The 165,475-nt window shown below is 60.5% G+C and carries 155 protein-coding genes, 9 tRNA genes, 2 rRNA genes, 1 other RNA gene, 11 pseudogenes and 2 riboswitches (2 of these 180 only partly in view); of the genes and pseudogenes, 66 read left to right on the top strand and 112 right to left on the bottom strand.

Annotation, left to right across the window (positions count from 1 at the left end):
- From glgA to ACPDZI_RS19010, 7 genes are all read left to right on the top strand, one after another.
- Window positions 1–126, top strand: partial view of a glycogen synthase GlgA gene (glgA, locus tag ACPDZI_RS18980; RefSeq protein ID WP_202011936.1) — the 3' portion only. 1,335 nt of this gene lie to the left of the window's left edge; the window shows 126 of its 1,461 coding nt (coding positions 1,336–1,461); the start codon falls outside the window, past its left edge; the stop codon is at window positions 124–126.
- 116 nt (window positions 127–242) lie between these two features.
- Window positions 243–328, top strand: a tRNA-Leu gene (locus tag ACPDZI_RS18985).
- Between the two features lie 55 nt (window positions 329–383).
- Window positions 384–469 (top strand) — tRNA-Leu (locus ACPDZI_RS18990).
- Window positions 470–513: 44 nt separating this feature from the next.
- Window positions 514–599 (top strand) — tRNA-Leu (locus tag ACPDZI_RS18995).
- 45 nt (window positions 600–644) lie between these two features.
- A tRNA-Leu gene (locus tag ACPDZI_RS19000) sits at window positions 645–730 on the top strand.
- A gap of 71 nt (window positions 731–801) precedes the next feature.
- Window positions 802–887, top strand: a tRNA-Leu gene (locus ACPDZI_RS19005).
- 109 nt (window positions 888–996) lie between these two features.
- A complete protein-coding gene (locus ACPDZI_RS19010) occupies window positions 997–1,269 on the top strand; it encodes a late competence development ComFB family protein (protein WP_016352123.1) in 273 nt (90 codons plus the stop codon).
- Here ACPDZI_RS19010 and ACPDZI_RS19015 read toward each other — a convergent pair.
- Window positions 1,264–1,473 carry a hypothetical protein gene (locus tag ACPDZI_RS19015; protein WP_011707516.1) on the bottom strand — a complete coding sequence of 70 codons (210 nt, stop codon included), beginning with the start codon at window positions 1,471–1,473 and terminating at the stop codon, window positions 1,264–1,266. The two genes, ACPDZI_RS19010 and ACPDZI_RS19015, sit on opposite strands and share 6 nt — an antisense overlap.
- A gap of 299 nt (window positions 1,474–1,772) precedes the next feature.
- Here ACPDZI_RS19015 and nhaC point away from each other — a divergent pair, with 299 nt between their 5' ends.
- The 7 genes and pseudogenes from nhaC (at window position 1,773) to ACPDZI_RS19050 (ending at window position 9,931) form a co-directional block, all read left to right on the top strand.
- Complete coding sequence (nhaC, locus tag ACPDZI_RS19020) at window positions 1,773–3,182, top strand: Na+/H+ antiporter NhaC (protein ID WP_187268943.1); 1,410 nt, start codon at window positions 1,773–1,775, stop codon at window positions 3,180–3,182.
- A gap of 106 nt (window positions 3,183–3,288) precedes the next feature.
- Complete coding sequence (locus ACPDZI_RS19025) at window positions 3,289–4,212, top strand: LysR family transcriptional regulator (protein ID WP_076361914.1); 924 nt, start codon at window positions 3,289–3,291, stop codon at window positions 4,210–4,212.
- Between the two features lie 199 nt (window positions 4,213–4,411).
- Window positions 4,412–5,557, top strand: coding sequence for an ABC transporter substrate-binding protein (locus ACPDZI_RS19030; protein ID WP_438833623.1), 1,146 nt, complete (start codon window positions 4,412–4,414; stop codon window positions 5,555–5,557).
- Between the two features lie 73 nt (window positions 5,558–5,630).
- The gene (locus ACPDZI_RS19035) at window positions 5,631–6,644 is read left to right on the top strand and encodes an ABC transporter ATP-binding protein (protein WP_011707520.1); all 1,014 of its coding nucleotides are present in this window, start codon (window positions 5,631–5,633) and stop codon (window positions 6,642–6,644) included.
- On the top strand, window positions 6,641–7,609 hold the full coding sequence (locus tag ACPDZI_RS19040; protein WP_323920612.1) for an ABC transporter permease: 969 nt from the start codon (window positions 6,641–6,643) through the stop codon (window positions 7,607–7,609). The genes ACPDZI_RS19035 and ACPDZI_RS19040 overlap by 4 nt, the downstream gene beginning before the upstream one ends.
- A 35-nt stretch (window positions 7,610–7,644) precedes the next feature.
- Window positions 7,645–8,471: pseudogene (locus ACPDZI_RS19045) on the top strand (ABC transporter permease).
- 29 nt (window positions 8,472–8,500) lie between these two features.
- Window positions 8,501–9,931: a gamma-aminobutyraldehyde dehydrogenase gene (locus ACPDZI_RS19050; RefSeq protein ID WP_438833624.1), complete on the top strand. Its 1,431-nt coding sequence runs from the start codon at window positions 8,501–8,503 to the stop codon at window positions 9,929–9,931.
- 156 nt (window positions 9,932–10,087) lie between these two features.
- Here the strand turns inward: ACPDZI_RS19050 and ACPDZI_RS19055 are convergent, their stop codons facing one another.
- From ACPDZI_RS19055 to treR, 5 genes are all read right to left on the bottom strand, one after another.
- Window positions 10,088–10,420: a hypothetical protein gene (locus tag ACPDZI_RS19055; RefSeq protein WP_016352131.1), complete on the bottom strand. Its 333-nt coding sequence runs from the start codon at window positions 10,418–10,420 to the stop codon at window positions 10,088–10,090.
- 342 nt (window positions 10,421–10,762) lie between these two features.
- Window positions 10,763–11,353, bottom strand: coding sequence for a sugar O-acetyltransferase (locus ACPDZI_RS19060; protein ID WP_268032093.1), 591 nt, complete (start codon window positions 11,351–11,353; stop codon window positions 10,763–10,765).
- Window positions 11,354–11,356: 3 nt separating this feature from the next.
- A complete protein-coding gene (gene treC, locus ACPDZI_RS19065) occupies window positions 11,357–13,018 on the bottom strand; it encodes an alpha,alpha-phosphotrehalase (RefSeq protein WP_438833625.1) in 1,662 nt (553 codons plus the stop codon).
- 68 nt (window positions 13,019–13,086) lie between these two features.
- Window positions 13,087–14,517: a PTS trehalose transporter subunit IIBC gene (gene treB, locus ACPDZI_RS19070; protein ID WP_175610321.1), complete on the bottom strand. Its 1,431-nt coding sequence runs from the start codon at window positions 14,515–14,517 to the stop codon at window positions 13,087–13,089.
- Window positions 14,518–14,708: 191 nt separating this feature from the next.
- Window positions 14,709–15,656 (bottom strand): trehalose operon repressor TreR, encoded by a 948-nt coding sequence (gene treR / locus ACPDZI_RS19075; protein ID WP_438833626.1) that lies wholly within the window; start codon window positions 15,654–15,656, stop codon window positions 14,709–14,711.
- Window positions 15,657–15,866: 210 nt separating this feature from the next.
- On the opposite strand from treR, the gene ACPDZI_RS19080 reads away from it, so the two are divergent.
- From ACPDZI_RS19080 to ansB, 3 genes are all read left to right on the top strand, one after another.
- Entirely contained in the window at window positions 15,867–16,817 is a 951-nt protein-coding gene (locus tag ACPDZI_RS19080; RefSeq protein WP_076361926.1) for an AEC family transporter, read from the top strand.
- A gap of 99 nt (window positions 16,818–16,916) precedes the next feature.
- Window positions 16,917–17,111 (top strand): heavy-metal-associated domain-containing protein, encoded by a 195-nt coding sequence (locus ACPDZI_RS19085; protein ID WP_011707532.1) that lies wholly within the window; start codon window positions 16,917–16,919, stop codon window positions 17,109–17,111.
- 132 nt (window positions 17,112–17,243) lie between these two features.
- Window positions 17,244–18,302, top strand: coding sequence for an L-asparaginase 2 (ansB, locus tag ACPDZI_RS19090; protein WP_011707533.1), 1,059 nt, complete (start codon window positions 17,244–17,246; stop codon window positions 18,300–18,302).
- 90 nt (window positions 18,303–18,392) lie between these two features.
- Here ansB and ACPDZI_RS19095 read toward each other — a convergent pair whose 3' ends face one another.
- Window positions 18,393–19,379, bottom strand: coding sequence for a sodium:calcium antiporter (locus tag ACPDZI_RS19095; protein WP_336988281.1), 987 nt, complete (start codon window positions 19,377–19,379; stop codon window positions 18,393–18,395).
- 88 nt (window positions 19,380–19,467) lie between these two features.
- Window positions 19,468–19,575, bottom strand: a riboswitch (yybP-ykoY riboswitch).
- A 195-nt stretch (window positions 19,576–19,770) separates the two neighbouring features.
- Here ACPDZI_RS19095 and ACPDZI_RS19100 point away from each other — a divergent pair.
- Entirely contained in the window at window positions 19,771–20,358 is a 588-nt protein-coding gene (locus ACPDZI_RS19100) for a superinfection exclusion B family protein (protein WP_010635988.1), read from the top strand.
- A 60-nt stretch (window positions 20,359–20,418) separates the two neighbouring features.
- On the opposite strand, the gene ACPDZI_RS19105 is transcribed toward ACPDZI_RS19100, so the two are convergent.
- From ACPDZI_RS19105 to ACPDZI_RS19120, 4 genes are all read right to left on the bottom strand, one after another.
- Complete coding sequence (locus ACPDZI_RS19105) at window positions 20,419–20,877, bottom strand: methylglyoxal synthase (RefSeq protein ID WP_010635987.1); 459 nt, start codon at window positions 20,875–20,877, stop codon at window positions 20,419–20,421.
- A gap of 88 nt (window positions 20,878–20,965) precedes the next feature.
- Window positions 20,966–23,071, bottom strand: coding sequence for a DUF885 domain-containing protein (locus ACPDZI_RS19110; RefSeq protein WP_438833627.1), 2,106 nt, complete (start codon window positions 23,069–23,071; stop codon window positions 20,966–20,968).
- A gap of 202 nt (window positions 23,072–23,273) precedes the next feature.
- A complete protein-coding gene (gene bfr / locus ACPDZI_RS19115; RefSeq protein WP_011707537.1) occupies window positions 23,274–23,753 on the bottom strand; it encodes a bacterioferritin in 480 nt (159 codons plus the stop codon).
- 142 nt (window positions 23,754–23,895) lie between these two features.
- Window positions 23,896–24,102 (bottom strand): bacterioferritin-associated ferredoxin, encoded by a 207-nt coding sequence (locus ACPDZI_RS19120; protein WP_016352142.1) that lies wholly within the window; start codon window positions 24,100–24,102, stop codon window positions 23,896–23,898.
- Window positions 24,103–24,239: 137 nt separating this feature from the next.
- On the opposite strand from ACPDZI_RS19120, the gene ACPDZI_RS19125 reads away from it, so the two are divergent.
- Together ACPDZI_RS19125 and ACPDZI_RS19130 are read left to right on the top strand one after the other, a co-directional pair.
- Window positions 24,240–24,551 carry an HlyU family transcriptional regulator gene (locus ACPDZI_RS19125; protein WP_168967658.1) on the top strand — a complete coding sequence of 104 codons (312 nt, stop codon included), beginning with the start codon at window positions 24,240–24,242 and terminating at the stop codon, window positions 24,549–24,551.
- The gene (locus ACPDZI_RS19130; protein ID WP_438833628.1) at window positions 24,548–26,614 is read left to right on the top strand and encodes a tRNA(Met) cytidine acetyltransferase TmcA; all 2,067 of its coding nucleotides are present in this window, start codon (window positions 24,548–24,550) and stop codon (window positions 26,612–26,614) included. The genes ACPDZI_RS19125 and ACPDZI_RS19130 overlap by 4 nt, the downstream gene beginning before the upstream one ends.
- Here ACPDZI_RS19130 and ACPDZI_RS19135 read toward each other — a convergent pair.
- Window positions 26,601–27,320 carry an SDR family NAD(P)-dependent oxidoreductase gene (locus ACPDZI_RS19135; protein ID WP_187268954.1) on the bottom strand — a complete coding sequence of 240 codons (720 nt, stop codon included), beginning with the start codon at window positions 27,318–27,320 and terminating at the stop codon, window positions 26,601–26,603. The two genes, ACPDZI_RS19130 and ACPDZI_RS19135, sit on opposite strands and share 14 nt — an antisense overlap.
- A gap of 206 nt (window positions 27,321–27,526) precedes the next feature.
- On the opposite strand from ACPDZI_RS19135, the gene ACPDZI_RS19140 reads away from it, so the two are divergent.
- Window positions 27,527–28,540 (top strand): chemotaxis protein, encoded by a 1,014-nt coding sequence (locus ACPDZI_RS19140; protein WP_076361939.1) that lies wholly within the window; start codon window positions 27,527–27,529, stop codon window positions 28,538–28,540.
- Between the two features lie 60 nt (window positions 28,541–28,600).
- Here the strand turns inward: ACPDZI_RS19140 and ACPDZI_RS19145 are convergent, their stop codons facing one another.
- Window positions 28,601–29,773 carry a CD0519/CD1768 family membrane protein gene (locus tag ACPDZI_RS19145; protein WP_438833629.1) on the bottom strand — a complete coding sequence of 391 codons (1,173 nt, stop codon included), beginning with the start codon at window positions 29,771–29,773 and terminating at the stop codon, window positions 28,601–28,603.
- A gap of 383 nt (window positions 29,774–30,156) precedes the next feature.
- Here ACPDZI_RS19145 and ACPDZI_RS19150 point away from each other — a divergent pair, with 383 nt between their 5' ends.
- Window positions 30,157–30,489: a hypothetical protein gene (locus ACPDZI_RS19150; protein WP_118880294.1), complete on the top strand. Its 333-nt coding sequence runs from the start codon at window positions 30,157–30,159 to the stop codon at window positions 30,487–30,489.
- A 27-nt stretch (window positions 30,490–30,516) separates the two neighbouring features.
- On the opposite strand, the pseudogene ACPDZI_RS19155 reads toward ACPDZI_RS19150, so the two are convergent.
- The 6 genes and pseudogenes from ACPDZI_RS19155 to plsY form a co-directional block, all read right to left on the bottom strand.
- Window positions 30,517–31,861, bottom strand: a pseudogene (locus tag ACPDZI_RS19155) (potassium channel family protein).
- A gap of 259 nt (window positions 31,862–32,120) precedes the next feature.
- Window positions 32,121–32,196, bottom strand: a tRNA-Asn gene (locus ACPDZI_RS19160).
- A 45-nt stretch (window positions 32,197–32,241) separates the two neighbouring features.
- Window positions 32,242–32,317: transfer RNA gene (locus tag ACPDZI_RS19165), tRNA-Phe, on the bottom strand.
- A 3-nt stretch (window positions 32,318–32,320) separates the two neighbouring features.
- Window positions 32,321–32,396, bottom strand: a tRNA-Thr gene (locus ACPDZI_RS19170).
- A gap of 52 nt (window positions 32,397–32,448) precedes the next feature.
- A tRNA-Phe gene (locus tag ACPDZI_RS19175) sits at window positions 32,449–32,524 on the bottom strand.
- Window positions 32,525–32,571: 47 nt separating this feature from the next.
- Window positions 32,572–33,234 (bottom strand): glycerol-3-phosphate 1-O-acyltransferase PlsY, encoded by a 663-nt coding sequence (gene plsY / locus ACPDZI_RS19180; RefSeq protein WP_016352149.1) that lies wholly within the window; start codon window positions 33,232–33,234, stop codon window positions 32,572–32,574.
- Window positions 33,235–33,410: 176 nt separating this feature from the next.
- Here plsY and folB point away from each other — a divergent pair, with 176 nt between their 5' ends.
- From folB to ACPDZI_RS19195, 3 genes are all read left to right on the top strand, one after another.
- Complete coding sequence (gene folB, locus ACPDZI_RS19185; RefSeq protein ID WP_011707547.1) at window positions 33,411–33,782, top strand: dihydroneopterin aldolase; 372 nt, start codon at window positions 33,411–33,413, stop codon at window positions 33,780–33,782.
- Window positions 33,782–34,291, top strand: coding sequence for a 2-amino-4-hydroxy-6-hydroxymethyldihydropteridine diphosphokinase (gene folK, locus ACPDZI_RS19190; RefSeq protein ID WP_438833630.1), 510 nt, complete (start codon window positions 33,782–33,784; stop codon window positions 34,289–34,291). The genes folB and folK overlap by 1 nt, the downstream gene beginning before the upstream one ends.
- 121 nt (window positions 34,292–34,412) lie before the next feature.
- Window positions 34,413–34,895, top strand: coding sequence for a YbaK/EbsC family protein (locus tag ACPDZI_RS19195; protein WP_017409457.1), 483 nt, complete (start codon window positions 34,413–34,415; stop codon window positions 34,893–34,895).
- 9 nt (window positions 34,896–34,904) lie between these two features.
- Here the strand turns inward: ACPDZI_RS19195 and mdtD are convergent, their stop codons facing one another.
- The 4 genes from mdtD to ACPDZI_RS19215 all read right to left on the bottom strand — a co-directional run bounded on the left by mdtD (window position 34,905) and on the right by ACPDZI_RS19215 (window position 39,689).
- The gene (gene mdtD / locus ACPDZI_RS19200; RefSeq protein ID WP_029302083.1) at window positions 34,905–36,293 is read right to left on the bottom strand and encodes a multidrug transporter subunit MdtD; all 1,389 of its coding nucleotides are present in this window, start codon (window positions 36,291–36,293) and stop codon (window positions 34,905–34,907) included.
- A 61-nt stretch (window positions 36,294–36,354) separates the two neighbouring features.
- Window positions 36,355–37,482 carry a CobW family GTP-binding protein gene (locus ACPDZI_RS19205; RefSeq protein ID WP_323878148.1) on the bottom strand — a complete coding sequence of 376 codons (1,128 nt, stop codon included), beginning with the start codon at window positions 37,480–37,482 and terminating at the stop codon, window positions 36,355–36,357.
- 71 nt (window positions 37,483–37,553) lie between these two features.
- The gene (locus ACPDZI_RS19210) at window positions 37,554–38,948 is read right to left on the bottom strand and encodes a D-arabinono-1,4-lactone oxidase (protein WP_438833631.1); all 1,395 of its coding nucleotides are present in this window, start codon (window positions 38,946–38,948) and stop codon (window positions 37,554–37,556) included.
- Window positions 38,949–39,071: 123 nt separating this feature from the next.
- Window positions 39,072–39,689, bottom strand: coding sequence for a LysE family translocator (locus ACPDZI_RS19215; RefSeq protein WP_438833632.1), 618 nt, complete (start codon window positions 39,687–39,689; stop codon window positions 39,072–39,074).
- 76 nt (window positions 39,690–39,765) lie between these two features.
- Here ACPDZI_RS19215 and ACPDZI_RS19220 point away from each other — a divergent pair, with 76 nt between their 5' ends.
- Window positions 39,766–40,674, top strand: coding sequence for a LysR family transcriptional regulator (locus ACPDZI_RS19220; protein ID WP_438833633.1), 909 nt, complete (start codon window positions 39,766–39,768; stop codon window positions 40,672–40,674).
- 154 nt (window positions 40,675–40,828) lie between these two features.
- Here ACPDZI_RS19220 and acnB read toward each other — a convergent pair whose 3' ends face one another.
- Window positions 40,829–43,426 carry a bifunctional aconitate hydratase 2/2-methylisocitrate dehydratase gene (gene acnB, locus ACPDZI_RS19225; RefSeq protein ID WP_438833634.1) on the bottom strand — a complete coding sequence of 866 codons (2,598 nt, stop codon included), beginning with the start codon at window positions 43,424–43,426 and terminating at the stop codon, window positions 40,829–40,831.
- Between the two features lie 228 nt (window positions 43,427–43,654).
- Window positions 43,655–45,913, bottom strand: a complete 2,259-nt coding sequence (locus ACPDZI_RS19230) for a patatin-like phospholipase family protein (RefSeq protein WP_207137474.1) — start codon at window positions 45,911–45,913, stop codon at window positions 43,655–43,657.
- A 237-nt stretch (window positions 45,914–46,150) separates the two neighbouring features.
- Here ACPDZI_RS19230 and ACPDZI_RS19235 point away from each other — a divergent pair, with 237 nt between their 5' ends.
- From ACPDZI_RS19235 to ACPDZI_RS19245, 3 genes are all read left to right on the top strand, one after another.
- On the top strand, window positions 46,151–48,058 hold the full coding sequence (locus tag ACPDZI_RS19235) for a methyl-accepting chemotaxis protein (RefSeq protein WP_175610323.1): 1,908 nt from the start codon (window positions 46,151–46,153) through the stop codon (window positions 48,056–48,058).
- A gap of 133 nt (window positions 48,059–48,191) precedes the next feature.
- A complete protein-coding gene (locus tag ACPDZI_RS19240) occupies window positions 48,192–49,838 on the top strand; it encodes a methyl-accepting chemotaxis protein (RefSeq protein WP_168967645.1) in 1,647 nt (548 codons plus the stop codon).
- Window positions 49,839–49,981: 143 nt separating this feature from the next.
- A complete protein-coding gene (locus tag ACPDZI_RS19245) occupies window positions 49,982–50,164 on the top strand; it encodes a hypothetical protein (RefSeq protein WP_438833635.1) in 183 nt (60 codons plus the stop codon).
- Between the two features lie 67 nt (window positions 50,165–50,231).
- Here ACPDZI_RS19245 and lpdA read toward each other — a convergent pair whose 3' ends face one another.
- From lpdA to ampD, 5 genes and pseudogenes are all read right to left on the bottom strand, one after another.
- Window positions 50,232–51,659: a dihydrolipoyl dehydrogenase gene (gene lpdA, locus ACPDZI_RS19250; protein WP_011707561.1), complete on the bottom strand. Its 1,428-nt coding sequence runs from the start codon at window positions 51,657–51,659 to the stop codon at window positions 50,232–50,234.
- A gap of 149 nt (window positions 51,660–51,808) precedes the next feature.
- On the bottom strand, window positions 51,809–53,710 hold the full coding sequence (gene aceF / locus ACPDZI_RS19255) for a pyruvate dehydrogenase complex dihydrolipoyllysine-residue acetyltransferase (RefSeq protein ID WP_194759158.1): 1,902 nt from the start codon (window positions 53,708–53,710) through the stop codon (window positions 51,809–51,811).
- A gap of 113 nt (window positions 53,711–53,823) precedes the next feature.
- Window positions 53,824–56,485, bottom strand: a pseudogene (gene aceE / locus ACPDZI_RS19260) (pyruvate dehydrogenase (acetyl-transferring), homodimeric type).
- 79 nt (window positions 56,486–56,564) lie between these two features.
- On the bottom strand, window positions 56,565–57,329 hold the full coding sequence (pdhR, locus tag ACPDZI_RS19265) for a pyruvate dehydrogenase complex transcriptional repressor PdhR (RefSeq protein WP_011707564.1): 765 nt from the start codon (window positions 57,327–57,329) through the stop codon (window positions 56,565–56,567).
- Between the two features lie 275 nt (window positions 57,330–57,604).
- On the bottom strand, window positions 57,605–58,177 hold the full coding sequence (ampD, locus tag ACPDZI_RS19270) for a 1,6-anhydro-N-acetylmuramyl-L-alanine amidase AmpD (RefSeq protein WP_241871659.1): 573 nt from the start codon (window positions 58,175–58,177) through the stop codon (window positions 57,605–57,607).
- Window positions 58,178–58,323: 146 nt separating this feature from the next.
- Here ampD and ACPDZI_RS19275 point away from each other — a divergent pair, with 146 nt between their 5' ends.
- From ACPDZI_RS19275 to yacG, 9 genes are all read left to right on the top strand, one after another.
- Window positions 58,324–58,794, top strand: coding sequence for a retropepsin-like aspartic protease family protein (locus ACPDZI_RS19275; RefSeq protein ID WP_024944772.1), 471 nt, complete (start codon window positions 58,324–58,326; stop codon window positions 58,792–58,794).
- A 5-nt stretch (window positions 58,795–58,799) separates the two neighbouring features.
- Window positions 58,800–59,657, top strand: a complete 858-nt coding sequence (gene nadC, locus ACPDZI_RS19280) for a carboxylating nicotinate-nucleotide diphosphorylase (RefSeq protein ID WP_438833636.1) — start codon at window positions 58,800–58,802, stop codon at window positions 59,655–59,657.
- 322 nt (window positions 59,658–59,979) lie between these two features.
- A complete protein-coding gene (locus ACPDZI_RS19285) occupies window positions 59,980–60,396 on the top strand; it encodes a pilin (RefSeq protein ID WP_429045189.1) in 417 nt (138 codons plus the stop codon).
- Window positions 60,397–60,402: 6 nt separating this feature from the next.
- Complete coding sequence (gene tapB / locus ACPDZI_RS19290; RefSeq protein ID WP_146061427.1) at window positions 60,403–62,109, top strand: PilB family type IVa pilus assembly ATPase TapB; 1,707 nt, start codon at window positions 60,403–60,405, stop codon at window positions 62,107–62,109.
- Window positions 62,110–62,224: 115 nt separating this feature from the next.
- Window positions 62,225–63,466 (top strand): type II secretion system F family protein, encoded by a 1,242-nt coding sequence (locus ACPDZI_RS19295; RefSeq protein ID WP_411637632.1) that lies wholly within the window; start codon window positions 62,225–62,227, stop codon window positions 63,464–63,466.
- 22 nt (window positions 63,467–63,488) lie between these two features.
- Window positions 63,489–64,361: a prepilin peptidase gene (locus ACPDZI_RS19300; protein ID WP_331414179.1), complete on the top strand. Its 873-nt coding sequence runs from the start codon at window positions 63,489–63,491 to the stop codon at window positions 64,359–64,361.
- 18 nt (window positions 64,362–64,379) lie between these two features.
- On the top strand, window positions 64,380–64,994 hold the full coding sequence (coaE, locus tag ACPDZI_RS19305) for a dephospho-CoA kinase (RefSeq protein WP_438833637.1): 615 nt from the start codon (window positions 64,380–64,382) through the stop codon (window positions 64,992–64,994).
- A gap of 37 nt (window positions 64,995–65,031) precedes the next feature.
- Window positions 65,032–65,754, top strand: coding sequence for a cell division protein ZapD (gene zapD / locus ACPDZI_RS19310; RefSeq protein ID WP_024945431.1), 723 nt, complete (start codon window positions 65,032–65,034; stop codon window positions 65,752–65,754).
- Window positions 65,755–65,763: 9 nt separating this feature from the next.
- On the top strand, window positions 65,764–65,958 hold the full coding sequence (gene yacG, locus ACPDZI_RS19315) for a DNA gyrase inhibitor YacG (RefSeq protein WP_438833638.1): 195 nt from the start codon (window positions 65,764–65,766) through the stop codon (window positions 65,956–65,958).
- A gap of 60 nt (window positions 65,959–66,018) precedes the next feature.
- Here yacG and mutT read toward each other — a convergent pair whose 3' ends face one another.
- From mutT to ACPDZI_RS19415, 20 genes are all read right to left on the bottom strand, one after another.
- Window positions 66,019–66,432 carry an 8-oxo-dGTP diphosphatase MutT gene (mutT, locus tag ACPDZI_RS19320; protein ID WP_438833639.1) on the bottom strand — a complete coding sequence of 138 codons (414 nt, stop codon included), beginning with the start codon at window positions 66,430–66,432 and terminating at the stop codon, window positions 66,019–66,021.
- A gap of 8 nt (window positions 66,433–66,440) precedes the next feature.
- A complete protein-coding gene (locus tag ACPDZI_RS19325) occupies window positions 66,441–67,625 on the bottom strand; it encodes a tetratricopeptide repeat protein (RefSeq protein ID WP_187268971.1) in 1,185 nt (394 codons plus the stop codon).
- Between the two features lie 74 nt (window positions 67,626–67,699).
- Complete coding sequence (gene secA, locus ACPDZI_RS19330; RefSeq protein ID WP_323884404.1) at window positions 67,700–70,420, bottom strand: preprotein translocase subunit SecA; 2,721 nt, start codon at window positions 70,418–70,420, stop codon at window positions 67,700–67,702.
- A 59-nt stretch (window positions 70,421–70,479) separates the two neighbouring features.
- A complete protein-coding gene (locus tag ACPDZI_RS19335) occupies window positions 70,480–71,385 on the bottom strand; it encodes a M23 family metallopeptidase (protein WP_016352175.1) in 906 nt (301 codons plus the stop codon).
- 140 nt (window positions 71,386–71,525) lie between these two features.
- Window positions 71,526–72,449, bottom strand: a complete 924-nt coding sequence (lpxC, locus tag ACPDZI_RS19340; RefSeq protein WP_011707578.1) for a UDP-3-O-acyl-N-acetylglucosamine deacetylase — start codon at window positions 72,447–72,449, stop codon at window positions 71,526–71,528.
- Window positions 72,450–72,550: 101 nt separating this feature from the next.
- The gene (gene ftsZ, locus ACPDZI_RS19345; protein ID WP_005305686.1) at window positions 72,551–73,702 is read right to left on the bottom strand and encodes a cell division protein FtsZ; all 1,152 of its coding nucleotides are present in this window, start codon (window positions 73,700–73,702) and stop codon (window positions 72,551–72,553) included.
- Between the two features lie 40 nt (window positions 73,703–73,742).
- Window positions 73,743–75,002, bottom strand: coding sequence for a cell division protein FtsA (ftsA, locus tag ACPDZI_RS19350; RefSeq protein ID WP_005305690.1), 1,260 nt, complete (start codon window positions 75,000–75,002; stop codon window positions 73,743–73,745).
- Window positions 74,983–75,735: a cell division protein FtsQ/DivIB gene (locus ACPDZI_RS19355; RefSeq protein WP_017409434.1), complete on the bottom strand. Its 753-nt coding sequence runs from the start codon at window positions 75,733–75,735 to the stop codon at window positions 74,983–74,985. The genes ftsA and ACPDZI_RS19355 overlap by 20 nt, the downstream gene beginning before the upstream one ends.
- Window positions 75,736–75,832: 97 nt before the next feature.
- Window positions 75,833–77,287 carry a UDP-N-acetylmuramate--L-alanine ligase gene (gene murC / locus ACPDZI_RS19360; protein ID WP_010635950.1) on the bottom strand — a complete coding sequence of 485 codons (1,455 nt, stop codon included), beginning with the start codon at window positions 77,285–77,287 and terminating at the stop codon, window positions 75,833–75,835.
- The gene (gene murG, locus ACPDZI_RS19365; protein ID WP_076361979.1) at window positions 77,284–78,369 is read right to left on the bottom strand and encodes an undecaprenyldiphospho-muramoylpentapeptide beta-N-acetylglucosaminyltransferase; all 1,086 of its coding nucleotides are present in this window, start codon (window positions 78,367–78,369) and stop codon (window positions 77,284–77,286) included. The genes murC and murG overlap by 4 nt, the downstream gene beginning before the upstream one ends.
- The gene (gene ftsW / locus ACPDZI_RS19370; protein WP_016352178.1) at window positions 78,369–79,550 is read right to left on the bottom strand and encodes a cell division protein FtsW; all 1,182 of its coding nucleotides are present in this window, start codon (window positions 79,548–79,550) and stop codon (window positions 78,369–78,371) included. The genes murG and ftsW overlap by 1 nt, the downstream gene beginning before the upstream one ends.
- Complete coding sequence (gene murD / locus ACPDZI_RS19375) at window positions 79,547–80,830, bottom strand: UDP-N-acetylmuramoyl-L-alanine--D-glutamate ligase (protein ID WP_017409430.1); 1,284 nt, start codon at window positions 80,828–80,830, stop codon at window positions 79,547–79,549. Before murD ends, ftsW begins: the two co-directional genes overlap by 4 nt.
- A 3-nt stretch (window positions 80,831–80,833) precedes the next feature.
- A complete protein-coding gene (gene mraY / locus ACPDZI_RS19380) occupies window positions 80,834–81,916 on the bottom strand; it encodes a phospho-N-acetylmuramoyl-pentapeptide-transferase (protein ID WP_011707583.1) in 1,083 nt (360 codons plus the stop codon).
- The gene (gene murF, locus ACPDZI_RS19385; protein ID WP_408766008.1) at window positions 81,910–83,265 is read right to left on the bottom strand and encodes a UDP-N-acetylmuramoyl-tripeptide--D-alanyl-D-alanine ligase; all 1,356 of its coding nucleotides are present in this window, start codon (window positions 83,263–83,265) and stop codon (window positions 81,910–81,912) included. Before murF ends, mraY begins: the two co-directional genes overlap by 7 nt.
- Window positions 83,262–84,746, bottom strand: a complete 1,485-nt coding sequence (murE, locus tag ACPDZI_RS19390; RefSeq protein WP_408766010.1) for a UDP-N-acetylmuramoyl-L-alanyl-D-glutamate--2,6-diaminopimelate ligase — start codon at window positions 84,744–84,746, stop codon at window positions 83,262–83,264. The genes murF and murE overlap by 4 nt, the downstream gene beginning before the upstream one ends.
- Window positions 84,727–86,481, bottom strand: coding sequence for a penicillin-binding transpeptidase domain-containing protein (locus ACPDZI_RS19395; protein WP_016352182.1), 1,755 nt, complete (start codon window positions 86,479–86,481; stop codon window positions 84,727–84,729). Before ACPDZI_RS19395 ends, murE begins: the two co-directional genes overlap by 20 nt.
- Complete coding sequence (gene ftsL / locus ACPDZI_RS19400) at window positions 86,478–86,792, bottom strand: cell division protein FtsL (RefSeq protein WP_005305726.1); 315 nt, start codon at window positions 86,790–86,792, stop codon at window positions 86,478–86,480. The genes ACPDZI_RS19395 and ftsL overlap by 4 nt, the downstream gene beginning before the upstream one ends.
- A 3-nt stretch (window positions 86,793–86,795) precedes the next feature.
- Window positions 86,796–87,734 (bottom strand): 16S rRNA (cytosine(1402)-N(4))-methyltransferase RsmH, encoded by a 939-nt coding sequence (gene rsmH / locus ACPDZI_RS19405; protein ID WP_076361986.1) that lies wholly within the window; start codon window positions 87,732–87,734, stop codon window positions 86,796–86,798.
- On the bottom strand, window positions 87,735–88,193 hold the full coding sequence (gene mraZ / locus ACPDZI_RS19410; RefSeq protein ID WP_005305730.1) for a division/cell wall cluster transcriptional repressor MraZ: 459 nt from the start codon (window positions 88,191–88,193) through the stop codon (window positions 87,735–87,737).
- Window positions 88,194–88,433: 240 nt separating this feature from the next.
- Window positions 88,434–88,730, bottom strand: a complete 297-nt coding sequence (locus tag ACPDZI_RS19415; RefSeq protein ID WP_017409426.1) for a hypothetical protein — start codon at window positions 88,728–88,730, stop codon at window positions 88,434–88,436.
- A 257-nt stretch (window positions 88,731–88,987) separates the two neighbouring features.
- On the opposite strand from ACPDZI_RS19415, the gene ACPDZI_RS19420 reads away from it, so the two are divergent.
- On the top strand, window positions 88,988–89,842 hold the full coding sequence (locus tag ACPDZI_RS19420) for a lytic transglycosylase domain-containing protein (protein ID WP_438833640.1): 855 nt from the start codon (window positions 88,988–88,990) through the stop codon (window positions 89,840–89,842).
- Between the two features lie 380 nt (window positions 89,843–90,222).
- On the opposite strand, the pseudogene lafU reads toward ACPDZI_RS19420, so the two are convergent.
- The 23 genes and pseudogenes from lafU to lfgB all read right to left on the bottom strand — a co-directional run bounded on the left by lafU (window position 90,223) and on the right by lfgB (window position 109,101).
- Window positions 90,223–91,169 (bottom strand): annotated as a pseudogene (lafU, locus tag ACPDZI_RS19425) (lateral flagellar motor protein LafU).
- Entirely contained in the window at window positions 91,169–92,026 is an 858-nt protein-coding gene (gene lafT, locus ACPDZI_RS19430) for a lateral flagellar motor stator protein LafT (protein WP_017409423.1), read from the bottom strand. The pseudogene lafU and the gene lafT overlap by 1 nt, the downstream one beginning before the upstream one ends.
- A 47-nt stretch (window positions 92,027–92,073) precedes the next feature.
- Complete coding sequence (lafS, locus tag ACPDZI_RS19435) at window positions 92,074–92,787, bottom strand: lateral flagellar system RNA polymerase sigma factor LafS (protein WP_438377608.1); 714 nt, start codon at window positions 92,785–92,787, stop codon at window positions 92,074–92,076.
- Window positions 92,788–92,794: 7 nt separating this feature from the next.
- Complete coding sequence (gene lafF / locus ACPDZI_RS19440; protein ID WP_039213955.1) at window positions 92,795–93,253, bottom strand: lateral flagellar basal body-associated protein LafF; 459 nt, start codon at window positions 93,251–93,253, stop codon at window positions 92,795–92,797.
- Window positions 93,254–93,291: 38 nt separating this feature from the next.
- Window positions 93,292–94,380 carry a lateral flagellar hook-length control protein LafE gene (gene lafE, locus ACPDZI_RS19445; protein WP_331414185.1) on the bottom strand — a complete coding sequence of 363 codons (1,089 nt, stop codon included), beginning with the start codon at window positions 94,378–94,380 and terminating at the stop codon, window positions 93,292–93,294.
- On the bottom strand, window positions 94,371–94,523 hold the full coding sequence (locus tag ACPDZI_RS19450) for a hypothetical protein (protein WP_227290564.1): 153 nt from the start codon (window positions 94,521–94,523) through the stop codon (window positions 94,371–94,373). The genes lafE and ACPDZI_RS19450 overlap by 10 nt, the downstream gene beginning before the upstream one ends.
- Before the next feature lie 309 nt (window positions 94,524–94,832).
- A complete protein-coding gene (gene lafC, locus ACPDZI_RS19455) occupies window positions 94,833–95,225 on the bottom strand; it encodes a lateral flagellar export chaperone LafC (RefSeq protein ID WP_026141638.1) in 393 nt (130 codons plus the stop codon).
- A 54-nt stretch (window positions 95,226–95,279) separates the two neighbouring features.
- Window positions 95,280–96,562: pseudogene (gene lafB, locus ACPDZI_RS19460) on the bottom strand (lateral flagellar capping protein LafB).
- 119 nt (window positions 96,563–96,681) lie between these two features.
- Window positions 96,682–97,520, bottom strand: a pseudogene (gene lafA / locus ACPDZI_RS19465) (lateral flagellin LafA).
- A gap of 188 nt (window positions 97,521–97,708) precedes the next feature.
- Window positions 97,709–97,984, bottom strand: a complete 276-nt coding sequence (locus ACPDZI_RS19470) for a hypothetical protein (protein WP_207137491.1) — start codon at window positions 97,982–97,984, stop codon at window positions 97,709–97,711.
- Window positions 97,981–99,267, bottom strand: a complete 1,287-nt coding sequence (locus tag ACPDZI_RS19475; protein WP_042864846.1) for a motility associated factor glycosyltransferase family protein — start codon at window positions 99,265–99,267, stop codon at window positions 97,981–97,983. Before ACPDZI_RS19475 ends, ACPDZI_RS19470 begins: the two co-directional genes overlap by 4 nt.
- Before the next feature lie 50 nt (window positions 99,268–99,317).
- A complete protein-coding gene (locus tag ACPDZI_RS19480; RefSeq protein ID WP_331414188.1) occupies window positions 99,318–100,319 on the bottom strand; it encodes a hypothetical protein in 1,002 nt (333 codons plus the stop codon).
- A gap of 21 nt (window positions 100,320–100,340) precedes the next feature.
- Window positions 100,341–101,240, bottom strand: coding sequence for a lateral flagellar hook-associated protein LfgL (lfgL, locus tag ACPDZI_RS19485; RefSeq protein ID WP_039213947.1), 900 nt, complete (start codon window positions 101,238–101,240; stop codon window positions 100,341–100,343).
- A 10-nt stretch (window positions 101,241–101,250) separates the two neighbouring features.
- Window positions 101,251–102,570 (bottom strand): lateral flagellar hook-associated protein LfgK, encoded by a 1,320-nt coding sequence (gene lfgK / locus ACPDZI_RS19490; RefSeq protein WP_438833641.1) that lies wholly within the window; start codon window positions 102,568–102,570, stop codon window positions 101,251–101,253.
- The gene (locus ACPDZI_RS19495) at window positions 102,570–102,968 is read right to left on the bottom strand and encodes a rod-binding protein (protein WP_331414189.1); all 399 of its coding nucleotides are present in this window, start codon (window positions 102,966–102,968) and stop codon (window positions 102,570–102,572) included. The genes lfgK and ACPDZI_RS19495 overlap by 1 nt, the downstream gene beginning before the upstream one ends.
- A gap of 8 nt (window positions 102,969–102,976) precedes the next feature.
- The gene (fgIL, locus tag ACPDZI_RS19500) at window positions 102,977–104,080 is read right to left on the bottom strand and encodes a lateral flagellar basal body P-ring FlgIL (protein WP_331414190.1); all 1,104 of its coding nucleotides are present in this window, start codon (window positions 104,078–104,080) and stop codon (window positions 102,977–102,979) included.
- A gap of 8 nt (window positions 104,081–104,088) precedes the next feature.
- Window positions 104,089–104,759, bottom strand: a pseudogene (gene flgH / locus ACPDZI_RS19505) (flagellar basal body L-ring protein FlgH).
- Entirely contained in the window at window positions 104,759–105,544 is a 786-nt protein-coding gene (lfgG, locus tag ACPDZI_RS19510; RefSeq protein ID WP_017409406.1) for a lateral flagellar basal-body rod protein LfgG, read from the bottom strand. The pseudogene flgH and the gene lfgG overlap by 1 nt, the downstream one beginning before the upstream one ends.
- An 83-nt stretch (window positions 105,545–105,627) precedes the next feature.
- Window positions 105,628–106,362 (bottom strand): lateral flagellar basal-body rod protein LfgF, encoded by a 735-nt coding sequence (gene lfgF, locus ACPDZI_RS19515; RefSeq protein ID WP_017409405.1) that lies wholly within the window; start codon window positions 106,360–106,362, stop codon window positions 105,628–105,630.
- Window positions 106,363–106,372: 10 nt separating this feature from the next.
- The gene (gene flgEL / locus ACPDZI_RS19520; RefSeq protein ID WP_029304693.1) at window positions 106,373–107,566 is read right to left on the bottom strand and encodes a lateral flagellar hook protein FlgEL; all 1,194 of its coding nucleotides are present in this window, start codon (window positions 107,564–107,566) and stop codon (window positions 106,373–106,375) included.
- Between the two features lie 18 nt (window positions 107,567–107,584).
- Window positions 107,585–108,280: a flagellar hook assembly protein FlgD gene (locus tag ACPDZI_RS19525; protein WP_029304692.1), complete on the bottom strand. Its 696-nt coding sequence runs from the start codon at window positions 108,278–108,280 to the stop codon at window positions 107,585–107,587.
- A gap of 3 nt (window positions 108,281–108,283) precedes the next feature.
- Window positions 108,284–108,709 (bottom strand): lateral flagellar basal body rod protein FlgCL, encoded by a 426-nt coding sequence (gene flgCL, locus ACPDZI_RS19530; protein WP_017409402.1) that lies wholly within the window; start codon window positions 108,707–108,709, stop codon window positions 108,284–108,286.
- Between the two features lie 2 nt (window positions 108,710–108,711).
- Window positions 108,712–109,101: a lateral flagellar basal body rod protein LfgB gene (gene lfgB, locus ACPDZI_RS19535; protein ID WP_005305804.1), complete on the bottom strand. Its 390-nt coding sequence runs from the start codon at window positions 109,099–109,101 to the stop codon at window positions 108,712–108,714.
- Window positions 109,102–109,152: 51 nt separating this feature from the next.
- Here lfgB and lfgA point away from each other — a divergent pair, with 51 nt between their 5' ends.
- The 3 genes from lfgA (at window position 109,153) to lfgN (ending at window position 110,745) form a co-directional block, all read left to right on the top strand.
- The gene (gene lfgA, locus ACPDZI_RS19540; protein WP_438833642.1) at window positions 109,153–109,953 is read left to right on the top strand and encodes a lateral flagellar basal body P-ring formation protein LfgA; all 801 of its coding nucleotides are present in this window, start codon (window positions 109,153–109,155) and stop codon (window positions 109,951–109,953) included.
- A 76-nt stretch (window positions 109,954–110,029) separates the two neighbouring features.
- The gene (flgM, locus tag ACPDZI_RS19545; protein WP_017782423.1) at window positions 110,030–110,305 is read left to right on the top strand and encodes a flagellar biosynthesis anti-sigma factor FlgM; all 276 of its coding nucleotides are present in this window, start codon (window positions 110,030–110,032) and stop codon (window positions 110,303–110,305) included.
- A 2-nt stretch (window positions 110,306–110,307) separates the two neighbouring features.
- On the top strand, window positions 110,308–110,745 hold the full coding sequence (lfgN, locus tag ACPDZI_RS19550) for a lateral flagellar protein LfgN (protein WP_331414194.1): 438 nt from the start codon (window positions 110,308–110,310) through the stop codon (window positions 110,743–110,745).
- A gap of 3 nt (window positions 110,746–110,748) precedes the next feature.
- On the opposite strand, the gene lfiJ is transcribed toward lfgN, so the two are convergent.
- The 16 genes and pseudogenes from lfiJ to rsmI all read right to left on the bottom strand — a co-directional run bounded on the left by lfiJ (window position 110,749) and on the right by rsmI (window position 125,882).
- Window positions 110,749–111,165, bottom strand: a complete 417-nt coding sequence (gene lfiJ / locus ACPDZI_RS19555; protein WP_331414195.1) for a lateral flagellar protein LfiJ — start codon at window positions 111,163–111,165, stop codon at window positions 110,749–110,751.
- Between the two features lie 9 nt (window positions 111,166–111,174).
- A complete protein-coding gene (gene lfiI / locus ACPDZI_RS19560) occupies window positions 111,175–112,506 on the bottom strand; it encodes a lateral flagellar FliI-like assembly ATPase LfiI (RefSeq protein ID WP_438833643.1) in 1,332 nt (443 codons plus the stop codon).
- Window positions 112,499–113,191, bottom strand: coding sequence for a lateral flagellar assembly protein FliH (gene lfiH / locus ACPDZI_RS19565; protein WP_043163919.1), 693 nt, complete (start codon window positions 113,189–113,191; stop codon window positions 112,499–112,501). Before lfiH ends, lfiI begins: the two co-directional genes overlap by 8 nt.
- Window positions 113,192–113,203: 12 nt before the next feature.
- Window positions 113,204–114,232, bottom strand: coding sequence for a lateral flagellar motor switch protein FliGL (fliGL, locus tag ACPDZI_RS19570; RefSeq protein WP_438833644.1), 1,029 nt, complete (start codon window positions 114,230–114,232; stop codon window positions 113,204–113,206).
- Entirely contained in the window at window positions 114,219–115,961 is a 1,743-nt protein-coding gene (fliFL, locus tag ACPDZI_RS19575) for a lateral flagellar M-ring protein FliFL (RefSeq protein ID WP_438834596.1), read from the bottom strand. The genes fliGL and fliFL overlap by 14 nt, the downstream gene beginning before the upstream one ends.
- A gap of 17 nt (window positions 115,962–115,978) precedes the next feature.
- A complete protein-coding gene (gene lfiE / locus ACPDZI_RS19580) occupies window positions 115,979–116,305 on the bottom strand; it encodes a lateral flagellar hook-basal body complex protein LfiE (protein ID WP_017409393.1) in 327 nt (108 codons plus the stop codon).
- 12 nt (window positions 116,306–116,317) lie between these two features.
- On the bottom strand, window positions 116,318–117,694 hold the full coding sequence (gene lafK, locus ACPDZI_RS19585; protein WP_438833645.1) for a lateral flagellar response regulator transcription factor LafK: 1,377 nt from the start codon (window positions 117,692–117,694) through the stop codon (window positions 116,318–116,320).
- A gap of 138 nt (window positions 117,695–117,832) precedes the next feature.
- Window positions 117,833–117,920: riboswitch (cyclic di-GMP riboswitch) on the bottom strand.
- 196 nt (window positions 117,921–118,116) lie between these two features.
- Window positions 118,117–120,191: pseudogene (gene lfhA / locus ACPDZI_RS19590) on the bottom strand (lateral flagellar biosynthesis protein LfhA).
- 3 nt (window positions 120,192–120,194) lie between these two features.
- Window positions 120,195–121,331, bottom strand: a complete 1,137-nt coding sequence (flhB, locus tag ACPDZI_RS19595; protein WP_039213938.1) for a flagellar biosynthesis protein FlhB — start codon at window positions 121,329–121,331, stop codon at window positions 120,195–120,197.
- A complete protein-coding gene (gene lfiR, locus ACPDZI_RS19600; RefSeq protein ID WP_017409389.1) occupies window positions 121,328–122,110 on the bottom strand; it encodes a lateral flagellar biosynthetic protein LfiR in 783 nt (260 codons plus the stop codon). Before lfiR ends, flhB begins: the two co-directional genes overlap by 4 nt.
- The gene (gene lfiQ, locus ACPDZI_RS19605; protein WP_005305849.1) at window positions 122,107–122,376 is read right to left on the bottom strand and encodes a lateral flagellar biosynthetic protein LfiQ; all 270 of its coding nucleotides are present in this window, start codon (window positions 122,374–122,376) and stop codon (window positions 122,107–122,109) included. Before lfiQ ends, lfiR begins: the two co-directional genes overlap by 4 nt.
- A 1-nt stretch (window position 122,377) precedes the next feature.
- Window positions 122,378–123,112, bottom strand: a complete 735-nt coding sequence (gene fliP, locus ACPDZI_RS19610; RefSeq protein ID WP_017409387.1) for a flagellar type III secretion system pore protein FliP — start codon at window positions 123,110–123,112, stop codon at window positions 122,378–122,380.
- Entirely contained in the window at window positions 123,112–123,489 is a 378-nt protein-coding gene (gene lfiN, locus ACPDZI_RS19615) for a lateral flagellar motor switch protein LfiN (RefSeq protein WP_438833646.1), read from the bottom strand. The genes fliP and lfiN overlap by 1 nt, the downstream gene beginning before the upstream one ends.
- A 7-nt stretch (window positions 123,490–123,496) precedes the next feature.
- Window positions 123,497–124,372: a lateral flagellar motor switch protein LfiM gene (gene lfiM, locus ACPDZI_RS19620; RefSeq protein WP_438833647.1), complete on the bottom strand. Its 876-nt coding sequence runs from the start codon at window positions 124,370–124,372 to the stop codon at window positions 123,497–123,499.
- 227 nt (window positions 124,373–124,599) lie between these two features.
- Window positions 124,600–124,986, bottom strand: an RNA gene (rnpB, locus tag ACPDZI_RS19625) — RNase P RNA component class A.
- 62 nt (window positions 124,987–125,048) lie between these two features.
- Window positions 125,049–125,882, bottom strand: coding sequence for a 16S rRNA (cytidine(1402)-2'-O)-methyltransferase (gene rsmI, locus ACPDZI_RS19630; protein ID WP_242797286.1), 834 nt, complete (start codon window positions 125,880–125,882; stop codon window positions 125,049–125,051).
- A gap of 199 nt (window positions 125,883–126,081) precedes the next feature.
- Between rsmI and ACPDZI_RS19635 the strand changes: the two genes are divergently transcribed.
- From ACPDZI_RS19635 to dolP, 4 genes are read left to right on the top strand one after another with little or no spacing between them, the layout of a single operon-like run.
- Window positions 126,082–127,869, top strand: a complete 1,788-nt coding sequence (locus ACPDZI_RS19635; protein ID WP_438833648.1) for a penicillin-binding protein activator — start codon at window positions 126,082–126,084, stop codon at window positions 127,867–127,869.
- Window positions 127,790–128,182 carry a YraN family protein gene (locus tag ACPDZI_RS19640; protein ID WP_080768849.1) on the top strand — a complete coding sequence of 131 codons (393 nt, stop codon included), beginning with the start codon at window positions 127,790–127,792 and terminating at the stop codon, window positions 128,180–128,182. Before ACPDZI_RS19635 ends, ACPDZI_RS19640 begins: the two co-directional genes overlap by 80 nt.
- A 9-nt stretch (window positions 128,183–128,191) precedes the next feature.
- Window positions 128,192–128,782, top strand: a complete 591-nt coding sequence (locus ACPDZI_RS19645; RefSeq protein WP_005305871.1) for a D-sedoheptulose-7-phosphate isomerase — start codon at window positions 128,192–128,194, stop codon at window positions 128,780–128,782.
- 4 nt (window positions 128,783–128,786) lie between these two features.
- Window positions 128,787–129,365, top strand: coding sequence for a division/outer membrane stress-associated lipid-binding lipoprotein (dolP, locus tag ACPDZI_RS19650; protein ID WP_024945441.1), 579 nt, complete (start codon window positions 128,787–128,789; stop codon window positions 129,363–129,365).
- A 52-nt stretch (window positions 129,366–129,417) separates the two neighbouring features.
- On the opposite strand, the gene ACPDZI_RS19655 is transcribed toward dolP, so the two are convergent.
- From ACPDZI_RS19655 to zapE, 8 genes are all read right to left on the bottom strand, one after another.
- Window positions 129,418–129,843, bottom strand: coding sequence for a ClpXP protease specificity-enhancing factor (locus tag ACPDZI_RS19655; RefSeq protein WP_017409380.1), 426 nt, complete (start codon window positions 129,841–129,843; stop codon window positions 129,418–129,420).
- Window positions 129,840–130,469, bottom strand: a complete 630-nt coding sequence (sspA, locus tag ACPDZI_RS19660) for a stringent starvation protein SspA (protein WP_011707594.1) — start codon at window positions 130,467–130,469, stop codon at window positions 129,840–129,842. The genes ACPDZI_RS19655 and sspA overlap by 4 nt, the downstream gene beginning before the upstream one ends.
- An 87-nt stretch (window positions 130,470–130,556) precedes the next feature.
- Window positions 130,557–131,291 (bottom strand): cytochrome c1, encoded by a 735-nt coding sequence (locus ACPDZI_RS19665; protein ID WP_438833649.1) that lies wholly within the window; start codon window positions 131,289–131,291, stop codon window positions 130,557–130,559.
- On the bottom strand, window positions 131,288–132,505 hold the full coding sequence (locus tag ACPDZI_RS19670) for a cytochrome b (protein WP_011707596.1): 1,218 nt from the start codon (window positions 132,503–132,505) through the stop codon (window positions 131,288–131,290). The genes ACPDZI_RS19665 and ACPDZI_RS19670 overlap by 4 nt, the downstream gene beginning before the upstream one ends.
- A 2-nt stretch (window positions 132,506–132,507) precedes the next feature.
- Window positions 132,508–133,098, bottom strand: a complete 591-nt coding sequence (gene petA, locus ACPDZI_RS19675; protein WP_011707597.1) for a ubiquinol-cytochrome c reductase iron-sulfur subunit — start codon at window positions 133,096–133,098, stop codon at window positions 132,508–132,510.
- Between the two features lie 295 nt (window positions 133,099–133,393).
- Window positions 133,394–133,786 (bottom strand): 30S ribosomal protein S9, encoded by a 393-nt coding sequence (gene rpsI, locus ACPDZI_RS19680; RefSeq protein ID WP_005336286.1) that lies wholly within the window; start codon window positions 133,784–133,786, stop codon window positions 133,394–133,396.
- Window positions 133,787–133,801: 15 nt separating this feature from the next.
- On the bottom strand, window positions 133,802–134,230 hold the full coding sequence (gene rplM / locus ACPDZI_RS19685; RefSeq protein ID WP_005336289.1) for a 50S ribosomal protein L13: 429 nt from the start codon (window positions 134,228–134,230) through the stop codon (window positions 133,802–133,804).
- 266 nt (window positions 134,231–134,496) lie between these two features.
- Window positions 134,497–135,591 (bottom strand): cell division protein ZapE, encoded by a 1,095-nt coding sequence (gene zapE / locus ACPDZI_RS19690; RefSeq protein ID WP_168967630.1) that lies wholly within the window; start codon window positions 135,589–135,591, stop codon window positions 134,497–134,499.
- Window positions 135,592–135,731: 140 nt separating this feature from the next.
- Here zapE and ACPDZI_RS19695 point away from each other — a divergent pair, with 140 nt between their 5' ends.
- The 12 genes and pseudogenes from ACPDZI_RS19695 to ACPDZI_RS19750 all read left to right on the top strand — a co-directional run bounded on the left by ACPDZI_RS19695 (window position 135,732) and on the right by ACPDZI_RS19750 (window position 146,609).
- Window positions 135,732–136,112, top strand: a complete 381-nt coding sequence (locus tag ACPDZI_RS19695) for a YhcB family protein (RefSeq protein WP_011707599.1) — start codon at window positions 135,732–135,734, stop codon at window positions 136,110–136,112.
- 81 nt (window positions 136,113–136,193) lie between these two features.
- Window positions 136,194–137,555 carry a Do family serine endopeptidase gene (locus tag ACPDZI_RS19700; RefSeq protein WP_011707600.1) on the top strand — a complete coding sequence of 454 codons (1,362 nt, stop codon included), beginning with the start codon at window positions 136,194–136,196 and terminating at the stop codon, window positions 137,553–137,555.
- Between the two features lie 89 nt (window positions 137,556–137,644).
- A pseudogene (gene degS, locus ACPDZI_RS19705) lies at window positions 137,645–138,765 on the top strand (outer membrane-stress sensor serine endopeptidase DegS).
- A gap of 308 nt (window positions 138,766–139,073) precedes the next feature.
- Complete coding sequence (locus ACPDZI_RS19710) at window positions 139,074–139,436, top strand: transcriptional regulator (protein ID WP_438833650.1); 363 nt, start codon at window positions 139,074–139,076, stop codon at window positions 139,434–139,436.
- The gene (locus ACPDZI_RS19715) at window positions 139,437–139,802 is read left to right on the top strand and encodes a glycine-rich SFCGS family protein (RefSeq protein ID WP_438833651.1); all 366 of its coding nucleotides are present in this window, start codon (window positions 139,437–139,439) and stop codon (window positions 139,800–139,802) included.
- Complete coding sequence (locus ACPDZI_RS19720) at window positions 139,802–140,098, top strand: DUF4312 family protein (protein WP_029302025.1); 297 nt, start codon at window positions 139,802–139,804, stop codon at window positions 140,096–140,098. The genes ACPDZI_RS19715 and ACPDZI_RS19720 overlap by 1 nt, the downstream gene beginning before the upstream one ends.
- Window positions 140,099–140,138: 40 nt before the next feature.
- Window positions 140,139–140,915 carry a DUF4311 domain-containing protein gene (locus ACPDZI_RS19725; RefSeq protein WP_113994831.1) on the top strand — a complete coding sequence of 259 codons (777 nt, stop codon included), beginning with the start codon at window positions 140,139–140,141 and terminating at the stop codon, window positions 140,913–140,915.
- Window positions 140,916–140,926: 11 nt separating this feature from the next.
- Window positions 140,927–141,577 (top strand): DUF4310 family protein, encoded by a 651-nt coding sequence (locus ACPDZI_RS19730; RefSeq protein WP_011707606.1) that lies wholly within the window; start codon window positions 140,927–140,929, stop codon window positions 141,575–141,577.
- Between the two features lie 43 nt (window positions 141,578–141,620).
- Window positions 141,621–142,760, top strand: a complete 1,140-nt coding sequence (locus ACPDZI_RS19735) for an amidohydrolase/deacetylase family metallohydrolase (protein ID WP_438833652.1) — start codon at window positions 141,621–141,623, stop codon at window positions 142,758–142,760.
- Window positions 142,744–143,859 carry a DgaE family pyridoxal phosphate-dependent ammonia lyase gene (locus ACPDZI_RS19740; RefSeq protein WP_438833653.1) on the top strand — a complete coding sequence of 372 codons (1,116 nt, stop codon included), beginning with the start codon at window positions 142,744–142,746 and terminating at the stop codon, window positions 143,857–143,859. Before ACPDZI_RS19735 ends, ACPDZI_RS19740 begins: the two co-directional genes overlap by 17 nt.
- Window positions 143,859–144,599 (top strand): 2-dehydro-3-deoxy-phosphogluconate aldolase, encoded by a 741-nt coding sequence (dagF, locus tag ACPDZI_RS19745; protein ID WP_438833654.1) that lies wholly within the window; start codon window positions 143,859–143,861, stop codon window positions 144,597–144,599. Before ACPDZI_RS19740 ends, dagF begins: the two co-directional genes overlap by 1 nt.
- 105 nt (window positions 144,600–144,704) lie before the next feature.
- Window positions 144,705–146,609, top strand: coding sequence for a BglG family transcription antiterminator (locus ACPDZI_RS19750; protein ID WP_438833655.1), 1,905 nt, complete (start codon window positions 144,705–144,707; stop codon window positions 146,607–146,609).
- A gap of 15 nt (window positions 146,610–146,624) precedes the next feature.
- On the opposite strand, the gene npr is transcribed toward ACPDZI_RS19750, so the two are convergent.
- From npr to ACPDZI_RS19800, 10 genes and pseudogenes are all read right to left on the bottom strand, one after another.
- Window positions 146,625–146,897, bottom strand: a complete 273-nt coding sequence (npr, locus tag ACPDZI_RS19755) for a PTS phosphocarrier protein NPr (protein WP_005305943.1) — start codon at window positions 146,895–146,897, stop codon at window positions 146,625–146,627.
- A gap of 20 nt (window positions 146,898–146,917) precedes the next feature.
- A complete protein-coding gene (gene rapZ, locus ACPDZI_RS19760; RefSeq protein WP_438833656.1) occupies window positions 146,918–147,784 on the bottom strand; it encodes an RNase adapter RapZ in 867 nt (288 codons plus the stop codon).
- 42 nt (window positions 147,785–147,826) lie between these two features.
- Window positions 147,827–148,274: pseudogene (ptsN, locus tag ACPDZI_RS19765) on the bottom strand (PTS IIA-like nitrogen regulatory protein PtsN).
- A 2-nt stretch (window positions 148,275–148,276) separates the two neighbouring features.
- Window positions 148,277–148,564 carry a ribosome hibernation promoting factor gene (gene hpf, locus ACPDZI_RS19770; RefSeq protein ID WP_005305957.1) on the bottom strand — a complete coding sequence of 96 codons (288 nt, stop codon included), beginning with the start codon at window positions 148,562–148,564 and terminating at the stop codon, window positions 148,277–148,279.
- Window positions 148,565–148,585: 21 nt separating this feature from the next.
- Window positions 148,586–150,025: an RNA polymerase factor sigma-54 gene (locus ACPDZI_RS19775; protein WP_438833657.1), complete on the bottom strand. Its 1,440-nt coding sequence runs from the start codon at window positions 150,023–150,025 to the stop codon at window positions 148,586–148,588.
- A 65-nt stretch (window positions 150,026–150,090) separates the two neighbouring features.
- Window positions 150,091–150,816, bottom strand: a complete 726-nt coding sequence (gene lptB, locus ACPDZI_RS19780; protein WP_438833658.1) for an LPS export ABC transporter ATP-binding protein — start codon at window positions 150,814–150,816, stop codon at window positions 150,091–150,093.
- Window positions 150,817–150,819: 3 nt separating this feature from the next.
- Window positions 150,820–151,347 (bottom strand): lipopolysaccharide transport periplasmic protein LptA, encoded by a 528-nt coding sequence (lptA, locus tag ACPDZI_RS19785; protein ID WP_016352198.1) that lies wholly within the window; start codon window positions 151,345–151,347, stop codon window positions 150,820–150,822.
- Window positions 151,334–151,894 (bottom strand): LPS export ABC transporter periplasmic protein LptC, encoded by a 561-nt coding sequence (gene lptC, locus ACPDZI_RS19790; protein WP_408807344.1) that lies wholly within the window; start codon window positions 151,892–151,894, stop codon window positions 151,334–151,336. Before lptC ends, lptA begins: the two co-directional genes overlap by 14 nt.
- Complete coding sequence (gene kdsC / locus ACPDZI_RS19795) at window positions 151,891–152,445, bottom strand: 3-deoxy-manno-octulosonate-8-phosphatase KdsC (protein ID WP_438833659.1); 555 nt, start codon at window positions 152,443–152,445, stop codon at window positions 151,891–151,893. The genes lptC and kdsC overlap by 4 nt, the downstream gene beginning before the upstream one ends.
- On the bottom strand, window positions 152,445–153,440 hold the full coding sequence (locus tag ACPDZI_RS19800) for a KpsF/GutQ family sugar-phosphate isomerase (RefSeq protein WP_043119482.1): 996 nt from the start codon (window positions 153,438–153,440) through the stop codon (window positions 152,445–152,447). Before ACPDZI_RS19800 ends, kdsC begins: the two co-directional genes overlap by 1 nt.
- A gap of 207 nt (window positions 153,441–153,647) precedes the next feature.
- On the opposite strand from ACPDZI_RS19800, the gene mlaF reads away from it, so the two are divergent.
- From mlaF to murA, 7 genes are read left to right on the top strand one after another with little or no spacing between them, the layout of a single operon-like run.
- Window positions 153,648–154,448 (top strand): phospholipid ABC transporter ATP-binding protein MlaF, encoded by an 801-nt coding sequence (mlaF, locus tag ACPDZI_RS19805; protein WP_011707618.1) that lies wholly within the window; start codon window positions 153,648–153,650, stop codon window positions 154,446–154,448.
- A complete protein-coding gene (mlaE, locus tag ACPDZI_RS19810) occupies window positions 154,448–155,227 on the top strand; it encodes a lipid asymmetry maintenance ABC transporter permease subunit MlaE (RefSeq protein ID WP_011707619.1) in 780 nt (259 codons plus the stop codon). The genes mlaF and mlaE overlap by 1 nt, the downstream gene beginning before the upstream one ends.
- Before the next feature lie 7 nt (window positions 155,228–155,234).
- A complete protein-coding gene (gene mlaD, locus ACPDZI_RS19815; protein WP_011707620.1) occupies window positions 155,235–155,726 on the top strand; it encodes an outer membrane lipid asymmetry maintenance protein MlaD in 492 nt (163 codons plus the stop codon).
- Window positions 155,727–155,735: 9 nt separating this feature from the next.
- Entirely contained in the window at window positions 155,736–156,368 is a 633-nt protein-coding gene (gene mlaC, locus ACPDZI_RS19820) for a phospholipid-binding protein MlaC (protein ID WP_011707621.1), read from the top strand.
- Complete coding sequence (locus ACPDZI_RS19825) at window positions 156,365–156,637, top strand: STAS domain-containing protein (protein ID WP_016352203.1); 273 nt, start codon at window positions 156,365–156,367, stop codon at window positions 156,635–156,637. Before mlaC ends, ACPDZI_RS19825 begins: the two co-directional genes overlap by 4 nt.
- A complete protein-coding gene (gene ibaG, locus ACPDZI_RS19830) occupies window positions 156,637–156,894 on the top strand; it encodes a BolA family iron metabolism protein IbaG (protein WP_005306001.1) in 258 nt (85 codons plus the stop codon). Before ACPDZI_RS19825 ends, ibaG begins: the two co-directional genes overlap by 1 nt.
- A 17-nt stretch (window positions 156,895–156,911) precedes the next feature.
- Window positions 156,912–158,168: a UDP-N-acetylglucosamine 1-carboxyvinyltransferase gene (murA, locus tag ACPDZI_RS19835; RefSeq protein WP_438833660.1), complete on the top strand. Its 1,257-nt coding sequence runs from the start codon at window positions 156,912–156,914 to the stop codon at window positions 158,166–158,168.
- Window positions 158,169–158,254: 86 nt separating this feature from the next.
- On the opposite strand, the gene pmbA is transcribed toward murA, so the two are convergent.
- Window positions 158,255–159,598 carry a metalloprotease PmbA gene (pmbA, locus tag ACPDZI_RS19840; protein WP_438833661.1) on the bottom strand — a complete coding sequence of 448 codons (1,344 nt, stop codon included), beginning with the start codon at window positions 159,596–159,598 and terminating at the stop codon, window positions 158,255–158,257.
- 113 nt (window positions 159,599–159,711) lie between these two features.
- Between pmbA and yjgA the strand changes: the two are divergent.
- Window positions 159,712–160,237: pseudogene (gene yjgA / locus ACPDZI_RS19845) on the top strand (ribosome biogenesis factor YjgA).
- 85 nt (window positions 160,238–160,322) lie between these two features.
- Here yjgA and ACPDZI_RS19850 read toward each other — a convergent pair.
- The 4 genes from ACPDZI_RS19850 to ACPDZI_RS19865 form a co-directional block, all read right to left on the bottom strand.
- Complete coding sequence (locus ACPDZI_RS19850) at window positions 160,323–163,406, bottom strand: transglycosylase domain-containing protein (protein ID WP_438833662.1); 3,084 nt, start codon at window positions 163,404–163,406, stop codon at window positions 160,323–160,325.
- Window positions 163,407–163,622: 216 nt separating this feature from the next.
- Window positions 163,623–163,940 carry a PTS system regulator TmaR gene (gene tmaR / locus ACPDZI_RS19855; protein WP_016352207.1) on the bottom strand — a complete coding sequence of 106 codons (318 nt, stop codon included), beginning with the start codon at window positions 163,938–163,940 and terminating at the stop codon, window positions 163,623–163,625.
- Between the two features lie 294 nt (window positions 163,941–164,234).
- Window positions 164,235–164,349: ribosomal RNA gene (rrf, locus tag ACPDZI_RS19860) — 5S ribosomal RNA — on the bottom strand.
- A gap of 78 nt (window positions 164,350–164,427) precedes the next feature.
- Window positions 164,428–165,475: ribosomal RNA gene (locus ACPDZI_RS19865) — 23S ribosomal RNA — on the bottom strand; it runs 1,841 nt beyond the window's last position.

A 165,475-nucleotide genomic window follows, 5' to 3' on the forward strand; every position in this document is an offset into this window, starting at 1 on the left:
TACTACCTGCAAGATCCAGAACAGTTTGCCCGGGTGCAGCGCAATGCCATGAACACCCGCTTCAACTGGCCGGATTCGGTCACTCAATACGAGCAGATGTATCAGGACGCACTGGCCCGCAACTGAGGCTGATTGCTGAAGTTTTGTCCCCTTGATGCTGCTTTGAACGTCAACAGCGAAAAAAGTCCCCTTTGGCTGTTGACGCTCCTTCAAAACTCTATAGAATCCCCCACCGCAGTGATGCGAAGGTGGCGGAATTGGTAGACGCGCTAGCTTCAGGTGTTAGTGTCCCACGGATGTGAGGGTTCGAGTCCCTCTCTTCGCACCATACTGCAACATGCTTTATCAGACAGCATGTCAATCCAGACTGATAACCCGAATGTGCGAAGGTGGCGGAATTGGTAGACGCGCTAGCTTCAGGTGTTAGTGCCCCCCGGGTGTGAGGGTTCGAGTCCCTCTCTTCGCACCATGCTTCTCCAGACAGCATGTAAATCAAAACTGGTAACACAATGTGCGAAGGTGGCGGAATTGGTAGACGCGCTAGCTTCAGGTGTTAGTGTCCCACGGATGTGAGGGTTCGAGTCCCTCTCTTCGCACCATGCTTTATCCAGACAGCATGTAAAACCAGACTGGAAACCCGATGTGCGAAGGTGGCGGAATTGGTAGACGCGCTAGCTTCAGGTGTTAGTGCCCCCCGGGTGTGAGGGTTCGAGTCCCTCTCTTCGCACCATGCTTCTGGCATGTAAAACGCAGAAAATGCGCTCCAACCGCATTTAAAAACCAGCTGGAGAAAATCAGTGTGCGAAGGTGGCGGAATTGGTAGACGCGCTAGCTTCAGGTGTTAGTGTCCCACGGATGTGAGGGTTCGAGTCCCTCTCTTCGCACCATTCATTATGCAAAAGGTCCATCACGAAAGTGACGGGCCTTTTGTTTTTAGCCCTTGTTATGACTATGCTTTTGACGACTCACCGCCCATCGTCATGCCAAGGAACGCATATGATACTGGATACCGACATTCACAACTTCTACGAGCATCTGGTGCTCAAGGAGATTGAGAGACAGGGGCTCAACCAGAAGCTGAGCGCCAACCAGATGGCCGATCTCTGCTGCCTGACCCTGAACCAGCTGCCCTCCCACTACATTCGTCACGACGTCGACATGATCTACTTCCTGACCGATGCCAAACGTACCGAGATGGAGAAAAACGTCATCGAGTCGCTCAAGCTGGCGCAAGAGAAGGTGCAAAGCGCCCCGGCCACCTCGTCATAACCAGGGCTGCTGCCAGATCAGGGCCGCGACGCCCGTCATACCGGCCACCGGCAGCAGGATCAGCGCAGGCCTCAGCCTGGGTTCCAGCATGACCCAGGCGGCCAGCAAGAAGCCTAGGCTCCACATACCGTATGCCTTGTCCTGACCCCAGATCAGGATCGCCAGCAGCCCGATCAGCAGCATGGCTCTCACTATCCATCTCATGACACACTCCCCTTCAACAACTGATAACAATTATCATTTGTATTTTAGGAGTATGCAATCGGACTTTTCTATCGGAGTCGAATGTCCCATCGGGGCAAACAGAGCACTCAAAAACGGGTTATGAGATCAACTAATTTGTAAGTTTTTCAATCAAAACTGCATTTTTGCTAAATCAGTTGGGATTTGCCCCCCCAGGTTTGTGGTAGATTGCGGCCTCTTTTTGGGTGGGCCCCTCGGGATACGTGTATCCACAGGACGAGAGGGACTGACCTTGGCGAGCAAGAGTTTAGGAAGTATCTATGCAAAACCAACAAAACCACATCCGATTGCCGGGCATGTCACAGGTGTTTGCCTGCCTGGCCATTTTCCTGGCCCTGGCCTTCTCCTTCACCAGCGTGCTCGACCTGCCAATCCAGTTGGCACTGTTCATCGCCTGGTTCGTCATCATGGGGCTTGGCATCAAACTCGGCCATGATTACAAATCCCTGGAGCAGGCGGCCGTCGACGGCGTCGCCAAGGGGATGGGGGCCATCCTGATCCTGGTCTCCGTCGGTGCTCTGGTGGGCACCTGGATTGCCGGCGGCATCGTCCCCAGCATCATCTACTTCGGCCTCAAGGTGATTCACCCGTCCATCTTCCTGCTGGCGACCCTGATTATCTGCTCGCTGACCTCGCTGGCCACCGGCACCTCCTGGGGCTCGGCCGCCACCGCCGGCATCGCCATGATGGGGATCGGCCACAGCCTCGGCGTGCCCGCGCCGCTGGTAGCGGGTGCCGTGCTCTCCGGCGTCTATTTCGGTGACAAGCTCTCCCCGCTTTCCGACTCCGTGGTGCTGGCCTCGACCATGTCCAACGTCGACGTGATGGAACACATCAAGGGGATGCTGCCCATCAGCCTGTTCTCCTATGTCATCACCGCCGCCCTGTTCACCGTGGTCGGCATGCAGTACTCCGGCAACGTCAGCCTGGAGCAGGTCAACCTGGTGATGGAAGCGCTCGACAAGCAGTTCAACATCACCCCGCTGGCCATAGTCCCGGTGGTGCTGGTGCTGGGCCTGTTGGCCAACCGCAAGCCCGCCTTCCCGGTGATCAGCTTCGGCGCCCTGCTGGGCCTGATCTGGGCCATCCTGTTCCAAGACATGGATCCGGTCAAGGCGATGCATTCCGCCTACAGCCCGTTTGCCATCACCTCCGGCGTCGACTTCATCGACAACATCCTGGGCCGCGGTGGCATGGAGTCCATGCTGGGCTCGGTGGCCGTCATCATCTTCGGCTTGGGCTTCGGTGGCCTGCTGGAGAAGGTCGGCATCCTGGAAGTGATCGCCAGCGCCTTCGAGAAGCGCATCAAGGGTGCCGGTAGCCTGACCACCCACACCATAGGTACCGCCTTCCTGGCCAACGTGTTCGGATCGGCCATGTATGTGTCGCTGATCCTGACCCCCAAGATCATGGCCAAGAACTACGATCGACTGGGACTGGCACGCAAGAACCTCTCCCGCAACGCCGAGTTTGGCGGCACCCTCACCTGCGGCATGGTGCCCTGGAGCGACAACGGCATCTTCATGGCCGGGGTACTGGGGGTGGCGACCCTCGACTACCTGCCCTACATGTGGCTCAGCTTCACCTGCATCATGGTGACCATCACCCTCGCCTACATGGGCAAGGCGGTGAACCGGATCCCGGTGATCGAAGCGGCCAGCTCCCGCTAACCGCCGGAAAAACCATGACAAAAGGCGCCAGCACGGCGCCTTTTGTCTGGCCGTGATTCGAGGTTAAGCTGGCAGTCACTTTGATCACATGCGGCAGGACGCCCAGATGAACTTCACCTTTCGCCAGATCCGCTATTTCGTGGCGGTGGCCGACAGCTTCTCGGTCAGCCGCGCCGCCGCCGAGCTGCACATCTCCCAGTCGGCGGTCACCAGCGCCATCCGCGAGCTGGAGACCGAGCTCGGCGCCGCCCTGTTCGAGCGCAATCCACGCGGCGTCAGCCTCACCACCCAGGGTCACCAGTTTTTGCTGCACGCCCGTCGCATCCTAAGCGCCATGACCGAAGCCGGCCAGTCCCTCAAGGCGGTGGCCCAGCAGGATCAGGGGCGGCTCACCATAGGCGTGACCACGCTGGTGGCCGGCTACTACCTGTCGGAGGCACTCGGCCGCTTTCGCCGCGCCTTCCCGGCGGTGCAGATCGAGGTGAAGGAGGATGAGCAGCCCTACCTCGAGCACCAGATCGTCAACGGCGAGGTGGACGTGGGGATCCTGATGACCAACCGCACCATCCGCCAGGAGGCGTTCGATACCGAACTGCTGACCCGCTCGCCGCTGCGGGTCTGGCTCGCCGCCAACCACCCGCTCTGCGCCGAGTCGACCCTCTCTCTCAAAGCGCTCGGCGAGGAGCCCATGATCTCGCTGACCGCCGACCAGCTGGACCAGATCATCGGCGGCGGCCTGCGCCGCTACGGCATAGCGCCACGCATCGTGCTGCGTACCGCCTCGGTAGAAGCGGTGCGCAGCCTGGTGGCGAGCCAGCTCGGGCTCGCCCTGCTGCCGGACTTTGCCTACCGCCCCTGGTCGCTGGAGCAGGAGCGGGTCGAGGCCCGCACCATCAAGGAGCCCATTCCCGCCATCGACATAGGGTTGGTGTGGCGGCGTGGCTCGCGGCTGGATTGGACCGCTCGCGAGTTCATCGACATAGTGCGGGATCAGAGCCGGCTGCGAGCACGTCAGCCACTCGCCCGCTGAGCCTGCTCCTGGCACTGTCGTGGCATCTGCCGCAGAAATTCAGATTCATCTGCACTCGATATCGATTTAGCAGATACCTCTGGCGTTAAAAATTGAAATTCTCATTGCTCACGGCTTCTCCTACGCTCATGGCTGGTTAACAGGATGTTAATTGTCAGCGTGGCATCACAACCGTGCCCGCTCCAGCAAGGAGAGCAAGATGAAACTGACCCCCCTCACCCTGGCCCTGATCCCCGCCCTGCTGGCAGGCCAGGTCCAGGCTGCCCCCACCACCCTCGGCAAGGGTGAAGGCCAGCTCAACATCGTGGCCTGGGCCGGCTACGTGGAGCGCGGCGAGACCGACAAGAACTACGACTGGGTCACCGGCTTCGAGCAAGAGACCGGCTGCAAGGTCAACGTCAAGACGGCCGCCACCTCGGACGAGATGGTGGCGCTGATGAACGAGGGGGGCTTCGATCTGGTGACCGCCTCCGGCGACGCCAGCCTGCGCCTCATCGCCGGCGGCAAGGTGCAGGCACTGAACCTGGCGCTCATTCCGAGCTACGGCAAGATAGACCCCCGCCTGCAGAATGCCCCCTGGCACACGGTAGACGGCAAGCACTACGGCGTGCCCTACCAGTGGGGCGGCAACATCCTGATGTACAACACCAAGGTGTTCCCCAAGGCGCCCGACTCCTGGAGCGTGGTGTTCGAGGAGCAGACCCTGCCGGACGGCAAGTCCAACAAGGGGCGAGTGCAGGCGTTCGACGGCCCCATCCACATCGCCGATGCCGCCCTCTATCTGATGAGCCACCAGCCGGCGCTCGGCATCAAGGATCCTTACGAGCTGAACGAGGATCAGTACAAGGCCGCCCTCGACCTCTTGCGCCAGCAGCGCCAGCTGGTGGGGCGCTACTGGCACGACGCCTTCGTCCAGATCGACGACTTCAAGAACGAGGGGGTGGTCGCCTCCGGCTCCTGGCCGTTCCAGGCCAACACCCTGATCGCCGACAAGCAGCCCATCGCCACTACCGTGCCCAAGGAGGGCGTCACCGGTTGGGCCGACACCAGCATGGTGCACAGCGAGGCGAAGAACCTCACCTGTGCCTATAAGTGGCTGGAGCACTCCCTCAACAACAAGCTGCAAGGGGATCTCGCCTCCTGGTTCGGTTCCGTGCCTGTGGTGCCCGCCGCCTGCGAGGGCAATGCCCTGCTCGGAAAAGAGGGGTGCAAGACCAACGGCATCGACAACTTCGATCGGGTGCGCTTCTGGCGTACTCCCGTCAGCCAGTGCAAGAGCCAGGGAAACTGCGTGCCTTACTACCGCTGGGTCTCGGACTATATCGCCATCCTGGGTGGTCGCTGAGGTTGACTGAGTAAATGCCGATATGGGGCCGGACAGGAGTCCGGCCCGCTTCCCACACAGACAAGGACGCCCCATGAATGCCGTACAATTTGACCGGGTCAGCCGCCACTATGGCGAGGTGAAGGCGGTCGATGACATCTCCTTCCAGATCCCGGCCGGCGAGTTTTTCACTCTGCTGGGGCCAAGCGGTTCCGGCAAGACCACCTGCCTGCGGATGATCGCGGGCTTCGAATACCCGAGCGAGGGGGAGATCCGGCTGTTCGGCGAACCCTGCTCCACCGTGCCCCCCTACGATCGCAACCTCAATACCGTGTTTCAGGACTACGCCCTGTTTCCCAACATGGATGTGCGCGACAATATCGGCTACGGCCTGATGCTCAAGGGCGTCGCCAAGGCAGAGCGTTACCGCAAGGTGGACGAGATGCTGGAGCTGGTACGCTTGCCCGGCGTCGGCAACCGCAAGCCGGGCCAGCTCTCCGGCGGCCAGCGCCAGCGCATCGCCATCGCCCGCGCGCTGATCAACCAGCCGCGCATCCTGCTGCTGGACGAACCGCTCGGGGCGCTCGACCTCAAGCTGCGCGAGCAGATGCAGCTCGAACTGAAAGCCTTGCAGCGCCAGCTCGGCATCACCTTCATCTTCGTCACCCACGATCAGCAGGAGGCGCTCTCCATGAGCGACCGGATCTGCATCTTCAATCAGGGCAAGATCGAGCAGATAGCCGCGCCGGATACCATCTACGACGCCCCCGCCACCCCCTTCGTCGCTCGCTTCGTCGGCACCGTCAACCTGTTCGAGGGGGAGCAGGCCCGCCGGCTGTGCGGCGATGCTCAGCAGATGATGGTGCGCCCGGAGCGGATCCGGCTCGCCGAGGCCGGCACACCGGGCTGGTCCGGGGAGGTGCGCGAGGTTGAGTATCTCGGCCCCTTCGTGCGCTACCGGGTTGATCTCGGCGAGCAGCTCGAGCTTATCGTCAACCACCCCAACGAGGGCCAGGCCCGCCTGCCCCGTGGCGCCCGGGTCAGCCTCAGCTGGCCGGAGCAGGCGATCCATCACCTGCACACCGCCCCTCAGGGAGCTCAACCATGAGCGCCCCCCACAGTGCGAGCCTTGCCATGAGCCAACCCACTGCCCCCCTCTCCTATCGGCCGCTGCGGCGCCTCTCCACCCTGCTCTACGGGCGGCCAGGCCTGCTGCTGGCCATCCTGCTGGGGCCGCCCCTGCTCTGGCTTGGCATCATCTATGTCGGCTCCCTGCTGATGCTGCTCTCCAACGCCTTCTTCGGGCTGGACGAATTCAGCGGCCAGATCCGCCACGAGCTGGGGCTGCAGAACTTCGTTGCCCTGCTGCGGGCTGAGAACTTGGACGTGATCCTGCGCACCGTCGGCATGTCGCTGCTGGTGACCCTGGCCTGCGCCCTGCTCGGTTTTCCGATCGCCTACTACATGGCGCGCTACACCAGCGGCAAGACCCGGGCCCTGTTCTACGTCGGCATCATGCTGCCGCTCTGGTCCAGCTATCTGGTGCGGGTCTACGCCTGGAAGCTGATCCTGGCCAAGGAGGGGGTCATCAGCTGGCTGGCAGACACCCTGGGACTGGACTGGCTGCTGGACGCCATCCTCTCGCTGCCGGTGATCGGGGGGCCGTCGCTGTCATTCTCGCGCATCGGCACCTTCATCGTGTTCGTCTACGTCTGGCTGCCCTTCATGATCCTGCCCATCCAGGCAGCGGTGGAGCGGATCCCGCGCTCTTTGCTGGAGGCGAGCGGCGATCTCGGCGCCACCCCGGCCCAGACCTTTCGCACCCTGATCCTGCCGTTGGCTCTGCCCGGCGTGGTGGCGGGCTCCATCTTCACCTTCTCCCTGACGCTGGGGGACTACATCATCCCCGGCATCATAGGCAACTCCACCATGTACATAGGTCAGGTGGTCTACATGCAGCAGGGCACGGCGGGCAACCTGCCCTTCGCCGCCGCCTTCTCGCTGGTGCCGATCCTCATCATCGCCATCTATCTGGCGATAGCAAAACGCCTGGGGGCCTTTGATGCGCTTTGAATCAATCGCTTTTAACCGGCAGCAAGGAGGCCGTCATGTCAGCTAGCTCAGTGATCAGTCAGGGAGAGCGCCCTTCGGGCCTGCTCAAGTACGCGGCCATCGGCGGCCTCTTGTTCCTGCACTTCCCGATCCTGTTCATCTTCCTCTACGCCTTCACCAGCGAGAGCAAGAGCTACCAGTTCCCACCCCCGGGCTCACCCTCAAGTGGTTCGAGGTGACCCTCAACCGCCCCGACGTGTGGCGCGCCATCCAGCTGTCGCTGGAGGTAGCGGGGCTGGCGACGCTGGCCGCCATGGTGCTTGGCACTCTGGCGGCGGGGGCCATCGCCCGCAGCCGCTTCTTCGGCCAGGAGGTGGTATCGCTGTTGCTGGTGCTGCCCATCGCCCTGCCCGGCATCGTCACCGGCATCGCGCTGCGCTCCGCCTACGGGGTGATGGAGATCCCTTTCAGCTTCTGGACCATCGTCATCGGTCACGCCACCTTTTGCGTGGTGGTGGTCTACAACAATGCCCTGGCGCGCTTTCGCCGCACCAACCAGAGCCTCATCGAGGCGTCCATGGATCTCGGTGCCGACGGCTTCCAGACCCTGCGCTACGTGATCCTGCCCAACCTCGCCACCGCGCTGTTGGCGGGAGGAATGCTGGCCTTTGCCCTCAGCTTTGACGAGGTGATCGTCACCACCTTCACCGCTGGCCAGCAGACCACGCTGCCGATCTGGATGTATCAGGAGCTGATCCGGCCACGGGACAGGCCGGTCACCAACGTGGTGGCGCTCATCATAGTGGCCTTCACCACCATTCCCATTCTGCTTGCCTACTACCTCACCCGCGACGGCCAGGACGTTGCCGGCAGTGGCAAATAACGACTCAACGCGTGCGCAAGGATGCAACCATGAAACTCTCTACCCAACTTTTGATCGACGGTCAGTTCGTCACCGGTGACGGCCAGGCCGAGCCCATCCTCAACCCGGCCACCGGCGAGCTTCTCACCTCGGTGCCAGAAGCCTCGTTCGAGCAGGTGAACCGGGCGGTGAACGGCGCCCAGCGCGCCTTCGCCCAGTGGAGCCGCACCACCCCGGCGAGCCGCAGTACCCTGCTGCTGCGCCTGGCCGATGCCATCGAGCGCCACGCCGAGGAGTTCGCGGCGCTGGAATCCCTCAACTGCGGCAAGCCCTATCTGGCGGTGCTCAATGACGAGCTGCCGGCGGTGGTGGACTGCTTCCGCTTCTTCGCCGGCGCGGCCCGCTGCCTGCAGGGGCCGCTGGCGGGGGAGTACATCGAGGGGCACACCAGCATGATCCGCCGCGATCCCATCGGGGTGGTGGGCAGTATCGCCCCCTGGAACTATCCGCTGATGATGGCGGCTTGGAAGATGGCCCCGGTGCTCGCCGCCGGCAATACAGTGGTGCTCAAGCCCTCCGAGCAGACCCCGCTCACCGCCCTGCGCCTAGCGGAGCTGGCCAGCGAGCTCTTCCCGCGCGGCGTCATCAACATCGTCTGCGGCCGGGGCGAGAGCGTGGGGGCGCCGCTGGTGGAGCACCCGCTGGTGCGCATGGTGTCGCTCACCGGTGACATCGCCACCGGTCAGAAGATCCTGCAGAGCGCCGCCCGCACCATGAAGCGCACCCACCTGGAGCTTGGCGGTAAGGCGCCGGTCATCATCTTCGACGATGCAGATCTGGAGGCCGTGGTGGCGGGCATTCGCACCTTCGGTTTCTATAACGCCGGCCAGGATTGCACCGCCGCCTGCCGCATCTACGCCCAGGGCAAGATCTACGACAAGTTTGTCGCCGCCATGACAGATGCGGTCGCCTCCATCAAGGTGGGCGGTCCGCGCGAGGAGGGGGTGGAGATGGGGCCGCTCATCTCGGACCGGCAGCGCAACCGGGTGGCCAGCTTCGTGGAGCGGGCCCAGAGCAGCGGTCACGTGGAGGTGACGGCGGGGGGCAAGATCCGCCCCGGCAACGGCTTCTTCTTCGAGCCGACCCTGATCGCCCACGCCCGTCAGGAGGATGAAATCGTGCGCCGGGAGGTGTTCGGCCCGGTGGTGTCGGTGACCCGCTTCAGCGACGCCGAGCAGGTGGTGCAGTGGGCCAACGACTCGGACTACGGCCTCGCCAGCTCGGTCTGGACCCGGGATCTCGGTCTTGCCAGCAAGGTGGCCAGCCACCTGCAGTACGGCTGCACCTGGATCAACACCCACTTCATGCTCACCTCCGAGATGCCCCACGGCGGCATGAAGATGTCCGGCTACGGCAAGGATCTCTCCCTCTACGCCCTCGAAGACTACACGGTGCCGCGCCACATCATGCTCAAGCTGTGAAACCCAGCCAGCCGAAGACGAAAAGCAGAAGGCCCCGCATGGCGGGGCCTTCTCTCTGAGCACTCTGCATCTGCACGCCACTGTGGCGATCATGGCCGGGGACGGTACCGGTCGTACCGGTGCGGTCTGCGGCCATCGCGCCAGGGCGTCGTCGGCTTAGCGCTGCTTGCCGCTGCCGATACCGAACGGAATGCGGTAGTCGCTGCTCTGGTCACCCAGGCTCACGGTCAGGTTGCCCTGAGTGCGGCTCGGGATCTGCACTTGCTGGGTGCCCATCAGGTTGGCATGGACGGAGGCAACCACGTCACCAGACTCGTCACGCACTTCCAGCATGGGGTTGGCCTTGCCTTCGACGGCGGCGGTCGCGTGCCAGTTCACAAACAGCACGCCCGGGGCGGCGTTGAAGTCAGCCGGAACGGAAGCCTGGGCGAAACCTGCGGTCATCAGGCCTGCAACGGCCAGCATCTTGATTACGTTTTTCATGTTCATTCACTCTCTTGGTTTTTATGTCATTGCCTGGGCCGACAGGCCCGAATCAATGCATCCTTGCAAGAGGTTATTCAAATAGTGTGTTGTTCTTTCACCGACATCTGGCACCCTGTTTGAGAGTGCCACAGCCTTGAACGACCAGTTATTTGGCCGCTTGGCGTTCCTGCCTAAGCGTTGAGTGAATATTAAACATCCAGGTCCGTCATTGTTAGCGAGATAAACTGGCCTAGATGTTCAAAAAATCTGAAGTGGCTGTACATCCCGGGTTCAGCCAATGACGGACGAGAAAAAGGGCAGGATAACCTGCCCTTGGTGTTGGAAAGTGCGCGCTGGCCGGTACCGCTAGCCACCAGCCAACTCTTCCTCCGTCATGGGTCGCAGTATCTTGCAGGGGTTGCCGGCCGCCACCACACCCGCTGGCACATCCTTGGTCACCACCGAACCGGCACCGATGACACTGTTGTCACCGATGGTGACGCCGGGGCAGATGACGACGCTGCCACCAATCCAGACGTTGTGACCGATCCGCACCGGCTTGCCGAACTCCACCCCCTTGATGCGCGGCGCCACCGCCACCGGGTGGGCTGCGGTGTAGACCTGCACCCCGGGCGCCAGCAGCACGTTGTTGCCAATATGCACCTCACAGACGTCGAGGATGGTGCAGCCCACGTTGGCGTAGAAGTTCTCGCCGACGAAGATATTGGCGCCATAGTCGCAGAAGAACGGCGGATTGATGGCGCACTCTTTGCCACGGCCGCCCAGCAGCTCATGGAGCAGGGCATCCCGCGCCGGTTTCTCCTGCCAGCTGGTGTTGAAGGTGTGATAGAGCCTGCGGCAGCGCTCGCGCGCCGCTTTGAGCTCGGGATCGCCCGCATCATAAGGTTCCCCCGCCACCATCTTCTGCCACTCGGCACCACGCACCACCTTCTCCATTACCTACTCCATCAGCCAGATCAGGGATTCATAAGGGCGCAGCATACCCGATTGCGGTTGGGCCGGGCTATCCGGGTAGTTGCCAAGCAGCAGCCGACCTTGCCCGCTTTGCAGCTCGGCAGGCAAGGCAAACTCAACCGGCTCGCCGTAGAAGTTGCTCACCACCAGCAGGGTCTGACCGTTGGCACGGCGGGCATAGGCCCAGATCTGCGGGTGCCCGGTCAGCAGCTCCTGATAATCCCCCTGAGTGAAGATGGGGTACGCCTTGCGAAGGGCGATGAGATCCCTATAGTGCCAGAACATCGAGTTCTGGTCGGCCAGCGCCGCCTCGGCGTTGATCTCGGAATAGTTGGCGGCAGGCTTGAGCCAGGGCGTCCCGCTGGTGAAACCGGCATTGGGGGCGGCACTCCACTGCATCGGGGTGCGCGAGTTATCGCGGGACTTGGCACCGAGAATGGCGAGGATCTCGGCCTCGCTCATCCCTTCGGCCTGCTTGATGGCGAAGATGTTGCGGCTCTCCACATCCTGATAGTCATCGATGCGCTGATAACCGGGGTTGGTCATGCCTATCTCCTCCCCCTGATAGATGTAGGGGGTGCCTTGCAGGCCGTGCAGCGTGCTGGCCAGCATCTTGGCGGCCACTACCCGATGCTCACCCTCATCGCCGAAACGGGAGACAATGCGCGGCTGATCGTGGTTGCACCAGAACAGCGCCGACCACCCCTTGCCGTGCATACCGCTCTGCCAGTGATTGAAGATGCGCTTGAGCTCGAGGAAATCGAACGGCGCCTTGGTCCACTTGTCGCCATTGGGGTAATCCACCTTGAGGTGGTGGAAGTTGAACACCATGGAGAGCTCGGAGCCGTCCAGTGCGCCGTAGCGCTGGCAGTGCTCCAGCGAAGTAGAAGACATCTCCCCCACCGTCATGGCACCGACCGGGGCAAAGACGTCGCGGCTCACATCCTGCAAGAATTCGTGGATGCGCGGCCCGTCGGTGTAGAAGCGGCGGCCATCGCCAATCTCGTCGTTCGGGAACGCCTGATCCTTGGAGATGAGGTTGATGACGTCGAGGCGGAATCCATCGACCCCCTTCTTGGCCCAAAAGTGGATGATGTTTTTCACCTCGGCGCGCACCGCCGGGTTCTCCCAGTTGAGATCCGCCTGCTCACGGGCAAACAGGTGCAGGTAGTACTGACCGGTGAGCTCATCGAACTCCCAGGCGCTGCCGCCAAACTTGGATTGCCAGTTGTTCGGCACGCCGCCGTCCACTGGATCGCGCCAGATGTAGTAGTCGCGGTAGGGACTGTTTTTATCCCCCAGCGCCGACTTGAACCAGGCGTGCTCGGTGGAGGTGTGGTTCACCACTATATCCATCACGATGCGGATGTCGCGCGCGTGGGCGGCAGCCAGCAGCGCCTCGAAGTCGGCCATAGTGCCGTAGGCGGGGTCGATGGCAAGGTAGTCGGCGATGTCGTAGCCGTTGTCCACCTGCGGGGAAACGTAAACCGGAGTCAGCCAGAGGGCATCGACACCGAGGATCTTGAAATAGTCGAGGCGGGCCATGATCCCCTTGAGATCGCCGGTGCCACGGGCAGCGGAATCCTGAAAGCTCTTGGGGTAAATCTGGTAAATCACGGCGCTCTGCCACCAGGGTGTTTGGCTCATGGGTCTTGCTCTTGTCTCGAATGAAAAAGGGAGAGGGCGACCCCTGCGGGTCGCCCTGATGCGTGGAATCAGGCGCTGGCCTGGGCCAGCTTGCCAGCCGCCTGCTGGCGCTTGTAAACCAGCAGAGTCAGCACCACAGGCACTACTATGGCCACCAGCATGGCGAGGGAATAAACGGCCCAGTATTGCGGCTGGATGGAGAGGATGCCAGGCAGGCCCCCTACCCCGATGCCGTTGGCCATCACCCCGGCGAAACCGCAGATGAGGGCCGCAAGGCTGGAACCCACCATGGCGCACAGCATGGGGAACTTGTACTTGAGGTTGATGCCGTACATGGCCGGCTCGGTCACCCCAAGGTAGGCGGAGATAGCGGCAGGCACCGAGATCTCCCGTTCGTTCTCCTTGCGGCTGATCAGAATGATGCCGACGACCGCAGAAGCCTGGGCGATATTGGAGAGGGCGATCAGCGGCCAAATCGGGGTGCCACCCATGCTCTGCATCAGCTGCAGATCCACCGCGTTGGTGGTGTGATGGATGCCGGTGATGACCAGCGGCGCGTAGAGGAAACCGAACAGGGCAGCACCGATAGGAGCGAAGGAGCCGGTCATGGCCGCCTTGGCAGCGAAGCCGACGCCCTCACCAATCCAGCGGCCGAACGGGCCGATAAAGGCGTGAGCCACGATCACCGCCAGCAGCAGCGAGACAAACGGCACAATAACCAGATAGAGATAGGCCGGAATGATCCGCTTGAGGTTGGTCTCTACCCAAGCCAGGAAGACACCCGCCAGCAGGGCCGGAATGACCTGCGCCTGATAACCCACCTTCTGGATCACGAACAGGCCGAAGTCCCACACCTCGGGAGTCTGCTGACCGATGCCGTAGGCGTTCATCAACTGTGGCGACACCAGCGTGATGCCGAGCACGATGCCCAGGATCTCGGAGCCGCCCATCTTCTTCACTGCAGACCAGCAGACGCCCACCGGCAGGAAGTGGAAAATCGCTTCGCCCAGCAGCCAGAGGAAGGCGTGCACCTGAGCCCAGAACTGGCTGATCTCGGTGAGGGTGTGAGTGCCATCGTCGAACATCTTGATGTCGCCGATGACGTTGCGAAAGCCCAGGATCAAACCGCCGGTGATGATGGCGGGCAGCAGCGGCACGAAGATCTCCGCCAGGTGGGAGATGCCCCGTTCCAGCGGATTCATATTCTGGCGCGCCGCCTGCTTGGCGGCCTCCTTGCTGCCGCCGCTGACGCCGATCTCTTCGGTCAGCGCCTTGTACCACTGCTCTACCTCGTTGCCGATGACCACCTGAAACTGACCACCCTGGGTGAAGCTGCCCTTCACCGCCGGGATGGTTTCGATGGCCTTGCTGTCGGCCTTGGCCGGATCGTTCAGGACGAAGCGCAGCCGGGTCAGGCAGTGGCTGACGGTGGCGATGTTCTCCTTGCCACCGATCTTGTCGATGAGCGTGGCCAGGTGTTGTGCGTTGATCTTGGACATGAGTCTTCCCTCTGTGACTCCATTGATATTGGTCTGCGTCGCCCTTTTGGGCCAGTCAGTGGGCCCGAGCGTTTTTGGTATCGTTCCCATTTAGCATGCCGACAATCTGGCCAGATCAAAATGGGAACGTTCCCATTTCGTGGCCGAGCTCACAAAAAGCACAGTTTTTGTGCAGGACTAGGTGATGGCAATCACAGAGGGTGGCTGGGGGCTATGGTCGCCAGCGGGGGCAGATCCTGCTCGATCTGGCCGAGCAGCTGACGAGCCGCCTGCTCGCCCGCCCCCTTGTAGCCGAGATCCAGGCTGAGGGCATTGGGGAAGAGAAAGCTGAGCATGGGGTTGTTGCCAAGGCCGGTCACCAGCACCTCGCTGCGTCCCTGCTCCTGCAGGTATTTCGCCGCGCCGATGGCGAGGGTGTCGCTGGCGCAGACCAGGGCGCCGGTGGTCGGGGTGAGCAGCTCCCCCGCCAGCCGATAGCCGCTCTGCAGGCTGAGATCGCCGAGGGAGCTGCGCGCCGCCAGCCCCTGCTCGGCACAGTAGCCGAGGTAGGCGTCGAGCCGGCGCTGGCCGGTGGTGAGGTCGCTGGTATCCACCCCCAGGTAGGCGATGTCGCGAATGCCGCGGGCGGCAAGCTGGTCCAGCATGGCGTGCACCGCACCGGCATCGTCGAAACAGACCGAGGAGAAGCCGGGATGTTCGCGCGCCACCAGCACCAGCTTATCCCTGAGCGGCGCCATGGCGGCATAGTCCAGATCGTTGAAGGCGAACAAGATGATGCCATCCACCCCGCGCCGCTCCAGCACCGCCAGATGCTCCTGTACCTTGGCGGGGGAGAACTTGCTCTCCATCAGCACGGCGTCGTAACCGCGCTGGTAGAGAGTCTCCAGCATGCCGCGCACCGCCTGGTTTTCCGAGCTGGAGTCGAGCCGCGAGACGATGATCCCCACCACCTGCTGGCTCTGGCTGCGCATGGCCCGCGCCGACTTGCTCGGCACGAAGCCGTGTTCGGCGATGATCTGCTCCACCCGGTCGCGCGTCGCCTGCTTCACCTTGGGATCCTGATTGAGCACCCGGGAGACGGTCGACTTGCCGACACCACTGAGTCGGGCGATATCGAGGATGGTCAGTTTTTTGTCCATGAAGTGGCTCACAGGGGCTCGGCGGTGGAATTGCCCACATTGTTGTGATTAACCCCTGTGAATACAAGCCCATGGCGTTAGAATGCCCCTTTGGCCCCGGCGAACGCCGTGCCATTCGCCATCGCACAGGACGCGCATCATGGGTCTATTCGCCAGTCTGCTTCAATCTCCCTCCGTCACGGGCCCCGTCTATCGCACAGGAGATCCATCATGACTCTGCTGGCCAGTCTGCACTTCTCCCTCTCCATTACGGGCCCCATCTGCGTGGTGCTGCTGCTTGGCATCTGGCTCAAGCAGCTGGGTCTGTTGCCCGACAGCTTTGTCGAGTCCGCCTCCCGCCTGGTGTTCCAGGTCACCCTGCCCGCCCTGCTGTTCCTCAGCATGGTGCGCACCGACTTTTCCACCATGCCGAGCCCCTGGCTCATCCTCTACGGCCTGCTCGGCACCCTCACCGGCTTTCTGGTGCTGGAGCTGCTGGCAGCCCGCTTCATCCCCGAGCGGCGCCAGCGAGGCATCTTCGTGCAGGGCAGCTTTCGCGGCAACATGGGGATCATGGGGCTGGCCTATGTACAGAACGCCTATGGTGCCGAGGGGATCGGCGCCGCCGCCCTGCTGGTGGGCTCGGTCACCGTGCTCTACAACGTGCTCGCGGTCATCACCCTGACCCGCAGCCTGGGGGGCAGCAAGGGGATCAAGCCAATCCTCAAGGGGATCGCCAAAAACCCGCTGATCATCGCCATTCTGTCCGCCCTGCCCTTCGGTCTGCTCGGCATCGAGCTGCCCCAGCTGGTGATCACCACCGGCAGCTACTTCGCCAACATGACCCTGCCGCTGGCCCTGCTCTGCACCGGCGCCAGCCTCAACCTCAAGGCACTGCGCGGGGGCGCCCTGCTGACCGGCTGGGCCACCGCCAACCGGCTGTTCTGCATCCCCGTGTTGCTGGTGATGGGGGCCTGGGCGCTGGGTTTCAGCCCGCAGGCGCTCGGCATCCTGTTTCTCATCAGCTCCACCCCCACCGCCGCCGCCAGCTATGTGATGACCCGCGCCATGGGGGGCGACAGCGTGCTGGCAGCCAACATCATCGCCACCACTACGCTGGGTTCTCTGGTCAGCACCAGCCTGGGCGCTGCCCTGATGAACTACCTGGGACTGATGGGCTAGCCAGCAGCAAACGTGCTGGCCCTCACCCCCTCATCGCCCCTTGACCTTGCCGCGGGCGGCAGCTTTACGCTGATTGCCTATCAACAGAGGAGATATCCCATGACCATCGAACTCACCGTCTCCGGCATGTCCTGCGGTGGCTGCGCCGCCAGCCTGCAAAAAGCCCTGCTGGCCCAGCCTGCCGTCAGCACAGCCAGCGTCGACTTTGCCAGCAGCAAGGCCGTCATCGAGAGCGAACTGAGCAAGGCCGAGCTGATCGCCCTGATCGAAGCCAAGGGCTTCTCGGCGAGTTAAATTATCTCCATATAGGTATAAAACAGGTTAAAATTCTGTACCCAGCTGTTTTTTGGTGAGAGTCATCACAAACCCCGGCAACAGAAAGCGCAAACTTGCTGCAATTTTTCTCACCTCAGAAGGATTTGCTGCATGACTCTCCCGATCCGCAAGACCCTGCTCGCCGCCGTCCTCGGCCTGACCCTCTCCCCGATGGCCATGGCTCTGCCCAACGTCCATATCCTGGCCACCGGCGGTACCATTGCCGGGGCGGGACAGTCCGCCACCCAGTCCAACTACGAGGCCGGCAAGGTGGCCATCGAGACGCTGATCGCCGCCGTGCCCGAGATGAAGAACGTTGCCGACGTGCAGGGTGAGCAGGTGGTCAAGATCGGCTCCCAGGACATGAACGACGAGGTGTGGCTGAAGCTGGCCAAGCGGGTCAACGAGCTGCTGGCCAAGGATGACGTGGACGGCATCGTCATCACCCACGGCACCGACACTATGGAAGAGACCGCCTACTTCCTCAACCTGACCGTCAAGAGCGACAAGCCGGTGGTGCTGGTCGGCGCCATGCGCCCCTCCACCGCCATGAGCGCCGACGGCCCGATGAACCTCTACAACGCCGTGGTGACCGCCTCTGACCCCGCCTCCAAGGGGCGTGGCGTCATGGTGGCGATGAATGACACCGTGCTCGATGCCCGCGACGTCACCAAGACCAACACCACCGGGGTGCAGACCTTCGCCTCCCCCAACTTCGGCCCGCTCGGCTATATCCACAACGGCAAGATCGACTATCAGCGCAGCCCGGCCCGCCTGCACACCAGCAAGACCCCGTTTGACGTGAGCAAGCTCGACAAGCTGCCGCAGGTCGGCATCGTCTACAGCTACGCCAACGCCACCGATCTGCCGGCCAAGGCGATGGTGGATGCCAAGTTCGACGGCATCGTCAGCGCCGGGGTGGGCAACGGCAACCTCTACCACACCCTGTTCGACACCCTGGCCAAGGCGAGCAAGGACGGTATCCGGGTAGTGCGCTCCGCCCGCGTGCCGACCGGCTCCACCACTCTGGATGCCGAGATCGATGACGCCAAGTACGGCTTCGTCGCCGCCGAGACCCTCAACCCGCAGAAAGCGCGGATCCTGTTGATGCTCTCGCTCACCCAGAGCAAGGATCCGGCCCAGATCCAGCGCTGGTTCCAGCAGTTCTGACCCCCTTGCCGGCATCGGCCGGCATGGGGTAATGACAACAAAAAGGGCGGGACAAGATCCCGCCCTTTTGCATGTGGTCTGGCTGGAGCCTCAGCTCGCCATCAGCCAACCGCAGAAGCCAAGATAGATCAGCCCCACCCAGGCGAGCCTGCCCGCCGTCATCCGCTCCCGACTGAACCCCCACCACAACAGCGCGACTGCCAGCAGCGTCACCAGCGAGGAGACCATCATGGTGCTGTCCAGCAGCCAGGGGGTGAACAACAGGCAGAACGCCTTGGGAATGGTGCCCTGGATCATCATGGCCCCCGAGATATTGGCCAGCGCCAGCCGGTGCTTGCCCTGCCGCACCCAGATCAGCACGTTCATCAGCTCGGGCATCTCGGTCGCCACCGGGCTCAACAACAGGGCCGCCAGCACCGGCGAGAGGCCAAACAGCTCGCCCATGCTCTCCAGCTGATGAACGAACAGCTGGGCCGCCAGCGCCACCACCACCAGCGCCACCAGGGTTTGCAGCAGCACCTTGCCGAGCGCCGGGATCTCGGCGCCCGGATCCAGCTTGAGGGGCTCTGGCAACTCGACCTCGTGGCTGTCGGTCTGCTTCAGCTCGCGCCGCACATAGACCAGGTACACCAATACGAACAGCGGGGCCAGCCAGGTTTTACCGGTGAAGGCCACCATGCCGAGGGCCATCGCCACCAGGAAGATGCCGACGAACCAGGTCTGATCGCGGCCTATCTCGCGCTGCACCTCGCCATCGATGGCCCTGTGCTCACGGCTCATGCACAGCAGCAGGGTCACGCCGACGGCGGCATAGCCAATGGTGGAGAGTACCAGCGGACCGCCAAGGGCGGCACCTATCCCGATCTGCTGCTGAGCGGGAGCATTCCCCATCAGCAATGCGGTCAGGGTGACGATGCATTCGGGCAGGGCCGTGCCGAGGGCCGCCAGCAGGGAGCCGGTAGCGCTCTGGGAAAACTTGAAGTGGTGGCCGGTCCATTCGATGCCGTTGACGAAATATTCGCAGGCCAGATAGATGGTGACGGCAGAGAGCAGAAATAATAGCAGGGTGATCAGCATGATGAGTAACCGCCAGGCGAGCAGAACAACCAATGGACCCGATACGGCTCGCCCGGCTGGCTTGCATATCGAGGCCAAAGGTCTTGCAGAGCGATGGATGCCATCGCCGCTCATGCCATGGATCTGAGGATCCAAGAATGTTGACATGAGCCCTGCCCGGATCACGGGCGGGTTGCTACTCCCCTATGACAGTGCGGGCTTTTTACCAAGTTGAGTGCCGCCTCACAAGGCAAACTAATGATCATTCGCTCAACAAGTTGTAAGGGAATGTAACCGTGCCCTCCACCGGTTTTGCCGTCCGGACCCACTCCCCTGCCGCTGAACGCTTCGCCTTGGCACACCGTTTGCTATGAGATGACTACTGTCCACACTGATTTGGGAAGGGTGAACGATGAAACGGTGGATCCAACATTTCTATCAACTGAACCGCCTCAACTGGCTGATGGTCTGGCTGCTGCTCTGCTGCAGCATCATCCTGCTGTTTCCGGCCGGTTTGATGAAGGGAGCCGTCAGCCAGTGGGCCGCCACACACGCCGCCTGGCTCGGAGTCGGCATGCTGATCGCCATCTCCTACTTCTGCAGTCAGGGCTTCCTGATCGCCTGGGAGTGGGCCTGCGACGAGTGGCAGTCCCGCCGCCAGCAGGATCAGCTGGCCCAGATGATCTCCTTTCTCGACTTCAACGAGAAGGCGGTGCTGCGCGAGTTCGTGCTGCAACGCAAAAGCGTCATAAACTTGCCGATCACCGAGCCTGCCGTCAAAAACCTGATGGATGCCGGCGTACTGACCTATGCCTATGGCAAACCGGTGCGCGAGAAAGAGGACGAAAACCAGATCCGCGCCCTGATGATCGCCCTGCCGGCCCGGCCGCTGCTTACCTACAAGGTATTGGGGCTGTCGCGCGGCAAGATGAGCGACGAGCAGGTGGAGCAGATCATGAATGCCAGACCCAAGTTCGCGCAGAAAAGCTTCCAGCGCTGATCTTCGTTCCCGCCAATAAAAAGAGCCGGCCCCATGGCCGGCTCTGTCGTTTCTGCCCCGTTACTGGGTTCTCGCCTTGAGATAGCCGGCATAGTCCGGGATCTGCACGCTGAACGCCTGGCGCATGTGGGGGCTGTCCATGATGAAATCGGCGGTCGCCTCGTTGGTGGCGACCGGGATGTTCCAGACTGCCGCAAGGCGCAGCAAGGCCTTCACGTCCGGATCGTGAGGCACCGCATTGAGGGGATCCCAGAAGAAGATCAGCACGTCGATCTTGCCCTCGGCGATCAGGGCGCCGAGCTGCTGGTCGCCCCCCATGGGGCCGGAGAAGAGACAGGTGATGGGCAGTTGTGCCTGCTTGCCGAGCATGGTGCCGGTGGTACCGGTGGCGTAGAGGTGGTGGAGCTTGAGCTCCTCCTTGCGCCGCATCACCCAGTTCAGCAGGGGGGTCTTCATGTTGTCGTGAGCCACCAGCGCCACTCGCTTGTGGGCCGCCATCTCACGGGCGATCTGTTCCATGGACATTATCCGTAGCAGTGTTGTTTGAATAGAGCCGTATCCTAATCGAAAGCGGCGCCCGTTGCCTTGCCGGGCGCCGTAACTGTGATCACTTCGACTGTTCAATCCACTGCTTGTTCTTCTGCTCCAGCACCGAGATAGGCAGCATGCCGTATTCCAGCACATGGTGGTGGAACGCCTTGAGGTCAAAGCCTCCACCCAGCGCCTGCTCGGCCGACTCCCGCATCCGGATCAGCGCCAGCTGGCCCGCCTTGTAGGAGGTCGCCTGGCCGGTGTAGGCCATGTAGCGGGGCACCTCGGAGCTGATGTCCCCCGCCCCCAGCGCCGAGTTCTCCTTCATGTAGTTGACGGCCTGGTCGTGGCTCCAGCCATACCAGTGGATACCGGTATCCACCACCAGCCGCATAGCCCTCAGCATCTCCTCGTTGAGGCGGCCGAAGTACTGCAGCTGGTTGTTGAAGGCGGACGATCCCTCGACCTTCACGTCCCCCACCGCCGGATCATAGAGACCGCGCCCCTGATAGAGCCCCATGTCGTGATCCGCCAGGTATTCGGTGTAGAGCGCCCAGCCCTCCGCATAGGCGGTGTATGAGGCGTTCGCCACGTACTGCGGGAAGTCGGGATCCTTGGCGGCCAGCTCCTGGGCGATGGTGATCTGGAAGTGGTGGCCCGGCGCCGCCTCGTGGGCCAGCAGGGTGCTGATGTTCCAGCTCTGCAGACCATAGGGGTAGTAGGTGTTGAGGAAGAACTGCCCCTTGCGGCCGGTCTGCGGGTTACCGTCCTGATACCAGGCCACCCCGCCGTATGGCGCATCTTCATAGGAGACGGGCACCACCTCGTAATCCAACTTGGGAATGGTACGCTCGGCATCGAAGAAGTCCGGCAGCACCAGCGCCGCCTTGCTCTTGAAGGCATTGTACTCCTGCAGTGCCCGCTCATGTTCGGCCAGCGCCTGCTGCTGCGGCCCGCTCAGGGTCGCACCCGCTGCATTGTCCGGGTTGAGGCCGGCGGACCAGACCGCCAGCGGATTCTGGTAGAAGAAGGCCGGCTCGTTCAGATAGCGGAAGAAGGCGTAAATCTGGCCACTCTGCTTGCTCTGGGCCACATCGTCGCTGTCACACTTGCCGACGGTATGGCACACCTTGACCATGGCGCCGAAGATCCGCTCCACCTCGCTCAGCCCCAGCGCATGCACCTGCTCCGGCGTCATGTCGGTGGTGGTGTGCTTCTTCAGCAGCCAGCGATACCAGTCGCGCCCATTGGTCATGCCGCAGAAACCGTCGTCGCACTTGCCGCTGCCAAGGCGCACCGCATAGGCGCCGCCGTGCTGGTAATCCAGATAGTCGCGCAGCGCCAGATAACGGCCGTTGATGCTGTCCAGCACTCCCTTGTACTCGCTGCGCAGCGCTTCGTCCGCCTCTCCCGGCAGCTGCTGCCAGCCGAGATAGGCGCCGGCGATCGCCTCCCCATCCAGCTTGCTGTTGAGCTGGGCCAGCAGCCGGTCCACCAGCTCGTCCGGCAGGGTGTTGCCCTGAGCGCTGCCCAGTTCGAACTGGTGCTTCACCTCGGCAAGGTAGCCGTCATAGGCCTTGAGCCAGGTGAGGTGCTCCTGATACCAGGCCAGTGGTGCGGTAGCGGCCCTCGCCTTGCTCACCGGAACCGGGGCTGCGGCCGGGCGATCGATATCGCGCCGCCAGGCGGCATCCCCCGGCGCGACCCGCTCGGTCGAACTCTGCTCGAAGTAGTCGAAGCCACCTTCGACAGTGCGGGCGGCTCTGCCACTGGCCGGGGCGGCCCCCACCTCATCGGCCAGATCCACCACGCGGTTGCGGAAGTGATGGATCGGGATCTGGGACTGGGGCAGATCGTAACCCGCCAGGTTGATCTGCAGATCCCAGCGGATCATGTCGTAGAACAACCGGTCCCGTTCGCTCAGTACGCTCGAGTCCAGGGCATCCAGCCGTTTGAGCAAGGAACTGTCGAGGGCCTTGCGCTTGGCGATGCTGGCGGCATCGATGGCAAAACCGTAGGGATCCAGCGCCTGGCCTTCACGCAGGGCCTCGTCCATGGTCTGCATCAGAGAGGCCTTGGTGGCGGCGGGATCCGCCGGGGCGTTGGAGCTGTTGTCGTTGCAGGCAGCGAGCGAGAGTGCGATGGCGCAAGCCAGCGCCAGCTTGTTGGGCAAGAAGTGCATGGTGTAGTCCTTTAACCGTTGTTATTGTTTGTCCCCAATAAGGGGTTCCAATAGTGCATCTCTCCCGTGTACTTTTTTGCGACCTGATTAACAAAAATAAGCTTACTTTTCATAATGATAAGACACATGAAAAGCTATGCAGCCAGACATTAAAAAACCCGCCGCAGCGGGTTTTTTAATCGTTTTTTCATGCCATAACTATTCAGGAGCCGCCGTGATGCAGCTGGGACTGCTGATAGTTCTCCAGCCCGATGCGATCGATGAGATCGAGCTGGGTCTCCAGCCAGTCCACGTGCTCCTCCTCGTCTTCCAGGATCTCCTGGAACAGGTCGCGGCTGATGTAATCCTGCACCGACTCGGCGTAGGCGATGGCGACCTTCAGATCCGGGATGGCATCCATCTCCAGCGACAGGTCGCAGCGCAGCATCTCCTCCACCGTCTCGCCGATGCGCAGCTTGCCCAGATCCTGCAAGTTGGGCAGCCCTTCCAGAAACAGCACCCGCTTGACCAGCTCGTCGGCGTGTTTCATCTCATCGATGGACTCGTGATACTCCTTGTGCCCGAGCGCCTTGAGGCCCCAGTCATCGTAGATGCGGGCATGCAGAAAATATTGGTTGATGGCTATCAGCTCATTGGCCAGCACCTTGTTGAGGTGGGCAATGATCTTGGGATCTCCTTTCATCGACAGTGCTCCTTGGTTCGTGCCTGAGGCTGAGATCCTTAGAGCTTAGTCCAGAAAAGTGACAACAAGAGGTCCGGCGAGCTAGCTCGCCTGCGGGAAGGGATTGAAAAGATGGGCCGGTTTTACCGGCGACAGGCCCTGCTCAGGCCACCTCGTAGTAGAGCGGCGCCTGTTCCAGCTCGGCCTTGTCGAGTTCGGCGGCGATGATCTCCATGGTCATGCGCACGCATTTGCCACACTGGGCACCCACTTCGAGCGACTGCTTGAGCTGGCGAAACTCGGTTTTGCCTGCCTGTACCGCCTTGCGGATCTGGGAATCTGTGATGCCGCGGCACAAACAGACGTACATAGTGTTTACCTCATGCTGGATTGCCATGAAATCTAAATGAGAATGGTTCGTAGTGCAAATAACGATTGGTAATAAGATCCCCCGCTTGCCAGCCATCAACCCCTTGGTGACAATGCCCTGTCACTGAGGGAAACATCATGCTCAAGAAACTGTTCACTGCCCTGTTTGGCGGCCAACCCGCTGTGGTCGCCGAAGTCACTCCCACCGAATACGCCGGCTACCTCATCTATCCCGAGCCCATGGCCGAAGGGGGTCAGTATCGGCTGGCTGGCCGCATCACCAAGGAGCTGGACGGCGTACTGCTGACCCACCGCTTCATCCGCTCCGATCTGTTTGCCAACCCCGCCGATGCGGAGCGCTTCATGGTGCAGAAGGCACACACCTTCATCGACCAGATGGGGGATCGCATGTTCGAGCCCCGCAAACCGGCCGACAGCACCGCCTCATGATGCCGACTGCGCTCGACGAGTTGCGCCAGGCGCTGGCCCGCACCGGCGAACGGCGGCTGATCTGGCTGGAAGGTGACGAGGCCGATTGCATCACCCGAGCCGAGGCGCTGCTAAGCGGCGTCAGCTACTGGCTGGGGGATGGCCCGAGCGAACACCACCCGCAACCGGCGGCCAAGGCGTTGCAGCGACTCGGTCAGGAGTGCGACACCCTGGTGTTCAATGCGTTCAGCGGTTTTCACCCCGACGCATTCGGGGCGCTGGCAGGCACCTTGCGGGCAGGCGGCCTGCTGCTGCTGCTGACGCCCCCCAGAGCGCAATGGCCCGAGTATCCGGATCCGGACCGGGTGCGGCTGGTGGCACAACCGGAAGACATGGTGCTGGCGGGTCACGGCTTTCTCGCCCGGCTGGTGCGGCTGCTGGCGGGTGACCCCGCCCTCGAGCTGACGCCCCCTGCCGCGACAACCCCGTGGCAACCGGTTGGGCCAGCGCGGCCGCTGAGCTGTGATCAGGCGCGCGCCCTGCCCGCCATCCACAAGGTGTTGCACGGTCACCGCCGCCGCCCGCTGGTGTTGAGTGCGGATCGGGGCCGCGGCAAGAGCAGCCTGCTGGGGCTGGCCGCCGCCGAGCTGCTGCGCCAACACCCCGATCTGCAGATCGTGGTGACGGCGCCCTCCCAGGCCACGGTCGCCACCCTGTTTGCCCACGCGGCCTATGCCCTTGAAGACGCGCCACAACTGCTGACAGGGCTCAGCTACTGCTCGCCGGATCGGCTGGTGCACGAACCGCTGCAACCCGACCTGCTGCTGGTGGACGAAGCGGCCGCCATTCCTACCCCGCTGCTGGAAGCCATGCTGGCCCGGCACGGCCGCATCGTCTTCGCCACCACAGAGCACGGCTACGAGGGCACCGGGCGCGGTTTTCACCTGCGCTTCAAGCGGGTACTCGATCGCGAGACACCCGGCTGGCAGGAGATCCACCTGGCCGAGCCGATCCGCTGGAGCAGCCGGGATCCGCTGGAGCCGCTGGTGTTCCGGCTGCTCGGCCTCAACGCCGAGGTCGAAACACCGCCAGCACCCACCCACCCTGGCTGGCGCCTGCTCGAACAGGATGCACTGACTGCCGACGAGGGGCTGCTCCATCGGCTGTTCGGCCTGCTGGTGCTGGCCCACTACCAGACCACGCCGAGCGATCTGCGCTACCTGCTGGAGAGCCCGGCCCTCGACATCCACCTGCTGGAGCAGGGCCCGCATCTGCTCGGGGTGGCGCTGGTTGCCCGGGAAGGAGAGATAGCAGACGAGCTGGCCGAGGCGATCTGGGCCGGGCGGCGGCGCCCGCGCGGCCATCTGCTACCTCAGTCGCTGCTGGCGCACGCCGGCTTCAAAACCGCAGGCGCACGCAGCTACGCCCGGGTGATGCGCATCGCCATCCATCCGGCGCTCCATCGCCACGGGCTGGGATCGCTCCTGCTGGCCCACCTAGAAAATCATTATCAGGCGGCAGGGCTCGATTATCTGGGCTCCGCCTTCTCGGCCAGCGCCGACTTGTTGCCCTTCTGGCGCAAGGCCGGGCTCAGGGTGCTGCGCATCGGCCTGCAACGGGATGCCGCCAGCGGCAGCCACGCCGCCCTGCTGCTCAAGGCGCTGCAACCGACCTGCGCCGCCGAGCTGGTCGACTGGCACCAACGCTTCGTGCGCCAGCTGCCCACCCTGCTGGCGGGCGAGCTGAAAACCTTTGAATCCGAGTTGGTGTGGCAGTGCCTGCAGGATGGTGAGGCCAGCTCGAGCGGGCTCGATGGCTTTGATCAGGATGAGCTGGCCTGCTTTGCCCACCACCACAAGCCGTTCGAGCTGTGCCAGCCCAGCCTGCAGCGCTGGCTGGCGGGCAACCTGACAACACTGGCAGAGCTTGACCCCGCCGAGCGGCAACTGCTGATCGCCACCATCTGGCAATATGCCGACTGGGGAACGCTGGCGGCCAGGCTGCAACTGGCAGGCAAGCCGGCAGTCATCAAGGCGCTGCGCAGCCTGCTGGCCAGGCTGATGCCGCCCGCTACCACTCGATAGGCTCACCTCGCCAGTCGAGGTAGCTCAGCTCGCCATCCGGCGTCAGCCGCGCCATCAGCGTTACCAGATGCGCGGCAGCCTGTTGCGGGCTGTGTAGGCTGCCGGCGGCCAGGTTGCCGTGAAATGGGCGCGATAACGCGGTATCCACCGTGCCCGGATGGAACGCCAGCAACTTGACGCCGGGCGCCCGTCTGGCGAGCTCGATGGCGGCACACTTGAGCAGCATGTTGAGAGCCGCCTTGGCGGCGCGATAGCCATACCAGCCCCCGGCGCGGTTGTCGCCGATGCTGCCGACCCGGGCACTGAGCACCGCCAGGGTACAGGGGCTCGACCCCAGCAGGGGCAGCAGCTGGCTGATCCAGCGCAGCGGCAGCAGAGCGTTGGTCTGATAGAGCTGGGTCATGGCCTCGAGGTTGAGCGCCTCGAGCCGCTTCTCCGGCCGGATACCTCCCTGCTGCAGCAGGCCGTTGCAGATCACCAGCCAGCGCGGCCTCGGTGCCAGCTCGCCGATGCGGGCCACCACCTGCGCCAGCTGTTCATCACTGTAATCACAGCGCAGCCAGTGCAGATTGCTGCTGTCGAGCCCCGCCGGTTGCGGCTGGCGACTGACGGCGATGACAGGTGCGGCACCCGCCGCCAGCCAGTGCGCCACCAGAGCGCTTCCCAGCCCCCCGCCGGCGCCGATCACCACGACACTCTCTTCCATGACAAGCCCCCTTGTGGCGAGTGTGATGGCCTTCTCCATCGCCCCGCGCTTTTCCTGATAGGCTGATACGCGCCTTCCAACCTGCGGGATCAAGCGGTTATGGAGGCGATCTTGTGTGGATCCCGTCGTCAGCGGCGGATCCATTCCTATACTGAGGGAAAACCGCAGCGGGTGCTGCCAGCGCAACCAGAAGCACGAGAGTGACCATGATGTCCAAAGACGGGGAAGAGCGTAAATCCATCCTGACCGAGAGCGGCACCAACGAGCTCGAGATCATCGAATTCCACCTCAAGAAGCAGCTGCCCGATGGCCGCGAGAAAATAGCCTATTACGGCATCAACGTCGCCAAGGTGCGCGAGGTGATCCGGGTCCCGGAGACCACCGACTACCCCAATGCCCAGCGCCACATGGTGGGGGTCTTCTCCCTGCGCGAGCGGCTGATCCCGCTGGTGGACCTGGCCGGCTGGCTCGGCATCCGCACCAACCCGGACAACAGCAACAAGGTGGTCATCGTCACCGACTTCAACAAGATGGCAAACGGCTTCCTTATCGACAGCGTCAGCCGGATCCACCGGGTCTCCTGGGAGGATGTGGAGTCCCCCAGCCAGTTCCTGGAGGCGGGCGAGAATGACTGCGTGGTGGCAGTGGTCAGGCGCGACGGCAACCTCATCATGATCCTCGACTTCGAGAAGATCATCGCCGACATCAACCCAGAGCTCAGCATGGAGAAGTACGATGTGACCCAGGATCGCAAGGTCATCATCGACGATCGCATGATGGCTATGCGCCAGGCCAAAACCATTTTGGTGGTGGACGACTCCGCCTTCATCCGCAAGATGATAGAGACCACCCTGCGCACCGCTGGCTACAACGTGGTGACCGCCAAGGACGGGGGCGACGGGCTGGAGATGCTGATGGAGTTCGATCGCCTGTCTCAGGAGGAGAAGATCCCGGTGGCCGAGTTCGTCAGCGGCATCATCACCGACGTGGAGATGCCCCGCATGGACGGCATGCACCTGCTCAAGCGGCTGCGCGATACCCCCGCCTTCAAGGCCACCCCCATCGTCATGTTCTCGTCGCTGATGAGCGATGACAACCGCCACAAGGCGCTGCAGCTGGGCGCCAACGACACCATCACCAAACCGGAGCTGGGCCGCATGGTCGGCATGATGGACAACTTCCTGCTCGGCATCCCCATTCCCAAACCGGGCAACCTGTGAAGCCGCCGGACGGCCACGCAAGCAAAAGGGCGCCTCGGCGCCCTTTTGCTGCTTGATGACTCAGCCCAGCCAGAGATAGAGCTGATGAGCCGCCACCCCGGCGCACAGGCCGCCGATGGTGTGGGCCACGATGGCGCGAGAGGTGAGATGGCGATAGCCGAGCGCATCCAGCATGGCGGTGTGGGTGCTCAAGAAGCCACTCCAGCACATACCCATGGCGGTGAACACCGCTACCTCGTTGCCGGTGATCCAGCCCTTGCCGATGAAGGGGGGCACCAGCGACATGGCAGCCCCGACCGCCCCCAGCGAGGTGACCGGGAAGGCCACCAGCTCGGCGTGGGTGAAGCCGAACAGCAGCTCGAACAGCCAGCCCACCTTGGCCGCCAGCACCGGCAGCAGCGCTACCCCCTGGAAAGCCTCACCGCTGTAGCCCTGCTCGCCCGGGCCGAAGGTCAGCAGCATCACGAAGGTGCTGATGATGAGCACCCCCGGGATCACCGCCATCCCCAGCTCCACCCCGGACTTGCCACCGTCCAGCAGGGCGTTGAGCACCCGCAGCCAGGTCGGGGCGGCTTCCTGGCTAAGACCCGGTTTGGCCCCTACGCTCGCCACCTCGTCGGTGATCGGGGTCTCCCCCACCAGCGGGCGGATCATCCGCTGCATCAGCCGGGTCGACACCACTGAGCCGATGAGGGCGCCGAGCAGGCCGATCAGCGCCGCGCTGGCGGTGGACTCGCCACCCGGCAGTTGCAGGGTCGCCATGAAGGTCACCACGATCAGTCCCATGCCGAAGGCAGTGCCGAAGTTGGTGAGCGACACCAGCTGCCAGGGGGTGAAGCCCTTGCGAAAGCGGCTGTCCTTGGCGAGGCTGATCACCGCCGGGTTGTCGGAGAAGAAGGTCATCAGGGCCGCCAATGCCGTGTGTCCCGGCAGCCGGAACACCGGCTTCATCAGCGGTGCCAGCAGCACCTCCAGCAGGCGGATCACCCCGAACTCGCTGAGCAGCTGGCTGAGCGCGCCAGACAGCACGGTAATGCCCATGATGAAGAGCACTGTGTTGAGCAACAGCTGGTGAGCGGTGTTGAACAGGGTGTTGACCAGAGCGGAGAGCCCCATCTGGCTGCCGAGGTAGCCAAACAGGCTGCCGAGGATAACCAGCACCAATACCGGCTCCAGCCAGCGGCGAAGGGAGGCCGCCCCCTGATGAGAATCTTTAACTACTTGATTTTCCATACCAATCCTGAAATCTGTCGCTGTGTGGTGAGTATTGTTGTTATGGCACCCATAAAGCAGGAGCCCTTGTCTTGCGACAAGGGCTCCTTGAATGACTCTTCCTGCTGGCCGCGACCCCGTGCCATACGGATTGACGCTTCGCCGCGCTAGCGGCTGAACCAGGGAGGAAAAAACGGGTGGCCGGACGATCCTGTCCAGTCTGCCCGTCTCGCGTCAGCGCGCCGGCCCACGGCCAGCCCGGCGACGAAACGGGGCGGCAGTATAACAACTGGGGCCTGTCAGCGAAACAAGGGGGAGGCTGGCGTGGATTGCCGTCTACGGCCCGGCGCGGGTAAGCTCGCCCCATCGGCCATCCATCTACTCACCCAGCATCCAGCAACACCATGAACGACCTCGTGACCTACATCAGGGCCATCCATCGCCAGGCGGGGCCGGCGATAATCGTCCGCCAGCAGAGTGAACAACATAGCGAGCAAGACGAGAGCGGTACCCTGACTCATCACCGGCAGACTCATTACTGGTTCGCCAACGGCGTGGTCATCTGCCACCAGCTGGAGCTGGACGAAGAGTCCTCCCCGCAGTTCTGCCCGGAGTGCTGGATCAGTTACCGGGTGGTCGCCAGCCCCATTCCCATCACACCTGCGCGCAAGCTGTTCCACAACCCCTGCCAGGAGGCCTTCTGGCTCAAGATGCAGGAAATCACGCCAGCCGGCTGACCCGCTCGACCGGCCGCCGACGTCCCATCAATACTGCTTGGTCTTGGAGGCAAACCCCGCCAGGAACAGTCCGGTCAGAAACATGCCGCAGAAGGCCTCGATGGCCGACAGCAGCTGAAGCGGGGAGGAGGTCTGGGAGATGTCGCCATAGCCCAAGGTCACGAAGGTGACGATGCTGAAGTAGAGTGAGCGGCCCAGGTGGTGGTAGGTGACCGAGGCCGGCGCCATAAAATAGGTCAGGGTCGCCAGCAGGATCACCCCCATCGACAGCAGCAGGCTGCGGATCGGCCCGCTCGCCAAAGCCCCAGGTGATGAAGCTGATGAACTTGGCGGCGCACTTCAGGTAGCACAGCAGGGTGAGCCAACCTTTCTTGAGCAAGCCGCTGCGCAGCCAGCACTCCTTGAACAGCTCCCTGGGGCTCGCCAGCGACTTCATCTCGTGCAGCTTTTCCTTGTAGTAGCACTCGCCGGCATCGACGGTATCCCCCACGCTGGAGAAGAGCCGCTTGGCGTTGCGGTAGAGCTTGCTGGCCTCGCTGTGATCGACCCGACCATTCTCGTTGTAGGCCACCTGCACCTTGTCCAGGTTGGTGTGCTCCATGGTGGCGTCGAAGTTCTTGGCCCGCACGTTGAAGTTTTTCAGCACTGCCCGGGAGGAGTGAAAACGGATCTCCTCGCACTCGATGGTGAAATCCTGAAACACTCCGTCCTCCAGCGCCAGCTCCCGTTTCTTGGCCCAGGCCCTGTGATCCCACAACAGGGAGTCGAACAGATCGAGCCCGATCACCCCGCCGTTGACCCTCACCCCCTTGGCCGAGCAGTGCCACAGATAGACCTTGGAGTTGTTGACGGCGCCATCCAGCGAGAGTTCGTCCAGGCAGGTGAAGTCGAGCAGCCGGCCGGAGATGATGGGGCTTTTGAGCTCGACGCCGCCGATGTTGAGCAGCCGGTGCTTGCCCAGTACCTGGGCCTCCCCCTTGTTGTTCTCGGAGACCGAGAGCAGGCTCTGCACCCGCTTCACCTCGTCCTTGCCGTGCTTGCCGGCCAGCCACATGCAGTAGGGTTCAAAGCGTGTCTCGGCACGGATCAACCCGCTCTTGCGCAGGGACTCCAGCGCGCTCGAGGCGGTCTCATAGAGCCTGATCTTGTCGTCGCTCATGTAGAGGCACAGGCTCAGCACGCAGCGGGAGCTGATGAAGCGGGCGATGCCGATCTGGAAAATCACCTGCTTGTCGATCTTCTGATCCGTCATCCAGTCGTCGAAATGGGGCAGCGACGCCACCAGCAGATCCCAGATCAGGGGATAGTCGTTGGCCCGGCGCCACTCGTTGAACTGTTCGGGGGAAAGCTGCCAAAGCTCTGTTGCATTCATGGATGACCTCGCTCAAGAAACGGTTCCGTTTGCCTGCACCGGGCCTGGTACCCGATAAGTCTGCATGACCCGAACCGGGCAGGAGACGGACTCAGCAAGCCATCATACTAGCCGAGCCGACGAAGTCACTGATGGGGAGGGGACAGGGTGAGCCATGCGACAACTTGGCGCCGGTTGGCCCATTTATTGTCCGCAGTGAGTGCCGGATAGCGACGAACGGGCAAAGAAAAAGCCCAGCATTGCTGCTGGGCTTTTGAATTGGCTCCTCCTACTGGACTTGAACCAGTGACATACGGATTAACAGTCCGCCGTTCTACCGACTGAACTAAGGAGGAATTGTACTTTGGAGACTAGATATCGCTATCTCATCGCCTTTATTGTGGTGCCCAGAGACGGAATCGAACCGCCGACACGGGGATTTTCAATCCCCTGCTCTACCGACTGAGCTATCTGGGCAAATGGTGCCGGCTACCGGAATCGAACTGGTGACCTACTGATTACAAGTCAGTTGCTCTACCTACTGAGCTAAGCCGGCACACTTTAAACCATTGTGCATGAACAAGTTTTTATTTCATGGCACCAAAATTTGGTGCCCAGAGACGGAATCGAACCGCCGACACGGGGATTTTCAATCCCCTGCTCTACCGACTGAGCTATCTGGGCGTGGGCGCTATTAAACGGATTTTAAGGCAGGTGGTCAACGGGAAATTTCACTTTTTGTCTCGTTCGTCTCTTTTTTGCTCAGGATCATCCATTTCCAGCACTTCTTCCTGCTCGGCGCGGTTCTGGCGGCCCCAGACTCTGGGTTCCTCCCCCTTCAGCAGGCGAGCAATGTTCTCGTGATGGCGGATCAGAATGAGGCAGGAGAGCAACGACACCGGCAACGTGTATTCCGGCTTGAGCAGGTAGGTAAAGAGCGGGGTCAGCAACACGGTAATGATGGAGGCCAGCGACGAATAGCCGCTCACCAGCAGCACCAGCAGCCAGGTGCCGATCACTGCCCCCCCCATGGTGAAGCCGATGGGCATCATGGTGCCGAGCGCCGTGGCCACTCCCTTGCCGCCACGAAAGTGGAAGAAGATGGGGTACATGTGGCCGAGACAGGCAGCCACCCCGATAAAGCCGAGGTAGACGGGTTTGATCTGCAGATACCAGGCGAGGTAGACGGGAGCCGTGCCCTTGAGCACATCGAGCAGCAACACCACCACGGCCGCCAGCCGACCACCGAGGCGCAGCACATTGGTGGCCCCCGGGTTGTGGGAGCCGTGATCACGGGGATCCGGCAGACCCGTGATGCGGGAAACCAGCACCGCACTGGACAGCGAGCCGCCCAGGTAGGCCAGAATAATCATCAAAATCGTCAGGGCCGTCATCTTGGTCGTTTTTACCACGATATGAATGGGGTATGATGCGGGCCACATTCTCTGGCGCCGACGTGGGGTTGCCCAACTCGTGTCGCCCAAACCGGCCGCCGGCACTCATCCGCTGGCCAGGCCTGCATCCCTGCGCTGTCATCACAGCCCATCAAGAGTAAAGAAGAAGTACTGTCATGGACAAGGTGTTTATTCGCGGACTCGAGGTTTTGACCACTATCGGTGTATACGAGTGGGAGAAAGGCATTCGCCAGAAGCTCTGTTTCGACCTCGAGATGGGGTTCGACAACCGCCCCGCCGCCGCAACCGACGATATCAAGCTGGCACTGGATTACGCCACCCTCTCTCGCAAGATCTGTGATCACGCCTCCAGCAAGGTGGTGGAGCTGGTCGAAACCATGGCCGAACAGGTCGCCATGCTGGTGCTGGCCGACGAACGGGTACAGTGGGTCAAGGTCACCCTGACCAAACCAGGCGCCGTCCCCAATGCCGCCGGTGTCGGCGTCGAAATCCTGCGTCACCGCACCCCGGCCGCGAGCGCCAACTGATGACCCGCATCTATATCAGCCTGGGATCCAACATCGAGCGGGAACGCCATATCCGCGCCGGCCTCGATGCGCTGCAGGCCGAGTTTGGTGAACTGCAGGTCTCCCGGGTGTTCGAGAGCGAGGCGGTGGGCTTCAACGGCCGCCCCTTCTACAACCTGGTGGTGAGCGCCGATACCGAGCTGCCGCTGGCGACCCTGTGCCAGCGACTGCGCGCCATGGAGTTTGCCCACGGCCGCGAGCCGGATGCCAAGAAGTTCGCCCCACGCACCCTGGATCTCGATCTGCTGCTCTATGGCGAGCTGGTCTGCGAGACGCCGCTGGTGCTGCCGCGTGGCGAGATCCTCAGCAACGCCTTCGTGCTCTGGCCGCTGGCCGAACTGGCCCCCACCCTGCGCCATCCGCTGGATGGGCGAACTCTCGGTGAGCTGTGGGAGAGTTACGACAAGGCCTCCCAACGGCTCTGCCCCATCCCCTTTCACTGGGCAGCGGGCGAATTGCAGCACCACTGAACGACAAGGGCACCTCGCGGTGCCCTTGTCGTTGATGGACGGAGCTGATAACGGATAAGAAACCGTGATTGGGCCTGCGCCGGTGCAAGTGGCAGGATGGCCGCCATCACAGGAGAACCCCATGCCACTCGATACCATTCACGACTTCAACTGCCGGCTGCTGGCCGGGCTGCCCCACCAGCGCTTCGAGCACGAACCCATTCTCGATTACGCCACCGATGAAAAGGTGAGAGCACGCCTCGGCTGGCAGGCCGAATTCAGCAAGACCCTGTTTCTCAAGTTCAAGGATGGCCGCTTCGCCCTGCTGCTGACCCACAGGGACGGCCGGCTCGACAACAAGGCGGTCAAGGCGGCGCTCGGCGCCAAGCCCTCCATCTGCACCGCCGACGAGATGCAGGCGGAGATCGGTTGCCTGCCGGGCGCGGTCTGCCCCTTCCTGCCCCGCGCCGACATCCCGCTGCTGGTGGATCCCGTGCTCATGACCCACCACGCCTTTACCTGGACGCCGGGCCACCCCGAGCAGACCTTCCTGCTGGAAACCGCCCACCTGGCCGGGCTGCTGACCCAGCTGCCCTGCCAGGTGAGCTACCTGCCAGCCCCCTGAGCCTGCGGCTCAGCGCTTGTCCCGTGCCAGCTGGGCGAAGATCAGCGCCGCCAGCATCGACATCAGGCCGATGCAGAGATAGGTGAGGTGAAAACCGCCCAGCCACTGGCCATCCGCCGCCGATGAGCCGGCAGAGAAGAGCCCCAGCAGGCTGGCGGCGATGGCCACCCCCAGGCTCATGGAGAGCTGCATCACCACCGACAGCAGGCCGTTGCCGCTGCTGGCGAACTCCGGGCTGAGATCCTGCAGGGTCAGGGTATTCATGGCGGAGAACTGCAGCGAGTTGATGGCGCCGAACACCATCAACCAGCCCAGCAGCACCCCGTAGGGGAGCTGGTTGTCGATGAGGGAGAAGCTGGCGATCATCACCCCGAGCGCCAGGGTGTTGCCGATCAGGATGCGGCGATAACCGATGCGCGGAATGAGCTTGTTCACCAGCGTCTTGGTCAGCATGGCCCCCAGCACGGTGGGGATCATGGTCATCCCCGCCTTGCTCGGCGAGAAGCCGAGCCCCAGTTGCAGGAACAGCGGGGTGAGAAACGGCATGGCGCCGCTGCCGAGGCGGGCAAACAGGTTGCCCCAGATACCGATGGCGAAGGTGCTGGTCTTGAACAGTCCCAACCCGAACAGCGGCTCCTCGGCATTGGCGGCGTAGAGCCAGTAGCTCGCCATGGCGGCCAGCCCGAACAGCAGAGCAAACAGCGCCCAGCCGGTGGAGATGCTGTGCTCCCCCAGCCCCTGCAGGCCCACCGACACCAGCACCATGCCGGCGCTGAACATCACGAATCCCTGCCAGTCGAACTTGGCCGTGCTCTGGCGCAAGTCCGGCATGAAGTACCAGCTGGCGATAAAGCCGAGCAACCCCACCGGCAGGTTGATGAGAAACACCCAGTGCCAGCTCGCCACTTCCACCAGCCAGCCCCCCAGTGCCGGGCCGATCAGTGGCCCCACCAGGCCGGGAATGGTGACGAACGACATCACCCGCAGCAGCTCGTGCTTGCTGTAGACCCGCAGTACCGCCAGCCTGCCCACCGGCATCAGCAGGGCACCACCAATCCCCTGCAGCACCCGCGCTGCCACCAGCAGCGGCAGGGAGTTGGCGGCCGCGCAGGCCAGGGAGCCCAGAGTAAACAGCAGGATGGCAGCCAGATAGATGCGGCGGGTGCCGAATCGGTCCGCCAGCCAGCCGGAGGCAGGAATGAGCAGCGCCACCGTCAGCATGTAGGCGATGATCACCGACTGCATCTGCAGCGGGCTCTCACCCAGGGTCTCGGCCATGCTCGGCAGGGCAGTGTTGAGGATGGTGCCATCCAGCGTCTGCATGAAGAAACCGACCGCCGTGAGCGGCGGCAGCCATTTGCGCTGGGCAGGGGTCACCATGTGTGTGCTATCGGGCATCTGCAGCCACCTCCTCTTCAGACAAAAAAAGACCCGCACAAGCGCGGGTCATCTCATTACATCAGGCATCAGGCTGGCCGAGCATGGCTCTGAGCTGCTCTTCCAGGCTGGGCTCGGGCGCCTTGAGCGTATCAAGGAACAACCGCTCTATGCCCGCCTTGTCCTGACTTTTCACGATGAACACCAGCCGGGACTGGGCCTTGCCTTCCGGCCACTCCCCCAGCGCCTGCAGCGGATAGAGCTGGCCGTGGACGCCGTGGATCACCACCGGCTGGCTCTCTCCTTCCAGCTGCAAGATGCCCTTGAGCCGCAGCAGAGCATCGCCGTATTGCGCCTGCACCGCGTCGATGGCGGCCAGCAGGCGGGAGGGCTTGAGCGGCTCGCCGATGCGCAGGGAGAAACTCTCTATGTTGCCGTGCTCGAAATGAGTCGGCGCCGCCGTGCCCACCTTGGCGGCGAACGGCTTCATCTTCGGCTGCATCGGCGAGGCCAGCCCCTGTTTCGGGGATTCTGTGCGCAGCCAGGCCAGCAGCTGGCGCACGTCGCGCCCGGCCGCCTCGTTGTAGGCACCCAGCTTCTCCAGCACCGCAGGCGACAGCACCCCGTTGCTGACCCGCTCGATGGGGGCCGCCGGATTGAGGGCCGCCAGCTGGGCTTCGACCCGTGCCAGCGTCTCTTCATCCACCAGGTCGCCCTTGCTCACTACCAGCAGATCCGCCAGCGCCACCTGTTTCACCGCTTCATACTGAGCCGCCAGCTGTTGCTCGATATGGCCGGCATCCACCACGGTGACGGTGCCGTCGAAGCGGTAACGCTGGGCGATAAAGCCCTCCTCCCTCAACGTGAACAGCACGGGGGCCGGATCGGCGAGGCCTGTGGTCTCGATGATGAGTCGCTTGAACGGTTTGATCTTGCGCTGGATGGCCTTCATAAACAGCCCCTGCAGCGCCTCCACCAGGGAGCCCTGCACCGAGCAGCAGATGCAGCCGGAATCGAGCAGCACCACCTGCTCGTCCACCTGCTGCACCAGGTGGTGATCCAGCCCCACCGAGCCGAACTCGTTGATCAGCACAGCGCACTCGCCGAGCTCCGGCTGCTTGACCCAGTGGTTGAGCAAGGTGGTCTTGCCGCTGCCGAGAAAGCCGGTCAGCAGGGTCACGGGGATACGCGTATCTTGCATGTCCGTCATAGGGATGACTCCCCTCTGGTCGGCAGGATGATGAGTAAGCGAGTGTCTTGCATATCGGTCATGTTAGATCCTTACCGGTTGGCAAACAGGTCGGCGAGCCAGCGGTTTTCAAAGCGGCCGTGGGGGTCGAGCTCGCCCTTGAGGGCCAGGAAGTCGTGCCAGCGCGGCAGCAGGGACGGGAAGTCGTAGAGATCCATCGCCAGATGCTTGCCGAAGTGCGGGATCCCACCGAGCGGCACCAGCAGTTGCTGCAGCTCGCGCATCTGCTCCATGGAGCCGTTGACGAAGGTGCCGTCCGCCGCCAGATAGACCAGGAACCCGATCCAGCACACCGACTGATCATAGGCGGCGCTGAGCCAGGCCTTGGAGGGTCCGGTGCAGCGCAGGATAAAGGGATAGTGCAGCACGCCCGGATTGGCCTGCTGCCACGCCTGCAGGGTCTCCAGCGCCTCGTTCATTCGATGCAGCGGCACCGCCACTTCGCAGTTGATCTGGGGCGCCGGGATCCCCTTGCAGAGGATCTGGTAGACGTTGCCCACCAGATCGGAGGCATCCTTGAAGCGGCGCACCGTCTCGAAGTGCTCGCCGGCCAGCGCCTCATCCTTGGTGTCCTTGGCCATCTTCTGCAGAGTCGCATCTATGGTGGCATTCATGCGGGCGTCGATGTCGCCCTCCAGCAACAACGGCTCGCTGCCACCGGCCCGATAGCGGGCCACCTCCTCCTCGGAGGCCGGGTCCACCAGCCAGATGTGGCTCTCGCCGGTCCAGGCAAACCACCAGCTCTTCACGAAGGCGTGCTCGCGGTTGAGCCGCTCGTTGTGCTTCAAGAGGAAGGGGTAATCGGTGGTGAACTTGGTACAGCGCATGATGCGGTTCGGCACGGTCTGCAGGGTGACATCGAGCAGGATGCCGAGCATCCCCATCCCCATCACGAAGGCGCCGAAGCGCGGATCGGTGCGATCCACCCGGATGATGTCGCCATTGGCCAGCATCACGGTCAGGGCCGCCACCGCATCGCAGAGGGCGGACTGGTGCAGCCCCTGGCCGTGAGTGCCGGTGCTGAGGGCGCCGCCCAGGGTCTGGATGCCGATGACGCCCGGGGAAGCCGGCAACATCCGCTCCATGGCGATGAGATCGGCGTAGACGGTGTCAAGCGGGGTGCCCGCCTGGTAGGTGACGGTGTCGGCGGTCTGCGCCAACTGGCCACGCAGGTGGTGCAAGTCCACCAGCAGCGCCTGGCTGCCCTCGGCATAGACGCTGTGGATGGGTTCGAAGGAGAGGCCGGAGCCGATGAGGCGCAGCTTGCGCTCGGGGTTTTCCCGCAGCAGTTGCTGCAGTTCGTCGCGATTCTTTGGACGCCACACCTGCTCCAGTGCGCCGAGCGGATTGGTCCTGGACCAGTTGAACAGCACCTCCCGCTGACCTATCGCCTTGATGCTGTGAAATGCCTGGAACCTGACCGTCATACCGCCCCTCATCTTTATTGACGTCAAAATGAGCGCCAATTCTACCGAAAAGCGGACCACAAGGCATGAAAAACAAGCCCCTACAGTCGGGGGTGAATAGGGGAGAGCGCCTCTCCCCTCGCCTCAGCGCGTCTGCTGGGTCAGTGCCAGCAGCATGCCGAATCCCACCAGCAACCCGCCAAACACCCGATCAATCCAGTGGCGCACCGCCAGCAGCCGACCCCGCACCGAGTCGGTGGAGAAGAAGATCGCCACCGCGCTGAACCAGACGGCATGGGCCAGCACGATGAAGGCGCCGTAACCGAGCTGGACCGCCAGCGGCGTCTGCGGCTGCACCACCTGCATGAACAGGCTGACGATGAAGATGGTGGTCTTGGGGTTGAGCACATTGGTCAGAAAACCGGTGCGCAGCGCCCCCAGGCTGGAGAGGGCGGGCTGCTCGGCCAGCACCTCGGCATTCGCCGGCTTGGCCCGCAGCATCTTGATGCCGAGGAAGATGAGGTAGGAGGCCCCCGCCAGCTTGATGAGATTGAACAACCAGAGCGACTGCTGGATCAGCAGCCCCACCCCGAGCAGGGTGTAGGTGACGTGCACGCAGACCCCGGCGCCGATGCCGAGCGCCGTCAGCACCCCGCTGCGACGCGAGAGCAGCAGGCTGTTGCGCGACACCATGGCGAAGTCGGGCCCCGGGCTGATGACGGCAAAGAAGGTAATGGCCACTACGGCTAACAGTTCGGTCATGAAAATAGTCCTGTTCAGATGAGATATCGGCTATTTTATTTGGCCATAACACCAATAACGAACGATAACTTCTGACATGAACGGTGAGAATGATTCACAGAAAAGCCTGTCGCTGCCGGCTCTGACCGCCCTGCGCTGTTTCGAGGTGGCAGCCCGCACCGAGCACTTCAGCCGCGCCGCCGACGAGTTGCACCTCACCCACGGTGCGGTCAGCCGGGCGGTACGACTGCTGGAGGAAGATCTCGGGGTCATGCTGTTCGAGCGGCGCCAGCGCCGGGTCTTTCTGACCGAGGCGGGCGAGCGGCTCTATCGGGCGGTCAGGGAGGGGCTGGGCGGCATTCGCCAGACGGCGCAGGCGCTGCGCCGGCAGGGGCGGCCGACGTCGCTGGTCATCTCCTGCGAGCCGACCCTGCTGATGCGTTGGCTGATCCCGCGCTGGCCTGCCTTCCAGGCCCAGCATCCCGAGCTGGACGTGCACCTGATGGCCGGTGGCGGCGCCCTCAGCTTCGGCAGCGGCATCGATCTCGCCATCCGGCGCAACGACTTCCAGTGGCCCGCCGAACTCTACAGCCAGCCGCTGTTCGAGGAGCTGACCGGGCCGGTCTGCCAACCGGGCAAGGTGGCACAGTTTTTCGAGACGGGAACCAACGGCCCGGCCCTGCGCCCTGGCGCCCCCCGCCTGCACACCAAGACCCGGCCGGGAGCCTGGCAGGAGTGGTTGCAGCACGCCGGCCAGTTTGCCGGCGAGGAGGCGCCGGGGCAGACCTTCGAGCACTTCTATTTCAGCCTGCAGGCGGCAGTCGCCGGGCTGGGGGTCGCCATCGGCCCCTACCGGCAGGTGTGCGACGACATCGAGGCCGGTCTGCTGGTGGCGCCGCTCGGCTTTTGCCCAGACGGCACCGGCTACCACCTGCTCGCCCCCGCCCCGCCCGCTCCCGGCAGTGCCCACGCCAGACTGGCAGAGTGGCTACAATCCCTCACCTGATGGCTCAGGCAGAAGCCAGCTGCACCGTGCGGTCAACCTCAGGCTGGGCCAATGCAGCCTGAAAGTCGCGCAGCGGCAGCGGACGGCCAAACAAAAGCCCCAGCACGGGCCGGGGCTTTGCATCAGCACGGGAGCGCCATGGCGGCGCCGACCCTTATACCGCTTGCTGCAGGATCACCGCATCGGCCTTCTTGGTGTAGGAGGCGATCTCGTTGAAGTTGAGGTAGCGATAGGTGTCGGCCGCAGTGGCGTCCAGGGTCTTGGCGTACTGCAGGTACTCGGCCACGGTCGGGATCTTGCCGATGATGGCGGCAACCGCAGCCAGCTCGGCAGAAGCCAGATAGACGTTGGCACCCTTGCCCAGGCGGTTCGGGAAGTTGCGGGTGGAGGTGGAGACCACGGAGGCCCCTTCCGCTACCCGCGCCTGGTTGCCCATGCAGAGGGAGCAGCCCGGAATCTCGATGCGGGCACCGACCCGACCAAAGATGCCGTAGTAGCCCTCTTCGGTCAGCTGATCCTTGTCCATCTTGGTGGGCGGCGCGATCCACATGCGGGTCGGCAGCTCGCCCTGGTACTTCTCGAGCAGTTTGCCGGCGGCGCGGAAGTGGCCGATGTTGGTCATGCAGGAACCGATGAACACCTCGTCGATCTTGTCACCAGCCACGTCGCTCAGCAGACGGGCATCGTCCGGATCGTTCGGCGCGCACAGGATCGGCTCCTTGATGGTGGCCAGATCGATCTCGATGATCTCGGCGTACTCGGCGTCCTTGTCCGCTTCCATCAGTACCGGGTTGGCCAGCCACTCTTCCATCCCCTTGATGCGGCGGGTGATGGTACGCACGTCGCCGTAGCCTTCGGAGAGCATCCACTTCAGCATCACGATGTTGGACTTCAGATACTCGATGATCGGCTCTTTATCCAGCTTGATGGTGCAACCGGCGGCAGAGCGCTCGGCGCTGGCGTCCGCCAGTTCGAACGCCTGCTCCACTTTCAGGGTCGGCAGACCTTCGATCTCGAGGATGCGGCCGGAGAAGATGTTCTTCTTGCCCGCTTTCTCGACGGTCAGCAGCCCTTTCTGGATGGCGGCGTAGGGGATGGCATGGACCAGGTCACGCAGGGTGATGCCCGGTTGCAGCTCGCCCTTGAAGCGCACCAGCACGGATTCCGGCATGTCCAGCGGCATCACGCCGGTGGCGGCGGCGAAGGCCACCAGACCGGAGCCCGCCGGGAAGGAGATGCCGATGGGGAAACGGGTGTGGGAGTCACCACCGGTACCCACGGTATCCGGCAGCAGCATGCGGTTCAGCCAGGAGTGGATGACACCGTCACCCGGACGCAGAGAGACACCGCCGCGGTTCATGATGAAGTCCGGCAGGGTATGGTGAGTCTGTACGTCGATGGGCTTGGGATAGGCTGCGGTGTGGCAGAAGGACTGCATGGTCAGATCGGCGGAGAAGCCGAGGCAGGCCAGATCTTTCAGCTCGTCGCGGGTCATCGGGCCCGTGGTGTCCTGGGAGCCGACCGTGGTCATCTTGGGCTCGCAGTAGGTGCCGGGGCGAATGCCCTTCACGCCGCACGCCTTGCCCACCATCTTCTGGGCCAGGGTAAAGCCGTTGCCGGTATCGGCCACCGGCTGCGGACGGCGGAACACGGTGGAGAACGGCAGACCCAGCGCTTCGCGGGCCTTGTCGGTCAGGCCGCGGCCGATGATCAGCGGAATACGGCCACCGGCGCGCACTTCGTCGATCAGCACGTCGGTTTTCAGTTCAAACTGCGCCAGCACCTGGTCGGTGCCGTGCTTGCAGATCTTGCCGGCAAACGGGTAGATGTCGATCACATCGCCCATTTCCAGCTTGGAGACGTCCACTTCGATGGGCAGAGCGCCGGCATCTTCCATGGTGTTGAAGAAGATCGGGGCAATCTTGCCGCCGAGGCAGACACCGCCGGCGCGCTTGTTCGGCACGTGCGGAATGTCGTCGCCCATGAACCAGAGCACCGAGTTGGTGGCGGATTTGCGGGAAGAGCCGGTACCGACCACGTCACCCACGTAAGCCAGCGGGAAACCTTTCTCTTTCAGGGCATCGATGGTCTTGATGGGGCCGATGACGCCATCCTTGTCCGGGGTGATGCCGGGACGGGCGTTCTTCAGCATGGCCAGCGCGTGCAGCGGAATGTCCGGACGGGACCAGGCGTCCGGCGCCGGCGACAAGTCGTCGGTGTTGGTTTCGCCGGTCACCTTGAACACGGTGACAGTGATCTTCTCGGCCAGTTCGGGACGGGAGAGGAACCACTCGGCGTCGGCCCAGGATTGCATCACCTGCTTGGCATGGGCATTGCCCGCCTTGGCCTTCTCTTCTACGTCGTGGAAGGAGTCAAACATCAGCAGGGTGTGGGAGAGACCCTTGGCGGCAAGAGGAGCCAGGGTCGCATTGTCCAGCAGGTCAATCAGCGGCTGAATGTTGTAACCACCCTGCATGGTGCCCAGCAGCTCGACGGCTTCGGCAGCGCTCAGGATGGGAGAGTGGGCTTCGCCCTTGGCGACGGCGGTGAGGAAGCCGGCTTTGACATAGGCCGCTTCATCAACACCAGGGGGAATACGGGAGGACAACAGCTCTTTCAGAAAGTCTTGTTCGCCGGCGGGCGGGTTCTTCAGCAGCTCAACCAGGGCGGCGACCTGCTCTGCGTCCAGAGGTTTGGCAACCACGCCTTCGGCGGCACGTTCTGCGACGTGTTTACGGTATGTTTCAAGCACGACTAATTCCTCTTTGGTCTTTTTTTGGGGTTCGCCCACGCTCGCGGCGATCGTCCTTGCGGGACACCCGTAGGGTGCCCCCCACTATATAAGTTTTAACGACTAATTAAAATCCAAAGCCTGTGCACATATTCATCAAAACAACATAACCATCTAAAGTTGCTGATGTTTTACAAGCAGATAAATGGCACACCAAAAATAAGTTAACAAAAAGGCATCATTTGACCGTTATTCGAATGTGCTGCCCAATTGCAGATAGAACATGTCGTTGCCCCCCTCCGCCATGCCGTAGCCGAGGAAGATGGGGCCGAGGAAGCTCTCCACCCCCACGTAGACGGAACCGGCGGTGAAGGAGCTCTCCATGCTGATGTCTTCGCCCTTGTCCCACACCCCGCCTTGCTCGAGGGAGCCCCCCAGATAAAGCGGCGCCCGCAGCGCACCGAAGTCGTTGTCCGCCACCCGGTAGATGTAGCGCAGCCCGCCAAACAGGCTGTAACGACCGCTCAGCTGATAGCGCTGAAAGCCCGACATGCGGAACAAGCCGCCCAGATCCTGCACGAACAGCGGCAGCTCTTCCTGGGAGGTGGAGCCCCCGCCCTCCAGCAGCAGGTTGAGGCTGTGCCTGTCCCAGGACCAAGGCTTGACCATCGCCAGGTGGTAGTTGACCCCCTCATAACGGTCATTGATCGTGTCGTTGTCATCCAACCGGACGGCGGAGTATCCCCCCTTGATGTCCCAGTAGGCGCCCTGATAGGGGAAGTAGCGGCTATCGAGGGTATCGTGTTCGAAGCGGACATAGGGGCCCCAGGAGGAGGCATCCACCTTGGCATTCGCTACGTTGCGCACGTCGATGTCGCCCACCTTCCCCTCCAGCCCGAGCGAGAGACGGCTCCAGGGCTGACGATTCCAGCCCACCGACAGATCGATGTTGGTAAAGTTGTACTCGGAGTCGACATAACTCACCGCATCCACCGCTCGCGTCTCCTCGGGAATGAAGATGCGGCGCTGGGTCTTGTCATAAGCCAGGCTCGCCTCACCGAAAAAGGTCTGGGAGGGCTCCAGCGGGGTGTAGAAGTCGGTCTTGAAGTGCTTGGCAGTACCGAGCGATGCCTCGGTCAGCCACTCGGCCCCCCAGTCGTTGACGTTGGTGAGGGTGTAGGACATGCCCACGTTGTAGTTGGAGCTGCTCTCGAAGTCATCGGAGAAACCGAACTGGAAGTTGAGGTAGCCCGGCCCCCAGTTCTTCTCGCTGGCGTTGACCACCAGCACGTTCTCGCCGCCCCGCTCCTCCACCTCGTAGGTGATGCGATCGAACGACTCCAGCGCATAGAGGCGGCGAATGCCCGCCTCCAGGCTCTCGTTGGTCTGGATCTTGTCGGGCCGCACTTTCAGCATGGCGCGTACCGTCTCGTCGGAGAGACGGGACTTGTTGATGATCTCCACCTTGTCGATGTAGTAGGCGGGCTGGCCGCTGCGCTCGGCACGCCGGCTCAGCTTCTGGTTGCGATAGGTGGCATAGGCGGCGGGCGAGAGAGAGAGCGCATCGAGCTGGGCCGAGGCGCGCCTGGCCACCTGTTCTCCTATCTTGATCCCCTCCGGCATCAGGGCGAAGTCGGCGATGCCCATGTTGCCGAATTCCGGGCTGAGCAGCACATCTTTGGGCCCCATCAGCGCCTTCTGCTTTTCGGTGCCGACCTGGGTCATGTAGGTGGTGAGCTGATCGATCATGGCCAGCCCCGACTTCAAGGACTCACGGGTGCGCAGCTTGGCGCTGATGTCCACCGCGATCACCACATCGGCCCCCATCGCCTTGGCCACGTCCACCGGCATGTTGTTGACGGTGCCGCCATCGGCCAGGATGTGTCCCTCCCAGTCCACCGGCTTGAGGGCGCCGGGAATGGACATGGACGCCTGCATCGCCTTGGCGAGGCTGCCGTGGTCCAGCACGAAGGGGGTCACCGTCTCCATGTCGGTGGCCATGGCACGGTAGGGAATGGGCAGATCGTCGAAGCTCTTCTGTACCGGCAGGTTGGAGGTGGCGTGGCGCAGCAGGCTGGCCATGGACTGGCCCTGGAAGAAGCCATCGGGGAACTGGACCGAGTCGCCATTGACGCCGATGTCGGTGCGCAGCTGATACTGCTCGCTCTGCTGCTTCTTGCGCAGGGAGAGCTCGTCGCGCCCCACCTTGTCCTGATAGCCCTTGTTCCAGTCGATGGCCAGGGTGGTGCGCTCCACCTCTTCGGCGCTGAGCCCCATGGCGTACATGCCCGCAACGTAGGAGCCCATGCTGGTGCCCACTATGATGTCGACCGGGATGCGCTTCTCTTCCAGCACCTTGAGGATGCCGATGTGGGCTGCCCCCTTGGCGCCGCCGCCGCTGAGCACCAGGGCAATTTTGGGCCGCTCGGACTGGGCCGCCGCCATCAGCGGCAGACAGGCCAGCAATATCAGGAACAGGGGGTTCCATCCTCGACGAAAGATGCGCATATGATTTTCCATTGAATCCAGGGCGAGCCAGCTAGGCAGTGAAGCCTACTATAAGGGGCGGCCGGCGAACCGCAACAGTTCGCAGGGGATATCGGCACGCATTGCGACGCTGGCCGCCCATGCGGCGATGTGAGCGCAAACGTAATCCGTCAATAAAGTGGGTCGGCCTATCAAGGGTGACGCCGGGCTGCCGCTAATATGTCCTCAATTCCGTGTTCACACACCCGAGTCACTCCTATGCTTGCAAGCCTGACACTCAAACAGAAAATCCTGGCCACGGTCACCCTGGCCGTGGTGCTCTCCTGCCTGCTGGTTGGCTACTTCAGCCAGCGCTCGGCGCAGCAGCTGATCGAAAACCGCATGTTCGAGCAGGAGCTGCCCAACCTGACCCAGCGCATCGGCAAGGAGATCGAGAAGGATCTCACCTCGGTCGCCGGTGCCGCCAGACAGCTGGCCAACGATCGCTTCGTGCTGGACTGGGTGGCCCGCGGCATGCCCAAGGAGCAGGAGACGATCCTGATCGACCAGCTCAAGGACATGGCAGCCCAGTACGGGCTGGTCACCGCCTCTTTCGCCGATCGCCAGAGCGCCGCCTACTACAACCAGGATGGCTTCCTGCGCAACCTCACCCCGGAGCAGGATGCCTGGTTCTACGGCTACACCAAGAGCCAGCAAGACCTGATGCTCAGCATCTTTCGCGAGAGCAACGGCGAGGTGAAGCTGTTCGTCAACTTCCAGCAGCTCAATGGCCGCGGCCTCGCCGGCCTCGCCAAGTCCCTCGACAGCATGGTCAGCATGCTCGCCAACTTCCGTATCGGCGACAGCGGCTTCGTGTTCATGACCGACGGCAGCGGCAAGGTGAAACTGCACCCCGACGCCAGCCGCATCGACCGTGACAGCCTGGCCCAGCTGGCAAGCGGCAGCGGCAACCTGCTGAACAAGCAGCCCTTTGCCGCCACCCACGCCGAGATCGACGGTCAGCCGGTGGTGCTGGCCAGCAGCTACATTCCGCTGCTCGACTGGTATCTGGTGGCCCAGGTGCCGGAAGCGGAGATCTATGCCGAGCTGGACCGAGCCCGCCTGCACATCCTGCTGGTGAGCCTGGCCATCGCCGCCGGCATGGGGCTGCTCGGCATGCTGCTGGCCGGCTCGGTGAGCCGTCCGCTCAACCAGCTGGCCCGCCTGTTTCGCGAACTCGGCAGCGGCGACGGCGATCTGACCCAGCGCCTCAAGGTGGAGGGGCGGGATGAACTGGCCCAGGTTGCCACCGGCTTCAACAACTTCGTCGCCAAGATCCACGGCTCCATCGAGCAGGTGGCGAGCAACTCTCGCCAGCTCGCCGCCACTGCCAACGAGGTGGCCGCCAAGGCCCAGCTGACCCAGCACAACTGTACCGCCCAGCGGGATCGCACCGTGCAGGTGGCCACCGCCATCCACGAGATGGGCGCCACCGTGAGCGAAATCGCCGGCAATGCCTCGCTGGCGGCCGATGTGGCCAAGCAGGCCAACGAACAGGCCGACGCCGGCGCCCTGGTGGTAGCCCAGGCCCGTCACGGCATCGTCGGCCTCTCCGGCGAGATTGAGCAGGTGGCCGGGGTCATCGAGTCGCTGGCCAGCCAGACCGACTCCATCGGCAGCATCCTCGACACCATCCGCAGCATCTCGGAGCAGACCAACCTGCTGGCGCTCAACGCCGCCATCGAGGCTGCCCGCGCCGGTGAGCAGGGCCGTGGCTTCGCGGTGGTGGCCGACGAGGTGCGCAACCTCGCCAGCCGCTCTGCCGCCTCCACCGCCGAGATCCAGGGCATGATCAACCGGCTGCAGGAGCAGAGCGCCCGCGCCGTCAGCGCCATGGCTCAGGGCCGCAACCAGAGTCTGGAAGTGGTGACCCAGGCTGACGAGGCCAACGGCGCCCTCGGCCAGATCACCGCCCACATCACCCAGATCAGCGACATGAACATCCAGGTCGCCACCGCCACCGAGGAGCAGTCCAGCGTGGTGGGCGAGATCAACCGCAACGTGGAAGACATCAACCAGCTCACCATGGAGACCGCCGACATCGCCCACCAGCTGACCGAGTCGAGCCGCAGCCTGCAGCACCTCTCCGGCGAGCTGGACAAGCTGGTCGGCAACTTCCGGCTCTAAGACTTCTGACATCATAAGGGGCGCTATGGCGCCCCTTTTTGTTGGTCGTTTGTTAACAAAAACTCAAGTTGGCGCCAAATCCGTCGATTTATACTGTGATAATTCACATCGCCATGATCACCAAGGAGAACCCATGCTAGAGGGTAAACTGACAATCAAGAGCCAGTTGATACTGGCTGTCGCCGTGCCCTGCCTGGCGCTGCTGCTGGTGGGCGCCGCCAGCCTTCGCAGCATGGGCGCTATCGAACGACAGGCCACCGAGCTCTACGAGAACACCGCCACCCCCATGCGGGCCATGGCAGAGGTAGTGTCGCGCATCCCCCGCATGCGGGTGGGGCTCGACATGATGCTGCTGCAAGAAACCTCGCTCAAGGATGAAAAAGGGGTGTTGACCCGGGTCAAGGAGACACGGGAAGAGGACATCCCAGAGATGCGCCAGGCCATGCAGCTGGCGGTCAGCGCCCAGGTTGATCCCGCCGCGCGGCAAAATGCCCAGCAGCTGTTCGAACAATTCGAGGCGATGGAAAAGAGTGAGTTGCAGCCCATGCTGGCCGCCATGGAGCAGGGTGACATGGAGAGTGCACGTCGCATCTACAAGGAACGCTACGCGGTGACCTACGGCACCATGCGCAAGAGTGCCAACACCCAGCTCGACGAGCTGATGAAGCTGGCCCAACAACGTCACGCCCTCAGCCAGCAGAGTTTTGCACGGGGCGAAAGCCAGATGCTCGCCATCATAGGCGGCGCACTCGTCATCTGCCTGCTGGTCTCTTTCCTGGTGCTGCGCGGCCTGCGCAATCGCGTCAGCTTCCTGCAGCAGTACATCGGCTATGCCGCCGAACACCTGGCGCTGGATTCCCGTGCCCAGCTGAACGGCAATGACGAGCTGGCGGAGATCACCGTGAGCTTCAACCACTTCGTCGGCAAGATCCACAGCGCCATCGAGCAGGTGGCCCGCAACTCCCACCAACTGGCCGCCACGGCCGACGAGGTGGCCGCCAAGGCCCAGCTGACCCAGCAGAACTGCACCGCCCAGCGCGATCGCACCGTGCAGGTGGCCACCGCCATCCACCAGATGGGCGCTACCGTCACCGAGATCGCCGGCAACGCCTCCCTCGCCGCAGAAGTGGCGAGACAGGCCAACGAGCAGGCGGATGCGGGTGCCGGCGTGGTGGCCCAGGCACGCCACGGCATCGTCGGCCTCTCTGACGAGATTGCACAGGTCGCCGGGGTGATTGAATCACTGGCAACCCAGACCGACTCCATCGGCAGCATTCTGGAAACCATCCGCAGCATCTCGGAACAGACCAACCTGCTGGCACTCAACGCCGCCATCGAGGCGGCCCGCGCCGGTGAGCAGGGTCGTGGTTTCGCCGTGGTGGCCGACGAGGTGCGCAACCTCGCCAACCGCTCCGCCGCCTCCACCGCCGAAATCCAGGGCATGATCAACCGGCTGCAGGAACAGAGCGCACGCGCCGTCAGTGCCATGACCCAAGGCCGCAGCCAGAGCCTGGCCGTCGTGACCCAGGCTGACGAGGCCAACGGTGCACTCGGCCAGATCACCGCCCATATCACCCAGATCAACGACATGAATATCCAGGTCGCCACCGCCACCGAAGAGCAATCGAGCGTGGTGGGCGAACTCAACCGCAACGTGGAGGACATCAACCAGCTCACCATGGAGACCGCCGACATTGCCCACCAGCTGACCGATGCCAGTCGCGGCCTGCAGCAGCTCTCCGGAGAGCTGGACAAGCTGGTCGGCCACTTCCGTCTGTAGCTTTTGGCTGCCTCGGCACGACTGACCAGAGGGCGCTGCGGCGCCCTCTGTCGCCACCACGGCAGGCCGTGACGCAGGGGCTTTTCACCGCCTCCACCCGCCTCTGAAAAGACCCCATAATCAAGAAAATGAGAGGAGGAGTTATGGGCAAGCGGGTGGTGATGATCTTGCTGAGCGGTCTGCTCAGCGCCTGCAGCTGCGGGCCGGTGCGGGTACACGGCGCCGACGTGAGCGTGGACGATACCCGGATCCGGGTCAGCGACGGGGATCGGGGGGGCTACGGTACCTTCTGTCCGCCAGGACAAGCCAAGAAAGGGCGCTGCTAAACCGCCAGCAGACGCTGAAAAACAAAAAGCCGCTCCATTGAGCGGCTTTTTTACAGGCAGAAGCGAATTACTTCTTCTTCTTGGCCTTGGCGTTCGGCAGGTCGGTGATGGAGCCTTCGAACACTTCGGCAGCCAGACCCACGGACTCGTGCAGAGTCGGGTGAGCGTGGATGGTCAGCGCGATGTCTTCGGCGTCGGCCCCCATCTCGATAGCCAGACCGATTTCACCCAGCAGTTCACCACCGTTGGTACCCACGATGGCACCACCGATGACGCGACCGCTCTCCTTGTCGAAGATCAGCTTGGTCATGCCGTCGGAGCAATCAGAAGCGATTGCACGACCGGAAGCCGCCCACGGGAAGGTGGCGACTTCGAAGTTCAGGCCCTGTTGCTTGGCCTCTTTCTCGGTCAGACCAACCCAGGCCATCTCCGGCTCGGTGTAGGCGATGGACGGGATCACTTTCGGGTCGAAGTAGTGCTTCTTGCCAGCGATCACTTCGGCAGCCACGTGACCTTCGTGAACACCTTTGTGCGCCAGCATCGGCTGACCCACGATGTCACCGATGGCGTGGATGTGCGCCACGTTGGTACGCAGCTGCTTGTCCACTTCGATGAAACCGCGCTCGGTCACGGCAACGCCGGCCTTCTCGGCATCCAGCATCTTGCCATTCGGCACACGACCTACGGCAACCAGCACGTTGTCGTAACGGACCGGCTCGGCCGGAGCGTGCTTGCCTTCGTAGGAGACGTACAGGCCGTCTTCGCGAGCTTCAACTGCGGTGACCTTGGTCTCCAGCATGATGTTGAATTTCTTGGCGACGCGCTTGGTGTAGATCTTGACGATGTCTTTGTCGGCAGCCGGTACCAGCTGGTCGGCAAATTCCACCACGTCGATCTCGGAACCCAGGGAGGAGTACACGGTACCCATCTCCAGGCCGATGATGCCGCCACCGATAACCAGCAGCTTGCCAGGAACGGTAGTCAGCTCCAGCGCATCGGTAGAGTCCCATACGCGCGGGTCGTCATGCGGAATGAACGGCAGCTTCACCGGACGGGAACCGGCAGCGATGATGGCGTTGTCGAAGGTCACGGTGGTTTTGCCGTCTTCCCCGGTCACTTCGAGCGTGTTCGGGCCGGTAAATTTACCGAAGCCGTTAACAACCTGTACTTTACGCATCTTGGCCATGCCAGCCAGACCGCCGGTCAGCTGGTTGATGACTTTCTCTTTCCACAGACGGATCTTGTCGATGTCGGTCTGCGGGGCACCGAAGACGATGCCGTGCTCGGCCAGCGCCTTGGCTTCTTCAATGACTTTGGCGACGTGCAGCAGCGCCTTGGACGGGATGCAACCCACGTTCAGGCAGACGCCACCCAGGGTGGAGTAACGCTCGACGATAATGGTATCCAGACCCAAGTCAGCCGCACGGAAGGCAGCGGAATAACCGGCAGGGCCAGCACCCAGTACTACGACCTGGGTTTTGATTTCTTTACTCATCATGACCTCTTTGTCGTTCTTATATCCCCGGACAGCGCAGTCTTAAACCAGAACGAGGCGGCTGCAGCCGTGAAAAAAACGGGGCAAGTTTACAATCCTGTTAACGAAATGAGAAGTAAAAAGGGCAGGCTCTGGGCCCGCCCTCTCACTTACAGGACCAGTCGACGGATGTCGGACAGTACGCCGTTCATGGTGGTGATGAAGCGGGCTCCATCGGCACCATCGATGACGCGGTGGTCGTAGCTCAGGGCCAGCGGCAGCATCAGGCGCGGCGCGAACTCTTTGCCGTTCCACTTCGGCTTCATCTCGGACTTGGAGACGCCCAGGATGGCCACTTCCGGCGCGTTGACGATCGGGGTAAAGCTGGTACCGCCGATGCCACCCAGGCTGGAGATGGTGAAGCAACCGCCCTGCATGTCGGCAGCGGTCAGCTTGCCGGCACGAGCTTTCTTGGAGATCTCGGCCAGATCGCGAGACAGCTCCATGATGCCCTTTTTGTTGACGTCGCGCACCACGGGCACAACCAGACCGTTGGGGGTATCCACCGCCACACCGATGTGGATGTACTTCTTCATGATCAGCTTGCTGCCATCTTCGGACAGGGAGCTGCAGAAGCGCGGATGGGCTTCCAGCGCCTTGGCGGCGGCTTTCAGGATGAACACCAGCGGGGTGATCTTCACATCTGCCTTCTGCTTCTCGAGCATCGCGTTCTGCTCTTTGCGGAACGCTTCCAGCTCGGTGGTATCGGCTTCGTCGAACTGGGTAACATGGGGGATCATGACCCAGTTACGGTGCAGGTTCGGACCAGAGATCTTCTGGATGCGGGTCAGATCGACCTCTTCCACATCACCGAACTTGCTGAAATCGACCTTCGGCCACGCCAGCACACTCATGCCGCTACCGTTGCCAGTGCCTTGACCTGCAGCCGGAGCGGACTCGGCGCGCTTGACCGCATCCTTCACGTAGGCCTGCACGTCTTCTTTGACGATGCGGCCCTTGCGACCGGAGGCTTTCACCTTGGCCAGATTGACACCGAACTCACGCGCCAGACGGCGTACGGCCGGAGAGGCGTGTACGTAGGCATCGTTGGCAACGAAATCGGAGGCGGCAGCAGCCTGGGCAACCGGAGCCGGTGCAGCGGCAACAGGGGCAGCAGCGACCGGGGCGGCAGCCTGAGCAACCGGGGCAGCTGCGGCGACCGGAGCAGCACCAGCCACTTCGAATACCATGATCAGGGAACCGGTGGAGACCTTGTCACCCGCCTTCACCTTGATCTCTTTGACCACACCGGCGAACGGTGCAGGCACTTCCATGGAGGCCTTGTCACCTTCCACGGCGATCAGGGACTGGTCGGCTTCAACCTTGTCACCCACGGCGACCATGATCTCGGTGACTTCGACTTCGTCGCCACCGATATCCGGTACGTTGACCTCTTTGGCAGCAGCGGCAACCGGGGCAGCAGCCACCGGAGCGGCAGCCTGGGCCGGTGCAGCAGCAACAGCAGGAGCGGCGCCAGCCACTTCAAAGACCATCACCAGGGAACCGGTAGAGACCTTGGCGCCGGCGGCAACCTTGATCTCGACCACGCGGCCCGCGAACGGTGCCGGTACTTCCATGGAGGCCTTGTCACCTTCCACGGCGATGATGGACTGGTCGGCTTCAACCATGTCGCCCACGGCAACCATGATCTCGGTCACGTCCACTTCGTCGTCACCGATGTCCGGCACGTGCACGTCTTTGCGAGCGGCAGCAGCAGGAGCGGCGGCCGGGGCGGCTGCAACCGGTGCAGCGGCCTGAACCGGCGCAGGTGCGGCAGCACCTTCGGCTTCGAAGACCATGATCTGGGAACCGGTGGCAACCTTGTCACCCACCTTGATCAGGATCTCTTTGACGATACCGGCGGACGGGGCCGGTACTTCCATGGAGGCCTTGTCGCCTTCTACCGCGATGATGGACTGATCGAGTTCGACCTTGTCACCCACGGCCACCATGATCTCGGTGACTTCAACTTCATCGGCGCCGATATCCGGCACCATAATCTGTTTGGACATTGTGCTTTATCCTCTTGCGTGCATCCGCGTGACCGACTGCTGTCACGCGTCTCTCGCGTTAACCTTTGCAAGGCCGTGCCGGGCAGCGAGTCCCGGCACGACACTTGATCCTCTTACGCGTACAGCGGGTTGACCTTGTCGGCATCGATGCCGTACTTGGCGATGGCATCGGCCACAACCTGCTTGTCGACCTCGCCGCGCTTGGCCAGTTCGGTCAGGGCAGCAACCACCACGTAAAATTCGTTCACTTCGAAGTGACGACGCAGGTTGGCACGGCTGTCGGAACGGGCCGTAACCGTCGGTACCCAGCACGCGGTAGTTCTCGGTCGGTACGAAGGCACGCACCTGATCGGCGAAGGACTTCATGTAGTCGGTCGCGGCGATGGTGGCTTCGGAACCCAGTACCTGAGCGATGTACGGTACGCGAGCATCGGCGTTCGGGTGCAGCATGTTCCAGCGATCCGCGTCCTGACCGTCACGAGCCAGCTCGTTGAAGGAGGTGACGCTGAACACGTCGGAGCCGATGCCGTACTCGCTGGCCAGGATCTGGGCGGCGGTGCGCACGTGACCCAGGATGGAGCCACAGCCCAGCAGCTGTACCTTGGCCTTGGTGCCGGCCACGGTTTCCAGCTTGTAGATACCCTTGCGGATGCCTTCCTCTGCGCCTTCCGGCATGGCCGGCATGGCGTAGTTCTCGTTCAGGGTGGTGATGTAGTAGAAGACGTTCTCCGGCTTCTCACCGTACATGCGACGCAGACCGTCCTGTACGATCACCGCTACTTCATAGGCGTAGGACGGGTCGTAGGAGACGCAGTTCGGGATGGTGTTGGCCAGGATGTGGCTGTGACCATCTTCGTGCTGCAGACCTTCGCCGTTCAGGGTAGTACGACCGGAGGTCGCACCCAGCAGGAAGCCACGGGCTTGCTGGTCACCGGCTGCCCACGCCATGTCGCCGATCCGCTGGAAGCCGAACATGGAGTAGTAGATGTAGAACGGGATCATCGGGCAATCGTTGGTGCTGTAAGAGGTCGCAGCAGCCAGCCAGGAGGACATGGCGCCCAGCTCGTTGATACCGTCTTGCAGAACCTGACCCTGCTTGTCTTCCTTGTAGTAGGAGACGATGTCGCGGTCTTGCGGGGTGTACTGCTGACCGTGCGGGCTGTAGATACCGATCTGGCGGAACAGACCTTCCATACCGAAGGTACGGGCTTCGTCAGCCAGAATCGGGACGATGCGCTTGCCGATGGACTTGTCTTTCAGCATCACGTTCAGGGAACGCACGAACGCCATGGTGGTGGAGATTTCGCGCGCCTGTTCACCCAGCAGCGGACCGAAAGCATCCAGCGCCGGGATTTCCAGCTTGGTGGTACTCTCGCGCAGACGGGTCGGTACATAGCCCTTCAGCGCGGCACGGCGGGCGTGCAGGTATTTGTGCTCTTCGGTACCCTCTTCGATCTTCAGGTACGGCAGGTTTTCCAGCTGCTCGTCGGTGACCGGCAGGTTGAAACGATCGCGCAGGTGACGCACGGAGCCCAGGTCCATCTTCTTGACCTGGTGAGCGATGTTCTTGCCTTCGGCCGCTTCACCCATGCCGTAACCCTTGATGGTCTTGGCCAGGATCACGGTCGGCTTGCCCTTGGTCGCTGCAGCCTTGGAGAAGGCGGCGAACAGTTTGCGAGGATCGTGACCACCGCGGTTCAGGGCGAAGATCTCCTCGTCGGTCATGTCTTTGACCAGCGCGGCGGTTTCCGGATAACGGTTGAAGAAGTGCTCGCGCACGTAGCCGCCATCACGGGACTTCATGGTCTGGTAGTCACCGTCCACGGTCTCGTTCATCAGCTGGATCAGCTTGCCGGAAGTGTCTTTCTTCAGCAGCTCATCCCACTTGCGACCCCAGATCACCTTGGTCACGTCCCAACCAGCGCCGGAGAACAGGCCTTCCAGCTCGTTGATGACCTTGCCGTTGCCGACAACCGGACCATCCAGACGCTGCAGGTTGCAGTTGACCACGAACACCAGGTTGTCGAGCTTTTCACGCACAGCAACGGTCAGGGCACCCTTGGCTTCCGGCTCGTCCATCTCGCCGTCACCCAGGAAGGCGTAAACGGTCTGCTCGGAGCAATCCTTGATGCCACGGTCGGTCAGGTACTTCAGGAAACGCGCCTGATAGATGGCAGCGATGGGGCCCAGACCCATGGAGACGGTCGGGAACTGCCAGAAGTCCGGCATCAGTTTCGGGTGCGGGTAGGAAGGGATACCCTTGCCATCCACTTCCTGACGGAAGTTGTCCAGCTGCTCTTCGGTCAGACGACCTTCGGCGAAGGCACGGGCATAGATGCCCGGGGAGATGTGACCCTGGAAGTAGACCAGGTCGCCACCGTCCTTCTCGCTGCGAGCGCGGAAGAAGTGGTTGTAGCAGACTTCGTAGATGGTCGCGGAAGAAGCGAAGGAAGACATGTGACCACCCAGGTCCAGGTCTTTCTTGGAAGCGCGCAGCACGATCATCATGGCGTTCCAGCGGATGATGGCGCGAATGCGGCGCTCCATCTCCAGGTCGCCCGGGTAGTCCGGCTCTTCGCTGGACGGGATGGTGTTGATGTAATCGCGGTTTGCCTTGGCAGCCACGTCCACACCGCTTGCGCGGGCTTTCTCGGCCAACTGTTCAAGGATGAACTGAGCGCGTTGGGGACCCTCTTCACGCAGCAGGGATTCCAGAGAGGCAAGCCACTCCAGCGTTTCTATCGGGTCCACATCGTTCTTCAGGATATCAGACATGGCTGGTTCCTATTTTGTTGTGATTGCACGGCATTGCACGGCGAAGGGCGCAAGCATTCGACAATAAAGCCTTGTGGGATTAGTTTTCCTGCTGACGGATCCGACGCATGGATCGCTGGATCCGGCTGTCTTCCCTCTGCATATCCAACAAGGTGTCCTCGATAAAGGCCAGGTGCTCATGACAAGCTGCCCTGGCCCGCTCCGGAGCCCCCGACAGGATAGCCTCGATCAGATGCGCGCGATGGCGACGGATCTTGGCGACCACTCCCGGACGGCGATTCAGAATTTCGTTATTGCGTAAAATGTTCTGCTCAAGCATGGGGCCCATGGCCCGCAGCAGATGCAGCAGCACCACGTTGTGGGACGCCTCGGCCACCGCCAGATAGAACTGGGTGACGGCAGCGGATTCGCTGACCAGCGAGCCTTGCTGGCCGGCCTCCTCGATGGCGGACTGCACCTGACGGATGCGCTCGAAATCGGCGTCAGTACCCCGTAACGCAGCATAGTAGGCGCAGATGCCTTCCAGTGCGTGGCGAAACTCCAGCAGGTCATACTGGGCTTCCGGGTGAGTGCTGAGCAGCTCGAACAGGGGATCGGCGATCCCTTTGCTCAAGGCGTTTTGTACGTAAGTGCCGCCGCCCTGACGACGATACAAGAGTCCTCTTGCCTCGAGGCGCTGGATGGCTTCGCGCAGCGAGGGGCGCGACACCTGAAACTGGATGGCCAGTTCCCGCTCGGGCGGCAACTTCTGGCCCGGCTGCAAACTGCCTTCCAGAATCATCTGTTCCAGCTCGGCGACAATGGCGTCGGCCAACTTGGGTTGAGTAATCTTGAGATAGGGCATGAGGCTGCTTTGTTAAATTGGTATTACCAATTTCATGAATGGGGCGAAAATTAGCAGAGGGCATGGGAAAAGTCCACCCAAAAGATGATCTGAATCAAGAATCAACCTTGCCACTTAAGGGGTAAAGAGAGGGATTTATGATTTAGCTCATAGAAATTGGTCAGACCAATATTTTTGACATCGCTCACAGGCAACATTTGATCAACAGCCAGTAAAAATGGCCTGCCATAAAAGCAAGCCATTGTTTTAAAAACACAAACTTATTTTTAGAATAATTACTTAAAGTTGAGTGCCTGACGGTAGCGCGGCCATTCGAAACTGTCACCCGGATCCGTCTTGCGCCCCGGCGCTATGTCGCAATGGCCGACGATGCGATCCGCCGTAATGGCGGGGTAATGGCTAGACAAGGTTCGGCTGAGCCCGACCAATGCCTCATATTGTGCATCCGTGTAGGGCTGCTCATCGGTCCCTTCCAGCTCGATCCCGATGGAAAAGTCGTTGCACGCCTCGCGTCCCTGCCAACTCGATACTCCCGCATGCCAGGCTCTAGCACCAAACGGCACATATTGCACCAGCTCACCGTCGCGCCGGATCAGGCAGTGTGCCGAGACCCGCAGCTGGTGGATACCGGCAAAATAGGGATGAGCGTCGGGATCGAGTCGCCCAAGGAAAAGATCATCGATGAAGGGACCGCCAAACTCGCCAGGCGGCAGGCTGATGCCATGCACCACCAGCAGGGAGATATCGCTCGGGGTGGTCCGCTCGTTGTGGTGCGGTGATGGCACCTTGCGGGCTTGCTCACACCAACCGTCTGAATCAATGGAAAAAACTATTTTAGGCTGAGTCATTGTCTACTCGCTCTGCAATGGGATGGCGAATCTGGCAACACTGGACAGGCAACAAGGCGATCCATCTCTCAGGCTCATCGCAGTCGCCTCATGACAACGGGCAACTGTGGTAGGCTGAGCCATCTTCCGCTGACTCAGGAAAGAATATGCACCCGATGGCACGCCGCTTCTGGTTGCTGGCCTGGCTCTCCCTGATGGGATTGCTGACCCTCTATTTTCATGCCCGCGAACAACCATCAGTCACCGCCAGCGGCGACCTGCTGCTCAAGGCCGATGCCAGCGGCCACTATCGTCTGGAGGGTGCCATCAACGGTCAGCCGGTGCAACTGCTGCTCGATACCGGAGCAACCCGCATTACCGTACCGCAACAGGTCGCTGAGCGGCTTGGCCTGACCGCCCGCGGTAGCAGCCAGGTCAATACGGCAGCCGGCTTTATCCGGGTCGGCAACGGCACCATCGAAACGCTGGCGATGGGACCACTGACCTTGTACGATCTGGCCATCTTCATCAATCCGGCAGCGGCTGGCGACGAGGTGCTGGTAGGCATGAACGCCCTCGGCCGGCTGGAGCTGGTTCAAAAGGAGCGGCAGTTGCTGCTCAGACCTTTGCAGGAATAAAAGGCATGCTACAACAGGACATCCGCCGCGCCGTGCGCGCCGCACTACTCGAAGACTTGGGCGATTCCCTCACCCCGTTGGATCAACCGGATGCCAGCGCCGACATCACGGCTCAGCTGATCCCGGCGGATCGCCTCGCCAGCGCTAGGGTCATCACCCGCGAGGCTGGCGTATTTTGCGGCCAGCCCTGGGTCGATGAGGTGTTTGTCCAGCTTGGTGGCGAAGTCAGAGTTGAATGGCTGGTACAAGATGGCGAAGTGCTCTCCCCCAATCAGGAGCTGTTTCGCCTGCACGGCCCAGCCCGCGTGTTGCTGACCGGTGAGCGCAATGCGCTGAACTTCGTGCAGACCCTCTCCGGAGTGGCCTCTCTTACCGCTCGCTACGTGGCCGAGCTGGCAGATACCGATTGTCGGCTGCTCGATACCCGCAAGACCCTGCCAGGACTGCGCAGCGCCCAGAAGTACGCAGTCACCTGCGGCGGCGGCAAGAATCACAGGATCGGCCTGTTCGACGCTTACCTCATCAAGGAGAACCACATTCTCGCCTGTGGCGGCATCTCTGAAGCAATCAACGAAGCCCGCCGTCTCAACCCGGGCAAACCGGTAGAGGTAGAAGTCGAATCCCTGGTCGAGCTGGAGCAGGCATTGGCTGCAAGCGCCGACATAGTGATGCTGGATAACTTCGACATTCCCATGATGCGCGAGGCGGTTGCCCTCAATCAGGACCGGGCCAAGCTGGAGGTATCTGGCAACGTCACGCTGGATACCCTGGCTGACTATGCCGCCACCGGCGTCGATTTTATCTCGGTCGGCGCACTGACCAAGCATGTCCGGGCCCTGGATCTCTCGATGCGATTTATCTAGCCGAAGAGGCATCATCATGCCCCCATCTTGTCGCGGACATATAACAAGATGAAGGACTTGCAAAAGGCGCCACGGGCGCCTTTTCTTTAAGGCAGGATCCCTCGGCAAAGGAGTGTGAGATGGACCCATCCCCGCCAGTAAAAAAGAGTCGATAGGGACTCTTTATCCATGATTTATATCAAATTTTTCGCAAATGACAGAAAGATCGTTAACAAAGACCCCGACCTCTGTTGCCAAGCCAAACAGCTCGGATAAGATACTGACGTGTGGATAGTTTTCCACCGGCACTTCCCAGGAACCAAGGACAAAAAGGATATTTGAAATGAAGAAACAATCAGGCTTTACCCTTATCGAATTGATGATCGTGGTCGCGATCGTCGCCATCCTGGCCGCAGTTGCACTGCCGGCTTACCAGACCTATACCCAAAAAGCCAAATTCACCGAAGTTGTATCTGCAACCGGTGCTTTTAAAACTGCAATCGAGGTCTGTTACCAAACTGGTGGTGACATGTCATTGTGTGACCAAAACAGCAGCGGGGGTATTCCATCTGCAGCAGGCGCCAGCGGGTATGTTAGTGGTGTGACTGTCGGTACGGGGGCAGCAAGTGCAGCCCGCATTACTGCAACCGGTGTATCTCCTGTAGCATACACATATATTCTTGACGGCACAGGTAGTAACGGCCAGGTAACTTGGGCAGTCGTAAGTAGTTCAACCTGCATCGCTGCTGGTGTTTGCTGATATAGCATGACCTCCAGCCCGAATAGCGGCCTGGCATTAAGCCTGGCCGCCTCTTCCCTGCTCAGTGAGTCCGACTCACAACGCTATCTGAGCCAAGCCAAGGCCCAGCGCAAACCTTTTGTGACCTTTCTCATCGAAAACGAAATCCTCGATAGCAAGGCACTGGCTGACTTCTGCGAGCTAGAGTATGGGGTACCTCTGCTGGATCTTGCTGCCTTCGACCTGGCCGAGATCCCGCAGAAATACCTCAATCAGAAGTTGATTGAAAAACATCACGTCCTGCCCATCTACACTCAGGGCCACACCCTCTATATCGCCATGTCGGATCCTACCAATGTGTCGGCACTGGAGGACTTTGGCTTCAGCTTCGGGTTGCACACCGAGGCTCTGCTGGTCGAGGAGAACAAGCTGACCGCCGCCATCGGCAAGCTGATGGAGAGCGATCAGGATGCCCTCGGCATGGAGGACATCGACGAATCCGAGATTTCCGAACTGGAGGTGTCGGATGAGGGGTCGCGACTCGACGAGAGCGTCAATACAGCTGACGATGACGCCCCCATCGTCAAATACATCAACAAAATCATGATGGATGCCATCAAGCGCGGTGCCTCTGACCTTCACTTCGAGCCCTATGAGACCAAATACCGCATCCGCTTTCGGATAGACGGGATCTTGCATGAGATAGCAACTCCACCGGTCAATCTGGCCAACCGCTTCTCGGCACGCCTCAAGGTGATGGCACGGCTCGATATCGCCGAACGGCGACTGCCCCAGGATGGTCGCATCAAGCTCAAGCTGTCGCGCAACAAATCGATGGATATGCGGGTCAACACCCTGCCCACCATGTGGGGCGAAAAGATCGTTATCCGTCTGCTCGACTCCTCCGCTGCGCGCCTCAATATCGAGCAGCTCGGTTTTGACGATCGGCAGAAGGCGCAATATCTGCGTGCTCTCTCTAAGCCTCAGGGCATGATCCTGGTGACCGGCCCGACCGGTTCTGGCAAGACGGTTTCACTCTATACCGGCCTCAATATTCTCAATACCACCGAGGTCAATATCTCCACCGCCGAAGATCCGGTGGAGATCAACCTGCCCGGCGTCAACCAAGTGCAGGTCAATCCCAAGGCAGGGCTCACCTTCGCCAGCGCCCTGCGTTCTTTCTTGCGCCAGGATCCCGATGTGGTCATGGTGGGTGAAATCCGGGATCTGGAGACCGCCGAAATTGCCATCAAGGCCGCCCAGACCGGCCACCTAGTGCTCTCCACCCTGCACACCAACTCGGCGGCGGAAACGCTGACCCGGATGATGAACATGGGGGTGCCCGCCTTCAATATCGCCTCCTCGGTCACTCTGATCATGGCTCAGCGGCTGGCGCGTAAACTGTGCGATCACTGCAAAGCCCCCGAAGTGGTGCCAGAGGCTGAGCTGCTTGAGCTGGGTTTTACCCAGCAGCAGCTGGCCGCGGGCTTGCGGCTGTTCAAACCAGTTGGCTGCAAAGAGTGCTCGGGTGGGTACAAGGGCCGGGTCGGCATCTACGAAATCATGCTAATGTCTGAAAATATCGCAAAATTGATCATGCAGGGGGCCAACTCTCTGCAGATTGCCGCCATCGCCCAGAAGGAGGGCATGCGCACCTTGCGCACCTCTGGCCTTGAGAAGGCCCGCCTTGGGGTGACCAGTCTGGCGGAGATAAACCGGGTAACAACCAACTGACAGAACCTTTCGCTCAGCCGATTCATCCAGGTGCCGCCGGCCCTGGCGATTTCCATCAGGCCGAGGCTGCTTCTCCTCATGAAGAGCAACCCGAGCCCCATTGCAGGACGCAGTGATGGCAACGCTAACCCAGAAACAGAATGCCCCCAAGAAAGTCTTCGCCTTTCGCTGGAGCGGGGTGAACCGCAAGGGCCAGAAGGTCTCCGGTGAATTGCAGGCCGACAGCATCAACACGGTCAAGGCAGAGCTGCGCAAACAGGGTGTCAACGTCACCAAGGTGAGCAAGAAGAGCCAGGGGCTCTTCTCCAAGGGCGGCGCCAAGATCAAGCCGATGGACATCGCCGTCGTCTCCCGCCAGATCACCACCATGCTGTCAGCCGGCGTACCTCTGGTACAGAGCCTGCAGATCATCGCTCGCAGCCACGAGAAGGCGGCCATGCGTGAGCTCATGGGCCAGATTGCCGCCGATGTGGAGACCGGCACCCCCATGTCCGAAGCGCTGCGCCGCCATCCCCGTCACTTTGACGATCTCTACTGCGATCTGGTGGAGGCTGGCGAACAATCCGGCGCCCTGGAGACCATCTACGATCGCATCGCTACCTATCGCGAGAAATCGGAAGCCCTCAAGTCCAAGATCAAGAAAGCCATGTTCTACCCCACCATGGTCATCCTGGTGGCCATTGTCGTCACCTCCATCCTGCTGCTGTTCGTCATTCCTCAGTTCGAGGACATCTTCAAGAGCTTCGGCGCCGAGCTGCCCATCTTCACCCAGTTCGTCATCGGCATCTCCCGTTTCATGCAGAACTGGTGGTATGTGATCTTTGGCGGCATAGCGCTCACCATCTTTCTCTACGTGCGCGCCTGGCGCGCCTCCCAGAAGGTCAAGGACAACACCGACAAGTTCGTACTGACCATCCCCGTGGTCGGCATGATATTGCACAAGGCCGCCATGGCGCGCTTCGCCCGCACCCTCTCCACTACCTTCTCCGCCGGTATCCCACTGGTGGATGCTCTGATCTCTGCGGCAGGCGCCTCTGGTAACTATGTCTACCGCACTGCCGTCATGGCCATTCGTAACGAGGTGGTGGCCGGCATGCAGATCAACGTGGCTATGCGCACCGTCGATCTGTTCCCGGACATGGTGATCCAGATGGTGATGATCGGCGAGGAGTCTGGCGCCATCGATGATATGCTCTCCAAGGTCGCCACCATCTTCGAACAGGAGGTAGACGACTTGGTCGACGGCCTCACCAGCCTGCTGGAGCCTCTCATCATGGTGGTGCTGGGGGTTCTGGTCGGCGGCATGGTGGTCGCCATGTATCTGCCCATCTTCAAACTGGGATCGGTGATCCACTGATCCCCCATCAATCCGAGACTCAATGTTGATTATCACTGACGTTTTTCACAGCCTGCCCTGGCTCTATTTCTCGCTGGTATTTCTCTTTTCCCTGATGATCGGCAGTTTTCTCAACGTGGTGATCCATCGCCTGCCCATCATGCTGGAGCGGGAGTGGCAGGCCGAATATCTCGGCTATTTCAATCCGGAAACACAGCCGCAGCAGGAAGAACGCTACAACCTGATGGTGCCGCGCTCTGCCTGTCCCCATTGCGGCCACGCCATCACGGCCATGGAGAACATCCCCCTGCTCAGCTGGCTCTGGCTCAAGGGGCGCTGCCGTGAATGCCAGGCCCCCATCTCGGCCCGTTATCCCCTGGTAGAGCTGCTGACGGCCCTCCTCTCGCTGGTCGTCGCCGCAACATACCCACCGGGCTGGGGCTTACTGGCCGCCCTGCTGCTCACCTGGGTACTGGTGGCACTCACTTTCATCGATCTGGACAAGATGCTGCTGCCGGACCAGCTGACCCTGCCACTGCTGTGGGGCGGTCTGCTGTTCAATCTGACTGGGGGATTTGTACCGCTGGCCGATGCGGTGATCGGTGCCATGGCTGGCTATCTGGTGCTCTGGAGCCTCTACTGGGCCTTCAAGCTGCTGACCGGCAAGGAAGGGATGGGCTATGGCGACTTCAAGCTGCTGGCGGCGCTGGGCGCCTGGCTCGGCTGGCAAGCACTGCCCATCGTGTTGCTGCTCTCTTCGCTGGTTGGCGCTTTCATCGGGATTGGTCTCATTCTGCTGCGCAACCATCATCAGAACAAACCCATCCCCTTCGGCCCCTATCTGGCCATCGCCGGCTGGATCGCGCTGCTGTGGGGCGATACCATCACCCGCTGGTACCTCACGACGTTTCTCTGACCAAGGCAACACTGACCCATGTATGTAGTCGCAATCACCGGCGGAATTGGCAGCGGCAAGACCACGGTTGCCAATCAGTTTGCCGAGCTCGGCATCGAAGTAGTGGATGCGGACATCATCGCCCGCGAGGTCGTAGAGCCCGGTACCCCGGCTCTGGCCGCCATTGCTACCCATTTTGGCCCAGAAGTCATCACCCCCGATGGCCAGCTCGATCGCCGTCGGCTGCGTGAGCGGGTCTTCACTGACCCGCAGACCAAGAGCTGGCTCAACGCCCTGCTCCACCCCCTCATTCGCACCGAGATGCAGCGCCAGTGTGCCGCCGCTCGCTCCCCCTATTGCTTGCTCGTAGTGCCCTTGCTGGTGGAAAACCGGCTCACGGCACTGGCCAATCGGGTACTGGTGATCGACGTGGACGAAGCGACCCAGATTGAGCGTACCTGCCGCCGGGACGGCGTGAGCCATGAACAGGCCCAAGCCATCCTGGCCGCCCAGGCAAGCCGGGCCGAGCGACTGGCGGCAGCCGACGATGTGCTGGACAACCAGAATGGCACGCCCGAGGCGATAAAGAGCCGAATTTTAGCACTGCACGAGACATATCTGGCATTTGCCTCTCAACAAGCCAGCCAACTGTGAGTACACTAGGCCGGTTTATGGCTGGCCAGGATTAGGCATGATTTACGATTTTCCCCTCAATGAAAAAAGCCGGACCTATCTTCGTCTGGAGTCCCTGTTTTCCCAGATCCGCGACAATCTGGAAAGCGACCAGTCCTGGGCACATATCGCCTTTTTCAAGGGTCTGTTTGACCTGCAGGAGCTGCTGGAACGCGGCGACCTGCGCGCCGATCTGATCAAGGATCTGGAGCGCCTCGGCCAGCGCCTGAGCCACTGGGCCAGCTTGCCCGATGTCGACCTGGAGCAGATCAGCCAGATGCAGCAGGAGAGCGCCCAGCTCTCCCGCAACCTGCTGAGTGCCCCGCGTCCCGGTGCCCGCCTGAAAGAGGATCGGCTGCTCGGCTCCATTCGCCAGCGCTTCTCCATTCCGGGCGGGTTGTGCGCCTTCGACGTGCCGCAACTGCACCACTGGCTCGCTACCCCTGCCATCGCCCGTCATCAGCAGATGCAGCTGTGGCTGAGCGACATCAATCTGTTGATGAACGCCATCTCCCTGCTGCTGCGGCTGTGGCGTGAGTCCGGCAACTTCAGCGAGCAGGTTGCCGTCAACGGTTTCTTCCAGGATACCGCCGAGAGCGCCGAGCTGATCCGCATCCGTCTGACCGGCACCCAGCAGTGCTACCCCACCCTGAGCGGCCACAAGAACCGGTTCGCCCTGCGTTTCCTGCCTACTACGGAGCAGCAGATCGGTGATGTCCCCTTCCAGCTTGCCTGCTGCTGAGGAGTATTCATGGTGACCAAAGTAAAGTGCCCGACCTGCCAAACCGAGCTGGAATGGGGCCCGCAAAGCCCGTTTCGGCCGTTCTGCAGCAAGCGCTGCCAGCTGATCGATCTCGGCGAGTGGGCCGACGAGGAGAAGCGGATCCCGGGGGAAATAGACCCGGAGCTGCTGCCCTACCCCGAAGAAGGGGAGCTGTGGCAGTAAGCCAGCAAACAAAAAGGGCCGATACGGCCCTTTTTGTTTTGGTATGCACTGCGGCTCACATCAGCCCTGTGCGGCCAGCGATGCCTGCAGGCGCGTCACAATCGGGCCATTGGCGTCGGGGAAGTGGTACTCGTGCAGCGAAGCCAGCGGCACCCAGCGACACTCCTGCCCCTCCTTGCCAAACGGCTCGCCGCTGAAGCGGGTCACCTTCCAGATATCCAGCAGCACCTGCTTGTCCGGGTAGTCGTGATGCAGTTCCATGAAGGGGGCGCAATCCTGTACCCGGATCCCGATCTCTTCCCACAGTTCGCGATCCAGCGCGGTAAGCAGATCTTCCCCGGCTTCCACCTTGCCGCCAGGAAACTCCCAGCGATCCCCCTGATGGCGATCGGTGGAGCGCTTGGCGATAAAGATATCGCCCCGTTCGTTCTCGATGACGCCGACCGCCACCCAGATCCGTTTCTTCTGTTCCATCATTGTCCTCAACGTAAACACGGCAAACGAGCAATCCAGGGCGCCAGCCGACGGGCCTGCGGCTCCCTTTGTGCCGTAAAGATATCCTGCCCCACATGCTCGCTCCCGCCAGGGGCGGGCTGCGGCCAGGGTATGGCGCCTGGCGGCGTGAAGCAGCGATCGTGCACCAGACAGCTCTGCGAGAGATAACCCCAGAGCCGGTCGCGCAAAAACCATTGATCGATGTTCGGCGTCTCCATCACGTCGGGCTGATAGCCTTCGAGCAGGGGGGACAACGGCGGCAATACGCCAGCCACCCCGCCCCACATCCCTGCCAGCACCAGGTCGGTATGGCTCCACCAGTCGCGCATGATATGAAACCAGCGCGTCGATGCAAGCCACTCCTGCACTGCCAGTCGCTCGCGCACGCCCGGCACCGAATCCACATCCCGCACCAGGAAGCGCCCCACCAGTGGATCATTGGCCACCTGGAAACGCCAGCACAGACGCTGTCGCAAAGGCTGACCGGCAGGTTGCAACAAGAGCTCGACCCCCAGTTCGCGCAGCGCAGCGAGCAACTCGGCCGGCACGCTCTCATCCACGTAGAAACGCACCCGCCAGCCCGGGTAGAGATAGGCCGCCGCCAGCACGTTGTCGATGGCCCCCCGCAGATAGCGGGGCTCGCTGCCCCACAGGGAAAAAGCGATGACATCCGGCTTGCGACTGCCATCGGCCAACCAGACGGCCGGTTCTGCCGCAGGCAATGACCAGGATGGTGGCGCCTTGCCCGCTGACCGGGCCTTCAGGGTCAGTGAGCGAGTTCCCGCCTGGGCAGCCTCATCGTGGCGATCCAGCCTGGCCAACGAGGCGCAGAGGGCGTCCAGCGCGTGGAAATCGTCGGGGACGCGCTGCAGCAGAGTTTGCAAGCGTGTCACTGCCAGCTCGTACTGACCAGCCCGCGACAGACAAGCGCAGAGGTTGCGCAGCACCTCGTCATTGCCGGGTTCGGCCTTGTGGGCCATCTCCAGCACCTGCGCCGCGGAAGCCGGGTCATCGCACAGAAAGAGGTAATAGGCAAACTGCAGCTGCAAGGCAATCGGCTTGGCCGCGCTGCCGTTGAGCCGGGCCAGCAGTTGCTGGATGGCAACCTGGCGCTGGCCCGCCAGCCAGCTGTTGTGGGCAGTAGTATCCCATCCTGTCGGCATCTTGCTCATCGCACGGCTCTCCTTCTTTGCCTGCCGGAAATGAATGCACCGCCCGGAGGCGGTGCATCATCGTCATTGCGCTATCAGGTCAACTGACCGTGGCAGTGCTTGTATTTTTTGCCTGAACCGCATGGGCAGGGGTCATTGCGTCCCACCTTCTGCTCATCCCGCACGAAGGTAACCGGGGCCGCTTCGGCCTGGGCCTCGTCGTCAGCCAGCTGGTTGTCGGCCGCGGCATGGGTGTAGGTGCGGGGAGCGGCTTCGGCCTGCTGGCGCTGCTGCTCTTCCATCGCCTCCACATCGCGTTCCTGAACCTGTACCCGGCTCAGGATGCTGACCACGTCGCGCTTCAGGGTTTCCAGCATCTGGGTGAACAGATCGAAGGATTCGCGCTTGTACTCCTGCTTGGGGTTCTTCTGGGCGTAGCCGCGCAGATGGATACCCTGACGCAGGTGGTCCATGGCCGCCAGGTGCTCTTTCCACAGGCCGTCCAGGGTTTGCAGCATCACCGCCTTCTCGAAGTTGCGCAGCACCTCTTTGCCGACCAGCTCTTCCTTGTGGGCATAGAGCTTGGTGGCTTCATCCAGGATGCGCTCGCGCAGCTTCTCTTCATAGAGCTTGTCGTCTTCCGCCAGCCACTGCTGCAACGGCAGATCCAGCGCGAAGTCGGACTTCAGACGGGCTTCCAGGCCCGGCACGTCCCACATCTCTTCCAGGGACTGCGGCGGGATGTACTCGTCGATGATGGCGCCATAGACATCGTCACGGATGACGTGGATGGTCTCGGAGATGTCGCTGGTGTCCAGCAGCTCGTTGCGCTGCTCGTAGACCACCTTGCGCTGGTCATTGGCCACGTCATCAAACTCCAGCAGGCTCTTGCGGATATCGAAGTTGCGGCCTTCCACCTTGCGCTGGGCATTTTCGATCGCCTTGGTCACCCACGGGTGCTCGATGGCCTCGCCCTCTTCCATCCCCAGCTTCTTCATCATGCCGGTGACACGATCGGAGGCGAAGATCCGCATCAGGGTATCTTCCATGGAGAGGTAGAAACGGGAGGAACCCGGGTCGCCCTGACGACCGGAACGGCCGCGCAACTGGTTGTCGATACGACGGGATTCGTGGCGCTCGGTACCAATGATGTGCAGACCGCCGGCGGCCAATACCGCATCGTGACGCACCTGCCAGGACGCTTTCAGCTCGGCGATCTGTGCCTCGGTCGGGTTCTCCAGCTGGGCGATCTCTGCCTGCCAGTTGCCGCCCAGCACGATGTCGGTACCACGACCAGCCATGTTGGTGGCGATGGTGACGGCGCCAGTCTGACCTGCCTGGGCGACGATCTCCGCTTCCATGGCGTGGAACTTGGCGTTCAGCACCTTGTGCGGGATGTTCTCCTTGGTCAGGATGCCGGAAAGCAGCTCGGAGTTCTCGATGGAGACGGTACCAACCAGCACCGGCTGGCCGCGCTCGACACAACCGCGAATGTCTTCGATGATGGCGGCATATTTCTCGTTGGCGGTCAGGTAGACCAGATCGCCCATGTCTTTGCGCACCATCGGTTTGTTGGTCGGGATAACCACGGTATCCAGGCCATAAATTTGCTGGAATTCAAAGGCTTCGGTATCAGCAGTACCCGTCATGCCCGCCAGCTTGTCGTACAAACGGAAGTAGTTCTGGAAGGTGATGGAGGCCAGGGTCTGGTTCTCGTTCTGGATCTTGACCCCTTCCTTCGCCTCGACCGCCTGGTGCAGACCATCGGACCAGCGACGGCCCGGCATGGTACGGCCGGTATGCTCGTCGACGATGACGATCTCGTCCTTCTGGACGATGTAGTCGACGTTGCGCTCAAACAGGGTGTGAGCGCGCAGGCCGGCGTTGACGTGGTGCAGCAGGCTGATGTTGGTGGCGGAGAACAGGGAGTCGTCCTCGGCCAGCAGCCCCTCTTTCTTGAGCAGCTCTTCCACGAAAATCTGGCCGTTCTCGGTCAGCAATGCCTGGCGGTTCTTCTCGTCCACCGTGTAGTGGCCGTCGCCGGTGTACTCTTCAGAGTCTTCCTTGTCCTGCTTGACCAGCAGCGGGATCAGCTTGTTGACGCGGATATAGAGCTCGGAGCTGTCTTCAGCCGGGCCGGAGATGATGAGCGGGGTACGGGCTTCATCGATGAGCACCGAGTCCACCTCATCCACCAGCGCGTAGTTGAGCGGACGCTGCACGCGCTGCTCGGGCGAGAACGCCATGTTGTCGCGCAGGTAGTCGAAACCGAATTCGTTGTTGGTACCGTAGGTGATGTCGGCGGCGTAGGCGTCACGCTTCTGGGACGCGTCCATGCCGGGCACGTTGCAGTCGACTGTCATGCCGAGGAAGGCGAACAGCGGGCGGTTCGCCTCGGCGTCACGCTTGGCCAGATAGTCGTTCACGGTCACCACGTGCACGCCGCGACCGCTCAGGGCGTTCAGGTAGGCCGGCAGGGTCGCGGTGAGGGTCTTGCCTTCACCTGTCTTCATCTCGGCGATGCGGTTGGAGTTCAGCACCATGCCACCGATCAGCTGCACGTCGAAGTGACGCATGCCGAACACCCGGCGAGAGGCTTCACGCACGGTGGCAAAGGCCTCCGGCAGTAACTGCTCCAGTGTCTCACCCTGCTCCAGACGCTGACGATACTCGGCCGTCTTGGCCTGCAGCTGTGCATCGGACAGAGCTTCGAACTGAGGCTCCATCGCATTGATCTGTTTTACAATTTTGCGCAGAGCCTTGAGCGTTCTGTCGTTCCGGCTGCCGATAATCTTGGTAAGCAGTGTGCTAATCATGGGTACCAACTATTTCTGGTTATATAAGTGTTCCGTCACTGGAACCTGGAGAAAAAAACCTAACCCCGTCTGGCATTGAGAAAACGCGCGGGGTCCACCTGACGACCATCTTTCAACACTTCGTAATGCAAATGGACCCCGGTCGCGCGACCGGTGCGTCCCATCAAGGCAATTTTCTGGCCCTCATCGACCAGGGTGCCCACTTCGACCAGCAACTTGGAGTTGTGGGCATAGCGGGTCACCAAACCATTGCCGTGGTTGATCTCCACCATGTTGCCAAATTCCGGATGACGGCCCGCCCAGCTCACAACCCCTGGGCCCGTCGCCAGAATGGGGGTGCCGGGCTTGCCACGGAAATCAACCCCTTTGTGCATCTTGGCGCGACCGTTGAACGGATCGACCCGGCCACCGAAGCCAGAGGAGACCCAAACCCGCTCCTGCTTGACCGGTGTTCCGGAAATAAAGCCGGCATCGGTTATATGGTGATTCATGATGAAAGATTCAAGTACCGACAGCTGCTCTTCACGACTGCTGAGCTGCTGGCTGAGATGCTTCATGGAGTCCTGCAGCTCGTTGAGGCTGACTTCCAGATCCGCATCATAGGAGGGGCCACCCATGGGGGGCAGCTCCTTGAAATTGAACTCTTCGGGATCGAGGTCGGCCTTTTCGGTCAGCCGCTCGCCGAGCGCGTTGAGACGACCCAGCTGCCCCTGCATGGTGCCCACCTGGGCGGCCAGCATGGCAAGCTGTTCGCGGGCTTCATCTGCCCCTTGCGTGGATTTTTGCTGTTCGGCCATGGCCAGCGCGACTTCCAGCGCCTCCATTTTTTGATGCCAGCTCTGCCAGAGCCAGCCACCACTCAGGGCCAATACAGTGAAGAAGATACCGCCGACCCAAGCCAGACGTTGTTTCGGTAAGTGCAACTTGCGTCGCTGCTTGCCATTGAGGATCAGGGTAATGCTCATAGAAATCAGTCTGCTCGGTCAGGTGTGGCCATTGGCCCGCACGGGAAATAAAACCGGGAGATAATCGGTATTACAGAATGGAGTAAACAAATGACGGAACGTCGGTGCGGAGAGAGGACCGACGTTCCGTTGCACAGCTATCAGGCCAGAACCAGACCGTTATCGTAGTAAGCGATGGGCGCTTTGTCGCCCTCACCCTCGAAGGTCACCAGTTCCCAGGCCTCCTGCTTGGCCAGCAAGGCACGCAGCAGCTTGTTGTTCAGGGCATGGCCGGTCTTGTAGGCACGGAATTCGCCGATGATGCTGCGGTTACACATGTAAAGGTCACCGATCGCATCCAACATCTTGTGTTTGACGAATTCATCTTCATAGCGCAGACCATCTTCGTTCAGTACCCGGTAGTCATCCAGCACCACGGCGTTTTCCAGGCTACCGCCCAGCGCCAGGTTTTGGGAACGCAGGTACTCGATGTCACGCATGAAACCGAACGTACGAGCACGGCTGATCTCTTTCACGAAAGAGGCACCGGAGAAGTCCAGCACGCAACGCTGATTGCGTCCTTCAAATACCGGATGCTGGAAGTCGATCTCGAGATCCATTTTGAAGCCGTTGCGATAGGGGTGGAATTCCGCCCACTTGTCACCGTCTTCAACCCGGATGCTCTGCTTGATCCGCACAAACTGCTTGGGTGCATTCTGTTCACGGATACCGACTTCTTGCAGCAGGTAGATAAAGGGGTGCGCACTGCCGTCCATCACCGGGATCTCGGGCGCATCAACCTCGACATAGAGGTTGTCGATACCCATCCCGGCCAGCGCGGCAGAGAGGTGCTCAATGGTAGAGACTCGGACACCGGCTTCATTGACCAGAGCAGTACAAAGCACGGTATCACGCACCTGATCGGCATTGGCTGGCAGCTCAACCACAGGATTCAGATCGGTACGCAAGTAAACGATCCCTGTGTTAACAGGCGCCGGACGGAACGTCATTGTGACTTTCCGGCCCGAATGCAGGCCGACACCGGTGGCCTGGACACTCGTTTTCAAGGTTCTTTGTCTAATCATGGGCGTATCCGCTTAACAGCTCAAATTCCTGACCAGATGGTCGTTGCCGGGCCATCTTAGCACATTCCTTAAGCAACAAACAAACCAGCGTCATTAGAGGCTTAGTCAGCTTGCTTGCGCAGGAACGCAGGAATATCGAGATAATCCGGTTCGCGACGAGCTTGCGGCTCGGCGTTGACCACCTTGGCCGGGGCCTCTTCCATCACACGAGACTGCAGGGCTTCGCTGATCAGGGGCTGACGGGCCGGACGCTCTTGTACCATGTTGTTCTTCACCAGGGTGATGTCGGGCTTGCGCTCGGCACCGATACCGGTGGCAACCACGGTCACACGCAGTTCGTCGTGCATTTCCGGGTCGATTACGGTACCCACCACCACGGTGGCGTTCTCGGAGGCGAAGGCCTTGACCGCGTTACCCACGGTTTCGAACTCTTCGATGGTCATGTCCATGCCGGCGGTGATATTGACCAGGATGCCACGGGCACCGGCCAGATCCACGTCTTCCAGCAGCGGGCTGGAGATGGCTTTCTCTGCCGCTTCTTCGGCACGGTCATCACCGGAGGCGGAACCGGTACCCATCATGGCGGTACCCATTTCACGCATTACGGTACGCACGTCCGCAAAGTCGACGTTGATCAAGCCCGGACGGGTGATCAGCTCGGCAATCCCCTGTACCGCGCCAAGCAGTACATCGTTGGCAGCCTTGAAGGCGTCCAGCAGGGAGATGCCGCGGCCCAGCACCTTCAGCAACTTGTCGTTGGGGATGGTGATCAGGGAGTCGACGTTCTTTGACAGCTCTTCGATGCCGTGAGCCGCGAAGCCCATCCGCTTCTTCCCTTCGAAGGAGAACGGCTTGGTTACGACAGCAACTGTCAGGATGCCCATCTCGCGGGCCACTTCGGCCACGATCGGTGCAGCACCGGTACCGGTACCGCCACCCATGCCGGCGGCGATGAACACCATGTCGGAGCCAGTCAGCAGCTCGCGCAGCGCTTCCCGATCTTCCATGGCCGCATCACGACCCACTTCCGGATTGGCTCCGGCACCCAGACCCTTGGTGATGCCACCGCCGATCTGCAGGGTTGTGTTGGCGCTGGAGTTACGCAGAGCCTGGGCGTCGGTGTTGACGGTAATGAATTCAACGCCTTCGATGTTTTGACGAACCATGTGCTCGACCGCGTTGCCGCCGCCGCCACCCACACCAATCACTTTAATGACGGCTTCGTCAGTGTGGCTATCCATAAATTCAAACATGTTGTCTCTCCGCTTTATTTGCCTGACTCAGCAAAATCTTTTAGAACTCGCCACGCAACCAGTTGCTGACCCGTTTGACCAGCCCACCTACGCTTGCCTTGGCGGCATATTCCTTGCTACTGCCGGTGGATTGATGGGTGCGGCCATACTGCAGCAACCCGACCGCGGTCGAGTACACAGGCGCCTGCACATAATCACTCAATCCCCGGATATTCATGGGCTCCCCTACCCGGACCTGGCTCTGGAAGATCTGCTCTGCACACTCCACAATGCCTTCGATCTGGGCAGCGCCGCCGGTCAAGACCACACCGGCTGCAAGCTGATGCTTGACCCCCTGCGCTTTCAATTCGCTTTGTACCCGCACCAGCTCATCATTCACCATGGAGAGCAACTCGGTGTAACGGGGCTCAATCACTTCAGCCAGTGTCTGCCGCTGCAGGCTGCGCGCCGGACGACCGCCGACACTGGGTACTTCAATATTGTCTTCCTTGCTGACCAGCCGGCCGAGGGCGCAGCCATAGCGCACCTTGATCGCCTCCGCATCCAGCGGCGGGGTGCCGAAGGCATAGGCGATGTCGCTGGTCACCGTGCTGCCGGCGTACGGGATCACCTTGGTGTGACGCAGGGCACCGCCGGTAAACAGCGACATGTCCATGGTGCCGCCACCGATGTCCACCACGCAGACACCCAGCTCCTTCTCGTCTTCGGTCAGCACGGCGTAGCTGGAGGCCAGTGCGGAGAAGATCAGCTGATCCACTCGCAGACCCACCTTCTCCACGCATTTCTCGATGTTGCGAGCCATGTCGTTGTGGCAGGTGATCAGGTGCACCTTGGCCGCCATCCGCACGCCGGAGAGGCCGACCGGGTTCTTGATCCCTTCCTGGTAGTCGATGGCGAACTCCTGGGGCAGCACGTGCAGCACCCTCAGCTCATCGGACAACCGTACCGACTTGGCGGTGTGGATGACGTTGTCCACGTCTTCCTGGGTCACCTCTTCATCGGAGATGGGCACCATGCCGGTTTCATTGCGACAGTCGATATGCTTGCCGGACAACCCCAGATAGACGGAGCTGATCTGGCAGTCGGCCATCATTTCAGCCTCTTCCACCGCGCGACGCAGGGACTTGACCACGGAATCAAGATCGTTGACCCCGCCCTTGTCCATGCCGCGAGAGGCGTGACTGCCCATGCCGATGACATTGAGCTCACCGTCTGGCAGCACTTCGCCAACCAGAACCGCCACCTTGGTTGTGCCGATATCCAGCCCGACAATCAGATTTCTATCTGCGGTTTTGGTCATTCACTTTCTCTTCGTTCTTCTTCCAGCCAACTGCCATTCCGGTGTCGTATCGAAGATCCACGTAAGCAACCCGCTCACGAGGTTCGATGACCGGAAAAGCATCGATAAACCGCTGCAGTCGAAGCGCGATATCCGAGCGCCCCAAAAACAGCTGAATGTTGCCATCCAGGGTCAGTTCCCAGGCATGGCGGGGGGTCAGATTCACCCCCAGCAGCTTGTAGCCTCTGGCCGCCAGCTGCGCCTCGTATTGGCGGCTGGCCTCCAGCACCTTGACGGCCTGATCTTCTGGCCCGGACAGCTGCATCAGAGGGGTCTTCACCCTGTCCGGCGCACTGAACACCTCACCCTTGGTGTTGACGAAGCGGTTGCCATTCCAGCGGGCCGCGACCGCCTGTTCGGTGAGGTAGACCTTGATCTTGTTGGGCCACTTCTTGCGTACCGAGACCTGGGCCACCCAAGGCAAGGCGTTCAACCGCGCCTGCAATTCGTTCACATCCAACTCGAAGAAATTGCGCAACTCGGCGCCATCCAGCACGGCGCTGCGCAGTTCATCGGTTTGCAAATACTGGTGTTGCCCCTGCAGCAACAGCTCGCTCATGGGCAACCGATTGGCATCCGTCAGCCAATCTTTAACATCCAGCGCGGTCTGGTAGAGGCCCCACATGACCAGGATGAAAAATCCCACCCCGGCGATGAAGCCTCCCTTGGTGCGCCCTTGTGCCCTTGCCTCCACCCGATCGATCCCCGTTTAACGCGCCATGCCGGCCCTTTGCAGACCGGTTCGCCATTATATAGGCCCCGGCTTGGCGGTCAAAATACTCATTGGGCCCTCAGGCGCCGGATTTCATGCTCTCGATGCTCAATTTCATCTCGCCGAGACGACGAGCCAGTGCGCCGACGTTCCCTGCCCCCTGGGTCAGTACCAGATCGCCCTCGCCGACCAGCCCGGCCAGCACCGCCGGCACATCGTCCGGCGTCGCGACAAAGATGGGCTCCAGGCTGCCGCGGGAGCGGATGGAGCGGCACAGGGCACGGCCATCGGCGCCCGGAATCGGCTCTTCACCGGCGGCATAAACCTCCAGCATCACCAGCACGTCCACCTTGGAGAGCACATCCGCGAAATCTTCGTAAAGATCGCGGGTACGGGTATAGCGGTGCGGCTGGAACACCATCACCAACCGCTTCTCGGGCCAGCCGGCGCGAGCTGCGTTGATGGTGACCTTGACCTCGCTCGGGTGGTGACCGTAGTCGTCCACCAGCATGGCCTTGCCGCGACCGGTCTCGAACTCGCCATATTGCTGGAAGCGGCGACCCACCCCTTCAAACTTGGCCAGCGCCCGGATGATGGCATCATCGCCGATCCCGTCCTCGGTGGCGACCGCAATCGCCGCGGCGGCATTAAGCGCGTTGTGGATGCCGGGCAGGTTGAGGGTCACCTCCAGCTCGCCGGCATCTTTGCGGCGCACCCGGAAGCGACTGCGGTTGCTGGTCTGCACGAAGTCCAGCACCTGCACGTCGGCATCATCACTCAGGCCGTAGGTGATGGTAGGACGAGCGATCTCCGGCAGCATGCCGCGGATAACAGGATCATCCACGCACACCACGGCCAGTCCGTAGAACGGCAGGTTGTGCAGGAAGTCGATGAAGGTGGCCTTCAGCTTGGAGAAGTCGCCACCATAGGTATCCATGTGATCCGCTTCGATGTTGGTCACGATGGAGACCATCGGCTGCAGATGCAGGAAGGAGGCGTCGCTCTCGTCCGCCTCGGCAATCAGATAGCGGCTGCTGCCCAGGCGGGCATTGGTGCCGGCGCTATTGAGCAAACCGCCGATGACGAAGGTCGGGTCCCGGTCCGCTTCGGCATAGATGCTCGCCACCAGACTGGTGGTGGTGGTCTTGCCGTGAGTGCCGGCGATGGCGATGCCGTGGCGGAAGCGCATCAGCTCGGCCAGCATCTCGGCGCGGCGCACCACGGGGATGCGCAGCTCGCGGGCGGCCAGCAGCTCGGGGTTGTCCTGCTTGATGGCGGTGGAGACCACCACCACACTCGCCTCGTTCACGTGCTCGGCACTGTGGCCGACGAAAATGTGGGCACCAAGGGACTCGAGTCGCTCGGTCACCGCATTGCGGGCCAGATCCGAGCCGGTTACCTGATACCCTTCGTTGGCAAGTACTTCGGCGATACCGCCCATCCCGGCACCACCGATGCCGATGAAGTGGATGCGACGCACGCGGCGCATTTCAGGGATAACGGTACGCAGTTTTGCCAGTTCAACCTTGGTCATAGTTCTCTCTCAATCTGCCCGGTCGCCAGGCGTTTGCACTCGTCGGCAACCCGCTCTGCGGCATCGGTAATGGCCACGCGACGGGCGGCCTGGGCCATGTTCAATAGGGTTTCCCTGCGCCCGGCAAGCCAGGAAAGACGGGCGGCCAGCGAGGCTGTCGTCAGCTCGGATTGGGGCAGGAATTCAGCCGCACCGCCATCGACCAGGGTCAGGGCGTTGCGGGTCTGGTGATCATCCACTGCGTGAGGCAGCGGTACAAAAATGGCGGCGACCCCGGCGGCAGCCACTTCGGAGACGGTCAGCGCCCCCGCCCGGCACACCACCAGATCGGCCCAGGCGTAGGCATCGGCCATGTCCTTGATAAATTCGCTCACTTCGGCCGCGACACCCTCTTTGGCATAGGCTTCGGCCACGGCCTCCCGATTGCCCTTGCCACACTGGTGACGCACCTCGATGGGCACGCCGGCCGCCGCCACCGCTGGCGGCACCTGCTCGTTGAGCACCCGGGCCCCCAGGCTGCCACCGACGATCAGCAGCCGCAGTGGCTCGGCCCCGCTGCGCAACTGGGGATCCGGCAGCGCCACCACTTCGGGGCGTACCGGGTTGCCCACCACGGCGGTGCGACGGCTCGGCGCAAAGGCGCCCGGAAATGCCATCAGCACCCGCTTGGCGAGGCGAGCCAGCAGCTTGTTGGTCAGGCCTGCCGCAGCATTCTGCTCGTGCAGCAGCAGCGGGATGCCGGACAGCCAGGCCGCCACGCCACCCGGGCCAGAGGCAAAGCCGCCCATGCCGAGCACCACGTCGGGGCGAATGGTCTTGAGCACCCGGCGCGCCTGCAGCACTGACTTGACGATGCGATAGGGCGCGACCAGCAGACGCTTGATGCCGTTGCCACGCACCCCCTGGATATCGATGAAGGAGATGGGGTAACCATGGGCAGGCACCAGCTCGGCCTCCATCCGGTCGGCGGTGCCGAGCCAGTGAATGGTCCAGCCCTGGGCCTTGAGGCGATCAGCCACGGCCAAGCCGGGGAACACATGGCCCCCGGTACCGCCTGCCATCACCAACAGCGTCTTGCTCACTAAACCTCCCGCACGCGCGCCTGGGCACTGGCCTGGCGCAACTCGAAATCGATACGAATCAACATGCTCACCGCCACCATCATGATGATGAGGCTCGAACCACCATAACTGACCAGCGGCAGGGTCAGCCCCTTGGTCGGCATCATGCCGCTGGCTGCCCCCACGTTGACGAAGGTCTGGAAGCTGAACCAGATGCCGATGCCAATGGCCAGATAGCCTTCATACAGTCGCTCGGCCACCAGCGCCTGGTGACCCAGCTTGAGCGCCTTGATTGCCAGCGCAAAGATGAGAAACAGCGCGCCCAGCACGCCCACATAGCCCAGCTCTTCCCCCAGGATGGCGAACACGAAGTCGGTGTGCGCCTCCGGCAGGTACTCCATCTTCTGGATGGAGTTGCCAAGCCCCTCGCCAAACCAGCTGCCACGGCCGAAGGCCATCAGCGACTGGGTCAGCTGGTAGCCGCTGCCGAACGGATCGGCCCAGGGGTCGAGGAAAGAGGTCACCCGCCGCATCCGGTACGGCTCGGCGATGATCAGGGTCACCACGGCGCTCACCCCCACCAGGATGAGACCGATGAACTGCACCAGCCGGGCGCCGGCCAGGAACAGCATGCCGAGCGAGGTGACGAACATCACCACCACCGAACCCAGATCGGGCTGGGCCAGCAGCAGGATGGCCACCACGAACAGCACCGCCATCGGCTTCATGAAACCGATGAAACGCTCACGCACCTCGCTCTGGCGGCGCACCAGGTAGCCCGCCAGATAGACGAACAGCGCCAGCTTGCCGAACTCGGCCGGCTGCAGGTTGAACGGGCCAAGCGGCAACCAGCGCACCGAGCCGTTGACGCTGCGGCCCACCAGCAACACCAGCACCAGCATGACGATGGCCAGCAGCAGCATGGGGCCGTTGTAGTGCTGCCAGCGCGCCATCGGCACCTGCAGCACGAACCAGGAGATGCCGAGCGCCATCAGCAGAAACAGGCCGTGACGCTTCACGAACATGAAGGGATCGTTGTTGATGGCGATCCCCTCCGGGATCGAGGCGGAGGCCACGATCACCAGACCCACCGCCATCAGCGCCAGCGCCAGCACGACCAGCTGCCGGTCATAGAGACCGGCAGGGCGCGCCGGCAACAGCCAGCGCTGCAAGAAGCCTGCGACTGCGCGAAGGGCGTTCATAACTTCTGTACCAGCTCGGTGAAACGATCACCGCGCGCTTCGAAAGACTTGAACTGGTCCAGGCTGGCGCAGGCCGGCGCCAGCAGCACCCAGTCACCGGGTCTGGCATCGGCGGCCGCCTTGGCGACCGCGGCATCCAGATCCGCCACCCGCTCGGTCTGCTCGCCCAGCGCCAGCAGCACCTCGGCATCCTGGCCGAAACAGTACATGTGATCGATCTGGCTGCCGAGCAGCGCCTGCACCGGGCCGAAATCCTGGCCCTTGCCCTGGCCACCGGCCAGCAGCAGCAGGCGGCCCTTCACCGACTCGCGCACCCCGGCCACGGCAGCCAGGGTCGCCCCCACGTTGGTGGCCTTGGAGTCGTTGATCCAGCGCACCCCATTCACCTCCCGCACGAAGCGGGCACGGTGAGGCAGCCCCTCGAACCGACGCAGTACTCGCAACTGCGGCTCGCGCGGGATACCGACCGCATCGCACAGGGCCATGGCGGCCAGCGCGTTGGCCTGGTTGTGGGCGCCGACGATCTTCATCTCGTCCACAGCCAGCAACGGTTCGCCGTGCAGAGTCAGCCAGTGACGGCCATCCAGCTCGCAGCGGCCATAGCCGTTGCAGTCGAGGCCGAAGCTCTGCCACACCTGACCCACATCAGGCAGGGTCTGGGCATCGTCGCGATTGATCAGGATGTGCTGGGAGTGCTGATGGATCTCCATCTTGGCGGCGCGATAGTCGGCCATGCCCTGATAGCGATCCATATGATCTTCGGAGAGGTTCAATACCACGGAGGCGGCGGCGCGCAGGCTGTGGGTGGTCTCCAGCTGGAAGCTGGAGAGCTCCAGCACGCAGAGATCCATCGGCTGCTTGAGCAGCTCGAGCGCCGGCGTGCCTATGTTGCCACCTACCCCAACCTTGAGGCCGGCTTCGGCGATCATCTCGCCCACCAGGGTGGTGACCGTGCTCTTGCCGTTGGAGCCGGTGATGGCGATCACCGGCACCTGGGTCTCGCGCACGAACAGCTCGATGTCGCCGACGATGCGCACCCCGAACTCGGCGGCGGCTTGCAGTTCGGGCGTCGCCAGGGCAATGCCCGGGCTCGCCACTATCATGTGTGCCTGCTTGAGCAGCTCGCCATCCAGCCCGTGGATGAGTTCCACCTCGGCAGGCAGTTGATCCCTGCCGGGCGGGTTGGCGCGGGTGTCCATCACCAGAGGTGTCACGCCACGGCCGAGGAAGTAATCGACGCAGGATAGTCCGGTTTTGCCGAGTCCGATGATGATGACCATGGCTTACCTCACCTTCAGGGTGGCGAGGCCGAGCAGCACCAGCATGAGAGTGATGATCCAGAAGCGCACGATGACGCGCGGCTCCGGCCAGCCCTTCTTCTCATAGTGGTGATGGATCGGTGCCATGCGGAAGATGCGCACGCCGCGCAGCTTGTAGGACCCCACCTGCAGGATCACCGAGACGGTCTCCATCACGAAGACACCGCCCATGATCACCAGCAGAAACTCCTGACGCACCAGCACGGCGATGGTGCCGAGCGCGCCGCCCAGCGCCAGGGAGCCCACGTCCCCCATGAACACCTGCGCCGGGTAGGTGTTGAACCAGAGGAAACCCAGACCCGCCCCGACGATGGCGGTACAGACGATCACCAGCTCGGAGGTATAGGGCACATAGGGAATATGCAGGTAGTTGGCGAAATTGACGTTGCCGGTGGCCCAGGCGATGAAGGCGAAGCCCCCCGCCACCATCACGGTCGGCATGATGGCCAGACCATCCAGGCCATCCGTGAGATTGACCGCGTTGGAGGTGCCGACGATGACAAAGTAGGTCAGTACGATGAACATCAGGCCGAGCTGCGGCATCACATCCTTGAGGAAGGGCACCACCAGCTGGGTCTGACCATCGTGAGTGGCGGTGGCGTAAAGGAACACGGCCACCCCCAGCGCAACGGCGGATTGCCAGAAGTACTTCCAGCGGGCGATCAGGCCGTCGGTGTTCTTGCGCACCACCTTGAGGTAGTCATCGGCGAAGCCGATGGCGCCATAGGCACCCAGCACGAACAGCACCAGCCAGACATAAGGGTTGTCGAGGCGGCACCAGAGCAGCACCGAGATGAAGATGGCGGCAATGATCATCAGGCCGCCCATGGTCGGGGTGCCTTTCTTGCTCAGGTGCGACTCGGGACCGTCATTGCGGATCACCTGGCCAAATTTGAGGATCTGCAATCGGCGGATGAGACGCGGCCCCATCCAGAGCGCCACCACCAGGCCGGTGATGATCGACAGGATGGCGCGAAACGTCAGGTAGGAGAAGACGTTGAAGAAGGTGAAGTGCGGGGTGAGCAGTTCCGCCAGCCAGACTAGCATGTGGCTGACTCCTGACGGTCTTTGACCATCTCGACGATATCTTCCATGCGGGAGCCGCGGGCACCCTTGACCAGGATCGCGATTTCTTGATGTGTATTTATCATTTGCGCAAGCACTTCAAACAACGACGCCTTGTTATCGAAATGTCGGCCAGCCGCGGCATCTGCGGTGTGGCGACTCTGTTCCCCTACGGTCAGCACGGCATCGAGGCCGCGCTCGCTGGCGTGGCGTCCGACCCGTGCATGCTGCGCGGCGGACTCCTCACCCAACTCTTTCATGTCACCGAACACCAGCACCTTGTAGCCGCTCATGGCGGTCAGGGCATCGATGCCCGCCAGCACGGACTCCACGCTGGCGTTGTAGGTGTCGTCCACCAGAGTGAGACCACCCCAGCGCTGGACACAGAAACGGCCCTTGACCGGTGCCATCTGCTCGAGCCCGGCCTTGACCGAGGCGAGCGAGGCGCCGAGCGCCAGCGTGCCGGCGGCGGCGGCCAGGGCGTTCGCCACGTTGTGGCGGCCCGGGATGGCCAGGGTCAGGCTCACTTCGCCCTGCGGGGTCACCATGACGAACTCGGCACAACCCTTCTGATTGATCACCACGTTGCTGGCGTGGAACGGCTGACGCTGATCCTCGATGGAGAAGGCACAGTGGATCCCGCGCGCCTGCCACTTAGGCCAGAATTCGTTGTCGGCATTGACGATGGCAGTACCGCCCTCGCCCAGCCCCTCGAAGATTTCGCTCTTGGCATGGAATACCCCTTCCAGCGAGCCGAAACCCTCCAGGTGGGCAGCCGCCACGTTGTTGATGATGGCGGCATCGGGTTTGGCCAGCGAGGTGGTCCAGGCGATCTCGCCCGGGTGGTTGGCCCCCAGCTCCATCACCGCAAAGCGGTGTTGCGGCTCGAGGCGCAGCAGGGTCAGCGGTACCCCTACTTCGTTGTTGAAGTTGCCAGCGGTGGCCAGCACTTCCCCTTCCTGACGCAGGATGGCCGTCGCCATCTCCTTCACCGTGGTCTTGCCGCAGCTACCGGTGATGGCCAGCACTTTCGGGTTGATCCGCTCGCGTACCAACCGACCGAGGCGACCCAGTCCTTTGAGACTGTCGGTCACCACCAGCTGGGGGATTGCCAACGGCAGTTCACGCTCGACCAGCAGGGCCGATGCCCCGGCGGCCACGGCCTGCTCGCAGAAATCGTGGGCATCGAAACGCTCGCCGCGCAGCGCAACAAACAGTGCGCCTGCGCCCAGGGTACGGGTGTCGGTGCTGACAGCCGTGATCGCTCCGTCTTCACCAATCAGACGGGCATCGAGTACCTGCGCCAGCTCGGCAAGCCTGAGGGTCATCATGCGAATGACTCCAATAATGTGTGCAAGGCGGCCGCGACGGTTTCCCGGTCGCTGTAGTGCCGCTTGTCGGTTCCAATGATCTGATAATCCTCGTGACCCTTACCGGCCACCAGGATGATGTCCTGTTTGCTCGCCTGGCTCAGTGCCAGCTGGATTGCCTTGGTCCTGTCGTGCTCGATCTGCACGGCGCCGGGATCGCGAAGCCCCGCCACCATGTCGGCCATGATCCGGGCCGGTTCCTCGGTACGGGGATTGTCATCGGTCAGGATCACGCGATCCGCATGCAGCTCTGCCATGGCGGCCATCATGGGACGCTTGCCGCGATCCCTGTCACCACCACAGCCCACCAGACACCAGAGCCGCCCTTCACAGTGCACCCGCAGGGCCTGCAAGGCCTTCTCCAGCGCATCCGGCGTGTGGGCATAATCGACCACGGCCAGCGGCGCCTTGCCGCCACCGAAGCACTCCATGCGGCCGGTTACCGGCTGCAGTTGCGGCGCGCTGGCCAGCAACTCGTCGAAGTCATAACCGAGCACCAGCATGGCGCCCATCGCGGCCAGCACGTTGCTGACGTTGAAGCGCCCGAGCAAGGGGGCGGATAATACACCATTCCCCCAGCTGGAGTTAATCTGCGTGCGAAAACCTTGCTGGTGGAAATGGGGATCCTGCGCCGTCAGCTGTCGCCCCGGGTGACCGGCCACCGGGCCGTGCACGCTGAACGCCACTGCGGCCGGATAGGCAGCCAGCCATTGGCGGCCCAACCGGTCGTCGGCATTGAGCACGGCGCAGGGTTCGTCCACCAGTTTCAGCAGCTCTTCCTTGGCGGCGCCGTAGGCCTCCATGGTGCCGTGATAGTCCAGATGATCCCGGCTCAGGTTGGTGAATACGGCGGCGGCAAACGGCAGGGCCGCCACGCGATGCTGTACCAAACCGTGACTGGACACCTCCATCGCTACCAGATCCGCCCCCTGCGCTTGCAGAGCGGCCAGATTGGCCTGCACCTGCACCGCGCTGCCGGTGGTGTTTTCCGCTTCCACCAGATCGCCGAACAGGCCATTGCCGATGGTGCCCATCACCCCGGCCTTGCCCCCCAGCAGGGTACGCCAGTTGGCCACCAGCAGCGCCGTGGTGCTCTTGCCGTTGGTGCCGGTGATGCCCACCAGATCCAGCTTGCTGGCCGGCTGGTCGTAGAAATAGCCAGCCAGCTCGGAGAGCCTGGCTGACAGAGCCGGGATCCCGAGACAAGGCACGCTCAGTGCCGGGGCCACGAATTCACCGTCCTCTTCAAACAGTACGGCGGTCGCTCCCTGAGCCACCGCCTGTTCGATAAACCGTCTGCCATCCACCTGATGCCCGCGAATCGCCACGAAGAGACAACCGGGCCCGACCCGCCGACTGTCCAGCTGGATGTCGGTAAGCGCGAGCGCCGGGGCAGTAATGCCAAAGGGGCGCATCAGTTGATCAAGTGCGCGGGACAACATTGGAAGCCTCCGTACGGGCAAGTTTGGTGGGCACCGCAGGCGGTACCGCGTCGGGACGAATATTGAAGAGCTGCAGTACCCCGCCCATGGCCTCGGCAAACGGCGGCGTCGCCACGGCGCCACCGTAGTAGGCGTCGCCTTTGGGCTCGTTGATCACCACTACCATGACGAAACGGGGATTGCTGGCCGGGGCGAAACCGGCGAACCAGGCCATGTAGTCCTTGCCGTAGCCGCCTGCGACCGCGACCTTGGCGGTACCACTCTTGCCGCCGACCCGGTAACCGGGGATCTGCGCTTTGGGAATGGCATTGCTGACCACATACTCCAGCGCCTGCAGCATGGCGGTGGCGTTGTTGTGATCGATGACCTGCTCCCCCTTGGGTGGCTCGGTCACCTTGACGATGGAGAGCGGCACCCGCTTGCCCTTGTTGGCCAGGGTGGCATAGGCGGAGGCCAGCTGCAGCGGGGTGACCCGCAGGCCATAGCCGAACGACAGGGTGGCCCGTTCGATATCGGACCAGCGCCGGCGCTGGGGCAGCATGCCGCTGCTCTCACCCATCAGGCCGCTGCCGGTATCCATCCCGAAGCCCACCATGCTGAGGGTGTTGATCATCTCCTGCGCCGGCATCCGCAGCGCGATGCGCGACATGCCGATGTTGGAGGAGTAGCGCAGGATGTCGTACAGGTTGGTGGCCTTGTGGATACTCACGTCGCGGATCTGCTTGGCCCCGATAAACAGCGGGCCGCCCGGAATGGTGTCCTTCCAGCTGGTGACGCCGGCCTGCAGGGCGCTGAGCAGGATCAGCGGCTTGACGGTGGAGCCCGGTTCATAGGTATCGGTCACCACCCGGTTGCGCACCCGGAAACTCTGGTACTGACCGCGGTTGTTGGGGTTGTAGGAGGGGGTGTTGACCATGGCGAGCACTTCGCCGGTCTTGACGTCCAGCATCACCATGGAGCCGGAGGTCGCCTTGTTCTCGTCGGTGGCGCGCTTGAGCGCCCGGTAGGCCAGCGCCTGCACCCGTTGATCGATGCTCAGCTGCAGATCGTTGGCGTTCTTGCCCTCTTTCACCAGACCAAGCCGCTCGATGACCCGGCCCTGTCTGTCCTTGCGCACCCGCATCTCGCCAGGGGTTGCCGTCAGCCACTCGTTGTAGCTGCGCTCGATCCCCTCGATGCCGCTGCCGTCGATGTTGGTTACCCCCACCAGGTGGGCGCTGATCTCGCCGGTCGGGTAGAAACGGCGCGCCTCGGGGCGCAGATAGATGCCGCCCAGCTTGAGGCCCTTGATGTATTCCGCCACTGCCGGCGTCACCTGGCGCTGCAGGTAGACGAAGCGCTTGCTCGGGTTGGAGATACGGTGCTTGAGAGTGTTGATGTCGAGCTTGAGCACGGCGGACAAGGCCAGCCAGGCCCGCTCGTTATGGATGGCGCCGGATTCATGCACCGTCTTGGGATCGGCCCAGACAGCCTCAACAGGCACCGAAACCGCCAGCTGTTCGCCGTTGCGATCGGTGATCATGCCGCGCACCGCCTGAGTGGAAGTGGTACGCAGCGAACGCATGTCCCCTTCCTGGCGCAGCCGATCCGGGTCGATCACCTGGATCCAGGCCAGTCGCAGGATCAAGCCGGCAAACGCAATGCCGATGAAGAACACCAGCGTGCGAAAGCGCCACGGATAGAGTGACGGAGCTTTGACCTTGGGTTGGGCCTTGGCGGAAGCCTTGCGTTTCATGGTTGTGTAATTACCTTCTCGGTGGTCACCAGCGGGCGAGCCATCTGCAACTTGTCCATGGCCAGACTCGCCACCCGGGAGTGCTCGGCCAGCGTGCCCTGCTCCAGCAACAGGTGCCGCCATTCGATGTTGAGGCGATCCTCCTCCGCCATCAGGTCGTTCTGCTTGGCCGTCAGACCACGGGTCATGTTGGTCACCAGGATCACCGCAAAGGCGGTGATCAGCACGGCGATGGCCAGCACCACCTGCAGCTTGTGCCGCCAGAGATCACCGAGGATCTCCCTGGCCAGATGAACGCGCACCTCGCTCATGGCTTACTCCGCCAGCCGCTGGGCGACCCGCAGCACCGAGCTGCGGGACCGGCTGTTTTCGCTCACTTCGTGCTCGGAAGGCTTGAGTGCCTTGCCGACCGACTTCAATTTACGACCGCCGGCCAGCTGGGCCTCGGTCAACGGAATGCCATGCGGCACTTCCGGGCCTTTCTCATGCTTGCGAATGAAATGCTTCACCAGCCGATCTTCCAGCGAGTGGAAGCTGATCACTGACAGACGGCCATGTGGTGCCAATACTTCCAGCGCACCGTTGAGCGCGGTTTCGATCTCGTCCAGCTCGCTGTTGATGTAGATGCGGATGGCCTGGAAGCTGCGGGTAGCGGCGTGCTTGCCCTTCTCCTTGCTCGGATTGACCCGGGCAATCATCTCCGCCAGTTGGCGGGTGCGCACATAGGGCTCGGTCACCCGATCGTGCACGATGGCACGAGCAATCTTCTTGGCGAAACGCTCCTCGCCAAAGGTCTTCAGTACCCAGGCGATGTCGTCCACATCGGCGCGAGCCAGCCATTCGGCGGCGCTCTGACCGGAGGTGGGGTCCATCCGCATGTCGAGCGGACCGTCCTTCATGAAGCTGAAACCGCGCTCGGCATCGTCCAGCTGGGGAGAAGAGACCCCCAGATCCAGCAGGAAACCGTCTACCTTGCCCAGCAGGCCGCGTTCATCCAGATAGGAGGCAATGCCGGAGAAGGGGCCGTGCACGATTTCGAAACGTGGATCCTGGATCTTGGCCGCTTCGGCAATGGCCTGGGGATCCCGATCGATGGCGATCAGCCGACCATTGGGGCCAAGCTGCTGGAGAATGAGACGAGAGTGACCACCCCGGCCAAACGTACCGTCGACGTAGATGCCGTCCGGCTTGATGGCCAGCCCTTCAACGGCTTCGTGCAGCAGCACTGTGATGTGTTCAGCGGCTTGGGTCATTTATAAAGAGAAATCCTGTAGTCGTGGCGAGCTTGCCCAGTCGTCTTCGGGCAGGCCCTGAATGTCATCATTGACCTGTTGTTGCCAGCGGGCTTCATCCCACAGCTCAAACTTGTTGAGCTGGCCCACCAGCATGATCTTCTTGTCCAGCCCTGCATGGCTGCGCAGTGGCTGACTGAGCAGCAGACGGCCATTACCGTCCAGCTCGCATTCGGTCGCATGCCCGAGCAACAACCGCTGCAGGCGGCGCTCAAGGGGATTCATGCTGGAGAGCGTCTTGAGCTTGCGCTCGATCTCTTCCCATTCGTTCAGGGGGTAAAGCAGCAGGCAGGGATGGGCAATATCGATGGTGCAGACCAGCTGGCCCTCGCTTTCGTCGCGCAGCCAATCACGGTACTTGGTCGGAATCGCCAATCGCCCCTTGCTGTCGAGGCTGATGGCATGCGCACCACGCAACAAATTGCAGTCCCTGAAAATGAGTTAAAGGGGGCAAACCGCCCGATAAAAACCACTTTGATCCACTTTTCCCCACCTTGAAGTTTAAGGACGTGCTGAGGGCTTTTCAAGCGAGGATCTCGGGCATGGGGAACATATTGACGCAGCGTTTCAGCAGCGAGGATTAAATGAGTTGATTTTCCACAAGTTATTTGAGCAAGAGGTGTATCGATTAATTAGCTGCCGGGCTGAATGCCGACTCTGTCAGGGAGAAATAATGAAACGGAACAACACCACGGCACACAAGATGATGCTAACACCGACCACGGGATAAATGATGTAGCCATCCCCGGCACGCCGAGCCCGTAGACAGACCAGCTGGCAAAGCAGCAGATTGTAGATAATCAGCAGGAACGTCAGCAGGATATTGGTACCAAATGCCAGCTCTCCGGCATGCACGACATAAAGTCCCATCAATACAAAATTGGCGAGAATCAAATACAGTAGAAATTTCTGGATCGCCTTGCCCGCTTTTGGGGTCTTTTTTACTCGTGCTATCATGCTTATCACATCCTGGATTCCACATGAACAGTCGACAAAAACTATCGAAAACTGTTGAGATACATCATGTTTTTATTTTTTAGCGCTGCTTGTCTTTCCCCCGTATCATGACTCGAGCTATCCGCTGGCTAGTTAGCGTACTGCTAATGAGTCCGCCTTATTGTTATTCCTATCATAACTATCATTGGCAGGCTGGTTTTCCTACCCCAATACAAGGAAAAGGAGCTGACCTAGTCACTCAGCAAACCCAGTTTCTGTTGAAGCAACGAGATCACCTGCAAAGACGACTGGCGCAATCCCAGCCAATGATCCGTTGGGTGGAACAACAGGTTAGCGCTCGCAAGTTGCCCAGTATGCTGGCCTTTTTGCCACTGATTGAGAGCAGTTATCGGCTGGATGTGGTATCGACAGCGGGAGCCGCAGGTCCCTGGCAGTTGATGCCGGACACAGCCGCACGCTTCTCCATTCCCATGATGCCAAGCTTTGATGGCCGCTACTCCTTGCCCCTTGCGACCGATGCTGCGCTTTCCTATCTCAGCTGGCTTCATCAATTCTTTGGGCAGGACTGGTTACTGGCGCTGGCGGCCTATAACGCGGGGGAGGGCCGAGTACTAAAAGCTGTGCTCAATGCAGGTACGCGCAATGTATGGGAGCTGCAGTTACCCTCGGAAACACGCCTCTATGTGGCTCGCTTTATCGCGCTCGCCCAATTGCTTGATCGAGCAGAACAACACCAGCTCACCCTGCCCCCCTGGCAAGCAGGAGAAAATATTCAGGTAGCCATGCATCCTGGCAGTTGCTCCCTGTTGCAGTGGGCCATGACAAAGGGGATAGCGATGAATGAAGCAAGCCGCTGGAATCCGGCGTGGCAGCTTCCCGATGCTCCTGGCATCATCAACTGTCCCATCGTCTACAGCCGGGGAGGCTCTCCTGCCCCGACACACCAAAACAGCAAAGTTGTGTTTCGCAAGGCAGTATCACTGGAAAGCTTGCATGACCCCTTGTTGCTGCAAGCGGCAAGAGGATTGGATATGAGTCGGGGTAAGATCAAGCTGGATGCGTTACAGGATCCACTGGGGCTGGACACGAGGCGCCCACCCCTGTTGCCATGAAACAGTGACGCCAGTGGCTGAGTACCGGTGAGAGATCGACTGACTCAGGTACTGACCAGCGGGCACCATAGAAACTGAGATATTGCCCGATGGCTCGTCGATGGGTTATACGGCAATCGAGCACAATCCGGGGGGAGAGAGACAAACTGACAGTCTCGGGCAAGATGAAACGGGCAGGAGCCAGAAAACCAACGCCTCCCGGTCCAATATCCTTGATCACTGCCCTGCCGATGCTCTTGTCAAACAGCAAACCAGAGACCATCAGCCGCGCGGCAATGCCGCAGCTTTGTGATTCCAAGGGGGTAGTACCATCGTGTAGATACCAGCGGGGTACCTTGCGGCGGGGATCATTGAACTCGCTCGGTTCCGACAGCGCTACTTCAAGGTTGTCCATGGGAAGTTTCGTCCTTGGCCTGCTTCACGGCGGCTTGCGTTTGTGCGCTAAACAGTTGTTCCAGATTCTTTTCTGCCTGACTGGTCATCACCAGCAGCTCAATCCGGCGATTCTGGCTACCACGTGGGTCAGCCGTATTCTCCAGCATGGTATCCGACATGGCGACGACCTGCCCGACTCGTTCCGGAGGCATGCCACCGGCCAGCAGTACCCGCCTTGCCATCATGGCGCGATCGGATGACAGCTCCCAGTTACTGTAATTATCCCCCGCGAAAGGAGTACTGTCGGTATGACCCGAAATCATGACTCGATTTTCGACGCGTTGAAAAATCGGAGCCAGCGCCATTAGCATATGTCTGAAGAAAGGGCTGATGCGAGCACTGCCACGGCTGTACATCTCCCGCTCATCATCATCACGAATGAGGATCCGCAGACCCTGCGGGACCAGCTGTAACTCCAGATTATTTTTGGCCTGCATCTGCTCAGCCAGCGAGCCAATGAAACCGGCCAGCTGCTTCATCTGTGCTTCGCCTTCAATTTTTCCGACCAACAGGCTTTCATAACCACCGCTGGCACCATCAGAAAAAATACTGCGGTCCCGCTCCATGTGCCTCGGCATCCTCTGTCCTTGCTCAACGAACTTGGGACTGAGTTCTTCCAATACAGAAGGATTACCACCCAGATCAACCGGATAGGGGCTATTTCTGATATCGAATGGATTGGCCTCGCTGTCCATGATGCTGTAATCACGCAAGCGGCTGGCAACGACTTCACGCTCCTCCTGGCTGGAAACAGCTAGGATCCAGAGCACCATGAAAAATGCCATCATCGCCAGGGTAAAATCAGCAAAGGCAACTTTCCAGGCCCCGCCCCCTTGGGCGCACTATTACGCCGTTGCTGGCGTTTGATGATGATCTGTTCGTGATTGCGCATTACATGGCCCTGTTGGTCACCCAATCTTCCAGTTCAAGGAAGCTGGGTTTCACATCGGGCTCCAACATCTTGCGGCCCGAGTCAACTGAGATCAGCGGGGTTTTGCCGCGCAACTGGGCGATCAGAATGGACTTGATGCACATCAGCAGCCCAATTCGCCGTTTGACCATCTCTTCCATGGCATTGCTGATGGGCTCAAGCAGGCAGTAACAGAGGAAGATACCGATGAAAGTGCCTACCAGCGCTGCGGCGACATGTACACCGATATTGCTCAGCGGGCCGTCCAGTTGCTGCATGGTGATGATGATCCCCATCACGGCTGCCAAAATACCGAAACCGGGACAAGCTTCCCCGGTCTTGTGCAGTGCGTGCGCCGGCTTGAGCATATCTTCCTCGATGGCCATGATCTCCTGTTCCAGCACAGTATCCAGCTCATGCGGCGTGATCTTGCCCATGCCCAGCAAACGCAAGTTGTCGATAATGAAACCGAGCAACTGAGGATCTTCCGATATCTGGGGATACATCAGAAACACCGAACTCTGCTGCGGGTTCTCAATGTGCTCATCCAGCGCCTTCATGCCCTTGTTGCGCGTCTCCTCCAGCAATTGATGCATCAGAGTCAGCAGCTCGCGATAGATCTCTTTTTCATCCTTGTTGGATTTGAAGCACAACTTCATCTGCCGCCACATCTCATGCATCACTTCCTTTGAATTGCCCAGGAACATGGAGCCCACCGCAGCCCCGATGATGATGATCAGCTCGGCAGGCTGCCACAAGGCAATGGGCTTGCCACCCGCCATCATGAAACCACCCAGCACACATATGAAAATGACGCCAAGGCCTATCTGTTTTTGCATGAACGCTCCCGCAGAATTCAAGGATCCTCACCAGGGATGGTGAAGCGTTAATAAATGGAGTCGACCAAACGCTGCTTGAGCTGAAGGACACACTGCTTGTGCAACTGACAAACCCGAGACTCCGTCAGCCCCAGCACCAGGGCAATCTCTTTCATGTTCAGTTCTTGCTGATAGTAGAGGGAGAGCAGCAGCTGCTCACGCTTGTCCAGCGAGGTCAGCACCTTGCTGATGGTCATCGCCATATCGACATCATCGGATTCGGTAGCTGGCGCCTTGCCACCGTTCTCCAGCCACTCCTCCAGGCTATGCAGTGCTTCAGCCTGACTGGCGTAGGCCAGTTGACGCACTTCCTCGATGGAGCACTCCAATACCGTGGCCAACTCCTGCTCTGATGGAGGTCTTCCCAATCGGTTGTGCAATTCGCGCTGGGCCTGATTATGACTGTGTACTTGCTGCCGCAGCTGGCGCGGCCGCCAATCCAGGCGGCGAAGCTCATCCAGCATGGCCCCACGGATCCGCTTGAAGGCATAACTCTCAAACTGGGCATCCGGCTCGCTGTCGTATCGGCGCCAGGCTTCCAGAAGCCCCATCATGCCAACCTGTTCCATATCCTCCTGATCGAAGCAAGCCGACACCTGACTGCGCAAGTGACTGGCAGCTCGCTTCACCAGCGGCAAATATCGGGTCAGGATGGCCTGTTCGCCCGTACGGGGAGGAGAAACACTGAACTCGTGCGGGGTATCCCAGTCGACATCGGTCATATATGCGTTACTGCACCAGCACTTTGGTGATCAACACCTCATCCAGATAGGTCTTGTAACCGTAACTCTGCAACGTGGTGACCAGCTTGCCCAGTAGAGAACTTTGCAGTGCAGTGATGTTCTGCAGCTCTTTCTTCACATCATCGTGGGTACGGTGACTGAAATACTGCACCATGGCATTGCGGATCAATGGTGTCAGCTCATTGAGCGAATTGAGCTGTGCCGGATTGTGGGTCACCAAAGCCAACTCGAGCACGAGATAATGGGACTCAACACCCCCTTCCAAGCTGATGACAAAGCGCTCCATCGGCTTGAACAGCGGAGTGGCGCTGAGCTCGGGTTTTGGCTCAGCCAATCCCAGCCAGACGGCAACCAGATCTCGCTTCAGATAGGCCCCATAGGCCAGCACGGCCAGCAAGCACAGAGCCATTACGCCCATCATCAACCACTTAACCACTCGCCGCATAATATGAAATCACTCTTGCTATTGCCGGATAATAAAAATCAAACCAGGGTGTTCAGCCAGTCACGTCCACTACCATCGGCAGGCTCGAACTCTTCCTGCCATTGACGTCGTCCGGCCATGATCTGCTGTTGTTGCCACTTACCCTGCCGCTCTTGCTCACCACCCTGCCCCACGTTGACTTCGACTCCCCCCGCATGATGGGGAGCCAGGCTCATCCGCAAGCGTTCCATCGACTGGATCAATGCCTCGCGCACCGCAGGATTGGTTACGTTGAGCTGAACATTGAGGCGATCCCCCTCAAGACGCACAGTCAACTCGAGTCGACCCAGTTCGGGGGGGTCAAGGCGGATATGGGCCTGCTTGATCTGCTGGTTGACCTGAAGCTCCACCTTGTCTTTCAGCACAACCATCAGCTGCTGTCCCCACTGAGCGGGGTTGTCGGCCAACTTCACAGGAGCCCATTGATACTCGGCTGATTTGGGGGCTGCCACAGGCGCCAGATTGCTGAGCACACCTTTCACATCGGCGAAGGTGGATTCACGTTCACCGGCACCGTCGCTCGCAAGCAGGGGCTGTACATTGGCAATCACCTTGTCACGCAATACCGGGTCCATTGTCTGCCCAGCAGGCTGTGTGCCCATGCGGTTGGATACATCCGTACTGGAGACGAACACCCGATTTTCACTCTGAAGACCCGCCGTCTCCCCTGCTACCTTGTTGTAATCAGAACGACCATAGACAGACAGTGAACGCAATACCGCCGAGACAGCTGACGATCCGTCAGGTCGGGCAGCCTCAACCCCTTCACCAGCCGTTGCGGCTACAGGTTGTGCCTGGCGCAGCATCGATAGTCTCGCAGCATCATCGGTCAAGAGGAAAACGGGGGGCAGGTTGCTGAAAGAATCCAACTGCTCTGTGGCATCATCTCGCTGCTCATCAGTCACATCCGGCTCTTCCTCGTCGATGGTTTCAGCTGGCAAAGGCAATGCCACCAGCTCTTCCATGAATGGCAGGTCCAGCGGTTGGTATGTGTCGCCCTGGCCATCAGGCTGTCGGGAAAGACGACTGAATCCTGCGGAATCAAGCGCAGCCAAGCCATCAAGGCCTGGGAATTGAATCATGCCCATTCCTGTACCTCACCATAGGCTTGCAGCCCTTCCCGCTTCTGGGACAACTCCTGCCACTCCCGCTTACGCAAGGCCGTCTCTTGCTGGCAAAGCAGCAGGGCCTCCTGCTGCCAGGATCGCACCTGATCCCTAGCAGGTTGCATGGCGGCCCATAATTCTGGCTGCCCTTGCATATGCTGAATGAACTGGGACAATCGGCTATCAGCCAAACGAACTGCATCCCACTGACCGGCACGGGCCTGCTGCAATATCAGGCGTCCCAACCCCAGTAGCTGGCGCTGGCGAGTCTCATGCTCTGCAGTAAGTTGCTTAGTTCCGGTTACCGACATGGTGATGGCCCCCAATGAAAATGACCTTGCCTGCTAGCAAGGAGCAGGCCAGCTGAGAAATACAGGAATTCAGGAGAATGGTCAGGGATCAGGCCGGGGGAGGAAGGAAGCATCACTTCCGCATCAGCGAGGATGACGCGCCATTGCTTCCCAACCTTCCTTCAGCTCCAAAAGGATGCGACGCACTTCGGCGAACCCGGCCACATCGTTCGACACGCTGATTTCAAATAGGCGCTGACCACAATAGTCATAGAGACGATGCAGGTTGACAGCAAGCTCCCCGCCCTTCTCCATGTCCAGTGCACTGTCCAGTCCACCCAGGATCTGCAGGCATTTGTTGATAGCTTGCCCTTTGCGCTCAAACTGCTTGGCCAGAATATGGCCTTCCGCCCGGGCCATTTCATCGAGCAGCCCATCCATCAACATCAGCACTAGCTGATGTGGGTCCGCACTCGCCGCCTTGGCCTGGGTAGCGGCGAATTGGTAGGCATCGTAGCCATCTTGATCTTCAAACATGTACAACTCGCTTGTTCCGGATAAGATGCCACAGACAGCAGGAAGCGTGCCGGTTTAGAGAGCACCCATGGTCTGCAACATTTGATTCATGGTGCTGAATTGATTGAGATAGCGCTTATACGCGGAGTCCATGCGGCGATCCAGCGCATCCATACGTTCTTTGATGCGTTTCTCGCTCGCCTCAAGACCCGTCTTGCGACCCTTGAGTGCGCCATCACGCTTGGTATAAGGATCGAGTGCATCACTCATGCGTTTGAGCAGGCCATCATCGCCCAGCAATGCCTTGCCAAGCAGCTCGGGGTCCTTGTCCAACGCCTTGTTGAAATCGGTCTCGCTGAAGGAGAGCTTGCCGGCCTTGTCAGTCTTGATACCCAGACTGCTGAGGCTCAGGCCATTGGGCAGGTCGCGCACACTGTTGGAGAGCACGCTCTTGAGGCTGCGCACCCCGCTGTCGGAAGAGAGAGCACCGGGAGCCTTGGGATCACTGGACGTCATCTTGGCCAGCTCATCGACCAACTCGTTATAGCTGTCGACAAACTTTTTGAGCGAGCCGGTCACCGCCTCCTTGTCTTGCTCGATGTTGACCAGCAAGGGGGCATCACCGCTCTTCTGGGCCTTGGTCAGCTGCAGTGTCAGACCATCAACCACGTTTTCTATCTTGTTGCTGGCGGAGGTGATGGTCAACGGGTTGTCCCCCCCATCCGCAACCTGGCATCCTGGGCTTTGGTAATGTCCGTTTTGCCGCTTATCGCGGCCCCAAGCGAATTGGTCGCATCTCCGCTGTAGTTGACAGAGATGGCATTCTCCAGCCCGCTGTCCTTGCTGGTCAGCACCATGTTGACCTTGCCGTCGGTGCGGACCAACGTCGCCTTGACGCCGGGATTATCCTTGGCATCGTTGATTTTGGAGACCAGATCCTTGACGGTTGACCCTGCTGGCAAGGTAGCCAGATCGATGTCGATAGTCTTTCCCTTGACGGTGAGCGAGAAGACTCCATCCGCAGGCAGGGGAGCCGTTTCACTACCCAGACTGAGACCGACCTGATGGGACTGGGCCAGTTGCTCCACAAAGAAGTTGTACTGTCCCGAGCTGGCCTTGCCGTTGCTCGTCACTGTCATGACCCCGTCCTGGGACATTGTCGCCTTCTGTGCCTGTAAATTGGACGCCTTGTTGAGATCCTTGAGCATGGTCTGGAAGGTCGACAGCTTGGTATTGAGGGTGCTGATCGCACTCTGTTGACCCTTGATGCCATCCATCTGCTTCTTCAGCAACGCGTCCATATTTTTTCGCTCGATAGCGACTAGCTGCATCGCCGTAGCGGCCGGATCTATTTGCATCTTAATCCCTCTTCATTTCACTCAACTGGCATGCCTGTTGGAAAAAGCCGCCTCGACTCTTTCCAACCGACAACCCTTGTCAGACAAGGGCCGCCCCACAGGAGCGGCCATGCGATTCATTAACGCAGCAGACCAGTTACCATGCCGGTCATCTGGTTGGAGTTGGACAGCACGGACATGCCAGCCTGCATCAGCATCTGGTTCTTGGTCATGTTGGTGCTTTCCTGAGCGAAGTCGGCATCCATGATGCGACCATTCGCCATGTCGGTGTTCTCTTTCATGTTGGAAAGGTTGTTGACGGTGTGCTCCAGACGATTGATGTTGGCACCGAAAGTGGAGCGGGCTTCACCGATCTTCTCCAGCATGCCGTCCATAGCAGTGATCTGGGCAGTCGCATTGGTGGAGCTCAGAGTCACGGCGGCGGCGCTGGTGATGGCAGTGTTGACCGCTTTCACTTGGTGGATGCATTCAAGTCCAGCTTCTCGGTAGCGCTGGCACCAATCTGGAAGGAAACCGCACCGGCCTCGAATTTACCAGAGGATTTCAGCAAGGCAGTGCCGCCGAAAGTGGTGTTGTCACGGATGTTGCCCAGCTCTTTACCCAGCTCCTTGAATTCGGCGTCCATGGCGGCGATGTCTTTATCGCTGTTGGTACCGTTGGCTGCCTGGGTAGCCAGATCTTTCATACGCTGGGTGATGTTGGTCATCTCGTCCATGGCGCCTTCAGCGGTCTGGATCATGGAGATGGCATCCTGAGCGTTGCGCATACCCACTTTTTGACCGTTGGACTGAGCCTGCAGACGGGTGGCGATTTGCAGACCGGCAGCATCGTCGGCAGCAGAGTTGATACGCAGACCGGTACCCAGACGCTGCATGGCGGTACCCAGCATCTTGTTGGTGGAGTTCAGCTGGTTCTGGGTGGTCATGGAAGCAAAGTTGGTATGAATGGACAAGCCCATGGTTATTTCCTCGATTTAGGCGCTGCACTGCAGCTTGTTAGGTAGACAAAATAGAAGGACGACCACGGGTTGGAAAAAATTGAACAAAAGAGAGGGATTTTTCTTTTTATACCTGAGAAGGGCATGCTCAGCGGCAGAAGAGTGGGGCTGACAAAGTGCCAGCCCCGTAGGAATAATCGCAGTGACGATCAGCGCAAGGCGCGATCAATATCATCCAGCAAGACCGGAAGTTCGAACTCCAGGTAGTCAGACAGTCCAACCCAATCATGACGTTCCTGACATTGCAGCAACTGCCTTGCCAGAAGCAGCAACGTTGATTGCAGCTCGACCGGTAGATTCGTCATCAGCGGCGTCAGCAATTGCAGCATCCGTCCGCATTCGAAGCAGGCCTCTTCATCCTTTCCTTCACGCAACAAGGCGGCCAGAGCATCTGCCCCAACTTTGAAACTGACCACATCGATCATCCGGCAAACTCCTCATGGTAACTGGTTCCCAGAATACGGGCCCCGTCCCGGCTGCTATTCATGAAATTCACCTCGGGATGGCGTTGAATATAAACTTCCAAGCCATTCAGATAGATGCAGAAGCTGAGTAGTGTTTTCACCGGTTGACCATGTCCATTGGGTACTGTTCTGCGGCCATAACGGGCATCACTACCCAGTTCACCATCCTGCCATCCGGTGTGAGTCCGGCCTTCAGGAAAGGAGAAATCGGCCCCAAACAGCGTAATGTTGTGGGCCCCCATCCTGACCGCTAGGTCTGTGGCAGGGTGAATAACGCTCCCCCCGGTAAAGAGGGATGCCCGCCGCAATTTTTTCTGCAGGCTGGCATAGGTATCCAGTACCTCATAAGCGCCATAACGCGGGCCTTGCCATTGTGACAACACCTTGTTGTCCACCATGGGGATATAGACAAGAGCAACATGGGAAGAGTACTGAGGATCCAGGATACCGAGGTGAATATGCCGATCTATGGTCACAACAATATCGGGTTTAATTCCTTGGGCCATCAGAGGGCGTAGAGCCGTGTCGACACAGATGAAAAGAGGACGCTCAGGTCGCTCATAAACCGCTTTCAATGCACTCAGATGATGAGCCAGCGTCGGCCCTGTAGCCACTACATAAGCATTCCGCCCTTTGGCTGTGCCAAATAACTGCGCCACATCAGCATCTTCGCGCAATAGGTCAAGATTGCCAGCCAGGCGCTCTGATACCCAGTCCTGCCCGAATTGTTCATTGATTGCCTCAAGCCGACTCTGGATAAGGACTCTATCCCTGATCTTGGCGGCAGATTCATCCGCCAATTCCAATTCCGAAGTGAGGAAAAGGAAAGGGGACATGACCAGCTCATTTTCTTGAGCAAGCAACAGGTTCACCCTGGGGTCAGAAAGCCAGTCCAGTTGTTCCGTCAAATGCAAGACCAGAGCAAAGATCGAGGCATTCATGATCTTCACATTCAGCCGGCGCAGACGCTTGCGCCTCAACAGTACCCGCGGTACGTCACCAAGACCCGTCCCATAGAGGTTCAGCTCCGGAGCCTTTGCCGAAGACATGGCCACAATCCGTTCGGCCTCCTGCATCCTGTCATGACGACTGGTCAGTTGAATGCCGTTGATGGCCAGGGTGGAGCTGAGCCCTTCTACCAGCTCGGCAGGAATACTGTTGACGTCCTGTGCTTGCAGGCACGCCAAAACGGCAGGCCAGCGACGGGCAATGAGCTCTGCATGCTGGGGGAAGTAGTCGATCATATGGGTAATGTCACTTGCAGAAGAGGGATGAAAAAAAGAGAAGAAAATGTTCAGGTCAGCAACGCGACCACATTCTGGCGGGAGACATTTGCTTGTGCCAGCAGGCCGGCCATGGTGCCCATGAAGCCACCCTCCTTGAGTTGCTGGCTGAGCTTGCCCTGCAACTGCTCAAGCTCTTCCTGCTTGAGGTTCTGGCTGCGTGCCTTGACCCGATCAAGCTGCTTGACCATGCGTTGGCGAAACTGTTTCAACTCACGGACAGATTGCTCAATCTCACCCAACAGGCGCTTCAGCCGCTGCTGTTCCTGCTTGAGCTCCCCCTTGTCGATGCCCTCCCCCAGCTGGGTCAACTGCCCAGGTTTGGGTTTGAACTGCACCGGAACAGGATTGCCGGCCGGGATACGGATCCCCTCGCCGCTGAGCAGAACCGGTTCATCCAGTTTGCGTCGATGCAGCTCGGGGACGGTCAGTTCCAGCTTGCCCAGTTCGTTCAAGCGAGCCTGGATGTGCTCTTTGCGCAGAGCCCGATCCAGCCGGGTAACCACCTCCGCCTCATTGGCGCCAGCAGGCAGCATCACTTCAACGGCGCTGCTGGTCTGCGGGAAGGAAAAAACCAGGCGTTCTGCACTCGCTTTGGGACTCAACAGGTCGAGCCGCTCCGAGCCATAACTTACCCGGCTCTCCCCTGCTGACGCCAGCAAGCGGGGCTTCAACTCTGTGGTCAGCGGAGCCTGGGGCTGGGTCAGCTTCTCTTCCAGCAACTTGAGGCGTGAGACCAGATCACCGCTCGTGGCACGGTTTTGGCCAAGCTGCTGCTCGAGACGTTTCAATTCACCCCAGACCTGGCTCAGCGCCTGTTCTCCCCCCTGCGCGTGGGCGATCCGCTGCTGCGCCGTACCAATCAGGGCCCAGCGGTCCAGCCGGACAATATTGGGATGGCGCTCCGTTTTACTGGTTGGCTGGGACGCACTCTGAGCAGTCACACGCCCGCGCAGTCTGGGTTGGGCTGGCGTTTCGGCCACGCCGCCCAAACGGGTTTGTTGAATCTGCATCATGGCTCCCTGAAGCTGAACTTATGGCATGTAATTGAACAGGCTCAGCCCATTGACCTTGGCAAAGGCCTGCTGCTGAACTTGCAGAGCCATCAGCACATGGGCCTGCTGGGTGACGGCACTGGCATAGTCGAGGGACTCTATCTGATTACTCACTTCCTTGCTATAGGTCCCCTTCTCGGCATGCCCTTCATCCACCTGATCGAGCAGATTGATGCGGGCACCAATGGTGCTGACCATCTGGCTGATATCATCCTGCAGTGTCTTGCTCCGACCCAGCATGTCACGGGCTTGGTCGGCTGCATCCGGCGCACCATTTTCCAGGGCATCCACCACGGCATCGAGTTGCTTGAAAAAGTCACCATTCTGGATGAACAGCTGATCCGCCGTCTGATTGAGCCCAACGGTCACCCCCTTAGCGATGCTGACCTCGCGGATCAAGGCATCCCCCTGATACTGATAGTCACCGGTCGGGGTTTTGACGATGGCAGTCTTGCCAACCTGGCTGCCCGCAAAGAGGCTGGAGCCACTCTCATTTCTGGCATTGGCCAGATCGAGCAACCCATCTTTGATAACGGCCGTCTCACTGGCGACCGCCCGGCGATCGTCCTCTGACAATGAGCCCGTAGCAGCTGTCTGAGTCAGCTCGCGCAGCCGCATCAGCATGTTGGTCATGGTTTCCAGCTGCTGTTCTCCTTGGGAGAGCTGGCTCTTGGCATTGGCAATGTTCTTCTGATACTGCTCCATGGCCACCTGCTCTTTCTTCAGACCGAGCAGACGCACACTCCCCACCGGGTCATCCGAGGGTTGCAGAATGCGCTTGTTGGTGGAGATCTGACGATCGAGGCGGGCATATTCACCAAAACCATGCTGCAGGTTGTCGAGCATGCTGAGTTGAATCTGGTTGGTACTGATGCGCATGATCGCTCCGTTAGAACATGTTCAGGATGGAGGTAAAAAGTTGCTCTGAAGTGCTGATCACCTTGGCGTTGGCCTGATACGCCTTGGTGTAGGCCATGATCTTGACCCCTTCCTCATCCGTGTTAACCCCGCTGACGCTGCTCAGCTTGGTGGCCAGCTGTTTCTCCATATTCGCATCAGCCGTCATGGTGGCCTTGGCCTGGCCACTTTGTACCGCCATCTGGCCAAGCAAGGCGCTGTAGGCATCATATTGATCATCCTTGATGGTCAACAGCTCCTGCAGATTGCGGTTATCACCACTGCCGCCACCAGCCTTGGCAAAGGCGAGGTCATCGCCAGTGAAGCCATCGGCAATCTTCAGAGTGCCGGACGGGTTGAGGGGATCATAGGTGAAGAGCGGCTTGCCCGGATTACCATGCAAGTCGACACCGCCACCCTGCTTGGCATTGAAATCATCTGCCAGTTTTTTCGCGATCTGGTTGAGCTCGTCGCGCAGCGGACGCAGAACTGTCGTCCGATATTCCATAACCCCCGCCAGGCTGCCGCCATGCAGCTTGGGAATATCGAACGATTGCGGACCGAAGCTCAAACTGAGCTTGTCACCCGCCAGCGAGAGTGTACTGCTGCTGCCGGCCAGCACCAGCGGCTGGCCCTGAGGCAGGCTCAGTGAGAACGAACCATCACTTTGCCGGTTGACCCGGACCTCCATGAAGGTCGACAGCTCACGTACGATCTGCTCACGACTGTCTTCCAGCACCGAGGTATTGACACCCTTGGACGCCTGCTCGCTGATCTGGGTGTTCAGCTCGGCAACCTGTTTCAGATAGCTGTTGACCTGAGAAACGGTGCTATTGAGCTGATCATCGATCTGCTTCTCCTGGGTCAGCATGCTTTCATTCAATTGGCCAAAGCGGTTGGCCAGCGCCCCCGCCGAGCTGACGATCTGGCTGCGCTGAGCCGGCGTTTCCGGGCTATCTAACGCTGCGCTCAGAGAGGCGAAGAAGCTGTCCAGCCCCTTGGCGATGTTCATCGACTCGCTGCCCAACAGCTGTTCGGTGGTATTGATGTATTGGTGGAAAGAGTAAGAAGCGCCGGTTGCAGAGCGGCTGCGCCAATGTTGGGAGACCAGATAGTCATCCGTGATCCTGCGAACACCGGTTACCTCTACCCCCTGGCCATTATCCAGCCGGCCAAAACCGGACAGGCTGCCCATCATGGCTTCCTGGCGGCTATAGCCGATGGTATTGACGTTGGCGATATTCTGGGCGGTGATATTTAACGCGATCTGGGCCGAGTTAAGTCCGCTAAAACCGATATTGAGCAGCGACATCAGTCAACTTTCCTCATTTTTGCCGAATTCAGAGGCTGACTGAAGGCAGCCAGGGTCTGCTGTTCTGAAGCGACCACCGACTCGGCATTCTTTAATGTCGGCGCCAATTGGCTGACCATCTGCTCTTTCAACCCGATACCGCCGCGCTTGACCATGCTCATCGCCAGCTGGCTGTCATACATGTCGCGATAGAGCTCCTGGCCCTTGACGAGCTTGTCATCCTCGTCCTGCATGGCATCGGAGGCTGAACGCATGTGCTTGAGTACAGTTTGCAGAAAGCTCACTTCGAATTGGCCAGCGGCCGCATCCAGTGCGGCACGCTGATCCGGGTTGCTCTTTATCTGCTGCAGTTCGTTGAGATCCTGATAAAACCCAGGTTCCGAGGTTATTCTGGTCATAGAGATCCTTAGATGACCACCAGCTCTCCCTCGAGGGCACCAGCCTCATCGAGTGCTTGTAGGATGGCCATGACATCATCGGGGGTTGCCCCGAGCGAGTTGACTGCCTTGACGATCACCTCCAGTGAGGTGCCATCCGGCCAGACAAACATGTTGTTTCGTTCCCGATCCACCTGGATCTTCGAGTTGGGGGTCGTTGTGGTCTGCCCATTGGAGAAGGCATTGGGCTGACTGACTGTCTGGCTCTCGCCAATGGTCACTGTCAGACTACCATGGCTGACCGCCGCTTTGTGAACCTTGACCCCTTGACCCATGACCACGGTTCCGGTCCGGCTGTTGAAGACGACCCGGGGGCGCTCCTTGCCCATATCGACCTGAATGTCTTGCAGCAGCGCCATGAACGAGATCCGCTGGCTCTCGTCCTTGGGAGCCGCCACCTGGATCCGCCCCGCACTGACCGCTCTGGCCACCGGCCCCAACTGACGATTGATCTCCCGCTCCACATTGCGAGCGGTCTTGAAGTTGGGCTGGTGCAGATTGAGCGTCACTTCGGGTTTGTCGGCAAAATTGCTGGCCACTTCCCGCTCAATGATGGCGCCATTGGGAATGATCCCTGCGGTCGGCACGTTGATGGTGACAGAAGAGCCCGACTGCCCCTCGGCCTTGACCCCGGCCACCACCAGATTGCCCTGGGCGACGGCATACACTTCCCCATCGATACCGCGCAGTGGCGTCAGCAGCAGCGAACCGCCGCGCAGACTCTTGGCATCCCCGATCGAGGTGACCGTTACATCCACCATCTGCCCTTTACCTGCCAGAGCCGGCAAATTGGCCTGAACCGACACCGCAGCAACGTTCTTGAGCTTGGGATCGATATCATCCGGCAGTTGGACCCCAAACTGCTTGAGCATGTTGGCCATCGACTGGCCGGTGAACTTGACCTGACTCTTGTCACCTGTACCGGACAACCCCACCACCAACCCATAGCCCACCAGCTGGTTGGTCCGCATCCCCTGCACATCAGCAATATCCAGCAAAGCCCGCTTGGCGGGTGCGGCATTGGCCCACCAGGGCAGGCAGAGGCAAAGCAGGGTGATAAACCATCTGTTCATGTAAGACCTCAAAAGGGGGCGAATGCGGAGCTGAAGAAACGCCCCAGCCACCCCATCTGGTTGCTGTCGGCAAGGGCTCCACGCCCGGCATAGGTGATGCGGGCATCGGCGATGCGCTGAGATGAAATACGGTTGCTCTGGTCGATATCCTCAACCCGCACCATGCCACCCAACCGGATATACTCATCGCCCTGATTGAGCCGGATCCACTTCTCGCCGCGGATCCCCAGCACCCCGTTTGGCATCACTTCGGCCACCGTCACCGTGATCGAGCCAGCCAGGGTATTTTGCTGGCTGGAAGTCGCCCCACCATCAAAGTCACGATCCGCGCTGAGTGACGCCCCCAGTCAGAACGCACCTTGCCACCTATGGTCGGTGCCGGCACGTTCATGCTGCTGTTCTTGCTCATGCTGGTGTTGGCTTTCTTGCTCGACTGGGTGCGCTCTTCCAGCACCACGGTGAGAATATCGCCAATGCGATAGGCTCGACGATCCTGAAATAGGGTCATCATGTAGTCGCCGCGATAGAGGCTACCGTCTTCTCCCTTGGCCGAGACGGGCAACTTGGGGCGTGAAGGCGCCCACTTTTCCTCACCCGGTTCGGGAGCCTTGAGCTCATAGGTGGCACAACCGCCCAACAGCAGAGCCACCCACAGATAACGCCACATCGTTTTCATCATCACAGCGCTTGGGTAATGAACTTGAGCATCTGGTCGGCCGACGAGACGACCTTGGCGTTCATCTCATAAGCCCGCTGGGTGGTGATCATGTCGACCATCTCCTCCACCACGTTGACGTTGGAGCTCTCCAGCGTGAACTGCTTGATGGCCCCCATGGCCTCTTCACCGGGCACACCTTCAATGGCCTCACCAGAGGCGCCGGTCGCTCGATAGAGGTTGCCACCGAGTGCTTCCAAGCCGGCAGGGTTGGCAAAGTTGGTCAGGGTGATGCGACCCAGCTCCACATTTTCCTGTTGGCCCGGCAAAGTCGCACTCACGGTTCCGTCGGTGCCGATGGACACCTTGGTCGCATTGTCCGGGATCTGGATCTGCGGCAGCATGGGCAAGCCATCGGAGTTGACCAGCAGGCCTTCGGCGTTGCGATGCCACTGACCATTACGGGTATAGGCGGTCTCGCCGTCAGGGCGTTCCACCCCGAAGAAACCGGCCCCCACGACCGCCATATCCAGCTCCTGGTTGGTGTTCTGGAACTGACCGGGAGTGAACACTTTCTGGGTACCGACCACACGAACACCGTTACCCATCTGGATGCCGATGGGAGACAGGTTCTGTTGATCCTGCTGGGCCCCGGGCTGGCGTTGCACCTGATAGAACAGATCTTCAAAAGCAACCCGATCGCGCTTGAACCCGACCGTGTTTACGTTAGCCAAGTTGTTGGAAATACTGGCCATCTTGGCATCTTGCGCCGACAGACCGGTTTTACTTACCCAAAGTGCCGCGTGCATCTTCGTCTCTCCACCTGATTCATGAGGGCGTCAACGCCCCCTCAATGCGAATTGGCCGTGGCGGGCTGCAAGCCCGCCACTCATCAGCCCTGGCCGGAAATCAACCGGGCACCTTGCCGGGCCTGATCGTCCGCCGTTTTCATCAATTTGACCTGCAGTTCGAAATTGCGGGTCAGCGACATGCTGCTGATCAGCTCGTCGACTGCATTCACGTTCGCCCCTTCCAGAAAGCCGGACGCCAGTACCACCTGCTCGCTGGCCTCGGCATCCCCACCCTGACGCAACCGGAAGAGACCATCCGGCCCCTTGACCAGTTCTGCCGGGTCCGGGTTCACCAGCTTGAGACGACCCACATCCAGCCGGGCACCGCCGCCGGGCGGTGTGATACTGAGTGAACCGTCCTTGCCAAAACTCAGATCCCGATAGGCAGGAAGCACCATTTCCCCGCCTTCCCCCAGTACCGGACGACCATTGAGCGTCAGCAGACCATCGGCATCGCTCTCCAGATTGCCGGCTCGGGTATAGGCCTCTTTACCATCAGCGGTCTGGACCGTGATAAAGCCTTCACCGCGGATCGCCACATCCAGCTTGCGGCCCGTCTGCATCAGGGCTCCCGCCTTGAAGTCGGTACCGGCCAGCTCCTCACGGGCCATAACCCGGCTTGGATAGCCATCACCGGCCAGGGCATAGGCCGACACGCGCTCGAAGTCAGCCCGAAAGCCGGCCGTGTTGACGTTGGCAAGGTTGTTTGCCCGGATTTGCTGGGCCATCAGGGTATGCTGCGCCCCTGACATGGCGGTATAGATAAGCTTTTCCACGCATCAAGCCTTAGAAGGAGTTGAAGAGAACCTGGGTCATCTTGTCAGCGGAGCTGATGGTCTTGGCGTTGGCCTGATAGTTGCGCTGAGAAGTCATCAGGCTGACCAGCTCCCCGGTCAGATCCACGTTGGACCCCTCATAAGCCCCTGCGGTCAATGACCCCATGGTCCCTGTGCCAGGGGCACCCAATACCGGCTGGCCAGAGCTGAACGATTGCTGCCAGGTGGTGTTGTTGGTTTGCAGCAGACCGTTGGGGTTGGTGAAGTTCGCCATCACCACCTGGCCCTGCAACAGGCTCTGACCGTTGGTAAAGGTGGCATAGACACCACCATCGGCATCCACCCGCACCCCGGTCAGATCGCCGGCCGCATAACCATTTGACTGGTTGCGCGTGGCGTTGAAATCGGAGGCGTACTGGCTGACACGGGCAATATCGACCTGCAGGGAGATCTTTTCAGCGCCGGGCGGAGTCAGGTCCAGGACCGGGGAGGTCGTCGGAGACTTCAGGGTACCGTTGGTGTTGAACTCCAGCGTCACCGGTGTGCCTGTCTTGGTGCCATTGAAGGCATAGTTGACCTGCCAGGTGTTGTCGGCCGTCTTGACGAAATACTGGGTGACGGTGTGCTCAACCCCCAGCGAGTCATACACCTTGCTGGACTGGGAATAGCTGAAGCTGTCCGACTTGGCTGGGTCGAACGGATGGGCCGTCTGGTCGATCACGCCGGCATCGGCCTTGAGGTTGGCGACGAACTCCAGCTTGTCGGATGGTTTGGCAGGCAGGCTGCCAGCCTTGACCTGAATGTCTCCCACCACGCCGGACTGCAGTTCGCCCGCATCATTGGTGGTGTAGCCTTGCAGCCGGGTACCGCTGGCGGTGGTCAGGTAATTGTTAGGATCCCGTTGGAACATACCTGCCCGGGTATAGGAGGTCTGGCCGTTGCTGTCCTTGAGCACAAAGAAGCCGCTGCCCGAGATCGCCAGATCCAGCCCACGACCGGTACGGGTCACGTCACCATTGCGGTCGAAGTTCTGGGAAACGTTGTTCATCTCTACACCACCAGCCTGACCACCGCCATAAATGGCGGCAAATTCGGCACGGCTTGACTTGAAGCCGGCCGTGCTGGCGTTGGCCACGTTGTTGCTGATGACACTCAATTCCTGGTTTACGGCGCGCAGGCCGCTCAATCCGATACTGAAAGACACAGTTTCGCTCCTATCTGATTACGCCGATTTGCCGAACTGGATGGCGCTGAAGAGAGGGACATCGCCCACTCCGGCCACCTGTAACATGATTTCGCCTGTACCAGGCAGGGTGACCCGCTCTACCGTGCTGGCCACATAATTCTTGGTAGTGGTCGCCACACCGTTGAGCGAGGCTTTGACCTCGAAGCTGTATTCACCAGCAGGCAAAGGCGGCAGTTCATAGTCGAGGCCACCGGCCTTGCTCTCACCCCAGTTCTTGGTTGCAACCAGGGTGCCGTGCTCGTCATACACCTTGAGCTCAACCTGATCGGCTGCACCGGCCAGCTCCACCTGCCCCCGGATCGCTTTTTCATCGCTCTTGGTCAGTGTCTTGCTCGGAACCATCACTTCCTTGTCGATCAGGTCCGTACTCTGCAGTACCTGCTGGGTATCCATCATGTTGATAGACTTCTGCTGCAAGACTTTCAGGCTTTCCACCCCTTCCACCATGCTGAACTGGGCCAACTGGGTAACATACTGGGCGCCATCCAGCGGGTTGGTGGGATCCTGATTCTGGATCTGGGCAACCATCATCTGCAGGAATTCGTTACGCAACTGCATACCACTCTGGGCATTTTGGCCAGCAGCCGTGTTATTGGGGGCAATCTCCGGTGTCGTGTTGCGCTGGCTGGTGCTGCGGGCCGTATCCAGACTGCTTACCTGAGGCAGGCTCATGACTTACACTCCCTGACCCAGGCGCAACAGACCCTGCTGCATGCTGTTGATACGGTTGATCACCTCGACGGAGGTTTCAAAACCACGGGAGGCACTCATCATGTCGGCCATTTCCTCCACCGCGTTGACGTTGGAGTAGTAGACAAAGCCGTCCTGATCAGCCAAAGGGTTAGTAGGCTCAAGACGCTTCTCGACCTGACGATCCGACTGCACTATGCCGGCAATCTGCACCTGGGCCGATCCCAGCGACTCGGCATCCTGCACCCGCTGATAGAGGGTGGAGAACACCGGCTTGATGGCACGGAAGGCAGCCTCTTCACTGCCCGCGGCACTGTCCACGTTCGCCAGGTTGGAGGCAACTGTGTCCAGGCGAACGGTTTGTGCTCGCATTGCACTACCGGCAATGTCATAGATGCGGTTGAACGACATGATCAGCGGCCCTCGATCGCCTTGGCGATCCCGGTAATTTTCATATTCAGAAAGGTGAGGCTGGTCTGGAAATCAGTGGCATTGTTGGCAAACTTGCTCTGCTCGACGCTGAGTTCGGCGGTATTGCCATCCATCGATACCTGATAGGGAATACGATAGAGAGGATGCTGCATGTCATTGGCCATGCTGCCCTGTGCAATGGCGGCACTCTCGTCACCCGCTGCAACTTGCTGCGCGACACGCCCCAGAATCGTCTTATAATCGACATCCCGGGCCAGATAACCTGGGGTATCTACATTGGCCAGGTTGCCTGCCAGGATACGCGCCCGATCCGCCCGCACATCGAGGGCATAAGGGTGTACACCCAAAGCGCTGTCAAATGAGATACTCATGCTTCATCCTTCTATGAATCAGTCAGACCGGTGCACTCTTTATCAAGACTCATGCCAACCATGAAGAACCTTTATTTCCGCTGGTTACAGCGTCAACAGTGGCTGATAACACGGATAAAAGGGGAAGCACTGTTTCCCGTATGGAAGCGAAGCAACCTGCTGGCTCTGTGGCTGCTGTCATGGCAACTGCTGGCCGAGCCAACCGCCCTGACCCGGCAGCTTGAAGCGCTGTTGCAGGAGGATGCCAGCCAGGCCCTGCATGCCTATCTGCAGCAGCAGGGCTGGCCAGCGCCCGAAGCGGAATATCAGGTCTGGATCTCCCCGGCAGTCACCCATCTGCCGGACTGTTCGCAACCTATCCGCCTGCAGGCCGGCGGTCAGTACCGTCAGCCCTGGGGACGGCGCCCCTACCTGGCAGAGTGTGTCGACCCGGCCTGGCAGGTCAGGGCCAGGGTCGAGGTGACACTGATGCTGCCGGTCTGGGTGACGGCACAGGAGCTGCCGAGAGGCCATGTCATCCGACCGGGCGATCTGATTGAGAAATCACTTGAAGTCAGCCGGTTGCAACGTGGCTTTGTGCCCACCTCAGAGTCTCTGGTGGGCAGCAAGAGCAACCGCAACCTGCGGATGGGTCAGCTGATTGGCGAACTGGATTTGCAGAAAGCCTGGGCCATACGGGAAGGTGAAGGGGTGTTGATCCGGGCTGGCCAAGATGGATTTTCCGCCACAACGCGGGGCCGAGCCCTGGCGAACGGGGCCATCGGCGAGGGAATTCGGGTGAAAAATCTGAGTTCAGGCAAGGAAATCCAGGCCTGGGTGATCGACAAGGGAGAAGTTGAAACCCGTTTTTAACGCAAAGCACGGGTTTGATTTAAGTTACATCGACCTTGGGTCGCTTGTCATAGATAGACCATCAGGAATTGACGTTATGAAGATCACACGCACCGACCCGCTCTATGTTCAGGCCCAGCTGCAACGCAAGCAGGAAGCGCCATCCACCCCGTCGCAGCCACGCGCCAGCCAGGCTGATGCCCAGATCAGCACCACCGCCCAGTTCGTGAATCAGGCGAGGGCCGAGCTGGCTACGACTTCCGACGTGGACATGGACAAGGTCAACCGGATCCGCCAGGCCATCAGCGAGGGCAAGCTCGAACTCGACATGGATGCGCTGGGTCAGGCCATTCTGGACATGCATCGTCGATGAGCATGGACGCTAAACAGAGGGTCAAAGAGCTGATCCTGGGCATTCAGCAAGACGGCACCCGCTATGTCGCCCTGCAACAACTGCTGCTGCGCCAGCACAGTCTGCTGGCAGCTCACGACGTCGACGCGCTGGCTGAACATAATCAGCAGCAAACACAACTGATGATGCAGGTGCAGCAACAGGCGCAACAACGCTGTCAGCATCTGCTGGCGCTGGGATTGAAGCCTGATGAAAAGGGGATGGCGGCACTCATCGAAAAACTGCCCGCCAACCTGCAACACAATGTTGCCAAGCAGTGGCTGCAGCTGGAACAGCTGTTGCAGCAATGTCTGCGTCAGAACGAGCTTAACGGCCGCTTGCTGGCCGGCCAGATAGAAACCATCAATACGCTGCTGGGTCAGGAACCCGCTTATGGGCAGCAGGAACGCTTTCCGGATTAATCCCTACTCCCCTTTCATCATGCGATGCCGCAGACTGGCCAGCTCATCCAGCTGGCGCTGATCGCGCGACTCCAGCTGCCGCTGCTGTGCCTGTTCACGTTTATCCAACAGCAGTTCCAACCCTTTGACCCGACCAAACTGTTTGAGCACCTCTCCCTCGTGTCGCTCCAGATCGAGTCTGGCCAGAGCAGACTGCTGCATTTGATGGGTCAGCAGTTGCCGCAGCTGACCATCCATCTGATGCTTGTTCTGCCACAACAGAGGGTGAAAAGTTGCCGAACCACAGTGCAATGAGCCAATGACCTCCTGCAACCGCAATGCCCGCAGCTCTTCCCGCATGGCATCCTCCCGCAGTCGTTGGCGCTCCTTGCCCATGTTTTCCAGCGCATCCTGCTGCAAACCAAGATAAGACTTCAGCACGGTAGCCCCTTATTGCCTTCCGAGCACTTGTCGGAGCCCGGTGGTGACCTGAGCGAGGGGGGTCTCTTCGTGGATGCCTTGCTGCAGGAAGGCGGCAATGGCTGGATAACGCTGCACGGCTTCATCCATCTGGGGATCGGCGCCAGGCTGATAACCACCTAGCGGCAGCAATTCACGCACCTGCTGATAACGGCCCCACAGTTGACGCAACGTGACGGCCAGTTGCTGCCACTCGGTGGGCACCACTTGCGGCATTACCCGGCTGACCGAGGCACCAATGTCGATGGCCGGATAGTGACCTTCCTCCGCCAGTCTGCGAGTCAACACTATGTGACCATCCAGAATGGCGCGAGCCGAATCCACCACCGGATCCTGCTGATCATCCCCCTCCGCCAGCACCGTATAGAAGGCGCTCAGGGAACCATCCGGGTGCGTACCATTACCGGCTCGTTCCACCAGCTGGGTCAGCATGCTGAATACCGAGGGTGGATAACCTCGAGTCGCGGGCGGTTCCCCTATTGCCAGGGCTATTTCACGCTGGGCCTGGGCATAGCGGGTCAGAGAGTCCATCAACAGCAACACATCCTGACCCTGCTCACGAAAGTACTCGGCGATACGGTGGCACAGCTGAGCCGCCCGCAGCCGCATCAGTGGTGACTGATCTGCCGGCGCCGCTATCACCACGGCGCGAGCCAGCCCTTCCGCCCCCAGGCTGTGCTCGATGAACTCGCGCACCTCACGTCCCCGCTCACCAATCAGGCCGACGACGACTATCTGGGCGGTGGTATTGCGGGTCATCATGCCGAGCAACATACTCTTGCCGACCCCCGAGCCTGCAAACAGGCCCAACCGCTGTCCCTTGCCGACGGTCAGCAAACCGTTGATGGCACGGATGCCAACATCCAGCGGCTCGCGAACCGGTGTACGCAGCAAAGGGTTCGGGGGGGAAGAGAACAGCGCCACATGCTCCCCCTCATCGCGCAGCGGCCGGCCATCCAGTGGCTGCAGCAGGCCATCGACGACACGACCCAGCAGATGTTCACCGACCCGAATCGTCTCTTCTCCGTCGATGGGCAGAGCCCGGGCTCCGGCATAGAGACCGCCCATCGGTTGCAGCGGCATCAGATAGGAGACATCGCGGTTGAAGCCCACCACTTCAGCCAGCAATGGCGTGCCTGTCGCAGTATCGACCCTGCAACGCTGACCCATCACCAGCTGGCAGCCCACCACCTCCAGCGTCAGCCCCGTCACCCGCACCAGCCGACCATAGCGGCGAAAGCCGGGGACATCGTCAAAGCTGTACAGCGCCGATGTGAGCGCCTGTTGCAGGGCTTCATGCATCCTGGGGCAATTCCAGTGTGCTGTTGAGCTGCTCCATGCAGGCGGCAAGACGTTCGCTCGTGTTGACCTCTATGACCGCCGCCCGGGTCTCCAGGCGTGCATCGCCTATGCCCAGTGCCGGGTCCACTTGCAATGGCCACCCCTCGCAGCGGGTCACCCCCTGCTCTGCCAGTCGCTGCCGATCCCCTTCGCTGAGATAGATCACCAGCTCTTCCGAGGTGGCAGGCAGGCTCGCCAATGCCTGTTCTACCTGTTTGAGTACCTGTTGCGGATTGAGCGTAAATTCGGCCTGGATCACCCGCTTCGCCACCTGGGCAACCAGCTGGGCAACCAGTTCCTTCTGTTCCTGCATTCGACTGCGGGTCAGGGATTCCCACTGCGCCTGCAATTTGGCAAACGGCACCATGGCCTGATCGAAAGAGGCTCGCCCTTCTGCCAGTCCCTGGGCAAACCCGCGGGTTTGCCCTTGTTGCAGCCCCTTCGCCTCCCCTTCCACCAGACCGCTGGTCAGGCCCTGCTGGTATCCTGACTGATACCCTTCGTCGTGGCCTTGTTCCAACCCCTGCTGATAGCCGAATTCGAATTGTTCCTGCTGGCTCTGTGCCTCTTCTCCACTCTGTCCCAACGACGGAAAACGGTAGAGGCGGGTGGCTCCCGCCGCCAGCTTGCGCACACTGTGGCTCATGGACGCCTCCTGTTAATTGACGGTGGGTTCTTCGAATAACTGGAATTCGACTTCGCCCTGCTCCACCAATTCGCGGACCAGCTGCATCACCTCTTCGCGGGCCTGTTCGACCTTGCGCAAGGAGACACTGCCCTGTCCCTGGATCTGGGCTTCCAGCGCCTGTGCCATCCGCTTCGGCATGGCTCCCAGCACCACCTTGCGGAAGCTGGCCTCGGTATTTTTCAGTGCCAACGCCAGCAGATCGCCTGGCAGCTCCTGCACCAGACGCTGCAGGGTTTCGTCGGTCTGACGACGCAGCGCCATGAAGTCGAACATGTTTTTCTCGATTTCCAGCGCCATGTCGCCATCGTGTTCGCGCAGCAGAGAGAGCATCTGCTCCTTGTCACCCTGATAGCGGTTCAGAATGTCCGCCACCTGGCGCACCCCGTTGACCTTGGCTCCCGACTGATCGGCAACATAAGCCAGACAACGGTCCAGGGTCAGACGCAATTCTCCCAGCACGTGTTCGCTGACACTGTTGAGACTGGCGACACGAACCAGCAGATCGTCGTGCACCGAACCCGGCAGAGCATCCAGCACGGCGGATGCCGTCTGCGGGGGCAGGAAGGCCAGCAACACGGCCTGCATCTGTGGGTGTTCATTGTGGAAGAAACGGGCAAGCACCTCGGCAGGCACCCACTGCAAACGCTGGATGTCCTGGCTCATCACGTCGCCATACAGGCTGTCGAGCAGGCTGCGGGAGAGGCGCTGACCCAGCGCCAGATCCAGCGTCTGTTCCAGATACTCGCGTGAGGCGCTGCCAATGCCGCTCTGTTCACGGTACTGATTGAAGAACTGCTGCAGCGTCCACTTGGCTTCCATCGAACTGACCCCAGACAGGCCGGCCATCTTGGAGATAAGTCGTTGTACCTCATCACGGGACAGCTTTTGCATCACCTTGGCGGCGGCCTCGGTCCCCATGCTCAGCAGCAGAATCGCGGCCTTCTCCAGATTGTCGATGTCGATGTCGACGGCGTTTTGGTTCAGGTTAACGTTGTTCATTGCCACTCACCCATGATCTGACCACTTCCGCGACACGCGCCGTGTCTTTTTCCACCAGCAGTTGCAGGTGTTTGAGCTGTACTTCAAGTTCGGAGCCAGGCTCTGGCAAAGCCTCCAGATCCAGCGAGGAGAACTGCGGTTCCATCTGGTTGTCAGAGCGGATCAAACCATTGCCCATCGCGGGGGCAGCCAGAGCCGTATCATCATCCCGACGCATGGAAAGACCCACAGTCGGTTCCAGCGGCTCATCTTGCTCCTCGGTCGCGGTTTCCTCAGGCAATTGTTGGGTACGCACCAGATGTTTGACCAACGGTCTGATGCCGAAGAACACCAGCGTCAGGCCAAGCAGGCCGCCCACCAGGTAACGCAGAGAATCCTGCCAGTACGGGGTTTCCCACCAGCTCGACTCGGGCGGAGCAATCGGCACAGCTCCGGTAAAATCGAATACCTGCAGGCTGATCTGATCGCCACGGGTATCGTCAAACCCCACCGAACGTTCCACCATCTGCCGGATCTGCTCCAGCTGCTGCTCATTCCAGCCACCCTTGGGGGCACTCTGCTGGTTCAGCAAGATGGAGACATTCATCTTCTCCAAACGCCCCTGCTGGTAGCGGGTGTGCACTATGGTGCGGCTGTTTTCGTACTGCTTGTTGACCTCTTGGCGCTCGGTACGAGAATCGTTCTTCTGGGCTTCTGCACTGGCCGCCCCCTGATTCTGGGCTGGTTGTTCAGTCTTGGGCGTCGTTTCGGGCGGGCGATTGGACAAGGCGCCGGGGATCCCCAATGCCAACGCATCGATGGTTTTGTCCGACTTGCTGGACTCCTTGGTGACCACGCCCTGTGGATCCAGCTGCTGCTGGGTCTCCTCTACCGCGTTGAAGTTCACGTCGGCAGCAATCTGTACCCTGAAGTTGCCGGTGCCCAGCATGGGATAGAGCATGTCGTTGGCGCGCTGACGGATGTACTGCTCCAGCTTGCGTACATACTCCATCTGCTGCACGCTCTGCTTGCCAAAGCCAGCCTTGTCTCCCAGTTCGGCGCTCAGCAGCTGACCAGCTTGATCCACTATGGTCACCGCCCCCGGCTTCATGCCGGAGATGCTGCCAGCGACCAGGTTGGCGATCGCTTCAACCTGTCCAGGCTCCATGGCCTGACCAGGCTGCAGGTCCAGCATGACGGACGCACTGGGCTTCTCTTCATCCCGGCCGACGAACAGTGTCCGCTTGGGGATCGCCAGATGCACGCGGGCACTGCGCACCGCATCCAGAGAAATGATGGTTCTCGCCAGCTCCCCTTCCAGCGCATGCCGGTAACGGGCTCCCTCCATGAACTCGCTGGTCCCGAGGCCGGTCACATTGTCCAGTCCTTCCAGACCAGCGGGCATGGCGGCCCTTACCCCTCTGGCCGCCAGCGCCATGCGCACATGGGCCAGCTGATTTTCTGGCACCAGGATCTGACCGGAGCTCTTCTCCAGCCTGAATGGCACCTGCTCTTTTTCCAACATCTCCATGATGTTGGCCGTGTCATACAACTCCTGCTTGCCGTAAAGAGGGACGTAGTTCTTGCTGGAGGTCCACAGGATCACCACGATGGTGCCCGCCACGATGGCGGCGAGCAGCGCTATGGTCAGGATGGATTTGTTGTCACGGGACAGACTGCGCCAGTTGCGCAACCCCTCCTGGACGCGTGTTCTGAAGGAATCCGAAGCCCCTTGCGGGGACGTTACCAGTTCAGTCATCACTTACCTCAGAGTGGCATACGCATAATGTCGTCGAAACCGGTCATCAGCTTGTTTCGCACCTGCATGAGGGCGGAGAAACTGAGGCCCGCTTTCTGGCTGGCGACCATGGCACCAACCAGATCATCGCTCTGACCCGCATCCACGGCAGTCATCAGCCGTGAGGCGATATTTTGTTGTTCGTTGACCCGGCCAACCACATCGCGCATGGCGTCACCGAATGATACGTTCGAGACATCATTTGATTCGATAACAGGGGTTTGGCTGGCGACTCGCTGCATCTCCTGCATCTGCTGCAAGAGCGTCACCTGTGATGACATCATTTCAATCTTCACTCGGTTTATCCCTTAGTTTTGAAGCTGCTGCTCAATATCTATGCCCTGCTCACGCATGGCCGCCAGCTTGTATCTCAGTGCCCGGGTCGTCATCCCAAGGGCTTCAGCCGTGCGGGTCCGATGGCCGCGAAAGCGGCGCAAGGTCTCTAGTACAAATTGAAATTCTGCGTAGCGGCGAGTCTCACTCAGCCCTTCCGGGGCGGAAAGCACTTCCGGCAACGCATCGTCGGATTCAATGGTGTAACTGGGCAGCATCAAATCGACGGCCTGAATATGCAATCCGCGAGCCATGATTAATGAACGTTGTATGACATTGTCCAACTCCCTGACATTGCCGGGCCAGCCGTATGTCAGCAGTTGCTTGCGCGCATTTTCACTGAGGCGATAGCCCTGCTGCGGGGCATGCCGTTCAATGAAGTATTCCGCCAGCGGCAATATGTCGTCGGGGCGCTCGCGCAATGCAGGCCAGCTCATGGGCAACACATCAAGGCGGTAAAACAGATCTTCCCGAAACTGACCTGCCGTGACGAGGGTACGTAGATCCTTGTTGCTGGCAGCGATGATCCGGACATCCAGCGAAATGGTTTGGTGGCTGCCGAGCCGTTCAACTTCTTTCTCCTGCAAGACCCGCAGCAATTTTGCCTGCAGCGTCAACGGCAGTTCGGAGATTTCGTCGAGCAACAGCGTGCCTCCCTGGGCCTGCTCGAATTTCCCGGCTTGGGCTCCCGTTGCACCGGTAAACGCGCCCTTATTGTGACCAAACAAAATGGACTCGAGCATGGATTCGGGGATAGCTGCGCAGTTGATGGCAACGAATGGTCGACCGGACCGGCTGGACATATCGTGGATATAACGGGCCAATCGCTCCTTGCCGGTACCGGACTCACCACCAATCAGAATGGTGGCAGGGGTCTTGGCCGCGCGGCGGGCCAGTTGCAGTACCTGCAGGCTCATGGCGGAGACAGCGATCAGATTGGGAATGGATTGACGCAAACGCAGCGCCCCCTTCACCGCATCAACCATCTGCTGGCCACTGAAGGGTTTGATGATGTAGTCGATGGCCCCCGCCCGCATCGCTTCCGCCGCAAGATAGGCTTGATGTTCGTTGACCAACACCAGGCAATCAGTACCACTGAAATCATGTACCAATTGCGGACCGGCTTCGGTCATGGCATCCATATCGAGCAGGATCAGATTAACTGAATTATCAGCGAGAATTAATTTTGATTTGCTGATGGAATCAACACAGGAAATGTTATAGCCATGGGCCAACAATATTCCTGCAATATCGTTTCCATTTGATAACGAAGAGCCAATCAATAACAAATGGGGAGCACTCTCAATAGCGATTGGCCTTGAGTTTTTTTTAGTAGATAAATCCGAAAGCATAGGAACCCGAACCCGTGATTGTGGACAAACCAATCAACAGAACTGATGTGTCAAAAATAAAAGCGCACCATCCCCAAAAGGCGCCAAAAAAGACGTCATCTATTGGGTGAGAAGTGATATCAAGGCGGTGACAATGGCCTTGGTAACCCCGCTATCATTAGCATTCCTGCTATTAGACCGGAGGCTTTGCGTCCTGACTTTTCAGTTCAGTTTGCCTTTATCATGCGACTGTCCGTATTGGGACAAGGCAGCACCACCTATTCGGTGGGAGCTGCATGGCACATGTGAATTGTTATATTTGTTATTTATTTTTAACATCAAGTGCGTCAAAAACAGTCACATCATAACGGCTTCCAATGACAATTCAAGTAGATATGCGGAATATCATCTTCCCGTCAGTTCATTAACATGGCAGTTCCGCTTCAGCCCAAGGTACCAATAACTTCCACCCGTAAATCCTCCGGAATTTCATTATAAGAGAGCACTTTGAGGCCTTTTGAAAATGAACGGGCATAACGTGCCATCAGGGGGCGAAGTTGAGGCATGACCACCAGCACGGGAGCATGTCCCTGCTGTTGCAATTGCTCCTTCACCAGCGGCATGTTTTGCTGCAATTGCGCCAGCAACTGGGGATCAACCGGAAAACTGTCCAGCTGGATCTTGCCTTGCTGCTGGGACTGGTTCATGGCCGCCAGCAAGGTTTGCTCCAGCCGATCATCCAGCGTAAAGGTGGCCAGTACATCCCGGTTGCCGATGGCCTGTCTGACAATCTGGCGCTTGAGCGCACAACGCACATCGGAGGCCAGCAGAACCGGATCCTTGGTTAACTCACTCGCATCCAGCAAGGTAGTGGCAATGGTGCGGATATCGGTCAGGCTGATCTGCTCCTTGAGCAGTTGACGAAAAACTCGCAATTGCTGCATTTGGGTCAGCGCCAGATTCAGTTCTTCCGCCAGACGGGGAGACTGGGTAGCCAGGTGCTGGCCGAGCTTGCCGACCTCGTCATGACCGAACAACCCATCCAATTGCTCCCTGAGCAGCTTGCTTGCATGAGTGGCGATGACTGTCGCAGAATCGACCACCGAATAGCCCAGGTTCAGCGCCTTGGCCTTGTTCTCAGGCGAGATCCAGACTGCACTCATGCCATAGGCCGGATCCTGGGTCAGCTCACCGTCCAGCGCACCATAGGTTTCACCACTGCTGATCGCCATCAGTCGCTGGCAATCCACGTTACCGGTCGCCAGCCCTACACCTGACAGCTTGATCCGGTATTGATCCGGCTGCAGTTGCAGGTTGTCACGTACCCGGATTTCGGGCAGCAGAAAACCATACTGCTCTGACAAGGTTTTACGAATGCCCCGCACCCGAGCCAGCAATTCTGCCCCCTTGTCGGCCTCAGCCAGTGGTACCAGTCGATAACCCAGTTCAATGGCAACCGCATCCACCGGCAGCAAATCCTGCCACTCCAGCCCCTGCGGTTCCGGCTGAACCAGCTGACGAGTCAATTCTTGCGCGGCATCCAGATCCGGTTCATTGGCCCGACGCTTGCTCACGCTCCAGCCAGCCCAGGCCAGTACGGCCGCGAAGCTGAGGAATGCCAGCATGGGCATACCGGGTACCAGACCCAGGATCAGCATGATGGCAGCCGCAGTGTAGATTACCCGGGGCGATGCCAGGATCTGCTGACCCACCTGATCAGACATCTCTCCTTCATCACTGACCCGGGTCACTATGATGGCCGCCGCAGTGGACATCAGCAGGGAGGGGATCTGGGCAACCAGACCATCACCGATAGTGAGCAGTGCATAGCTCTGGAACGCCTCAGCAACTGGCAGAGAGTGCTGGAAGATACCGATGGCCAAACCGCCAACCAGGTTGATGATGAGTACCAGCAGACCGGCAATGGCATCACCACGCACGAATTTGGACGCTCCATCCATCGCACCGTAGAAATCCGCTTCCCTCGCGATCTCATCACGCCTTGCTCGCGCCTGATACTGATCCATGGTCCCAGCATTGAGATCGGCATCGATCGCCATCTGTTTACCCGGCATGGCATCCAGGGTGAAACGGGCGGATACTTCGGAGATCCGCTCTCCCCCTTGGTGATCACCACGAAGTTGATGATCATCAGGATCACGAAGACCACCAGACCGACGACATAGTTGCCGCCAATCACCACCTCACCAAAGGCTTGAATGACCTTGCCTGCGGCCTCATGCCCTTCATGACCATGCAGCAACACCACCCGGGTAGAAGCGACGTTCAGCGACAGTCGCATCAAGGTGGCAACCAGCAGCACGGTCGGAAACACGGAAAAATCGAGTGGTCGACGAGCCGAGACGGAAACCAGCAACACAAGCACCGCCAACACTATGTTGAATGTAAACAGAGCATCCAGCAGCCAACCCGGCAGAGGCAGGATCATCATGGCCAGAATGGCCAGGAGCATCATGGGGATCGCGGTATAGGATTTGGTCAATACACGCCAGTTCACAACTTACCTCTCAGGTTGACGTAACTCGGGCGGCACATGCAAAGGCGCAAGAGGATTAGGTTTTTTCCCCTTGCCAGCCGCATAGGCCCGTAACTGCAATACATGGTTCAGCACATAGGCGACCGCGGTATAGAGGCCTGCCGGCACCTCCTGGTCCACCCGGGTGGAGTAGTAAATGGCCCGGGTCAGCTCAGGCAGACTCATGACCATCTTGTCGTGCTGCTTTGCGACCTGGCGGATCCGTTCCGCCATGCCGTCGACCCCTTTGGCAATCACATAAGGTGCATTGGCCCGGGCAGGGTCATACTTGATGGCCACCGCATAATGGGTCGGGTTGACGATGATCACATCCGCCTGCGGCACACGCTGTTCAATGCGCGCCCTGGCAAGCATCCCCTGAACCTGGCGGATCTTGGCCTTTATCTCGGGTCTGCCTTCGCTATTCTTGTGCTCATCCTTGACCTCCTGCTTGGTCATGCGCAACTGCTTGTTCAACGACCAGCGCTGATAGGGCACGTCCAGCACGGCAATCAGCATCTGCACGGAACCAAGCAAAATAAATGCCTGCGAAAGAATGCGCAGCGCCTGCTCCATCGCAGCCTGGGGAGGCATGCGGTTCATCATCATCAGCAAGGGCCACTGGTGTTGCAACATCAAGGCCAGCGTCGAACCAATGAGCAGGATCTTGAGCACCGACTTGAGCAACTCCATCATGCTGTGAGACGAGAACATCCGTTTAAGCCCTTTGAGCGGATTGATTTTTTCCGCACTGGGCAGGAGTTTCTTCCAGGTCAGTACCATGCCACCCGGAACAATGCTGAGCATCACCAGCAGCAGGGCCAGAAAACCGAACAGAGGCAGCAATACCCACAACATGCTGAGCAGGGCTTCTGCCGTCCAGTGGAGCATCATCTGGGGATCCCGAGCCCCCTGCCAGTCGAAACGCTGGGGGCGTTTCATCAACTCGGCAAAGAAGTTACCGAAGCTGGGCACCATCCATTGCATGGCTAGCCCCCCCAGCAACAGCAGCCCGGCCGAGCTCAGCTCCTTTGAGCGCGCAATTTGCCCCTCTTCCCGTGCCTTGCGCAGTTTCTGGGAAGAGGCCTCTTCGGTTTTGTCCTGAGCGCTGTTCTGACTCATGAAGGTGTCAATGCCCTGAGCTGTTCCAGCACATAGGTCACCAGATCAAGGTAACGAGCCGGCACGCCGCTGATGGAAATGGCCATGGTCAGCAGGCCCAGCATCAGTGTCATCGGAAAGCCCAGCGAGAAGATATTCAGGGAAGGGGCGGTTCTGTTCATCACCCCGAAGGTAAGGTTGACCATCAACATGGCAACCACGGCTGGCAGAGTCAGGATCAGGGCGGCTCCGATACTCCAGCCAAACAGACCGATGACGCCCTTCATATCCAGCAGATCGAGCGAGGAACCGGGCGGCCAGCTCCGCAAACTCTGCACCAGCACGTCCAGCGTGACCAGGTGCCCATTCAGACCGAGAAACAGCAATGAGCAGAAGATAAGCATCAGCTGGCTGACGATGGGGGCCGTATCTCCGTTACTGGGATCATTCATCACCGCCATCGCCAGACCCATCTGCATGGAGAGGATCTGACCGGCCATGGTCATGATCATGAACAGCATCTGGACACAAAGCCCGAACAGCAGTCCAAACAATAACTGCTCTATGGTCAGCACCAGCGCGCCCGTGCTGAAAGGGTCAACCACGGGCATGCCCTTGAGCATGGGCGCCAGCAGCAGGCTGATGATGAAGGCAAGAAATAGACGAACCTGAGGCGGCAATCGGCCATCACCGAAGATGGGCATCACCCAGAAGGCGGTGGCGATCCGGATAAACGGCCACCACCACTGCCCCAACCAGGCCGTCAGGTCGGCTGCGCTGAGGGACAGCAGAGAATTCATCCGATCAGTCCGGGTATCTTCAAAAACAGATCGTGGAACAGGGTGGTGATTTGGGAGAGCAGCCAGTTTCCGGTAAAGATGAGCGTCATCAGGGTGACCAAAAAACGAGGCAGAAAGCTGAGGGTCTGCTCCTGGATCTGCGTTGCGGCCTGGAACACGCTGACGATGAGGCCGATGATGAGGCCGGGAACAATCAGCACCGACACCATCACCACGACCAGGTTGACGGCACCGCCAACCAGCGCAACACTCTGCTCCGGCGTCATGTCAGCCTCCCCCGCCAAAGCTGGCCGCCAGCGTACCGACCGTCATCGACCAGCCGTCTACCAGCACGAACACCATCAGCTTGAATGGCAACGAAATGATCAGAGGGGACAACATCATCATCCCCATCGCCATCAGCACGCTGGCCACCACCAAATCGATCACCAGAAAGGGGATAAACAACATGAATCCGATCTGGAATGCCGTATTCAGTTCACTCAGCACAAACGCCGGCAACAAGACACCAAACGGGACGTCGGCCTTGCTGAGGGTGGTGGGCTCACCGGAGATCCGCAGCATCTGCTCCAGATCCGGCTCCCGGGTCTGGGCCAGCATAAAGTGACGCAGCGGTTTTTCAGCCCGGGCCAGCCCTTCCGACAAGGTAATTTCGTTCTGATCGTAGGGAACAAACGCGTTCTGATACATATCGGTCCAGACCGGACGCATGATCACCAACGTCAGGATCAGGCTGATGCCGATCAACACCCTATTAGGCGGGCTTTGCTGCAATCCCATCGCCTGCCGTAAAATTGCCAACACTATGATAATACGAGTAAAACTCGTCATCATCAGCAACAGCGTCGGCAGCAATCCCAACAGGGTCATGAAGAAAAGGATCTGCAACTTGATGTTGTAGTCCTCACCGCCACCAGCCCCTGGCAGTACTGAGAACAGCGTCATATCCGCTCCCCAGCCGGGCAGCGAAAATAGCAGCAGAGCAAACAGCAGATGGCGCATCAGTCGTCCATGCCACCCAGCAGATTGGTGTCGATCACATCTACCAGACGCAGGCCATACTTGCCGTTGACCACGACCACTTCCCCCTTGGCAAGCAATCGGCCGTTGACTCGAACATCCAGCGGTTCACCAGCCAACTTGTCGAGCTCGATCACGGCCCCCTCTTCAATACGCATCAAATCACCAAGAGGCACTTCGGTGCTGGCCACTTCCAATGTCACTTTGACCGGGATCTGGCGAAAAAAGGAGAGATCACGCTGCTTGCTGCTACTGGTGGGGGACATGTAATCGGCGGCACTCGGCATGCTGATATCATCACCAAACAGTTGATCCAGTCCATCCAGGTCCAGCGGGTCGTTCATATTGTGCTCGTTCATGATGTGATTATTCCTCTACAACTGTCGCGACCTGATAGACCAGGTTGCCTTTATGTTCGGCGACTCGTCCGCTGAAACAGGAACGATTGCCAATCAGGGCCGGAACTACCTCCGGTAGATCCAGCGAGAGCACATCGCCTACCTTGAGGCACTCCAGATCGGCCAGTGTCATGGAGAGTTGTCCCATGACCACGCGCAGCCGCACTGGCACATGTGTCAATGCCTGCTCCAATGCACCATCCTGCAAATCATGTCCCACAGAGCAACCGTTACTCTCGGCAGGTGGTACCAGCCAGAGCCGCCAATCATGGGCAAAACTACCCACGGTCAGGTTGGCCTCTGCCATCCACAACCGTGATTGCGGTAATGCATCGCGGGTAATCAGGGTCAGCTGCCAATCAAGATCGCCCAATCCCAGACATGAAGACCAGATGTCGACCTGATATTGGCAAAGACGCTGCATCAGCCGCTGCTCGGTATCGGTCAGCCCTTTACCATGGGAGGGAGCCTCGCTCTGGTCGCGCAACGCACCACCAAAAAAGAGCACGGCCAGGCGATATATGACGGCCGGCGAGATAGAAAAATAGGCAACCCGATGCACATCGAGTGCACTGCGAGCTTCAACCCAGATCAGACCGTCGTCATGCTCGGGGGATGCCAGCACGGTGAACTCCTGATAATTCAGTTCACAATCCGCGCTATTGAAAAGCTGGGCCATACACCCTGCCGCTTGCAGAGAAAAGGTTCCCAACAGGGCATTGATTTGTTTGAGTCGTTCTTGGTCGGCACGTTCAATACCAAGAAGATCGTAATGGGGAAGAGTTTTGCCCCGCTGTGCACAGAGCAACCGGGAAGGTGTGAGCATTACGCCGCTTGATGACATTCAAAATCCACCTTAGCCATTCTTATTTCACCTTACAGCCACAAAGGCGTCTATCAGGCCAGCCATGTGATCGGTACAGATAGTCCAGCCGACTTAGAGCGACCAGAATGGGCGAGAACTTTATTACAAAACCCTAAAAGGCGCCACGCACCAGGCCCGCAACTCCATAATAAAAATCCCGGCACCAGAAGGTGCCGGGATTGGTTGGTATTTGCATACCTTGAATAGGTCGGAGTCGGCCTGTAAGCCGGGTTCTGTACCGGGTTGCCCCGGGTAGCAATCATTCCTCTAGGCCAGCAATCGCTCGCTGGCTCAAGCAACCTACCCGCCCCCAACGCGGGCCGCGCCAATAGGGGCCTATTTGGTCTTGCTTCGGGTGGAGTTTACCGTGCCACGAACTGTTACCAGTCGCGCGGTGCGCTCTTACCGCACCCTTTCACCCTTACCTGATCCCTTGCGGGCCATCGGCGGTTTGCTCTCTGTTGCACTGGTCGTAGGCTCACGCCCCCCAGGCGTTACCTGGCACCCTGCCCTATGAAGCCCGGACTTTCCTCCCCTCCGCCCGTCTGTCCCGAGGGACACAACGACGAAGCAGCGATTGCCCAGCCAACTCCGAGGCGCGGATTATAGCCTTGCGATAGCCACGGGGTAAACCGGCAATTCCCGTTTACAACGATTAATAGTGCTCGAGACCGTACTTGTAGAGCGCGTTCTTCTTCACCCCGTGGATCTCGGCGGTGAGCGCGGCCGCTTTTTTGAGCGGCAGTTCGGCCACCAGCAGTCCCAGGGTGCGGATCGCCTCGGCCGGCAGATCCTCTTCCGTTTTATTGGCACCCGCAACCACCAGCACGATCTCGCCGCGGCAGCGATTTTCGTCTTCGCCCAGCCAGACCAGCATCTCGGAGGCGGGCAGACCGTGGATCGACTCGAAGGTCTTGGTCAGCTCGCGGCACACCACCACCTGGCGTTCGCCGAGAATGCGGGCGATTGCTTCCACCGTGTCCTGCACCCGGCGCGGGGATTCGTAGAACACCAGTGAGCGAGTGTCTTCGATCACCGCCTGCAAACGGTCGTCACGGCCCTTGCTCTTGGCAGGCAAAAAACCTTCGAAGGCAAACCGGTCGGTGGGCAGCCCGGCCGCGGACAGCGCCGTGATCGCGGCACAGGGGCCGGGCAGCGGCACTACCTTGACCCCGGCTTCGCGACAACGGGTGACCAGGTGATAACCGGGGTCGCTGATGAGTGGCGTACCGGCATCGGAGACCAAGGCCACGCTCTTGCCCTCTTTTATCCGGCCGATCAGCACGTCAGCCTTCTGCTGCTCGTTGTGATCGTGCAGGGCGAAGGTGGGCACCGAGATTTGATAGTGGCTGAGCAGGATGCCGGTATGGCGGGTATCCTCGGCAGCCACCAGATCGACACTGCGTAAAATGTCCAATGCACGCTGGGTAATGTCAGCAAGATTGCCGATCGGGGTGGGGACTATGTACAGGGTTGGGATGTCACTCATGGGAGCTCCGAGTGTCCCGACAATTGTGTCGCCATATTGGCCCGTTTACACTATGGAGAATTTCAACACTGGTCGGGGAATGAACTTGAACCGGGTTACAAAGCAGCTAAGTGTATCACGACTCTTCGGCATCCTACTCGCGGCAGTACTGCTTGCCGCCTGTGCGTCGGAGCCCAATCAATCAGCCGGACAATCCGGCATGCCGTCGGCCTTCTCGGATCTGGCCAAGAATGCCCAGTGGTATCTGGCGCAGGTGGATCCGGCCAAGCCGGCCGAAGCCTTCACCTGGCAGGTGATGGCGGCGCGCAGCTATCTGGCGCTCGGTCAGGCCAAGCCGGCTGCGGCCCTGTTCCAGCAACTGCAGAAGCAGGGTCAGAGCGCCGAGCAAAAGGCCCAGCTGCAACTGTTGCAGGCTCACCTGCTGCTCGCCCAGGGCAACGCCAACCAGGCGCTGATCCTGCTGGAGGGCAAGCCCGAGGTGGCGCTGGATGCCGATACCCAGAAGGACTGGTATCGCCAGCGGGTGGTGCTGCAACTGGATATCAACAACAAGTTCGGGGCCGCCAAGTCGCTGATCCTGCTGGAGCCCTATCTGGCCCAGAACGAGCTGGCCACCAATCACCAGCAAATCTGGTCACTGCTCAAAAGCATGACCCCCTCCACCCTGCAGGCACTGGAAGAGGCGCCGGCTCCCGACGTGACTACCGGCTGGCTGCGACTGGCGGCGCTGGTGAACGAGTTCGGCGCCCAGCCCAATCAGCTGGCACGCCAGCTCGCTGGCTGGAAGCAGGCCTTCCCGAACCACCCTGCCCAGAAAGACATGCCAGCGGGTCTGGGCGATCTGGCGACCAGCAACATCAATACCCTGCAGCAGATCGCCGTGTTCCTGCCGCTCTCCGGCAATCTGGAACCGCAGGGCGCCGCCATCCGCAACGGCATGCTGATGTCTTACAAGGAGAATCAGGGCCAGTTCACCCTGAACTTCTACGACACCCAGACCAAGTCGATGGGCGAGCTCTACAAACAGGCGATTCAGGAAGGGGCCAACATGATCATCGGCCCGCTGCTCAAGGACCGGGTCGAGGAGCTGCTCAAGTCCAATCCGACCGTGCCGGTGCTGGCTCTCAACGAACTGGACAAGCCGATCGTCAATGACAACACCTTCTACTTCTCCCTCTCCGCCGCCGCCGATGCAGCGCAGGCCGCCCAGTACCTCTACGGTCAGGGCTATCGCAAGCCGCTGCTGATCGCCGCCCAGGGGCGGATCGGTTATGGCAGCATCAAGGCGTTCGAACAGGCCTGGGCCACCGTGAGCCAGGACAAGCCGGTCGTCGCCACCTTCGGCGCTCGCAACGAAGTGCAGGGCATGGTCAAGAACGCCCTGAGCGGTCGCTCCACCGCCCGGGCCGGCGAAGTGGTGCAGCTTGCTGACACGGCGCCGCGCAGCATCGACGTGGTCTATGTGGTCGCCAACAGCCTGGAGACCCGGATGATCAAGCCGTATGTGGACATCTCGGTCAATCCGATGGGCAGCCTGCCGATCTACAGCAGCTCGCGCAGCTATGACAGCGCCACCACCGAAGTGGCTTCCGAGCTCAACGGCATGCATATCTCCGACATGCCGCTGCTGCTGGGGGGTTACGAGAAGCAGCGCGAACAGATCGCCCTGCTCTGGCCGCAAACCCAGGGTGACCTGCTGCGTCTGTTCGCGCTGGGCTACGATGCCGTGGCACTGGCGGAAAACCTGCAGCAGATGCGCAAGGTCAATGCCATGCAGCAGCCTGGCATGAGCGGCCAGCTGAGCGTGGATGCCAGCGGCAACATAGTGCGGGTACTGGACTGGGCTACCTACCAGAACGGCAAGCTGGTCAGCGACAGTGCCATGCCTCAGCTCGAGGGAGCCCCCCATGAAGGGTCTATTGGCACGGATGCACCAGCAGTGGCAGAACCTGTTCCCGTCAGCACCGAGCAAGGGACAGCACTTTGAGCAGCTAGCGGAGCGCTGGTTGCAGGCCCGCGGCCTGCAACCCGTGAGCCGCAACTACCGCTGCCGGGGCGGCGAGATCGATCTCATCATGCGCCAGGGGGAGACCCTGGTGTTTGTTGAGGTCCGCTACCGCGCCCAGACCAGCCATGGCGGCGCCGCCGCTTCGGTCACCCGGCGCAAGCAGCACAAGATCGTGCTGGCAGCGCGCCACTATTTCAAGCAACATGCCATCAACGAGGCCAGCCAGGCCTGCCGATTCGATGTGATCGCGTTCGAGGGCGACCAGCCAGACTGGATCCAGAACGCATTTTAAGAGGACCCCATGACTGACCGCATCAAAGAGAACTACACCGAGAGCATCCAGACCAAGATAGCCGCCGCCGAGGCACTGCCGGATGCCATCCATACCGCAGCCCAGATGCTGACCATCTGTCTGCTCAATGGCCACAAGGTGATGGCATGCGGCAACGGTCCTTCCGCAGCGCTGGCCCAGCTGTTCATCTCGGAATTGGTCAACTGCTACGAAACCGAACGCCCTTCCCTGCCCGGCATGGCGCTGACTCCTGACATGGCTACCATCAGCGCCATCGCCACCGACCACGGTTTTGAAGAGGTGTATGCCAAGCAGATCCGGGCGCTCGGTCAGCCCGGCGACATCCTGGTGGTCATCACCACCACGGGTAACAGCCGCAGCCTGATCAAGGCAGCCGAGGCAGCCCTCTCCCGCGACATGACCATAGTGGTGCTGGGTGGTGGCGACGGCGGCGAAATCGCCGGCCTGCTCGGCCCCAACGACGTGGAGATCCGGGTGCCGTCGGCTCGTCGACCCCGCATTCTGGAAGTGAACCTGTTGACCCTGCACTGCCTGTGTGATCTCATCGACCAGACTCTTTTCCCGCAACAGGAAGATTGAAACCATGAACAAGCAAATGCTCCTGCTCGGCCTGCTGGCCGGCACCCTGCTGCTGCAAGGCTGCGCGGCCGTAGTGGTTGGCGGTGCCGCCGGCACCGCCAAAGCCTCCGGCGATCGTCGCACCCTGGGCGCCCAGTGGGACGATCAGGCTATCGAGCTGAAAGCGGCCAACCTGCTGGCTGACAACAAGCCGCTCAGCGCGGCCAGCAAGATCAGCGTCTACAGCAACAACGGCCGCGTGTTGCTGGTCGGCCAGACACCTTCTGACGCTTACAAGCTCGAAGCTGGCAAGATAGTCGCCCGCATCGAGGGAGTGCGCCACGTCTACAACGAATTGCGCCTCGGCCAGCCGGTCAGCATAGGGGTTCGCAGCAACGACTCCTGGATCACCTCCAAGGTGCGGGCAGACATGCTGGGCGCCAAGAATTTTGACAGTGCCAAGGTCAAGGTGGTTACCGAGAATGGCGAGGTGTTCCTGATTGGCCTGGTGACCCGCCAAGAAGGGGATCACGCCGTCGAGATCGCCCGTCACGTCAGCGGCGTCAAGCGCGTGATCAAGGCCTTCGAGTTCGCCCAGAACTAGCACTGACCACCGACGCTCGGCATAAAAAAACGCAGCCAACTGGCTGCGTTTTTTATTTGATGACCTTCAGGGTCGGACGACCGCTCGGACGCGGCGGTTCCGGCTCGGGTTCCACCGGCGCCTCGGCTTGCTCCAGCCAGAGATCATAACCCGGCTCGGGCGGGAACAGGGTACCCACGCCGTTTTCCCGGGCATGGATGGCCAATACGGCCGCCATCGGGATGTAAACCTGCTGGGAGACCCCACCAAAACGGGCGCTGAAGCTGATGGCCTCATTGTCCATGTGGAACTGCCCTACCGCACGGGGGGCGATGTTCAGCACTATCTGTCCATCCTGGACAAACTGCATCGGCACCATCACATGAGGGATGTTGACGTTGACCACCAGATGCGGGGTCAGGTCATTGTCCAGCAACCAGTCGAAGAACGCCCGCAGCAGGTACGGGCGACTGGGTGTCATTGTCGGTTCCATGCTCATACGCCGGCACGGATCTCGCGCTCGGCTTCAGTCAGGGAAGCCTGGAAAGACTCGCGCTCGAACAGACGAACCATGTAGGCCTTCAGCTCTTTGGCGCCACGACCGGTGAAGTCGATGCCGAGGCTCGGCAGACGCCACAGCAGCGGGGCCATGTAGCAGTCGACCAGGCCAAACTCTTCGCTCATGAAATAGGGCATTTCACCGAAGATCGGCGCGATGGCCAGCAGGTTGTCCCGCAGTTCGGCACGCGCCGCATCCACGTCGGTGCCCGCCATGATCTTGTCGGCCAGAGAATACCAGTCCAGCTCGATACGATGCATCATCAGACGGCTGTTGCCGCGGGCCACAGGGTAGACCGGCATCAGGGGCGGGTGCGGGAAGCGCTCGTCCAGATACTCCATGATGATGCGTGAGGTGTACAACGCCAGCTCGCGATCGACCAGGGTCGGTACGGTGTTGTAGGGGTTCAGCTCGGCCAGCTCATCCGGCAGGTTGCTTGGGTCAACCTGGCAGATATCTACGCTAACACCCTTCTCCGCCAGGACAATGCGCACCTGATGGCTGAACATATCGTTGGCACCGGAAAACAGCGTCATTACCGAACGCTTATTGGCAGCTACAGCCATTGAACCCTCCCGTCATTAAAAAGCAGAAACGGCAATGAAGCCTCTTGGTCTTCATTGCCGTGCATTATATTACCCGGATCTGGTCGCTTAGTGAACGTCGCGCCAGAATTCCTTCTTCAACAGCACAGTGAAGATGAAGAAGATCACGATGAAGCCAAGTACCCAGAAGCCCATGCGTTCGCGCTCCTGTTGTACCGGTTCAGCCGAGTAGACCAAGAAGTTTACCAGATCCAGTACCGTCTGATCATACTCTTCGTTATTCATTTCACCGTTGCCGTCAGATTTGACACTGACAACCTGCTGTACTTCCACTCCGTCGACGGTGTAGGTCGCGAACTCGGCGCGGGGCGTGCCTTGCAGCGGCTCCAGCACATGGGGCATGCCCACGGACGGGAATACCACGTTGTTCACGCCAAACGGACGGGTCTCATCCACGTAGAAAGAACGCAGGTAAGTGTAAATCCAGTCGGCACCACGTACGCGGGCAACCAGGGTCAGATCGGGGGGCGGGGCGCCAAACCATTTGGCCGCATCCTTGTCCGGCACCGAGTTTTCCATCAGATCGCCGATCTTGGCACCATTGACGATCAGGTTGGCCGCCATCAGATCTTCCGGAATACCGATGTCTACCGCCACCCGGTTGTAACGCTGGTACTGGGTGCTGTGACAGCCAAAGCAATAGTTCATGAAGGTTGCCGCACCACGCTGTAACGACGCCTTGTCGTTCAGGTCGTAGTTGGCCTTGTCCAGGTGCACAGCCCCGGTGTTGGCAAACACCAGCGACGGCAGCAGGGTCAGCACTGCAAAAATTATTCTTTTCATTTAAATGTCACCCTCTCCGGCAGCGGCTTGGTGCTTTCATTCTTGCTGTAGAAGAACAACAGGACGAAGAACCCGAAATAACCCAGGGTACAGATCTGGGCGATCAGCGTCAGGGTCGGAGTCGATGGCAAAACGCCGAGCACCCCGAGAATGATGAAGCAGACCACGAACTGGGCGATGTTCAGTTTGTGCAGGGTACTGCGATAACGCACCGAACGTACCTTGCAGCGATCCAGCCAGGGCAGCAGGAACAGCACCACGATGGAGAGCCCCATCATGATGACGCCCAGCAGCTTGTCAGGCACCGCCCGCAAGATGGCGTAGAAGGGGGTGAAATACCAGACCGGGGCAATGTGCGCCGGGGTCTTCAGACCATTGGCCACTTCAAAGTTCGGCTTCTCGAGGAAATAACCCCACATGTCCGGCTTGAAGAAGATGATGGCGCAGAACAGGAACAGGAAGCCTGCAACCCCGATCATGTCCTTGACGGTGAAGTAGGGGTGGAATGCCACCGCATCCAGCGGCCAGCCGTTCTCGTCCTTGTGCTTCTTGATGTCGATGCCGTCCGGGTTGTTGGAACCCACTTCGTGCAACGCCAGGATGTGCATGGCAACCAGCATCACCAGTACCAGCGGCAGGGCGATGACGTGCAGCGCGAAGAAGCGGTTCAGGGTAGCGCCGGAGATGACGTAGTCACCGCGGATCCACAGGGTCAGATCGTCGCCGATGACCGGAATGGCACCAAACAGCGAGATGATGACCTGGGCACCCCAGAACGACATCTGGCCCCACGGCAACAGATAGCCCATGAAGGCTTCCGCCATCAGGCAGAGGAAGATCAACATGCCGAAGATCCACAGCAGCTCGCGCGGCTTCTGGTAGGAGCCGTAGATCATGCCACGGAACATGTGCAGATAGACCACGATGAAGAACGCAGACGCACCGGTAGAGTGCATGTAGCGCAGCAACCAGCCGTAGTCCACATCCCGCATGATGTACTCCACGGAGGCGAAGGCACCTTCGGCGGAGGGGTTGTAGTTCATGGTCAGCCAGATACCCGTGATGATCTGGTTGACCAGCACCAACATGGCGAGCGAGCCAAAGAAGTACCAGAAGTTCAGGTTCTTGGGCGCCGGATACTTGGCCATGTGGTCGTTGTACATGGCAGTGAGCGGAAAGCGGTAGTCAATCCAGCCCATCAGTTTGGCAAACATGGTCAGGCCTCCTTGCCATCGGCACCGACCAGGATGGTGGTGTCGCTAAGATATTTGTACGGCGGAATGACCAGGTTCAAGGGTGCTGGCACCCCCTGGAACACTCGACCAGCCATGTCGAACTTGGAGCCATGACAGGGGCAGAAGAAGCCTGAGGTCACGCCCTGCACCTGCTCGCCAAAGCTGTCCGGCAGATAGGAGGGGGAGCAGCCCAGATGAGTGCAGATACCAACGGCCACGAAGATCTCCGGCTTGATGGACCTGTAACCGTTGTGGGCATAGTCGGGTTGCTGGGGCTCGTCGGAAGCCGGATCGCGCAACTTGTCGTCGTGCGCGGCCAGGGCATCCAGCGTCTGCTTGGTGCGTTTCACCACCCAAACCGGCTTGCCGCGCCACTCAACACGGATGAGCTGGCCTGGTTCCAACTTACTGATATCCACTTCTACCGGAGCACCCGCCGCTTTGGCTTTGGCACTCGGGTTCCATGACTTAATAAACGGCACTGCGGTAAAAGCAGCTCCTACCCCACCAACGGCGACCGTTGACCAGGTAAGAAATCTGCGGCGACCGGTATCAACTGGCGCATTGCTCATCCAAAAACTCTCCCATGTGGACTCCGCACATTCTTATTGTGTCCCTGTTCCCCTTTCTTCCGTGACAACAGCGGCGGAAGCGGAGTTACAATTGTCACAGAAAAACCGAGGGAATTTTAAAGAAAAGATAACAACTTGACAAGAAAGAGAAGCGAAGGTCAAAAACAATAAATACACAATTTTTTGTCTTTTGTGACGTGGTGTTAGCAATGCCGTTGGTAATATTACCAATAAAAAAAGCCTGGCACATGGCCAGGCTTTTTTGACACTCGCGAGAGTGCGTACCAAAAGCGAATTAACGCTTGGAGTACTGCGGACGCTTACGAGCTTTGTGCAGACCGACTTTCTTACGCTCAACCTTACGGGCATCGCGAGTAACAAAGCCTGCTTTACGCAGTTCGGAACGCAGGGTTTCATCGTACTGCATCAGAGCACGAGTGATACCGTGGCGGATCGCACCAGCTTGACCGGAGATGCCACCACCGTTAACGGTGATGTACAGGTCCAGTTTCTCGGTCATCTCAACCAGTTCCAGCGGCTGACGAACTACCATGCGGGCAGTCGGACGGCCGAAGTACTGCTCCAGGGAGCGCTGGTTGATTACGATTTTACCGCTACCCGCTTTGATAAATACGCGAGCAGTGGAGCTTTTGCGACGGCCGGTACCGTAGTATTGATTTTCTGCCATTGTTGCCAGTTCCCGTTAGATATCCAGTACTTGAGGTTGCTGAGCAGCATGAGCGTGCTCGGCGCCTGCGTAAACTTTCAGCTTACGGAACATGGCACGGCCCAGCGGACCCTTCGGCAGCATGCCTTTGACGGCAGCTTCGATTACCATTTCCGGTTTACGCTGAATCAGCTTGTCGAAGCTGATGGACTTGATACCACCCGGGAAACCGGAGTGAGCATGGTACATTTTGTCGGTAAATTTCTTACCGGTTACGTGTACCTTCTCAGCGTTTACAACGATGATGTAATCACCGGTGTCAACGTGCGGAGTGTACTCAGCTTTGTGCTTACCACGCAGACGAGCAGCGATCTCGGTTGCGATACGACCCAGAGTTTTACCTTCTGCGTCCACAATGTACCAGTCACGTTTTACGGTTTCTGGCTTGGCAACGAAAGTTTTCATTAAGTTAAACCCAATTACCTGTTACAGACCCAATTGCTTATGGGGGCTCTCCCACAAACAACAAACGATGGCCTACCTGTACCCCTTCGAATACAAGTAAAGCTTAAAGTGTTGCTGTCTTATCGACAGCTGTAACGTGGGCCGGGCGATTATAAGTGAAGTTGCCTTAAATATCACCTGCTAATTTCACTGCCATGAAGCTAGCAAATGTCGCCCGGCCCTACCTGCCGCAGATGCCCATCCGACTGGCAGGCGCGGTATTGTGACTAAGGAAGGTGCACTCTGGCAAGGTATTCGTGCGATTGCATTTCCTGAAGCCGTGAAAGACAACGTTTGAACTCGAAATTCAGCAGCCCGTTGCCATAGAGTTCCTGCATCGGCACCGCCGCCGATATGATCAGCTTGACGTGCCGCTCATAGAACTCGTCCACCATGGCGATGAAGCGGCGCGCCGCGTCATCCGTGCCCGCCCCCATTGGCTGCACATTGGCCAGCAGGACGGTGTGAAACAGCCGCGCCAGCTCGATGTAATCGCCCTGTGAGCGGGGAGTACAGCAAAGTTGCTCGAATTCCATATAGAGCACACCTTCTCCCATCCCCAGCGACGTCAGCTGACGGTGATTGATCTCGACACTGCCCGCCCGGGCCTCTTCCAGCCCGGTTAACTGTCCAAAATAACGATCCAGATTGGATTTTGCCTGCTGATCCAGCGGGAAGTGATAAATCTCCGCCTGCTCCAGCGTGCGCAGGCGATAGTCGGTGCCGCCGTCCACGTTAAGTATCTCGCAATGGCGCTCGATGAGTGCAATCGCCGGTAGAAAACGGGCGCGCTGCAAGCCATTTCGATACAAGTCCTGCGGCGGTATGTTCGAGGTCGCCACCAGCACCACCCCGTGGCCGAACAACTCCTGGAACAGGGTTCCCAATAACATGGCGTCGGTGATGTCGGAGACGAAAAATTCGTCGAAGCAGATGACGTCGGTCTCGCCGGCCAGCTTGCTGGCGATCAACTTGAGCGGATCGGCCTGACCGGTCAGCCCCTTGAGCTCATCGTGCACCCGGTGCATGAAACGGTGGAAGTGAATGCGCAGCTTGCGCTCTCCCGGCAGGCTGTCGAAAAAAGTATCCATCAGCCAGGTCTTGCCTCTGCCCACTCCGCCCCACATATATAAACCCATGATGGACACGCGGGGTTTCGGCTTTTGCAGCCAGCCCAGCAGGCCACGGGATCTGGTCGGAGTCGGGGTTTGGCACAAATCCTGATAGAGTCGCTCCAGACGGGCCACTGCCATCGCCTGGGCGGGGTCGGCCACGAAGCCGGGGCGCTGCAAATCCTGCTGATACTTTTGCTGCGGGGTCATCCTGTCGATTGCCTTCAAGTCCCTGAATGAAGGACAAAATGGTATCACGCTCTCGGGGTGCACGGTATAGTGCCATCAAGGCGTAGCGGCCGCTTTGGCCGCATCAACCCACATTGATTTAGCTGTAACAAGGAGCATCTATGAGTCTGTTAAACGGGATCCTGCTGGCTGTCGCCGCCTTGATTATCGGCGTCATCATCGGACGCTTCACAGTGCGCAGCCGGGATGCCGGCCGTCTGGAACAAGAACTGAAGAAGGCTCACAAGGAACTTGAAAGCTACCAGGGCCAGATCAATACCCACTTCGCCGACAGCGCCGCCCTGATGGAGCAGCTGGCCGAGCAGTACCAGACCCTTTATCGCCATATGGCGGAGCAGAGCAAATTCCTGGCCAAGGCTCAGGAGCCGCTGTTCCGTGAAACTCTGCTCGACGAGAGCAGCGATGTCCCGGCCAATGAAGAACCGGGCGTACCACCCCGTGACTATGCAGGGGCCTCCGGTCTGCTCAAGCAGTCCAGTTAGTTCCCTGCGGAACTAATTGCGCGGTAGCGTGGTCAGACCTTGACGATTGCATTGCAACTTTTTCTGGGAGCTGTTTTTCATATGCGTAAACCTCTTTCTGTGCTCAGTGTGTTAGCCCTCAGTGTCGGTATCGCCATGTCTGCGGCCCCTGTACAGGCTGCACTGCCCTCTCTGCTGGCGAACAATCAGGAGATGCCGAGCCTGGCGCCGGTACTCGAGCAGGTCACCCCTGCCGTGGTCAATATTTCAGTCTCCGGCAAGAAGATCACCCGCCAGCGTCTGCCGGAACAGTTCCGTTTCTTCTTCGGCCCCAACATGCCCGACGAACAGGTGAGCGAGCAGCCCTTCCAGGCGCTCGGCTCCGGCGTCATCATCGATGCCAAGAAGGGCTACGTGATCACCAACGCCCACGTGGTGCACGAGGCGGACGAGATCAAGGTCAACCTGAAGGATGGCCGTGAATACGCCGCCAAGAAGATCGGCGAGGACAAGCAGTCCGACATCGCGCTGCTGCAAATCAAGGCCGAGGATCTGGTGCAGATCAAGTTTGCCGACTCCGACGAGCTGCGAGTCGGTGACTATGCGCTGGCCATCGGCAACCCGTTTGGCCTCGGCCAGACCGTCACCTCCGGCATCGTCAGTGCGCTTGGCCGCAGCGGCCTCAACATCGAAAATCTGGAAAACTTCATCCAGACCGATGCCGCCATCAACTCCGGCAACTCAGGTGGCGCCCTGCTCAACCTGCGCGGCGAGCTGATCGGCATCAACACCGCCATCCTGGGCCCGAACGGCGGCAACATCGGCATCGGCTTCGCCATTCCGTCCAACATGGTACGCGACCTGTCCGAGCAGATCGTGAAATACGGGGAAGTGCGCCGCGGCCAGCTGGGCATCACCGGCACCGAGCTCACCTCCGAAATCGCCAAGACCTTCGGTTACAACAAGAAGGATGGCGCCTTCGTCAACCAGGTCATGCCTGACTCCGCCGCAGCCAAGGCGGGTATCAAGGCCGGCGACATCATCATCAGCATCGATGGCAAGGCCATCCGCTCGTTTGGTGAGCTGCGCGCCAAGATCGCCACCATGGGGGCTGACAAGCAGGTCGCCCTGGGCCTCATCCGCGATGGCAAGGAGCAGACCGTCAAGGTCACGCTGAAGAAGGCGGATGACAGCGAGATCCTGGCCAGCGCCCTGCACCCGGCACTGGAAGGGGCCAAGCTGAGCACCACCGCCGAGCCGGTGACCGGCGTGGCCGTGGCCGACATCGATCCGCGCTCGCCTGCCGCGGCTTCCGGCCTGCAGAAGGGTGACATCATCATCGGGGTCAACCGCCTGCGCATCAACTCGCTGGAAGAGCTGAGCAAGGCGTTGAAGAACAAGCCGGATGTGCTGGCGCTGAACATCCAGCGCGGGGAATCTTCCCTCTATCTGGTGATCCGTTAACTGCCTCTCACCCGCGGCCCTCGCCGCGGGTGATTTTTATCCACCGATAGTGTTATTCTCTGCGCGCTGTATGTACGGATGAGAATGACATGAAAATCCCCCCTCTAGTCAGTTACTTGGGCAAGTCTGTCGGCTTCGGTCTCACCGTGGCGGCTCTTCTGTTGCTGCTGTTTCCCAATTTCCGTGGCGGGGCCCAGCTACCCGGCCTCATCACCAATGCCCGTGAACTGAGTTTCTCCTACGCCGCCCACCGCGCCGGGCCGGCAGTCGTCAACATCTATACCCGCAGCTTCGCCCGCAACCAGGGCAATCAGGCCGAACTCAGGCCGCAGGGGCTCGGCTCCGGCGTCATCATGAGCCAGCGTGGCCACGTGCTGACCAACTATCACGTCATCGCCGACGCGGACCAGATCATCGTTGCGCTGCAGGATGGGCGGGTATTCAGCGCCGAGCTGGTCGGCTCCGATCAGCTGACCGATCTGGCGGTACTCTACATCGAGTCGGACAATCTGCCGGTGATCCCACAGGATCCGGAGCGCCTGCCAGACGTGGGCGACGTGGTGCTCGCCATCGGCAACCCCTACAACGTCGGCCAGACCATCACCCAGGGCATCATCAGCGCCACCGGCGCATCGGCCTCTCCAGCATGGGCCCGGACAGCAACGGCCGGCAGGATCTGCTGCAGACCGACGCCGCCATCAACGAGGGCAACTCGGGGGGCGCCCTGGTCAACGCCCGCGGCGATCTGGTGGGCATCAACACCGCCGCCTACCACCTCAACGGCAACCAGGAGAGCTACGGCATCAGCTTCGCCATCCCCTACAAGCTGGCCAAGCGCATCATGGATGAGCTGATCGCCAACGGTCGGGTGATCCGTGGCTACCTCGGCATCTCCAGCGTCGAGATCAACCCCATCGTTGCCCGCATGATGAACCTGGGCGACCTGCGCGGCCTGGTGGTGGAGAGCCTGGATCCCAACGGCCCAGCCACCAGAGGCGGGTTGAAGCGGGGCGACGTGCTGCTCAAGATCAACGGTGAGGCCATCAGCGGCGTACGTACCGCCATGGACAAGATCGTCGAGAGCCGCCCGGGCACCAAGCTCACCATCTCGGTGATCCGTGACGGCAAGCCGCTGGAGGTGGAGGTCACCATCGAAGAGGATCTGCGCTACCAGAACCGGGCCAGCGCGAGTGCCGCCACCGCCAGCTGATCCCGCCAACTCTCTTTGACAGGGGCAGTCAACCGCCCCTGTCTGCTTCCCCCACACTCCCCCATCCGTGAGGCGACTCACAGTTTCCAGCAAGCCTGCTCGGCCCGGCTCGACGGGCCAAGTGCGCCCTCGATCACACAAAGTCGGCCCCGATAGCAGCCCTTTTCCCCTCCATTCCACAAAAATCACCGTTTTCAGCCCAAGCGTGCGGGAATTTCCGCTTCGAATCGGAAAAACAGTGCCTCCTCTCTCCTCTACTGCCGGCTTAGGGTAGCGCTATCCCTTCTGCCAGCCTTGGAGAGCAGACCTTGCACACAGAGACCCATGACCAGAACCTGACCCCGGACAGCCCCGCGTTGCTGCGCCAGACTGACCACACGCTGGCGCGCATCCACACCCTGCTCGACGAACAGGGCATCCGCCCCAACGAGGTACAGCGGCAGATGCTGGCCTCCCACGTCAAAGCCATGGTGTGGCGCTCCTACAGCGGTGAATCGCTGCCGGAGGTGGATCTCAGCCTGTTCGAGGAGATCTCCCCCCTCTCCCTGCGCCTGGCAGAGCAGGTCGTTGCCTGGCTCGACCGCCTCGCCTACGAGGAGGCACACCTCTTGTCCGTCCATTTCGAAGTGGCCAAAGAAAACGAACTCAGCTCAGTGAAAGGAGAAAACTAAATGACAGTCATCAAACTCGTGATCGGTGATCGACTCGGCAAGGGCCAGAAAGTGGGGGCAGGCGCGGAAACCGCCGGTGCCAGCGTGACCATCATCCCCGGCATGGCCGCCGACATGAAGCTCGGTGACGTGATGAACAAGGAGCAGGCGGATCTCGGCATCTCCTTCTGCGGCAGCGGTGGCGCCGGTGCCATCACGGCCCAGACCAAGTACGGCTACAAGTGCCGTTACGGCATGCGCTCCATCGAAGAGGGCGTGACCGCCATCAACGAAGGCTGCGTGGTGCTGGGCTTCGGCTTCATGGACAAGGAAGAGCTGGGTCAGAAGCTGATCGAAGCCTTCGCCAAGAAACACGGACGCGCCTGATGAAAGAGGACTTCACCACCCAGGTCATGGTCAGCGGCAAGGGGCCGACTCGCCAGCAGGCGTTCGCCGCCGCCCTCAGCCAGGTGCAGCCAACGCTGCTCAAGGACAACCCGCGGGTGATGCTGCGCATCGAGCCGCTCGAGGTGCAGGTGCTCAAGGCCGAAGAGTCGGTCCGGGTGGAGAAGTTCCTGTTCTTCTTCCTGCCGCGCCAGCGCCGCGAATTCCGGGTCCAGCTGGCGATCACGGTCAAGGTCACCAGCCTGGATGCCGAACAAGTGGCGTTCACCCTGGTGTGACTCCGCCCGCGGGTACCACCCCACAAGAAGGATACGTTGGATGTTTCTAATCATATTTATCAAGTCACTCATCATCGGCGGCCTGGTAGGCGTCGGGGTGGGGGCCGGCGCGGCACGGATGTTCCACGCGCCGACCGTACAGGGCATGGGAGCCTTCCGTACCCTGGGTGAACTCAACTCCTGCGAAGGGGACCCCGCCTCCCACTTCTCGTTCGGTCTGGGCTTCTTCTTCAACGCCTGGGCCTCCACCGTGGCAGCCGGCGCCTTCACCCAGGATGTGGATCACCGCATCATTCCGCACTGGGCCACGGCGGCACTGCTGTTCAAGAACCGGGATCTCACCACCACCCTGCACGACCCGAAGAAGATGGCCATTGCCGGCGGCATCATAGGTGCCATCGTGGTCGCCTTCCTCAACAGCACGGCCGCCGCCGTACCGGCCGCCCTGCAGGTCACCGCGGTCAAGGTGCTGGTACCGGCCGCCAACCTGCTGGTCAACACCGTCATGCCGGTGATCTTCTGGCTGGCCGCCATCGAGGCGGGCAAGAAGTCCGGTTTCTGGGCCACCATCTTCGGCGGTCTGGCCCAGCTCATCATGGGCAACGCGGTACCGGGCCTGGTGCTCGGCATCCTGATCGGCAAGGGCGTGGAAGAGAGCGGCTGGAACCACGTCACCAAGGTGATGATGGCGGCCATCGTCTTGCTGTTCGTGCTGAGCGGCTTCTTCCGCGGCTTCGACATGAAACTCATCGAGTCCTTCCATCTGGGTGTTCCCCTGTGGCTGGAAAACGTCCATAACCTGCTGAGCGGCAAATAAGGGGTCACACCGTGGATGAGAAACTGAAAAACAACTTCTGGTACGCCGACTGGTCCTTCCCCATCTTTGTCGGTCTGCTCTCGGCCGGGGTCTTTGCCGGTACCCACATGTTCTACCTGTACGGAGTCGGCGCCTTCAACGAGGTGGCCTTCGTCGCCATGCTCAAGGCCGGCATGGACACCGGTGCCTATGGCGCGGTGGCGGCCTTCGGCGCCAGTTTCCTGTTTGCCCGCATCATCGAGGGCTCCCTAGTGGGGATCCTGGATATCGGCGGTGCCATCCAGACCGGGGTCGGTCTCGGCGTGCCCGCCCTGCTGCTGGGGGCTGGTATCGTCTATCCGGTGGAAAACTTCGGTGCCTCGCTGGCAACCGGCATGGGGATCGGTCTAGCCATCGGCTACGTCATCATCCTGGCGCGCAAGTTCACCATCAACCAGAGCAACTCCACCTACGGCGCCGACGTCATGATGGGGGCTGGCAACAGCTCGGGCCGCTTCCTCGGTCCGCTCATCATCCTCTCCGCCATGGGCGCCTCGATCCCCATCGGCATCGGCTCCCTGCTGGGTGCGCTGCTGTTCTACGTATGGGGCAAGCCCATCACCGGCGGTGCCATCCTGGGGGCCATGCTGCTCGGTACCTTCTTCCCGGTTGCGCTTGCATAACCATCCGCCGCCCTGCGGGGCGGCGCTCGAGAGGCCATCTAGCATGTACGACATCATCATCAGAGCGGGGCGCCAGGGAGATGGCCAGCTCGTCGATATCGCCATCCAGCAGGGCAAGATAGCCGCCATCGGCACCCTGCCGGAGACGGCAGCGGCGCGGCAGATCCTGGATCTCGGCGGCCGGGTGCATGTGAGCGCCGGCTGGATCGACGGCCACACCCACTGCTACCCTGCCTCCCCCATCTATCACGATGAGCCGGACAAGGTGGGCGTGGAGTCAGGCGTCACCACCGTCATCGATGCTGGCAGCACCGGGGCCGACGACGTGGATGACTTCCAGCGTCTCACCACTGGCTGCAAGACCCGGGTGCATGCCCTTCTCAACATCTCCCGTATCGGCCTGCTGCGCCAGAACGAGCTGGCCGACAGCCGGGACCTCGATATGGTTCTCGCCTCGGCGGCCATTCGCCGCCACCCCGATTTTATTGTCGGCATCAAGGCGCGGATGAGCGGCAGCGTGGTCGGAGAAAACGGTCTGCAACCCCTGCGCATGGCCAAGGCGCTGCAACAGGCCCACGGCCGGCTACCGCTGGTGGTACACGTGGGCAACACGCCGCCGGATCTGGACGAGATCGTCGCCCTGCTGGGGGATGGCGATCTGCTGACCCACTGCTTCAACGGCAAGCCCAACCGCATCCTGACCCCGGCCGGCGAACTGCGCCAGGCGGTGCGTGAGGCGATGCAGCGGGGCCTCTTGCTCGACATCGGCCACGGCGGCGCCAGTTTCAGCTTCGAGGTGGCGGAGCTGGCCATTGCCCAGGGGATCCTGCCCCACACCATCAGCTCCGACATCTACTGCAAGAACCGCATCAAGGGGCCGGTCTACAACCTGGCCCACGTGATGTCGAAGTTTCTCGCCATCGGCATGACCCTGGAGCAGGTGCTGGCCTGCGTCACCCACCATGCCGCCGATGCCCTGCACCTGTCCGGCAAGGGGCGACTCGAGGTGGGCGCCGATGCCGATCTGACCCTGTTCGAGGTGATGAGCGGCCCCACCCTCTTTACCGATACCGAAGCCGGCGCCCGCAATGGCGATCGGCAGTTGCTGCCCCTCGCCGCCTTGGTCGGTGGCGAACTGGTTCTGACTCACTATGGGAAATCACACCATGCCTTCTGTGTATGAGAAATATCAGCTCAAACCGGTGATCAACGCCTCCGGGCGCATGACCATTCTCGGCGTCTCCACCCCCGAGCAGGAGGTGGTCGACGCGGTCAACTTTGGCCTTGGCCACTACTTCGAGGTGAAGGATCTCGTCAACAAGACCGGCGCCTACCTGGCCGGCTTGCTGGATGTGGAAGATGCGGTGGTGGTCTCCTGCGCCAGCGCCGGCATCGCCCAGTCGGTGGCCGCCGTGATCGTGCGCGGCGACCCCTACCGCCTCGAGCAGTTACACGCCCATGCCCACAATGTGCCGAGCGAAATCGTGCTGCCCAAGGGACACAACGTCAACTTCGGCGCCCCGGTCGGCACCATGGTCAACCTGGGTGGCGGCAAGGTGGTGGAGGCCGGCTACGCCAACGAGTGCTCTGCCGCCCAGCTGGCCGCCGCCATCAATGCCAGCACAGCTGCCATCCTCTACATCAAGTCCCACCACTGCGTGCAGAAGAGCATTCTGTCGGTGGCCGAGGCAGCCCAGGTGGCCCAGGCCCACGGGCTCCCGCTCATCGTTGATGCGGCCGCCGAGGAGGATCTGCGCTTCTACTACAGCCAAGGGGCAGATCTGGTCATCTACAGCGGCGCCAAGGCCATTGAAGGGCCCACCAGCGGGCTGGTAGTTGGCAAGCGTCAGTACGTGGAGTGGGTCAAGCAGCAAGCCAACGGCATCGGTCGCGCCATGAAGGTGGGCAAGGAGGGGATCCTCGGCCTCACCCACGCCATCGAGCGTTATCTGGCCAAAGAGAAAGAGAGCGGCGCCGCCATGGTCGCCAAGATGACCCCCTTCATCGAGCGTCTCAACCAGCTGCCCGGCGTTACCGCCAAAGTGGTGTGGGACAGCGCGGGGCGCGACATCGCCCGCACCGATATCGCCTTCGACCACCAGCAGATCGGCATGACCACAGTGCAGGTCGTCACCCGTCTGCAACAGGGCACGCCTGCCATCTACTGTCGTGGCTACAAGGCCAACGAGGGGCATATCGAGATCGATGTCCGCAGCGTCACCGTGCCCCAACTCGACCAAATCCACTCCGCCATTGCCAACCTCGTTCAGGAGAATCGCTGATGTCCCTTACCCCCAACTACTACCGTGATCGGGTCTGTCTCAACGTGCTGGCAGGTTCCAAGGAGAATGCCGTCGAGGTATACGACGCAGCCGAAGGCCACGTGCTGGTCGGTGTGCTCTCCAAAAACTACCCGGATGTGCCCTCCGCGGTAGCCGACATGCGGGCTTACGCCAAGCTTATCGATAACGCCCTCTCCATCGGGCTGGGAGCCGGTGATCCACGCCAGTCCGCCATGGTGGCCGAGCTGGCCTGCCAGCTGCAGCCCCAGCACGTCAACCAGGTGTTCACCGGGGTTGGCGCCAGCAGGGCGCTGCTCGGCCAGTCGGAAACGCTGGTCAACGGCCTGATCTCCCCCACCGGCATGCCGGGCATGGTGAAGATCTCCACCGGCCCCCTGAGTAGCCAGCAGCCCGACGGCATCGTCCCCATCGACACCGCCATCGCCCTGCTCAAGGACATGGGCGGCAGCTCAGTCAAGTTCTTCCCCATGGGTGGGCTGGCCTGCCGCGCCGAATATCAGGCGGTGGCCGAGGCTTGTGCTCGCAACGATTTCTGGCTGGAGCCCACCGGCGGCATCGATCTCGACAACTTCGAGGAGATAGTGCGGATTGCGCTGGATGCCGGGGTCGAGAAGGTGATCCCCCACATCTACAGCTCCATCATCGACAGCGCGAGCGGTCAGACCCGTCCCGAGGACGTGCGTACCCTGCTGACCACGGTGAAGCGGCTGCTGGCCTGACAGCCCTTCAGGCACCGGTCCGATCACTGACCGGTGCCTGGCTTGTTAATGACCCGCTTGTTAACATCGATTTTTCATTCCGCGACAGGAGTCCGTTCCCCCCTCATGATCAAGCTGCCCCACCCCCGACTCCATCAACTGCTCACCCTGCTCCACGCCGAGCCGCTGCCGCAGGAGGAGCTGGCCCGCCGCCTCAATGTCTCCACCCGCACGGTGCGTACCGACGTGGCGACCCTGAACGAGCTCATCGCCACCCGGGGCGCCCACCTGATCCACCAGCGCGGCAGCGGCTATCAGCTCAAGATCTACAATCAGGAGCTGTTCGAGGCGCTGCTGGCGGCCCAGGAACAGGAGAGCGGGCTGCCCCGCACCAGCCGCGAGCGGGTGCTGCATCTGCAGATCCTGCTGCTGACGGCGGAGCAGGGCATCAAGCTCGACGAGCTGGCGGACACCTGGTATCTGAGCCGGGCGGCACTGCAGGGGGACATGGCGGAAGTTCGGGAGCGGCTCGCCCACTTCGGACTCGCCATCGACAGCAAACCCAGACTGGGGATGCGGATCCAGGGGGGCGAAACGGCCATCCGCGCCTGCCTCACCCAGTTACTTTACCAGGAGCTGCTGCACAGCAACCCGCTGCAGAGCCTGCTGCCCAACCTCTGTCCCAGCAAGACGCTGGAGGTAGTGGGCAATCACATCCACGAGCAGCTCGGCCGTCATCAGCTGCGCCTGGCCGATGAGAGCCTGCAGCAGCTCGCCATCTACTGCGCCGTCGCCCTGCTGCGCCAGGCGGCCGGCCACGAGCTGCGCCAATTCGCCAGCGAGGATCTCACGGCGCCTCTGCTGGCGGTCGCCCGCGACATTTATGGCGAGCTGCCGACCCTGACCCCACCGGGGGAGGAGGAGATAGCCTGCCTCGCCATCCAGATCCAGGCCCGCCTCACCGCCGATGCCCCCCAGCTCAGCCCGGCCATGGCGGCCGAGAGCGAACAGCTGGTGGAGCATCTGCTGGCCTACATCCACCAGCACTACCCCTATGACCTGCGCGGCGATCTTCAACTGCGGGCCGACCTGCAGACCCATATCAGCGCCATGCTGCTGCGGGTCAAATACCAGATCGGCAGCCACAATCCGCTGGCGGACCACATCAAGCAGTACTACCCCCTCGCCTACGACATCACGCTGGCGGCCATCTCGGAGTGGATCAGACAGACTCCCTATCGGCTGACCCACCACGAGATAGGCTATCTGGTGATCCACATCGGGGTCGGACTGGAACGTCACTACGACATCGGTTACACCCGCCGCCCGCAGGCGCTGCTGCTGTGCGATGCGGGCAACGCCACCTTCCGGGTGCTGGAGGCCCGCATCAAGCGGGAGTATCCCCAGCTGCAGCTGACCACGCTGGAGTCGGTACGGGATTACGAAGGGCTGGCGCGGATCGAGCAGGATTTCGTCATCAGCACCGTCAAGGCTGGCGAGAAGAACGTGTCCGTGGTGCAGGTCGCCCCCTTCCCGACCCAGTACCAGCTGGAGCAGCTCGGCAAGCTGGTGCTGGTCGATCGCACCCGCCCCTACCTGCTCGACAAGTACTTCGATGCTGACCACTTCATGGTGGTCACCGAACCGCTCAGCCAGGCGGCGCTGTTTGATCGCATCTGCAGCCAGTTGGAGGCGGAGGAGCTGGTGGAGAGCGGCTTTCGGGGATCATTGCAGGAGCGGGAGAGGATCGTCTCCACCATGCTGGGGGACGGCATCGCCCTGCCCCACTCCCTCGGCCTGCTGGCGCGCCGGACTCTGGTCTATACCGTGCTGGCCCCGCAGGGGATCGACTGGGGCAACGGCGAGAGCGCCACCCTCGTCTTCGTACTGGCCATCGCCAAGACCGACTACGAAGAGGCGATGGGGCTCTACGACCTGTTCCTGGCGCTGATGAACGAAAAAGCCAGCAGGAGTCTGCTGGCTTGTCGGGATTTTGCCGCCTTCAAGGCGCTGGCACGCAGCGCACCTTGAGCATGCCGAGGGTCGTTACTCCTCGTTGAAGCCCGAGGTGAACAGCGCCACCACGGCGGCCAGGGCCTCCACTTCCTCGGGCCCCTCCACCTGGACTTCCACCTGCTTGCCCTGGGCGGAGTCCAGCATCAACAGGCCGATCACGCTGTCCGCGTCGGCTTCGACCCCCTCTTCATTGCGCAGCAACACGTGGGCATCAAACCCCTGCACCAGCTCGAACAGCATCATGGCCGGTCTGGCATGCATGCCCAGTTTGTTTTTCACTTCCACCGAGGCTGAGACGGTCATCTGATCTTCCTATTGGTCCATCAAAATTGCGGAGCACTCTTGTCGAGGGTGCGGTGGCGGATCTGGACGTTCTTGCCCAGCAGGCGGAAGGCGCCGGCCAGCTGCTCGGCAATGAACACCGATCTGTGCTGGCCACCGGTGCAACCGATACCGACTGTCACATAGCTGCGATTGTTGCGCTCCAGATGGGGCAACCAGGTCGCCAGCATGTTCTCGATCTGCAGGATGAACTGCATCACGTCAGGCTGGCTGGAGAGGTAGCGGGCCACCGGCTCATCCTTGCCGGTGAAGGGTTTGAGCTCGGGGATCCAGTGCGGATTGGGCAGGAAGCGGGCGTCGAACACGAAGTCGGCATCCTTGGGAATGCCGTACTTGAAGCCGAACGACTCGAACACCAGCACCAGCTCGTTCTCTTTCTTGCCGAGCACCCGGGTCTTGATGAGCTCGCTCAGGTCGTGAATGCTGAGGTTGGTAGTATCGATGCGTAGGTCGGCCGTCGAGGAGAGCGGCGCCAGCAGGTGGGTCTCTTCCCGAATCGCCTCGTCCAGCGACAACTGATTGCGTGACAAGGGGTGCAGCCGGCGGCTCTCGCCGTAGCGCTTGAGCAGGGTCGCGTTGTCCGCATCGAAGAAGAAGCTCGAGAACTCCACCCGCCCCTCGTTGCGAACCTGGGCCAGCAGGGTTTCCAGCTTGTCCGGGCTCGCCGGCAGGTTGCGCACGTCGATGCTGACCGCCAGCTTGTCATACTGGCTCTCGACCGAGACGATCAGCTGGGGCAGCAGGTTGACCGGCAGGTTATCCACGCAGTAATAACCGAGATCCTCCAGCACCCGCAGGGCAACTGTCTTGCCCGAGCCGGAGCGCCCACTCACCACTATTAATTGCATCTTGTTCCCTCACCGCTTGGCGTCATTGCAAGGGCCTGCATCTCAGGCCGATGTCATGATCTGATAGAGTTCTTCGTCGCTGGTTGCCTGGCGCAACTGGCGGCATACCGCCTTGTCGCCCAGTTTGGATGCCATCAGGGAAAGGGTCTTGAGGTGCTGCTTGCACTCGCTTTCCGGCACCAGCAGGGCGAACAGCAGGTCAACCGGTTGATTGTCGATGGAATCGAAGGGGATTGGCTCTGCGAAGGTCATCAGGATGGCGGTCGGCGGAAACTCGTCGCCAATCCGGGCCGTGGGGAATGGCGATACCGGCACCGATCCCGGTACTGCCCATTTTTTCTCGCGCCAGCAGGCACTCGAAGAGCACCTGACGAGAGGTCCCCAGGCGCTCAGCGGCTAACTCGCTGATGATCTCCAGGGCGCGTTTCTTGCTGGTACAAGGGACCGCACTTTTGGTGCAGTCCCGACTCAGTATGTGTTCAAGTTGCATGGTTATTTTTGATTTAACTTATCTTTGTGCTTGATGATCTGCCGATCCAGCTTGTCCAGCAGGGTATCAATCGCAGCGTACATGTCGGCATGCTGCGAGTTGGCGAACACCTCACCCCCGCTGACATGCAGCTTGGCTTCGGCGATCTGGTTCAGTTTTTCTACGCTCAACACCACATGAACATTGTTGATGTGGTCAAAGTGACGCTCGAGTTTGGCAAATTTGTTGTTCACATAATCACGCAGAGCTTCGGTGATCTCGACATGGTGTCCGGTCAGGTTAATTTGCATAACGTCTTCCTTTTGTTTTGCCTAAACCAGGCGTTTGCGCTGATTGGATGGCGGGATCAACAAGGATTCACGGTACTTTGCGATCGTGCGTCTCGCCACCATAATACCCTGTTCGGCCAGCAAATCCGCGATCTTGCTATCACTTAGCGGCTTGGCGGGATTCTCCGCCGTCACCAGCTTCTTGATGAGCGCGCGAATTGCGGTCGATGAGCACTCTCCTCCTCCCTCCGTATTGACATGACTGGAGAAAAAAACTTCCAGTTCGAAGATGCCGCGCGGCGTATGCATGTACTTCTGGGTCGTGACCCGCGAGATGGTCGACTCGTGCATCTCCACCGCTTCGGCGATGTCGTTGAGCACCATGGGTTTCATGGCCTCTTCACCGTATTCGAAAAAGCCCTGCTGCTGCTCGACGATGCAGCTGGCCACCTTGAGCAGGGTGTCGTTGCGGCTCTCCAGGCTCTTGATGAACCACTTGGCTTCCTGCAGGTGGGAACGGATGAACTGGGTATCCTGGCTGGTGCGAGCCTGACGGGCCATGGCGGCATAGGTCTCGTTGACCCGGATGCGCGGGGCCGAGTCCGGGTTGAGCTCGACCACCCACTTGTTGCCCTTCTTGACCACGGAAACATCCGGGATCACGTACTGGGATTCACTCTGGATGACGCCGTTGCCGGGTCTCGGCTCCAGCTGCTGGATCAAATCCAGCACCTCCTTGAGGTCGCTCTCCTTGAGCCGGGTCTTGCGCGCCAGGGTGCGGTAGTCGCGATTGCCGAGCAAATCCATGTGCTCGAGGATCACCTCCTTGGCCTCGTGCAGCCAGGGCAGGTCCGGGGAGTATTGGCCCAGCTGGATCAGCAGGCACTCCTGTACCGAGCGGGCGGCAATGCCGACCGGATCGAAGTGCTGCACTCGCTTGAGCACGGCCTCCACCTCATCGAGCTCCACCTCGACATCCTCGCTGCTTACCGCAGTCTGGATATCTTCCAGCGACACCGTCAGGTAACCGGATTCGTCGATGGCGTCGATGATGGCGAGGGCGATGGCGGCATCCACGTCGCTGAACGGCGTCAGGCGCATCTGCCACAGCAGATAATCCTGCAAGTTTTCGGTGGTTTCGCCCTGATAGATGCTGTCTTCACCGTCGTGGATCGGGCCCGCGCTCTGAGCCGTGCCGGCCGAGTAAACCTCTTCCCAGGTGGTATCTACTGGCAGTTCGTCCGGCATGTTGTCCTGGGACATAGCATCGCTGGAGTCGAGTTGGCTGGCATCGACCGGCTCTTCCGGGCTGGTCTCCTGCACATCATTTTCCTCTTGCTCCAGCAAGGGGTTGTTGTCGAGCGCTTGCTGAATTTCCTGCTGGAGTTCCAGAGTGGAGAGCTGGAGCAGACGAATCGCTTGTTGTAATTGCGGCGTCATGGTCAGGGACTGGCCGAGACGCAACTGTAATGTCGGCTTCATCTACGTCGGGATATCCTTATGTTCAGCGAGGCAGTCGTCACAGGAAATGAAGAGATGCCCCCTTACTATAGACTGAATTGATCGCCCAAATAGACGCGCTTGACCTGTTCATCGGCCAGTATGTCGGCCGGTGCACCTTCGGCAATCATCTTGCCGTGGCTGACGATATAGGCCTTCTCACATACGTCCAGAGTCTCTCTGACGTTGTGGTCGGTGATCAAGACGCCCAGGCCTCTATCTTTGAGATGCTGGATGACCTTCTTGATGTCTATCACAGAAATGGGGTCGACCCCGGCAAAGGGTTCATCCAGCAGGATAAAACGCGGCTCGGCAGCCAGTGCCCGGGCGATCTCGACCCGGCGCCGCTCCCCGCCCGACAGGCTCTGCCCCAAACTGTCACGGATATGGGTGATGTTGAACTCTTCCAGCAGTTGCTGGACCTTGTCCTCCCGCTCTTCGCGGCTCAACCCCTTGCGGGTCTGCATCACCCCCATCAGGTTGTCGAACACCGACAGGCGACGGAAGATGGAGGCCTCCTGCGGTAGATAGCCGATGCCGTTGCGGGCGCGGATATGCATGGGCTGCAGGCTGATGTCCTGATCATCGATGGTGATGAGGCCGGCATCACTCTGCACCAGCCCCACGATCATGTAGAAGGAGGTGGTCTTGCCAGCTCCGTTCGGGCCTAACAGCCCGACGATCTGGCCGGTCCCCACTTCCAGGCTCACATCGCTCACTACCATGCGGCGCTTGTAACTTTTTTGCAGGCCGGCTGCTTTCAACACTGCCATGGTTTATTTTCCCTGCTTCTTCTGATCGGCCGGCTTGTCGAAATTCTCTACCTGATCCGGCAGGAACACCGTCTTGACCCGCTGGTTCGGGGTCTTGCTCTCGGCAATCATCTTCTGTTTGACGATGTCATAACGGATCAGGTCGCCATTGACCTGGCTGTCTTCCTGCTTGAGCTGACCGTTGCCGGTGATGGTCACCAACCGGTTCTTCAGCTCATAACGGATGCTGTTGCCATGGGCATTGACCGGCTTGCCGTTGTCCAGGATCTGGAAGAAGGTGGCAGGCTTGCCATAGGCCGTCATCACCTCGGCACCTTTCTCGCCGGAGCGGATCACCACTACCTTGTCTGCCTTGATCTTGATGGTGCCCTGAGTGATGGTCACATCCTGCTCGAAGGTGATGCGGTTGTCCTGCATCTCGGCCACCTGCTTGACCGCATCCACATAGACCTTCTCGGCAAAGTCGGACTCTTTGGCGCTCACGGTGCCGCACAGCAGCAGGGCCGCGAGGGCCAGATTAGCGTTTTTCATTGAAATAGATGGCATGGCCCTGATCCAGTAATTCAAAATATTTGCGTTCCAGATGACCCTTCAGGCCGACGCCCTCGGTCTGGAAATCCTTACCCACTATGCTGACCTGCTGATTGCTTCTCACGTTCTGGGTCACCAGATCCAGCTCCAGATAGGGGGTATCCAGCGTGGAGATGAAAGAGGTGGGCAGCAAGCCGTCCAGATGCACCTTGTCCCGCAGGATCACGTTGTCATCGGTGTTGAGCACCCCGCTATCGGCAGTGACCTTCCACTCGGGCTCGCCCTGCTTGTCGAACATGTAGACCACCGGCTTGTCAAAAGTGGCCTGCTCGAGGATCTGGTAGTACTCCGCATAGCGGGACTCCAGCCGCTCGGTGCGACGGCCTTCGACATCGAAGCGGGTCGTCACCAGATTCTTGGCGGTGAAGTCCGGCTGATAATTCTCCACCTTGGTGGTCGGCTCCGGCGCCAGTTCGATGTCGCCGAGCTGCCAGGCGGCCAGCGCAACCAGAAACAGCAGGGCGAACAACAGTGTCTGTCTGCTCATACCGAGGCCTCAGGCTGATAGTCACCCAGCCCCTGGGCCTGCAAAATGAGATCGCACACCTCGCGCACCGCGCCAACACCGCCGGCCAGCCGGGTCACCATGTCGGCCCGCACCAGCACCAGCGGATGGGCATCGGCCACCGCGATGCCGAGGCCACAGGCCTGCATCACAGGCAGATCGATGGTGTCATCACCCATGTAGGCCGCCTGCTCGGGGGTCAGTGCCAGCTTGGCCAGCAGCGCCTCGAAGTGGGGCAGCTTCTGATCCGCCCCCTGCACCAGATGCTGCACCCCCAGGCTCTTCATCCGATCGCTGACGATACGGGAGTTGCGCCCGGTGATGATGGCAATCTCGATCCCGGCGTTGAGCAGCGCTCGCATGCCGGCACCGTCGCGGGTACAGAAGGTCTTCAGCTCTTCGCCGTCATTTCCCATGTAGATGAGGCCGTTGGAGAGCACCCCATCCACATCGCACACCAGCAGGCGGATCTGCGCCGCCTTCTCAAACTGGCTGCGCGTCACCGGACCATAGAGGGTCGGTACGTTTTGCATCAAATTACTCCGGCTTTCAGCAGGTCATGCATGTTGAAGGCACCCAGCGGGCGCTTGTCGCCATCCACAACCAGTAATCCGTTGATCTTTCTGGTTTCCATCAGTTTAACGGCCTCGGCTGCCATCATCTCCGGTCCCACGGTAACACAGTTGACCGTCATCACGCGGCTGATCGGGGTGTGGTGGATATCCACCTGCAAGTCCAGAATGCGGCGCAGGTCGCCATCGGTGAACAGGCCGGCCAGGCGGCCATTGGCATCGGCCACAGCCGTCATGCCGAGCCCCTTGCGACTCACTTCCAGCAGTGCCTGGCTGATGGTGGCATCTATCCCCACCTGGGGCAACAGCTCACCGCTGTGCATCAGATCGCCGACCCGCAGCAGCAGTCGCTTGCCAAGGGAACCACCCGGGTGAGAAAGGGCGAAATCGTCGGCGGTAAAGCCGCGGGCTTCCAGCAGGGCCACCGCCAGCGCATCTCCCATTACCAGAGTTGCCGTGGTGCTGGATGTGGGCGCCAGCCCCAGAGGGCAGGCTTCTTTCTCTACCTTGATGCACAGGTGCACGTTGGCTTCTTTCGCCATAGTGGAGGCCGGGTTGCCGGTCATGCAGATGAGCGGGATGCCGCGGCGCTTGAGCACCGGCAACAGGGCCAGGATCTCGTCACTCTCACCGGAGTTGGAGATGGCAATGATGAGATCGCCGCCGGAAATCATCCCCAGATCGCCGTGGCTGGCTTCACCCGGATGGAGGAAGAAGGCGGGAGTACCGGTGCTGGCCAAGGTGGCCGCAATCTTGCTTCCGACATGACCTGACTTGCCCATGCCGGTGACCACTATCTTGCCACTGCAGCGCAGTATCATCTCGCACGCCTGATCGAAGGCATCGTTCAGGTACTGGTAGAGTCCATCAATCGCTTGTTTCTCGATGTCCAGCACGGTACGGGCGCTGCGACGAAAATCGAACAGTTCAGACACTTTTTCAGACTTTACAGACATAAAGACACAGCTCCGGGCTGAAATTTGCTGCGGGATTATAAAAAAGTCTGTCGAGATAAGCGAATCGGATACTTCCCGACCGGAAAAGAGAGACAATTGGTTACAAAAAACTGTCGCGCGTCTGGACAGACAGGCTGTTCAATAGTTGTTCCTTGCTGTTGCTTAGACCTAGACTAGCCCATAAAATTCGCTCTTCATTTACACCGGATGGACAATTGTTTGAACGATGACCTGATCACCATCTCCGACCTCACCTTCAGTCACGGAGATCGGCTGTTATACGACGGGATAAACCTGACCATTCCCCGTGGCAAGGTCACTGCGGTCATGGGCCCCAGCGGCATCGGCAAGACCACCTTGCTGCGGTTGATCGGCGGCCAGCTCAAGCCCGAATCCGGTCATATCCTGTTTGACGGGGAAGATATCCCCACTCTCTCCCGCTCGCGCCTGTACGAGGTACGCAAGCGGATGAGCATGCTGTTCCAGAGCGGCGCCCTGTTTACCGGCATGACGGTGTACGACAACGTGGCCTTCCCGCTACGCGAGCACTCAGGCCTGCCCGAGGAGCTGATCCACACCATCGTCATGATGAAGCTGCAGGCGGTGGGTCTGCGCGGCGCGGCAAGACTGATGCCGTCCGAGCTCTCCGGCGGCATGGCCCGGCGCGCGGCGCTGGCCCGTTCCATCGCGCTGGATCCGGACCTCATCATGTATGACGAGCCGTTCGTCGGCCAGGATCCCATCACCATGGCGGTGCTGGTGAAGCTCATCAAGGATATGAACGATGCCCTCGGCATCACCTCCGTCATCGTCACCCACGACGTGAAAGAGGTGCTGAGCATTGCCGATTACGCCTATATCATCGCCAACCGCAAGGTGGTGGCGCACGGCACGCCGGCCCAGCTGCGCGAGGAGCACAATCCCGAGGTCGAGCAGTTCCTGAAAGGATTGCCCGACGGTCCTGTTCCGTTTCATTTTCCGGCAGGCGACCTGCTACAGGATCTCTGATGTTGACAAGCCAGGTAAGCAAACTGGGGCGAAGCGGGGTGCGATTCATCAGCGCCATCGGCCGCGCCACCATCATGTTGTTTCACGCGTTGGCGGGCAAACCCGCGCCGCGCAAGCACTTCCCGCTGCTGGTGCAGCAGTTGTATGTGGTCGGGGTGCAGTCGGTCGCCATCATTCTGGTGTCGGGGCTGTTCATCGGCATGGTGCTCTCGTTGCAGGGCTACAACGTACTGAAAGACTTCGGTGCCGAGCAGAGTTTGGGACCACTGGTTTCCCTCTCCCTGCTGCGGGAGCTGGGCCCCGTGGTGACCGCGCTGCTGTTTGCCGGACGCGCCGGCTCGGCCCTCACCGCCGAAATTGGCCTGATGAAGGCCACCGAACAGCTCTCCAGCCTGGAGATGATGGCGGTAGACCCGCTGCGCCGGGTCGTCGCGCCGCGCTTCTGGGCCGGGGTCATCAGCATGCCGCTGCTGGCCTTCATGTTCAGCCTGATCGGCATCTTCGGCGGCAAGCTGGTCGGCGTCGACTGGCTGGGGGTGGACGAAGGCAGCTTCTGGTCCGCCATGCAGGCCTCTGTCGACTGGCAGGATGACATCATGCAGGGCGCCATCAAGAGCCTGATCTTTGCCCTAGTGGTCACCTGGATTGCGCTCTTTAACGGTTATGATGCCAAGCCGACCTCGGCCGGGATCAGTCAGGCCACGACCCGTACCGTGGTCCACTCCTCCCTGGCCGTGCTCGGCCTGGATTTTATACTCACCGCAGTCATGTTTGGATAAGGTAAAGATGAAGTTCAGCAAAGTAGAATTCCTGGTTGGCGCTTTCATGCTGGCCGGCATCGGTGCCATTCTGGCGTTGGCACTGCAAGTGGCAGGTTTGAGTTTCAAACCGGAAGGAGAAACCTATACCCTGCGCGCCCATTTCGATAATATCGGCGGCCTGAAAGTACGCTCACCGGTCAAGGTAGGCGGCGTGGTCGTCGGTCGGGTCAGCGACATCACTCTGGACGCCAAGAGCCAGGTGCCGATCGTCTCTTTGCAGATGCAAAAGAGCGCCGGTGAGTTCTCCGAGACCAGTACCCTCTCCATCCTGACTTCGGGGCTGCTCGGCGAGCAATACATAGGCCTGATGCCCGGCTTTACCGATGAGGAGATGGGCACCAGCATGCTCAAGGATGGCGACATGATTGAAGACACCAAATCCGCCATTGTGCTGGAAGATCTGATTGGCAAGTTCCTCTACAGCCAGTCTTCCGACACCAAATCAGACAGCAAGTAAGGAGTAGCCATGTTCAAGAAGATCGCCCTGCTGCTGGGCCTGATGACCAGCATGCTGTTTTCCCTGACCGCACAAGCCACCGATGCCACCGACCCCTATGCCCTGGTGGATCAGGCGGCCAAGCAGACCTTCGCCCGCCTGAAGGCTGATCAGGCTCAGGTGAAGAGCAATCCGGATCACCTGCGGGTGATCATCCGCGAAGAGCTGCTGCCCTACGTGGACAACCGCTTCGCCGCCTACAAGGTGCTTGGCAACCAGATCAAGCAGACCACCCCGGCCCAGCGCGACGCCTTTGTCGAGGTGTTCACCGAGTACATGGTGAGCTCCTACGCCGACGCCCTGGCCCATTTTGACAAGCAGACCGTCAAGGTCGAGCCGGGCAAGGCCGCCGGTGACAGCAACATCACCGCCGTCAACGTCAGCGTGAAAGAGGCCGGCAAGCCGGACATCTTCCTCGAGTTCAAACTGCGCAAGAACAACAAGACCGGCGAATGGAAAGCCTTCGACATGGTCGCCGAAGGGATCAGCCTGCTCTCTGCCAAGCAGAACGAGCTGGGCGGCCTCATCCGCCAGAACGGCATCGATGCGGTGATCGCCCAGCTGCGCGCCCACAATGCCAAGCCGCTGGTACTCAAGAAATGAGACTGAGCGGCGAGCTGCAGGCGGCCCAGGTCGTTGAGTTGTGGCAACGGCGGGCCGACTGGTGGCAGGAAGACCAGATCGAGCTCGGCGACGTCACCACCCTGGATTCAGCAGGGCTTGCCCTGCTGGTCAAATGGGCCAAAGCCGCTCTGGCACGAGGCGCCACACCGCAACTGGTGGGCGCCTCCACTGATTTTTATACCCTGGCCAACCTCTACGGGGTGGCCGGATTGTTTCAGTCAACCCCGCTCACAACTGAGGACGCATAATGCAAGTCTCTGAAATTGAAGCGATACTCCTCGAGGCTCTGCCATTGTCCGAAGTCCATGTCAAAGGGGACGGCAGTCACTACCAAGTGATCGCCGTCGGCGACATGTTTGACGGCATGAGCCGGGTCAAGAAGCAACAGGCCATCTATGCCCCGCTGATGGACAAGATCGCCAGCAACGCCATTCACGCACTCTCCATCAAGGCTTTTACCGATGCCGAGTGGAAACGCGAACGCAAATTCCTACTGCCCTCCTGATTTGGTATCAAACGTAAATGGACAAATTCAAGATCGATGGTCGTTGTACTCTCAACGGCGAAGTGACCATCTCTGGCGCCAAGAACGCCGCTCTGCCGATCCTGTTCGCAACCCTGCTGTGTGATGAGGAGATCCACCTCTCCAACGTGCCGCGTCTGAAAGACGTGGGCACCACCATCAAGCTGCTGGAGATGCTGGGCGCCACCACCAAGGTGAATGGCAACGTCACCGTACTGACCGGCGCGGTGAACAACCATGTCGCCCCCTACGAGCTGGTGAAGACCATGCGCGCCTCCATCCTGGCGCTGGGCCCGCTGGCCGCCCGCTTTGGCGCGGCTGACGTCTCCCTGCCTGGTGGCTGCGCCATCGGCGCCCGTCCGGTCAACCTGCACGTGCACGGTCTGGAGCTGATGGGCGCCAATATTGCCATCGAAGATGGTTACATCAAGGCTCGTGTCGACGGCCGCCTGAAGGGTGCCCACATCCTGATGGACATGGTTTCCGTCACCGGTACCGAGAACCTGATGATGGCCGCCACCCTGGCTGACGGCCGTACCGTGATCGAAAACGCCGCCCGCGAGCCGGAAGTGGTCGATCTGGCCAACTTCCTCAACGCGCTGGGCGCCAAGATCCAGGGCGCGGGCACCGACACCCTGACCATCGACGGTGTCGAGCGTCTGCATGGCGGCAGCTACAGCGTACAGCCAGACCGTATCGAAACCGGCACCTTCCTGGTAGGCGCAGCGGTCACCGGCGGCAAGATCACCTGCCGCAAGACCGACCCGACCCTGCTGGAAGCGGTACTGGTCAAGCTGGAAGAGGCTGGCGCCCTGATTGAGAAGGGTGAAGACTGGATCACCCTCGACATGACCGGTCGCACCCTCAAGCCGGTCACCATCAAGACTGCCCCCTACCCGGCCTTCCCGACCGACATGCAGGCCCAGTTCACCGTGCTGAACGCAGTAGCCAAGGGCACCGGCATGGTCACCGAGACCATCTTCGAGAACCGCTTCATGCACGTACCCGAGCTGGTACGGATGGGCGCCGACATCGAACTGCAGGGCAATGTGGCTATCTGCCGCGACACCCAGCAGCTCAAGGGTGCCCAGGTGATGGCAACCGACCTGCGCGCCTCCGCCAGTCTGGTGCTGGCCGGCTTCGTGGCCGAAGGCTCCACCATCGTCGATCGCATCTACCACATTGACCGTGGCTACGAAGACATCGAGCACAAGCTGCAAGGCCTTGGCGGCCGCATCGAGCGCATCAAGGGCTGATTGCCGCCCCTGAGCACGCCGATACAAAAAGGCCCCTCGCACTGCGAGGGGCCTTTTTCATGGCTGCGAATCAGCTGGTGCCGGGATCAGTGACCGGCCAGCTTCATGTTCTCGACCAGCACCGAGCCGGTCTTTAGGCTGGAGCGCTCATCTTCGTCGCTACCCACCGCCACGATATGGCTGAACATCTCGGCCAGATTGCCGGCGATGGTGATCTCTTCGACCGGATAGGCTATCTCGCCATTCTCCACCCAGAAACCGGCAGCGCCGCGGGAGTAATCGCCATTGACGATGTTGACCCCCTGCCCCATCAGTTCGGTCACCAGCAGGCCGGTGTCCATCTCCTTGAGCATGCCATTGAAATCCTGACCGGTGCTGGAAACCTGCCAGTTGTGGATGCCGCCGGCGTGGCCCGTGGTGGTGAGCCCCAGCTTGCGGGCGGAGTAGGAGGTGAGCAGCCAGCTCATCAGCTCGCCATTGCGCACTATGTCCATATCGCGGGTGCGCACCCCTTCGCCATCAAACGGGGTGCTGGCCAGACCCCCCTGCAGGTGGGGAAACTCCTGAATGGTGAGCCACTCGGGCAAGATCTGATTGCCAAGCTTGTCCAGCAGAAAGCTCGACTTGCGGTAGAGATTGCCACCGCTGATGGCCATCACCAGATGACCCCACAGACCGGCCGCCGTATCGGGATGGAACAGCACGGGAGCGTGGCGAGTGCTGATCTTGCGGGCACCCAGGCGAGAGAGGGTGCGCTCCACCGCCTCGTCGGCGATCCGCTGCGGGCTCCAGAGTCCGTCCAAGGTGCGGCTGGAGGAGTAGCCGTAATCGCGCTGCATGTCGCCATCCTGCTCGCCGATCAGCACGCAGCTCAGGGAGTTGCGCGATGCCGCGTAGCCTTTGACGAAGCCATGGCTGTTGCCATACACCTTGATGCCAAGATGGCTGGAGAAGCCGGCGCCGTCGGAGTGTTTGATGCGGGCATCGCGGCCCAGCGCCAGTCGCTCACACTCGATGGCCAGTTCGATGCCGCGCTGCGGATCCAGCTCGATCGGATGACACAGTTGCAGATCCGGGGCATCCCAGGCCAGCAGCTCGGCATCAGCCAGACCGGCACAGGCATCCGGCGAGGTGTGCCGGGCAATCTCCATGGCCGCTTCGACGGCGGCACGAATGGCCGACGGGCTCAGATCCGTGGTGGAGGAGGAACCCTTGCAGCCATCGCGATAGACGGCGATGCCGAGCGCCCCGTCCTTGTTGAATTCGATGCTTTCCAGTTCACAACCCCGGGTGTTCACCGACAACCCGGTCTGCTTGCTGATGGAGACTTCGGCAAGCCCGGCCCCCAGTCCCTTGGCAATCTCCAGGGCCTCGGCAACTACGGCTTCAAGATGGGCTTGATCCTGGCGGATTTGGTCTTGCTGATCCATAACTCACATCTGTATGAAGGAAGGAAAGGGGCTAAGCATATCAGACCCCTGCGCCCAGCGGGAGAAGCTGGTAACATATCCACCAAACGTGAATGACAGGAATCAAGAGACCGATGAGTCAATATCAAGACGACAACGAGTGGGAAGACTGGGGCCCCAGCAAAAGCCAGCTCAAGCGCGACGCCGAAGCCTTGCAAAAGATGGGGGAAGAGATCGTCTCCCTCAGCCACAGCGAGCTGGAGAAGATCCCGCTGGATGAAGAGTTGGCCGAAGCGGTCGAGCTGGGCCGCAAGCTCAAGCCGAAGAAAGACGAGTCTTTCCGTCGCCACCTGCAGTTCATCGGCCGGTTGATGCGCAGCCGCGATGTGGAGCCCATCGTCGAGGCGCTCTCCATCATCAAGAATCGCCACTCCACCGTAAACGCCCGCCTGCACCGGCTGGAACAGTGGCGTGAGCGGCTGATCAATGAAGGTGACAGCGCCCTCAACGAGCTGATGTCCCAGTTCCACGAACTGGACCGCCAGAAAGCTGCGCCAGCTGATCCGCACCGCCAACAAGGAGCGTGAGCTGAACAAGCCGCCGGTGGCCTATCGCGAGATGTACCAGTATCTGCGCGGCGAGATCGAAGATCTGCTGTAAGTGATGACTCACCTTTGCCGACCGGCGATGAGCAGTACAAATAAAACGGGGCCGATATGGCCCCGTTTTCGTGTCGCCGCAACTGTCAGCTGCCCGCCATGCACTGGGTATGAGTGCCTGGCTGCAGATACGGCATCAGCAGCGGGGCCATCCCCTTGAGCACCTGCACCGGCAGGGCCGAGGTGAAGCGGAACTTGTCGGACTGGCTGCCCGGCACATAGGCCGTCAGGGTGCCGAAGTGATCCTCTCCCAGATAGAAGACGAAGGTGGCGGTCCGGTTGCGAGCCAGCGAACTGGTCACGTTGCCGTAGCGGCCGACCGTTTCAATACGGTTGTCGCCCGTCCCCGTCTTGCCCCCCATCTGCAGCACGGTGCCGTCCGGCAGGGCGAAGGCACCGGCAATCCGTCTGGCCGTACCCCCTTCCACCACCTTCGACAGCGCGTTGCGCAGCGCGGTGGCCACCTCGACCGGCAGCACCCGGGTCCCCTCGGTCTGCGCCGGCTGGAACTCGGTTTCGAACGGCGTGCCCTTGGCAAACGACAGATGCTCGATGCGCAGGGTCGGCGCACGAATGCCGCCATTCTGGATGATCCCCATCAGCTCGGCCAACGCAGCAGGGCGATCGCCCGAGCTGCCCAGGGCCGTTGCCAGCGACGGCACCAGGTGATCGAACGGGTAGCCCAGTTTGGCCCAGCGTTGATGGATGTCGAGGAAGGCCTCGACCTCCAGCATGGTGCGGATCCGGCTGTCGCGGGCGCTGCGGTGGCGAGTCTTGAACAGCCAGCTGTAGACCTCTTGCCGCTCGTCCCGGCTCGCCTCGACGGCATCGGCGAAGGTCGCCTTGTCGAACTCCTTGAGATAGGAGAGCAGCCACAGCTCCAGCGGGTGCACCCGGGCGATATAGCCTTGATCCGGCAGCGAATACTTGCCGGGACCATAGCTGGTATAGAGCTGCTCGATACGACGATCGCTCAGCTTCTCCCGCGGCAGACGCTTCGCCAGGAAGGCCGCAAAAGTCTCCTGCGACGCATCCGGCATCAGGTAGCGGTGTACGGCGGCCAGGCGCACGGCGCTGGGCTTGAGACCATCCAAGAAGGTATCAAGCTGTTCATCCGCAGTCTTGCCACGGTATTTGCGCCAGAAGCGCAGCAGATAGGTCTGCCCCTCTTTATCCGCAAACTTGGCCAGATACTCGGTACGGCGCGGATCCTTGTCATCCTTGAGCAGCTGGGCACGGTTGCCCTCCCGGTAGAGGCTGTAGCGGACGATGTCACGCATCAGGCGCACGAAGGGCAGGTTGATGGACTCGCGCAGCGCGTCGCGAATGGCCGGAATGCGGCCATTGTCCTCACGCCGGAAGTTGTTGAAGGTGTGCATGCCGCCACCGGTGAAGAATCCCTCGTTCGGACTGGCGGAGTATTTGCGATCGAGCGCCGCCTCCAGCATGGGTGGCAGGCTCTTGTCCTTGGCGGTCATCAGGTAGGAGACGGCCCAGCGGCTGATGTTGTCCTGCTCCGATACCTCTATCTTGCGCAGGCTCTCGGCCGACATGTCCGCGTAGTTGTCGTGCAGCTCGGAGACAATCTCCAGGTAGGTGGTCAACACCCGCAGCTTGGCGGTTGACCCCAGCTCCAGCTTGCTGCCCTCGTTGATATCGAACGGCTGATCCGTGTTGTCGGTCTGCACCCGCACCTTGAAGCCCTGCGGGGACTTCTCGAACAGCGTGAAGCTGTATTTCACGTCTCCCGTCTTCTCCGGCGAGAGCAGGCGCTCACCAAACAGCCCGACCTGGGCTGCAAATGTCGGATCGGCCAGCTGTTGCAGGTAGCGAGAGACCTCGTTTTGCAGCGGCATGTTGAGGCTGGTGTCGGCCGTCAGATCGAGTCGGTCCAGATCATAGAGCTGCACCCCGAGCTGGCGGCTCAGACGGGTGCGGGCAACTTGCAGACCCTTGTTGTTGTTGACCTTGGTCACCGCCGGGGACTGCAGGAAATCACGGAACGAGATCCTGGCCTTCAGCGCGGCCTCCATCAGCGGCGGCGTGATCATCCCCTCCTGTACAAACAGCCGTAGATAGCTGTCGGTCAGGGTCGCCAGTGCATCGCGCCCCTGCGCCAGATAGTAGGAGGGGCGACGATGGGCAATCATCAGCGAAACCACCTGGCGCAGCGCCAGGCCCTGCTCCGCCAAAGAGGCATCCTGGTTGCGCGCAGGGTCCAGCAGCCGGTTTACCTCGTCCACATTGGCGCCAAACCATACCCAGAGACCATCCCCCAGGCCGTGTACCTCCCCATAGCCAGGAGCTGCAGAGAGCGGGACCGAGTTGAGATAGGCCCAAGCGACCAGCTTGCGCGCCTCCAGCGTCTTGGGTCCCAACCGGTAGGCCCGCACACTGGCGGACGCCATCTGGCGGATCTTCTCGGTGGGTGACAGCGTCAGGCCATCCGGCGAGTGGCGATACTTCTCGACCTGAGTCGCCAGCGTACTGCCGCCGGCCGACTGATCCTGCATATCGAGCGCCTTGCCGACCTGGGACATGGCCGCCTTGGCAAAACGGGGCCAATCCACGGCCGGGTTGGCCAGCGGCTGTTCATTGCTGAGCAGGTCGCGGTTCTCGATGAACAGGAGCGACTGGATCACCAGCGGCGGGATGGAGGCAAAATCCGGATAATAGTGGGTCGGATACTTGAATTGATAGAAGGGTTCCGCCCGGCAGTCGTGCAGAGTCAGGCCGGCTTGCACCTTCTCGGTATAAGGAACGAAAAAGCCGCGACTGGCATAGTCATACAAGGCGTCGGAGAAATGTACCTGCTCGCTGACCTGATAACCCCGTTGCAGCAAGCGCTCCTGCATCATGGGCAACAGCACATAACCGAGCCGCTTGTCGAAGGGACCGTCTTCGGGGAAGGCAATCTGCTTGCTGGGGCCCGGTTCAACCTGATAGGTCAGCTTGGCCGCATAGCGGGAGATCTCCTGCGACTGCAGGCGGGAAGTCTGCATCTCATAACCGACCAGAGCAATCACCGCAGCCAGGCACAGCAAAAAGAAAAAGCAGAACAACCAGCGCCACCAGGAACGACGCTTGCGCTTGTACTTGCCGTCCGCGCTTGGGACAGATGAATCCTGAGATGCCACTTTGTTCAAATCCGTCTGTTCTGATGCGCCCATATCAGCCCCACCATGGTTGCGCAATTTATTGTGTTTCACTCAAGCTTAGTCGTTTCAAGTCAATGGCTTGAAAACTATTGACCGCTTTGTAGTGATGGTAACAGGGCGATAATAAAAAGTGGAGCCGATTGTTGCAGCGCGGTGAGAGATCCGAGCTGATGGCCGAAAACAAAACACCGACCTATGGCCGGTGTTTTGATAAGACTGGGAGCAGGCTTATTTGCTGGAGCTCATCGCCTTGAGCTTGGTGCTCAGCTCTTTACGCTCTTTGGACAGCTCGGCATTCTTGATGATGTGGTCGTCCACACGCTCTTCATAATCAGCCCGCATGTTGGCGATGATGGCTTGCACCTCATCGATGCTCATACCCGGTTTGATGTAATCGCTCAGGTTGTCGAGCAGCAGCACACGCTTCTGGTTGTCACGGACCTTCTTCTCGTTGTCCGCAATTTCACGCTTGAGTTTGTTCTGACGACGGGACATACGCACATATTCCAGTACATCGCTGAAGGTGGACTTGTTTACTTGTTCCATATCGATACCACTGACGTAAGGTTGATAAAAGCAGGCCAAGTTGCATCCGTACTAAAGAAACCAACATGAGAAAGTACGGGCCAACCCAAGATGCCTTTACTCTACCGAGTTATGAGGCAGATACAACCCTAATTGCAGGGCTGACGCCGGGTTTCGGCACGAGAGAGCCGAGTGAACAACAGGGTAGAAAGCAGCACAGGCTCTCCATCCGAAAGGACATTTCAGGGGTGAGATAAGACGAATTTCAGGCAATAAAAAACCCCGCTCAGATGAGCGGGGTTTCTTGTATTGGGTGCCTGGCAGTGTCCTACTCTCGCATGGCGAATGCCACACTACCATCGGCGCTACCGCGTTTCACTTCTGAGTTCGGCATGGGATCAGGTGGTTCCACGGCGCTATGGCCGCCAGGCAAATTCTTCAATCTGAGAAAGCTGACATAAGTAGTTTCGTATTTGTCACAAGGCTCGAAACACTTCTTGGGTGTTGTATGGTTAAGCCTCACGGGTAATTAGTATGGGTTAGCTCAACACGTCGCCGCGCTTACACACCCCACCTATCAACGTTGTGGTCTCCAACGGCCCTTTAGGACCCTCAAGGGGTCAGGGATGACTCATCTCAGGGCTCGCTTCCCGCTTAGATGCTTTCAGCGGTTATCGATTCCGAACTTAGCTACCGGGCAGTGCCACTGGCGTGACAACCCGAACACCAGAGGTTCGTTCACTCCGGTCCTCTCGTACTAGGAGCAACTCCCTTCAATCATCCAACGCCCACGGCAGATAGGGACCGAACTGTCTCACGACGTTCTGAACCCAGCTCGCGTACCACTTTAAATGGCGAACAGCCATACCCTTGGGACCGACTTCAGCCCCAGGATGTGATGAGCCGACATCGAGGTGCCAAACACCGCCGTCGATATGAACTCTTGGGCGGTATCAGCCTGTTATCCCCGGAGTACCTTTTATCCGTTGAGCGATGGCCCTTCCATTCAGAACCACCGGATCACTATGACCTACTTTCGTACCTGCTCGACCTGTCCGTCTCGCAGTTAAGCTGGCTTATGCCATTGCACTAACCTCCTGATGTCCGACCAGGATTAGCCAACCTTCGTGCTCCTCCGTTACTCTTTGGGAGGAGACCGCCCCAGTCAAACTACCCACCAGGCACTGTCCGCGACCCGGATTCACGGGCCTGCGTTAGAACATCAAACATACAAGGGTGGTATTTCAAGGACGGCTCCAGCGCAACTGGCGTCACGCCTTCAAAGCCTCCCACCTATCCTACACATGTAGGTTCAATGTTCAGTGCCAAGCTGTAGTAAAGGTTCACGGGGTCTTTCCGTCTAGCCGCGGGTACACCGCATCTTCACGGCGAATTCGATTTCACTGAGTCTCGGGTGGAGACAGCATGGCCATGGTTACACCATTCGTGCAGGTCGGAACTTACCCGACAAGGAATTTCGCTACCTTAGGACCGTTATAGTTACGGCCGCCGTTTACCGGGGCTTCGATCAAGAGCTTCGCTTGCGCTAACCCCAT

The sequence above is a fragment of the Aeromonas oralensis genome (assembly GCF_049665575.1).
In the GTDB taxonomy this organism is placed as follows: Bacteria; Pseudomonadota; Gammaproteobacteria; order Enterobacterales; family Aeromonadaceae; genus Aeromonas; species Aeromonas hydrophila.

Excerpts from the sequence above, each read along its gene's own strand:
- ACPDZI_RS19010 (WP_016352123.1), top strand. The coding sequence starts at position 997 with ATGATACTGGATACCGACATTCACAACTTCTACGAGCATCTGGTGCTC.
- ACPDZI_RS19015 (WP_011707516.1), bottom strand. The coding sequence starts at position 1,473 with ATGAGATGGATAGTGAGAGCCATGCTGCTGATCGGGCTGCTGGCGATC.
- nhaC (WP_187268943.1), top strand. The coding sequence starts at position 1,773 with ATGCAAAACCAACAAAACCACATCCGATTGCCGGGCATGTCACAGGTG.
- ACPDZI_RS19025 (WP_076361914.1), top strand. The coding sequence starts at position 3,289 with ATGAACTTCACCTTTCGCCAGATCCGCTATTTCGTGGCGGTGGCCGAC.
- ACPDZI_RS19030 (WP_438833623.1), top strand. The coding sequence starts at position 4,412 with ATGAAACTGACCCCCCTCACCCTGGCCCTGATCCCCGCCCTGCTGGCA.
- ACPDZI_RS19035 (WP_011707520.1), top strand. The coding sequence starts at position 5,631 with ATGAATGCCGTACAATTTGACCGGGTCAGCCGCCACTATGGCGAGGTG.
- ACPDZI_RS19040 (WP_323920612.1), top strand. The coding sequence starts at position 6,641 with ATGAGCGCCCCCCACAGTGCGAGCCTTGCCATGAGCCAACCCACTGCC.
- ACPDZI_RS19050 (WP_438833624.1), top strand. The coding sequence starts at position 8,501 with ATGAAACTCTCTACCCAACTTTTGATCGACGGTCAGTTCGTCACCGGT.
- ACPDZI_RS19055 (WP_016352131.1), bottom strand. The coding sequence starts at position 10,420 with ATGAACATGAAAAACGTAATCAAGATGCTGGCCGTTGCAGGCCTGATG.
- ACPDZI_RS19060 (WP_268032093.1), bottom strand. The coding sequence starts at position 11,353 with ATGGAGAAGGTGGTGCGTGGTGCCGAGTGGCAGAAGATGGTGGCGGGG.
- treC (WP_438833625.1), bottom strand. The coding sequence starts at position 13,018 with ATGAGCCAAACACCCTGGTGGCAGAGCGCCGTGATTTACCAGATTTAC.
- treB (WP_175610321.1), bottom strand. The coding sequence starts at position 14,517 with ATGTCCAAGATCAACGCACAACACCTGGCCACGCTCATCGACAAGATC.
- treR (WP_438833626.1), bottom strand. The coding sequence starts at position 15,656 with ATGGACAAAAAACTGACCATCCTCGATATCGCCCGACTCAGTGGTGTC.
- ACPDZI_RS19080 (WP_076361926.1), top strand. The coding sequence starts at position 15,867 with ATGACTCTGCTGGCCAGTCTGCACTTCTCCCTCTCCATTACGGGCCCC.
- ACPDZI_RS19085 (WP_011707532.1), top strand. The coding sequence starts at position 16,917 with ATGACCATCGAACTCACCGTCTCCGGCATGTCCTGCGGTGGCTGCGCC.
- ansB (WP_011707533.1), top strand. The coding sequence starts at position 17,244 with ATGACTCTCCCGATCCGCAAGACCCTGCTCGCCGCCGTCCTCGGCCTG.
- ACPDZI_RS19095 (WP_336988281.1), bottom strand. The coding sequence starts at position 19,379 with ATGCTGATCACCCTGCTATTATTTCTGCTCTCTGCCGTCACCATCTAT.
- ACPDZI_RS19100 (WP_010635988.1), top strand. The coding sequence starts at position 19,771 with ATGAAACGGTGGATCCAACATTTCTATCAACTGAACCGCCTCAACTGG.
- ACPDZI_RS19105 (WP_010635987.1), bottom strand. The coding sequence starts at position 20,877 with ATGGAACAGATCGCCCGTGAGATGGCGGCCCACAAGCGAGTGGCGCTG.
- ACPDZI_RS19110 (WP_438833627.1), bottom strand. The coding sequence starts at position 23,071 with ATGCACTTCTTGCCCAACAAGCTGGCGCTGGCTTGCGCCATCGCACTC.
- bfr (WP_011707537.1), bottom strand. The coding sequence starts at position 23,753 with ATGAAAGGAGATCCCAAGATCATTGCCCACCTCAACAAGGTGCTGGCC.
- ACPDZI_RS19120 (WP_016352142.1), bottom strand. The coding sequence starts at position 24,102 with ATGTACGTCTGTTTGTGCCGCGGCATCACAGATTCCCAGATCCGCAAG.
- ACPDZI_RS19125 (WP_168967658.1), top strand. The coding sequence starts at position 24,240 with ATGCTCAAGAAACTGTTCACTGCCCTGTTTGGCGGCCAACCCGCTGTG.
- ACPDZI_RS19130 (WP_438833628.1), top strand. The coding sequence starts at position 24,548 with ATGATGCCGACTGCGCTCGACGAGTTGCGCCAGGCGCTGGCCCGCACC.
- ACPDZI_RS19135 (WP_187268954.1), bottom strand. The coding sequence starts at position 27,320 with ATGGAAGAGAGTGTCGTGGTGATCGGCGCCGGCGGGGGGCTGGGAAGC.
- ACPDZI_RS19140 (WP_076361939.1), top strand. The coding sequence starts at position 27,527 with ATGATGTCCAAAGACGGGGAAGAGCGTAAATCCATCCTGACCGAGAGC.
- ACPDZI_RS19145 (WP_438833629.1), bottom strand. The coding sequence starts at position 29,773 with ATGGAAAATCAAGTAGTTAAAGATTCTCATCAGGGGGCGGCCTCCCTT.
- ACPDZI_RS19150 (WP_118880294.1), top strand. The coding sequence starts at position 30,157 with ATGAACGACCTCGTGACCTACATCAGGGCCATCCATCGCCAGGCGGGG.
- plsY (WP_016352149.1), bottom strand. The coding sequence starts at position 33,234 with ATGACGGCCCTGACGATTTTGATGATTATTCTGGCCTACCTGGGCGGC.
- folB (WP_011707547.1), top strand. The coding sequence starts at position 33,411 with ATGGACAAGGTGTTTATTCGCGGACTCGAGGTTTTGACCACTATCGGT.
- folK (WP_438833630.1), top strand. The coding sequence starts at position 33,782 with ATGACCCGCATCTATATCAGCCTGGGATCCAACATCGAGCGGGAACGC.
- ACPDZI_RS19195 (WP_017409457.1), top strand. The coding sequence starts at position 34,413 with ATGCCACTCGATACCATTCACGACTTCAACTGCCGGCTGCTGGCCGGG.
- mdtD (WP_029302083.1), bottom strand. The coding sequence starts at position 36,293 with ATGCCCGATAGCACACACATGGTGACCCCTGCCCAGCGCAAATGGCTG.
- ACPDZI_RS19205 (WP_323878148.1), bottom strand. The coding sequence starts at position 37,482 with ATGACGGACATGCAAGATACGCGTATCCCCGTGACCCTGCTGACCGGC.
- ACPDZI_RS19210 (WP_438833631.1), bottom strand. The coding sequence starts at position 38,948 with ATGACGGTCAGGTTCCAGGCATTTCACAGCATCAAGGCGATAGGTCAG.
- ACPDZI_RS19215 (WP_438833632.1), bottom strand. The coding sequence starts at position 39,689 with ATGACCGAACTGTTAGCCGTAGTGGCCATTACCTTCTTTGCCGTCATC.
- ACPDZI_RS19220 (WP_438833633.1), top strand. The coding sequence starts at position 39,766 with ATGAACGGTGAGAATGATTCACAGAAAAGCCTGTCGCTGCCGGCTCTG.
- ACPDZI_RS19230 (WP_207137474.1), bottom strand. The coding sequence starts at position 45,913 with ATGCGCATCTTTCGTCGAGGATGGAACCCCCTGTTCCTGATATTGCTG.
- ACPDZI_RS19235 (WP_175610323.1), top strand. The coding sequence starts at position 46,151 with ATGCTTGCAAGCCTGACACTCAAACAGAAAATCCTGGCCACGGTCACC.
- ACPDZI_RS19240 (WP_168967645.1), top strand. The coding sequence starts at position 48,192 with ATGCTAGAGGGTAAACTGACAATCAAGAGCCAGTTGATACTGGCTGTC.
- ACPDZI_RS19245 (WP_438833635.1), top strand. The coding sequence starts at position 49,982 with ATGGGCAAGCGGGTGGTGATGATCTTGCTGAGCGGTCTGCTCAGCGCC.
- lpdA (WP_011707561.1), bottom strand. The coding sequence starts at position 51,659 with ATGAGTAAAGAAATCAAAACCCAGGTCGTAGTACTGGGTGCTGGCCCT.
- aceF (WP_194759158.1), bottom strand. The coding sequence starts at position 53,710 with ATGTCCAAACAGATTATGGTGCCGGATATCGGCGCCGATGAAGTTGAA.
- pdhR (WP_011707564.1), bottom strand. The coding sequence starts at position 57,329 with ATGCCCTATCTCAAGATTACTCAACCCAAGTTGGCCGACGCCATTGTC.
- ampD (WP_241871659.1), bottom strand. The coding sequence starts at position 58,177 with ATGACTCAGCCTAAAATAGTTTTTTCCATTGATTCAGACGGTTGGTGT.
- ACPDZI_RS19275 (WP_024944772.1), top strand. The coding sequence starts at position 58,324 with ATGCACCCGATGGCACGCCGCTTCTGGTTGCTGGCCTGGCTCTCCCTG.
- nadC (WP_438833636.1), top strand. The coding sequence starts at position 58,800 with ATGCTACAACAGGACATCCGCCGCGCCGTGCGCGCCGCACTACTCGAA.
- ACPDZI_RS19285 (WP_429045189.1), top strand. The coding sequence starts at position 59,980 with ATGAAGAAACAATCAGGCTTTACCCTTATCGAATTGATGATCGTGGTC.
- tapB (WP_146061427.1), top strand. The coding sequence starts at position 60,403 with ATGACCTCCAGCCCGAATAGCGGCCTGGCATTAAGCCTGGCCGCCTCT.
- ACPDZI_RS19295 (WP_411637632.1), top strand. The coding sequence starts at position 62,225 with ATGGCAACGCTAACCCAGAAACAGAATGCCCCCAAGAAAGTCTTCGCC.
- ACPDZI_RS19300 (WP_331414179.1), top strand. The coding sequence starts at position 63,489 with ATGTTGATTATCACTGACGTTTTTCACAGCCTGCCCTGGCTCTATTTC.
- coaE (WP_438833637.1), top strand. The coding sequence starts at position 64,380 with ATGTATGTAGTCGCAATCACCGGCGGAATTGGCAGCGGCAAGACCACG.
- zapD (WP_024945431.1), top strand. The coding sequence starts at position 65,032 with ATGATTTACGATTTTCCCCTCAATGAAAAAAGCCGGACCTATCTTCGT.
- yacG (WP_438833638.1), top strand. The coding sequence starts at position 65,764 with ATGGTGACCAAAGTAAAGTGCCCGACCTGCCAAACCGAGCTGGAATGG.
- mutT (WP_438833639.1), bottom strand. The coding sequence starts at position 66,432 with ATGGAACAGAAGAAACGGATCTGGGTGGCGGTCGGCGTCATCGAGAAC.
- ACPDZI_RS19325 (WP_187268971.1), bottom strand. The coding sequence starts at position 67,625 with ATGAGCAAGATGCCGACAGGATGGGATACTACTGCCCACAACAGCTGG.
- secA (WP_323884404.1), bottom strand. The coding sequence starts at position 70,420 with ATGATTAGCACACTGCTTACCAAGATTATCGGCAGCCGGAACGACAGA.
- ACPDZI_RS19335 (WP_016352175.1), bottom strand. The coding sequence starts at position 71,385 with ATGAGCATTACCCTGATCCTCAATGGCAAGCAGCGACGCAAGTTGCAC.
- lpxC (WP_011707578.1), bottom strand. The coding sequence starts at position 72,449 with ATGATTAGACAAAGAACCTTGAAAACGAGTGTCCAGGCCACCGGTGTC.
- ftsZ (WP_005305686.1), bottom strand. The coding sequence starts at position 73,702 with ATGTTTGAATTTATGGATAGCCACACTGACGAAGCCGTCATTAAAGTG.
- ftsA (WP_005305690.1), bottom strand. The coding sequence starts at position 75,002 with ATGACCAAAACCGCAGATAGAAATCTGATTGTCGGGCTGGATATCGGC.
- murC (WP_010635950.1), bottom strand. The coding sequence starts at position 77,287 with ATGACCAAGGTTGAACTGGCAAAACTGCGTACCGTTATCCCTGAAATG.
- ftsW (WP_016352178.1), bottom strand. The coding sequence starts at position 79,550 with ATGAACGCCCTTCGCGCAGTCGCAGGCTTCTTGCAGCGCTGGCTGTTG.
- murD (WP_017409430.1), bottom strand. The coding sequence starts at position 80,830 with ATGGTCATCATCATCGGACTCGGCAAAACCGGACTATCCTGCGTCGAT.
- mraY (WP_011707583.1), bottom strand. The coding sequence starts at position 81,916 with ATGCTAGTCTGGCTGGCGGAACTGCTCACCCCGCACTTCACCTTCTTC.
- murF (WP_408766008.1), bottom strand. The coding sequence starts at position 83,265 with ATGATGACCCTCAGGCTTGCCGAGCTGGCGCAGGTACTCGATGCCCGT.
- murE (WP_408766010.1), bottom strand. The coding sequence starts at position 84,746 with ATGTTGTCCCGCGCACTTGATCAACTGATGCGCCCCTTTGGCATTACT.
- ACPDZI_RS19395 (WP_016352182.1), bottom strand. The coding sequence starts at position 86,481 with ATGAAACGCAAGGCTTCCGCCAAGGCCCAACCCAAGGTCAAAGCTCCG.
- ftsL (WP_005305726.1), bottom strand. The coding sequence starts at position 86,792 with ATGAGCGAGGTGCGCGTTCATCTGGCCAGGGAGATCCTCGGTGATCTC.
- rsmH (WP_076361986.1), bottom strand. The coding sequence starts at position 87,734 with ATGACCCAAGCCGCTGAACACATCACAGTGCTGCTGCACGAAGCCGTT.
- ACPDZI_RS19415 (WP_017409426.1), bottom strand. The coding sequence starts at position 88,730 with ATGATAGCACGAGTAAAAAAGACCCCAAAAGCGGGCAAGGCGATCCAG.
- lafT (WP_017409423.1), bottom strand. The coding sequence starts at position 92,026 with ATGCAAAAACAGATAGGCCTTGGCGTCATTTTCATATGTGTGCTGGGT.
- lafS (WP_438377608.1), bottom strand. The coding sequence starts at position 92,787 with ATGACCGATGTCGACTGGGATACCCCGCACGAGTTCAGTGTTTCTCCT.
- lafF (WP_039213955.1), bottom strand. The coding sequence starts at position 93,253 with ATGCGGCGAGTGGTTAAGTGGTTGATGATGGGCGTAATGGCTCTGTGC.
- lafE (WP_331414185.1), bottom strand. The coding sequence starts at position 94,380 with ATGGGCATGATTCAATTCCCAGGCCTTGATGGCTTGGCTGCGCTTGAT.
- ACPDZI_RS19450 (WP_227290564.1), bottom strand. The coding sequence starts at position 94,523 with ATGCAACCTGCTAGGGATCAGGTGCGATCCTGGCAGCAGGAGGCCCTG.
- lafC (WP_026141638.1), bottom strand. The coding sequence starts at position 95,225 with ATGTTTGAAGATCAAGATGGCTACGATGCCTACCAATTCGCCGCTACC.
- ACPDZI_RS19470 (WP_207137491.1), bottom strand. The coding sequence starts at position 97,984 with ATGATCGATGTGGTCAGTTTCAAAGTTGGGGCAGATGCTCTGGCCGCC.
- ACPDZI_RS19475 (WP_042864846.1), bottom strand. The coding sequence starts at position 99,267 with ATGATCGACTACTTCCCCCAGCATGCAGAGCTCATTGCCCGTCGCTGG.
- ACPDZI_RS19480 (WP_331414188.1), bottom strand. The coding sequence starts at position 100,319 with ATGCAGATTCAACAAACCCGTTTGGGCGGCGTGGCCGAAACGCCAGCC.
- lfgL (WP_039213947.1), bottom strand. The coding sequence starts at position 101,240 with ATGCGCATCAGTACCAACCAGATTCAACTCAGCATGCTCGACAACCTG.
- lfgK (WP_438833641.1), bottom strand. The coding sequence starts at position 102,570 with ATGTCGCTGCTCAATATCGGTTTTAGCGGACTTAACTCGGCCCAGATC.
- ACPDZI_RS19495 (WP_331414189.1), bottom strand. The coding sequence starts at position 102,968 with ATGACCAGAATAACCTCGGAACCTGGGTTTTATCAGGATCTCAACGAA.
- fgIL (WP_331414190.1), bottom strand. The coding sequence starts at position 104,080 with ATGAACAGATGGTTTATCACCCTGCTTTGCCTCTGCCTGCCCTGGTGG.
- lfgG (WP_017409406.1), bottom strand. The coding sequence starts at position 105,544 with ATGCACGCGGCACTTTGGGTAAGTAAAACCGGTCTGTCGGCGCAAGAT.
- ACPDZI_RS19525 (WP_029304692.1), bottom strand. The coding sequence starts at position 108,280 with ATGAGCCTGCCTCAGGTAAGCAGTCTGGATACGGCCCGCAGCACCAGC.
- flgCL (WP_017409402.1), bottom strand. The coding sequence starts at position 108,709 with ATGTCGTTCAACCGCATCTATGACATTGCCGGTAGTGCAATGCGAGCA.
- lfgB (WP_005305804.1), bottom strand. The coding sequence starts at position 109,101 with ATGAGTATCTCATTTGACAGCGCTTTGGGTGTACACCCTTATGCCCTC.
- lfgA (WP_438833642.1), top strand. The coding sequence starts at position 109,153 with ATGCCAACCATGAAGAACCTTTATTTCCGCTGGTTACAGCGTCAACAG.
- flgM (WP_017782423.1), top strand. The coding sequence starts at position 110,030 with ATGAAGATCACACGCACCGACCCGCTCTATGTTCAGGCCCAGCTGCAA.
- lfgN (WP_331414194.1), top strand. The coding sequence starts at position 110,308 with ATGGACGCTAAACAGAGGGTCAAAGAGCTGATCCTGGGCATTCAGCAA.
- lfiI (WP_438833643.1), bottom strand. The coding sequence starts at position 112,506 with ATGCATGAAGCCCTGCAACAGGCGCTCACATCGGCGCTGTACAGCTTT.
- lfiH (WP_043163919.1), bottom strand. The coding sequence starts at position 113,191 with ATGAGCCACAGTGTGCGCAAGCTGGCGGCGGGAGCCACCCGCCTCTAC.
- fliGL (WP_438833644.1), bottom strand. The coding sequence starts at position 114,232 with ATGAACAACGTTAACCTGAACCAAAACGCCGTCGACATCGACATCGAC.
- lafK (WP_438833645.1), bottom strand. The coding sequence starts at position 117,694 with ATGCTTTCGGATTTATCTACTAAAAAAAACTCAAGGCCAATCGCTATT.
- flhB (WP_039213938.1), bottom strand. The coding sequence starts at position 121,331 with ATGAGTCAGAACAGCGCTCAGGACAAAACCGAAGAGGCCTCTTCCCAG.
- lfiR (WP_017409389.1), bottom strand. The coding sequence starts at position 122,110 with ATGAATTCTCTGCTGTCCCTCAGCGCAGCCGACCTGACGGCCTGGTTG.
- lfiQ (WP_005305849.1), bottom strand. The coding sequence starts at position 122,376 with ATGACGCCGGAGCAGAGTGTTGCGCTGGTTGGCGGTGCCGTCAACCTG.
- fliP (WP_017409387.1), bottom strand. The coding sequence starts at position 123,112 with ATGCGCCATCTGCTGTTTGCTCTGCTGCTATTTTCGCTGCCCGGCTGG.
- lfiN (WP_438833646.1), bottom strand. The coding sequence starts at position 123,489 with ATGAACGAGCACAATATGAACGACCCGCTGGACCTGGATGGACTGGAT.
- lfiM (WP_438833647.1), bottom strand. The coding sequence starts at position 124,372 with ATGTCATCAAGCGGCGTAATGCTCACACCTTCCCGGTTGCTCTGTGCA.
- rsmI (WP_242797286.1), bottom strand. The coding sequence starts at position 125,882 with ATGAGTGACATCCCAACCCTGTACATAGTCCCCACCCCGATCGGCAAT.
- ACPDZI_RS19635 (WP_438833648.1), top strand. The coding sequence starts at position 126,082 with ATGCCGTCGGCCTTCTCGGATCTGGCCAAGAATGCCCAGTGGTATCTG.
- ACPDZI_RS19640 (WP_080768849.1), top strand. The coding sequence starts at position 127,790 with ATGAAGGGTCTATTGGCACGGATGCACCAGCAGTGGCAGAACCTGTTC.
- ACPDZI_RS19645 (WP_005305871.1), top strand. The coding sequence starts at position 128,192 with ATGACTGACCGCATCAAAGAGAACTACACCGAGAGCATCCAGACCAAG.
- dolP (WP_024945441.1), top strand. The coding sequence starts at position 128,787 with ATGAACAAGCAAATGCTCCTGCTCGGCCTGCTGGCCGGCACCCTGCTG.
- ACPDZI_RS19655 (WP_017409380.1), bottom strand. The coding sequence starts at position 129,843 with ATGAGCATGGAACCGACAATGACACCCAGTCGCCCGTACCTGCTGCGG.
- sspA (WP_011707594.1), bottom strand. The coding sequence starts at position 130,469 with ATGGCTGTAGCTGCCAATAAGCGTTCGGTAATGACGCTGTTTTCCGGT.
- ACPDZI_RS19665 (WP_438833649.1), bottom strand. The coding sequence starts at position 131,291 with ATGAAAAGAATAATTTTTGCAGTGCTGACCCTGCTGCCGTCGCTGGTG.
- ACPDZI_RS19670 (WP_011707596.1), bottom strand. The coding sequence starts at position 132,505 with ATGTTTGCCAAACTGATGGGCTGGATTGACTACCGCTTTCCGCTCACT.
- petA (WP_011707597.1), bottom strand. The coding sequence starts at position 133,098 with ATGAGCAATGCGCCAGTTGATACCGGTCGCCGCAGATTTCTTACCTGG.
- rpsI (WP_005336286.1), bottom strand. The coding sequence starts at position 133,786 with ATGGCAGAAAATCAATACTACGGTACCGGCCGTCGCAAAAGCTCCACT.
- rplM (WP_005336289.1), bottom strand. The coding sequence starts at position 134,230 with ATGAAAACTTTCGTTGCCAAGCCAGAAACCGTAAAACGTGACTGGTAC.
- zapE (WP_168967630.1), bottom strand. The coding sequence starts at position 135,591 with ATGACCCCGCAGCAAAAGTATCAGCAGGATTTGCAGCGCCCCGGCTTC.
- ACPDZI_RS19695 (WP_011707599.1), top strand. The coding sequence starts at position 135,732 with ATGAGTCTGTTAAACGGGATCCTGCTGGCTGTCGCCGCCTTGATTATC.
- ACPDZI_RS19700 (WP_011707600.1), top strand. The coding sequence starts at position 136,194 with ATGCGTAAACCTCTTTCTGTGCTCAGTGTGTTAGCCCTCAGTGTCGGT.
- ACPDZI_RS19715 (WP_438833651.1), top strand. The coding sequence starts at position 139,437 with ATGACAGTCATCAAACTCGTGATCGGTGATCGACTCGGCAAGGGCCAG.
- ACPDZI_RS19720 (WP_029302025.1), top strand. The coding sequence starts at position 139,802 with ATGAAAGAGGACTTCACCACCCAGGTCATGGTCAGCGGCAAGGGGCCG.
- ACPDZI_RS19725 (WP_113994831.1), top strand. The coding sequence starts at position 140,139 with ATGTTTCTAATCATATTTATCAAGTCACTCATCATCGGCGGCCTGGTA.
- ACPDZI_RS19735 (WP_438833652.1), top strand. The coding sequence starts at position 141,621 with ATGTACGACATCATCATCAGAGCGGGGCGCCAGGGAGATGGCCAGCTC.
- ACPDZI_RS19740 (WP_438833653.1), top strand. The coding sequence starts at position 142,744 with ATGCCTTCTGTGTATGAGAAATATCAGCTCAAACCGGTGATCAACGCC.
- dagF (WP_438833654.1), top strand. The coding sequence starts at position 143,859 with ATGTCCCTTACCCCCAACTACTACCGTGATCGGGTCTGTCTCAACGTG.
- ACPDZI_RS19750 (WP_438833655.1), top strand. The coding sequence starts at position 144,705 with ATGATCAAGCTGCCCCACCCCCGACTCCATCAACTGCTCACCCTGCTC.
- npr (WP_005305943.1), bottom strand. The coding sequence starts at position 146,897 with ATGACCGTCTCAGCCTCGGTGGAAGTGAAAAACAAACTGGGCATGCAT.
- rapZ (WP_438833656.1), bottom strand. The coding sequence starts at position 147,784 with ATGCAATTAATAGTGGTGAGTGGGCGCTCCGGCTCGGGCAAGACAGTT.
- hpf (WP_005305957.1), bottom strand. The coding sequence starts at position 148,564 with ATGCAAATTAACCTGACCGGACACCATGTCGAGATCACCGAAGCTCTG.
- ACPDZI_RS19775 (WP_438833657.1), bottom strand. The coding sequence starts at position 150,025 with ATGAAGCCGACATTACAGTTGCGTCTCGGCCAGTCCCTGACCATGACG.
- lptB (WP_438833658.1), bottom strand. The coding sequence starts at position 150,816 with ATGGCAGTGTTGAAAGCAGCCGGCCTGCAAAAAAGTTACAAGCGCCGC.
- lptA (WP_016352198.1), bottom strand. The coding sequence starts at position 151,347 with ATGAAAAACGCTAATCTGGCCCTCGCGGCCCTGCTGCTGTGCGGCACC.
- lptC (WP_408807344.1), bottom strand. The coding sequence starts at position 151,894 with ATGAGCAGACAGACACTGTTGTTCGCCCTGCTGTTTCTGGTTGCGCTG.
- kdsC (WP_438833659.1), bottom strand. The coding sequence starts at position 152,445 with ATGCAAAACGTACCGACCCTCTATGGTCCGGTGACGCGCAGCCAGTTT.
- ACPDZI_RS19800 (WP_043119482.1), bottom strand. The coding sequence starts at position 153,440 with ATGTCTGTAAAGTCTGAAAAAGTGTCTGAACTGTTCGATTTTCGTCGC.
- mlaF (WP_011707618.1), top strand. The coding sequence starts at position 153,648 with ATGGACAATTGTTTGAACGATGACCTGATCACCATCTCCGACCTCACC.
- mlaE (WP_011707619.1), top strand. The coding sequence starts at position 154,448 with ATGTTGACAAGCCAGGTAAGCAAACTGGGGCGAAGCGGGGTGCGATTC.
- mlaD (WP_011707620.1), top strand. The coding sequence starts at position 155,235 with ATGAAGTTCAGCAAAGTAGAATTCCTGGTTGGCGCTTTCATGCTGGCC.
- mlaC (WP_011707621.1), top strand. The coding sequence starts at position 155,736 with ATGTTCAAGAAGATCGCCCTGCTGCTGGGCCTGATGACCAGCATGCTG.
- ACPDZI_RS19825 (WP_016352203.1), top strand. The coding sequence starts at position 156,365 with ATGAGACTGAGCGGCGAGCTGCAGGCGGCCCAGGTCGTTGAGTTGTGG.
- ibaG (WP_005306001.1), top strand. The coding sequence starts at position 156,637 with ATGCAAGTCTCTGAAATTGAAGCGATACTCCTCGAGGCTCTGCCATTG.
- murA (WP_438833660.1), top strand. The coding sequence starts at position 156,912 with ATGGACAAATTCAAGATCGATGGTCGTTGTACTCTCAACGGCGAAGTG.
- pmbA (WP_438833661.1), bottom strand. The coding sequence starts at position 159,598 with ATGGATCAGCAAGACCAAATCCGCCAGGATCAAGCCCATCTTGAAGCC.
- ACPDZI_RS19850 (WP_438833662.1), bottom strand. The coding sequence starts at position 163,406 with ATGGGCGCATCAGAACAGACGGATTTGAACAAAGTGGCATCTCAGGAT.
- tmaR (WP_016352207.1), bottom strand. The coding sequence starts at position 163,940 with ATGGAACAAGTAAACAAGTCCACCTTCAGCGATGTACTGGAATATGTG.